Source organism: Streptomyces sp. NPDC045026, from assembly GCF_056432625.1.
Genome location: NZ_JBWKIS010000002.1, coordinates 332,520 through 559,586, shown reverse-complemented (window position 1 = coordinate 559,586; position 227,067 = coordinate 332,520). Strand labels below are relative to the sequence as shown.

The 227,067-nt window shown below is 71.1% G+C and carries 205 protein-coding genes, 1 pseudogene and 2 riboswitches (2 of these 208 running past the window's edge); of the genes and pseudogenes, 110 read left to right on the top strand and 96 right to left on the bottom strand.

The window, feature by feature from the left end; translation table 11 throughout:
• The 6 genes in view from mraY to rsmH are tightly spaced (at most 31 nt apart) and all read right to left on the bottom strand, a layout consistent with a single transcriptional unit that may run on beyond the window.
• Positions 1-126 carry the 5' portion of a phospho-N-acetylmuramoyl-pentapeptide-transferase gene (gene mraY, locus AC07EJ_RS06360; RefSeq protein ID WP_100592220.1) on the bottom strand. Its footprint begins 948 nt before the window's first position, so only the first 126 of its 1,074 coding nucleotides appear in the window; the start codon lies at positions 124-126; the stop codon falls past the left edge of the window.
• Positions 123-1,559, bottom strand: coding sequence for a UDP-N-acetylmuramoyl-tripeptide--D-alanyl-D-alanine ligase (locus AC07EJ_RS06355; RefSeq protein WP_389474992.1), 1,437 nt, complete (start codon positions 1,557-1,559; stop codon positions 123-125). The genes mraY and AC07EJ_RS06355 overlap by 4 nt, the downstream gene beginning before the upstream one ends.
• A 4-nt stretch (positions 1,560-1,563) precedes the next feature.
• Positions 1,564-3,228 carry a UDP-N-acetylmuramoyl-L-alanyl-D-glutamate--2,6-diaminopimelate ligase gene (locus AC07EJ_RS06350; protein ID WP_389474990.1) on the bottom strand — a complete coding sequence of 555 codons (1,665 nt, stop codon included), beginning with the start codon at positions 3,226-3,228 and terminating at the stop codon, positions 1,564-1,566.
• A 31-nt stretch (positions 3,229-3,259) separates the two neighbouring features.
• The gene (locus tag AC07EJ_RS06345; RefSeq protein WP_393582349.1) at positions 3,260-5,239 is read right to left on the bottom strand and encodes a peptidoglycan D,D-transpeptidase FtsI family protein; all 1,980 of its coding nucleotides are present in this window, start codon (positions 5,237-5,239) and stop codon (positions 3,260-3,262) included.
• A gap of 4 nt (positions 5,240-5,243) precedes the next feature.
• Positions 5,244-5,801, bottom strand: coding sequence for a cell division protein FtsL (gene ftsL / locus AC07EJ_RS06340; protein ID WP_393582350.1), 558 nt, complete (start codon positions 5,799-5,801; stop codon positions 5,244-5,246).
• Positions 5,802-5,826: 25 nt separating this feature from the next.
• Entirely contained in the window at positions 5,827-6,786 is a 960-nt protein-coding gene (gene rsmH / locus AC07EJ_RS06335) for a 16S rRNA (cytosine(1402)-N(4))-methyltransferase RsmH (RefSeq protein WP_389474984.1), read from the bottom strand.
• Between the two features lie 316 nt (positions 6,787-7,102).
• On the opposite strand from rsmH, the gene AC07EJ_RS06330 reads away from it, so the two are divergent.
• The 4 genes from AC07EJ_RS06330 (at position 7,103) to AC07EJ_RS06315 (ending at position 12,668) form a co-directional block, all read left to right on the top strand.
• Entirely contained in the window at positions 7,103-7,651 is a 549-nt protein-coding gene (locus AC07EJ_RS06330; protein WP_383885687.1) for a beta-class carbonic anhydrase, read from the top strand.
• Between the two features lie 196 nt (positions 7,652-7,847).
• Entirely contained in the window at positions 7,848-8,867 is a 1,020-nt protein-coding gene (locus AC07EJ_RS06325) for an AAA family ATPase (RefSeq protein ID WP_389474982.1), read from the top strand.
• Entirely contained in the window at positions 8,867-10,216 is a 1,350-nt protein-coding gene (locus AC07EJ_RS06320) for a DUF58 domain-containing protein (RefSeq protein ID WP_478883869.1), read from the top strand. The genes AC07EJ_RS06325 and AC07EJ_RS06320 overlap by 1 nt, the downstream gene beginning before the upstream one ends.
• A 34-nt stretch (positions 10,217-10,250) precedes the next feature.
• Complete coding sequence (locus AC07EJ_RS06315; RefSeq protein ID WP_389474978.1) at positions 10,251-12,668, top strand: transglutaminase TgpA family protein; 2,418 nt, start codon at positions 10,251-10,253, stop codon at positions 12,666-12,668.
• A 149-nt stretch (positions 12,669-12,817) separates the two neighbouring features.
• Here the strand turns inward: AC07EJ_RS06315 and AC07EJ_RS06310 are convergent, their stop codons facing one another.
• The 3 genes from AC07EJ_RS06310 to AC07EJ_RS06300 form a co-directional block, all read right to left on the bottom strand.
• Positions 12,818-13,228, bottom strand: a complete 411-nt coding sequence (locus AC07EJ_RS06310; RefSeq protein ID WP_100592210.1) for a DUF3040 domain-containing protein — start codon at positions 13,226-13,228, stop codon at positions 12,818-12,820.
• A gap of 274 nt (positions 13,229-13,502) precedes the next feature.
• On the bottom strand, positions 13,503-14,282 hold the full coding sequence (locus tag AC07EJ_RS06305) for a methyltransferase (protein WP_383885675.1): 780 nt from the start codon (positions 14,280-14,282) through the stop codon (positions 13,503-13,505).
• A 131-nt stretch (positions 14,283-14,413) separates the two neighbouring features.
• Positions 14,414-14,968 carry an SAV_6107 family HEPN domain-containing protein gene (locus AC07EJ_RS06300; RefSeq protein WP_389474975.1) on the bottom strand — a complete coding sequence of 185 codons (555 nt, stop codon included), beginning with the start codon at positions 14,966-14,968 and terminating at the stop codon, positions 14,414-14,416.
• Between the two features lie 160 nt (positions 14,969-15,128).
• Here AC07EJ_RS06300 and AC07EJ_RS06295 point away from each other — a divergent pair, with 160 nt between their 5' ends.
• The 5 genes from AC07EJ_RS06295 (at position 15,129) to AC07EJ_RS06275 (ending at position 21,287) form a co-directional block, all read left to right on the top strand.
• Complete coding sequence (locus AC07EJ_RS06295) at positions 15,129-15,950, top strand: ATP-binding cassette domain-containing protein (RefSeq protein ID WP_478883868.1); 822 nt, start codon at positions 15,129-15,131, stop codon at positions 15,948-15,950.
• Positions 15,922-18,006 carry a YhgE/Pip family protein gene (locus AC07EJ_RS06290; RefSeq protein WP_389474971.1) on the top strand — a complete coding sequence of 695 codons (2,085 nt, stop codon included), beginning with the start codon at positions 15,922-15,924 and terminating at the stop codon, positions 18,004-18,006. Before AC07EJ_RS06295 ends, AC07EJ_RS06290 begins: the two co-directional genes overlap by 29 nt.
• 35 nt (positions 18,007-18,041) lie before the next feature.
• On the top strand, positions 18,042-18,650 hold the full coding sequence (locus AC07EJ_RS06285) for a TetR/AcrR family transcriptional regulator (protein WP_478883867.1): 609 nt from the start codon (positions 18,042-18,044) through the stop codon (positions 18,648-18,650).
• A gap of 379 nt (positions 18,651-19,029) precedes the next feature.
• Entirely contained in the window at positions 19,030-19,686 is a 657-nt protein-coding gene (locus AC07EJ_RS06280; protein ID WP_478883866.1) for a DUF4126 domain-containing protein, read from the top strand.
• 101 nt (positions 19,687-19,787) lie between these two features.
• Positions 19,788-21,287 carry a phytoene desaturase family protein gene (locus tag AC07EJ_RS06275; RefSeq protein WP_389474965.1) on the top strand — a complete coding sequence of 500 codons (1,500 nt, stop codon included), beginning with the start codon at positions 19,788-19,790 and terminating at the stop codon, positions 21,285-21,287.
• 19 nt (positions 21,288-21,306) lie between these two features.
• Here AC07EJ_RS06275 and AC07EJ_RS06270 read toward each other — a convergent pair whose 3' ends face one another.
• The 6 genes from AC07EJ_RS06270 to AC07EJ_RS06245 form a co-directional block, all read right to left on the bottom strand.
• Entirely contained in the window at positions 21,307-22,170 is an 864-nt protein-coding gene (locus AC07EJ_RS06270) for an SCO2102 family sporulation regulator (RefSeq protein ID WP_389474963.1), read from the bottom strand.
• Between the two features lie 47 nt (positions 22,171-22,217).
• The gene (gene metF / locus AC07EJ_RS06265; protein WP_362900032.1) at positions 22,218-23,138 is read right to left on the bottom strand and encodes a methylenetetrahydrofolate reductase [NAD(P)H]; all 921 of its coding nucleotides are present in this window, start codon (positions 23,136-23,138) and stop codon (positions 22,218-22,220) included.
• A gap of 100 nt (positions 23,139-23,238) precedes the next feature.
• Positions 23,239-23,886, bottom strand: coding sequence for a thiamine phosphate synthase (gene thiE / locus AC07EJ_RS06260; RefSeq protein WP_389475636.1), 648 nt, complete (start codon positions 23,884-23,886; stop codon positions 23,239-23,241).
• A 78-nt stretch (positions 23,887-23,964) separates the two neighbouring features.
• Complete coding sequence (locus AC07EJ_RS06255) at positions 23,965-24,330, bottom strand: Rv2175c family DNA-binding protein (RefSeq protein ID WP_100592200.1); 366 nt, start codon at positions 24,328-24,330, stop codon at positions 23,965-23,967.
• A gap of 75 nt (positions 24,331-24,405) precedes the next feature.
• Positions 24,406-25,641: an NAD(P)/FAD-dependent oxidoreductase gene (locus tag AC07EJ_RS06250; RefSeq protein WP_389474961.1), complete on the bottom strand. Its 1,236-nt coding sequence runs from the start codon at positions 25,639-25,641 to the stop codon at positions 24,406-24,408.
• A gap of 123 nt (positions 25,642-25,764) precedes the next feature.
• Positions 25,765-26,109: an avidin-fold protein gene (locus AC07EJ_RS06245; protein WP_389474959.1), complete on the bottom strand. Its 345-nt coding sequence runs from the start codon at positions 26,107-26,109 to the stop codon at positions 25,765-25,767.
• A gap of 52 nt (positions 26,110-26,161) precedes the next feature.
• Positions 26,162-26,275, top strand: a riboswitch (TPP riboswitch).
• Between AC07EJ_RS06245 and thiO the strand changes: the two genes are divergently transcribed.
• From thiO to AC07EJ_RS06215, 6 genes are all read left to right on the top strand, one after another.
• Positions 26,273-27,457 (top strand): glycine oxidase ThiO, encoded by a 1,185-nt coding sequence (gene thiO, locus AC07EJ_RS06240; RefSeq protein ID WP_393582359.1) that lies wholly within the window; start codon positions 26,273-26,275, stop codon positions 27,455-27,457. Its footprint overlaps the riboswitch before it by 3 nt.
• Positions 27,454-27,669 (top strand): sulfur carrier protein ThiS, encoded by a 216-nt coding sequence (gene thiS, locus AC07EJ_RS06235; RefSeq protein WP_393582360.1) that lies wholly within the window; start codon positions 27,454-27,456, stop codon positions 27,667-27,669. Before thiO ends, thiS begins: the two co-directional genes overlap by 4 nt.
• Before the next feature lie 4 nt (positions 27,670-27,673).
• Positions 27,674-28,468 (top strand): thiazole synthase, encoded by a 795-nt coding sequence (locus AC07EJ_RS06230; RefSeq protein WP_389474954.1) that lies wholly within the window; start codon positions 27,674-27,676, stop codon positions 28,466-28,468.
• A 94-nt stretch (positions 28,469-28,562) separates the two neighbouring features.
• Complete coding sequence (gene pknB / locus AC07EJ_RS06225) at positions 28,563-30,500, top strand: Stk1 family PASTA domain-containing Ser/Thr kinase (RefSeq protein WP_478883865.1); 1,938 nt, start codon at positions 28,563-28,565, stop codon at positions 30,498-30,500.
• A gap of 35 nt (positions 30,501-30,535) precedes the next feature.
• Positions 30,536-31,411, top strand: a complete 876-nt coding sequence (locus AC07EJ_RS06220) for a deoxyribonuclease IV (protein WP_389474950.1) — start codon at positions 30,536-30,538, stop codon at positions 31,409-31,411.
• A 104-nt stretch (positions 31,412-31,515) separates the two neighbouring features.
• Positions 31,516-32,058, top strand: a complete 543-nt coding sequence (locus AC07EJ_RS06215; protein WP_389474948.1) for a DUF4396 domain-containing protein — start codon at positions 31,516-31,518, stop codon at positions 32,056-32,058.
• A 54-nt stretch (positions 32,059-32,112) separates the two neighbouring features.
• Here the strand turns inward: AC07EJ_RS06215 and AC07EJ_RS06210 are convergent, their stop codons facing one another.
• Positions 32,113-32,745, bottom strand: coding sequence for a sulfite oxidase-like oxidoreductase (locus AC07EJ_RS06210; protein WP_389474946.1), 633 nt, complete (start codon positions 32,743-32,745; stop codon positions 32,113-32,115).
• A 164-nt stretch (positions 32,746-32,909) separates the two neighbouring features.
• On the opposite strand from AC07EJ_RS06210, the gene bfr reads away from it, so the two are divergent.
• A complete protein-coding gene (gene bfr / locus AC07EJ_RS06205; protein WP_116502549.1) occupies positions 32,910-33,389 on the top strand; it encodes a bacterioferritin in 480 nt (159 codons plus the stop codon).
• 57 nt (positions 33,390-33,446) lie between these two features.
• Here the strand turns inward: bfr and AC07EJ_RS06200 are convergent, their stop codons facing one another.
• Both AC07EJ_RS06200 and AC07EJ_RS06195 read right to left on the bottom strand, forming a co-directional pair.
• Complete coding sequence (locus tag AC07EJ_RS06200) at positions 33,447-33,701, bottom strand: (2Fe-2S)-binding protein (protein ID WP_389474943.1); 255 nt, start codon at positions 33,699-33,701, stop codon at positions 33,447-33,449.
• 142 nt (positions 33,702-33,843) lie between these two features.
• A complete protein-coding gene (locus tag AC07EJ_RS06195; protein ID WP_389474941.1) occupies positions 33,844-35,196 on the bottom strand; it encodes a class II 3-deoxy-7-phosphoheptulonate synthase in 1,353 nt (450 codons plus the stop codon).
• Positions 35,197-35,266: 70 nt separating this feature from the next.
• Here AC07EJ_RS06195 and AC07EJ_RS06190 point away from each other — a divergent pair, with 70 nt between their 5' ends.
• Entirely contained in the window at positions 35,267-35,353 is an 87-nt protein-coding gene (locus tag AC07EJ_RS06190) for a trp operon leader peptide (RefSeq protein WP_389475634.1), read from the top strand.
• Between the two features lie 104 nt (positions 35,354-35,457).
• Entirely contained in the window at positions 35,458-37,398 is a 1,941-nt protein-coding gene (locus tag AC07EJ_RS06185) for an anthranilate synthase family protein (protein ID WP_389474939.1), read from the top strand.
• On the opposite strand, the gene AC07EJ_RS06180 is transcribed toward AC07EJ_RS06185, so the two are convergent.
• The 5 genes from AC07EJ_RS06180 to AC07EJ_RS06160 all read right to left on the bottom strand — a co-directional run bounded on the left by AC07EJ_RS06180 (position 37,344) and on the right by AC07EJ_RS06160 (position 42,419).
• A complete protein-coding gene (locus AC07EJ_RS06180) occupies positions 37,344-38,348 on the bottom strand; it encodes a 2-hydroxyacid dehydrogenase (RefSeq protein ID WP_389474937.1) in 1,005 nt (334 codons plus the stop codon). The two genes, AC07EJ_RS06185 and AC07EJ_RS06180, sit on opposite strands and share 55 nt — an antisense overlap.
• A 145-nt stretch (positions 38,349-38,493) precedes the next feature.
• The gene (locus AC07EJ_RS06175; RefSeq protein ID WP_389474935.1) at positions 38,494-39,522 is read right to left on the bottom strand and encodes a 6-phosphofructokinase; all 1,029 of its coding nucleotides are present in this window, start codon (positions 39,520-39,522) and stop codon (positions 38,494-38,496) included.
• 162 nt (positions 39,523-39,684) lie between these two features.
• Positions 39,685-40,380, bottom strand: coding sequence for a response regulator transcription factor (locus AC07EJ_RS06170; RefSeq protein WP_362900009.1), 696 nt, complete (start codon positions 40,378-40,380; stop codon positions 39,685-39,687).
• Positions 40,377-41,603, bottom strand: coding sequence for a MacS family sensor histidine kinase (gene macS / locus AC07EJ_RS06165; RefSeq protein WP_478883864.1), 1,227 nt, complete (start codon positions 41,601-41,603; stop codon positions 40,377-40,379). The genes AC07EJ_RS06170 and macS overlap by 4 nt, the downstream gene beginning before the upstream one ends.
• Positions 41,604-41,660: 57 nt before the next feature.
• Positions 41,661-42,419: a lysophospholipid acyltransferase family protein gene (locus AC07EJ_RS06160; protein WP_389475632.1), complete on the bottom strand. Its 759-nt coding sequence runs from the start codon at positions 42,417-42,419 to the stop codon at positions 41,661-41,663.
• 165 nt (positions 42,420-42,584) lie between these two features.
• Here AC07EJ_RS06160 and AC07EJ_RS06155 point away from each other — a divergent pair, with 165 nt between their 5' ends.
• Positions 42,585-43,364 (top strand): alpha/beta hydrolase, encoded by a 780-nt coding sequence (locus AC07EJ_RS06155; RefSeq protein ID WP_389475630.1) that lies wholly within the window; start codon positions 42,585-42,587, stop codon positions 43,362-43,364.
• Positions 43,357-44,052 carry a hypothetical protein gene (locus tag AC07EJ_RS06150; protein ID WP_389474930.1) on the top strand — a complete coding sequence of 232 codons (696 nt, stop codon included), beginning with the start codon at positions 43,357-43,359 and terminating at the stop codon, positions 44,050-44,052. Before AC07EJ_RS06155 ends, AC07EJ_RS06150 begins: the two co-directional genes overlap by 8 nt.
• Positions 44,053-44,058: 6 nt before the next feature.
• Here the strand turns inward: AC07EJ_RS06150 and AC07EJ_RS06145 are convergent, their stop codons facing one another.
• The 6 genes from AC07EJ_RS06145 to AC07EJ_RS06120 form a co-directional block, all read right to left on the bottom strand.
• On the bottom strand, positions 44,059-44,817 hold the full coding sequence (locus tag AC07EJ_RS06145) for an endonuclease/exonuclease/phosphatase family protein (protein ID WP_478883863.1): 759 nt from the start codon (positions 44,815-44,817) through the stop codon (positions 44,059-44,061).
• 75 nt (positions 44,818-44,892) lie between these two features.
• Positions 44,893-45,846 carry an ROK family glucokinase gene (locus AC07EJ_RS06140; protein ID WP_389474926.1) on the bottom strand — a complete coding sequence of 318 codons (954 nt, stop codon included), beginning with the start codon at positions 45,844-45,846 and terminating at the stop codon, positions 44,893-44,895.
• 53 nt (positions 45,847-45,899) lie between these two features.
• The gene (locus AC07EJ_RS06135; RefSeq protein ID WP_389474924.1) at positions 45,900-46,385 is read right to left on the bottom strand and encodes a DUF5304 domain-containing protein; all 486 of its coding nucleotides are present in this window, start codon (positions 46,383-46,385) and stop codon (positions 45,900-45,902) included.
• A gap of 86 nt (positions 46,386-46,471) precedes the next feature.
• Entirely contained in the window at positions 46,472-47,638 is a 1,167-nt protein-coding gene (locus AC07EJ_RS06130) for an ArsA family ATPase (protein WP_478883862.1), read from the bottom strand.
• A gap of 115 nt (positions 47,639-47,753) precedes the next feature.
• Positions 47,754-48,188 carry an SRPBCC family protein gene (locus AC07EJ_RS06125; RefSeq protein WP_389474920.1) on the bottom strand — a complete coding sequence of 145 codons (435 nt, stop codon included), beginning with the start codon at positions 48,186-48,188 and terminating at the stop codon, positions 47,754-47,756.
• An 80-nt stretch (positions 48,189-48,268) separates the two neighbouring features.
• Positions 48,269-49,030: a metallophosphoesterase family protein gene (locus AC07EJ_RS06120; RefSeq protein ID WP_389474918.1), complete on the bottom strand. Its 762-nt coding sequence runs from the start codon at positions 49,028-49,030 to the stop codon at positions 48,269-48,271.
• Between the two features lie 308 nt (positions 49,031-49,338).
• Here AC07EJ_RS06120 and AC07EJ_RS06115 point away from each other — a divergent pair, with 308 nt between their 5' ends.
• Positions 49,339-51,135, top strand: a complete 1,797-nt coding sequence (locus tag AC07EJ_RS06115; RefSeq protein ID WP_389474916.1) for an AMP-dependent synthetase/ligase — start codon at positions 49,339-49,341, stop codon at positions 51,133-51,135.
• A 107-nt stretch (positions 51,136-51,242) separates the two neighbouring features.
• On the opposite strand, the gene AC07EJ_RS06110 is transcribed toward AC07EJ_RS06115, so the two are convergent.
• Positions 51,243-52,394: a glycosyltransferase family 4 protein gene (locus tag AC07EJ_RS06110; RefSeq protein ID WP_389474914.1), complete on the bottom strand. Its 1,152-nt coding sequence runs from the start codon at positions 52,392-52,394 to the stop codon at positions 51,243-51,245.
• Positions 52,395-52,472: 78 nt separating this feature from the next.
• Here AC07EJ_RS06110 and AC07EJ_RS06105 point away from each other — a divergent pair, with 78 nt between their 5' ends.
• Positions 52,473-53,711 carry a glycosyltransferase 87 family protein gene (locus tag AC07EJ_RS06105; RefSeq protein WP_478883861.1) on the top strand — a complete coding sequence of 413 codons (1,239 nt, stop codon included), beginning with the start codon at positions 52,473-52,475 and terminating at the stop codon, positions 53,709-53,711.
• 37 nt (positions 53,712-53,748) lie between these two features.
• Here the strand turns inward: AC07EJ_RS06105 and AC07EJ_RS06100 are convergent, their stop codons facing one another.
• The 5 genes from AC07EJ_RS06100 to AC07EJ_RS06080 form a co-directional block, all read right to left on the bottom strand.
• On the bottom strand, positions 53,749-54,957 hold the full coding sequence (locus AC07EJ_RS06100) for a hypothetical protein (protein WP_478883860.1): 1,209 nt from the start codon (positions 54,955-54,957) through the stop codon (positions 53,749-53,751).
• A gap of 51 nt (positions 54,958-55,008) precedes the next feature.
• The gene (locus tag AC07EJ_RS06095) at positions 55,009-56,061 is read right to left on the bottom strand and encodes a C40 family peptidase (RefSeq protein ID WP_389474908.1); all 1,053 of its coding nucleotides are present in this window, start codon (positions 56,059-56,061) and stop codon (positions 55,009-55,011) included.
• A gap of 228 nt (positions 56,062-56,289) precedes the next feature.
• On the bottom strand, positions 56,290-57,321 hold the full coding sequence (locus AC07EJ_RS06090) for a C40 family peptidase (RefSeq protein ID WP_389474906.1): 1,032 nt from the start codon (positions 57,319-57,321) through the stop codon (positions 56,290-56,292).
• Positions 57,322-57,638: 317 nt separating this feature from the next.
• Entirely contained in the window at positions 57,639-58,988 is a 1,350-nt protein-coding gene (locus AC07EJ_RS06085; protein WP_389474904.1) for an NYN domain-containing protein, read from the bottom strand.
• A gap of 43 nt (positions 58,989-59,031) precedes the next feature.
• On the bottom strand, positions 59,032-59,271 hold the full coding sequence (locus AC07EJ_RS06080; protein WP_100592168.1) for a hypothetical protein: 240 nt from the start codon (positions 59,269-59,271) through the stop codon (positions 59,032-59,034).
• Positions 59,272-59,427: 156 nt separating this feature from the next.
• Here AC07EJ_RS06080 and AC07EJ_RS06075 point away from each other — a divergent pair, with 156 nt between their 5' ends.
• A complete protein-coding gene (locus AC07EJ_RS06075) occupies positions 59,428-60,177 on the top strand; it encodes a rhomboid family intramembrane serine protease (RefSeq protein ID WP_478883859.1) in 750 nt (249 codons plus the stop codon).
• Positions 60,178-60,221: 44 nt separating this feature from the next.
• The gene (locus tag AC07EJ_RS06070; RefSeq protein WP_100592167.1) at positions 60,222-60,503 is read left to right on the top strand and encodes an Lrp/AsnC family transcriptional regulator; all 282 of its coding nucleotides are present in this window, start codon (positions 60,222-60,224) and stop codon (positions 60,501-60,503) included.
• A gap of 83 nt (positions 60,504-60,586) precedes the next feature.
• Here AC07EJ_RS06070 and AC07EJ_RS06065 read toward each other — a convergent pair whose 3' ends face one another.
• The 6 genes from AC07EJ_RS06065 to ctaE form a co-directional block, all read right to left on the bottom strand.
• The gene (locus tag AC07EJ_RS06065) at positions 60,587-61,960 is read right to left on the bottom strand and encodes an aminotransferase class V-fold PLP-dependent enzyme (protein ID WP_389474900.1); all 1,374 of its coding nucleotides are present in this window, start codon (positions 61,958-61,960) and stop codon (positions 60,587-60,589) included.
• A gap of 165 nt (positions 61,961-62,125) precedes the next feature.
• A riboswitch (SAM riboswitch) is annotated at positions 62,126-62,242 on the bottom strand.
• A gap of 113 nt (positions 62,243-62,355) precedes the next feature.
• Positions 62,356-63,420 carry an anthranilate phosphoribosyltransferase gene (gene trpD, locus AC07EJ_RS06060; RefSeq protein ID WP_389474898.1) on the bottom strand — a complete coding sequence of 355 codons (1,065 nt, stop codon included), beginning with the start codon at positions 63,418-63,420 and terminating at the stop codon, positions 62,356-62,358.
• A gap of 164 nt (positions 63,421-63,584) precedes the next feature.
• Entirely contained in the window at positions 63,585-65,222 is a 1,638-nt protein-coding gene (gene qcrB / locus AC07EJ_RS06055) for a cytochrome bc1 complex cytochrome b subunit (protein ID WP_389474896.1), read from the bottom strand.
• Positions 65,219-66,277 (bottom strand): cytochrome bc1 complex Rieske iron-sulfur subunit, encoded by a 1,059-nt coding sequence (gene qcrA, locus AC07EJ_RS06050; protein WP_389474894.1) that lies wholly within the window; start codon positions 66,275-66,277, stop codon positions 65,219-65,221. The genes qcrB and qcrA overlap by 4 nt, the downstream gene beginning before the upstream one ends.
• Positions 66,274-67,083 carry a cytochrome bc1 complex diheme cytochrome c subunit gene (gene qcrC, locus AC07EJ_RS06045; RefSeq protein ID WP_389474892.1) on the bottom strand — a complete coding sequence of 270 codons (810 nt, stop codon included), beginning with the start codon at positions 67,081-67,083 and terminating at the stop codon, positions 66,274-66,276. Before qcrC ends, qcrA begins: the two co-directional genes overlap by 4 nt.
• A 73-nt stretch (positions 67,084-67,156) precedes the next feature.
• Positions 67,157-67,777, bottom strand: a complete 621-nt coding sequence (gene ctaE, locus AC07EJ_RS06040; protein ID WP_100592161.1) for an aa3-type cytochrome oxidase subunit III — start codon at positions 67,775-67,777, stop codon at positions 67,157-67,159.
• A gap of 187 nt (positions 67,778-67,964) precedes the next feature.
• Between ctaE and AC07EJ_RS06035 the strand changes: the two genes are divergently transcribed.
• Positions 67,965-68,366, top strand: a complete 402-nt coding sequence (locus AC07EJ_RS06035) for a DNA-binding transcriptional response regulator (RefSeq protein WP_389474890.1) — start codon at positions 67,965-67,967, stop codon at positions 68,364-68,366.
• 80 nt (positions 68,367-68,446) lie between these two features.
• Here AC07EJ_RS06035 and AC07EJ_RS06030 read toward each other — a convergent pair whose 3' ends face one another.
• From AC07EJ_RS06030 to ctaC, 4 genes are all read right to left on the bottom strand, one after another.
• Positions 68,447-69,706 carry a L,D-transpeptidase gene (locus AC07EJ_RS06030; protein WP_478883858.1) on the bottom strand — a complete coding sequence of 420 codons (1,260 nt, stop codon included), beginning with the start codon at positions 69,704-69,706 and terminating at the stop codon, positions 68,447-68,449.
• Between the two features lie 133 nt (positions 69,707-69,839).
• Positions 69,840-70,238 carry a cytochrome c oxidase subunit 4 gene (locus tag AC07EJ_RS06025; protein ID WP_389474886.1) on the bottom strand — a complete coding sequence of 133 codons (399 nt, stop codon included), beginning with the start codon at positions 70,236-70,238 and terminating at the stop codon, positions 69,840-69,842.
• Positions 70,235-71,971 carry an aa3-type cytochrome oxidase subunit I gene (gene ctaD, locus AC07EJ_RS06020; protein ID WP_383896691.1) on the bottom strand — a complete coding sequence of 579 codons (1,737 nt, stop codon included), beginning with the start codon at positions 71,969-71,971 and terminating at the stop codon, positions 70,235-70,237. The genes AC07EJ_RS06025 and ctaD overlap by 4 nt, the downstream gene beginning before the upstream one ends.
• Positions 71,968-72,927, bottom strand: a complete 960-nt coding sequence (gene ctaC, locus AC07EJ_RS06015) for an aa3-type cytochrome oxidase subunit II (RefSeq protein WP_389474884.1) — start codon at positions 72,925-72,927, stop codon at positions 71,968-71,970. Before ctaC ends, ctaD begins: the two co-directional genes overlap by 4 nt.
• 434 nt (positions 72,928-73,361) lie before the next feature.
• On the opposite strand from ctaC, the gene AC07EJ_RS06010 reads away from it, so the two are divergent.
• Positions 73,362-74,750, top strand: a complete 1,389-nt coding sequence (locus AC07EJ_RS06010; protein WP_478883857.1) for an aminotransferase class V-fold PLP-dependent enzyme — start codon at positions 73,362-73,364, stop codon at positions 74,748-74,750.
• A 5-nt stretch (positions 74,751-74,755) separates the two neighbouring features.
• Here AC07EJ_RS06010 and AC07EJ_RS06005 read toward each other — a convergent pair whose 3' ends face one another.
• On the bottom strand, positions 74,756-75,730 hold the full coding sequence (locus AC07EJ_RS06005; protein WP_389474880.1) for a carbohydrate kinase family protein: 975 nt from the start codon (positions 75,728-75,730) through the stop codon (positions 74,756-74,758).
• A gap of 133 nt (positions 75,731-75,863) precedes the next feature.
• On the opposite strand from AC07EJ_RS06005, the gene AC07EJ_RS06000 reads away from it, so the two are divergent.
• Positions 75,864-76,076 carry a hypothetical protein gene (locus tag AC07EJ_RS06000; protein WP_389474878.1) on the top strand — a complete coding sequence of 71 codons (213 nt, stop codon included), beginning with the start codon at positions 75,864-75,866 and terminating at the stop codon, positions 76,074-76,076.
• Between the two features lie 122 nt (positions 76,077-76,198).
• Positions 76,199-77,680: a hypothetical protein gene (locus AC07EJ_RS05995; RefSeq protein ID WP_478883856.1), complete on the top strand. Its 1,482-nt coding sequence runs from the start codon at positions 76,199-76,201 to the stop codon at positions 77,678-77,680.
• A 75-nt stretch (positions 77,681-77,755) separates the two neighbouring features.
• Here the strand turns inward: AC07EJ_RS05995 and AC07EJ_RS05990 are convergent, their stop codons facing one another.
• Positions 77,756-78,112: an iron-sulfur cluster assembly accessory protein gene (locus tag AC07EJ_RS05990; RefSeq protein ID WP_100592151.1), complete on the bottom strand. Its 357-nt coding sequence runs from the start codon at positions 78,110-78,112 to the stop codon at positions 77,756-77,758.
• A 279-nt stretch (positions 78,113-78,391) separates the two neighbouring features.
• On the opposite strand from AC07EJ_RS05990, the gene nadA reads away from it, so the two are divergent.
• Entirely contained in the window at positions 78,392-79,582 is a 1,191-nt protein-coding gene (nadA, locus tag AC07EJ_RS05985) for a quinolinate synthase NadA (protein ID WP_326776131.1), read from the top strand.
• Positions 79,583-79,660: 78 nt separating this feature from the next.
• Here the strand turns inward: nadA and AC07EJ_RS05980 are convergent, their stop codons facing one another.
• The 5 genes from AC07EJ_RS05980 to AC07EJ_RS05960 form a co-directional block, all read right to left on the bottom strand.
• The gene (locus AC07EJ_RS05980; RefSeq protein WP_478883855.1) at positions 79,661-82,804 is read right to left on the bottom strand and encodes an efflux RND transporter permease subunit; all 3,144 of its coding nucleotides are present in this window, start codon (positions 82,802-82,804) and stop codon (positions 79,661-79,663) included.
• A 186-nt stretch (positions 82,805-82,990) separates the two neighbouring features.
• Complete coding sequence (locus tag AC07EJ_RS05975) at positions 82,991-83,689, bottom strand: response regulator transcription factor (RefSeq protein WP_362899947.1); 699 nt, start codon at positions 83,687-83,689, stop codon at positions 82,991-82,993.
• The gene (locus AC07EJ_RS05970) at positions 83,686-84,918 is read right to left on the bottom strand and encodes a sensor histidine kinase (protein ID WP_478883854.1); all 1,233 of its coding nucleotides are present in this window, start codon (positions 84,916-84,918) and stop codon (positions 83,686-83,688) included. Before AC07EJ_RS05970 ends, AC07EJ_RS05975 begins: the two co-directional genes overlap by 4 nt.
• A gap of 88 nt (positions 84,919-85,006) precedes the next feature.
• Complete coding sequence (gene pspAA / locus AC07EJ_RS05965) at positions 85,007-85,285, bottom strand: PspA-associated protein PspAA (RefSeq protein ID WP_389475672.1); 279 nt, start codon at positions 85,283-85,285, stop codon at positions 85,007-85,009.
• Positions 85,286-85,306: 21 nt separating this feature from the next.
• Complete coding sequence (locus AC07EJ_RS05960; RefSeq protein WP_116502507.1) at positions 85,307-86,104, bottom strand: PspA/IM30 family protein; 798 nt, start codon at positions 86,102-86,104, stop codon at positions 85,307-85,309.
• Between the two features lie 225 nt (positions 86,105-86,329).
• On the opposite strand from AC07EJ_RS05960, the gene AC07EJ_RS05955 reads away from it, so the two are divergent.
• Both AC07EJ_RS05955 and AC07EJ_RS05950 read left to right on the top strand, forming a co-directional pair.
• Positions 86,330-87,001, top strand: a complete 672-nt coding sequence (locus AC07EJ_RS05955; RefSeq protein WP_389476320.1) for a DUF3043 domain-containing protein — start codon at positions 86,330-86,332, stop codon at positions 86,999-87,001.
• 83 nt (positions 87,002-87,084) lie between these two features.
• A complete protein-coding gene (locus AC07EJ_RS05950; protein ID WP_389476322.1) occupies positions 87,085-87,792 on the top strand; it encodes a class I SAM-dependent methyltransferase in 708 nt (235 codons plus the stop codon).
• Positions 87,793-88,217: 425 nt separating this feature from the next.
• Here AC07EJ_RS05950 and AC07EJ_RS05945 read toward each other — a convergent pair whose 3' ends face one another.
• A complete protein-coding gene (locus AC07EJ_RS05945) occupies positions 88,218-88,436 on the bottom strand; it encodes a hypothetical protein (protein WP_362899937.1) in 219 nt (72 codons plus the stop codon).
• A 101-nt stretch (positions 88,437-88,537) separates the two neighbouring features.
• On the opposite strand from AC07EJ_RS05945, the gene AC07EJ_RS05940 reads away from it, so the two are divergent.
• Positions 88,538-89,737 (top strand): bifunctional adenosylcobinamide kinase/adenosylcobinamide-phosphate guanylyltransferase, encoded by a 1,200-nt coding sequence (locus tag AC07EJ_RS05940; protein ID WP_478883853.1) that lies wholly within the window; start codon positions 88,538-88,540, stop codon positions 89,735-89,737.
• A 7-nt stretch (positions 89,738-89,744) separates the two neighbouring features.
• Here the strand turns inward: AC07EJ_RS05940 and AC07EJ_RS05935 are convergent, their stop codons facing one another.
• Positions 89,745-90,836: a class I SAM-dependent methyltransferase gene (locus tag AC07EJ_RS05935; RefSeq protein WP_389475677.1), complete on the bottom strand. Its 1,092-nt coding sequence runs from the start codon at positions 90,834-90,836 to the stop codon at positions 89,745-89,747.
• 183 nt (positions 90,837-91,019) lie between these two features.
• On the opposite strand from AC07EJ_RS05935, the gene cobT reads away from it, so the two are divergent.
• The 3 genes from cobT to AC07EJ_RS05920 all read left to right on the top strand — a co-directional run bounded on the left by cobT (position 91,020) and on the right by AC07EJ_RS05920 (position 94,731).
• Positions 91,020-92,135, top strand: a complete 1,116-nt coding sequence (gene cobT / locus AC07EJ_RS05930; protein WP_389475679.1) for a nicotinate-nucleotide--dimethylbenzimidazole phosphoribosyltransferase — start codon at positions 91,020-91,022, stop codon at positions 92,133-92,135.
• A 122-nt stretch (positions 92,136-92,257) separates the two neighbouring features.
• Positions 92,258-94,033, top strand: a complete 1,776-nt coding sequence (locus tag AC07EJ_RS05925; RefSeq protein ID WP_389475681.1) for a phosphatidylglycerol lysyltransferase domain-containing protein — start codon at positions 92,258-92,260, stop codon at positions 94,031-94,033.
• Entirely contained in the window at positions 94,030-94,731 is a 702-nt protein-coding gene (locus AC07EJ_RS05920) for a hypothetical protein (RefSeq protein WP_389475683.1), read from the top strand. The genes AC07EJ_RS05925 and AC07EJ_RS05920 overlap by 4 nt, the downstream gene beginning before the upstream one ends.
• Here the strand turns inward: AC07EJ_RS05920 and AC07EJ_RS05915 are convergent.
• Complete coding sequence (locus AC07EJ_RS05915) at positions 94,680-95,435, bottom strand: hypothetical protein (protein WP_478883852.1); 756 nt, start codon at positions 95,433-95,435, stop codon at positions 94,680-94,682. The genes AC07EJ_RS05920 and AC07EJ_RS05915 overlap by 52 nt on opposite strands.
• A gap of 67 nt (positions 95,436-95,502) precedes the next feature.
• Between AC07EJ_RS05915 and AC07EJ_RS05910 the strand changes: the two genes are divergently transcribed.
• From AC07EJ_RS05910 to AC07EJ_RS05870, 9 genes are all read left to right on the top strand, one after another.
• Positions 95,503-96,285, top strand: coding sequence for an adenosylcobinamide-GDP ribazoletransferase (locus tag AC07EJ_RS05910; protein WP_478883851.1), 783 nt, complete (start codon positions 95,503-95,505; stop codon positions 96,283-96,285).
• Between the two features lie 127 nt (positions 96,286-96,412).
• On the top strand, positions 96,413-97,948 hold the full coding sequence (locus AC07EJ_RS05905) for a leucyl aminopeptidase (protein ID WP_389475689.1): 1,536 nt from the start codon (positions 96,413-96,415) through the stop codon (positions 97,946-97,948).
• Between the two features lie 279 nt (positions 97,949-98,227).
• Positions 98,228-99,616, top strand: a complete 1,389-nt coding sequence (lpdA, locus tag AC07EJ_RS05900; RefSeq protein WP_376544113.1) for a dihydrolipoyl dehydrogenase — start codon at positions 98,228-98,230, stop codon at positions 99,614-99,616.
• 132 nt (positions 99,617-99,748) lie between these two features.
• Entirely contained in the window at positions 99,749-101,542 is a 1,794-nt protein-coding gene (gene sucB, locus AC07EJ_RS05895; RefSeq protein WP_478883850.1) for a 2-oxoglutarate dehydrogenase, E2 component, dihydrolipoamide succinyltransferase, read from the top strand.
• Positions 101,543-101,657: 115 nt separating this feature from the next.
• Positions 101,658-102,281 (top strand): GntR family transcriptional regulator, encoded by a 624-nt coding sequence (locus AC07EJ_RS05890; protein WP_389475693.1) that lies wholly within the window; start codon positions 101,658-101,660, stop codon positions 102,279-102,281.
• A 284-nt stretch (positions 102,282-102,565) separates the two neighbouring features.
• On the top strand, positions 102,566-105,265 hold the full coding sequence (gene aceE, locus AC07EJ_RS05885; protein WP_389475695.1) for a pyruvate dehydrogenase (acetyl-transferring), homodimeric type: 2,700 nt from the start codon (positions 102,566-102,568) through the stop codon (positions 105,263-105,265).
• Between the two features lie 111 nt (positions 105,266-105,376).
• A complete protein-coding gene (locus AC07EJ_RS05880; RefSeq protein WP_389475697.1) occupies positions 105,377-106,135 on the top strand; it encodes a VOC family protein in 759 nt (252 codons plus the stop codon).
• 20 nt (positions 106,136-106,155) lie between these two features.
• The gene (locus tag AC07EJ_RS05875; protein ID WP_389475699.1) at positions 106,156-107,133 is read left to right on the top strand and encodes a helix-turn-helix transcriptional regulator; all 978 of its coding nucleotides are present in this window, start codon (positions 106,156-106,158) and stop codon (positions 107,131-107,133) included.
• 102 nt (positions 107,134-107,235) lie between these two features.
• Positions 107,236-107,763: a DUF4240 domain-containing protein gene (locus AC07EJ_RS05870; RefSeq protein ID WP_389476323.1), complete on the top strand. Its 528-nt coding sequence runs from the start codon at positions 107,236-107,238 to the stop codon at positions 107,761-107,763.
• Between the two features lie 34 nt (positions 107,764-107,797).
• Here AC07EJ_RS05870 and AC07EJ_RS05865 read toward each other — a convergent pair whose 3' ends face one another.
• On the bottom strand, positions 107,798-108,721 hold the full coding sequence (locus AC07EJ_RS05865; protein ID WP_478883849.1) for a TIGR01777 family oxidoreductase: 924 nt from the start codon (positions 108,719-108,721) through the stop codon (positions 107,798-107,800).
• Between the two features lie 62 nt (positions 108,722-108,783).
• On the opposite strand from AC07EJ_RS05865, the gene AC07EJ_RS05860 reads away from it, so the two are divergent.
• Entirely contained in the window at positions 108,784-109,272 is a 489-nt protein-coding gene (locus tag AC07EJ_RS05860; RefSeq protein WP_389475703.1) for a GNAT family N-acetyltransferase, read from the top strand.
• Between the two features lie 90 nt (positions 109,273-109,362).
• Entirely contained in the window at positions 109,363-110,469 is a 1,107-nt protein-coding gene (locus tag AC07EJ_RS05855) for a PP2C family protein-serine/threonine phosphatase (RefSeq protein WP_389475705.1), read from the top strand.
• Positions 110,470-110,494: 25 nt separating this feature from the next.
• Here AC07EJ_RS05855 and AC07EJ_RS05850 read toward each other — a convergent pair whose 3' ends face one another.
• Complete coding sequence (locus AC07EJ_RS05850; protein ID WP_389475707.1) at positions 110,495-111,142, bottom strand: TetR/AcrR family transcriptional regulator; 648 nt, start codon at positions 111,140-111,142, stop codon at positions 110,495-110,497.
• A gap of 174 nt (positions 111,143-111,316) precedes the next feature.
• Between AC07EJ_RS05850 and AC07EJ_RS05845 the strand changes: the two genes are divergently transcribed.
• From AC07EJ_RS05845 to AC07EJ_RS05830, 4 genes are all read left to right on the top strand, one after another.
• Entirely contained in the window at positions 111,317-112,120 is an 804-nt protein-coding gene (locus AC07EJ_RS05845; protein WP_478883848.1) for an SDR family NAD(P)-dependent oxidoreductase, read from the top strand.
• An 82-nt stretch (positions 112,121-112,202) separates the two neighbouring features.
• A complete protein-coding gene (locus AC07EJ_RS05840; protein ID WP_389475711.1) occupies positions 112,203-113,048 on the top strand; it encodes a peptidoglycan recognition protein family protein in 846 nt (281 codons plus the stop codon).
• A 273-nt stretch (positions 113,049-113,321) separates the two neighbouring features.
• Entirely contained in the window at positions 113,322-114,668 is a 1,347-nt protein-coding gene (locus AC07EJ_RS05835) for an NAD(P)/FAD-dependent oxidoreductase (protein ID WP_393582505.1), read from the top strand.
• Positions 114,669-115,018: 350 nt separating this feature from the next.
• Positions 115,019-117,190, top strand: a complete 2,172-nt coding sequence (locus AC07EJ_RS05830; RefSeq protein ID WP_478883847.1) for a family 20 glycosylhydrolase — start codon at positions 115,019-115,021, stop codon at positions 117,188-117,190.
• Positions 117,191-117,217: 27 nt separating this feature from the next.
• On the opposite strand, the gene AC07EJ_RS05825 is transcribed toward AC07EJ_RS05830, so the two are convergent.
• Positions 117,218-118,708 carry an NsdA family TPR-like regulatory protein gene (locus AC07EJ_RS05825; protein WP_389475717.1) on the bottom strand — a complete coding sequence of 497 codons (1,491 nt, stop codon included), beginning with the start codon at positions 118,706-118,708 and terminating at the stop codon, positions 117,218-117,220.
• Between the two features lie 210 nt (positions 118,709-118,918).
• Here AC07EJ_RS05825 and lipB point away from each other — a divergent pair, with 210 nt between their 5' ends.
• From lipB to AC07EJ_RS05805, 4 genes are all read left to right on the top strand, one after another.
• Positions 118,919-119,749 carry a lipoyl(octanoyl) transferase LipB gene (lipB, locus tag AC07EJ_RS05820; RefSeq protein WP_478883846.1) on the top strand — a complete coding sequence of 277 codons (831 nt, stop codon included), beginning with the start codon at positions 118,919-118,921 and terminating at the stop codon, positions 119,747-119,749.
• Between the two features lie 106 nt (positions 119,750-119,855).
• Positions 119,856-120,821, top strand: coding sequence for a lipoyl synthase (locus AC07EJ_RS05815; RefSeq protein WP_116502481.1), 966 nt, complete (start codon positions 119,856-119,858; stop codon positions 120,819-120,821).
• Positions 120,822-121,081: 260 nt separating this feature from the next.
• A complete protein-coding gene (locus AC07EJ_RS05810) occupies positions 121,082-121,285 on the top strand; it encodes an SCO2195 family GlnR-regulated protein (RefSeq protein WP_362899887.1) in 204 nt (67 codons plus the stop codon).
• 30 nt (positions 121,286-121,315) lie between these two features.
• On the top strand, positions 121,316-122,017 hold the full coding sequence (locus tag AC07EJ_RS05805) for a DUF4191 domain-containing protein (RefSeq protein ID WP_362899885.1): 702 nt from the start codon (positions 121,316-121,318) through the stop codon (positions 122,015-122,017).
• A 107-nt stretch (positions 122,018-122,124) separates the two neighbouring features.
• Here the strand turns inward: AC07EJ_RS05805 and AC07EJ_RS05800 are convergent, their stop codons facing one another.
• Positions 122,125-122,595, bottom strand: a complete 471-nt coding sequence (locus tag AC07EJ_RS05800; protein ID WP_389475723.1) for an RDD family protein — start codon at positions 122,593-122,595, stop codon at positions 122,125-122,127.
• 189 nt (positions 122,596-122,784) lie between these two features.
• Here AC07EJ_RS05800 and glnA point away from each other — a divergent pair, with 189 nt between their 5' ends.
• From glnA to AC07EJ_RS05785, 3 genes are all read left to right on the top strand, one after another.
• Positions 122,785-124,194 carry a type I glutamate--ammonia ligase gene (gene glnA, locus AC07EJ_RS05795; RefSeq protein WP_389475725.1) on the top strand — a complete coding sequence of 470 codons (1,410 nt, stop codon included), beginning with the start codon at positions 122,785-122,787 and terminating at the stop codon, positions 124,192-124,194.
• A 1,020-nt stretch (positions 124,195-125,214) separates the two neighbouring features.
• Positions 125,215-125,520, top strand: a complete 306-nt coding sequence (locus tag AC07EJ_RS05790) for a CAP domain-containing protein (RefSeq protein ID WP_389476325.1) — start codon at positions 125,215-125,217, stop codon at positions 125,518-125,520.
• A 111-nt stretch (positions 125,521-125,631) separates the two neighbouring features.
• On the top strand, positions 125,632-126,180 hold the full coding sequence (locus AC07EJ_RS05785) for a DUF1269 domain-containing protein (RefSeq protein WP_389475727.1): 549 nt from the start codon (positions 125,632-125,634) through the stop codon (positions 126,178-126,180).
• Positions 126,181-126,241: 61 nt separating this feature from the next.
• On the opposite strand, the gene AC07EJ_RS05780 is transcribed toward AC07EJ_RS05785, so the two are convergent.
• Both AC07EJ_RS05780 and AC07EJ_RS05775 read right to left on the bottom strand, forming a co-directional pair.
• Complete coding sequence (locus AC07EJ_RS05780; RefSeq protein ID WP_389475729.1) at positions 126,242-127,582, bottom strand: DUF2252 domain-containing protein; 1,341 nt, start codon at positions 127,580-127,582, stop codon at positions 126,242-126,244.
• A gap of 37 nt (positions 127,583-127,619) precedes the next feature.
• On the bottom strand, positions 127,620-128,102 hold the full coding sequence (locus AC07EJ_RS05775) for a hypothetical protein (protein WP_389475731.1): 483 nt from the start codon (positions 128,100-128,102) through the stop codon (positions 127,620-127,622).
• Positions 128,103-128,249: 147 nt separating this feature from the next.
• Here AC07EJ_RS05775 and AC07EJ_RS05770 point away from each other — a divergent pair, with 147 nt between their 5' ends.
• Positions 128,250-129,458 (top strand): winged helix DNA-binding domain-containing protein, encoded by a 1,209-nt coding sequence (locus AC07EJ_RS05770; protein ID WP_478883845.1) that lies wholly within the window; start codon positions 128,250-128,252, stop codon positions 129,456-129,458.
• Positions 129,459-129,519: 61 nt separating this feature from the next.
• Here AC07EJ_RS05770 and AC07EJ_RS05765 read toward each other — a convergent pair whose 3' ends face one another.
• The gene (locus AC07EJ_RS05765; protein WP_389475735.1) at positions 129,520-129,807 is read right to left on the bottom strand and encodes a hypothetical protein; all 288 of its coding nucleotides are present in this window, start codon (positions 129,805-129,807) and stop codon (positions 129,520-129,522) included.
• A 133-nt stretch (positions 129,808-129,940) separates the two neighbouring features.
• Between AC07EJ_RS05765 and AC07EJ_RS05760 the strand changes: the two genes are divergently transcribed.
• From AC07EJ_RS05760 to AC07EJ_RS05725, 8 genes are all read left to right on the top strand, one after another.
• On the top strand, positions 129,941-130,303 hold the full coding sequence (locus AC07EJ_RS05760) for an arsenate reductase family protein (RefSeq protein ID WP_362899870.1): 363 nt from the start codon (positions 129,941-129,943) through the stop codon (positions 130,301-130,303).
• 166 nt (positions 130,304-130,469) lie between these two features.
• The gene (locus AC07EJ_RS05755) at positions 130,470-131,183 is read left to right on the top strand and encodes a hypothetical protein (protein ID WP_478883844.1); all 714 of its coding nucleotides are present in this window, start codon (positions 130,470-130,472) and stop codon (positions 131,181-131,183) included.
• Between the two features lie 245 nt (positions 131,184-131,428).
• Entirely contained in the window at positions 131,429-132,460 is a 1,032-nt protein-coding gene (gene glnII, locus AC07EJ_RS05750) for a glutamine synthetase (protein ID WP_389475741.1), read from the top strand.
• Between the two features lie 389 nt (positions 132,461-132,849).
• Positions 132,850-133,446, top strand: coding sequence for a winged helix-turn-helix domain-containing protein (locus AC07EJ_RS05745; RefSeq protein WP_389475743.1), 597 nt, complete (start codon positions 132,850-132,852; stop codon positions 133,444-133,446).
• 133 nt (positions 133,447-133,579) lie between these two features.
• Entirely contained in the window at positions 133,580-134,587 is a 1,008-nt protein-coding gene (locus AC07EJ_RS05740) for an NAD-dependent epimerase/dehydratase family protein (RefSeq protein WP_393582522.1), read from the top strand.
• Positions 134,588-134,785: 198 nt separating this feature from the next.
• The gene (locus AC07EJ_RS05735) at positions 134,786-136,075 is read left to right on the top strand and encodes a sensor histidine kinase (RefSeq protein ID WP_389475747.1); all 1,290 of its coding nucleotides are present in this window, start codon (positions 134,786-134,788) and stop codon (positions 136,073-136,075) included.
• Positions 136,060-136,710: a response regulator transcription factor gene (locus AC07EJ_RS05730; protein ID WP_389475749.1), complete on the top strand. Its 651-nt coding sequence runs from the start codon at positions 136,060-136,062 to the stop codon at positions 136,708-136,710. Before AC07EJ_RS05735 ends, AC07EJ_RS05730 begins: the two co-directional genes overlap by 16 nt.
• A gap of 66 nt (positions 136,711-136,776) precedes the next feature.
• Complete coding sequence (locus tag AC07EJ_RS05725) at positions 136,777-138,297, top strand: DUF1996 domain-containing protein (protein WP_389475751.1); 1,521 nt, start codon at positions 136,777-136,779, stop codon at positions 138,295-138,297.
• 49 nt (positions 138,298-138,346) lie between these two features.
• On the opposite strand, the gene AC07EJ_RS05720 is transcribed toward AC07EJ_RS05725, so the two are convergent.
• Complete coding sequence (locus tag AC07EJ_RS05720; RefSeq protein WP_389475753.1) at positions 138,347-138,772, bottom strand: hypothetical protein; 426 nt, start codon at positions 138,770-138,772, stop codon at positions 138,347-138,349.
• Positions 138,773-138,904: 132 nt separating this feature from the next.
• Here AC07EJ_RS05720 and AC07EJ_RS05715 point away from each other — a divergent pair, with 132 nt between their 5' ends.
• The 8 genes from AC07EJ_RS05715 to AC07EJ_RS05680 all read left to right on the top strand — a co-directional run bounded on the left by AC07EJ_RS05715 (position 138,905) and on the right by AC07EJ_RS05680 (position 148,907).
• The gene (locus AC07EJ_RS05715; RefSeq protein ID WP_478883843.1) at positions 138,905-142,006 is read left to right on the top strand and encodes an alpha-N-acetylglucosaminidase; all 3,102 of its coding nucleotides are present in this window, start codon (positions 138,905-138,907) and stop codon (positions 142,004-142,006) included.
• A gap of 76 nt (positions 142,007-142,082) precedes the next feature.
• Entirely contained in the window at positions 142,083-142,883 is an 801-nt protein-coding gene (locus AC07EJ_RS05710; protein ID WP_389475757.1) for a tyrosine-protein phosphatase, read from the top strand.
• A gap of 103 nt (positions 142,884-142,986) precedes the next feature.
• Positions 142,987-143,499 (top strand): tetratricopeptide repeat protein, encoded by a 513-nt coding sequence (locus AC07EJ_RS05705; RefSeq protein ID WP_478883842.1) that lies wholly within the window; start codon positions 142,987-142,989, stop codon positions 143,497-143,499.
• A 37-nt stretch (positions 143,500-143,536) separates the two neighbouring features.
• On the top strand, positions 143,537-145,468 hold the full coding sequence (locus tag AC07EJ_RS05700; protein ID WP_389475761.1) for a hypothetical protein: 1,932 nt from the start codon (positions 143,537-143,539) through the stop codon (positions 145,466-145,468).
• 125 nt (positions 145,469-145,593) lie between these two features.
• Positions 145,594-146,511: a metal-dependent hydrolase gene (locus AC07EJ_RS05695; protein ID WP_389475763.1), complete on the top strand. Its 918-nt coding sequence runs from the start codon at positions 145,594-145,596 to the stop codon at positions 146,509-146,511.
• Between the two features lie 2 nt (positions 146,512-146,513).
• Positions 146,514-147,590: a PDR/VanB family oxidoreductase gene (locus AC07EJ_RS05690; protein ID WP_393582532.1), complete on the top strand. Its 1,077-nt coding sequence runs from the start codon at positions 146,514-146,516 to the stop codon at positions 147,588-147,590.
• A gap of 56 nt (positions 147,591-147,646) precedes the next feature.
• Positions 147,647-148,384, top strand: a complete 738-nt coding sequence (locus tag AC07EJ_RS05685; RefSeq protein ID WP_389475767.1) for a TetR/AcrR family transcriptional regulator — start codon at positions 147,647-147,649, stop codon at positions 148,382-148,384.
• Between the two features lie 4 nt (positions 148,385-148,388).
• Positions 148,389-148,907: a GNAT family N-acetyltransferase gene (locus tag AC07EJ_RS05680; RefSeq protein WP_389475769.1), complete on the top strand. Its 519-nt coding sequence runs from the start codon at positions 148,389-148,391 to the stop codon at positions 148,905-148,907.
• A gap of 65 nt (positions 148,908-148,972) precedes the next feature.
• On the opposite strand, the gene pulA is transcribed toward AC07EJ_RS05680, so the two are convergent.
• From pulA to AC07EJ_RS05650, 6 genes are all read right to left on the bottom strand, one after another.
• Positions 148,973-151,690 (bottom strand): pullulanase-type alpha-1,6-glucosidase, encoded by a 2,718-nt coding sequence (gene pulA / locus AC07EJ_RS05675; RefSeq protein ID WP_478883929.1) that lies wholly within the window; start codon positions 151,688-151,690, stop codon positions 148,973-148,975.
• Positions 151,691-151,845: 155 nt separating this feature from the next.
• Positions 151,846-153,228, bottom strand: coding sequence for an alpha-amylase (locus tag AC07EJ_RS05670; RefSeq protein ID WP_389475771.1), 1,383 nt, complete (start codon positions 153,226-153,228; stop codon positions 151,846-151,848).
• Positions 153,229-153,339: 111 nt separating this feature from the next.
• Positions 153,340-155,043: a glycoside hydrolase family 13 protein gene (locus AC07EJ_RS05665; RefSeq protein ID WP_389475773.1), complete on the bottom strand. Its 1,704-nt coding sequence runs from the start codon at positions 155,041-155,043 to the stop codon at positions 153,340-153,342.
• A 49-nt stretch (positions 155,044-155,092) separates the two neighbouring features.
• Complete coding sequence (locus AC07EJ_RS05660; RefSeq protein WP_389475775.1) at positions 155,093-156,004, bottom strand: sugar ABC transporter permease; 912 nt, start codon at positions 156,002-156,004, stop codon at positions 155,093-155,095.
• Positions 156,005-156,023: 19 nt separating this feature from the next.
• Positions 156,024-157,022 carry a carbohydrate ABC transporter permease gene (locus tag AC07EJ_RS05655; RefSeq protein ID WP_389475777.1) on the bottom strand — a complete coding sequence of 333 codons (999 nt, stop codon included), beginning with the start codon at positions 157,020-157,022 and terminating at the stop codon, positions 156,024-156,026.
• A gap of 105 nt (positions 157,023-157,127) precedes the next feature.
• Positions 157,128-158,402, bottom strand: a complete 1,275-nt coding sequence (locus AC07EJ_RS05650) for an extracellular solute-binding protein (RefSeq protein WP_389475779.1) — start codon at positions 158,400-158,402, stop codon at positions 157,128-157,130.
• A gap of 434 nt (positions 158,403-158,836) precedes the next feature.
• On the opposite strand from AC07EJ_RS05650, the gene AC07EJ_RS05645 reads away from it, so the two are divergent.
• Together AC07EJ_RS05645 and AC07EJ_RS05640 are read left to right on the top strand one after the other, a co-directional pair.
• Positions 158,837-159,874 (top strand): LacI family DNA-binding transcriptional regulator, encoded by a 1,038-nt coding sequence (locus tag AC07EJ_RS05645; RefSeq protein ID WP_389475781.1) that lies wholly within the window; start codon positions 158,837-158,839, stop codon positions 159,872-159,874.
• 93 nt (positions 159,875-159,967) lie between these two features.
• A complete protein-coding gene (locus AC07EJ_RS05640; RefSeq protein WP_389475783.1) occupies positions 159,968-160,831 on the top strand; it encodes a phosphatase PAP2 family protein in 864 nt (287 codons plus the stop codon).
• Here the strand turns inward: AC07EJ_RS05640 and AC07EJ_RS05635 are convergent.
• Both AC07EJ_RS05635 and AC07EJ_RS05630 read right to left on the bottom strand, forming a co-directional pair.
• Positions 160,812-162,389, bottom strand: coding sequence for an amidohydrolase (locus tag AC07EJ_RS05635; RefSeq protein WP_389475785.1), 1,578 nt, complete (start codon positions 162,387-162,389; stop codon positions 160,812-160,814). The genes AC07EJ_RS05640 and AC07EJ_RS05635 overlap by 20 nt on opposite strands.
• A 51-nt stretch (positions 162,390-162,440) precedes the next feature.
• Positions 162,441-163,919, bottom strand: coding sequence for an APC family permease (locus AC07EJ_RS05630; protein ID WP_389475787.1), 1,479 nt, complete (start codon positions 163,917-163,919; stop codon positions 162,441-162,443).
• A 147-nt stretch (positions 163,920-164,066) separates the two neighbouring features.
• Between AC07EJ_RS05630 and AC07EJ_RS05625 the strand changes: the two genes are divergently transcribed.
• On the top strand, positions 164,067-164,675 hold the full coding sequence (locus AC07EJ_RS05625) for a TetR/AcrR family transcriptional regulator C-terminal domain-containing protein (RefSeq protein WP_389475789.1): 609 nt from the start codon (positions 164,067-164,069) through the stop codon (positions 164,673-164,675).
• A gap of 30 nt (positions 164,676-164,705) precedes the next feature.
• On the opposite strand, the gene AC07EJ_RS05620 is transcribed toward AC07EJ_RS05625, so the two are convergent.
• A complete protein-coding gene (locus AC07EJ_RS05620) occupies positions 164,706-167,699 on the bottom strand; it encodes a bifunctional [glutamine synthetase] adenylyltransferase/[glutamine synthetase]-adenylyl-L-tyrosine phosphorylase (protein ID WP_478883841.1) in 2,994 nt (997 codons plus the stop codon).
• 310 nt (positions 167,700-168,009) lie between these two features.
• Between AC07EJ_RS05620 and AC07EJ_RS05615 the strand changes: the two genes are divergently transcribed.
• The 5 genes and pseudogenes from AC07EJ_RS05615 (at position 168,010) to AC07EJ_RS05595 (ending at position 172,455) form a co-directional block, all read left to right on the top strand.
• On the top strand, positions 168,010-168,441 hold the full coding sequence (locus tag AC07EJ_RS05615; RefSeq protein WP_389475793.1) for a VOC family protein: 432 nt from the start codon (positions 168,010-168,012) through the stop codon (positions 168,439-168,441).
• A 101-nt stretch (positions 168,442-168,542) separates the two neighbouring features.
• Positions 168,543-169,430 carry an alkaline phosphatase family protein gene (locus AC07EJ_RS05610; RefSeq protein ID WP_389475795.1) on the top strand — a complete coding sequence of 296 codons (888 nt, stop codon included), beginning with the start codon at positions 168,543-168,545 and terminating at the stop codon, positions 169,428-169,430.
• Position 169,431: 1 nt separating this feature from the next.
• Positions 169,432-170,889 (top strand): MFS transporter, encoded by a 1,458-nt coding sequence (locus tag AC07EJ_RS05605; RefSeq protein ID WP_478883840.1) that lies wholly within the window; start codon positions 169,432-169,434, stop codon positions 170,887-170,889.
• Entirely contained in the window at positions 170,886-171,917 is a 1,032-nt protein-coding gene (locus AC07EJ_RS05600) for a TolB family protein (RefSeq protein WP_389475799.1), read from the top strand. Before AC07EJ_RS05605 ends, AC07EJ_RS05600 begins: the two co-directional genes overlap by 4 nt.
• Positions 171,918-171,982: 65 nt before the next feature.
• A pseudogene (locus AC07EJ_RS05595) lies at positions 171,983-172,455 on the top strand (VOC family protein).
• 6 nt (positions 172,456-172,461) lie between these two features.
• On the opposite strand, the gene AC07EJ_RS05590 reads toward AC07EJ_RS05595, so the two are convergent.
• From AC07EJ_RS05590 to AC07EJ_RS05570, 5 genes are all read right to left on the bottom strand, one after another.
• Complete coding sequence (locus AC07EJ_RS05590; protein WP_389476329.1) at positions 172,462-172,653, bottom strand: hypothetical protein; 192 nt, start codon at positions 172,651-172,653, stop codon at positions 172,462-172,464.
• Between the two features lie 65 nt (positions 172,654-172,718).
• Positions 172,719-172,967: a hypothetical protein gene (locus AC07EJ_RS05585; RefSeq protein WP_383091282.1), complete on the bottom strand. Its 249-nt coding sequence runs from the start codon at positions 172,965-172,967 to the stop codon at positions 172,719-172,721.
• A 135-nt stretch (positions 172,968-173,102) separates the two neighbouring features.
• The gene (locus AC07EJ_RS05580) at positions 173,103-174,143 is read right to left on the bottom strand and encodes a YncE family protein (RefSeq protein WP_478883839.1); all 1,041 of its coding nucleotides are present in this window, start codon (positions 174,141-174,143) and stop codon (positions 173,103-173,105) included.
• A 247-nt stretch (positions 174,144-174,390) separates the two neighbouring features.
• Entirely contained in the window at positions 174,391-174,537 is a 147-nt protein-coding gene (locus tag AC07EJ_RS05575; protein WP_389475803.1) for a hypothetical protein, read from the bottom strand.
• 229 nt (positions 174,538-174,766) lie between these two features.
• Positions 174,767-176,128, bottom strand: a complete 1,362-nt coding sequence (locus AC07EJ_RS05570; RefSeq protein WP_389475805.1) for a glutamine synthetase family protein — start codon at positions 176,126-176,128, stop codon at positions 174,767-174,769.
• A gap of 320 nt (positions 176,129-176,448) precedes the next feature.
• Between AC07EJ_RS05570 and AC07EJ_RS05565 the strand changes: the two genes are divergently transcribed.
• From AC07EJ_RS05565 to AC07EJ_RS05555, 3 genes are all read left to right on the top strand, one after another.
• Positions 176,449-177,111 carry a DUF3105 domain-containing protein gene (locus AC07EJ_RS05565; RefSeq protein WP_389475807.1) on the top strand — a complete coding sequence of 221 codons (663 nt, stop codon included), beginning with the start codon at positions 176,449-176,451 and terminating at the stop codon, positions 177,109-177,111.
• Positions 177,108-177,725, top strand: coding sequence for a DUF305 domain-containing protein (locus AC07EJ_RS05560; RefSeq protein WP_389475809.1), 618 nt, complete (start codon positions 177,108-177,110; stop codon positions 177,723-177,725). The genes AC07EJ_RS05565 and AC07EJ_RS05560 overlap by 4 nt, the downstream gene beginning before the upstream one ends.
• 250 nt (positions 177,726-177,975) lie before the next feature.
• Entirely contained in the window at positions 177,976-179,922 is a 1,947-nt protein-coding gene (locus tag AC07EJ_RS05555) for a S53 family peptidase (protein WP_389475811.1), read from the top strand.
• A 69-nt stretch (positions 179,923-179,991) separates the two neighbouring features.
• Here AC07EJ_RS05555 and AC07EJ_RS05550 read toward each other — a convergent pair whose 3' ends face one another.
• A complete protein-coding gene (locus tag AC07EJ_RS05550; RefSeq protein WP_478883838.1) occupies positions 179,992-181,989 on the bottom strand; it encodes a carbohydrate binding domain-containing protein in 1,998 nt (665 codons plus the stop codon).
• A gap of 107 nt (positions 181,990-182,096) precedes the next feature.
• Positions 182,097-183,071: a hydroxyacid dehydrogenase gene (locus tag AC07EJ_RS05545; protein WP_389476331.1), complete on the bottom strand. Its 975-nt coding sequence runs from the start codon at positions 183,069-183,071 to the stop codon at positions 182,097-182,099.
• Positions 183,072-183,416: 345 nt separating this feature from the next.
• Between AC07EJ_RS05545 and AC07EJ_RS05540 the strand changes: the two genes are divergently transcribed.
• From AC07EJ_RS05540 to AC07EJ_RS05520, 5 genes are all read left to right on the top strand, one after another.
• Positions 183,417-184,271, top strand: coding sequence for an ABC transporter permease (locus AC07EJ_RS05540; RefSeq protein WP_389475815.1), 855 nt, complete (start codon positions 183,417-183,419; stop codon positions 184,269-184,271).
• Positions 184,268-185,170 (top strand): carbohydrate ABC transporter permease, encoded by a 903-nt coding sequence (locus AC07EJ_RS05535; RefSeq protein ID WP_389475817.1) that lies wholly within the window; start codon positions 184,268-184,270, stop codon positions 185,168-185,170. Before AC07EJ_RS05540 ends, AC07EJ_RS05535 begins: the two co-directional genes overlap by 4 nt.
• Before the next feature lie 46 nt (positions 185,171-185,216).
• Complete coding sequence (locus AC07EJ_RS05530; protein ID WP_478883837.1) at positions 185,217-186,854, top strand: type 2 periplasmic-binding domain-containing protein; 1,638 nt, start codon at positions 185,217-185,219, stop codon at positions 186,852-186,854.
• A gap of 73 nt (positions 186,855-186,927) precedes the next feature.
• Positions 186,928-187,974, top strand: a complete 1,047-nt coding sequence (locus AC07EJ_RS05525; RefSeq protein ID WP_389475821.1) for a LacI family DNA-binding transcriptional regulator — start codon at positions 186,928-186,930, stop codon at positions 187,972-187,974.
• Between the two features lie 324 nt (positions 187,975-188,298).
• Positions 188,299-190,056 carry an NAD+ synthase gene (locus AC07EJ_RS05520; RefSeq protein WP_389475823.1) on the top strand — a complete coding sequence of 586 codons (1,758 nt, stop codon included), beginning with the start codon at positions 188,299-188,301 and terminating at the stop codon, positions 190,054-190,056.
• Between the two features lie 59 nt (positions 190,057-190,115).
• Here AC07EJ_RS05520 and AC07EJ_RS05515 read toward each other — a convergent pair whose 3' ends face one another.
• The 4 genes from AC07EJ_RS05515 to AC07EJ_RS05500 form a co-directional block, all read right to left on the bottom strand.
• Complete coding sequence (locus tag AC07EJ_RS05515; protein ID WP_389475825.1) at positions 190,116-191,378, bottom strand: MFS transporter; 1,263 nt, start codon at positions 191,376-191,378, stop codon at positions 190,116-190,118.
• A 179-nt stretch (positions 191,379-191,557) separates the two neighbouring features.
• A complete protein-coding gene (locus AC07EJ_RS05510) occupies positions 191,558-192,589 on the bottom strand; it encodes an endonuclease/exonuclease/phosphatase family protein (protein WP_389475827.1) in 1,032 nt (343 codons plus the stop codon).
• A gap of 176 nt (positions 192,590-192,765) precedes the next feature.
• Positions 192,766-193,368, bottom strand: a complete 603-nt coding sequence (locus AC07EJ_RS05505) for a TetR/AcrR family transcriptional regulator (protein WP_478883836.1) — start codon at positions 193,366-193,368, stop codon at positions 192,766-192,768.
• A 79-nt stretch (positions 193,369-193,447) separates the two neighbouring features.
• The gene (locus tag AC07EJ_RS05500; protein ID WP_478883835.1) at positions 193,448-195,040 is read right to left on the bottom strand and encodes an MFS transporter; all 1,593 of its coding nucleotides are present in this window, start codon (positions 195,038-195,040) and stop codon (positions 193,448-193,450) included.
• A 206-nt stretch (positions 195,041-195,246) separates the two neighbouring features.
• Between AC07EJ_RS05500 and panB the strand changes: the two genes are divergently transcribed.
• The 3 genes from panB (at position 195,247) to AC07EJ_RS05485 (ending at position 198,194) form a co-directional block, all read left to right on the top strand.
• Entirely contained in the window at positions 195,247-196,122 is an 876-nt protein-coding gene (panB, locus tag AC07EJ_RS05495) for a 3-methyl-2-oxobutanoate hydroxymethyltransferase (RefSeq protein ID WP_100592063.1), read from the top strand.
• Between the two features lie 210 nt (positions 196,123-196,332).
• Positions 196,333-197,373, top strand: coding sequence for an ATP-binding cassette domain-containing protein (locus AC07EJ_RS05490; RefSeq protein ID WP_389475834.1), 1,041 nt, complete (start codon positions 196,333-196,335; stop codon positions 197,371-197,373).
• Positions 197,370-198,194 (top strand): ABC transporter permease, encoded by an 825-nt coding sequence (locus AC07EJ_RS05485; RefSeq protein ID WP_389475836.1) that lies wholly within the window; start codon positions 197,370-197,372, stop codon positions 198,192-198,194. The genes AC07EJ_RS05490 and AC07EJ_RS05485 overlap by 4 nt, the downstream gene beginning before the upstream one ends.
• 20 nt (positions 198,195-198,214) lie before the next feature.
• Here AC07EJ_RS05485 and AC07EJ_RS05480 read toward each other — a convergent pair whose 3' ends face one another.
• Positions 198,215-201,670: an AfsR/SARP family transcriptional regulator gene (locus tag AC07EJ_RS05480; RefSeq protein WP_478883834.1), complete on the bottom strand. Its 3,456-nt coding sequence runs from the start codon at positions 201,668-201,670 to the stop codon at positions 198,215-198,217.
• Positions 201,671-201,920: 250 nt separating this feature from the next.
• Between AC07EJ_RS05480 and AC07EJ_RS05475 the strand changes: the two genes are divergently transcribed.
• The gene (locus AC07EJ_RS05475) at positions 201,921-202,730 is read left to right on the top strand and encodes a site-2 protease family protein (protein WP_389475840.1); all 810 of its coding nucleotides are present in this window, start codon (positions 201,921-201,923) and stop codon (positions 202,728-202,730) included.
• Here AC07EJ_RS05475 and AC07EJ_RS05470 read toward each other — a convergent pair.
• From AC07EJ_RS05470 to AC07EJ_RS05460, 3 genes are all read right to left on the bottom strand, one after another.
• On the bottom strand, positions 202,720-202,920 hold the full coding sequence (locus AC07EJ_RS05470) for a hypothetical protein (RefSeq protein ID WP_389475842.1): 201 nt from the start codon (positions 202,918-202,920) through the stop codon (positions 202,720-202,722). The genes AC07EJ_RS05475 and AC07EJ_RS05470 overlap by 11 nt on opposite strands.
• Before the next feature lie 122 nt (positions 202,921-203,042).
• Positions 203,043-203,759, bottom strand: a complete 717-nt coding sequence (gene npdG / locus AC07EJ_RS05465) for an NADPH-dependent F420 reductase (protein ID WP_393582568.1) — start codon at positions 203,757-203,759, stop codon at positions 203,043-203,045.
• Between the two features lie 9 nt (positions 203,760-203,768).
• Positions 203,769-204,851: a sialidase family protein gene (locus tag AC07EJ_RS05460; protein ID WP_389476333.1), complete on the bottom strand. Its 1,083-nt coding sequence runs from the start codon at positions 204,849-204,851 to the stop codon at positions 203,769-203,771.
• 82 nt (positions 204,852-204,933) lie between these two features.
• Here AC07EJ_RS05460 and AC07EJ_RS05455 point away from each other — a divergent pair, with 82 nt between their 5' ends.
• Complete coding sequence (locus tag AC07EJ_RS05455) at positions 204,934-205,536, top strand: hypothetical protein (protein ID WP_478883833.1); 603 nt, start codon at positions 204,934-204,936, stop codon at positions 205,534-205,536.
• A 355-nt stretch (positions 205,537-205,891) separates the two neighbouring features.
• On the opposite strand, the gene AC07EJ_RS05450 is transcribed toward AC07EJ_RS05455, so the two are convergent.
• Positions 205,892-206,119, bottom strand: coding sequence for a hypothetical protein (locus AC07EJ_RS05450; RefSeq protein ID WP_389475848.1), 228 nt, complete (start codon positions 206,117-206,119; stop codon positions 205,892-205,894).
• 58 nt (positions 206,120-206,177) lie between these two features.
• Here AC07EJ_RS05450 and map point away from each other — a divergent pair, with 58 nt between their 5' ends.
• Both map and AC07EJ_RS05440 read left to right on the top strand, forming a co-directional pair.
• Positions 206,178-207,035 carry a type I methionyl aminopeptidase gene (map, locus tag AC07EJ_RS05445; protein ID WP_389475850.1) on the top strand — a complete coding sequence of 286 codons (858 nt, stop codon included), beginning with the start codon at positions 206,178-206,180 and terminating at the stop codon, positions 207,033-207,035.
• A 143-nt stretch (positions 207,036-207,178) separates the two neighbouring features.
• Positions 207,179-207,829: a biliverdin-producing heme oxygenase gene (locus AC07EJ_RS05440; protein ID WP_389475852.1), complete on the top strand. Its 651-nt coding sequence runs from the start codon at positions 207,179-207,181 to the stop codon at positions 207,827-207,829.
• Here AC07EJ_RS05440 and AC07EJ_RS05435 read toward each other — a convergent pair whose 3' ends face one another.
• Complete coding sequence (locus AC07EJ_RS05435) at positions 207,830-208,471, bottom strand: PhzF family phenazine biosynthesis protein (RefSeq protein WP_389475854.1); 642 nt, start codon at positions 208,469-208,471, stop codon at positions 207,830-207,832.
• A gap of 205 nt (positions 208,472-208,676) precedes the next feature.
• Here AC07EJ_RS05435 and efeO point away from each other — a divergent pair, with 205 nt between their 5' ends.
• The 4 genes from efeO (at position 208,677) to AC07EJ_RS05415 (ending at position 213,069) form a co-directional block, all read left to right on the top strand.
• Entirely contained in the window at positions 208,677-209,834 is a 1,158-nt protein-coding gene (gene efeO / locus AC07EJ_RS05430; RefSeq protein WP_393582573.1) for an iron uptake system protein EfeO, read from the top strand.
• Between the two features lie 30 nt (positions 209,835-209,864).
• Positions 209,865-211,148 (top strand): iron uptake transporter deferrochelatase/peroxidase subunit, encoded by a 1,284-nt coding sequence (gene efeB, locus AC07EJ_RS05425; RefSeq protein WP_389475858.1) that lies wholly within the window; start codon positions 209,865-209,867, stop codon positions 211,146-211,148.
• Positions 211,149-211,155: 7 nt separating this feature from the next.
• Entirely contained in the window at positions 211,156-212,013 is an 858-nt protein-coding gene (gene efeU / locus AC07EJ_RS05420; protein ID WP_478883832.1) for an iron uptake transporter permease EfeU, read from the top strand.
• A gap of 69 nt (positions 212,014-212,082) precedes the next feature.
• Positions 212,083-213,069, top strand: a complete 987-nt coding sequence (locus AC07EJ_RS05415) for an SCO2278 family lipoprotein (RefSeq protein WP_478883831.1) — start codon at positions 212,083-212,085, stop codon at positions 213,067-213,069.
• A gap of 101 nt (positions 213,070-213,170) precedes the next feature.
• On the opposite strand, the gene AC07EJ_RS05410 is transcribed toward AC07EJ_RS05415, so the two are convergent.
• Positions 213,171-213,896 (bottom strand): bifunctional DNA primase/polymerase, encoded by a 726-nt coding sequence (locus tag AC07EJ_RS05410; RefSeq protein ID WP_389476335.1) that lies wholly within the window; start codon positions 213,894-213,896, stop codon positions 213,171-213,173.
• Positions 213,897-214,076: 180 nt separating this feature from the next.
• On the opposite strand from AC07EJ_RS05410, the gene AC07EJ_RS05405 reads away from it, so the two are divergent.
• Positions 214,077-214,931 carry a glycerophosphodiester phosphodiesterase gene (locus AC07EJ_RS05405; protein WP_389475864.1) on the top strand — a complete coding sequence of 285 codons (855 nt, stop codon included), beginning with the start codon at positions 214,077-214,079 and terminating at the stop codon, positions 214,929-214,931.
• Here the strand turns inward: AC07EJ_RS05405 and AC07EJ_RS05400 are convergent.
• Positions 214,910-215,536 (bottom strand): TetR/AcrR family transcriptional regulator, encoded by a 627-nt coding sequence (locus tag AC07EJ_RS05400; protein ID WP_389475866.1) that lies wholly within the window; start codon positions 215,534-215,536, stop codon positions 214,910-214,912. The two genes, AC07EJ_RS05405 and AC07EJ_RS05400, sit on opposite strands and share 22 nt — an antisense overlap.
• Positions 215,537-215,694: 158 nt before the next feature.
• Between AC07EJ_RS05400 and AC07EJ_RS05395 the strand changes: the two genes are divergently transcribed.
• Both AC07EJ_RS05395 and ddaH read left to right on the top strand, forming a co-directional pair.
• Positions 215,695-215,877: a DUF6243 family protein gene (locus AC07EJ_RS05395; protein ID WP_389475868.1), complete on the top strand. Its 183-nt coding sequence runs from the start codon at positions 215,695-215,697 to the stop codon at positions 215,875-215,877.
• Positions 215,878-216,041: 164 nt separating this feature from the next.
• A complete protein-coding gene (ddaH, locus tag AC07EJ_RS05390) occupies positions 216,042-216,875 on the top strand; it encodes a dimethylargininase (RefSeq protein WP_478883830.1) in 834 nt (277 codons plus the stop codon).
• A 49-nt stretch (positions 216,876-216,924) separates the two neighbouring features.
• Here the strand turns inward: ddaH and AC07EJ_RS05385 are convergent, their stop codons facing one another.
• The 3 genes from AC07EJ_RS05385 to AC07EJ_RS05375 are packed head-to-tail and all read right to left on the bottom strand — an operon-like array spanning position 216,925 to position 220,409.
• Positions 216,925-217,941 (bottom strand): small ribosomal subunit Rsm22 family protein, encoded by a 1,017-nt coding sequence (locus tag AC07EJ_RS05385; protein ID WP_478883829.1) that lies wholly within the window; start codon positions 217,939-217,941, stop codon positions 216,925-216,927.
• A 30-nt stretch (positions 217,942-217,971) separates the two neighbouring features.
• The gene (locus tag AC07EJ_RS05380) at positions 217,972-219,162 is read right to left on the bottom strand and encodes a serine hydrolase domain-containing protein (RefSeq protein WP_389475874.1); all 1,191 of its coding nucleotides are present in this window, start codon (positions 219,160-219,162) and stop codon (positions 217,972-217,974) included.
• On the bottom strand, positions 219,096-220,409 hold the full coding sequence (locus AC07EJ_RS05375; RefSeq protein ID WP_389476337.1) for a multidrug effflux MFS transporter: 1,314 nt from the start codon (positions 220,407-220,409) through the stop codon (positions 219,096-219,098). The genes AC07EJ_RS05380 and AC07EJ_RS05375 overlap by 67 nt, the downstream gene beginning before the upstream one ends.
• A 125-nt stretch (positions 220,410-220,534) precedes the next feature.
• On the opposite strand from AC07EJ_RS05375, the gene AC07EJ_RS05370 reads away from it, so the two are divergent.
• Complete coding sequence (locus tag AC07EJ_RS05370; RefSeq protein ID WP_478883828.1) at positions 220,535-221,533, top strand: Gfo/Idh/MocA family protein; 999 nt, start codon at positions 220,535-220,537, stop codon at positions 221,531-221,533.
• Positions 221,534-221,694: 161 nt separating this feature from the next.
• Here AC07EJ_RS05370 and AC07EJ_RS05365 read toward each other — a convergent pair whose 3' ends face one another.
• Entirely contained in the window at positions 221,695-223,344 is a 1,650-nt protein-coding gene (locus AC07EJ_RS05365) for an alkaline phosphatase D family protein (protein ID WP_393582580.1), read from the bottom strand.
• A gap of 134 nt (positions 223,345-223,478) precedes the next feature.
• Here AC07EJ_RS05365 and AC07EJ_RS05360 point away from each other — a divergent pair, with 134 nt between their 5' ends.
• The 3 genes from AC07EJ_RS05360 to AC07EJ_RS05350 all read left to right on the top strand — a co-directional run bounded on the left by AC07EJ_RS05360 (position 223,479) and on the right by AC07EJ_RS05350 (position 225,839).
• Positions 223,479-224,258: an SDR family oxidoreductase gene (locus tag AC07EJ_RS05360; protein WP_389475880.1), complete on the top strand. Its 780-nt coding sequence runs from the start codon at positions 223,479-223,481 to the stop codon at positions 224,256-224,258.
• A gap of 115 nt (positions 224,259-224,373) precedes the next feature.
• Entirely contained in the window at positions 224,374-224,835 is a 462-nt protein-coding gene (locus AC07EJ_RS05355) for a lamin tail domain-containing protein (RefSeq protein ID WP_389475882.1), read from the top strand.
• Positions 224,836-224,954: 119 nt separating this feature from the next.
• On the top strand, positions 224,955-225,839 hold the full coding sequence (locus AC07EJ_RS05350) for a PhzF family phenazine biosynthesis protein (protein ID WP_389475884.1): 885 nt from the start codon (positions 224,955-224,957) through the stop codon (positions 225,837-225,839).
• Between the two features lie 42 nt (positions 225,840-225,881).
• Here the strand turns inward: AC07EJ_RS05350 and AC07EJ_RS05345 are convergent, their stop codons facing one another.
• The gene (locus AC07EJ_RS05345; protein WP_389475886.1) at positions 225,882-226,205 is read right to left on the bottom strand and encodes a nuclear transport factor 2 family protein; all 324 of its coding nucleotides are present in this window, start codon (positions 226,203-226,205) and stop codon (positions 225,882-225,884) included.
• A 214-nt stretch (positions 226,206-226,419) separates the two neighbouring features.
• On the opposite strand from AC07EJ_RS05345, the gene AC07EJ_RS05340 reads away from it, so the two are divergent.
• Both AC07EJ_RS05340 and AC07EJ_RS05335 read left to right on the top strand, forming a co-directional pair.
• Complete coding sequence (locus tag AC07EJ_RS05340) at positions 226,420-226,980, top strand: DoxX family protein (protein ID WP_393582584.1); 561 nt, start codon at positions 226,420-226,422, stop codon at positions 226,978-226,980.
• A 24-nt stretch (positions 226,981-227,004) separates the two neighbouring features.
• Positions 227,005-227,067: the 5' portion of a MazG-like family protein gene (locus tag AC07EJ_RS05335; protein ID WP_389475890.1), read on the top strand. Its footprint extends 303 nt past the window's final position; 63 of the gene's 366 nt are visible here — the first part of the coding sequence; the start codon lies at positions 227,005-227,007; its stop codon lies off the right edge, out of view.

The following is a 227,067-nucleotide window of genomic DNA, read 5'->3' as shown; positions in this document are numbered from 1 at the left end:
GCGCGGGCCGTCGTCACGGATGTACTGGCCATAGCCCTTGCGCGCAAGGAGCTTGATCAGCAGGGGCGTCCCGATCAGGGTCAGGAAGAGCCCGATCACACCCGCGAAGAGGATCTGCTTCATCATCGGGCAGCAACCTCGCCCACGTTGTCGCCGTCGACGGCGAGCAGCGCCTGCGCGACACTCTCCAGGCCCACCGACCTGGAGGCCTTCACGAGCACGACGTCACCCGGGCGCAGCTCGCTGCGCAACAGGTCGACAGCCGCCTGTGCGTCGGACACGTGCACCGACTCCTCACCCCACGAACCCTCGTTATAGGCGCCCAGTTGCAGCCAGGACGCTTCCCTGCCCCCGACTGCCACGAGCTTGCTGACGTTGAGTCGGACGGCAAGCCGTCCGACCGCGTCGTGCTCGGCCAGCGCCTCGTCCCCGAGCTCGGCCATAGGACCGAGCACCGCCCATGTACGACCCCCCATTGCCCGCCGGGGCTTGCCCATCGCTACGAGCGCTCGCAGAGCGGCTCGCATGGACTCGGGGTTCGCGTTGTAGGCGTCGTTGACGACCGTCACGCCGTCCGGGCGCTCGGTGACCTCCATACGCCAGCGGGACAGTGTGCCCGCCTCGGAGAGCGCGAGGGCGATCTCGTCCACGGACATTCCAAGGTCATGGGCGACGGCGGCCGCGGCGAGCGCGTTCGACACGTGGTGCTCACCGTACAGGCGCATGGTCACGTCACTGCACCCGGAGGGTGTGCGAAGGCTGAAGGAAGGCTGTCCGTTCTCCGTGAGACGGACATTTTCGGCGCGTACGTCGGCGTCGGCGGTCTCTCCGAAGAACAGCACCTTCGCCTTCGTGCGGGAGGCCATCGCGCGGACCAGGGGGTCGTCCGCGTTGAGGATCGCGGTGCCGCCCTCGCTCTGCGGGGGCAGACTCTCGACCAGTTCGCCCTTGGCCTCGGCGATCTGCTCGCGGCCGCCGAACTCGCCGATGTGGGCGGTGCCCACGTTGAGGACGACGCCGATCCGCGGCGGGGTCAGGCCGGTGAGGTACCGGATGTGGCCCTTGCCGCGCGCGCCCATCTCCAGGACGAGGTAGCGGGTTTCGTCGGTGGCGCTCAGCGCGGTCAGCGGCAGGCCGATCTCGTTGTTGAACGAGCCCGGCGTGAAGACCGTGGGCGCCTTGCGGCGCAGGACCTGGGCGATCAGGTCCTTGGTGCTGGTCTTGCCGGCGGAGCCGGTGAGCGCGACGAGGGTGGCGCCGAGCCGTTCGACGACGGCGCGCGCCAAGGCGCCGAGGGCGGCCTGCACGTCCTCGACAACGATGGCGGGCACGCCGACCGGGCGCGAGGCGAGCACGGCGACCGCGCCGGCGTCCACCACGGCGGCCGCGTAGTCGTGGCCGTCGACGCGCTCGCCGGCGAAGGCAGCGAACAGGCTGCCGTCCGTGACCTTCCGGGAGTCGATGACGACCGGTCCGGTCACCTGGACCGACGGATCCGGTATGTCGTAGGTCTGCCCGCCGACGACTGTGGCGATCTCGGCGAGGGAGAGGGCGATCACAACTTCATCCCTGGGTTTGCTGGATAGCTTCGCGAAGCACCAGGCGGTCGTCGAAGGGACGCACCACCCCGGCGATGTCCTGGCCCTGCTCGTGGCCCTTGCCCGCGACCAGGACGGTGTCGCCCGGCTGTGCGCGGGCGACCACGGCGGCGATGGCCGCCGCCCTGTCCTCGAAGACCTGGACCTCGCCGCGCTCGTGGGCCGGCACCTCGGCGGCGCCGGCGAGCATGGTGGCGAGGATCGCGAGGGGGTCCTCGGAGCGGGGGTTGTCCGATGTCAGTACGGCGGTGTCAGCGAGCCGGGCGGCGGCGGCACCCATCGGCATCCGCTTGGTGGTGTCACGGTCGCCGCCGCAGCCGAGCACGATGTGCAGCTTGTTCTCGGTGACCTTGCGCAGCGCGCGCAGCACGGACTCGACGGCGTCGGTCTTGTGCGCGTAGTCGACGACGGCGAGGTAGGGCTGGCCGGCGTCGACGCGCTCCAGGCGGCCGGGGACGCCCGGCACGTCGGCGACGCCGTCCGCGGCCTGCTGCGGGTCGATGCCCGCGACGGCGAGAGCGACGATCGCGGCGAGCGCGTTGGCCACGTTGAACGGCCCGGCGAGCGGGGACTTGGCGGTGATCCGCTCGCCCTTGGGGCCGACGGCCACGAAGGCGGAGTCGAACGGGCCGACCTCGACGTCCTCGGCGCGCCAGTCGGCGTCCGGGTGGCCCTCGGCGGAGAAGGTCACGACGGGCACTTCGGACTCGCCGACCAGGCGGCGGCCGTACTCGTCGTCGTAGTTCACGACGCCCTGTTTGCTGCGTGCACGCGTGAACAGCTGCGCCTTGGCCCGGAAGTAGTCCTCCATGTCGGAGTGGAACTCCATGTGTTCCGGGCTGAGGTTGTTGAAGACCGCGACGTCGAAGACACAGCCGTCGACCCGGCCGAGCACGAGGGCGTGGCTGGAGACCTCCATGGCGACCGCGTCCACACCGCGCTCGCGCATGACCGCGAACAGCGCCTGGAGGTCGGTGGCTTCGGGGGTGGTGCGCTCCGACTTGATGCGCTCGTCGCCGATGCGCATCTCGACCGTGCCGATGAGGCCGGTGCTGCGCATCGTGCGCAGGCCGCCCTCGATGAGGTAGGCCGTCGTGGTCTTGCCGGAGGTGCCGGTGATGCCGATCTGGAGCAGATCGCGGCCGGGGTGGCCGTAGATCGTCGCCGCCAGCTCCCCCATCCGGCCGCGCGGGTTCTCCACGACGAGGGCCGGCAGGCCGGCCGCCGCGACGCGTTCGGCGCCCGACGGGTCGGTGAGGGCGGCGACGGCGCCGAGGCTCGCGGCCTGGGCGGCGAAGTCGGCACCGTGGAAGCGGGCGCCGGGCAGGGCCGCGTAGATGTCGCCGGGGCGTACGGCGCGCGAGTCGTGCGTGATGCCGGTGCTCCCCGTCGACGCCGTGGGCTCTTCGGGCGCGGGTACACCCAGCTGATCCGCGAGGTCGGCAAGTCGCGTCGCGGTGACCTGCACCGGTCGCGGCGGTCCCGGAAATGTCACGGGAGCGCCCTTCTGGGAGGTTTGGGACTGATCAGGGTGTGGCACGGCGGTGAGCGTACCGGGCTCACCCCCCATGGAGCGAAGCGAGGGGCGTGGCGCGGGCTGGTTCCCGGGGTCCGGGGTGATCGTTGTCACGGGCTGTACCTGGTCACTCTCGGGGCTCGGATCAGGGGTTGAAGCTGACGGGCAGTCGGGCGGGCTCGGCCCCGGTGGGCGGGACCTGGAGCGTCTTGAGGGCGAACTCCATGACCTGCTTGTAGATGGGGCCGCAGATCTGACCGCCGAAGTAGCTTCCCTTGGTGGCGTTCTGGATGGCGCAGTAGACGGTGACGCGCGGCTTGTCGGCGGGGGCGAAACCGGCGAACGACGACGTGTACCCCTTGTACCTGCCGGTGGCCGGATCGACTCGGTTGGCGGTGCCGGTCTTGCCGGCGACTCGGTAGCCGGGGATGCGCGCCTTGGCGCCGGTGCCCTCCTCGTCGTCCACGACGGACTCGAGCATCTGCGCGAGCGTCTTGGCCGTCTTCGCGCTGACGACCCGGTTCTCCTTGGGCCTGGGGGCCGGGGTGAACCTGCCGTCGGGTCCCTTGGTGCCGCGTACGAGGGTGGGCTCCACGCGTACGCCGCCGTTGGCGATGGTCGAGTAGACGGAGGCCGCCTGCATCGCGTTGATGGAGAAGCCCTGGCCGAAAGGGATCGTGTACTGCTGCGAGGTCGACCACTTGTCGGCGGGGGCCAGGATGCCCGAGGTCTCGCCCGGGAAGTCGAGCCCGGTGGGGCGGCCGATGCCGAACTCGCGCAGGTACGACGAGAGCACCCGGTTGGCCTGGGGCTGGGTCTTGCCGAGCTGGCCCGACGCCAGGATGGTGCCGATGTTGCTGGACTTGGCGAGCACGCCGTTCAGCGTGAGGTGCCAGGTGGCGTGGTCGATGTCGTCCTGGAAGAGCCGGTCGCCGCGGTGCAGCCGGTTGGGCACCGTGACGTGCGTGTCCGGGGTGGCCGCGTTCTCCTCGAGCACGGCGGCCATCGTCATGACCTTCGCGGTGGAGCCGGGCTCGTACGCGTCCTGGAGCGCGGCGTTGCCCATGGAGGTGGAGTTGGCCTGCGAGAGGTCGTTGGGATCGAAGCCGGGCGCGTTGGCCATCGCCAGGACCTCGCCGGTCCTGGTGTCCTGCACCATCACGTAACCGCGGTCGGCCCCGGACTTCTTCACCTGGTCGGTGATGGCCTTCTGCGCGGCCCACTGGATGTCGCGGTCGATGGTGAGCTCGACCTGGGAACCGGGCACGGCGGGCTCCTCGTTGCTGCCGGCCGTGGGCACCTGGCGGCCGCCGGACTGGGCGTACTTGATCTTGCCGGGCTTGCCCGCCAGATCCTTGTTCAGCTGCTGCTCGATACCGCCGCCGCCCTTGCCGTCGGCGTTGACCCAGCCCAGTATCCCGGCGGCCAGATCGCCGTTCGGGTACACGCGCTTGCTGCTGGGGTCGGCGAAGACTCCGGCGATGACGCTCGCCGACTTCTCCCGGTCCGCCTTCTCGGCGAGCGTGCTCTTGAGGTCCTTGATCTGCTTCCAGACCTGGGGGGTCTGGCGGCGGGCCAGCAGGACGTAGCGCGTCCTGGGGGTCCGCAGCTTCTTCGCGACCACGTCGGCGTCCATGCCGAGGATCGGTGCGAGGAGCGCCGCGGCCTGCTCGGGCGCGTCCTGCGGCACCACCGGGGCCGGGGAGTTCTTGGTGGCCGCGGTGTCCGCCGGCCGGAACATCGTCGGGTCGGCCGTGATGTCGTACGCGTCCACGCTGGTGGCGAGCGCGACGCCGCTGCGGTCCGTGATCCCGCCGCGCTCGGCCGCGAGGACGTGCTCGACGTAGCGGTGCTGTTCGGCCTTGGCCGCGTATGCGCTGGCGTCGACGGCCTGCACCTGAAGGAGGCGTACGACGAAGGCGATGAGGATGAGGGTGAGGCCGAGGCTGACCATGCGCAGCCGGGGGCGCGGGCTGCCGAGGCGCAGGACGGCGGGCGCCTTGACGGGGGCGGGGCGCGGGCGCCGCGCGCCGGGGCCGGGGCGCCGGGGGGCGCCGGGGCGGCCGTTCCTCGCGGGCCTCGCGGGCGCTGGGACCCGGCGTCGAGGGGGCTCCCTGTCGGTCATTCCGTCACCTGCCGGAGGTCGAGGGCGCGGGTTTCACCTGCGAGGACGTGGGGTTCGGGGTGGCCTTGAGCGGCGCCGGCGGGGTGGCCTTGAGCGGCGCTGACGGCGTCGCTGACGGGGTCGGCGTAGGGCTCGGAGTCGTGTCCGCGACCTCGGGCGGGCGCGGCGCGGGCCGCCACAGCGCGGAGGGGGCCGCCGCGCCGGGGACGCCGCGGACGGTGCCGTCGGGGTTGAGGAAGGCCGGGTCGCCGCCGGGGACCATGCCCAGCTCACGAGCACGGCGTTGCAGGGAGTCGGGGGCCGCGTAGGCGTCGACGTCGCGCTGGAGCGCCTGCTCGTCCTCGGTGAGGTCGGTCGTCTGCTTCTTGAGGTCGTTCAGCCTGAACGACCCTTCGTTGAGCGCCGAGTTCAGCATCAGGAGCGTGATCAGCCCGCCGCCGAGCAGGAGCACGACGAGGAGCACGAACGGTGTGCGGGCGGCCTGACCGCCGCCCGCGGGCCCGGAGGGCAGCAGCCGCGCGAGTCGCGCGGCTCTCCCCCGCAGTTCGCCCCTGGGACTCATCGACCCCTCCTCGTGCGCCCGGAACTCACCCGGCGACCTCCTCGCGGATGCGCTGCGCACCCCGCAGCCGCGCCGGGGCCGCCCGGCGGTTCTCGGCGACCTCTTCCTCCGTGGGGAGCTCCGCGCCGCGCGTGAGCAGCTTGAGCCGCGGCTGGTAGCGCTCGGGGACGACCGGGAGCCCGGCCGGCGCGGTGTTCGCGGCGCCGGCGGCGAACACCTGCTTCACGAGCCGGTCCTCGAGCGAGTGGTACGACAGGACGGCGATGCGTCCGCCGACGGCGAGCGTCTGCACGGCGGCCGGAATCGCCCGCTCCAGGACGCTGAGCTCGCCGTTGACCTCGATGCGCAGGGCCTGGAAGGTGCGCTTGGCGGGGTTGCCGCCGGTGCGCTTGGCGGCCTGCGGCAGCGCGTCGCGGATCAGCTCCACGAGCCGGGCACTGTTGCTGAACGGCTCCTTGTCGCGCTCGCGCACGACCGCCGAGACGATCCGCTTGGCCTGCTTCTCCTCGCCGTACGCCCGCAGGATCCGGACCAGCTCGCCCGGGGGGTACGTGTTGAGGACCTCGGCGGCGCTCATCCCCGTCGTCTGGTCCATGCGCATGTCGAGCGGCGCGTCCTGCGCGTAGGCGAAGCCGCGGTCGGCCTCGTCGAGCTGCATGGAGGAGACGCCCAGGTCGAAGAGGACGCCCTGCACGCGCGGGATGCCGAGCCGGTCGAGGACCTCGGGCAGCTCGTCGTAGACGGCGTGCACGAGGGTGGCGCGGTCACCGAACGGGGCGAGGCGCTCGCCGGAGAGGCGCAGGGCCTCCTTGTCTCGGTCGAGACCGACGAGGCGGCACGAGGGGAAGGTGGAGAGGAGGGCCTCGCTGTGTCCGCCGAGGCCGAGCGTGCAGTCGACGACGACCGCGCCCGGCTCGGCGAGGGCCGGGGCCAACAGGTCCAGGCAGCGCTGGAGCATCACCGGGACATGTCGGGTCTGGCTCAAGGGGCCCTCTCAGTTCCGGCGCGGCGCCACGCACCGCCGGGGTGCCCGTCGCGCACGTGGGAAGAGTCCGGTGAAGTGCCGGGATCTTCGGTGTTTCCTGGGGTTTCCGCGTCACTTTAGTCCACGGTGTCGCCCGGTCAATCAACCGGCCTGCGCGCCGCGCGCCGCCTCCTCGCGATGTCGCGGAGGAGGAGAAATCACCCGTACGGGCGAGTCCGCGCCGCCCCTGTGGGTTACCTCACAACAAGCCGCGATGACGTTCTTTGTCCCCTCTCACAGCGGGCTTGTCCCAACAGTGGCCATTACCGTCATAGCTATGACGACTTCCGCATCGCTCCCCGCCGAGTCCGAAAGCGCCATACCTGTCGACGGCACCGTGACCGACCGCCTCGTCGAGGCGAACCAGCGCTACGCAGCGGCGTTCACCGACCCCGGCATGGATGCCCGGCCCGTCCTGAAGGTGGCCGTCGTGGCCTGCATGGACGCCCGGCTCGACCTGCACGCCGCCCTGGGCCTCGAACTGGGCGACTGCCACACCATCCGCAACGCGGGCGGCGTCGTCACCGACGACGTCATACGCTCGCTCACCATCAGCCAGCGGGCGCTCGGCACCCGCAGCGTGGTCCTGATCCACCACACGGGCTGCGGCCTGGAGAGCCTCACCGAGGAGTTCCGCCACGAGCTGGAGATGGAGGTCGGCCAGCGCCCGGCCTGGGCCGTCGAGGCGTTCCGCGACGTCGACCAGGACGTGCGCCAGTCGATGCAGCGCGTGCGGACCTCCCCGTTCCTGGTGGACACCGAGAACGTGCGCGGATTCGTCTTCGATGTGACGACCGGCCTCCTTCGGGAGATCGATCCCGCATAACAAAAGGCTGTAAGACCCGACATATCGCTGGCAGTTGTCCACAGGCGGATGACACGAACCGGTAACGGCAACAAGAATGCGGAATGGCACCGCGTGCGAGGAGATGGAACTCGTCGCGCGTGGTGTCCGTGTTTCGGGGTGGGCCGGTCCGCAGCCAAGAGCGTCGGCCCGGAAAGTACGGGCCGAGGAGGGCCGGGTGACGACCTATGACGATCGAGCGAGCCTCACTGATCTGACCACCACTGTGGAGCGAGTCCGCAGGTCGGTGGAGGGTGTGATCGAGGGCAAGCCGGAGGTCGTACGGCTTTCGCTGACGGTGCTCCTGGCCGAGGGGCACCTGCTCATCGAGGATGTACCGGGCGTCGGCAAGACGATGCTGGCGAAGGCGCTCGCCAAGTCCATCGACTGCTCGGTGCGTCGCATCCAGTTCACGCCCGACCTGCTGCCGTCGGACATCACCGGTGTGTCCATCTGGGACCAGCAGCGCCGTGACTTCGAGTTCAAGCCCGGCGCGATCTTCGCGCAGATCGTGATCGGTGACGAGATCAACCGCGCGTCCCCGAAGACGCAGTCCGCGCTCCTGGAGTCCATGGAGGAGCGCCAGGTCACCATCGACGGGCAGACGTACGAGCTGCCCAGTCCCTTCATGGTGGTGGCCACGCAGAACCCGGTCGAGATGGAGGGCACGTACCCGCTGCCCGAGGCGCAGCGCGACCGCTTCATGGCCCGGGTGTCGATCGGCTACCCGAGCCCGGAGGCCGAGCTGCAGATGCTCGACATCCACGGCGGCGCCTCCCCGCTGGACGATCTCCAGCCGGTGGCGCACGCGCACGACATCGTGAAGCTCGTCGATGCCGTCCGCTCGGTCCACGTGGCCGACTCGGTGCGGCGGTACGCGGTCGACCTGGTCGCCGCCACGCGCAGCCACCCCGACCTCAGACTCGGCGCCTCGCCGCGCGCCACGCTGCACCTGCTGCGGGCGGCGAAGGCATCCGCGGCGCTGAGCGGGCGTGAGTACGCGCTGCCCGACGACGTGCAGGCGCTCGCCGTGCAGGTCCTCGCGCACCGTCTGCTGCCCACGGCGCAGGCCCAGCTGAACCGGCGCACGTCCGAGCAGGTCGTCCTGGAGATCCTCCAGCACACGGCGGTCCCGGCCGCCTCGGGCCACGGGTCCCCGATTTACGGCCAGCAGCCGCCCGGCGCCCGGAGGCTTTGATGTCCGACGGGGGAGGCTTCGGGGGCGAGGACGACAAGGGTGGCCTTCGGGTCGCGCTCTCGGGGCTGACCACCAGGGGACGTTCGTTCCTGGCCGCCGGGATCGCGGCGGCGGTCTGCGCGTACGTCCTGGGGCAGAGCGATCTGCTCCGGGTCGGGCTGCTGCTCGCCGTGCTGCCGCTGGTCTGCGCATTCGTCCTCTATCGCACGCGCTACCGGGTGGCGAGCAGCCGCCGGCTGTCCCCCGCGCGCGTGCCCGCGGGCAGCGAGGCCCGCGTCCATCTGCGCATGGACAACGTCTCGCGGCTGCCCACGGGCCTGTTGATGCTCCAGGACCGGGTGCCGTACGTGCTCGGGCCGCGCCCCCGCTTCGTCCTGGACCGGGTCGAGGCGGGCGGCCGCCGCGAGGTGTCGTACCGCGTGCGCTCGGACCTGCGGGGCCGCTATCCGCTCGGCCCGCTCCAGCTGCGCCTGACGGACCCGTTCGGCCTGTGCGAGCTGTCCCGCTCCTTCTCCACGTACGACACCCTCACGGTCATCCCGCGCGTGGAGCCGCTGCCCGCGGTGCGGCTGTCCGGCGAGGCCAAGGGGTACGGCGACGGGCGCAACCGCTCGCTGGCCCTGGCCGGCGAGGACGACGTGATCCCGCGCGGGTACCGCTACGGGGACGACCTGCGCCGCGTCCACTGGCGCTCGACCGCGCGCTACGGCGAGTTGATGGTGCGCCGCGAGGAGCAGCCTCAGCGGGCCCGCTGCACGGTGCTCCTCGACACCCGGCGCCTCGCCTTCCAGGGCGCGGGCCCCGACTCGGCCTTCGAGTGGGCCGTGTCCGGTACGGCGTCGACGCTGTTCCACATGCTCGAACGGGGCTTCTCCGTACGGCTGTTGACCGACACGGGCAATTCGGTGCCGGGCGAGGGGTCGGACGGGTTCGCGGGCGCGAGCCAGGAGTCGGCGGACGCGGCCGGGCTGATGATGGACACGCTCGCCGTCGTCGACCACTCGGACGGCTCGGGCCTCACGCGCGCGTACGACGTGCTGCGCGGGGGGAACGAGGGGCTGCTGGTGGCCTTCTTCGGCGATCTCGACGAGGAGCAGACGGCGGTCGCCGCCAAGATGCGGCAGCGCAGTGGCGGCGCCGTGGCCTTCGTCCTGGACAGCGGGGCATGGACGCGCGAGGGCCCTTCGGAGCGCTGCGAGGAGCGGCTGCGGATGCTGCGCGAGGCGGGCTGGTCCGCCCTCGCGGTCCCGCCCGGCACGTCCCTGACCGAGCTGTGGCGCGACGCCGACCGGCACCGGTCGGCCACCGTCGCGGAGAGCGGGCCTGCTGTGGCGGGGTGGGGTTCTTGATCATGCGGGATGTCACAGGGGGAAAGGCGCGGTCATGAGTGGAGGCGCTCGGCTGACGCTGTGTGCGACGGCGGCCACGTTCATGGCGGCGTGCGCCCTGCTGCCGCTGGTCGATCTGGCGACCTGGATCTTCCAGGCCGCGTTCCTGCTGGTCGTCCAGGCCGGGGTGGGGGCGCTGACCCGGCGGGTGCCTCTCGCGCGGCCGCTCACGGTGGCCGTGCAGGCGCTCGTGACGCTGCTGCTGCTGACCGTGCTGTTCGCGAACGCGCAGGCGATCGGCGGGGTGCTGCCGGGGCCGGAGGCGTTCCGTCACTTCGGGGAGCTGCTCCAGGCCGGGGGCGACGACGTGGGCCGGTTCGCGATCCCCGCGCCACTGTCCGACGGGATCCGGCTGATGCTGGTGGGCGGCGTCCTGGTGATCGGCCTCGCGGTGGACGCGCTCGCGGTGACGTTCCGCAGCGCGGCGCCCGCCGGGCTGCCGCTGCTCGCGCTGTACTCGGTCGCCGCGGGCCTCTCCCAGGGCTCCACCGACTGGCTGTGGTTCCTGCTCGCCGCCGGCGGCTATCTTCTGCTGCTCCTCGCCGAGGGCCGGGACCGGCTCTCTCAGTGGGGGCGCGTCTTCGGCGGTACGGCCCGCTCAACGGACCGCGCGGGCGGCTCGGCACAGAGCACGGCCGACGCCGTGGCCCCGGTCCGCACGGGCCGCCGCATCGGCGCGCTCGCGCTCGGCATCGCCCTGGTGGTGCCGCTCGTGCTGCCCGCGCTCGACGGCGGCCTGCTCGGCCCGTCGGGCACGGGCACGGGCGTGGGTTCCGGAGGCGGCGGCACCATCTCCGCCGTGAACCCCCTGGTCTCCCTCCAGAACAGCCTGAACCAGCCCGAGGACCGGGAGGTGCTGTCGTACCGCACCACCTCGAAGGACACCCAGAACCTCTATCTGCGGATCGTCTCCCTCGACGAGTTCGACGGGACGACCTGGCGGCCCGCCAAGCGCAGCATCATCGACGTGCCCTCACCGTTCCCGAGCCCGCGCGGTCTGGGCGCGGACGTCCGCAGGACGGAGATTCGCACGAACATCGCGGCGGCCGGCTGGTACGCCCAGGACTGGCTGCCGCTCCCCTACCCGGCGACGAACGTCGACATCTCGGGACGCTGGCGGTACGAGCCGGTGGGCCGGACCCTCGTCGGCGACCACGACCAGACCACGCGCGGCAAGAAGTACGGCGTCGAGAGCCTGATCGTGCAGCCGACCGCCGAGCAGCTGGCGAACGCTCCCGAGCCACCGAGCGAGCTGCGGCGCGAGTTCACCAAGGTGCCGTCCTCGCTGCCGGCGATCGTCGGGAAGACGGCGCTGCGCGTCACGCGGGGCTCGGCGAGCCACTACGAGCAGGCCGTGAAGCTCCAGGACTACTTCGCCGTCAGCGGCGGCTTCACGTACAACACGGAGGTCCAGGCGGGCAGCGGCTCCTCGGCCATAGCCCGGTTCCTGAAGGAGAAGGAGGGGTTCTGCGTCCACTTCTCCTTCTCGATGGCCGCGATGGCCAGAACGCTGGGGATTCCGGCGCGGGTGGCAGTGGGCTTCACGCCGGGCTCCCCGCAGGCGGACGGCCGGATGTCGGTCGGCCTGCGGGACGCGCACGCGTGGCCGGAGCTGTACTTCGAGGGCGTGGGCTGGACCCGCTTCGAGCCGACGCCGAACCGCGGCACGGCGCCCGACTACACGCGTGCCGACACCCCGGCGGGCAACCCGAGCAACCCGGCGGCGCCCAGCGAGGCCGCTTCGTCCGAGCCCTCGGCGGGACAGCCCTCCGCGTCGGACAACTGCCCGGTGGCCGAGCGGAAGCTGGGCGGCTGCTCGAACACGGCGCCCGCGGTGATCGGCGCGTCCGGCGACGACGGCCCGCCCTTCGGCACGATCGCGCTCGTCACGCTCGGCGTACTGCTGGTGGTGCTCGTGCCGCTGCTCCCGTTCCTGTGGCGGCGGCGGGTCCGGGCCGTGCGGCTCGGCTCGTCCGGCCGCACAGACGGGGACGCGACGGCGCGCACCCTCGCGGCGTGGCTGGAAGTGACCGATACGGCGTGGGACCACGGCATCGCTCCGGACGAGTCGCAGACGCCGCGGAAGGCGGCGGCGCGGATCGTCCGCGTCGGGCAGCTCGACCAGGTGGCGGCGGACTCCGTGCATCGGGTGGCGGCCGCGGTGGAGCAGGTCCTCTACGCGCCGAGGCCGCAGCCGACGGCGGGCCTCGGGGACGACGTGCGCCGCCTTGAGCAGGGCCTGCGCGTCAAGTCGAGCCGCTCGGCCCGGCTGCGGGCGACGCTCGCACCGCGCTCGACCGTTCGAGTGGCGTGGAGTCTTTCGCAGCACTGGGCGGCGCTGGGCTCCCACTGGACGGCCCGTAAGTCGACGCTCCTGCGGCGTCCGCGGCGGCCTTCCGGTCAGGAGAGCTGAGAGGGGCGGCCGCTCGTGCGCAAGTGGCCACGCTGAGGCGCCGGCGCGCGGACACGCCTGAGGGGTGACCACCCGTGAGTGGTCACCCCTCAGCTACGTCTGTTCCTGTGAGGACTGTTGATCCCGTGAGGACTTCGTCCGGCGGGGGCTCAGTGGCCGCCCTGTTCGTCTCGGCGCCGCTGCCAGCGCTGCTCGATCCGGTTCATCATCGAGCGGCGCTGCTTGCCCTGACGCCGCGCGGCCGGCGGCGCTCCTGGCGCTGCTCCGGCGGCCGGTTGTTCACCGGGCTTGGGCGCTTTGCGCCATCCGGTCACGGCGAGGACCGCGCAGCCCAGCATGACGAGGAACCCCACCACGCTGATCCAGATCTGCTGTGCGACCATTCCGGCCATGAGGAGCGCGATACCCACCAGGAAGCCGGCGACTGCCTGGTAGACCCGACGTCGGGTGTACGTACGCAGCCCGCTTCCCTCAAGCGCTGTCGCGAACTTGGGATCTTCGGCGTACAGCGCTCGCTCCATCTGCTCGAGCATTCGCTGCTCGTGCTCCGAGAGCGGCACGGAGTCCTCCTCATCGTGCAGTCGCCGGGGCGACCGGGGGTCCCCTTCAGGATAGGCAGGGAATCGCCCCCGTGAAACCCGCCCCTCTACGCCAACTTCGCCAACCAGGACCACCACTCCGCTCCGGCTCGCTGAGGCGTTAATGCCCCGGCAGCCGTCCCGTCATGCCGGACCAGTTCCCTCGATCATACGGCGCCCGGCGCCGAAGCGGGGGGCCTGTGGCGTACTCCATCCGCCGCTGCGCCGCTGATCAGCGGCGCGTCACCGGGGGCACTCAGGCCGCTGGGCCCGCGGAGGGCTCCTGCTTCTCGCCGAGGACGTGCAGCTGCGTGGCGACGGAGTGGAAGGCGGGCAGCTCGGCGGCGGCGGCCTCCAGCTTGAGGAGTTCCTGCAGGGCGCCGGGTTCGGTGTCCACGAGGACGCCCGGCACGAGGTCGGCGAAGACCCGCACACCGTGCACCGCGCCCACCTCGACGCCCGCGGATCCGACGAGCTGGGTGAGCTGCTCGGCGCTGAAGCGGCGCGGCACGGGGTCGCCGTCGCCCCAGCGTCCCGCCGGGTCGGCGAGGGCCTGCCTGGCCTCCTTGAAGTGCCCGGCGAGTGCCCGTGCGAGCACGGCGCCGCCGAGTCCCGCGGCGAGCAGGCTGAGGACACCGGAGGAGCGCAGGGCGCCCACCGCGTTACGGACGCCCTCGGCCGGGTCGTCGACGTACTCCAGGACGCCATGGCACAGGACCACGTCGTAGCCGTCGCGCTCGACGACGTCGAAGAGGCCCGAGACGTCGCCCTGCACTCCGCGCACGCGGTCGGCCACACCGGCCTCGGCCGCGCGGCGCTCCAGTGCGAACAGCGCGTTGGGGCTGGGGTCGACGACGGTGACGCGGTGGCCGAGGCCGGCCACGGGCACCGCGAAGTTACCGCTGCCGCCTCCGGTGTCGAGCACGTCGAGCGACTCGCGTCCCGTGGCCTTGACGCGACGGTCGAGGGCGTCCTTGAGAACGTCCCAGACCACGGCGGTACGGAGAGAAGCGCGGGGGCGCATCGGGTCCGACACGACAGGTGACTCCTCGGCGCGGCTCCGGCTCATGGGCTGCGGAGCGATGGGGATCCCTTCCCATCGCTCCGCGGCGATGGGTGGAGGGGTTCGGGCGCCTCCACCCTATTGCCTCGTGAGAGCTCTCCGGATCACCCCACGTCGGGTGCCTCCCTGCCTGCCGCCGGGCCCTCGTCCCGCGCCCTCGGCTGGGGCAGCAGGGGCTGGAGCACCAGCATCCGCTCGACGAGCCGCAGGAACATCGCGACGTCTCGAAGCAGGTCGTCCGCGTCGCGGATGCTCGCCGCTCCCTGGATGCCCGCCTCGGCGCGCGCCCTGCGGGTGGCGCCGGAGGCGAACAGGGCGCTCCACTCGGTCAGTTCGGGTGCGATCTCGGGGAGCACTTCCCAGGCGCTCCGTATCCGGGCGCGGCGTCGGGGCGTGGGTTCGGGGCGGCCGCGGGCGGCGAGTACGGCGGCCGCGGTGCGCAGCGCGGCGAGATGGGCCGTGGCGTACCGCTCGTTGGGCGTTTCGAGGAGGGCCGCCTCGTCGAGGCCCGTGCGCGCCTGGGCGAGCAGGTCAAGAGCGGCGGGAGGCGCAGTTGTCCGGCGGAGTACGGGGTGGACGTCGGCGGCGGGTCCGGTCAGCGAGGGTGCAGGGCCTGTGGCGCGGGGCCGACGTGCGGCTGCTGCTGAATGTCCAGCCATGACGAACCTCCTGTCGTCTGCGTGACGGCTCAGTGGCCGTATGTGCCCATCGTGGAGTACGCCACTGACAATCGGCCCTGACCTGCACTTTTGCTTCGAGCGACAGTTCGGGCTAGTTTTTGCACTGACCAGTCAGTTCAAAAGAGTGGGGGGCCTGGCCATGGACGGTTCGAACGCGGTCGCCGTCAGCGCCGAGGGGTTCGGGCTCAAGGGCCCACGCGGCTGGGCGTTCCGCGGGGTGGACATCGACGCGGAGCCCGGGGCGCTCGTCGCCGTCGAAGGACCGTCCGGGTCGGGCCGCACCTGCCTGCTCCTCGCCCTCACCGGACGCATGCGGTCCGCCGAGGGCTCCGCGTCCGTCGGCCCCTTCCGGCTGCCGAAGCAGTTGTCCGCCGTCCGCCGGATCAGCGCCCTCGCCCATGTGCCCGGGGTCACCGACCTCGATCCCGCGCTGACGGTCGAGGAGCATCTGCGTGAACGGGCACTGCTGCAGCGGCGGTTCGACGGTTCCCTGCGGACGCTGCTGCGGCCGCGGGGCATGGGGGTGCCCCCTGCTCGAGCGGAGTCGAGAGCTTGGGGGAGGGCGGCCGCCTCGCGGCTGCGGATCGACACCGCGCTGGCCGCCGCGGGCCTCGATCGGGAGGCGCTGCCCAAGGGCACCCGCACCGCCGTGCGCGACCTGGAGCGGATCGAGGCGCTCCGGCTGTCCGTCGCCCTCGCGCTGATCGGGCGGCCGCGGCTGCTCGGCGTCGACGACACCGACCTGAAGCTCTCGGATGCCGAACGGGCGCAGGTCTGGGACCTGTTGAGGTCCGTCGCCGAGTCCGGCACGACGGTCGTGGCGGTGTGCAGCGAGGCGCCGAAGGACGCGGTCGTCGTATCGACGGCGCCCCGCGGCGAAGCGGACGAGCAGAGCCCCGAGAATCCCGAGACCGACAAGAAGGAGACGGCGGATGCGCTCGCCGAAGCTGGCCGCGCTTGAGCTCAGGCGCTTCGGCAGGGGGAAGCTGCCGCGCGCCGCGCTCGCCGCGCTCCTGCTGCTGCCCCTGCTGTACGGCGCCCTGTACCTGTGGTCGTTCTGGGACCCGTACGGGCGTCTCGACAAGATTCCCGTCGCGCTCGTCAACGACGACAAGGGGGCGCGGGCCGCCGGCCAGAAGATCGTGGCCGGCGACGACATCACCGAGGGGCTGCACGACAGCAAGACCTTCGAGTGGCACGAGGTCAGCGCGGCGCAGGCACGTGCCGGTGTCGAGGACGGGACGTACTACCTGTCGCTGACGATGCCCTCGGACTTCAGTGCACGCATCGCGTCCAGTTCCGGTGACTCCCCGGAGACCGGCGCGCTTCAGGTGCGGACGAACGACGCCAACAACTACATCGTCGGGCAGATCTCGCGGACGGTGTTCTCCGAGGTGCGTTCGGCTGCGTCCACCAACGCGTCGCGCTCCTTCCTCGACCGGATCTTCATCTCGTTCTCCGACATCCACGACGCGACGAAGAAGGCCGCGAAGGGGGCCGACCGGCTCAAGGGCGGTATCGGCAAGGCGAAGAAGGGGTCCAAGGACCTGGCGGACGGCCTGAAGGACGCCAAGAAGGGCAGCGGTGAGCTGGCCGGCGGGATCAAGAAGCTGAACAAGGGCGCGGGGGATCTGGAGTCCGGCTCGAAGCAGGTCTCCGACGGCACCCAGCTGCTCGCCGACAAGGTCAACGGCGTCGCCGGACAGGTGCGGCCGTTCCTGAAGGACAACAAGAAGGCGATCGGCGACACCGCCCGGCTCGTCGCCGACTCCGCGAAGGGCATCCGCCACAACCTCGACGTCCTGGTGAAGACGGCGCCGACGGCCGCCAAGGGCGCGCACGCGGGATCCGACGTCCTGGACGGGGTCTACAAAGCGCGCTGCGAGACGCTGCCCCTGCCCGACCCGGCCTGCCCCGACCTGAAGAAGGCAAAGGTGGCGGCGGCCGACGTGGCGAAGGTCGCCGACGATCTGAACGTCCTGATCGAGGACGACCACGGCGACCTGAACACCCTCGACGGCCATCTCGCCACGCTCCAGCGGCAGTCCGAGGCCCTGGCCAAGCACGCCCCGACGCTCGACCAGGACGTCGCCACCGCCGTCTCGAAGATCAACGCGCTCAACAAGGGCGCGGGTCAGGTCGCCAAGGGCGCCAAGCAGCTGCACGCCGGGCTGGGCACGGCGAAGACGGGCTCGGCGGACCTCGACACGGGCGTCGGCAAGCTGAAGACGGGTGCGAACGATCTCAACGGCGGCATGTTCAAGCTGGCCGACGGCTCCGGAGAGCTGGCCGGCGGGCTCCACGACGGGGTGAAGCAGATCCCCGACTACGACAAGAAGGACCGCGACCAGCGCACCGGCGTCATGTCCGACCCGGTCCGGCTCGCCTCGCAGTCCCTGCACAACGCGCCCAACTACGGCACCGGGTTCGCCCCGTACTTCATCCCGCTGTCCCTGTGGGTCGGCGCGATGGTGGCCTACATGCTGATCCAGCCGCTCAACCGGCGCGCACTCGCCGCGGGCGCCTCCGCCTGGCGGATCGCGCTGGCCGGCTGGCTTCCCGTGGCCGTGCTCGGGGTGCTCCAGGTGGCCGCCCTGATGTCGGTGCTGCACTGGGCGCTGGGCCTCCAGATGGTCAGGGCGGCGGGAACGGTCGGCTTCCTGTTCCTCGTCACGGCGTGCTTCGCCGCGATCGTGCAGTGGCTGAACGCCCGCTTCGGAGCGGCGGGCCGGATCCTCGTACTGGCCGTCCTGATGCTCCAGTTGACGTCGGCGGGCGGCACGTATCCCGTACAGACGAGCCCCGGCTTCTTCAACGCGATCCACCCCTTCCTGCCGATGACCTACGTCGTCGAGGCGCTGCGGAGACTGATCTCGGGCGGCGGCCTCGGCCCCGTGTGGCAGGCGTGTGCCGTGCTCGCCGCGTTCACGGCCGGCGCGCTGGCCCTGACCGCGCTGAGCGCACGCAGCAAGCAGGTGTGGACACTCGACCGGCTGCACCCCGAGCTCAGCCTGTGAGCGGACCCACATCGCCGCCTGTGAGAATCAGGGGCATGGAAAGCAGTGCACGGCGCCAGGCCACCCGGCAGAAGCTGTACGAGGCCGCGGTCACGCTCATCGCGGAGCAGGGGTTCTCGGCCACCACGGTCGACGAGATCGCCGAGCGCGCCGGGGTCGCGAAGGGCACGGTCTACTACAACTTCGCCAGCAAGTCGGTCCTCTTCGAAGAGCTGCTCCGGCACGGCGTCGGGCTCCTCACCGCCTCGTTGCGGGAGGCGTCGGAGAAGACGGCCGCGAGCGGCGGCAGCAAGATCGACGCCCTGGACGCGATGATCCGGGCCGGTCTCGTCTTCATCGACCGCTATCCGGCCTTCACCCAGCTGTACGTGGCCGAGCTGTGGCGCACCAACCGCGCCTGGCAGTCCACGCTCGCGGTGGTCAGGCAGGAGGCCGTCGCCGTGGTGGAGGACGTGCTGCGGGGCGCGGTCGAGGGCCGTGAGCTGAGCGAGGAGATCGACATCCCGCTGACGGCGGCCGCGCTGGTCGGCATGGTCCTCGTGGCCGCGCTCGACTGGCAGGCCTTCCAGCCGGAGCGCTCCCTGGACGACGTCCACGCGGCGCTGTCGCGGCTGCTCCAAGGACGCGTGACGGGCGGCCGCTGACCGCTCCCGAACGCGAAGGGAAGACAGCGGAGCGGTGACAACACAGCAGTGACAAGAGCGGTGACAACAGAGCGCCGGTCCGGCGTGGCCCGAATTCTCAGGCCTCACCGGACCGGCGCGTCCCCCGTGTTCCCCCGTTGTCCCCAGTGTTCCCCGTGTTTCCCCCGTGGGCCCGTCGGTCGGGCGGGCCCCCGTCCCTCGCCCCGCCGGGGCGGGAGGAGCGGCCAAGGGGGCGAAGCGCTGTTCCGCCGCCCCGTGTCGGCGGTACCGGCGCCGCGCCCCCTTCCGTGCCTCCACTCTCCCGTCCCCGCAGGTCCGGCCCCATCCGCGCAGCTACTCATCTCACGCACTAGGTACGGATACTCAGGCCTGGGTGCTCATGCCCAGGACTCGGAGTCCGCGACTGGTTACGATCACGTCCGTGTCCGTACTCCCCCTGGTCTTCACCAGTGGCTGGGCGAGCGGGATCAACGCGTACGCGGTGGTCCTGCTGCTCGGCATCTTCGGCGCGACCGGGCTGACCGACGAAGTCCCCGAGTCGCTCCAGCGCACCGACGTGCTCATCGCCGCCGGGGTGCTGTTCCTGTGCGAGGCCGTCGCCGACAAGATCCCTTACGTGGACTCGCTCTGGGACACCGTGCACACGGTGATCCGGCCGGTGTCCGGGGCCGTCGTCGGCGCTCTGCTCGCGGGCCAGAGCGGCTCCCTCTCCGACCTCGCGGCGGGCGCGGTCGGCGGGTCGACGGCGCTGGCCAGCCATGCCGTGAAGGCCGGGACGCGGATGGCGATCAACACCTCGCCCGAGCCGTTCAGCAACATCGCGGTGAGCTCCGCCGAGGACCTCGGGGTCGCCGGGATCATCACGTTCGCCATATTCCATCCCGAGGCGGCCGCGATCATCGCCGCCGTCCTGCTCTTCCTCGGGCTGTTCATGCTGTACTTCCTGATTTCGCGGATCCGGCGCTTCCTGCGGCGCCGGGCGCAGCGGCACGAGGAGCGGCGGATCGCGGACCGTACCGGGGCGCCGCCGGGCTGATCCGGCCCCCGGCCGGGCTGATCCGGCCCCCGGCCGGGCTGATCCGGCCCCCGGCCGGGCTGTCGGCGAGGGTGTCGGTGGCGGCCGATAAAGTCGCTCGCATGGCACGGATTGCGGTGATCGGCGCCGGAATGGGCGCGATGGCGGCCGCTGCCCGGCTGGCCGTGGCAGGCCACCGGGTGGCGGTGTACGAGCGCTCGTCGACGTACGGCGGGGCGCTCGGCGGCTTCGCACGGGACGGCTTCTCGTTCGACACGGGCCCGGGGCTGCTCCAACTGCCTGCGGTCTACCGGGACTTGTTCATCAAGACGGGCAAGGAATCCCTGGAGGACGCGGTCGGGCTGACCCAGGTGGAGCCCGCCGTGCGGCATGTCTTCGCGGACGGCACGGCGGTGGACCTGCCGAACGCGCGGCGCGGGGGCACCGCCGACGCCCTGGACGCGGCGCTCGGCGAGGGCTCGGGTGCGCACTGGTCGGCGTTCATGAACCGGGCGCGCGAGGCCTGGGACCGCACCCGGCGCCCGCTCCTCGAAGAGCCCCTGTGGCCGAACTGGCGGATCCTCGCGGACCGCGAGCCGTACCCCGCGGTGGTCCGCCGCAGGATGCTGCGCAAGGACGTGTCGGCGACGACGCTGTCCGAGGTCGCCGCTCTTGAGCTGGGCGCGGATCCTCGGCTCGTGGCGCTCCTCGAGCAGTATGCGCTCGCGTCCGGCCTCGATCCACGTACGGCGCCGGCGAGCGCGGCCGTGCTGCCGTACATGGAGCAGACCTTCGGCGCCTGGGCGGTGCGCGGCGGGATGCGGGAGCTGGCGCGGGCCGTGTACGAGCGGTGTCTTCAGCGGAAGGTCGCGTTCGAGTTCGACGCGCCGGTGACGCGGATCGTGGAGAAGGACGGCCGGGTGGCGGGCGTGGAGCTGGCCGAAGGCGGGGTCGTGGAGGCCGACTTCGTCGTCGCCGGTGTGGCGCCCGGTGTCCTCGACGATCTGCTGCCGGGGCGGGCGCTCCGGGGTGCGGACGAGGCGGCGCCGCAGTCGGCGCTGCCGAGCCGGCTGACGGTGTTCCTGGCACTGCGCGGCGCGCGTCCCGGCGACGCCCCGCACCGGACGGTCGTGCACACGGCGGACCGGGACGCCGAGCTGGCCTCGCTGTTCGGCGGAGGCACGGCGGTGGCCGAGCGGCCGACGGTCACGGTCCTTCGTCCCGACGACTCCTCCGTCGTGCCGGACCCGGACCATGAGGCGGTCACTGTGGTGGTCACGGTGGCGCGCGGCGCGAGCGTGACGGACGCGGACGTGGAGCGGGTCGTCGACGCCGCCGGGCAGGCGGTCCCCGGGCTGCGCGACCGCCTGCTGTGGCACGAGGTCCGCACGCCGTCCGATGTCGCCGAAGCGACGGGAGCGGACGGCGGTTCGGTGCCCGCGCCGACCCTGGCCGCGGCCGGTGGCCGGCTCCTGCACCCGTCGAACAGCACGCTCGTCCCGGGCCTGTTCGCCGTCGGGGGCTGGTCGCACCCGGGCGGCGGTCTGCCGCACGCGGGTATGTCGGGCGCGCTGGTGGCCGGGCTGATCGTGGAGGGCGCGGACTTCCGCGGCTCGCAGTGACGGCCCGCGCCCGCCGGGCTCAGTAGCGGTACTGCTGCTGCTCGTTGTAGCCGGAGCCGGCGTCGTACCCGCCCTGGCCGTTCTGCTCGTACGGGTAGGGCTGCTCCGGGGGCAGTTCACCGCCGTAACTCTGGTGCTGCTCGTCGCCGTTGCGCTGCTGGGGCACCCAGACCCCGCCGGGCGGCGTCTCCATGCCGTAGCCGCCGGCCGCGTACGGGTCGCCGTACTGCTGTCCCGTGCCGTACGCGTCGCCGTACTGCGCCTGCGCCGGGTAGGTCTGCGTCCCGATGTACGGGTCGGAGTAGGCGGCGTACTGCTGCTGGCCGTTGTCGTAGCCGTACTGCTGCTGGTCGTAGCCCGCGTACGCGTCGTAGGCGTAGCCCTGCGCGGCGGAGTCCGTCTGGGCGGCGGCCGGGGTGTAGACGCCGTACTGGCCGGTGTCGTCGGGCATCGGCTGCGGGGCGTAGACCGACGTCGCCTCGGCCGCGGACTCGGGTTCCGGGGCGCGGGGGGCGTCCGGGGCGGCGGACTCGTGCTCACCGCGTCCCTCGTACTCCAGGTCGGAGACCTCGAGGGTCGGGTCCTGGTGGACCGGCTCCTTGATCTTGCGCCGCTTGCTCGCGCCGGGATTCCCGCCGAGCGCCCAGCCCGTGGAGAAGCCCCTGCGGAACGACAGCGTCACGTACGTCTGGCCGACGGCGAACGTGATGGCGCCGATCCCGATGACGATCACCGACGGGATCAGCACACCGAAGACGACGCCGACAAAGCCGACGAAGGCGAGCAGCCGGAAGCGCAGCCTCGCCTTGTACTGGAGCAGTACCTCACCGAGCAGCCACAACGCGACGATTCCGAACGCGATGTAGAGGACCGTCCAGCCCATGTACGCCCCTCTCGTACGGCCGCCGCCCCTGGTGGAATACGGCCGGGTCAGGCCCGCTGGTCGTGCAGGCCCAGATTCTCGTAGATCTCCAGTGTCGCCGTGGAGTTGTTGAGCGTGATGAAGTGCAGACCCGGAACGCCCTCGTCCAGCAGCTTCGCGCAGAACTCCGTCGCGAACTCGATGCCAATGGAGCGTACAGCCGCCGGATCGTCTTTGGCTGTGAGGATGCGCTCTTTCAGGGCGGGCGGGAACGAGGCGTTGCTGAGCTGCGGCAGCCGTTCCAGCATGCGCACGCTCGTCACCGGCATGATCTCGGGGATGACGGGGGTGTCGCAACCCGCTGCCGCGACCCGGTCGCGCAGCCGCAGATACTCCTCCGGGTAGAAGAACATCTGAGTGATCGCGTAGTCGGCGCCCGCGCGGCACTTGTCCACGAAGTGCCGCACGTCGGAGTCCCAGTCCTCGGAGCGCGGGTGCATCGCGGGGAAGGCCGCGACGCCGACACAGAAATCGCCCGACTCCTTGATGAGCTGGACCAGCTCGGCCGCGTAGGTCAGGCCCTCGGGGTGCGCGACCCAGTCGGCCATGGGGTCGCCGGGCGGGTCTCCGCGCACAGCGAGGATGTTCCTGATTCCCGCGTCCGCGTACTGGCCGATGATGTTGCGCAGCTCGGCCACGGAGTGGTCGACGGCCGTGAGGTGGGCGACCGGGGTCAGGGTCGTGTCGGCGACGATCTGCTCCGTCTCGCGGACGGTGCCGGCGCGGGTGGAGCCGCCGGCCCCGTACGTCACGGAGACGAAGTCGGGCGCGACGGCCTCGACCCGGCGCAGCGCGTTCCAGAGGTTCCGCTCACCCTTCGGGGTCTTCGGCGCCGAGAACTCGAACGAGAAGGTCGTCTTGCCGGTCGCGAGCATGTCGCGCACGGTGCGTGCGCGATCAGTCCTGGTGGAAGCGGTGCCAAGGGCCATATGGGCAGGTTAGCCACGGGAGCGCCCTGTCCCTAATCTCCGTCCACCCTGCGGACACCCGTCTTGGCGGGGCCCGACCGAACGGGTCAGGCCGTGCGGATCAGGCCGTGCGCAGCCGCTTCGCGAAGTCGGCCGCCGCTGCGCCCGGGTCGTCCGCCTCGGTGATGGCGCGGACGACGACGACACGGCGGGCGCCCGCTTCAAGCACCTCGTCCAGATTGCCCGCGTCGATGCCGCCGATCGCGAACCAGGGGCGGTCCGTGCCGAGCGAGGCGGTGTAACGCACCAGGTCGAGGCCGGGTGCGTACCGGCCGGGCTTGGTGGGGGTCGGCCAGCAGGGGCCGGTGCAGAAGTAGTCCACGCCGTCCTGGACGGCGGCCGCGGCGGCCTCCGTGTCGGCGTGCGTGGAGCGGCCGATCAGGACGTCCTCGCCGAGGATGGCGCGGGCGGCCGCGACCGGCAGGTCGCCCTGGCCCAGATGCAGGACGTCGGCGCCGGCGGCGTGGGCGACGTCCGCCCGGTCGTTGACCGCGAACAGCTTGCCGTGGCGGGCGGCGGCGTCGGCCATGACGGCGAGGTGCTCCAGCTCCTCGCCCGCCTCCATGCCCTTGTCGCGCAACTGCACGATGTCCACGCCGTTCGCCAGGACGGTGTCGAGGAACTCGGGGAGGTCGCCCTGGCGCTTACGGGCGTCCGTGCACAGGTACAGCCGGGCGTCGGCGAACTGGGCGCGCTGCGTGGCGGCCATGGCCATGGGTGAGTCCCCCCTTGGTCGGTGGCGTGCGGGCCGCCGTGAGGGCGGCCCGCACGCCGGACGGTTGTCAGGTCAGACGGCGAGCGCCTGGGCGCGGCGCTTCACCTCCGTGCCGCGATTCTCGCTCAGCGCCTGCGCGGGGGTGCCCGGCAGGGTCGGGTCGGGGGTGAAGAGCCACTCGAGCATCTCTTCGTCGTTGTAGCCGTCGTCCCTCAGCAGGGTCAGGGTCCCGGTGAGGCCCTTGACGACCTTGTCGCCGTCGATGAAGGCGGCGGGCACGTGCAGCGCCCTGTTCTCACCGCGGCGTACGGCGATCACCTGGCCTTCCTTCACCAGCTGCCGCACGCGCGTCACCTCCACACCGAACTGCTCGGCGATGTCGGGGAGGGTGAGCCACTCGGGGACGAGAGCATCGATCTTTGCGTCAATCTCGGTCACAGGACAAGCGTGCCATCCCGGACTGACAGTGGGAAACGCGGCCGCACAAAAGGCCCGGTCGCCCCGGCGGGGCGGTCAGACGACAGCGGCCTTCAGCGGGCGGGCCGGGTCGCTGATGACCTCCGCGTCCAGCGGGGCACCCGACTCGATGAGCTTGCGCCCCTGCGCCAGGTCGCGCGGGCGGCCCACGGCGAGGACGCCGACGAGCCGGCTCTCGCGCAGCCAGCACACGCTCCAGGACGCGCCCTGCGGGTCGCCGCGCCACACGGTGGTGTCGGCGGCCGCGTGATGCCCGGCGTACTGCACGAAGCGGCCGAACTGCTCCGACCAGAAGTACGGCACCGGGTCGTACGTCGCCGGGTTCTCGCCGATGATGTTGGCGGCGACCGTGCGGGGGCCCTGGAGCGCGTTGTCCCAGTGGTGGACCATCAGGCGCTCGCCGTACCGGCCCGAAGGGAAGGACGAGCAGTCGCCGACGGCGTACACATCGGGCTCGGAGGTGTGCAGGCGGTTGTCCGCCACGACCTCGCGGTGGGCGCCGAGCGTAATGCCGGAGCCGATGAGCCAGCCGGTGGCGGGGCGGGCCCCGATGCCGACGACGACGGCGCCGGCGGGCACCCGGGTGCCGTCGTCGAGGACCACGGATCCCGGCTCGACGTGCGCCACGCGCGCGTGGGTGCGCAGTTCCGCCCCGGCATCCGCGTACCAGGCGGCCATGGGGGCGGCGACCTCCTCGGGCAGCGCCCCGGCGAGCGGCCGCTCGGCCGCCTCGACGACGGTGACCGCGCAACCGGCCTCGCGGGCCGCGGTGGCGAACTCGGCGCCGATCCAGCCCGCGCCCACGACGACGATGTCGCGCTGCGCGGCGAGGACGGGGCGCAGGCGTTCGGCGTCGTCGAGCGTGCGCAGCAGATGGACACCGGGGATGTCCTCCGTGCCGGGCAGCCTGATGGGCTCGGCGCCGGTCGCGAGGACGAGGACGTCGTAGGGGGCGGGGCCCGTGGCGGTGTCGAGGGTGTGTTCGGCGGGGGTTACGCCGGTGACCTCGCGGCCCAGTTCGAGCGTGATGTCGAGGGCTTCGAAGTCCACGTCGAAGGCGGACCCCTCGGCCTTGCCGAGCAGGACGGCCTTGGACAGCGGAGGCCGGTCGTACGGCTGGTGGGGTTCCGCGCCGATCAGCGTGACGGCGCCGGTGAAGCCCTGTTCGCGCAGGGCCACGGCGGTCTGGACCCCCGCCATCCCGGCGCCGACGATGACGACGTGCCGCCCTGCCTGGGGCACCGGGGCCTGGTTCTGGGTCTGCTCGCTCACCGGATCACCATATGCACCTGACGTTCAGTCAGTCATCGGGCCCGGTCACACCGTGTCCGTGACGTCTTCCACACCGGGCGCCGGTTTGACCGCTCCGACCCTCCCCCGCTCCCGCTCCCGCCGTCAAGCGCCCGGGACCTCTTCGACGACGCTCGTCCCGCTGCCCGTCTGCGACTCCCACTCCCACGTCTCGTCCAGCCGCACGCGCCCGTCGGGAAGGTCGACGACGAGCGAGACGCAGTGCCCGGAGGAGGTCGTCGCGTCCGTCTTCAGCTGCACGTACCTGAAGTCGATCCGGTCCCCCTCGCGAGTGCCCACGAGGTGGCCGCGCACGACGTCCCCGCCCGCGTACTCGGCCCAGATCCGGCCGTCCTCCTCGTGGTACGTGAACCGCGTCCGCGTGCCCACCTGACCTGGAGACTGGTCGGCGACCGGGGCGAGGACGAGTCCGTCGAGCGAGCGGGCCATGCGGGCGGGCTCCCTTACTGGAGGTCTGGGCAGGGGTTTAGGGTGGCCACCGTAAAGCACTCGCGGGAGCCCGGACGTACCGGGCTGAGAGGGAGGCTGGGACGGCCTCCGACCGTACGAACCTGATCCGGGTCATGCCGGCGAAGGGAGGGGCTGGACGCCCATGTCTCGTACTTCAGAAGGCTCCGACGTCCTGGTCGTGGGCGGCGGGATCATCGGTCTCGTCACCGCGTGGCGGGCCGCGCAGCGCGGGCTGCGCACCGCGGTCGTGGACCCCGAACCGGGCGGCGGGGCCGCGCAGGTGGCGGCCGGGATGCTCGCCGCCGTCACCGAACTGCACTACGGAGAGGCCGAACAGACCCTCCTCGGGCTCAACGTGGAGTCCGCGCGCCGCTATCCGGCGTTCGCGGCCGAGCTCTCCGAGGCCACCGGGCTCGACCTCGGCTACCGCGCGTGCGGCACCCTCGCCGTCGCGCTCGACGCGGACGACCGCGCGCATCTTCGGGAACTGCACGCCCTCCAGCGCAAGTCGGGTCTGGAGTCGGAGTGGCTGTCGGGCCGTGAGTGCCGGCGCCTCGAACCGATGCTGGCCCCGTCCGTGCGGGGCGGCCTGCGCGTCGACGGTGACCACCAGATCGACCCGAGGCGCCTCGCGAAGGCCCTTGTCGTGGCCTGCGAGCGGGCCGGGGTGCAGTTCCACCGGCAGTGGGCCGAGCGGCTGACAGTCGTCCGAGAGGGTGCTCGCGGTGTGGTCCTCGCCGACGGCACCGGGCTCGACGCGGACCAGGTCGTCCTCGCCGGCGGCAGCCTCAGCGGCAGGCTCGCCGGGGTACCGGACGACGTGCTGCCGCCGGTGCGCCCGGTGAAGGGGCAGGTGCTGCGCCTGACCGTGCCGAAGGTGTACGCGCCGTTCCTGAGCCGCACCGTGCGCGCCGTCGTGCGTGGCGGCAACCTCTATCTGGTGCCCCGGGTCAACGGCGAGCTGGTCGTCGGGGCCACCAGCGAGGAACTCGGCTGGGACACGACGGTCACCGCGGGCGGCGTCTACGAGCTGCTGCGCGACGCCCACGAGCTGGTGCCCGGCATCACGGAACTGCCGCTCACGGAGACCATCGCCGGCCTGCGCCCGTGCTCCCCCGACAACGCCCCGATCCTCGGCCCGACCGCCCTGCCGGGCCTGCTGCTCGCCACCGGCCACTACCGCAACGGCGTGCTGCTCACGCCGGTCACCGGCGACTCCATGGCCCACGTGCTCGCCACCGGCGAACTCCCCGAAGTGGCCCGCCCCTTCACCCCGCGGCGCTTCGGCGCCCTCCCCGCACCCGTCTCTGTGGAGCAGTCCGTATGACCGTGTCCGTCACCCACGTATCCGTGAACGGCGAGGGCCGCGAGGTCGCCCCGGGCACCACGCTCGACGTCCTCGTCGCGGCGCTGACCACCGCGCCGTCCGGCGTCGCCGCCGCACTCAACGAAACCGTCGTCCCGCGCGCGCAGTGGGCCGGCACCGCACTCACGGACGGGGACCGCGTCGAGGTCCTCACCGCAGTCCAGGGAGGCTGAACCCATGGCTGACGACTCCTTGGTCATCGGCGGCACGTCCTTCTCGTCCCGCCTGATCATGGGCACGGGCGGGGCGCCCAGCCTCGACGTCCTGGAACGCTCCCTCGTCGCGTCCGGCACGGAGCTGACGACGGTCGCGATGCGGCGCGTGGACGCGAGCGTGCAGGGCTCCGTGCTCTCCGTCCTGGAGAAGCTGGGGATCCAGGTGCTGCCCAACACGGCGGGCTGTTTCACCGCCGGTGAGGCCGTCCTGACCGCCCGCCTCGCGCGCGAGGCGCTCGGCACCGACCTGGTCAAGCTGGAGGTCATCGCGGACGAGCGCACCCTCCTGCCCGACCCGATCGAGCTCCTGGACGCGGCGGAGATCCTCGTCGACGACGGCTTCACTGTGCTGCCGTACACGAACGACGACCCGGTGCTCGCGCGGAAGCTGGAGGACGTGGGCTGCGCCGCGGTCATGCCGCTCGGCTCCCCCATCGGCTCCGGGCTCGGCATCCGCAACCCGCACAACTTCCAGCTGATCACCGAGCACGCGCGCGTGCCGGTGATCCTGGACGCGGGCGCCGGGACCGCGTCCGACGCGGCGCTCGCGATGGAGCTGGGGTGCGCCGGTGTGATGCTCGCCTCAGCGGTGACCCGCGCGCAGGAGCCCACCCTGATGGCGGAGGGCATGCGGCACGCGGTCGAGGCCGGGCGGCTGGCGTTCCGGGCGGGCCGGATCCCCCGCAGGCACTTCGCGGACGCCTCGTCGCCCGTGTCCGGCATGGCCAGGCTCGACCCGGAGCGGCCCGCGTTCTGAGGTCCGTACAGCCCGGTTACAGCTCTGCTTCAGTACGGCCGCTCGAGGACTGCAGCCGACCCGGGTGTCGGCGGCGGCTCGTACACTCACCTGCGTGGACACGACCCTTCAGGACCCTCTCGTCGGGCAGGTGCTCGACGGCCGGTACCGCGTCGACGCACGCATCGCGGTCGGCGGGATGGCCACGGTCTACAGGGCCGTGGACACCCGCCTCGACCGCGTGCTCGCGCTCAAGGTGATGCACCCGGCCCTCGCCGCCGACGTCTCGTTCGTCGAGCGCTTCATCCGCGAGGCCAAGTCCGTCGCCCGGCTCTCCCACCCGAATGTGGTCGGGGTCTTCGACCAGGGCGCGGACGGCCAGTACGTCTATCTGGCGATGGAGTACGTCGCGGGCTGCACCCTGCGGGACGTCCTGCGGGACCGCGGGGCACTGCGGCCGCGCGCCGCGCTCGACATCCTGGAGCCGGTCCTCGCCGCACTCGGCGCCGCGCACCGCGCGGGGTTCGTGCACCGCGACATGAAGCCGGAGAACGTCCTGATAGGCGACGACGGCCGCGTGAAGGTGGCGGACTTCGGCCTCGTGCGGGCCGTGGACACCGTCACGAACACGACGGGCGCCATCCTCGGCACCGTCTCCTATCTCGCCCCCGAGCAGATCGAGTCGGGCACCGCGGACCCTCGCGTCGACGTGTACGCGTGCGGGGTGGTGCTCTACGAGATGCTCACGGGCTCCAAGCCGCACTCGGGCGACTCCCCCGCCCAGGTCCTCTACCAACACCTGAACGAGGACGTGCCGCCTCCGTCCGCGTCCGTGCCGGGCCTGCCCACGGAGCTGGACGCACTCGTCGCGTCGGCAACGGCGCGCACGCCCGACCTCAGGCCGTACGACGCGGTGGCGCTGCTCGCCCAGGCCAGGGGGGCCCGGGCCCCCCTCACCGACGCGCAGCTCGACGCCCTGCCGCCGGCCGCGCGCCCCGAGGACCGTGACATCTCCGACGACCGTACGAGCGTGATCCCGCGGGCGCTGCGGACCCGGGGCGTACAGCTCCCGCTGCCCGCCGACGACCAGGACCCGCAGGCCGAGCTCAACCGCACGAGCCGCTTCGAGGCGCCGCCCCCGCCGCCCGCACCTTCCCGCCGGCGTCGTCCGCGCCGCGGCGTGCTCGCGGCCGTCGCGGCCCTGCTGCTCGCTCTCGGCCTCGGCGCGGGCGTCTGGTACATCAACTCGGGCCAGTTCACGAAGGTCCCTCCGCTGCTCGCCAAGACGCAGACGCAGGCGAAGGAGCGGCTCGGCGACGCGGGGCTCGACCTCGGGCACGTCAAGCGCGCGTACAGCGACACCGTGAAGCGCGGCACCGTCATCTCCAGCGATCCCCGGGCGGGCGCCCGCATCCGGGACAACGGGGCGGTGGATCTTACGGTGTCCCTGGGCCCGGAGACCGTGAAGGTCCCCGATCTCGAGGGCACGCCCCTCGCCAAGGCCGAGCGTCGGCTGAAGGACGCGGGCCTGGAGCCCGGCATGGTCACCAAGGACTTCGACGAGGACGTCCCCAAGGGGTCCGTGATCGCCACGAACCCGGAGTCCGGCACCACCCGCAAGGCCGGCTCGGCCGTCGCGCTCACGGTCAGCAGGGGCGCCCCGGTGGACGTCCCGGACGTGACGGGCGAGTCCGAGGAGGACGCCATCGCCGACCTTCAGGACGCGGGCCTGAAAGCCGAGATCTCCACGGAACAGGTCCACTCCGATTCGGACAAGGGCAGCGTCGCCAAGCAGTCTCCCCGCGAGGGCACCCGGCTCGGCGAGGGTGACACGGTCATGCTGACGATCTCCAAGGGCCCGGTCATGGTCAGGGTTCCCGACGTCGTGGGGATGAGCGTCGACGACGCCACGCAGAAGCTCAAGGACAGGGGCTTCGAGGTCGACGAGGACCGCGGTCTGCTCGGCTGGCTCGGCGACACGGTGAAGAAGCAGTCCGTGGAGGGCGGTGACGAGGCCCCCAAGGGGTCGACGATCACCATCGAGATCCGCTGACGGGACGCTCACGCGCGCATGCCACCCTTGACCGCGTGAGCAGCACCGACACCGCATCCCGTAACCCGGTCGGCGGCCATGTCCCCGTCGCCGGCGGCCTGGCCTCCGTAGGGCTTTCGTACGCGCGCGAGCTGGGCGCCGAGACCGTCCAGGTCTTCGTCGCCAACCCGCGCGGCTGGGCGACGCCTCCCGGCAATCCGAAGCAGGACGAGGAGTTCCGCGCGGCGTGCGCCGCCGAGCGGATTCCGGCGTACGTCCACGCGCCCTATCTGATCAATTTCGGCTCGCACACCGAGGCGACCGTGGAGAAGTCGGTGGAGTCGCTGCGGCATTCGCTGCGCCGCGGCCGGGAGATCGGTGCGCTCGGCGTCGTCGTGCACACGGGTTCGGCGACCGGCGGCCGTGCGCGGGACGTGGCGCTCGCGCAGGTGCGGGAGCACATGCTGCCGCTCCTCGACGAGCTGACCCATGACGACGACCCGTACCTCCTGCTCGAGTCGACCGCGGGCCAGGGCTCTTCGCTGTGCTCGCGGACCTGGGACTTCGGGCCGTACTTCGACGTGCTCGACGCCCACCCGAAGCTGGGTATCTGCCTGGACACGTGCCACATCTATGCGGCGGGCCACGACCTGACCGGCCCCGACGGCATGCGGCAGACGCTGGACCTGCTCGTGGACACCGTGGGCGAGGGCCGCCTCAAGCTGATCCACGCCAACGACTCCAAGGACGTCGTGGGGGCGCACAAGGACCGCCACGAGAACATCGGTTCCGGCCACATCGGCGCGGAGCCGTTCCGCGCGCTGATGGCCCACCCGGCGACCGAGAACGTGCCGCTGATCATCGAGACGCCCGGCGGCAAGGAGGGACACGCGACGGACGTGGCCCGTCTGAAGGAGCTGCGGAAGGGCTAGCGGCGCGCTTCGGAGACCGCTTCGGAGATCTCTTGAGGAATACCCCCGGGGGGTATACGGTTCTTGTCGGCGACAGGAACCGCTCTCTGACGTTGGGGGAACTCATGAAGCACGAGACGCACGCCGGACACGCGCACCACGGTCAGCACGCAGATCACGAGCAGTCTGAGCACACCCACGCCGGTCACGGCAGTCACGCCGGCCCCGGCAAGGTCAGCTGGTCCATGGCCGCACAGGCGACCCTGCACTGCCTCACGGGATGCGCCATCGGCGAGGTCCTCGGCATGGCGATCGGCACGGCGCTCGGCTGGGGGAACCTGCCGACGATGATCCTGGCGATCGTCCTGGCGTTCTTCTTCGGCTACTCGCTCACGCTGCGCGGCGTCCTGAAGGCGGGCGTCGACTTCAGGACCGCGTTCCGGGTCGCGCTCGCCGCGGACACCCTGTCCATCGCCGTCATGGAGCTGATCGACAACGGCGTGATCGCGCTGTGGCCGAGCGCGATGGACGCGCATCTGTCGGATGCCCTGTTCTGGGGTGCGCTCGCGGCCTCACTGGCGATCGCCTTCGTGGTCACCACGCCGGTCAACAAGTGGATGATCGGCCGCGGCAAGGGCCACGCGGTGGTGCACCAGTACCACCACTGACGAGCCGTACGAGAAGCACGACCCGCCGGAGGACCGTGCGAGAAGTGCCAGGGATCAGAGCTCGGGGCCGTCCTCGGGCTCTTCCTGGTACGAGTAGCGCTGTTCCCGCCAGGGGTCGCCGACGTTGTGATAGCCGCGCTCCTCCCAGAAACCGCGGCGGTCGGCCGTCATGTACTCGATGCCGCGGACCCACTTCGGGCCCTTCCAGGCGTACAGGTGGGGCACGACGAGGCGGAGCGGGAAGCCGTGTTCGGCGGTGAGCAGTTCACCGTCCTTGTGGGTGGCGAAGATCGTGCGGTCGCCGGCGAAGTCCTCGAGCCGGAGATTCGCGCTGAAGCCGTACTCGGCCCAGACCATCACGTGGGTGACGGCGCGCGCGGGCGGCGCCAGTTCGAGGATCGTCGCGGCGGGCACCCCGCCCCACTCCGCGCCGAGCATGCTGAACTTCGTGACGCAGTGCAGATCGGCCACGACCGTGCCGTACGGCAGGGCGGAGAACTCCTCGTGGGTCCAGCAGTGCTTGTCCCCGTCGGCGGTGGCACCGAAGACCCTGAACTCCCAGCGCTCGGGGCGGAACTTGGGCACCGGGCCGTAGTGCGTGACCGGCCAGCCCCGCTGGAGACGCTGTCCCGGTGGAAGCTCCGACTGCACTGCTCCCCCAGACTCGCGACCCACCGGCTGACCCATGCCTCCATCCTGACAGACCCCGGGCAGTGGACGTGACCAGCGAGAGTCCGGCCGCCGCCGAAACGGGCAACTCGCACTAAGCGTGCACTTACTGGACGGTTTTCGGCGCCGGTGCGAGGATGCGCGAAACCTGCCGAGTCCACCACGTGGAAGGAGCCTCTGCGATGCAGGGCGACCCCGAGGTCATCGAATTCCTCAACGAGCAGCTCACGGGCGAGCTGACGGCCATCAACCAGTACTGGCTCCACTACCGGATCCAGGACAACAACGGCTGGACCAAGCTCGCGAAGTACACCCGCGCAGAGTCCATCGACGAGATGAAGCACGCGGACCGGCTGACGGAACGAATTCTCTTCCTCGACGCCCTGCCGAATTACCAGCGGCTCTTCCACGTGCGGGTCGGGCAGACCGTCACGGAGATGTTCCAGGCCGACCGGCAGGTCGAGGTCGAGGCGATCGACCGCCTCAAGCGCGGCATCGACGTCATGCGGGCCAAGGGCGATGTGACGTCGGCGCGGATCTTCGAGGACATCCTGGAGGACGAGGAGCACCACATCGACTACCTCGACACCCAGCTGGAGCTGATCGAGAGTCTCGGCGAGGCGCTGTACCTGGCCCAGCAGATCGAGCAGCCTGACAGCTGATCGAGCAGGCGGACAGCTAGCGGCCGCAAACGTTCGGGCGGAACCCCGGTGGGAACCTCAGGCGGCTTCCGGGAGCTCCACGCGGGCGTTCGGGTCACCCGTCAGGGCGGGCCTCCCCTTCTCGACCAGCTCGCGGCGCGGGCACGCTTCACGGCCGAGCAGCGCCTGGATGCGGCGTACGCAGGAGCCGCAGTCCGTGCCGGCCTTGCAGGCCGACGCTATCTGGCGGGGGGTGCACGCACCGTCGCCCGCGTGCTTCTTGACCTGGTCCTCGGTCACACCGAAGCAGTTGCAGACGTACACGCGGTTCACCTCCCAGCGATCAGGACCGGCTCGTTGCTCCCGCCCTAATGAACGGTGAGGCTAACCTAACCTTACCCGCCGGGTCCGGAGCACAAAAGTGCCGTGGGGCGCGGATCACTGTGATCCGCGCCCCACGGCATTTACTGCAAGATCACTGGTCGCGGTACATCTCCGCCACCAGGAACGCCAGGTCGAGGGACTGGCTGCGGTTCAGACGCGGGTCGCAGGCCGTCTCGTAGCGCTGGTGCAGATCGTCGACGAAGATCTCGTCGCCGCCGCCCACGCACTCGGTGACGTCGTCACCGGTGAGCTCGACGTGGATGCCGCCCGGGTGCGTGCCGAGCTCCTTGTGGACCTCGAAGAAGCCCTTGACCTCGTCGAGCACGTCGTCGAAGCGGCGGGTCTTGTGGCCCGAGGCCGCCTCGTAGGTGTTGCCGTGCATCGGGTCGGTGATCCAGGCGACGGTCGCGCCGGAAGCGGTGACCTTCTCGACCAGCTCCGGGAGCTTGTCGCGGACCTTGTCGGCGCCCATGCGGACGATGAAGGTCAGGCGGCCGGGCTCGCGGTCCGGGTCGAGGCGCTCGATGTACTGGAGCGCGTCCTCGGCCGTCGTCGTCGGGCCGAGCTTGATGCCGATCGGGTTGCGGATCTTCGAGGCGAACTCGATGTGCGCGCCGTCCAGCTGGCGGGTGCGCTCACCGATCCACACCATGTGGCCCGACACGTCGTACAGGTTGCCCGTACGCGAGTCCACGCGGGTCAGCGCCGACTCGTAGTCGAGGAGCAGCGCCTCGTGGGAGGAGAAGAACTCGACCGTCTGGAACTCGGCCGGGTCCGTGCCGCATGCGCGCATGAAGTTCAGCGCGTTGTCGATCTCGCGGGCGAGCTGCTCGTAGCGCTGGCCGGACGGGGACGACTTCACGAAGTCCTGGTTCCAGGCATGCACCTGGCGCAGGTCCGCGTAACCGCCGGTGGTGAAGGCGCGCACCAGGTTGAGCGTGGACGCGGACGCGTTGTACATCCGCTTCAGGCGCTCGGGGTCCGGGATGCGGGCCTCTTCGGTGAAGTCGAAGCCGTTGACGGAGTCGCCCCGGTAGGTCGGGAGCGTCACCCCGTCGCGGGTCTCGGTCGGCTTGGAGCGCGGCTTGGAGTACTGGCCGGCGATGCGGCCGACCTTCACGACCGGCACCGAAGCGGCGTAGGTGAGGACGGCGCCCATCTGGAGCAGCGTCTTGAGCTTGTTGCGGATGTGGTCGGCCGACACCCCGTCGAAGGCTTCGGCGCAGTCGCCGCCCTGGAGGAGGAACGCCTCTCCCTTGGCGACGGACGCCAGTCGGGCACGCAGCTGGTCACACTCGCCCGCGAAGACGAGCGGCGGATACGACTCGAGGTCCGCGATCACATCGCGCAGAGCCTCGGCATCCGGGTACTCGGGCTGCTGCGCCGCGGGCAGGTCTCGCCAGGTGTTGCCAGCGCTTGCGCTGGTCTTAGCGTTCACGGTCACGACATCAACATTACGGGGTCACGTGAGCGGTCCATCCGACCGCTCACCCTTTGAGACACGTTGCCCACACATGAGCTGCCCATCGGGTAGGGTGCCGCTCATGTTCGCGCACACGATCCGTAACTGGTGGTGGACCGCTCACCCAGCGGCCCACTGACTGCGCGTACAGCGAAGCGAAGGCCGCCCGAGGGCGGCCTTCAGTGTTTTCCGGGACCTGGCCGTTCCTCTCCGCACCGGAGTCCGGAAGAGGAATCACCTGCCATGGACCTGTCCGAGCTGCTGCACGACGACCGCCCCTTTGCCCTGCTACGCCGCCGCGCGCCGGGCCGTGCCACCGACACCGTGGAACTCCTGATCGGCCCCGTGAGCACGTACGAGCGGCTCGCCGACATCCCGGAGGGCCTCGCCCTCGTGCCGTTCCGGCAGATCAGGGAGCGCGGCTTCGACGTCCGCGACGACGGCACCCCGCTCGCGGTGCTCACCCCCGAGGAGACGTACGAGCTGCCGCTGGCCGAGGTCCTGGCGCAGCTGCCGGCCCATGACGTCCGCGTGTCGGACGGGGGCTTCGACGTGGACGACGCCGCGTACGCGGACATCGTGGAGCGGGTCCTGCGCGAGGAGATCGGGCAGGGCGAGGGCGCCAACTTCGTGATCCGTCGGACGTACGAAGGTGAGATCCCGGGGTTCGGGCGGGCGGACGCGCTCGCGCTGTTCCGGCGGCTGCTCGCCGGGGAGCGGGGCGCGTACTGGACGTTCGTCGTGCATACAGGTGAGAGGACATTGGTCGGGGCGAGCCCCGAGGTGCATGTGCGGATGAGCGGCGGGACGGTCGTGATGAACCCGATCAGCGGTACCTATCGCTACCCGGCCGAGGGCCCGACGCCCGAGCACCTGCTGGACTTCCTCGCCGACGGCAAGGAGATCGAGGAGCTGTCGATGGTCGTCGACGAGGAGCTCAAGATGATGTGCACCGTCGGCGACATGGGCGGGGTCGTGATCGGCCCGCGCCTGAAGGAGATGGCCCATCTCGCGCACACGGAGTACGAGTTGAGGGGCCGGTCCTCGCTGGACGTGCGCGACGTCCTGAAGGAGACGATGTTCGCGGCGACCGTCACGGGGTCGCCGGTGCAGAACGCGTGCCGGGTGATCGAGCGGTACGAGCCCCTCGGGCGGGACGGTGTCGGGCGCGGTTACTACGCGGGAGCGCTCGCGCTGGTCGGGCGGGACGCGGGCGGGGCGCAGACCCTGGACTCGCCGATCCTGATCCGTACCGCCGACATCGACGCGGGCGGGAGGCTGCGGGTGCCGGTCGGGGCGACGCTGGTGCGCGGCTCGGACCCGGCGAGCGAGGTCCAGGAGACGCACGCGAAGGCGGCCGGGGTCCTTGCCGCGCTGGGGGTGCGGCCCGGACGGCCGCGCGGCGAGGCCGTGCGGCCCGCGCTCGCCGACGATCCGCGGGTGCAGGCGGCACTCGACGGGCGGCGGGCGGCGCTGGCGCCGTTCTGGCTGCGGATGCAGGAGCCGGCGGCGGTCCTGGAGGGGCACGCGCTCGTGGTGGACGCCGAGGACACGTTCACGGCGATGCTGGCGCATCTGCTGCGGTCGTCGGGGCTGACCGTGTCCGTGCGGCGTCATGACGAGCCGGGGCTGCGGGAGGCCGTGCTCGCCCACGAGGGACCCGTCGTCCTGGGCCCCGGACCGGGCAACCCCTGTGACGAGGCGGACCCGAAGATGCGTTTCCTGCGCGCGCTGACCGCCGAGGTGCTGCGTGATCACCGGCACGGCGTGCTCGGTGTGTGCCTCGGCCATGAGCTGATCGCGGCCGAGCTGGGCCTGGAGATCGTCCGCAAGGAGGTGCCGTACCAGGGCGCGCAGACGGACATCGACCTGTTCGGACAGGCCGAGACCGTCGGGTTCTACAACAGTTTCGTGGCGCGCTGCGACGACGACGCGGCGGCGGAGCTGGCCGCGCACGGCTTCGACGTGAGCCGGGACGCGGCGAGCGGCGAGGTGCACGCGCTGCGCGGGCCGCGTCGTGCCGCAGGCGGGCCGGGATGTGCGGTCGCCGGGGTGCAGTTCCACCCGGAGTCGGTGCTGTCGCTGCGCGGGGCCGACGTCGTGCGGGAGCTGCTCGGTCAGCTCCTGGGTCAGTTCTTGGGCGCGGACGGTACGAGGACGTTCTCGGAGCGCCGGCCCGCCTGATGGTCCAGGACGTTGGCCACCGTGGTCTCGATGATCTGGCTCACGGCGTCCACGGTGTAGTACGCCTGGTGGGACGTGACCAGGACGTTCGGGAAGGTGACGAGGCGGGCCAGGGTGTCGTCCTCGACGACGTCGAGCGACTTGTCGAGGAAGAAGAGCCCGGCCTCGGCCTCGTACACGTCGAGACCGACGCCCGTGAAGCGGCCCTCGCGCAGTTCGGAGACGAGCGCCTTGGTGTCGATGAGGCCGCCACGGCTGGAGTTCACCAGGATCGCGTCGTCCTTCATGGTGCGCAGGGCGGCGCTGTCGACGAGGTGCTCGGTGGCGGGCAGCAGGGGCACGTGCAGGCTGATCAGGTCGGCGTCGGTGAAGAGCTGCTCCTTGTCGACGTACTTCATGCCGAGCTCGACGCAGGCCGGGTTCTCGGCGATGTCCCAGCCGAGGAGCTTCATGCCGAAGCCGTGGGCGATCCGGGTGAACGCCTCGCCGATCTTGCCGGTGCCGAGGACGCCGACGGTGCGGCCGCGCAGGTCGCGGCCCATCAGGCCGTCGAGCCTGAAGTCGAAGTCGCGGGTGCGGTTCGAGGCGCGGACGATGCGGCGGTTGACGGCCATCGCGAGGGTCCAGGCGAACTCGGCGACGGAGTACGGCGAGTAGTACGAGACACGGGCGACGGTCAGGCCGAGGCGCTCGGCGACCTCGAGGTCGATGTTGTTGAAGCCGGTGGAGCGCTGGGCGATCATCTGCGTGCCGCCGGCGGCGAGGGTCTGCAGGACGCGGTGGTTCAGGGTGGCGTTGACGCTGGTGGAGATGATCTCGTAGCCGGCCGCGATGGGGGCCGTGTCCTCGTTGAGGAAGACGTCCAGGCAGCGGACCTCGTGATGGCCCTCGAACGCCTTCTCCATGAGGGGCTTCTCGTCGGACTGCACGCCGAATGCGAGGATCTCCACGACTGCTCCCGTTTTCTTCTGTATCGCGTCGTGTGCGCTGTTTACGGCGAATATACGGGCCTGGCAACCCCGTGACACCCGGGGCGGGAGGACCTGACGTCGCCCCACCCCCGGCATCACCCCGGCATCGCCCCGGTGTCGCGCTTCAGCCGAAGAAGACCCCGACCTCCTCGTACAGCGCCGGATCGACCGTCTTCAGTCGTGCGGTCGCCTCGGCGATCGGCACCCGCACGATGTCCGTGCCGCGCAGCGCGACCATCTTCCCGAAGTCACGGTCACGCACGGCCTCGATGGCGTGCAGCCCGAAGCGGGTGGCGAGCCAGCGGTCGAAGGCGCTGGGGGTGCCGCCGCGCTGGATGTGTCCGAGGACCGTGGTCCTCGCCTCCTTGCCGGTCCGCCGCTCGACCTCCTTGGCCAGCCATTCGCCGACGCCGGAGAGGCGGACGTGCCCGAAGGAGTCCTGCGATCCGTCCTTGAGGACCATCTGCCCGTCCTTGGGCATGGCGCCCTCGGCGATGACGACGATCGGGGCGTACGAGGCCTTGAAGCGGGAGGTCACCCAGGCGCAGACCTGATCGACGTCGAAGCGCTGCTCGGGGATGAGGATGACGTTGGCCCCGCCGGCGAGGCCCGAGTGGAGCGCGATCCAGCCCGCGTGGCGGCCCATGACCTCGCAGACCAGGACCCTCATGTGGGACTCGGCGGTGGTGTGCAGCCGGTCGATGGCCTCGGTGGCGATGCCGACGGCGGTGTCGAAACCGAAGGTGTAGTCGGTGGCGGACAGGTCGTTGTCGATGGTCTTCGGTACGCCGACGACGGGCACGCCGTACTCGTCGGTGAGGCGGGCGGCGACGCCGAGGGTGTCCTCGCCGCCGATCGCGATGAGCGCCTCGACCTCCTCCTTTGCGAGGGTCTCCTTGATGCGGCGGATGCCGTTCTCGACCTTGAGGGGGTTGGTGCGCGAGGAGCCGAGGATGGTGCCGCCGCGGGGCAGGATGCCCCGGACTGCCGGGATGTCGAGCCGTACGGTGTCGCCTTCGAGCGGCCCGCGCCAGCCGTCCCGGAAACCGACGAAGTCATAGCCGTACTCCTGCACGCCCTTGCGGACGATGCCCCGGATGACGGCATTGAGTCCGGGGCAGTCGCCGCCTCCGGTCAGTACTCCGACCCGCATGGAAATGTCCCTTCGCCACAGCACTGTGAGCTGACCTGGTCACGCTAATGGTGATCCACGTCACTTCGGCAGCACGTGAAGGGTGAATTCCGTTGAAGAGTGAGGGTGTTGACCTTTGTGTGGTGATCCTTCTAAGGGCTCGGGCCGGGGGCGCGGTGGCGGCTACGCGTCGTCGAGGCCGCGCTCGATGGCGTATCGGACCAGCTCCACGCGGTTGTGCAGCTGGAGTTTGCCCAGGGTGTTCTGCACATGGTTCTGCACGGTGCGGTGGGAGATGACGAGCCGTTCGGCGATCTGCTTGTAGCTCAGGCCCTTGGCGACCAGGCGCAGGACCTCGGTCTCGCGCTCGGTGAGCTGCGGGGCCTTGGGCTCGTCGGCGCCGGGGGCGGGCGCCGGCTCGGAGGCCAGGCGCCGGTACTCGCCGAGGACGAGACCCGCGAGCCCCGGGGTGAAGACGGGGTCACCGGCCGCCGTGCGGCGCACCGCGTCGGTCAGCTCCTCGGTGGACGCCGACTTCAGCAGATAACCGGTGGCGCCGGACTTCACCGCCTCCAGCACGTCGGCGTGTTCCCCGCTCGCCGACAGGACGAGGACGCGCAGGGCGGGGTCGGCGCCGACGAGTTCCTTGCAGACCTGGACGCCGGGCTTCTTCGGCAGGTTCAGGTCGAGTACGAGGACGTCGGGCGCGGCGGCGCCGGCCCGGCGCACCGCCTGCTCACCGTCGCCCGCGGTGGCCACCACGTCGAAACCCGCCTCGGCGAGGTCCCGCGCGACGGCGTCGCGCCACATCGGATGGTCGTCGACCACCATGACCCTGATCGCGCCTGCGGCGGCGCCTTCCCGCTGCTGCTCGGTCATCTTCCCGATCCCGCCTTCCCCCGTGAAACCTTCGGAACTGTCAGTTCGACCTCGGTGCCCTGTCCCGGCACCGAGATCAGCTCGGCCGTGCCGCCGATGTCCCGCAGCCGGCCGCGGATGGACTGGGCGACGCCGAGCCGCCCTTCCCCCTCGGCCTGCGCGAGACGCCCTTCCGGGATGCCGGGACCGTCGTCCCGGACCGTCACGATCACCGCATCGGGCTCGTCCTCGACCAGGATCCAGGCCCGGGCGTCCGTCCCGGCGTGCCTGCGCACATTGTCCAGGGCGGCACTGACAGCGGCCGCGAGTTCCTTCGCCGCGACCGGCGCCAGGAACACCGGGGCGCCCGGCTCGGCGAAGCTCACCCGCGACCCCGTGTGCGGAGCGAGCAGCGGCCTCAGATCGCGCGGCGAGGTGTCGGTCGGCTCGTCCGGCTCCTCCACGGCGCGCACGAGCGCGCCCTGCGAGGCGTCCTCGGAGGCACGTGAGGTGGGCACGAGGCCGCCGGCGACCAGGGTCCGCAGGGCGACCTCCTGCTCGCCGGCCATCCTGCCGAGCTCGGCGGCCTCGCCTCCCAGCGCGGTGCCGCGGCGCTGCACCATGGCGAGGACCTGGAGCACTCCGTCGTGGATGTCGCGGGCGAGCCGCTCCCGCTCGCGGGTGGTCGCCTCGATCTCCAGGGCCCTGGCGAGGGTGCGCTCGGAGGCGCGGGCCACCTCGACGACGTAGCCGATGGCGATCGACGCGATGCACACGAGCAGGACGTTGTGGAGGGTGTCGCGGCTGAAGGCGCCGCGCTGCGCCACGTTCGCGACGCCGACGAGCAGCGAGGCGAACGCCGCCCACCGCCAGCCGCCCTTGACCGCGTACGCCAGGACCGCGCCGGCCGTCCAGATCGACGGCAGGGTCGGGCCGCCGGACACGATCCGGCTGTGCTCGACGGCGACCGGCGTGAGCAGGATGCCGGTGAGCGCGACGACCAGGTCGGCGGTGAGGAAGCGCTTGGTGCAGCTCGCGGCGTTCGCCACGCGCGGCAGGGTGGCCAGGGTCCACACGACCAGGACCACGAAGTAGCCGATCGCCACCCAGGGGCGTACGAACCGGTCCTGCGCGGTGACGAAGAGGCCGATCGCGTACAGCATCGTCAGCAGCCGGTACGCCGTCAGGGCGCGCCACAGCGGCTGCTCGACGGACATCCTCATCACGCGTTCGCGCCTGGCCACGCACCCACCCCCCGAACCGCAGCTCCCGCAACGACCGTTCTCAGAACGACGACGCCGCTAGGAGGCAGGCCGTTCCGTGCCGCCCTTGTTCTCCACGGCTTCCCTCTCGGCCCTGGCTTCCTTCTCCGCCTTGGCCTCGACCTTCGCCGCGTCCGCCATCTGCCGCTTGGCGGCGGTCGCGTACATGTCGACGTACTCCTGGCCGGAGAGCTTCATGATTTCGTACATGACCTCGTCGGTCAGGGCCCGCAGCACGAACCGGTCGTGCTCCATGCCCTGGTAGCGGCCGAAGTCGAGGGGCTTGCCGATGCGGATGCCGGGGCGCATCAGCTTGGGCATGACCTTGCCGGGGGGCTGGATCTTCTCGGTGTCGATCATCGCGACCGGGAGGACGGGCGCACCGGTGGCGAGCGCCACGCGCGCGAGGCCGCCGGGCTTGCCCCGGTACAGGCGGCCGTCGGGCGAGCGGGTGCCCTCGGGGTAGATGCCGAAGAGCTCGCCCCGCTCCAGGACCTCGATGCCGCTCTTGATGGCGGCCTCGCCCGCGCCGCGCGAACCCGAGCGGTCCACGGGGAGCTGGCCGACGCCCTTGAAGAAGGCGGCCGTGAGCTTGCCCTTCACACCGGGCGTCGTGAAGTACTCGGCCTTCGCGATGAAGGTGACCTTGCGGTCGAGCACCGCCGGCAGGAAGAAGGAGTCCGAGAAGGACAGGTGGTTGCTGGCCAGGATGGCGGGACCCTCGGCGGGAATGTTCTCGAGGCCCTCCACCCAGGGCCTGAAGCCGAGCTTCAGCGGCCCTCCGATGGCCACCTTCATTGCGCCGTAGATCAACCCACTGCCTTCCTGTGTCTGTGGATCAGACCTTAACCCGCGCCGCAGCTCGGGGGCCCGACGGCCCTGGTCGGTGTCAGCGTGGTCGCGTACGGTGAAGTACGCCCCGCAATCCTGGGCGATCCCCCTCTCATGAACAGGAGACCGAAGGTGCCGGTCATTCCTGGAGCCGAGCCGTACCGCCACGAGGGCGGAGAGGTCGGCGTCCTCCTCTGTCACGGTTTCACCGGTTCCCCGCAGTCGCTGCGCCCCTGGGCGGAGTACCTCGCCGCGCGCGGCCTCACCGTCTCGCTCCCCCTGCTGCCCGGTCACGGCACGCGCTGGGAGGACATGCAGGTCACCGGCTGGCAGGACTGGTACGCGGAGGTGGACCGCGCCCTGCGCGAGCTGCTGGACCGGTGCTCCCAGGTCTTCGTCTTCGGTCTGTCGATGGGCGCCGCCCTCGCGCTGCGGCTCGCGGCGAAGCACGGGGACGAGGTGGCGGGCCTGGTCCTGGTGAACCCGGGGAACAAGGTGCACGGCCTCGCCGCGCGCGCCCTCCCGGTGGCCCGGCATCTCGTGCGCTCGACGAAGGGGATCGCGAGCGACATCGCGAAGGAGGGCTCGTCGGAGATCGGGTACGACCGGGTGCCGCTGCACGCCGCGCACTCCCTGCGGAACTTCTTCCGCATCGTCGACCGTGAACTGCCGCAGGTGACACAGCCGTTGGTGGTCCTGCACAGCACGCAGGACCACGTGGTGCCGCCCGTCGACTCGGCCCGCGTCCTCGGCCGGATCTCGTCCACGGACGTCAAGGAGATCCTGCTGGAACAGAGCTACCACGTCGCGACGTTGGACCATGACGCGGACCGGATCTTCGACGAGAGCTATGCGTTCATCGGCCGGTTCGCCCCCAGTGTCGGTAAGGAAGGGACGGCCACCGGTGGCTGAGCAGGACCGACGTGAACCCGCCGGCGAGGAGAGCCACGAGCCGGAGGACGCGTCCGCCGAGACGGCGGCGTCAGGAACGGCGCCGCCCGGTCCGGCGCAGCTCGGCAAGGAGCCGCAGCCGTCCGCAGAAGCGGCCGCCGGGGGCGACGCCGCGCCCGTGGACGAGGACGCCGCCTGGGCCGCCATCGTCGCCGGGTACGGCGAGGAGCCGCCGGACCCGCCGGGGGCCAAGCCGTTCAAGTCAATCGAGGACCTGGCCCTGCTCGACCCGGAGACGAACGGCTCGGAGCCGGGCGACCCGGAGACGAAGGGTTCGCAGCCGGACGCCGGGAAGACCGGCAAGCCGGTGACGCCCCTGGGCTCCTCCGTCTCCTTCGCGCCCGGCGTCGGCGGCGGCCCCCGCGACCACACGCCGGCCGAGCCGTCCGACGGTGACGACGACGAGGGCCACTTCGTGCCCCCGGAGCCCCCGCCGCTGCCCGAGGCCGACGTCACCGCCAAGTTCGCGTGGCTCGCCGTGCTCGGCGGCCCGGTCCTGATGCTGCTGGCCGTGCTCCTCGGCTGGCAGATGACGTGGTGGCTGACGACCGTCTGTGTCGGTGGCTTCCTCGGCGGCTTCGGCACACTCGTGATGCGTATGCAGGGCGACGATGACGACGACGATCCGGGGCGCGGCGCGGTCGTCTGACCCGCGTCAGCCCCGCGCGGCGGGAACCCTGAGGGCGGCCAGGACCGGCAGATGGTCCGTGGCCGCCCTCAGGTCGTCCTCGCTCACCCCCGGCATCCCCACCGGGACCCCGCAGCCGAGGACCTCGACACCCTCCGTCGCGAGGATCGCGTCGATGCGCTGATGCGGGTCGGCCGGTGTCGAGGTGTACTCGCCGAGCCACGGCTTCGTCGCCCAGGCGTCCTGGAGAGCCTCCGCGAGGCGCCGGAAGGTGCGGCCGCTGGGGCGCTCGTTGAGGTCACCGCCCGCGACGGCATGCTCGACGCCCAGCCCGGCGAGCCGGTCGAGGAGCATCCCGCCCTGCGCGTACCGCTCGTCCTTCTGCAGGCTCAGATGGCAGCTCAGTACGCCGATCCTGGCGCCGCCGAAGCGGACGACGGCGGTCGCGAAGCCGCGCCGGTGCAGTCCGGGGGTGAGCGGGAGGAGGACGTCCTCGGTGCGTTCGACGGTGGCGCGCAGGGAGCAGAGCAGCGCCGGTCCCGCCGCGCTCGCGCCGCCCGAGAGGATCACCAGGTCCGAGGCGGCCGCGAGCCGGGCGAGCTTGTTGCGCCAGCGGAAGAAGCGGGGCGCTTCCTGGATCAGGACCAGGTCGGGGGCGCAGGCCACGATGACGCGGGCGAGCGCGGCGGTGTCGTCGCGCATCGAGCGGATGTTGTAGCTGAGCACCCGGACGACGGCCGAACCGTCGGGCTCGGTGCGGGAGTTGGGGAGTGATCCGGTGACCATGACGATCAAGATACGACGAACGCCCGCCGTTTCTCCGGGGAAACGGCGGGCGTTCGGTGGCTGAGGCAGCCGGTGTCACATGATCGGGTCCGGCTCCCGTGCCAGGTCCGCCGCTCCGACCATGCCCGCCTTGTTGCCGAGCTGGGCCGCGATGACGTCCGCCACGGGGCGCCAGTTGCCGCCGACGAGCCAGCGCTTGTAGGACTTGCGGATCGGGTCGAGGACGAGCTCGCCCTCGTCCGAGAGTCCGCCGCCGACGATGAACGCGGACGGGTCGAAGAGCGAGGCCAGGTCGGCGAGGCCCGCGCCGGCCCAGCGGGCCAGCTCGCGGTACGAGTCCACCGCCACCGGGTCGCCCTGGCGCGCGGCGACCGAGATGTGCTTGCCTTCGATGCCGTCCGGAGTGCCGTCGCCCAGCGCGAGCAGGACCTCCGCGTTCTCCGGGGTCGCGTTGGCGCGCTGCTTGGCGTAACGGACGAGCGCGCGGCCGGAGGCGTACTGCTCCCAGCAGCCCTGGCTGCCGCAGCCGCACAGCAGGCCGTCCGGGACCATCCGGATGTGGCCGAACTCGGCGGCCACACCGAAGTGGCCGCGGCGCAGCTTGTTGCCGATGATGATGCCGCCGCCGAGGCCGGTGCCGAGCGTGATGCAGATGACGTTCCGGTGGCCCTTGCCCGCGCCGAACTTGTATTCGCCCCAGGCGGCGGCGTTCGCGTCGTTCTCGACGACGACCGGCAGGCCGACCCGCTTCTCGACCTCTTCCTTCAGCGGTTCCTGGCGCCAGTCGATGTTGGGCGCGAAGTAGACCGTCGAGCGCTGGCGGTTGACGTATCCGGCGGCGCCGATGCCCACGCCGACGATCTCGTGTCCTGCCCGTGCGCCCTCGACGGCCGAGGCGATCGCGTCAACGATGGCCTCGGACGTGCTGGGAGTCGGCACCTTGAAGGTCGAGAGGATGTTGCCTTCCTCGTCGACCACGCCGGCCGCGATCTTTGTGCCGCCGATGTCGACGCCGATGGTGAGTCCCATGAATCCCTCAGTTCGGTCGAGCCCCGCTACGGCCCACCGTACCCGAGCGGTTCTCAGTCGAGGTCGATGTGTTCGCCCGGCGGCGGGGCCTCGGGGCCCTCGTCACGGGGGTCGGTCTCGTCCCCGGCGGCCCGTCCGGGCTGGGCGCCCGACGAGCGCTGGGTCCAGCGCTGCTCCTGGCGCTCGACGGCGGAGCGGTAGGCGGCGAGCAGTTCGCTGCCCGCGGCCGCGAGGTGGTCGAAGACCTCGGGGTTGCGCTCGACGACGGGCTCGACGGCGGCCTTCGCCTGCTTGACGACCTGGCTGACGACCTGCTGCGCGGTGCCCTGGGCGACCGCGCCGAGAAGAGGGCTCTGGAGCCCCGAAAGCTTCTCGGCGACGGCGTCGACGAGCTTGCGCAGCTCCTCGGCGGCCGAGCCGGGCGGGGGCCCGTACTGGGCACGGCGGCGGGCCTTCTCCTCCGCGAGGTCCTCGGCGCATGCCTTCTCCCACGCGTCGGCGTCGGCCTCGGGGGTTGGCTGCTCGGTGGCGTCGCTCATGGCGGCTGACTCCTGCGAGAACGTATGGGTGGGTGCGTACCAGGTGGGTGCGTACCTTCGACGTTACCCGAACGGCGGTAGTCCGTTCATCGCCCTTGCGGCCACAGGCCGGGGTCGGGGGTGAACCTGATGCGCAGGACGCCGTCGCGCAGGCCGGCGCCGGCGACGGTGCAGCGGCGCAGCGCCGACGGCAGGGCGACGATGCGGCGGAGGGATCCGGCGGTGACGACGAGTTCGTCGCCGCGCCGCACCAGACCGAGGTCCTCGCGGACGGCGCCGGGCAGCGGCAGGTGCCACACGAGGACGCCCTCGTCCGCGATGCGGTCCTCCACGGGCCAGGCGATGGCCGGCGGAGCGGGCGGGACCGGCGGTGCACCGAGTGCGGCCAGGTCGTCGGCGCCGCGCGGGTCACGGCCCAGATGGGGCAGCTCATGCACGTCGTACGTGCCCTGCCAGGCGGCGAGGACCTTGCGCTGGCTGGCGGCGGCGTCGGTGAGCCACGGGTCGGTGGAGCCGTCGGGGAGCAGGCGGGAGGCGAGCAGCGCGTCGGCGCGCAGGCCGTGCAGGGCGAGACCGGTGGTCGTGGTGAGCAGGGCGTCGGCCGCGGCGGGCGTGGGCTCGGCGACGAGGCGCACGGTCGTGCGCGGGTCCTCGATCACAGCCTGGACGGCGGCGAGTTCGGTGTCCCAGCGGTCCGCTGTCTCGTACAGCCATTCCGCGGGCATGGGGACGCCGGCGAGGCGGCCGAGGAGGGGGCGCAGCGCGCGGGCGGCCTGCCGCTCCGGGGGGAGCAGGCGGCGCAGGTAGCGGCGCAGCTGTTCCGGCAGGGCGAGCAGGGCGAGGGCCTGCGGCGCCGGGGGGAGGTCGACGACGACCAGGTCGTAGGGACCGTGGGAACTGTCGCGCAGGGCGCGGAGCAGGGCGAGCTCGTGGCTGCCGGGCAGCGGGGTGAGCTCCTCGGCGTCGAGGCGGGTGGCGCCCAGGAGGTCGAGGGCGGACGCGGCCTTTTCCTGGAGGCCGGCGAGGTCCTCGCGGAAGCGGTCCGCCGGGGCGAGACGTATCGCGGTGAGACCGGGTTCGACGGACGTCGGCGCCGCGCTCGTAGGGGTGGCGAGGGCGGCGCCGAGGGTGTCCGTGGGGTCCGCCGAGAGCACGAGGGTGCGGGCTCCGCGGCGGGCAGCTGTGAGGGCCGTGGCCGCGGCGGCGGTGGTCCGGCCGGAGCCGCCGGGGCCGGTTACCAGAACGGTGCGCATGAGGTGTGAGGCTACCTGGGGCGCAGGGCGCCCCCGGCAGGCCGCCGGGGGCAGGTGCGGGCAGCAACGACGGCCGGCAGCTACGACGCAGGTACTCCGACGCAGGCGCCGGAAGCTACTTCGTCTCCACGCGCTTCTTCAGGCCGGCGAGGGCGCGGTCGATGATGACCTTCTCGGCCTTGCGCTTGATCATGCCAAGCATGGGGATCTTGACGTCGACCGTCAGGCGGTAGGTGACCTCGGTGCCCGTGCCGGACGGCTTCAGGAGGTACGTGCCGTCGAGTGAGCGCAGCATCTGGGACTTGACCAGGGTCCAGGAGACCTCGTTGTCCCCGGTCCAGGTGTAGGCCAGGGTCTGGTCGTCCTTGATCGCTCCGGCGTCCATGACGAGGCGCACCTGCTCGGCGCGGCCCGCGCCGTCCGTGGCGAGGACCTCGGCCTCCTTCACCTCTCCCGTCCAGTCGGGGTAGCGGGCGAAGTCGGCGATCACCCCCATGACATCGGCCGGTGCCGCCTCGATCGTGATGCTCGAGCTGGTGTGTTCCGCCATCGCGGTGGCTCCTCCAGATGCGGTCCGCTGAGGGGTGGTGTGTATCGCGTGAAGGCTACCGCGCACCGGAGGCGGCCCTGTCACCACTCCAGGGCCCAGGGCCTGCCCGAACCCGCGAAGTGGCCGACGTTGACGCACTCCGTCGTCCCGATCCGCATGCGGCGGGCCAGTGGCTGGTGGACGTGGCCGAACAGGGAGTAGCGGGGACGGGTGCGCCGGATCGCCTCCAGGAGGGCGCCGCTGCCGCGCTCGAAGCGGCGCGCGACGGTGTCGTAGACGAGTTCGGGGACGTCCGGCGGGATGTGGGTGCACAGCACGTCGACTTCTCCGACGGCCTCGATCTTGGCGGCGTACTCCTCGTCGCTGATCTCGTACGGCGTGCGCATGGCGCTGCGCAGTCCGCCGCCGACGAAGCCGAAGACGAGGCCGCCGATCTCGACGCGCTCGCCGTCGAGGACGGTGGTTCCGGGGCCGGCGTACTCGGACCACAGGTGCGGGATGTCGACGTTGCCGTAGGTGGCGTACGTCGGTGTGGGGAACGCCGCGAAGAGCTCGGCGTACTGCTTGCGCACCGCTGTCTCGATGGCGGTCCCCCGATCGATCCCGGCCCAGAGCCCGGCGCCGAACACGCGTGCCTCCTCGAAGCGGCGCTCGGTGCGCAGTTCGACGATGCGGTGCGCGTTCTCCACGCCGAAGAGATCGGGGAAGATGCCGCGCGAGTGATCTGCGTAGTCGAGGAAGAGCACCAGGTCACCGAGGCAGACAAGAGCGTCCGCCCCGTCTCCCGCCCGGGCGAGGTCTGTGGAGTTTCCGTGCACATCGCTGACCACATGTACGCGCATGCGATCACCCTAGAACTGTGTGGGAATCGTGGGTAGAGGGGGCCGGACCTGCGGTTACTTCCTATTCGCCGATTCGGTCGACTAGGGTCGGCGGAGCGATTGCACGGCGTGTGACGCAGCGAACATCTCGCCTGGACCCCCTACCGGAACAGCAGTACCGATGGGTAACGTCCGGGCAGTCCAGTAGTGCTCAGCGTTTCAACCACTGAACTACCACTGCTTCAGCAGCTGAGCACCTGCCCGATCTTGGACCGCATCGTCGACTCACACAATGCCGTGGCGCCGGTGCCCTATGAGGAGCAGCAGTCTTGCGCGAGTTCAGCCTTCCGGCCCTGTACGAGGTCCCTGCGGACGGCAATCTGACCGACATCGTCCGCAGAAACGCCGCGCAGCACCCTGACGTCGCCGTCATCGCCCGCAAGGTGAACGGCACCTGGCAGGACGTCACTGCCACCACCTTCCTCGCCGAGGTGCGAGCCGCGGCCAAGGGCCTGATCGCCTCCGGCGTGCAGCCGGGCGACCGGGTCGGCCTGATGTCCCGTACCCGTTACGAGTGGACGCTCCTCGACTTCGCGATCTGGAGCGCCGGCGCGATCACCGTCCCGGTGTACGAGACCAGCTCCGCCGAGCAGATCCAGTGGATCCTTGGCGACTCCGGCGCCGTGGCCTGCGTGGTCGAGAGCGCCGCGCACGAGGCCACCGTCGAGTCCGTGCGCGACCGCCTTCCCGGTCTCGCCCACGTCTGGCAGATCGACGCCGGCGGCGTCCAGGAGCTGGACCGCGCGGGCGCCGGCGTCCCCGACGTGACCGTCGACGAGCGCAGCGCCGTGGCGAAGGCCGACGACCCGGCGACGATCGTCTACACCTCGGGCACCACAGGCCGCCCCAAGGGCTGTGTCCTCACGCACCGCAGCTTCTTCGCCGAGTGCGGGAACGTGGTCGAGCGCCTCAAGCCCCTCTTCCGTACGGGCGATTGCTCGGTGCTCCTCTTCCTGCCCGTCGCGCACGTCTTCGGCCGCCTGGTCGAGGTCGCCTCGCTGATGGCCCCGATCAAGCTGGGCCACGCCCCCGACATCAAGCACCTCACCGATGAACTGGCCGCGTTCCGGCCGACGTTGATCCTGGGTGTGCCGCGCGTCTTCGAGAAGGTCTACAACTCGGCGCGCGCCAAGGCGCAGGCCGACGGCAAGGGCAAGATCTTCGACAAGGCGGCCGACACGGCCATCGAGTACAGCCGTGCCCTGGACACCCCCAAGGGCCCGTCCATCGGTCTGAAGCTGAAGTACAAGACGTTCGACAAGCTCGTCTACTCGAAGCTGCGCGCCGTCCTCGGCGGCCGCGGCGAGTACGCGATCTCCGGCGGCGCCCCGCTCGGCGAGCGCCTCGGCCACTTCTTCCGCGGCATCGGCTTCACGGTCCTGGAGGGCTACGGCCTGACCGAGTCCTGCGCCGCCACCGCCTTCAACCCGTGGGACCGGCAGAAGATCGGCACGGTCGGCCAGCCGCTGCCCGGCTCCGTGGTCCGGATCGCCGACGACGGCGAGGTGCTGCTGCACGGCGAGCACCTGTTCTCGGGGTACTGGAACAACGAGGCCGCGACCGAGGAAGCCCTCGCCGACGGCTGGTTCCACACGGGCGACATCGGCACGCTCGACGAGGACGGCTACCTCCGGATCACCGGCCGCAAGAAGGAGATCATCGTGACGGCGGGCGGCAAGAACGTCGCCCCGGCCGTCATCGAGGACCGCATCCGTGCGCACGCCCTGGTCGCCGAGTGCATGGTCGTCGGCGACGGGCGCCCCTTCGTCGGCGCACTCGTCACGATCGACGACGAGTTTCTGGGGCGCTGGGCCGCCGAACACGGCAAGCCGGCCGACTCGACGGCGGTGTCGCTGCGGGACGACGCGGATCTCCTCGCGGCGATCCAGGCCGCCGTGGACGACGGCAACGCGGCGGTCTCCAAGGCGGAGTCGGTCCGCAAGTTCCGTATCCTGCCGACCCAGTTCACGGAGGAGTCGGGCCACCTGACGCCGTCCCTGAAGCTGAAGCGGAACGTGGTGGCGAAGGACTACGCCGACGAGATCGAGGCGATCTACCGGGGCTGAGCTTTGCGGGGGCTCCGCCCCCGCGCCCCGCGTCCCTTGTCCTCGAACGCCGGACGGGCTGGATGATCCATCCGGCCCGTCCGGCGTTCGGCGTTCGGCGTTCGGCGTTACAGCAGTCCGCGCAGCTTCTCCGCCAGCAGATCCCACCGCCACCGCTCCTCGACCCACTCACGCCCCCGCTCCCCCATGCGCCGCCGCAACTCCGCGTCGCCGAGGAGCGTGACGATCCGGTCCGCGGAGTCCTCCGCGTCGCCGCCCTTCACGACCCAGCCCGTCTCCCCGTCGAGCACCGCGTCCGGCGCGCCGCCGGAGTCGCCCGCCACGACCGGCAGGCCCGTCGCCGACGCCTCCAGGTAGACGATGCCGAGGCCCTCGACGTCGAGGCCGCCGCGCCGGGTCCGGCACGGCATGGCGAACACGTCGCCCGCCCCGTAGTGCGCGGGCAGCTCCGACCACGGCACGGCCCCCGTGAAGCGCACCGAGTCGGTGACGCCCGTCTCCACGGCGAGCCTGCGCAGCTCCTTCTCGTACGGGCCGCCGCCCACCACGAGCAGTACCGCGTCCGGGACGGCCGCCAGGATCCGCGGCATCGCGAGGATCAGCGTGTCCTGCCCCTTGCGCGGCACGAGCCGCGAGACGCACACGACGACGGGCCGGTCGGTCAGTCCGAGGCGCTCGCGCACCAGGGCGCCGCCGGAGCCCGGGTGGAACGTCTTCTCGTCCACACCCGGCGGCAGCTGCACCATCCGGCCCGCGGCGGCGGGCGTCAGCGCGGCGGCGATCCGCGACCTCGTGTACTCGCCGAGATAGGTGATCGTGTCCGTCGACTCACCGATGCGGCGCAGGAGCCCGCGGGACGCGGGCAGCTGCGCCCAGCCGGCCTCGTGACCGTGAGTGGTGGCCACCAGGCGCTGGGCGCCGGCCTTGCGCAGCGCCGGTGCCATCAGGCCGAGCGGGGCGGCCGCGCCGAACCACACCGACGTACAGCCGTGCTCCCGGAGCAGGCCGGCCGCGCGCCGGGTGACGCGGGGCGTCGGCAGCAGCATCGTCGTACGGTCGCGCACGACGGTGAAGGGCTGCTCGGCGTCGAACGCCGCGGTCGCCTCGACGCCCTCGCGGGTGCGCTTCCAGGTGGAGGCGTAGACGACGAGCCGCTCGGGGTCCAGACGGAGCGCCATGTTGTGCAGGAACGCCTGGATGCCACCGGGCCGGGGCGGGAAGTCGTTGGTCACGAGCAGCGTCTTGTTTGTCTTGTGCATCGCCGCCGACAGTACCTAACGCGCCGGTGGGCCGTGCTTCATGGCCCCTGCACAGTTCTGCCGGGCATCATGGCCCGAATGATGCCGAGAACCCCGGTCCGCGCGGCGCTGGTGTGGGCCGCGACCAGGGCGCTGCTCCTCCTGTGCGTCCTGAAGGTGATCACGGTCCCGGGTCCCGACGTGACGACCGACGTCTCCGTCATCTACCGCAGCTGGTACGGGATCCTGCGCACGGGCACCTTCCCGCTGGACGACGTCACCTGGCAGTACCCGCCGGCCGCCGCGGGCGCGATCCTCTCCCCCGCCCTCCTGCCCTTCCTGTCCTACGCCACCGCGTTCTACGTGCTCGCCCTCCTCGCCGACGCCATCACCTTCGGGCTCCTCGTGTCCGCGGGCGGGCGGCCGGGCAGGTCGTGGCGCGGGGCGTGGGTGTGGGTGGCGGGCGTCCCGCTACTCGGTCCGACCGCGTACGCCCGCTACGACGTCATGGTCACCGCGGTCGCGGTCGCCGCGCTGCTGGCCGGTGCCCGGCATCCGCGCGTCATGGGGGCGCTCACGGGGCTCGCCACGCTGCTGAAGGTGTGGCCCGTGCTCCTGCTGCTCGGGACCCGTCGCGGCCGCGTCACACGGGTCTCCTGGGGCAGCGCGGCCCTCATGGCCGGCGCCCTCGTCCTCGCGTTCGCGGCGGCGATGCCGGGCGCGCTCGACTTCCTCACCTCCCAGCGCGACCGCGGCACGGAGGTCGAGTCGCTCGGCGGGCTCGTGTTCCATGTGGCGCGGCAGTTCGGCTGGCCGGGTTCCGTCGGGCTGCACTACGGCTCGATGGAGTTCCTCGGCCCTTACGTGGACGTCGTGAGCGTGGTCGCGCAGGTGCTGACGCTGGCCGCGTTCGGCTGGCTCCTGATGTGGCGGCTGCGGGCGCGGGCCTGGGCGCCGGGCACGCTCGCGGACGCGGCGTTCGTCGCGGTGCTGCTGTTCACGACGACGAGCCGGGTGATCAGCCCCCAGTACATGCTGTGGCTGACGGGTCTGGCCGCGGTGTCGACGGTGTTCTCCGCGAGCCGGATGACACCGCCCGCCTGCCTGGTCCTGGCGGCGTCGCTCGTGACGTTCCTGGAGTTCCCGCTGGGCTTCGCACACGTCGTGTACGGCGACGGACTCGGCCTCGCCCTGATCCTCGTACGCAACGGCCTGCTGGTCGCCGCCTCGCTGACCGCCGCCCGGCGCCTGTGGCGGCAGACGGTCACCCAGCCGCGGCTGCGCGAACAGGCGCCGCCTCCTCAGCCGGCCCGCGACGAAAGCCTGCTCTCGTCATGACCTCGCCGCTCGACCAGCTCATGACCTCGCCGGCCGGTCAGCCGAGCTGGGCCCGCAGATAGTCCCGCCAGTCCGACGTGAACTCCTCCTCGGTCGTCCCCAGCACGCTCTCCATCGCGTCCTCGACCGCCCCGGCCCGCCGCTTGTGCTCGCCGACGGCGCGGTAGAAGGCGTTCAGCTTCGCCTCGCCCCACCGGTCGGCGATCATCCGGCAGGCCAGCCAACCGCCCTCGTACGCCTGCGCGAGCCGTCCCGCGTCGCCGGAGAATCCGAAGTCGGGGTCGGCGGGGAGTGCGCCCGGCAGCCGGCCGAGCCGCACCGCGCGCTCCAGTTCCGGGGCTGCCTGCCCCGCGGAGCGTCCGGTGCCGCGGTAGCCGACCCAGTCCGCGTACCCCTCGGACAACCACAGCGGAGTCGCGCCCGACGTCGCCGCGCGGGTGGCGACGTGGGTCGTCTCGTGCGTGAGGACAACCTGCTTGCCGAAGGAGCCGAGCACGTCGTACGCGTCCGGGTTCACGATGATCCGGTCGGCCGGCGTCCGCCCCGGCGCGCCCGCCTCGCCGGTCGTGACGGCGGCGATGCCCCGGTACCCGGCGGCGGGGGCCCCGAGCAGCGCGCCCATGCCGTCAAGGGACTTCGGGACGAGGACCACGACCCGCTGGGCCCAGCCCGTCCCCCAGGCGTCGCTCACGGCGGGTACGGCCTCGTCGGCGAGGTCCGCGTAGTCGCGCAGCGCGCCGTGGGACCTGCCGACGCCGAGGACGAGACTGTGCGCGCCCCGCTCCACGACGACTCTGCCCTGCTCCCAGAGCTGCTCGCCGGTCTTCGGGGCGGGCCGGTCGGACGTGACGTACCAGCGGCCCTCGCGCAGTTCGAGCTTGAGGGAACGCCCGGAGACGACGGGCGCGCTGTCGTAGCCCTTGATCCGGTAGCGCAGTTCCGCGCCGGCCGTGGCGTGGCTGCCCGAGCGGTCCAGGCGGGTCAGCCGGTACGTCCAGGAGGTCAGCGGGACGTCGGTGAGGTTCTTCAGGGCCGCGGCGTCCGCGCTGCCGGTGGCCCGGTACGCGGCCGGATCCCGGGCGAGGACGGCGTCCGCCCGGCGGTCGAGGGTGCGCTGCACATCGCCCCGCGCGGTGTCCTGCGCCGCGCCCCCGCCGCAGCCGACGAGCCCGGCGAGCAGGGAGGCCACGGACAGCAGGGCGACGCACGCCCCCGCTCCACCCGCACCACGCCTACGACCAGCCATCCTCCCGATCGTACGGCGCCTCCCGCGCCGGGCACTTCCTGCCGCGACCGCTCAGACCCGCGTCACGGACGAAACCGGCATCATGCCCACCGGGTCGTAGCGCACGGGCGCGCCGGGATAGGGGGCGTGGATGACCTGGCCGTTGCCCACGTACATCCCGATGTGGCTGGCGTCCGAGCGGTAGGCGACGAGATCGCCGGGCCGCGCCTCGGAGAGGGGCACCTGCCGGCCCGCGAACCGCTGGGCCTGCGAGGTGCGCGGCAGGCCCACACCCGCCCGCGCGTACGACCACTGCATGAGGCCCGAACAGTCGAACCCGGAGGGCCCGTTGGCGCCCCAGACGTACGGCTTGCCGACCGCGGACATGGCGGCGGCGACCGCCGCGGCGGCCCGGCCGGACGACGGCACGCCCGCGCCCGACAGATCGGGGATTCCGTCGCGCCCGCCACCGCGCGAGGCACGCTCGTAGGCCTCACGCTGCGAGGCGGGCAGGGAGTTGAGCAGGCGGCGGGCCCTGGCGAGCTTGTCCTCGACGGTCCGTTTGTGCCGGGCGACGGCTTTGCGGGACTGCTCCAGGTCGAGGAGCTTGCGGGTGGCCTCGGCACGTTCCTGGGACAGGTCGCGCTGCGCCCGCTGCAGTTGGGTGAGTTCGCCGGCCTGGCGGGCGGTGACGCGGTCGAGGACGGACGCCTTGTCGAGATAGCCGTCGGGGTCCGAGGACAGGAGCAGGGCGAGGGCGGGGTCGAGGCCGCCCGAGCGGTACTGGGCGCCGGCGAGCGAACCGAGGGCGCCGCGCATGGTGTTGATGCGCCCCTGCCCGCGGGCGACGCTGTCCTGGAGGTCCGCCAGTTCGTCGCGGAGCTTGCCGGCGCGTTCGTCGGCCTTGTTGAACGCCTCGGTGGCCTGCTCGGCCTGCTCGAAGAGGCGGTCGACCTCGGCCCGGGTGCCGGACGGGCGGTCCTGCGGCGCGGCGCCCGCGGGGGCGGCGGTGAGCCCTGTGGCGGCGGTGGCCGCTACGGCTGACAGGGCCGACAAAACGTAGACAGTGGAGCCGCGCGCACTCTGGTCGAGGCCGGACTGTGCGGGACGGCGATGGGACCCCACGAGTAGCCGCTCCCCCTTCCGCTGACGAACGACCCCCGGCCGGAGAGCCCGGTCGGGGGAATGCGGGGCGACATTAGCCGCGAGGGGCGGGCGCGGCCAACGTCCGTCGTACGGACGGAAAACGCGACACCCCGCCTATGACGCAGGTCATGGGCGGGGCGTGGGGTCAGCGCGTGATGTCGGAATTCGCCCGAACGGGCGCGTTTTCGTGTGGCGCTCGTCCGGGGGTCAGGCGGGGATACGGACGCCGAACATGAACGATCCGACGGTGCTCATCGACTCGTAGCGGACGACGGCGCCGGGGTGCGGGGCGTGCAGCACCTGGCCGTTGCCGGCGTAGAGGCCCACGTGCGCGAGGTTGTTGAAGAAGACCAGGTCGCCGGGCTTGAGCTGGCTCATGCCGATCTTCGGGCCGTCGTTCTGCTGCGTGTACGTGGTCCTGGTTATGCTCACGCCGGCCTGCGCGTACGACCACTGGGTGAGCCCGGAGCAGTCGTAGGAGTTGGGGCCGGTGCCGCCGGAGACGTACGCCTTGCCGAGCTGGGTGGCGGCGGCGTTCAGGGCGGCGGCGCCGCGCTTGGAGGCCGGGACCTCGTTGCCCAGGTCGACGCGGGCGCCGGCCGAGCGGCTCGCGCGGGCGTCGTCGGCGGCCATCTTCTGGCGCTCGGCGGCGGTGAGGGTGTTGAGGAGCTTCTGCGCGGCGCTGAGCTTGCTCTGGACCTGCTGCTTCTTCTTGCCGAGTTCCGTGCGGGTGTCGGCGAGGTCCTTGAGCTTGTCGGAGGCCTCCTGGCGCTCCTGCGCCAGCGAGCGCTGCTTCTCCTGGATCTTCTTCAGGCCCTCGACCTGCTGACCGCTGAGCTGGTCGAGCGTGGAGGCCTTGTCCAGGAAGTCGTCCGGGTCGGCGGAGAGGAAGAGCTGGACGGAGGGGTCGATGCCGCCGGAGCGGTACTGGGCGCTGGCCATCGAACCGAGGCCGGAGCGCAGCGTGTTGAGCTCCTCCTGGCCGCGGGCGACCTTGTCCTGGAGGTCGCCGATCTCCTTCTCGAGCTTCTTCTGCTTCTCCTTGGCCCCGTTGTACTTGTCGGTGGCCTTCTCCGCCTCTTCGTAAAGCTTGTCGACCTTGGCCTTGACCTCGGTCTTGCTCGGCTTCGGAGCGGCCTGCGCCGCCTGCGAAGTGAGGGCCACGGCTGCGGCGGCGGTTGCGGTGAGCACGGTCACACGGGTGCGGCTCGGCTGCTTGGGTCGACGGTGGGACGCCACGAAGGCGAGCTCCTTCTTCCTCCAGCCGCCTACCGACACGCCGGTGGGCGGTGACCCTCTGCCGTCACTCCTGATGAGTGATCACCCGAGCGGAGGTTCGAGGCCAGACCTTAGTGACCTTCTTGTGATCAGTTCAAATCCTGACGAGAAAAAAGTCGGTCACCGAGCGCATTCTTTGCACTCAACTCACGTGCGGTAATGCTCGTTTGACACTACGTTGCGTAAACGATCCGCCAATTCGGGCATCAGGCCCAGAGGTTACGTATGAGACCTACGTTGCCTATGTGGCGAAGCGTCGGAACTTGCGGGGCGGATGGTCAGCCGCGCGAGAGACGCTTCAGGAGCATCACGGAGGCGACGGGACGGGCGCCCGACCTGGCGACCCCGTCGGCCACCTCGCGGTCCGTGGAGACGACCACGACGGGCCGTCCGGACGGCTCGGCGCGCACCAGCTGGCGGATCAGTTCGTCAGCCGTGACGCCCGCCTTCGAGAAGAGCACGCGCACTCCGCGCGGCGGCGCGAGCAGTACGGGCGCGGCGAGTTCGGCCCCGTCGAAGACACAGGTGACCTCGGCGCCGGTCTGCGCGGCGAGCTGGGAGAGCGACCCGAGCAGCCTGAGGCGCTGCTTCTCCAGCGGCATCGTCGGATAGCCGGTCTTCGTCACGTTGTAGCCGTCGACCACCAGATGGGCCTGCGGCAGGGCGAGCAGCTGGTCCAGGATGGCGGGGTCGTGCTCGGACAGAGCGCGGGCCGCGATGTCCTTGGGCGACATCCGCCCCGGCTCGACGGCGTCCACGGTCTCGGCGGGACGCACGGACACGGGCGGCAGCGCCAGCTCGCGGCGCAGGCCCTGGGCGGACTCCAGGACGGTGTCGAGCAGCAGCCGTACGCGCATGTCCTCGACGCTGCGGCCCTCGCGCGCCGCCTTGCGTGAGGCCTCGAGCGCCGCCTCCGTCTCGCCGAGCCGGGCCTTGAGCCGCCGCGTCTCGCTGTCGGCCGCGGACAGCTGCGCCTGCATCTCGGCCCGTACGGCTTCGGTCTCGCTGTGGACCTTGCGCAGCGCCGCCTCGCCGCGTTTCACGTCACTGAGCGCGCTGCGCAGCTTGCGGTGGAGGGACTCGGCCTCCTTCTTCGCCGACTCCAGCTCCGTGCGCAGCCGTTCGGTCTCGGACCTGGTCTGATCGCGGACGGCACCGACCTCGGCGCGCAGCCGCTCCAGCTCGGCCCGCGCCTCCTCGTCGGCGCGCTCGGCGTCGGCCCGCACGGCCTCCTCGCCGGCGGCCGCGACGAGCTTCACCCAGCCCGCGGGCCGCAGCACGTAGGCCGCGGCAGCCACGTCCAGGGGGTCGGCGGCCGGCGGCGGCGCCCCGGCGTCCAGTGCGCCGGCGAGCTCCGGCTGGGCCTCTCTGAGACGTTCAGCGATGCGCTGGCGGAAGAGAGTGTCGCCCTCCAGCGCGGTGGCCATCGCATTGCCGGCGAACTTGGCGCGCCGGGTCGGGGTGAAGCGCGCATACTGCCGCAACTGGGGCGGCAGTTCGGCGACCGTCAGCCCGCCGAAGCCGTCCGAGACGATCTGCACGACCCGGCGCCGCACACCTTCGGGCAACGGCCGGTCGAGCACCTCAGCGGCGCCGTCCCCGGCCTCCCCGCCTGCGCTCTCCACCATCCGTCACCCCAATGTCCGTATTTTCTGGGGGTTCAGCTCCCTCTCAGGAGCCGGCACCCGGCCTGTCCACGAGTTCGACCTGATCCACCGCGTTGCACCAGCGGCAGCGGACCGACTCGATGGTCTCACTGACCACCTCGCGCTCCTCGACCTTCGGGTCACCAGCGAGGTCGAGGTGCACATATTCGACGACCTTCGACGAGCGGGTCACGTCGAAACGCGTCAGGTTGCCGCAGAGAGTGCAGCGCCAACGGGTCTCGGCGGTCGGCAGGGGAACCGTCATCGGGGCTTTCGCCTTCTTTCGGGGTCGTACGTTTTCCGTGGTGCGTGGTGTCCGTAACCCTACGGCCTGGCGGGGACCCCCCGCGCGGGCGTCCACAGTGGGGAATCCCGGCAGGCCGCCTGGGCAGGTCTGCACCGTTACGTCATGATCTGTCGCATGATCGATAATCGGGGTGCGACGGCACGCAGGACGGTCAGGTCGGCCGTCAGGAACCATCCGGCACCGGTGACGTACGGGCTGATCGCGCTGTGCTGCGTGGTGTTCCTGCTTTCCCCGTCGTCCGGGTTCAACCCCGTCTACGGCACGGGCGACCGGCTGCTCGCGGCGCAGAGCGACTACTTCGAGCGCTGGGGCGTGATCCCCGCCCAGCTGCTCACCGGCTCTCCGCGCGCCGCGCTCACCACCGTCACGGCCCCCTTCATCCACGGCAGCTATCTGCACCTGCTGGGCAACATGCTCTTCCTGTACGTCTTCGGCGCGATGGTCGAGGAACGTATGGGCCACCTCCCGTTCGCGCTCTTCTACCTGCTCGCCGGCTGCGCGGCGCTGCTCGGCTACGCGATCGGGTACGCGGACTCCGAGCAGACCCTGGTGGGCGCCTCGGGGGCGATCTCCGCGGTGCTCGGGGCGCTGCTGTATCTCTTCCCCGCGGCGCGCGTGACGAGCCTGTTCCCGTTCCTGTTCTTCCTGCCACTGCGGTTTCCCGCGTGGGTGGTGCTGCCGTTCTGGGCGGCGCTCCAGTGGGCGGCGGCGAGGCAGGTCAGCCAGGGGCCCGGAGTGGCGTACCTGGCGCACCTGGTCGGGTTCTCCGTCGGCTTCCTCTACGCGTGGGTGCGTTACAGAGGCAAAAGAGGGGTGGGCGAAGCGCTTCCGCTCGAGGAAGGCGGCGAGACACGGGAGGGCTAAAGTGAAGGTGCCCCAGCCACGGCCACCGAGGGAGACAGCCAGCCGTGATCACCGCGATCGTGCTCATCAAGACCAGCGTGGACCGGATCCCCGAGATCGCCGAGTCGATCGCCGCCCTGGACAGCGTCAGCGAGGTCTTCTCCGTGACCGGTACGTACGACCTGATCGCCATGGTGCGCGTCGCGCGCCACGACGACCTGGCGGACGTCATCCCCGGGAAGATCAGCAAGATCCCGGGCGTGGAGGCGACGGACACGCACGTCGCGTTCCGCACGTACTCGCAGCACGACCTGGAGGCGGCGTTCGCGATCGGGCTCGACTCCTGATCCTGTCCGCATGACGACCGAAGGCCGCCCCGAGGGGCGGCCTTCGTCATGTCCGGCGAGGTGGGCGGATCACACGGAGCGGATCACACGGAGGGGACGCAACGCCCGTCCTCCGTGCGGTAGTTCCACTGCGCGCCGTCGCGGACCAGCTCGGTGACGGCGCGGACGAAGCGCTCGACGTGCTCGTCCGGGGTGCCGGCGCCGAAGCTGACACGGATCGCGTTGAGGGACTTCTCGCCGGGCGCGGCCTCGGGCGCCCCGCACTCGCCCTGTGACTGCGGGTCGCTGCCCAGCAGGGTGCGCACGAGGGGGTGGGCGCAGAAGAGGCCGTCGCGCACGCCGATGCCGTACTCGGCGGAGAGCGCGGCCGCGAAGTGCGAGCTGTTCCAGCCGTCGACGACGAACGAGATGACGCCGACGCGCGGAGCGTCGTCGCCGAACAGCGAGAGCACCTTCACCTCGGGCACGGCGTCGAGGCCGTCCCGGACCTTGCCGATCAGGTACTGCTCGCGGGCGACGAGCGAGTCGAAGCCCGCCTCGGTGAGTGCCTTGCAGGCGGAGGCGATGGAGTAGACGCCGATGACGTTCGGCGAACCGGCCTCGTGACGGGCCGCGCTGTCGTGCCACTCGACGTCCACACCGCCGTCGGCGCGCCGCGCGACCTTGCGCGAGGCGCCACCGCCGGCGAGGTAGGGCTCGGAGCCCTGGAGCCAGTCGGCGCGGCCGGCGAGGACGCCGGAACCGAAGGGCGCGTACAGCTTGTGCCCGGAGAAGGCGACCCAGTCGACGTCGAGGTCCTGGATGTCCACGGGGTGGTGCGGGGCGAGCTGCGCGGCGTCGAGGACGATGCGGGCGCCGTGGGCGTGGGCCGCGGCGGCGAGCTCACGGACGGGCCACAGCTCACCGGTGACGTTCGAGGCACCGGTGACGCACACCAGGGCGGGCCCGTGGGGGTCGCGGCCGGCGAGGGCCCGCTCCAGGGTCCGGACGGCCTCGGCGGGCGTGCGCGGCGCGTTCAGGTACGTCACGCGGGCGTCGCGCCACGGCAGCAGCGAGGCGTGGTGCTCGGTCTCGAAGACGAAGACCTCGCAGTCGGCGGGCAGCACGGCCGCGAGCAGGTTGAGCGAGTCGGTGGTCGACCGCGTGAAGATCACCTGGTCGTCCGCGCGGCAGCCGAGGAACTCGGCGACCGTCACGCGGGAGCTCTCGAAGAGGTCGGTCGACAGCTGCGAGAGGTATCCCGCGCCGCGGTGCACGCTGCCGTAGTACGGCGCGTAGGCCGCCACGTCGTCCCAGACCCGCTGGAGCGCCGGGGCGCTGGCCGCGTAGTCGAGGGCCGCGTAGGTGACCTCGCCCCCGGTGACGAGCGGAACGGTGACATCCCGGCCCAGAACCGGCAGGGACCCGGCGATTTCGCGACAAAGCGACTGGTCGGCGGCAGCGGTGGAGACAGACATGGCGAACTCCCGTGAGAGACAAGCGAATTGACCACGCCGGAGCCGATGGCTCGACAGCGCAGCCGCAAAGGGAAAAGGGGTGCGGAGGTGGGGCGGAGATGCCCTATCGCATTCGCTTGCTCACGAGACTGCTCCCTTGAGGACCAGGACCCCAGGGTGTGCAGGGGTCCGCGCTTGCAGCGCACCTTGCTGTGCACTGCCTGGTCTTCACCCGGGGCACCCCGCCACGGACGGAGGGTTGCCGGACAGCGAGCCGGGGCCTAATCGCTGTCACTCATGACCTGCCGTGAAGTATGCCAGCTGATCGCTTCATCGCAACAGCGTGTCCGCATCCCGGACGCAGCGTGGTGGGGAGGCACCTTTCGGCACCTCCCCACCCTGTCCGTGCTGCGCGCTTACGCGTTGCTGGCCGCCACCCAGCGCTCCAGCGTCCGCTTCGCCGAGCCCGAGTCGATCGACTCCGCGGCGCGGGCCATGCCGGCCCGGAGCTGATCGGCCAGCGGGCCCTCGCCGGGAGTGAGGGCGACGAGCGCCGCCGCCGAGTTGAGGAGGACCGCGTCCCGTACCGGACCCTTCTCACCGTCCAGGAGGCGGCGGGCGACCTCCGCGTTGTACGACGCGTCCGCGCCCCGCAGCGCGGACACCGGCACCAGGTCGATGCCGACGTCCCGCGGGTCGAAGGCCTCCTCGCGCACGGCGCCGTCCCGGACCACCCAGATCCGCGAGGTGGCCGTCGTCGTCAGCTCGTCCAGGCCGTCGTCGCCGCGGAACACGAGGGAGGAGTGACCGCGCTCCGCGAAGACGCCGGCCACGATGGCGGCCATCCGTGCGTCGGCGACACCGACGGCCTGGGCCCGCACCTTGGCCGGGTTGGTCAGCGGGCCCAGGAAGTTGAACGTCGTGCGGATGCCCAGCTGGCCGCGCGCGGCCGCCACGTACCGCAGCGCCGGGTGGAACTTCACGGCGAAGCAGAACGTGATCCCGGCCTCGTCCGCGACCTCGGCCACGCGCTTCGGCGTCAGCTCCAGATTCACGCCGAGCTTCTCCAGGACGTCCGAGGCGCCGGACGCCGACGAGGCGGCGCGGTTGCCGTGCTTGACGACCTTGGCGCCCGCGCCGGCGATGACGATCGCGGACATCGTGGAGATGTTGACCGTCTTGGCGCCGTCGCCGCCCGTGCCGACGATGTCGACCGTGTCGCCCGGGACCTCGATCACGTTCGCGTGGTCGTACATGGCCCGTACGAGGCCGGAGATCTCCTCCACGGTCTCGCCCTTGGCCCGCAGCGCCACCGCGAACCCGGCGATCTGCGCGTCGGTGGCCTCGCCCCGCATGATGCGGTCCATCGCCCAGGCGGTGTCGTCGGCGCTCTGGTCGCGCCCGTCGAGCAGGCCGTTCAGTACCGAGGGCCAGGAACGGCCCGCCGCGGTATTGCCTCCTGCGGGGGTCACAGCATTCATCTGCCGCTCCTGGTTTTCAGTGTGTAAGGGAACAAGGCCACCCTATCCACCCCCGAGAGCGGCAAAGAGCCCCGTCCAGTGCCTGGACGGGGCTCTTACCGTGGCGACCATGGGGGTCCCCCCGCTCGAACGAAGCCGAGACTGGGGGAGGTCAGTTCAGGTGATCAGTGGTGGCCGTGGCCGCTGGTGATCTCCTTGTACTCCTCGACAGTCGGCTTGGGGATCTGGCTCTCCTCGCCGTACATCCCGTCGGAGAGCTTGGCCCGCAGCTTCTCCGTACCGGACACCTTGCGCTCCACACCGTTCTCGTCGACCGTCGGGCCGATCTCGAGCGGCGCGTACTGCTCGTGCGCGGTGAGGGTGTGCAGGGCGTCGGGCCCGAGCGGCTCGTGGACCTCGATGAACTCACCGTGCGGCAGGCGCTTGATGAGACCGGACTCGCGTCCGTGCAGCACCTTGTCCTTGTCGCGGCGCTGGAGGCCGAGGCAGATCCGCTTGGTGACGATGAAGGCCAGCACGGGCACGATGAAGAACCCGATGCGCACGAACCAGGTGATCGCGTTGATCGACAGGTGGAAGTGCGTGGCCCAGAGGTCGTTACCGCCACCGAGGAGCAGGACGAAGTACCAGCTGATCCAGGCGGCACCGAACGCGGTCCGGGTCGGGACGTTGCGCGGGCGGTCCAGGATGTGGTGCTCGCGCTTGTCGCCGGTGATCCAGGACTCGATGAACGGGTAGACCGCGATCACCACCAGGACCAGCGGGAAGATCATCAGCGGGATGAACACACCCAGGACGAGCGTGTGACCCCAGAGGTTGATCTCCCAGCCCGGCATGAAGCGGATCAGGCCCTCGGAGAAGCCCATGTACCAGTCGGGCTGCGCGCCGGTGGAGACCTGGTCGACCCGGTACGGGCCCATGGCCCAGATCGGGTTGACCGACGCGATCGCGGCGATGACCGCGATGACACCGAAGACCAGGAAGAAGAAGCCACCCGCCTTGGCCATGTAGACCGGCAGCAGCGGCATGCCGACGACGTTCTTGTTCGTCTTTCCGGGGCCCGCGAACTGCGTGTGCTTGTGGTAGAAGACCAGGATCAGGTGAGCGACCACGAGGCCGAGCATGATGCCCGGCAGCAGCAGGATGTGGACCGAGTAGAACCGCGCGACGAAGTCGCCGCCCGGGAACTCGCCGCCGAAGAGGAAGAACGACAGGTACGTGCCGACGATCGGCACGGACAGGAGCGCGCCCTCCATGAAGCGGACACCGGTACCGGAGAGCAGGTCGTCCGGGAGCGAGTAACCGGTGAAGCCGGTGAACATGCCGAGGACGAACAGCAGGAAGCCGAACACCCAGTTGACCTCACGCGGCTTGCGGAACGCACCCGTGAAGAACACGCGCATCATGTGCACGAACATGCCGGCGAGGAAGATCAGCGCCGCCCAGTGGTGGATCTGCCGGATCAGCAGACCACCGCGCACCTCGAAGGAGATGTGCATGGTCGAGTTGAACGCCTCGGACATCAGCTGTCCCTGCAGCGGGACGTAGCTGCCGTGGTACTCCACCTCGTTCATCGACGGGTGGAAGAACAGCGTCAGGTACACACCCGTGAGGATGATGATGATGAAGCTGTAGAGGCAGATCTCACCGAGCATGAAGGACCAGTGGTCCGGGAAGATCTTGCGCATGTTGGCCTTGGCCAGGGAGTAGATCCCGAGCCGGCCGTCCGCCCAGTCGGCAACCCGCTCACCGGCGGGCGCCTTCTCGCGCGAGGACGCGTCGTTGGTCGTCGAAGTGCTCATCCGCGCTCCCAGAAAGCAGGACCGACGGGCTCTGCGAAGTCGCCGAGCGCCTGCAGGTAACCCTCGCCGTTCACGCCGATACGCAGCTGCGGGAGCGCGTGGCCGGCGGGACCGAAGATGACGCGGGCGCCGTCGGAGAGGTCGAAGGTGGACTGGTGACAGGGGCAGAGCACGTGGTGCGTCTGCTGCTCGTACAGGGAGATCGGGCAGCCCACGTGGGTGCAGACCTTCGAGTACGCGACGACACCCTCGTGGCCCCACGCGAGCTCTTGCTTGTCCTTGATCTCGTCCGGCTGGATCCGGACCAGCATCAGGGCGGCTTTGGCCATGACCTGCTGGAAGTCCTCGTCGTGCTGCTCCACGCCCTCGGGCTTGGCGAAGGTGAGCGAGCCGACCACGATGTCCGAAGGACGCAGCGGCTCGTTCGTGTTCATGTTGACGAGGAGCTTGCCCTTCTTCCACGCGGTGTGCCGGAGCTTGTCCTCCGGCAGCGGACCGAGGTCACGGAGAAGGACGATGCCGGAGAGCGGGACCATCGCGACCGCACCGAAGAGCGTGTTGCGGATCAGCTTGCGCCGGCCGAACTGCGACTCCTTGGCGCCCTGCTTGAAGTCCGCCAGGACCTTCGCCTTGACCTCGGGCTCGGCCGAGATCGCGTGACGGTCGTCGGCGACCTCCACATCGGACATCAGGGTGCGGGCCCAGTGGACCGCGCCCGCGCCGATGCAGAACAGCGCCAGGCCGAGCGTCATGCCGAGCGCGAAGTTCAGCCCGCTGATGTGCCCGATCGGGAAGATGAACACGCTCTTGTCGGCCGGGATCGTCACAAACGCGGCGATGAAGGCGACCGTGGAGAGCATCGAGAGCACGAACAGGAAGGCGACCACGCGCTCGGAGCGCTTGGCGGCCCGCTCGTCGATGTCCTGGATCCGGTGCTCGTGGGGCGGCAGCCCCGGATCGGCGAAGGGGTCTTCCTTCACCGCGACCGAGCCGTGCGGCTGGTCGGCGTCCTGCGCGCTGGGCAGGTTCTCTTCTGGAATCTCTTGACTACTCATGACTTCTTGGCCTTTGCGGTCCGAGCGGCGACCCAGACGGCGACGGCGACCAGGGCGCCGAGACCGAAGACCCAGGCGAACAGGCCTTCAGTGAACGGGCCGAGCCCGCCCAGCGTCAGCCCGCCGGGGCTCTCGGTCTCGTTGCCGTTGACCGCGTTGATGTACGCGATGATGTCCTTCTTGTCCTTCTCCGGCATCGTGGTGTCGGGGAAGGAAGGCATGTTCTGCGGGCCCGTCTGCATGGCCTCGTAGATGTGCTTCGGGCTCACGTCCTCCAGGTTCGGCGCGAACTTGCCGTGTGTCAGCGCGCCGCCCTCACCGGTGAAGTTGTGGCACTGCGCGCAGTTGGTACGGAACAGCTCGCCACCGTTGGCGATGTTCGCACCCTCAGGGCTGACCTGGTTCTTCGTCGGGACGGTCGGACCGGCGCCGAGCGAGGCGACGTACGCCGCGAGCTGGTCGATCTCGGCCTGCGAGTAGATGACCTTCTTCTTCGGGATCTGCGCGCCGGGCTGCTGCGCGGGCATGCGCCCGGTGCCGACCTGGAAGTCGACGGCCGCGGCGCCCACGCCAGTCAGCGGCGGACCGTCACTGGATCCCTGACCGCCGGTGCCGTGGCAGCTGGCGCAGCCAACGGCATAGAGCTTCTTGCCCTCGTCGATGGCGAGGGACTGGGCGGTTTCGTCGGCCTGCGCCTTGCTCGCGGGTGCGAACGCGGCGTACAGCCCCCCGGTGGCCGCCAGCGCGAGGAGTAGGACGACGACCGCCGCCAGCGGATGGCGTCGTCGTGCGGAGAGCTTTTTCACGGATTACCCCGGTGTCAGGATCTTCTGCGTCGGTGCTTACTGGACGAGTCGGTACGTCGGGACGACGTGCCGGCTACTTGATCAAGTAGATCGTGGCGAAAAGGCCGATCCAGACGACATCGACGAAGTGCCAGTAATAGGACACGACGATGGCTGCGGTCGCCTGCTCATGGGTGAACTTCCTGGCCGCGTATGTGCGGCCGAGGACGAACAGGAAGGCGATGAGGCCGCCTGTCACGTGCAGTCCATGGAAGCCAGTCGTCAGGTAGAACACCGAACCGTACGGGTCGGAGGACAGCGAGAGACCGTCCTTCTTGACCAGCTCGGTGTACTCGAAGATCTGACCGCCGATGAAGATCGCACCCATGATGAAGGTGACGATGAACCATGTCCTGAGCTTCTTCACATCCCCGCGCTCGGCGGCGAAGACGCCGAGCTGGCAGGTCAGTGAGGAGAGCACCAGGATCGTGGTGTTCGTCGCTGAGAACGGAACGTTCAGCGACTCGGCCATTTCCTTCCAGTGATCTGGCCCGGTCACCGATCGCAGGGTGAAGTACATCGCGAAGAGGGCCGCGAAGAACATCAGCTCGGAACTCAGCCAGATGATGGTTCCGACGCTGGTGAGGTTCGGCCGATTGACCGACGGGTGCGCGTGCCCGGTTTCTACTGTCGTTGCTGTCGCCACGACCGACATTATGTCGGTCGCTTATCTCGCGCTCACCCCGGGGGGTGCCGTTCGGAGTGTCTGTGGGGTGTGTCCAGCCCGTATGGCCCATCGGGGCGGCGTCCGAACCGGTGTTGACGGGGTGTCGGGAGGAGTAGGCTCCGCGCAACGCTTCCCCACCTTGATGAGTCAAAGACGCCGAAGTCTCGGAGGAACGATGCAGTCGACCGCGACGGTCCTGGTCTACAGCGACAACGCAAGTACCCGCGAACAGGTCCGCCTCGCGACCGGGCGCAGGCCCGCCGCCGATGCTCCCGAGATCGAGTTCGTCGAGTGCGCCACGCTCCCGGCGGTCCTCAAGGAGCTGGACCGCGGCGGCATCGACGTCTGTGTCCTGGACGGCGAGGCCGTTCCCGCGGGCGGCATGGGCGTCTGCCGGCAGATCAAGGACGAGATCTTCCACTGCCCGCCGGTGCTGCTCCTGATGGGCCGCCCGCAGGACGCCTGGCTGGCCACCTGGAGCCGCGCCGAGGCCGCGGTGACCCTGCCGGTCGACCCGGTCGAGTTCGCGGGCGCACTGGCCTCCCTGCTGCGCTCCCGGCACGCCGTGGAGGCGTAAGGCACTTCGGTACGCCGACGGGGCGGCCTGCAGCAGCGCTGCGGGCCGCCCCGTGTGCGTCCGGTCCGGAGTCAGAAGTCTCACACCTCCGGGCTGAGCCGGGCCGTCTGGACGGAGCTGTGGCCGTCGCCCGTGGCGACCGCCTGTATGGCGCTGCCCTTCTCCCACTTCTGCCAGCTGAGGTTCCAGTCGCCGAAGCCGTTGCCGAACGGGTCCATCTGCGCGCCGTTGCTGTTGATGACCTTCACGACGTCGCCGGTGCGGACGGTGTTGAAGAACCACTCGGCGTTGCTCATGCTCATGCCGGTGCAGCCGTGGCTGACGTTGGCGTACCCCTGCGAGCCCTGGGACCAGGGCGCGGCGTGCACGTATTCGCCGCTCCAGGTCACCCGGGTCGCGAAGTACACCGGCATGTCGTACGACTCCGACGAGCCCGCGGCGATGCCGATGCTGGTGCTGCGCATCCGTACGAAGCGTTCCTTGCCGAGTACGACCTTGACGCCGTTGCGGGTCTCGAAGCCGGGCTTGCCGGTCGTGACGGGGATGGTGTTGATCACTCGGCCGTTGCGGTACACGGTCATCTGGTGCGAGGCGGCGTCGGTTATGGCCTCTATTCGGTCGCCGATGGTGAGGCGGAGCGACTTGGAGGCGCCGCCCCAGAGGCGGTCACTGACCTTTATGCCGTCGAGGTTGCTGTGCGCCTCCACGGTGGCGCCCGCGGGCCAGTACTCCTCGGGGCGGTAGTGCAGCGTCTTGTCGTCCACCCAGGTCCAGGAACCCGCCACGGCGGGCTGCGACTCGACCTTGAGGGACCGCTCCACGACGGCCCGTGCGGCCTTGTCCTTGACGGCGGCGCTGAGCTCGGCGGTGATGGGCTGTCCGACGCCGTACTTGCCGGCCTCGGGACCGAAGGTGACCTTCAGGGCCTTCTTCTTCTTGTCCGGGTGGCCCGTGTCGAAGGTGAGCACCTTGCGGCCGGGCGCGCCGTCCTCGTCCTCGGTGCTCACCTGCACCGTGTAGTGGGCGTCGGCGGCGAGCGGGGCCGTGCTGTGCCACCTGCTTCCGTCGGCGGACAGTTCGCCCACGACATAGCGGCCTATCGCATCGGTGGCCGTGACGTCGGTGATGCGTGCGTCGTCCTCCGAGGTGACCTCTATGGGCTTGTCCGGGTCGGCCTTCTTGCCCCCGGACGGGGCGCTGAAGCTGACCTCGCCCGCCGCGTCGTACGGCTTGGTGGAGAGCGGGTGACTGGAGCTACCGCAGGCCGTGACGCTCGCACCGAGTGCGGCCACCAGCAGAGTGCAGCTCATTACCGTGCGAATTCTCGGTGAGTTGTTCATGAGACTCACGGTATGAACCATCACCGCTTCCGGCGCGCCGATTGGGCCGTACGTGGCGCGGCCCTTACGGGACATGCGAAAGGGCCCGGACACTCCGTCAGGAATGTCCGGGCCCTTCGGCGTCGGCCGGGCCCTACTGGGTCCGGTTCTCGCCGCGGTAGTACTCGAAGACCCAGCCCCACAGGCCGATCCCGATGATCGGGGCCGAGAAGTACATCAGCCACCAGCCGAAGACGACGCCCATGAAGCCGAGCGCACCACCGATGGCCAGCGCGAGCGGCTGCCAGCTGTGCGGGCTGAAGAAGCCCACCTCACCGGCGTCGTCCGCGACCTCGGCCTCCTTGTTGTCCTGCGCACCCGTGTCGAGCCGCCGGGCCGTGAAGGCCAGGTAGTAGCCGACCATGATGCACAGGCCGAAGGCCAGGAAGAGCGCCGTGGTTCCGGCAGGCTCCTTCGACCACACGCCGTAGACGATCGCCGTGGCGAGCACGAAGACGCTCAGCCAGATGAACATCTTGCCTTGGACCTTCACTTGCCGGCCTCCTTGCCACCTGCGAGAGCGTTGCCCCCGTGGCCGCCGTTCTGGAGCTGGTCCATCGCGGCGATCTCCGGGTGGTGCAGGTCGAACGCCGGCGATTCACTGCGAATGCGCGGCAGGGTGAGGAAGTTGTGCCGCGGCGGCGGGCAGGACGTAGCCCATTCGAGCGAACGGCCGTAGCCCCACGGGTCGTCGACCTCGACCTTCTTGCCGTACTTGGCGGTCTTCCACACGTTGTAGAAGAACGGCAGGATCGACAGACCGAGCAGGAACGAGGAGATCGTCGAGATCGTGTTCAGCGCGGTGAAGCCGTCGGCCGCGAGGTAGTCCGCGTAACGACGCGGCATGCCCTCGACGCCCAGCCAGTGCTGCACCAGGAACGTGCCGTGGAAGCCGATGAACAGCGTCCAGAACGTGATCTTGCCGAGCCGCTCGTCGAGCATCTTGCCCGTGAACTTCGGCCACCAGAAGTGGAATCCGGCGAACATCGCGAAGACCACGGTGCCGAAGACGACGTAGTGGAAGTGCGCGACGACGAAGTACGAGTCCGAGACGTGGAAGTCCAGCGGCGGGGCCGCCAGGATGACGCCGGTCAGACCACCGAAGACGAAGGTGATCAGGAAGCCGATCGTCCAGAGCATCGGTGTCTCGAAGGACAGCGAGCCCTTCCACATCGTGCCGATCCAGTTGAAGAACTTCACGCCGGTCGGTACAGCGATGAGGAACGTCATGAAGGAGAAGAACGGCAACAGCACGCCGCCGGTGACGTACATGTGGTGCGCCCACACGGTCACGGAGAGACCCGCGATCGCGATGGTCGCACCGATCAGGCCCGAGTAGCCGAACATCGGCTTCCTCGAGAACACCGGGATCACTTCGGAAATGATTCCGAAGAATGGCAACGCGATGATGTACACCTCTGGGTGTCCGAAGAACCAGAAGAGGTGTTGCCATAGCAAGGCGCCGCCATTACTGGCGTCGAACACATGGGCACCGAATTTACGGTCCGCCTCCAGGGCGAACAGCGCGGCGGCCAGGACCGGGAAGGCGAGCAGGACCAGGACGGCGGTCAGCAGCACGTTCCACACGAAGATCGGCATGCGGAACATCGTCATGCCGGGAGCGCGCATGCAGATGATCGTGGTGATGAAGTTGACCGCGCCGAGGATGGTGCCGAAGCCGGAGAAGGCCAGACCCATGATCCACATGTCGGCGCCGATGCCCGGCGAGCGGACGGCGTCCGAGAGCGGGCTGTAGGCGAACCAGCCGAAGTCGGCCGCACCCTGCGGGGTGAGGAAACCGCCGACGGCGATGGTCGAGCCGAACAGGTAGAGCCAGTAGGCGAACATGTTCAGCCGCGGGAACGCCACGTCGGGCGCGCCGATCTGCAGCGGCATGATCCAGTTCGTGAAACCGGCGAACAGCGGCGTCGCGAACATCAGCAGCATGATCGTGCCGTGCATCGTGAACGCCTGGTTGAACTGCTCGTTCGACATGATCTGGTTGCCGGGACGAGCGAGTTCGGCGCGCATGAAGAGCGCCATGATTCCGCCGATGCAGAAGAACGCGAACGACGTGACCAGGTAGAGCGTGCCGATCGTCTTGTGGTCAGTGGTGGTCAGCCACTTGACGACGACATTCCCCGGCTGCTTGCGCCTGACCGGCAGCTCGTTCTCGTACGAGTCGTCAGCTGCGGCGGCACCCTGAGGTTCGTTGAGGATGCTCACAGGTTGTTCGTCTCCCGGTTCTTCTCGTGGCTCGTCTGCGCGATGCCGGACGGGATGTAACCGGTCTGCCCCTTCTTCACGAGGTCCTTGAGGTGCTGCTGGTAGCGCTCAGGAGAGACGACCTTCACGTTGAACAGCATGCGCGAGTGGTCGACGCCGCAGAGCTCGGCGCACTTGCCCAGGAAGGTGCCTTCCCGGTTGGGAGTCACCTCGAAGGCGTTGGTGTGGCCGGGAATGACGTCCTGCTTCATCAGGAACGGCACCACCCAGAAGTCATGGATGACGTCGCGCGAGGTGAGGACGAACCGGACCTTCTCGCCCTTGGGGAGCCAGAGGGTGGGGCCGGGGTTCTTCGTCTGCGGGTTCACCGAGGCCGGCGTACCGGCCTCGTAGACGCCGCCGGCGTTCGCCGGGAAGTCCTTGATGAAGCGGTCCGGAATGCCGGCCAGCTCCTTGGAGGTCTTCGCGTCACCCGTGGAGCCGGGCACGTTCTCGATGTAGTTGAAGCCCCAGCTCCACTGATAGCCGACCACGTTGATGGTGTGGGCCGGCTTGTCGTCGAGGTTGAGGAGCTTCGTCTCGTCTCGCGCCGTGAAGTAGAAGAGGACCGAGACGATGATGAGCGGTACCACCGTGTACAGCGCCTCTAGCGGCATGTTGTACCGCGTCTGCGTAGGTACCTCGATCTTGGTGCGGCTGCGCCGGTGGAAGATGATGCTCCACAGGATCAGGCCCCAGACAAGGACACCCGTGGCGAGCGCTGCCGCCCACGAGCCCTGCCAGAGGGAGAGGATCCTGGGACCTTCTTCCGTAACCGGGGTCGGCATACCAAGACGAGGAAAGTCCTTGTATGTGCAACCAGTAGCGGTTACCAGGATCAGGCCCGCAGTCAGCACCTGCGGCAGCTTCCGCCGCATCGGGCGCCGCGACGAGCGGTCGGAGCCGTTGGGACTCACGTAGCGCCTTCCCGAGAGTCTCGCCCGCGCTGGTTGGCTACGGCCGTCTCGCTGGTCGCTCGCCGCCCTGGCACACGGGCAGGGGTTTGGATGTTTATGCGGACCAAACCCTACTGGACGCTATTTGGGGTCGCGCGGGGAGGGTGCCTAACGCGCCGCGGGTCACTCAGAAGGGGTGGAACTTGCTGTTCCGGGGGGATCTGACGGGGGGTCGGGGGGATGTCCGGTGGGTGGCGGACCCGGGTGGTCCGGCTGGTGCGGGCCCAGGTGGTCCAGGGTGTGCAGGCCCGGGTGGTCCGGCGGGCGCGGGCCAAGGTGGTCCGCCTGGTGCGGGCCAAGGTGGCCCGGCGGGCGCGGGCGTGGGGTGAACTGCCTCCCCGTTCCCCCCGCCCCTTGCGGGACACCGCGCTCACCCGGGGCTTTACCGTTGCGGTGTGTCCTACTTCGACGCTGCCTCCTCCGCTCCCCTACACCCCGTGGCCCGGCAGGCGCTGCTCGCCTCGCTCGACGAGGGGTGGGCCGACCCCGCCCGGCTCTACCGTGAGGGGAGGCGGGCCCGGCTGCTGCTCGACGCCGCCCGCGAGGCCGCCGCCGACGCCGTGGGCTGCCGCCCGGACGAGCTTGTTTTCACCCCTTCGGGGACGCGCGCCGTGCACTCCGGGATCTCCGGCGCACTCGCGGGACGTCGGCGTGTCGGTCGGCACCTGGTGGTTTCCGCGGTCGAGCACTCCTCGGTACTCCATTCGGCTGCCGCGCTGGAGGCGGACGGGGGTTCCGTGACCGAGGTGGGCGTGGACCGGGCCGGTGCGGTCTCGCCTGCCGCGTACGCCGACGCGCTCAGGGAAGACACGGCGCTCGCCTGTCTCCAGTCCGCCAACCACGAGGTGGGGACGGCGCAGCCGGTGGCCGAGGCCGCCGGGGCGTGCCGGGCCGCCGGGGTGCCGCTGCTCGTGGACGCGGCGCAGTCGCTCGCGTGGGGTCCGGTCGAGGGTGACTGGTCGCTGCTCGCGGGCAGCGCGCACAAGTGGGGCGGCCCGGCGGGGGTCGGGCTGCTCGTGGTGCGCAAGGGGGTGCGGTTCGCGGCCCAAGGCCCGGCGGACGAGCGGGAGTCGGGGCGGGCGGCCGGGTTCGAGAACATTCCGGCCGTCGTGGCGGCGGCGGCCTCGCTGCGGGCGGTGCGGGCCGAGGCGGCGGAGGAGGATGCGCGGCTGCGGGAGTTGACGGAGCGGATCCGGGCGCGGGTGCCGGGGCTCGTGCCCGACGTCGAGGTGGTGGGTGACCCGGTGCGGCGGCTGCCGCACGTGGTCACCTTCTCCTGTCTCTATGTCGACGGAGAGACCCTGCTGCACGAGCTGGACCGGGCCGGTTTTTCTGTTTCGTCCGGATCGTCGTGCACGAGCAGCACGCTGACGCCGAGCCATGTGCTCAAGGCGATGGGGGTGCTGAGCGAGGGGAACGTACGGGTGTCGCTGCCGCTCGGGACGGCGGCGGACGACGTGGAGAGGTTCCTCGAGGTGCTGCCGGGGACGGTCGCGGCGGTACGGGAGCGGCTCGGGGCGACGGCCGTGACCGCGCCCGCTCCCGCGCCGGCGAGTGCTCCCTCGCTCGTGGTCGACGCGCTCGGGAAGCGGTGCCCCATCCCCGTCATCGAGCTGGCGAAGGTGATCGGGGACGTGCCGGTGGGCGGGACCGTGACCGTGCTCGCCGACGACGAGGCGGCGCGGCTCGACATCCCGGCGTGGTGCGAGATGCGGAGCCAGGAGTACGTCGGGGAGGAGCCGGCGGAGCGCGGTGCCGCCTATGTGGTCCGCCGGCTCTCCTGACGGGGCTACTTCAGGTGCTGCTTGACCTCGGCCGCGGCCTCGTGGCCGTACGCCTTGGTGAAGCGGTCCATGAAGGAGCTGCGGCTCAGCTGGTACTCCTGCGTACCGAGGGTCTCGATGACCAGCGTGGCGAGCATGCAGCCGACCTGGGCGGCGCGCTCGTGGCCGACGCCCCAGGCCAGGCCGGACAGGAAGCCCGCGCGGAACGCGTCGCCGACGCCGGTCGGGTCGACCTTGGCCTTCTCCTCGGCGCAGCCGACCTCGATCGGGTCCCCGCCGGTGCTCTCGATCCGGACGCCGCGCGAGCCGAGGGTCGTGACGCGGTGGCCGACCTTGCCGAGGATCTCCTCGTCGGTCCAGCCGGTCTTGCTCTCGATGAGGCCCTTCTCGTACTCGTTGGAGAAGAGGTAGGTCGCGCCGTCCAGGAGCGTGCGGATCTCGTCGCCGTTCATCCGGGCGATCTGCTGCGAGAAGTCCGCGGCGAACGGGATGGAGCGCGAGCGGCACTCCTCCGTGTGGCGGAGCATGCCCTCCGGGTCGTCCGCGCCGATCAGGACCAGGTCGAGGCCGCCGACGCGCTCGGCGACGGACTGGAGCTCGATGAGGCGGGCCTCGCTCATGGCGCCCGTGTAGAAGGAGCCGATCTGGTTGTGGTCGGCGTCCGTGGTGCACACGAAGCGGGCGGTGTGCAGGACCTCGGAGATGCGCACGGAGGCGGTGTCCACGCCGTGCCGGTCGAGCCAGGCGCGGTACTCGTCGAAGTCGGAGCCCGCGGCGCCGACCAGGATCGGGTCCGTACCGAGCTGCCCCATGCCGAACGCGATGTTCGCGCCGACACCGCCCCGGCGGACGTCGAGGTTGTCGACGAGGAAGGAGAGGGAGACCGTGTGCAGCTGATCCGCGACCAGCTGGTCGGCGAAGCGGCCGGGGAAGGTCATGAGGTGGTCGGTGGCGATGGAACCGGTGACTGCGATACGCACGGCGTGGTCACGTCTTCCTGAGCGGAGGGGGTTGACGCTTTACGCTACCGGGTCACGCCCGTCCGGCCGAAGCGGCAAAACTACCCGATAGTAGGGCTTTCTTCGCGGGGCTGGACCTGCTTAGCGTTCTTCTATGACGAACCTCAAGGTCCGCACCGCGTCCGCACCGCTCGACCTCGAAGGCGGCCTCGCCTCCCTGCGCGGCGACTGCGCCCGTATGGCCCCGCGCTGGAGGGCCCCCGCCAAGAACAAGCAGGCCCCCGTCACCCCCTCCCGCATCCACGGCGTCGTCGTGCCCTCCAAGTCCGCGCGGCTCATCGACTCGATGTCCGAATACGGGGACTAGAGGCGGCCCGGCGCGGCCCCTGCGGAGCGAGGAGGGAACCGCACGCTCCCCCGCCGCGTCCCATCGCTGTTCCCCCGTAAAGGGGATACGGCGTACGACGCAGCAGGCAAAGGAGCGATGCGGTGAGCACCGAGCAGACGCAGGATCGACACCGGGGGCGGTCCCCGCTGGCCGTCGCCTCGGTCGCGGCAGCGGTACTCCTCGTCGGTGGCGGTGGCGCGTATCTCGCGGCGACCTCGGCCGACGGCAGTGGCCGCGGCGGCACCCCGGCCGCCGGCGAAGACTCCACTCCCCCGCCTCTCGCCCTGGACGGCTACCGGGCGGGCGGCACGGGCTCCACCTCGGGAATAGCACCGGGTGAGCCCGACCCGAACGGCACCCGCTACCGGGCCGACGGCAAGCTCCCCACGGGGCCCGGCGACGCCCCCGTCTACCGGACCGAGGGCAAGGTGACCGCGGCCGATGTCGCCGCACTCGCCAGGACCCTGGACGCGCAGGGCACCCCGCGCCTGGAGAACGGCGCATGGAAGGTGGGCCCGGCGAAGGACGGCTCGGGCCCCTCACTCCAGGTGACCGAGCGGGCACCCGGCGCCTGGACGTACGCGCGCTACGCACCGTCCGCGGGCCACAAGTGCGCGAGCCCGGCCAAGTGCACCGAGACGCCGGGGAACGGCAGCACCAAGGACGCCGTGAGCGAGGGCGCCGCGAAGAAGGCGGCCGCCCCCGTCCTCAAGGCGCTCGGGCAGGACGATGCCAAGCTCGACACGCGCCAACTGATGGGCGCGGTACGGGTGGTGAACGCGGAGCCCCGCGTCGGCGACCTGCCCACGTACGGCTGGACCACGGGCGTCCAGGTCGGTTCAGACGGTCAAGTGGTCGGCGGCAGCGGCCAGTTGAAGAAGCCGGTCAAGGGCGACACGTATCCCGTGATCAGCGCGCAGAAGACGCTCGATCTACTCAACTCCACGGCTGTCGGGGCCGGTCGCGTCGGTATCGGCGGCTGCGCGAGCCCGGTGCCGGTGAAGGAGCGGGACGAGGCGCCGTGCAAGGCGCCGACGAAGCTGCCCGCGGCGGAGCCCGTCCATGTCAAGGGCGCGACGTTCGGGCTCGCGGCGCAGTTCACGCAGGGGCGGCAGATCCTCGTACCGTCGTGGCTGTTCCAGGTGAAGCCGCAGGGCGGGCAGGCGGCCTTCACGGTGACGCATCCCGCGGTGGACCCGAAGTTCCTGACGTCGCCGCAGGCGCAGGGGCCGACGGACAAGCCGAGCCCGCGGCCGAGCGTGCGGCCCGGCGACCCGGGGACCGAAACCCGCGACGTGCGCCCCGACGGCTACACCGTGGACGGGCGGACGCTCACGGCGCACTTCACGGGCGGTGTGTGCAGCACCTACACGGCCTCGGCGACGGAGCAGGACGGCAAGGTCGCCCTGAAGGTCACGGAGACCCGGAAGAAGGGCACGGTCTGCATCGCGATGGCGAAGTTCTACACGCTGCCGGTGACGCTGGACGAGCCGCTCGACGGCCGTAAGGTCGTGGACTCGAAGGACAAGGCGGTGCCGCACGCGGACAGCGGGCGCGGGCACGAGCCGGCGCCGCAGAGCTGAGCGCGTGACGAGACACGAAGCGGCGGTTCCCCCTCGAGCAGGGAACCGCCGCTTCGTGTACGTACAGGCTCAGGCTCAGCTGAACGAGTCGCCGCAGGCGCAGGAGCCCGTGGCGTTCGGGTTGTCGATCGTGAAGCCCTGCTTCTCGATGGTGTCGACGAAGTCGACGGAGGCGCCGCCCAGGTACGGGGCGCTCATGCGGTCGGTGACGACCTTGACGCCACCGAAGTCCTTGACGACGTCCCCGTCGAGGGAGCGCTCGTCGAAGAAGAGCTGGTAGCGCAGGCCGGAGCAGCCTCCGGGCTGAACGGCGACGCGCAGCGCCAGGTCGTCGCGCCCTTCCTGGTCAAGGAGGGCCTTGACCTTGGCCGCGGCGGCGTCGGACAGGAGGATGCCGTCGCTCACGGTGGTGGTCTCGTCCGATACGGACATCTGCTTCTCTCCAGGGTTGTACGGAGACTGCTTGCCGACGTTCCAACCGGCGGGGCCGCGGTTTCATTCCGGCCCTGGCGCTCGTGTTTCGCCTCTCGGCGAGTTCGGCTTCCTTGCCCTTTCATGCTCGCACACCCGGCGCGCGGCGGGCACGGGCCGGTCCACGCGGATTGCGTCACATCGACACGATGGCCATCGTCATTCTGACGTGAAGCAGTTATCATAGATAGCGTCATTTCGACGAGAAGCCTCGCCGCACGAATGTCATAACAAGAAAGGGTGCGTGACGTGACCACGGCCCAGACCACCGTTGACCTGGACGTCCAGCCGACTCCGCTGGCTCTCCTGCTGCTCGGCCGCGAGGCCGACCCGCGGAGCGAGCGCGGCGTGGAGTGCCCTGGAGACCTGCCCTCCCCGTCCGACCCGGACCTGGTGGAGCGCGCCCGCGCGGCCAAGGAGAGGCTCGGGGACAAGGTCTTCGTGCTCGGCCACCACTACCAGCGCGACGAGGTCATCCAGTTCGCGGACGTCACCGGCGACTCCTTCAAGCTCGCCCGCGACGCTGCCGCCAGGCCGGAGGCCGAGTACATCGTCTTCTGCGGTGTGCACTTCATGGCCGAGTCCGCCGACATCCTCACCGGCGACGACCAGAAGGTGGTCCTGCCCGACCTGGCCGCCGGGTGCTCCATGGCCGACATGGCCACCGCCGAGCAGGTCGCCGAGTGCTGGGACGTGCTGACCGAGGCCGGCATCGCCGAGCAGGTCGTGCCCGTCTCGTACATGAACTCCTCGGCGGACATCAAGGCGTTCACCGGCAAGCACGGCGGCACCATCTGCACCTCGTCCAACGCGAAGAGGGCGCTGGACTGGGCCTTCGAGCAGGGCGAGAAGGTGCTGTTCCTGCCGGACCAGCACCTGGGCCGCAACACCGCCGTGCGGGACATGGGCATGTCCCTGGAGGACTGCGTCCTGTACAACCCGCACAAGCCGAACGGCGGCCTGACCGCCGAGGAGCTGCGGAACGCGAAGATGATCCTGTGGCGCGGGCACTGCTCGGTGCACGGGCGCTTCTCGATCGACTCGGTCAACGACGTCCGCGAGCGGATCCCCGGCGTACGGGTCCTGGTGCACCCCGAGTGCAAGCACGAGGTCGTCGCCGCGGCGGACGAGGTCGGCTCGACGGAGTACATCATCAAGGCGCTCGACGCGGCCCCGGCCGGGTCGAAGTGGGCGATCGGCACCGAGCTCAACCTGGTGCGGCGCCTCGCCAATGCCCACCCCGACAAGGAGATCGTCTTCCTCGACAAGACGGTCTGCTTCTGCTCGACGATGAACCGCATCGACCTGCCGCACCTGGTGTGGACCCTGGAGTCCCTGGCAGAGGGCAACCTGGTCAACCGGATCGAGGTCGACCGCGAGACCGAGCAGTTCGCCAAGCAGGCGCTGGAGCGGATGCTGGCGCTGCCGTAGGCGCAACCACTGAACAAGCCCGGAGCCCGGGTCCCACCTCGCGGTGGGACCCGGGCTCCGGGCTGTTCGACGTGTGCGTCAGACCTGCGCCGGCTCCGGCTCGTCCGACGCCGCATCCGGCGCCTGCTCCGGCAGAGCGCCCGCCTTCTTCGCCCGCTTCGCCTCGCGCTTCTTGCGGCGCCGCTCCTTGCGGAGCTCCAGCATCGCGTAGAGCGTCGGGACGAGGAGGAGCGTCAGGAGCGTCGACGTGATCAGACCGCCGATCACCACGACCGCGAGCGGCTGGGCGATGAAGCCGCCCTCGCCGGTGACGCCGAGCGCCATCGGGAGCAGGGCGAAGATCGTCGCCAGGGCCGTCATGAGGATCGGGCGCAGACGGTGGCGGCCGCCCTCGATGACCGCCTCGATCGTGCCGTAGCCCTCCTTGCGGTACTGGTTGATCAGGTCGATCAGGACGATCGCGTTGGTGACCACGATGCCGATGAGCATCAGCATGCCGATCATCGCCGGGACGCCCATCGGGGTGCCGGTGGCGACGAGCAGGCCGATCGCGCCGGTCGCCGCGAACGGGATCGAGACCAGCAGGATCAGCGGCTGGGCCAGCGAGCGGAACGTGGCGACCAGGAGCATGAACACGATCGCGATCGCGGCCAGCATCGCGAGGCCGAGGTTCTTGAACGCGTCGTCCTGGTCGGACGTGACGCCGCCGATCGTGGCCGTCGCGCCCGCGGGCAGCTTCAGCGCGTTGATCTTCGTCTGCAGGTCGGCGCTGACCGCGCCCGTGTTGTCACCGGTCGGCTTGGCTGTGATCGTCGCGGCGCGGGCGCCGTCGATCCGGGTCATGGAGACCGGCCCGTCGACCAGCTTCACGGTGGCGATGTCGCCGAGCTTCAGACCGCCGGGGCCCATCGGGAGCTTCTTGAGCTCGTCCATGGTGGTGGCGGGCTTCGCCGACTTCACGACGACATCGCGCTCGGTGTCGTCGAGGATCGCCTTGCCGCTGGTGGTGCCGCGCACGGCCTGGCCGACGGCCGCGCCGAGCGTGGTGTCGTTGAACCCGGCCGCCGCGGCCTTGGAGTTGGCCTTGACCGAGATCCGCGGGACCGACTGCGACAGGTCGCTGGTGACGTCCGTGACGTCGTCGAGCTTGGCGACCTCGTCGCGTACCTCGTCGGCCGCCTTGCGCAGGACCTGGCCGTCGGCCGCCTTCACCACGACGCTGAGGTCCTGGCTGCCGAAGCCGTCACCGGCCGCGATGGTGGTCCGGCCGACCCCGGAGAGCGCCTTGAGACCCTTCTCTATGCGGTCCTGGGTCTTCTCGTACGACGCCTTGTCCTTCAGCGTCACCTGGTACGACGCCTGGTTGGTGTCCGTACCGCCACCGAAGGCCGCCATGAAGCCGGACGAGCCGATGGTGACCTGGTAGTCCTTGACCGAGTCGATGCCGTCGAGCATCCCCTCGATCTTCTTCGCCGCGGCGTCGGTCGCCGCCAGGCTGGTGCCGGGCTTCAACTCCTGCTTGACGGACAGGACTTCCTGCTCGCCCTGGTCGAAGAAGTTCGTCTTCAGCATGGGGGCCATGCCGAACGTGCCGACCAGGACCACGACCGCGATGAGGACGCTGGTGAGGCGGCGACGGGTCGCGAAGCGCAGGACGGGGACGTAGATCCGCTGGAGCCAGGAACGCGCCTCCTTCTCCTCCGCCTTGCGGCGCGCCTCCTCCGGGTCGACGCCCTTGATCGCCTTCGGCGGGCGCAGGAACCAGTACGACAGGACCGGGACGACCGTGAGCGAGACGATCAGGGAGGCCAGCAGGGCCGCCGTGACCGTCAGCGAGAACGAGCCGAACAGCTCGCCGACCATGCCGCCCACCAGGCCGATGGGCAGGAAGACGGCGACGGTGGTCAGGGTGGACGACGTGACGGCGCCCGCGACCTCGCGGACCGCCTTGAGGATCGCCTCCTGGCGCTCCTCGCCGTAGCCGAGGTGCCGCTTGATGTTCTCCAGGACGACGATGGAGTCGTCCACGACACGGCCGATCGCGATGGTCAGCGCGCCGAGCGTGAGCATGTTGAGCGAGAGGTCGCGGGTCCACAGGACGATCAGGGCCAGGACGACCGAGAGCGGGATCGAGACCGCGGTGACCAGGGTCGAGCGGATCGACGCCAGGAAGACCAGGATGACGAGGACCGCGAAGAGCAGACCGAGCGCGCCCTCCGTGGTCAGGCCGTCGATGGACTTGGAGACGGCGGGGCCCTGGTCGCTGACGACCGTGAGCTTCGCGCCGGTACCGAGGTCCTTGCGCAGGTCGGGGAGCTTGTCCTTGACCGCGTCGGAGATGGCGACCGCACTGCCGTCGTGGTCCATGGTGACCATGACCGCGAGGCTGGGCTTGCCGTCGGTGCGGGTGATCGAGTCGGCCTTGGCGGGCTGCTGCGCCACCTTGGCGACGTCACCGAGGCGTACGGGCTTCCTGACGCCTTCGCCGGTGACCATCAGGTCCTGGATCTGCTTCAGGGAGGTGAAGCCGCCGCCGACCTGGACGGTGCGGTTGCTGCCGCCCTCGTCGAAGGAGCCGGCCGGCACGGTCGCGCCGCCCGCCTGGAGGGACTGGCCGAGCGCGGCCTGGCTGACGCCGGCCGCGGCGAGCTTCTTGTCGTCGGGGGTGACGGTGACCTGGAGGTCGCGCACACCGTCGACGGTGACCTGACCGACGCCGTCGATGTCCTTGAGGGTCGGGACGACGGTCTTGTCGAGCTGGTCGGCGAGCGCCTGCTGGTCCTTGTCGGACGTGACGGCGAGGACGACGGTCGGTATGTCGTCCGTGGAGCCCGCGATGACCTGCGGGTCGACGTCGTCGGGGAGCTGGGCGCGGGCCCGGTTCACGGCCTGCTGGACGTCGGCGACGAGCTGCTTGGAGCCGTTGCCGTAGTCGAACTGGGCCATGATCACGGCGTTGCCCTCGCTCGCCGTGGAGGTGATGCCGGTGATGCCGTCGACCGCGTCGATGGTCGATTCGAGCGGCTCGATGACCTGCTTCTCGACCACGTCGGGAGACGCGCCCTGGTACGGGGCCAGGACGGACACCATGGGCAGTTCGATGGAGGGCAGCAGCTGCTGCTTGAGCTGAGGGATCGCGATGGCGCCGAAGACGATCGCGATGATCGACATCAGCCCGATCAGGGCCCGTTGAGCGAGGCTGAATCTCGACAGCCAGGACATGGTGTGGGTCTCTCTCTGTGGCGAGCGCGGCAGGAGGAGGCCCCGGGCGTCCGGGGGACGCGGGTGCGTCCGAAGACACGTGCGGGGCCCCCTACACCCTCAGTCATGCCGGAGGCCGGTTCCGTCGCTCCCAGGTCCCGTTCTTATGCACCGCATACTGCGCCCGTAGTACGCGGAGCCCCCGGCTCACTCCACCCTTGGACGGACCAGGCCCGATTCGTACGCGATTACTACGAGTTGGGCACGGTCGCGGGCGCCGAGCTTGGCCATGGCGCGGTTCACATGGGTCTTGACCGTGAGGGGGCTGACCTGGAGGCGCTCCGCGATCTCGTCGTTCGAGTGGCCGCCGGCGACCTGGACGAGGACCTCGCGCTCGCGGGTGGTGAGCGCGGCGAGGCGTTCGCCGTGGGCGCCGCCGGGGCGCGCACCCTCCTCCCAGTCCCCGTAACCCTCGCCCTGCGCGAGGAACTTGGCGATCAGCCCCTTGGTCGCGACGGGTGACAGGAGCGCATCGCCCGCGGCGGCGATCCGCACGGCGCCGAGCAGCTCCTCGGGTTCGGCTCCCTTGCCGAGGAAGCCGGAGGCGCCCGCGCGCAGCGACTGGACGACGTACTCGTCGACCTCGAACGTCGTGAGCATCACGACGCGTACGTGCGCGAGTTCGGGGTCGGCGCTGATCAGACGGGTCGCGGCGAGTCCGTCGGTGCCGGGCATCCGGATGTCCATCAGGACCACATCGGCCTTCTCGGACTTGGCGAGGCGGACCGCCTCCGCGCCGTCCGAGGCCTCGCCGACGACGAGCATGTCGGGTTCGGAGTCCACGAGGACGCGGAAGGCGCTGCGCAGCAGGGCCTGGTCGTCGGCGAGCAGTACCCGAATGGTCATCCAGCGTCCCTCGTGTCCGTGGCGCGGCCCGCGGTGACGTGGGCCTGGACGGGCAGGATCGCATGGACGCGGAACCCTCCCCCGTACCGCGGTCCCGCCGAGCAGCTGCCGCCGATCGCGGCGGCGCGCTCGCGCATGCCGAGCAGACCGTGGCCGCCGCTGTCGGCCGAGGGCTGCGCGGTGCCCGGCCCGTTGTCGAGGATCGTGACCTCGATGTTCGGGCCTACGCGCACGACGCTGACCTCGGCCTTGGCCTCGGCGCCCGCGTGCTTGCGCACATTGGTGAGGGCCTCCTGGATGATGCGGTAGGCGGCCAGGTCGACGGCGGCCGGCAGATCACCGGCCCGGTCGGCGCAGGCGACCTCCACGGGCAGGCCCGCGTTGCGGAACGTGCCGACGAGGTCTTCGAGGCGGTCGAGTCCCGGTGCCGGTTCGGTGGGGGCCTCGGGGTCGCCGGACTGCCTCAACAGGCCCACGGTGGCGCGGAGTTCGTTGAGCGCGGAGCGGCTCGCCTCACGCACGTGCGCCAGCGCCTCCTTGGCCTGGTCGGGGCGCTTGTCCATGACGTGCGAGGCGACGCCCGCCTGGACGTTGACCAGGGCGATGTGGTGCGCGACGACGTCGTGCAGGTCGCGGGCGATGCGCAGGCGCTCCTCGGCGACGCGGCGCCGGGCCTCCTCCTCCCGCGTGCGCTCGGCCCGCTCGGCCCGCTCGCGTATCGCGTCGACGAACGCGCGCCGGCTGCGCACGGCGTCCCCGGCCGCGGCGGCCATGCCGGTCCAGGCGAAGATGCCGATGTTCTCCTGCGCGTACCAGGGCAGTGGGCCCGCCAGCATGGCGGCGGCGGTGAGGACGGTCATGGTGGCGAGGCCGACGCGCCAGGTGGTGGGGCGGTCGGTGGTGGCGGCGACGGTGTAGAGCGCGACGACAGCGCTCATCGCGACGGGTGCACGGGGGTCGCCGGTGATGAGCTCGGCCAGGGTGACGGCGGAGGTGGCCGCCAGGACCGCCATGGGGGCCCGGCGCCGCAGGACGAGGGCGGCCGCTCCGAGCACCATGAGGAGGACGCTGAGGACCTGGGGGCTGCGGGTGCCCCAGGTGGGGGTGCCGTCCGGGCCGCCGTTCGGATCGGCGAAGGAGGCGGCGATCATGCAGAGCAGCACCGCTGCCGCGAGGGCCGCGTCCATGGCCCGGGGATGGGCCCTGGCCCAGCGTACGAAGGGGGTCACCGGCGTCACGGTATCGCCCCCTCGTCCGTGCGCGGCATGCCCGCCCGTGTGCGGTCAGCGCGGCAGTCCGCGTACTGCCGCCGGCGGCTCACCCAGGGATCAGACCTTCGTCGCTCAGCATCTCCCGGACCTCTTCCAGGGTCGCGTCCGCGGACGGAAGAATGAGTTCCGACGGTTCGAGGGACGCGTCGGGCAGCGGGGTGCCGAGGGAGCGCACCCTTTCGAGCAGGGCGTTGAGCGTGCGGCGGAAAGCGGGACCGTCCCCGTTCTCCATCTCGGCCAGGAGCTCGTCGTCGAGCTTGTTGAGCTCGGCGAAGTGGCTGTCGGCCAGCTCCACCTGCCCCTCCCCCATGATCCGTACGATCATGACGCCCTCCTCGGCGTGGGACTACTGCTTGTCGAAGCGCGGGGTGTCCTGCGGCGTCTGCGTCGGGGACTGCTGGCCCTGCCCGCCCTCGATGGCCTGCTGCGAGGAGGAGGAACCGCCCGACAGCTCGGCCTTCATCCGCTGGAGTTCCAGCTCTACATCCGTACCACCGGAGAGGCGGTCCAGCTCGCTCTGGATGTCGTCCTTGGCGAGGCCGGACTGGTCGTCGAGGGCGCCGGAGGCAAGCAGTTCGTCGATCGCGCCGGCGCGGGCCTGGAGCTGCGCCGTCTTGTCCTCGGCACGCTGGATGGCCATGCCCACGTCGCCCATCTCCTCGGAGATGCCGGAGAAGGCCTCGCCGATCCGGGTCTGCGCCTGGGCCGCGGTGTAGGTCGCCTTGATCGTCTCCTTCTTCGTACGGAAGGCGTCGACCTTGGCCTGGAGGCGCTGCGCCGCGAGGGTGAGCTTCTCCTCCTCGCCCTGGAGGGTCTGGTGCTGCGTCTCCAGGTCGGTGACCTGCTGCTGGAGGGCGGCCCGGCGCGAGAGCGCCTCGCGGGCCAGGTCCTCGCGGCCGAGCGCGAGCGCCTTGCGGCCCTGGTCCTCCAGCTTGGACGACTGGGTCTGGAGCTGGTTGAGCTGCAGCTCCAGACGCTTGCGCGAGGTCGCCACGTCGGCGACGCCGCGGCGCACCTTCTGGAGCAGCTCCAGCTGCTTCTGGTACGAGTAATCGAGGGTCTCGCGCGGGTCCTCGGCCCGGTCAAGGGCCTTGTTCGCCTTCGCGCGGAAGATCATCCCCATACGCTTCATGACACCGCTCATGGGCTTCGCGCGCCCCCTTCTGAAAGATCCAGCAGACGTCCAGCACCAGCCACTGCGACAGAACCCACAGTACGGGTCCTGCCTCTATTACCGCACTGTTCAGGTACGGATGCGCTCATCCCCAAGGACGACTGCGTCCTGTGCCGCTCCGGCACAGGGAGTAGGTGTCCCCCTGGGGCCGGACCGACGAGCACGCGGTGCAGCCGCCGGGAACGCTCAGCAACACTGACGCAGGGTGTTGCCGGATCGTTCCCCACTCGCCTCTGGTCCATTCGGCCGCACCCCGTACCCTTGGGTTTTGTGTTCCGTAGCCGATCCAAGGACGAGAAGGCCCAGGCCGCCAAGGCGCCGGTGACCGACTCCACGCAGCCCCGTGACCCGCAGGCCCCCAAGGGCCGCCCCACGCCCAAGCGCAGCCAGGCACAGACCCAGCGCCGCAGCGTGGCCAATACGCCGACGAACCGCAAGGAGGCGGCTAAGCGGCAGCGCGACGAGCGCCGCACCGCGATGGAGAGGCAGCGCCAGGCCCTCGCCAACGGTGACGAGCGTTACCTTCCCGCCCGTGACAAGGGTCCGGTGCGCAGGTTCGCACGCGACTTCGTCGACTCCCGCTTCTGCATCGCCGAGTTCTTCCTGCCGCTGGCGGTGGTGATCCTCGTGATGACCATGGTCCGGATCTCCAGCCTGCAGAACATCGCGTTGCTGCTCTGGCTCATCGTGATCGTGCTGATCGTGCTCGACTCGGTCGTCACCGCGTTCCGCCTGAAGAAGCGCCTGGCCGAGAAGTTCCCGAACGAGCCGAAGAAGGGCGCCGTCGCGTACGCCCTGATGCGCACGCTCCAGATGCGCCGGCTCCGTCTGCCCAAGCCCCAGGTCAAGCGCGGGGAGCGGCCCTGAGCACGGAGGCTTTCTCCGGCGGCGCCGCGGCGTCCTGGCTCGGCAAGCTGGACGGTCTGCGCAACGCCGTGCGCCAGGAGCTCGTGGCCCGGCAGCTCGACGAGCAGCTGGCCGCGCGCTACCCCGTCGGGCAGCGGCTGCGGATCCTCGACGTCGGCATGGGCCAGGGCACGCAGGCCCTGCGCCTGGCGCGGGCCGGACATCAGGTGACCGGGGTCGAGCAGGATCCAGGGATGATCGCCGCGGCGCGGGCCGCGCTCGCCGAGGAGCCCGAGGGCATCCGCGGCCGGGTGCGCCTCGTGGAGGGCGACGGCCGGGACACCGGGGTGCACTTCCTGCCCGGCAGCTTCGACGTGGTGCTGTGCCACGGGGTCCTGATGTACGCCGAGGACCCCGACGCGCTGCTCGCGGGCCTGGCGCGGATGCTGGCCCCTGGCGGCCTGCTCTCGCTCCTCGTGCGCAACGGTGACGCGCTCGCCATGCGGCCCGGCCTCGCCGGGGACTGGCAGACGGCGCTCGGCTCCTTCGACTCGCTCGCGTACCGCAACCGGCTCGGACTCGACGTGCGGGCCGACCGCCTCGACGCCCTGACCGCGACGCTGGCCGGGATCGGGGCTCCGCTGCACGCCTGGTACGGGGTGCGGGTCTTCACGGACACGGCGGGGGACGACGCGCCCGTGCCGCCGCCCGGCGAGTTCCACACGCTGCTCGCAGCGGAGGAACGGGCGGGCCGCACGGAGCCGTACCGCCGGGTCGCGGCGCTGCTGCACCTGTGCGGCGTGCGGGGCTGAGGGGTCCCGGCGGCGCGCCCCTGTTCGGCGGGACCGGCATCACCACGATGACGTCGCTCGCGGAGGAACGCGCGCCCCACTAGCCGGACGACGAGTCTCGGCGACGTACACGAGGAGCGGGGCCGAGGAGACGGTCGAGGTCACGCTCGGCGAGATCCAGGACGGACGCATCGGGCACAAGAGGGGCGGGGGCCCCGGGGGGGGGGCGCCCCCCCCGGCGGCCAGAGGCGAGAGCAAACCCAACCGAGCACACCCCAGCAATCAGAGCTCCGCGGACCCGCGCGCCCCCCGCCGCCCGGCCGGGGGGGGGCCCCCCGTGTCGTGGTCGCTGTGCCGCACGTCGTGACGCTCCTCCGGGTCCACACGGGGGGCGGCGCGCCGTGCGGGCCCCCGCCCCTCTCGGCGTTCCGGAAGGTGCTGCGGACCTACGCCGGCGCGTCCTCCGCGTGCAGGCCCATCGGGCCGTAGATCACCGCGTCGTCCTCGAAGAGGGTGACCTGGTCGGCGCCGCCTTCCGCGAGGGCCTTCCAGAACTCGCCGATCCACGACTCCGCGTCGCCCTGGGTCGTGAACTCCTCCGGCTGCACCGCCGGCTGGACCTCCGTCCCGTCCGACTTCTCGAACCTCCACGTCCACGCCGCCATGTCAGCCTCCAGAGAGTCAACGGACCAGCTCACCGTCTCAACTACTGCCCGGAAGCCTAGCCGGGCGAGCGCCGCTCGCGGTGGCGCGGGAGGATCTTCCCGTGGAACTCACTCTGCTCGGCACCGGCGCACCCACCGGCCTGCCCCGTCCGGACTGCCCCTGCGCGGCCTGCGCCACCGCCCTCGGGCCGGGCGCGCGCGCCGCGACCGCGCTCCTGATCGACGGCGTGCTGCTGCTCGACCTCACGCCGGGGGCGGCGTTCGCCGCCGCCCGCTCGGGGCACGGTCTCGGCGGCGTACGGCAGGTCCTGCTCTCGCATCCGCACGACGGGCCGCCCGTCGAGGTGCCGGCAGGGCTGGTGTCGCCGGTCCGGGTGCCGGACGGGAGCGAGCTGGCGCTGCTGACCGGGCACCGGGTGCGGGCGCTGCCGACGGACTCGCCGGGGACGGCCTACGAGGTGACCGGCCCGGACGGCGAACGTCTGCTGTATCTGCCGCCGGGCGCGGCGCCCGCGGGCTTCGAGGAGGCCGAGCGGCCGTACGAGATGGTGCTCGCCGACATCGTGGACCGCCCGGACGCGGCGGCGAGGCTGCGGGCCGTGGGCGCGATCGGTGCGACGACCGATGTGCTCGCGGTCCACATCGACCACGACGTGCCGCCGGGGCCGGAGCTGACGCGCCGTCTGGCGGCGGCGGGCGCGCGGGCCGTGCCGGACGGGACGACGCTCGTGGTGGGGGAGTACGAGAACGTGCCGGACGTACCGCGCAGGACGCTGGTCCTCGGCGGTGCCAGGTCGGGGAAGTCGGTCGAGGCCGAGCGGCGGCTCGAGGCGTTCCCGGGCGTGCTGTACGTGGCGACGGGCGGCACGCGGGGCGGGGACACCGAGTGGTCGCAGCGGGTGGCGCTGCACCGCGAGCGGCGTCCGGGCTCCTGGAACACGACGGAGACCTGTGACCTCGTGCCGCTCCTCGCGCAGGACGGGCCCCCGCTGCTCATCGACTGCCTGTCGCTGTGGCTGACGTACGCCATGGACGAGGTGCAGGCCTGGGACGACGCGGAGTGGGCGGGCGGCGGGGAGCGGGCGCTGCGGGAGAAGGTCGCGGCGCTGACGGAGGCCGTGCGGGGCACCTCGCGCACGGTCGTCGCCGTGTCGAACGAGGTCGGGTCCGGGATCGTCCCGGCCACCGCGTCGGGCCGCCGCTACCGGGACGAACTGGGGCGCCTGAACGCGGCGTTCGCGGCCGAGTGCGAACAGGTACTGCTCGTGGTGGCCGGTCAGGCGCTGGTGCTGCGCGGCTGACGCGGGATCAGTCCGCGGTGCGCCCGCCAGGGTTTCTGCGGGCGACGACCCGGTAGGCGTTGGAGAAGCGGGTGCGGCCCGCCAGCGGGGCGAGCAGCTGGTCCGCCGCGTAGGCCGCGGCGACGAGGGGTCCGACGGCGTACGTCAGGGCCGTGCGCAGCCTGCGCTGGAGCCGGGTGGGGGCCTTGCTGCGCCAGGGAGCGTCGGCGCTCGGCAGCCAGTGGCCGAGGAACAGGGCGAGGCCGGCGGTGAGGTCGAGCGGCACGTGCGCCTCGCGGCGGTCGGTCGCGACGACGGTGTAACCGAGGCGCTCCAGCTCGCGGCGGAGGTTGTCCATCGGGATGAGGTGCAGGTGCTGGGGCTGGAAGTACGACACCCACCACTTGCCGAGCAGCTTCGCGTAGCGGCTCTCGGGGTCGGGGACCTCGATGAGGAGGTGGCCGCCGGGGCGCAGGACGGTGCGGGCGGCCTTGAGTTCCTCGCGCGGGTCGGTGGCGTGCTCCAGGTAGTGGAACATGCTCAGCGCGTCGTAGCGTCCTGCGAGCGCGGGGGCGAGTTCGGTGAGGGTGCCGCGGTGGGCCTCCTCGACGCGGCCGGCCCTGCGGCCCTCCTCGACGGCGGCTCCGGTGTCGAGCCCGTCGAAGGCGGTGTACGGGTGGACCTCCTTGGCGGCCGCCGGGAAGTGGCCCTGCCCGGTGGCGACGTCCAGCCAGCTCTCCGGCTCGATGAGGGCCAGCAGGGTGCGGGCGGCGGCACGGTGGCGCCGGGCCGAGCGCCGTGCGGAGTGCTGGGCCTTCAGGAGTCGGGCGGAGTGGCCGGCGTTGAGCCCGTCGTAGAAGTCCCGGTAGTAGAAGGCCAGGCCCTCGGGGGTCAGGCGCGGGTTCTGGAAGGAGTGCGAGCAGGCGCGGCACTGGTCGACGACGAAGCTGCCCGGCTTGTGCTGGAGGAGGTCGGTGGTCCGCAGCCGGGTGCGCAGCCGGCTGGAGCCGCACCAGGGGCAGTCGGTCCTGCGCGGCTCGTGGAACCGGTCGGTGCCCTGGGCGAGTTCGGTGAGATAGGCGGGCCGCCGCTCGGCGACGGCCTCGGTCGTGGGGGTCATCACGAACTCCTGTGGGACGGTCCGGGGGGCGCCACACCACCCTGGGGCGATACGACAATCCGGGGCATCCAGGAACGTAAAGGATCACGGAGAGACCCGCAATGACGCTGCGGATCCGATGCATCGCATGGCGTAACACCACGTCATGCGCCGTGTCGGGGAACGGCCGGTACTGTTCGGCGAATGAGCTCGCTGAATCTCGACGACTTCACCGATCTGATCGAGCGCCCCGACGGCGGGACGCGTCGCGACGCCGAGGAACGCCGTGCCCGCTTCGCGGTGCCGACCGGCGCCCTGGGCCGCCTCGACGAGCTGGGCGAGTGGCTGTCGGCCGCTCAGGCCGCGGTGCCGGTCAAGCCCCTTGAGCGGCCGCGCGTCGTGCTGTTCGCGGGTGACCACGGGGTCGCCGAACTCGGGGTGTCGGCGCGGCCCGCCGGCAGTGCCGCGGCGCTGGTGCGCCAGGCCGTCGAGGGTGCGAGCGCGTCGGCGATCCTCGCGCGGCGCCTGGGCGTTCCGGTGCGGGTGGTCGACATGTCGCTGGACTGCGAGCCCGGCGAGCTGCCCGCCGAGGTCGTACGGCACCGGGTGCGCAGGTCGTCCGGGCGCATCGACATCGAGGACGCGCTGACGCCCGAGGAGACGGAGGCCGCGTTCCGCGCGGGCATGGCCGTCGCCGACGAGGAGGCGGACTCGGGCACGGACCTGGTGGTGCTCGGCGATCTCAGCGTGGGCGGCACGACGGCGGCCGCGACGCTGATCGCGGCGCTGTGCGGGACGGACGCGTCCGTGGTGACCGGACGCGGCGGCGCGCCGATCGACGACCTCGCATGGATGCGCAAGTGCGCGGCCGTGCGGGACGCCCTGCGGCGGGCCAGGCCCGTGCTCGGCGACCAGCTGGCGCTGCTCGGCGCGGTGGGCGGCGCGGACCTCGCCGCCGCGACCGGGTTCCTGCTGCAGAGCGCGGTGCGGCGTACGCCGGTGATCCTGGACGGCGTCGTGTCGGCGGCCTGCGCGCTCGTCGGGCAGCGGATCGCGTTCCGGGCGCCGGACTGGTGGCTGGCGGGCCAGTCGAGCGGGGAGCCCGCGCAGGCGAAGGCGCTGGACCGGATGGCGATGGAGCCGCTGCTCGACCAGGGCGTCACCGTGGGCGAGGGGGCGGGGGCGCTGCTCGCGCTGCCGCTGGTGCAGGCCGCCGCGGCGCTGGCCGCGGAGCTGCCGGAGGTCCCGCAGGCCGCCGACGAGCCGCAGATCACCGAGGCGGCCGCCGACGAGCCGGCGACCGCCGACGCGGGCGAGTAGGGCACCGGACACGCCTCTTTGGCGGCGGGTCGCGGCGGGTTCGGTCCCGCCGCGACCCGCCGTTTCACGTCCCGGCGCTGCTCAGCCCGCATCGCCCCAAATGCCCCATATGCTCCCTGCTTATGGCAGATGAACAGACGAACGCTCCACCCGCGCGCCACGCCCACGCCTCCACCCCCACCACGAAACGGGCGGCCGCCTTCCTCGTCTGGTACCTGCGCGTCGTCACGTTCATCAACTTCCTGAGCGCGGTCTGGGTCTCCCTCGGCCAGGACCTGCAACGGCACAACACCGACAACTACTTCACCCCGTACCTGCTGACGGCCGGCTTCGCGTCCGGGGTCTTCACCTGGTTCCTGGCGATCACGATGCGCCGCCGCAAGCGTGCCGCGTGGATCCTCAACCTCGTGCTCAGCGGGCTCTTCCTGCTCCTGTTCATCGTCGTGATGTTCTTCCCCGAGGTGCGCCGCTACGCACAGAACTGGATCTCGCTCGTCCTGACCGCCGCGTTCGTCGTCGCGCTGCTGCTCGGGCGGCGGGAGTTCTACGCGAAGGGGGACCGCTCGAACGCGAAGCTCGCGGCCGCGGTCGGGATCGGCGGACTCCTCGTGACGTCCCTGTTCGCGACGTTCCTCGTGACCGTCACCAACCAGGCGCACAACGGGCACCACTCGACGTTCCTCGAGCGCTGGCGCTACGGCACCCTGCGCCTCATCTCGGTCGCCACCGACGAGTCCCGCTACCCCGGCATCACGTCGCCGAACTGGGTCAACGTCGCCATCAACATCCTGAGCACCCTCCTCCTGCTCGCCGTCGCGTACGCCGCGTTCCGCTCCCGCAAGGCCGTCGACCCCATCACCCCCGACGACGAGGCGAAGCTGCGCGCGCTGCTCGACAAGGACGGCGACCGGGACTCGCTCGGCTACTTCGCGCTGCGCCGCGAGAAGAGCGTCGTGTGGTCGCCGACGGGCAAGGCGGCCGTTGCGTACCGCGTCGTCGGCGGGGTCTCGCTCGCGTCGGGCGATCCGATCGGCGACCCCGAGGCGTGGCCCGGCGCCATCGCCCCCTGGCTCGTCCAGGCACGCGAACACGGCTGGATCCCGGCCGTGATGGGCGCAAGCGAGGAGGCGGGCACCATCTACGCGCGGCACGGCCTCGACGCCCTCGAACTCGGGGACGAAGCCATCGTCGAGATCAACGAGTTCACACTCGAGGGCCGAGCCATGCGCACCGTCCGGCAGGCCTACAACCGGGTCAAGCGCGCGGGTTACGAGGTGCGGATCCGGCGCCACGAGGACATCCCCGCGGACGAGATGACGTACCTGCTCCAGCGCGCCGACGACTGGCGCGACGGGGCGACCGAGCGCGGCTTCTCGATGGCGCTCGGGCGGCTCGGCGACCCGGGCGACGGGCGCTGCGTGATGCTCGAATGCACCGACGGTAAAGGCGAGTTGAAGGCGGTGCTCTCGTTCGTCCCGTGGGGGCCCGAGGGGCTCTCGCTCGATCTGATGCGGCGCGACAGGGACTCCGAGAACGGGCTGATGGAGTTCATGGTCATCGAACTGCTCCAGCGGGCCGAGGAGATCGGGATCACGCAGGTGTCGCTCAACTTCGCGATGTTCCGGTCCGTCTTCGAACGTGGCTCGCGGCTCGGCGCGGGCCCGGTGCTGCGCCTGTGGCGCTCGCTGCTCAGCTTCTTCTCACGGTGGTGGCAGATCGAATCCCTGTACCGCGCCAACGCGAAGTACCGGCCCATCTGGGAGCCCCGCTTCCTGCTCTTCGAGAAGAGCGCCGACCTGCCGCGGATCGGCCTCGCCTCCGCGCGCGCCGAGGGCTTCCTGGAGGCGCCGGGCCTGCCGAACTGGATGCACCGCAGACATCTGGAGCCGCGCCCGTGAGATCCCCGGCCGCCCTGGCGCGCGCCGAGTGGGGCCCGCTGTGGTCGACGGTGCACGGGGAGCTCGTCACCAAGAGGTGGCGGGCGGCGCCGATGACGCTCGGCGCGGTCTGCCTCACGGCCCTGTTCCACTACGCCCAGAACCAGTCCTGGGGCTATCGGTTCGTGCAGGACATCGGCTCCGTACGGGCCGAGGACCCGCTGTGGCTGTCCCTGCTGCGCACCCCGCTGTCCCTCTTCGTGCCGGCGCTCGACCTGCCCGCGTGGGGCGCGCTCGCGCAGATCCTGATCGTGTTCGGCATCGCGGAGATCTGCCTCGGCCGGTGGGTCACGCTCGCCGTCGGATCCGTCGCCACCCTCGCCGGCACCCTCTACGCCCGCCTCGGCATCACCCTCGGCCCCGACGGCCCGCTCGGCCTGCCCGCGTCGGACGCGCTGATCGTCGACAACGGCCCGTCGGCGGCGGTCGTGGGGCTCGCCGTGTACGTGTGCTGGCGCCATCGCGCCCGGTGCACGGCGGGGTTGGTGGTCGCCGTCATGGCGACCGAGGCGGCCGTGAAGCCGAACCTCGCGGGCAAGGAGCACCTGGCGGCGATCGCCGCGGTCGCCCTGCCCGTCGCGGCGCGGTGGGCGTGTGACGCCGTACGTCACCGGGGCGCCGAGCGCTCCGGGTCGGGTGTGCCGCCGATCAGGTCCTGAAAACCCCGGCTCAGCTTCGACCAGCGCCGGTCGTGCCGGTAGGCGCGCAGCCGCGATCTGGCCCTGGCCTTCGGGCGCCGCCGGTACCAGCGCTTCGCCCACACCGACCCGGGCCGCGCGAGCCTGATGGCCCCGAACAGCGCGACGAACGGGACGAGTACGCCGACGACCGCGAGCCGGGGCTTCCCCTTGAACATGGCCAGCACGACGAACAAGAGGTTCACCAGGGCCGTGAAGATCGCGGTGCCGCGCCCCTGTTCCTCCTGTCCCGTCACGTCGTTCACCCCGAGCGGCGAGAAGCCGCTGAGGACGAGCAGCCCGAGCGCCGCCGCGAGGACCACCACCTCGACGCTCTGCCGGCCCTGCTCGGTCCAGTACACGTCGGCGAGGTGCAGGATCAGGGCGAACTCGTCGAGGACCAGGCCCGCGCCGATCCCGAAGATCACCGCGCAGATCGAGGCGCCCAGCCCGTGCCGCCCGCTGCCGACCGCGCCGAACCCGCCGATGACGGTGAGGATCACGCCGGGCACCACGTGATGGATGTGCATGCCGCCCGGGGCGACGTTGCGGAACGGTCCGCGCCCGGCGCGGATGAGGCGCGTGATCGTACGGGTCGCCGCGAAGGTCAGCAGGAACGCGGCGAGGGCGAGCAGCAGCGGCAGCTTCCCCGGCTCGCCGATGTTCCGGTACCACCAGTGACCCATACGGTCATCCTGCCGCCGGGGCACAGGCGCCGCCCGCTGTGCTGGGCCCCCCGGGTAACCTGCCGGGATGCCCGCAACCCCGGCCGACGGCCTCCGCTTCGCCTTCGGCACCCTCACCGTGCTGCCGGTCAAGGTCACCCGCTGGGACCGTGAGGCGGCCCGCGCCGGAATGCTCTGCGCCCCCGTCGCCGGGCTCGTCGTGGGCCTGGCCGCCGCCGCGCTCGGCGGGCTCCTGACGGTGCTCGGCGCCGGCCCCCTGCTCGCGGCCGTGGCGAGCGTGAGCGTCCCGGCCGCGCTGACCCGCGGACTGCACCTGGACGGGCTCGCCGACACCGCCGACGGCCTCGGCAGCGGCAAGCCGGCCGAGGACGCGCTGCGCATCATGAAGCAGTCGGACATCGGCCCGTTCGGCGTCATCACGCTCGTGCTCGCGCTGCTCGCCCAGGTCGCCGCGCTCGCCGAGCTGTACGCGGATTCGTGGGCCCGCGGCGCGCTCGCCGCCGTCGTCTCGGCACTCACCGCCCGGCTCGCGCTCACGCTGGCCTCGCGCGCCGGTGTCCCGCCGGCCCGGCCCGAGGGCCTGGGCGCGGCCGTCGCCGGGACGGTGCCGGTGCGCGGGGCGCTGCTCGCCGCCGCCGTCACCGTGTGCGCCGCCGGGGCAGCGGGCGCCGTCACCGGCGCCGCGTACGGCGCCGTGCGCGGCGCCGCGGCCGCCGTCCTGGCCTGCTGCGCGGCCGAACTCCTGCTGCGCCACTGCGTCCGGCGCTTCGGCGGGGTGACCGGTGACGTCTTCGGCGGCGTCGCCGAGACAGCCGCCACCGCCGCCCTCGTCGTCCTCACCTTCGGCTGACACGGCCCGCGGTCACATACCGCGAAGCGCACCCGCGCGTACACGGGCGTAGGCTCCCCAAGGGGCCATACACCCCACGGCCCGTCAGAACTCGTTCAGAACCCATGAAAGTAGGGACCTCACCACCGTGACTGCTCTGACTCTCAGCACCGCCGCAGCGTCCGGCCTGCGTGCCGACGCGATCGTCGTCGGTGTGGCGAAGGGTGCTGCATCCAAGCCCGGAGGGCTCGTCGTCGCCCCCGGCGCAGAGGCCGTGGACAAGGCCTACGACGGCAAGCTCGCCGCCGTTCTGGAGACCCTCGGCGCCTCTGGCGGTGAGGGGGAGGTGACGAAGCTCCCCGCCCCCTCCGGCTTCAAGGCCCCGGTCGTCCTGGCTGTCGGTCTCGGTCCGGTGCCGGAGAAGGACGAGTCGTACGACCCGGAGGCCCTGCGCCGCGCCGCCGGTGCCGCCGCCCGCGCGCTGGCCGGTGCGAAGAAGGCCGCGTTCGCGCTGCCCGTCGACGACTCGGGTGACGCGGGCGCGATCGCGGAGGGCGCCCTGCTCGGCGCGTACTCCTTCGACGCCTACAAGGAGTCCGCCCAGGACGGCGGCAAGAACGGCAAGGCGCCGCTCGCCGAGATCGCCCTGCTCGGCGCCAAGCCGCGCGACAAGGTGTTCAAGGCCGCCGTGGAGCGCGCCCTCGCCGTGACCGAGGAGCTCAACCGCGCCCGCGACCTGGTCAACACCCCGCCGAACGACCTGACCCCGGAAGCCTTCGCCGCCGTCGCCTCGGCCGCGGCCAAGGAGCACGGCATCAAGGTGCAGGTCCTCGACGAGAAGGCGCTCGTCAAGGGCGGCTTCGGCGGCATCCTCGGCGTCGGCGCCGGCTCCGAGGCCCCGCCGCGCCTGGTGAAGCTCTCCTACACGTCGTCCAAGGCGGACAAGCACCTCGCCTTCGTCGGCAAGGGCATCACGTACGACTCGGGCGGCATCTCCCTCAAGCCGGCCGGTCACAACGAGACGATGAAGTGCGACATGGCCGGCGCCGCCGCCGTGTTCGCCGCCGTCGTCGCCGCGGCCCGTCTCAAGCTGGACGTGAACGTCACCGGCTGGCTCGCGCTCGCCGAGAACATGCCGTCGGGCTCGGCCACCCGCCCGGGTGACGTGCTGCGCATGTACTCCGGCAAGACCGTCGAGGTCCTGAACACCGACGCCGAGGGCCGTCTGGTCCTGGCCGACGCCATCGCCAAGGCCTCCGAGGAGACCCCGGACGCGATCGTCGACGTCGCCACGCTGACCGGCGCGATGATGCTGGCGCTCGGCAACCGCACGTTCGGCATCATGGCGAACGACGACGCTTTCCGTACGACGATCCACGAGGTCGCCGGGGAGGTCGGCGAGCCGTCCTGGCCCATGCCGCTCCCCGCCGACCTGAAGAAGGGCATGGACTCCCCCACCGCCGACATCGCCAACATGGGCGAGCGCATGGGCGGCGGCCTGGTGGCCGGCCTCTTCCTTCAGGAGTTCGTCGGCGAGGGCATCACCTGGGCCCACCTCGACATCGCGGGCCCGGCCTTCAACGAGGCCGGCGCGTTCGGCTACACGCCCAAGGGCGGCACCGGTTCCGCGGTCCGTACGCTGGTGCGCCTCGCGGAGCGCACGGCCGCCGGTGACCTCGGCTGACGCGTAGGCACGACTCGACGGCCCCCGGGTGCGACGGCACCCGGGGGCTGTTCGCTTTCAACGAAATCCGCAGCCTGCCGGACCTCCTCACCCGGGTTTCAGGTGTAACGGCCGTCTCACCCCCGGGCCCGGCGTCCCGTCCGCCGTCGACAAGTGCGAGGATGGCCTCGGCAGGATAGGGCCCCCACCACAGGGCCGAAGCATAAAAAGCGGCCGGACACCAGCCGCCGCCCGGTCACCGCAGACCGGCGTACGGCGCACATGCATGGAGGACGTGACGTGGCGAACGACGCCAGCACCGTTTTCGACCTAGTGATCCTCGGCGGTGGCAGTGGCGGTTACGCCGCGGCCCTGCGCGGAGCGCAGCTGGGCCTGGACGTCGCCCTGATCGAGAAGAACAAGCTCGGCGGCACCTGCCTGCACAACGGATGCATCCCGACGAAGGCCCTGCTGCACGCCGGCGAGATCGCCGACCAGGCGCGCGAGGCCGAGCAGTTCGGTGTCAAGGCCTCCTTCGAGGGCATCGACATCGCGGGCGTCCACAAGTACAAGGACGACGTGATCTCCGGCCTGTACAAGGGCCTGCAGGGTCTCGTCGCCTCCCGCAAGGTGACGTACATCGAGGGCGAGGGCCGCCTGTCGTCCCCGACCTCCGTGGATGTGAACGGCCAGCGCGTCCAGGGCCGCCACGTGCTCCTCGCGACCGGCTCCGTGCCGAAGTCGCTGCCGGGCCTGGAGATCGACGGCAACCGCATCATCTCCTCGGACCACGCGCTGAAGCTGGACCGCGTCCCGCAGTCCGCGATCATCCTGGGCGGCGGCGTCATCGGCGTCGAGTTCGCCTCCGCGTGGAAGTCCTTCGGCACCGACGTCACCGTCGTCGAGGGCCTCAAGCACCTCGTGCCCGTCGAGGACGAGAACAGCTCCAAGCTCCTGGAGCGCGCGTTCCGCAAGCGCGGCATCAAGTTCAACCTCGGCACCTTCTTCGAGAAGGCCGAGTACACGCAGGACGGCGTCCGCGTGACCCTCGCCGACGGCAAGACCTTCGAGGCCGAGGTCCTCCTGGTCGCCATCGGCCGCGGCCCGGTCTCGGCCGGTCTCGGTTACGAGGAGCAGGGCGTCGCGATGGACCGCGGTTACGTCCTGGTCGACGAGTACATGCAGACCAACGTGCCGACCGTCTCGGCCGTCGGTGACCTCGTCCCCACCCTCCAGCTCGCGCACGTCGGCTTCGCCGAGGGCATCCTGGTGGCGGAGCGTCTGGCCGGTCTCAAGACCGTCCCGATCGACTACGACGGCGTGCCGAAGGTGACGTACTGCCACCCCGAGGTCGCCTCCGTCGGTATCACCGAGGCCAAGGCCAAGGAGATCTACGGTGCGGACAAGGTCGTCGCTCTGAAGTACAACCTTGCGGGCAACGGCAAGTCCAAGATCCTCAAGACCGCGGGCGAGATCAAGCTCGTCCAGGTCAAGGACGGTGCCGTGGTCGGCGTCCACATGGTCGGCGACCGTATGGGCGAGCAGGTCGGTGAAGCCCAGCTGATCTACAACTGGGAAGCGCTGCCCGCCGAGGTCGCCCAGCTCATCCACGCCCACCCGACGCAGAACGAGGCACTCGGAGAGGCCCACCTGGCCCTCGCGGGCAAGCCGCTGCACTCGCACGACTAGGTCAGGCCGCAGGCTGGACCCAGTCGCCCCTGTCGTCCCCTGGGCGCGACGACCGACCACAGACTTCCGCACTCCCCCAAGCTCTCAACATCGCTCGAGCAGGGGAGACCCCACTAAGGAGCAACAGAAACCATGTCGGTTTCCGTATCCCTTCCGGCGCTCGGTGAGAGTGTCACCGAGGGCACCGTCACCCGCTGGCTGAAGGCCGAGGGCGAGCGCGTCGAGGTCGACGAGCCGCTGCTCGAGGTCTCGACCGACAAGGTCGACACCGAGATCCCCTCGCCCGCCGCCGGCATCCTGGCCTCCATCAAGGTCGCCGAGGACGAGACCGTCGAGGTCGGCGCCGAGCTGGCCGTCATCGACGACGGCACGGGCGCGCCCGCCGCCGCCCCGGCTCCCGCCGCTGCCGAGGCCCCGGCCCCGGCCGCCGCTCCGGCCCCCGTCGCCGAGGCCCCCGCGGCTCCGGCCGCCGCCCCGGCCGCTCCGGCCGCCCCCGCCGGTGCCGCTTCCGGCACCGACGTCGTGCTGCCCGCTCTCGGTGAGTCCGTCACCGAGGGCACCGTCACCCGCTGGCTGAAGGAGGTCGGCGAGGAGGTCGCGGAGGACGAGCCCCTGCTCGAGGTCTCCACGGACAAGGTCGACACCGAGATCCCCTCCCCCGTCGCCGGCGTTCTCCTGGAGATCTCCGTCGCCGAGGACGAGACCGCCGAGGTCGGCGCCAAGCTCGCCGTCATCGGTGCTCCCGGTGCCGCTCCGGCCGCCGCCGCGCCCGCCGCCCCGGCTGCTCCGGCCGCCGCTCCGGCCCCGGCTCCGGCTGCCCCCGCGGCTCCGGCTGCCCCTGCTCCGGCTCCGGCCGCCGCCCCGGCCCCGGTCGCCCCCGCGGCTCCGGCCGCTCCGGCCCCGGTCGCCCCCGCGGCTCCGGCCGCTCCGGCCCCGGTCGCCGCTCCCGCTCCGGTCGCCCCCGCTGCCCCGGCCCCCGCCGCGGTCTCCGGTGACGACGGCGCGTACGTGACCCCGCTGGTGCGCAAGCTCGCGTCGGAGAACGGCGTGGACCTGGGCACCCTCAAGGGCACCGGCGTCGGTGGCCGTATCCGCAAGCAGGACGTCATCGCGGCTGCCGAGGCCGCGAAGGCCGCCCCGGCCCCCGCCGCCGCTGCTGCCGCTCCGGCCGCCGCGAAGGCCCCGGCCCTGGAGGTCTCCCCCCTCCGCGGTCAGACGGTCAAGATGACCCGCATGCGCAAGGTCATCGGCGACAACATGATGAAGGCGCTGCACTCGCAGGCCCAGCTGACCTCGGTCGTCGAGGTCGACATCACCAAGCTGATGAAGCTGCGCGCCAAGGCGAAGGACGCGTTCGCGGCCCGTGAGGGCGTCAAGCTCTCCCCGATGCCGTTCTTCGTCAAGGCCGCCGCCCAGGCGCTGAAGGCCCACCCGGTCGTCAACGCCCGGATCAACGACGACGAAGGCACCATCACGTACTTCGACTCGGAGAACATCGGCATCGCCGTTGACGCCGAGAAGGGTCTGATGACGCCGGTCATCAAGGGCGCGGGCGACCTGAACATCGCCGGGATCTCGAAGAAGACCGCCGAGCTGGCCGGCAAGGCCCGCGGTGGCGGCCTCACGCCGGACGACATGTCCGGCGCGACCTTCACGATCTCCAACACGGGCTCGCGCGGTGCGCTGTTCGACACCGTCATCGTGCCGCCGAACCAGGCCGCGATCCTGGGCATCGGCGCCACGGTGAAGCGCCCGGTCGTCATCAACCACCCGGACCTCGGCGAGACCATCGCCGTCCGGGACATGACGTTCCTGTCGCTCTCCTACGACCACCGTCTGGTGGACGGCGCGGACGCCGCCCGCTACCTGACCACGGTCAAGGCGATCCTGGAGGCCGGCGAGTTCGAGGTCGAGCTCGGCCTGTAACTCTCGTCTCATCAGCGCGTACGCCCCTGTCCGGAGGTCTTCCGGACGGGGGCGCCGCCGTATTGTCTAGAGGTCACCGCACCTTGGGGTCCCCGCCCCCTCTGGAGGAGCCATCATGACCGCGCCCGTCGTCCACTCGCTGCGCGAACAGATCCGCGAGCACATCGTCGAGGGGATCGTCAGTGGGCGCTGGAAGCCGGGCGAGCGCATCGTGGAGCGCCGGATCGCGACGGAGCTCGAGGTCAGCCAGACGCCCGTGCGCGAGGCCCTGCGGGAGCTGGAGAGTCTGCGGCTGATCGAGTCCGCACCCAACAAGGGCGTCCGGGTACGGAATCTGACGGCCGCCGACCTGGAGGAGAGCTACCCGGTCAGGGCCGGCCTGGAGGCCATCGCGGCGGAGCTCGCGGCCGGGAAGCTGGCCGAGGACTGCTCGGCCCTCGAACTCCATGTGGCGGCCCTGTACCGCGCCGACCAGGAGGCCGACGGGACGGGCCAGGTGCGGCACACGGTCGGGTTCCACCGCGAGCTGGTGCGGGCCGCGGGGAACTCCGTACTGCTGCACACCTGGGAGGGCCTCGGCATCGAGGTGTTCACGGCCCTGTCCATCCGGTGGCTGGGCACCGTCCAGCAGTCGTACGCGGAGGAGCACGAGGCGCTCGTCGCCGCGTTCCGGCGCCGGGATCCGGCGATTCCGGAGCTGGTGAAGGCGCACGTGCTCGGCTGCGCCCCGCGCGCCTGAGCCACACCCCGCTCAGACGTCGCCGCGCCGCCCCTCCCACCTGCACGAATTCGCGGTTCCGCCTTCGAAAACAAGGCACCCGGTGCCCCGTTCAATGGCACCGGATGCCCACTTTCTCCGTCTGAGGAAGTTTTCCCCTTCAACCCTTTGATCGATCATCGATCAGGGAGTTAGAGTCGCCGACGGGTCTCCACCAGGGACCCACGCCCTGTCCTGCCAAAGACCTAGGGCACCCCCACCCTTTCCGCTAAGGGAACCCCCCTCCGACTCAGGAAGGCGGCGCAATGACCGACCCCTCCGCAATCCAGCCGAGCGAGCTCGACCAGCTCCCGGACCGCGACCCCGAGGAGACCGCCGAATGGCAGGCCTCTCTGGACGCCGTTACCAAGGCGGCCGGGCCGCACCGTGCCGCGTACCTGATGCGCCGCACGCTGGAGCGCGCCGAGGGCTCAGGCCTGGCGCTGCCGAAGCTCCTCGAGACCGACTACGTCAACACCATCCCGACCGCCGCCGAGCCGGCGATCGAGGGTGACGAGGCGCTTGAACTGAAGATCGCCGCGTGGAACCGCTGGAACGCGGCCGCGATGGTGACCCGTGGCTCCAAGTACGGCGTCGGCGGCCACATCGCGACGTTCGCCTCGGCGGCCTGGCTCTACGAGACCGGCTTCAACCACTTCTTCAAGGGGAAGGAGGGCGACGGCTCCGGTGACCAGCTGTACATCCAGGGCCACGCCTCCCCCGGCATCTACGCCCGCGCCTTCCTCGACGGCCGCCTGAGCGAGCAGCAGCTCGACCACTTCCGCCAGGAGTCCGGCGGCGACGGCCTGCCGTCGTATCCGCACCCGCGGCGCCTGCCCTGGCTGTGGGAGTTCCCGACCGTCTCCATGGGCCTCGGCCCGCTGTCGGCGATCTACCAGGCGCGGTTCAACCGCTACCTCACCAACCGCAAGATCAAGGACGTCTCCGCCTCGCACGTGTGGGCGTTCCTCGGTGACGGCGAGATGGACGAGCCCGAGGCCACCGCTGCCCTGGCGCTCGCCTCGCGTGAGGGTCTGGACAACCTGACCTTCGTCATCAACTGCAACCTGCAGCGCCTCGACGGCCCGGTCCGCGCCAACTTCCGCGTGGTCCAGGAGCTGGAGGCGCAGTTCCGCGGCGCCGGCTGGAACGTCATCAAGACGCTCTGGGGCTCCGCCTGGGACGAGCTGTTCCAGCTCGACACCACCGGCGCGCTCGTGCGCCGGCTGCGCGAGGTGCCGGACGCCCAGTTCCAGACGTACGCGACGCGCGACGCCGCGTACATCCGCGAGCACTTCTTCGGCTCCGAGCCCGCGCTCGTCGAGCTGGGCCGGCTGCTCACGGACGACAAGATCGCCGAGTGCTTCAAGGTCTCGCGCGGCGGCCACGAGCCCCGCAAGGTGTACGCGGCCTACCGTGCGGCCCTGTCGCACGAGGGCGCGCCGACCGTGATCCTGGTCCAGACGGTCAAGGGCTTCACGCTCGGCAAGGGCTTCGAGTCCAAGAACGCCAACCACCAGATGAAGAAGCTGACGGTGGACGAGTTCAAGGACATGCGTGACCTCCTTGAACTGCCCATCTCCGACAGCCAGTTCGTCGACGGCCAGGTCCCCTACGGCCACCCGGGCGCCGACTCCCCCGAGGTCCGCTACCTCCAGGAGCGCCGCGCTGCCCTCGGCGGCCCCGCCCCGGCCCGCCGCACGCACGCGATCGCCCCGCTGCCGGCCCCGGCCGACAAGGCGTTCGCGTCCTTCGACAAGGGCTCCGGCTCGCAGTCGGTCGCGACGACCATGGCCTTCGTACGCCTGGTCAAGGACCTCGTACGCGACAAGGAGACCGGCAAGCGCTGGGTTCCGATCGTCCCGGACGAGGCGCGCACCTTCGGCATGGAGTCGCTGTTCCCCTCGCTCGGCATCTACTCCCCCAAGGGGCAGACGTACGAGCCGGTCGACCGCGACCAGCTGATGTACTACAAGGAAGCCACGGACGGCCAGATCCTCAACGAGGGCATCACCGAGGCCGGCTCCATGGCGGACTTCATCGCCGCCGCCAGCGCGTACTCCACGCACGGCGAGGCGATGATCCCCTTCTACATCTTCTACTCGATGTTCGGCTGGCAGCGCACGGCCGACCAGATGTGGCAGCTCGGCGACCAGCTGGGCCGCGGCTTCCTGGTGGGTGCCACCGCGGGCCGTACGACGCTGACGGGTGAGGGTCTGCAGCACGCGGACGGTCACTCGCCGGTCATCGCGGCGACCAACCCGGCCGCGCTGTCCTACGACCCGGCGTTCGCGTACGAGATCGGCGCGATCGTCAAGGACGGTCTGCGCCGCATGTACGGCGAGGCCGCCCCGGGCGAGGACCAGAACGTCTTCTACTACCTGACGGTCTACAACGAGCCGATGCCGCAGCCGGCCAAGCCCGCGGGCGTGGACGAGGGCATCCTCAAGGGCCTGTACCGCTTCAACACCGCCGAGTCGGCCGGGGTGAACGTCGCGGCCGCCAACGCCCCGCGCATCCAGCTGCTCGGTTCGGGCACCGCGATCCACTGGACCCTCGAGGCGCAGAAGCTGCTCGCCGAGGAGTGGGGCGTGGCCGCCGACGTGTGGTCCGCGACCTCCTGGACCGAGCTGCGCCGCGACGCCCTGGAGGCGGACGAGGCGGTCCTGCGGGGCGAGGAGCGCACTCCCTACATCCGTACGGCGCTCGACGGCGCCCAGGGCCCGGTCCTCGCGGTCTCCGACTACATGCGCCAGGTCCCCGACCAGATCGCGCAGTGGGTCGAGCAGGACTACTCCTCGCTCGGTGCGGACGGCTTCGGCCTCTCCGACACCCGCGAGGCGGCCCGCCGCCACTTCGGCATCGACGCGCAGTCGATCGTCGTCGCGGCCCTGGCCCAGCTCGCCCGCCGCGGCGAGGTCAATGCCTCGGCCGTGAAGGAGGCGCGCGAGCGCTACGGCCTGTAGTTCCTTGTCATACGTGCCCCGTCCCGATTGCCGGGGCGGGGCACGCGTGCGTGAATGAGGAGGAGTCCGCAGGAGTTCCAGGGGGGCGCCGTTCAGGGGAGACGTACGTCCATGAAGATCTCCAAAACCCCGTCAGCCCCTTGCTGGGCGGACCTCTCCACGTCCGACACCGACGCGGCCCGGCTCTTCTACGAGGGTCTCCTCGGCTGGCGCAGCGAAGTGTCGGAGGGCTACGGCATTTTCAGGTCCGGCGACGAGCCGGTCGCCGGCGTCGGCCCGGCCACGGGCCCGAAGGAACCGTCGGCGTGGCTGCCGTACTACCAGACGGCCGGGGTCGACGCGGTCATCGCGCGCGTGAAGGGCAACGGCGGCACGGTGGTCACGGACCCGGTGACCATCGAGGAGGACGGCGTCTTCGCGGTCTGCCGGGACCCCGCGGGGGCCGCGTTCGGACTGTGGCAGCCGATCACGAACACGGGCTTCGGCGTCGTGAACGCGCCGGGGAGCTTCTGCTGGTTCGAGCTCCTGACCCGCGATCCGGACGGGTCCAAGGACTTCTACCAGTCCGTGCTCGGCTGGGGGGCGAAGCAGCACCCCTACGGGGGCGGCGGCACCTACACGGAGTGGAGCGTCGACGCGGAGCCCTTCGGCGGCATGCTCGACACGACGTCGGACTCGTTCCCCAAGGATCTGCCGGCGCACTGGATGGTGTACGTCGCCGTCGGGGACACCGACGCGACGACGGCCCGCTGCAAGCAACTCGGCGGGCAGATCCTGGTGCACCCGACGACGATCGAGCCGGGCCGGTTCGCGGTGCTCGCCGATCCGCAGGGCGCCTCGTTCGCGGTCATCACGTACACCCCGCGCTGAACCCCCCGCATCATGGGCGTATGCGCGCTGCCCGCCTGATCAAGATGGTGTTGTTGCTCCAGTCCCGGCCGTCGATGACGGCGGGTGAGCTGGCGCGCGAACTGGAGGTCTCCGAGCGGACCGTGACCCGGGACGCGCAGGCACTGTCCGAGGCGGGCGTGCCGGTGTACGCGGACCGGGGCAGGGCGGGCGGGTACCGGCTGATCGGCGGGTACCGGACGCGGCTGACCGGTCTGGCGCGCGGTGAGGCGGAGGCCCTGTTCCTGTCCGGGGTGCCGGGCGCGCTGCGCGAGATGGGCCTGGAGGACGCGGCGTCCGCGGCGCGGCTGAAGGTGTCGGCGGCGCTGCTGCCTTCGCTGCGGGACGCCTCGCGCACGGCGGCGCAGCGCTTCCATCTGGACGCGCCGGGCTGGTTCAGGGAGCCGCGGACACCGGAGCTGCTGCCCGCGGTGGCGGACGCGGTGTGGGACGACCGGGTGGTGCGCGCCCGCTACCGCCGTGACGAGGCCGGGGCCGAGGTCGAGCGGGAGCTGGAGCCGTACGGGCTCGTTCTGAAGGCGGGCGTCTGGTATCTGTGCGCCCGTGTCGCCGGCGGCGGGACCCACCGGGTGTACCGGATCGACCGGTTCACCGGCGTCGAGGCGGGCGAGGAGCGCTTCGTACGGGACGAGGAGTTCGATCTGCCGGGGTTCTGGGAGGAGCGGGCCGAGCAGTTCGCGCGGTCCATCCTGCGCGCGGAGGTCGTCCTGCGGCTGTCCCCCGCGGGGCTGCGGCGGCTTCCGTACGCGACCGATCCCGCGTCCGTGCGTGCGGCGCGGGAGTCGGCCGGCGAGCCGGACGAGGAGGGGTGGGTGACGGTGACTCTGCCGGTCGAGTCGGAGGACGTCGCGTACGGGCAGCTGTTCGGGCTCGGGCCCGAGGCGGAGGTCGTCGCACCGGATGCGCTGCGCGAGCGGTTCGCCGAGGCCGCGCGGCGGCTGGCGGACCGCTACCGGTGAGCCCCGGGCGCCGTGCCGTCGGCATGTGCGCGCATAACGAACTGACGCAGCTCCGGCACTCGGCGTGCGCCCCCGACCCCCAAGGCAGATGCTTGTCCCGTGATGGACGAGACGGAGTTCTGGGAGATCGTGGACACCACCCGCGAGGCCGCCGAAGGCGACCCCGAGGACCATGCCGAGCTGCTCGTCGACCGGCTGCTCCGGGCCGACCCCGACGCGGTGCTCGACTTCGCCCGTCACTTCGAGTCCCGCTATCACCGCGCCTACCGCTGGGATCTGTGGGGCGCCGCGTGGGTGCTGCTCGGCGGGGCGAGCGACGACGCGTTCGACTACTTCCGCTGCTGGCTGATCGGCCAGGGCCGGGAGGTCTTCGAGGGCGCGCTGCACGAGCCGGACGCGCTCGCCGATCTGCTGGGGGACTTCGACGAGGAGATCGACGGTGACGGCGAGGAGCTCGGCTACGCGGCGGACGAGGCGTACGAGGAGCTGACCGGGGCGGTGGCGCCGGACCTCGGCATCCCGGCCGCGCCCGCGGAACCGGAGGGCACGCCGGTCGACTTCGAGAACACGGCGGAGCTGGAGCGGCTGTATCCGAAGCTCTCGGAGCGCTTCGGGTTGCAGGGGGTGTAGGGGGCGCAGGGGGCGGCGTAGGCCTTCGGCCGGTTCACTTCCCGGCCGCCCGGATCGACCCCTCGATGCCGGGGAACGCGAAGGTGAAGCCGGACTCCAGGAGCCGGGCCGGCACGGCCCGCGTGCTGCCGAGGACGTCGCCCGCCATCTCGCCGAGGACCAGGCGCAGCGCGGGGGCGGGCGCGGTGAACAGGGTCGGGCGGTGGAGCACGCGCCCCATCGCGGCGGTCACCTCGCCGTTCGTGACGGGGTGCGGGGCGGTGAGGTTCACCGGGCCCGACAGTTCCTGCGTGTCGAGGATGTGGCGCACGGCCGCGATCTCGTCGTGCAGCGCGATGTACGACCAGAACTGGCGGCCGTCGCCCAGGCGTCCGCCGAGCCCGGCGCGGAACAGCGGGAAGAGCCGCGCCCAGGCCCCGCCGGCCCGGGACACGACGAGCCCGGACCGCGCGAACACCGTGCGGATACCGGCCTCCTGGGCGGGCGCCGCGGCCTCCTCCCACTCCACGCACAGCTGTGGCAGGAACCCGTCCCCGGGCGGCGCGCTCTCGTCGACGGCGCGTGTGCCGGTGTCGCCGTAGTAGCCGACGGCGCTGCCGTTGACGAAGACGCGGGGAGGCTCTTCGAGGGTGGCGACGGCCTCGGCGAGCGTCGCTGTGCCGAGGACCCGGCTGTCGCGGATCTTCTTCTTGTAGGCGTCGGTCCAGCGGTGGTCGCCGACGCCCGCGGCGGCGAAGTTGAGGACGGCGTCGCATCCGGAGAGCCCGGCCACGTCGACGGATCCGCGCTCCGGGTCCCAGCGGACCTCGTCCGCGGCCGCCGGCTGTCTGCGGACCAGGCGGACGACGTCGTGCCCGTCGGCGCGCAGGGACCGGGTCAGGGCGGAACCGATGAGGCCGGAGGCGCCGGCGACGGCGAACCGGGAGCGTCGTGCGGGTGCGGAATCGCTCTGGGTCATGGGTCCATCCTGCCGCGTGAAACGCACGGCGGCCGGTCGTGGGCCGGTCGTACAGTGGCCCCATGTCACAGCCGCACATACGGTTCGCCGGGGTCGACGACGAGGACGGGCTCGCCCGGCTCGACCGCGCCGCCTGGTCGACGCTGCACGCCGTCCAGCCGAAGCCGCAGCCGCCGTACGACCCGTTCTTCTCGGAGCGGTTCGGTCCGCGGGACCATCTGGTCGCGGAGCTCGACGGGCGGCTGGCGGGTTACGTACGCATCGCCTATCCCACCGCGCTCGCCGCCAACACCCATGTGCGGCAGATCCAGGGCCTCGCGGTCGATGCGCAGGCGCGGGGCGCCGGGGTCGGCCGGGCGCTGGTCCGCGCGGCGGTGGAGCACGCCCGCAAGGCCGGCGCGCGCCGTATGACGCTGCGGGTGCTCGGGCACAACGCCCCGGCGCGGGCGCTGTACGAGTCCGAGGGGTTCACGGTCGAGGGCGTCCTGCCGGAGGAGTTCCTGCTCGACGGGGCGTACGTCGACGACATCCTGATGGGCCAGGCCCTGTGAGCCGGGCACCGGGGTTCTGACGGACCACCCGGCGTGCGGTGACGGTCCTCCCGTAGGAGCGTGAAGGGGTCCAGGGGAAGGAGCCCGCCGATGACCGGGGCGTTGGCGCGTCGCCACGACGGCGAGGAGCGGGCCTGGCTTCGCGGGGCACCGCCACCGCGCTGGGTGCGATGGCTGCCGGTCGTGCTCCTCCTCGCGCTGTGCGCGGCCCAGCTGCTCACCGAGGAGAAGCTGGACCTCGGTTTCCTGCTGGGGGCGATCCCGCCGCTGGCCGCCCTCACCTACGGGCCCGCCGCCACGGCGCTGCTCGGCGGGATCGTGATCGTCCTGCTGAACGTGCCCTTCATGAACCTCGGGCACCCCGGCAACAGCGACGTGCTCACGGTTTCCTTCGTGGCGCTGCTCAGCGTGCTCATCGGCTGGGTCCGCAGCCGGCGCGACGCCCAGCTCGTCACCGTGCGCACGGTCGCCGAGGCGGCCCAGTTCGCCGTCCTTCCGCCGCTGCGCGACCGGGTCGGCACGGTGCGCTGCGCGGGCCTGTACCGGGCGGCCCAGCGCGGGACCCTGGTCGGTGGTGACCTGTTCGACGTGCGCAGGGGGCCGACGGGGGTGCGGGCGGTGATCGGCGATGTGCAGGGGCACGGTCTGTCCGCGGTGGCCACGGTCGCCGGGCTGCTCGGCGCGTTCCGTGAGGCCGTGCTCGACCAGTCGGACCTGGAGGGGGTCGCGGCGCGCCTCGACCGCAGGCTGGTGGTCGACTCGGCCGAGGTCGAGCACGCCGAGCTGTTCGCGACCGCGCTGTTCCTCGAGTTCCCCGACGACTCCCCGGTGGTTCGGGCCGTTTCGTACGGCCATCCGCGGCCGCTGCTGCTGCGCGGCAAGGAGGTCATCGAGCTGCCGGTGCCGTCCGGGGCGCCGCTCGGGCTCGGGATCTCGGGCCTCTCGCCGCCGGAGCGGCTCACGGTGCGGCTGCGGCCCGGAGACCGGCTGCTCGGGCTGACGGACGGACTGATCGAGGCACGGGACCCGTCCGGTGCCTTCTATCCGCTGCGGGAGCGCCTGGTCCGGTTCAGCGCGGACGACCCGGCGGAGCTGACGGACGCGCTGTGGCGGGACGTGGTGCGGTTCGCAGGGACGGTACGGGACGACCTGACGCTGCTCGTTTTCGCTCCGGAGATCGACCCGGCGGACGACTGAGCCCCTATCGGGCCCCGCCCCTGCCTCACCCCAACAGGCTGATCCCGCCCGTCAGTTCGCGCAGACAGCGGAGCGCGAGGACCGCCGGGGAGCCGGTCGCGCCCGTCGCGGGGGCGTCGGTGACGGCCCAGGCCTCCAGGGCGATCCGGATGGCGTCGGTGGCCGCGGCGGCGGCGAGCCGTACGTCGAGGGGGTCCGCCTGCTCGCCCGCGAGCCGGGTGAGGACGGGGACGAGGCGCTCCTCCGACTCCTGGTTGACCCGGTACCAGACGGCCCGCAGCGCCGCGTCGTCCTGGGCCGCGCGCAGCAGCCCCCTGGTCGTCTCCAGCTGTTCCGGCCCGTGGTCGCCGGGGGCGGAGAGCGTGGCGGTGACGGCCGTCTCCAGGGTGATCCGCAGGTCGGCGCCGGGTTCTGCGTCCGCGAGGAGGGCGCGCCAGGCGTCGCCGCCCGCGGCGAGGAGCGGGCCGACCGCGTCCTGCTTGCCCCGGAAATAGCGGTAGAAGGTGCGCAGCGCGACGCCTGCCCGCTGGGCGATGTCCTCGGCCGTCGTGCCGTCGGGGCCGTGCTCGGCGAAGAGCTCGGCGGCGGCGCGGGCGATGTCCAGCTGGGTGGCGGCCTTGCGCCGCTCGGTCAGGGAGGGCTGCGGACTGCGCTGATCGTTCGTGGGGCTCACCGGGGAAGCCTATGCGCCAGGGAACAAGTCTGCACGTTCTGACGTTATGGCAAAACGTGCCACTCAGGCGTACGGTGGACAGGAATCGCGGCGATCACAGCGGATCACGGCGGATTCCAGCAACCCGGCGATCCCAGTGACGCGGATCGCGAAGAGAACGAAGTGGAGTAGCACATGAGCCCGAACCTGAACCGCTACGAAGGCCGTCGCGTACTCGTCACCGGCGGTGGCTCCGGCATCGGCCAGGCCGCGGTGCTGCGCGTACTCGCCGAGGGCGCCCGCGCGGTCGCCGCCGACGTCAGCGAGGCGGGCCTGAAGGACACCGTCGAGAAGGCGACCGCGGCGGGCACCGCGGACCGGCTGACCACGGTCGTCGTGAACGTCGCGGACGAGACCTCCGTGCGCGCGGGCGTCGCCGCCGCCACCGAGGCGCTCGGCGGCCTGGACGTGCTGGTCAACGCGGCCGGCATCCTGCGCTCCTCGCACACCCACGAGACGTCGCTCGCCGACTTCAACCAGGTGCTGCAGATCAACCTGGCCGGTACGTTCCTGATGATCCGCGAGTCGGTCCCGGCGCTCCTCGCCGGCGACGGCGCCGCCGTCATCAACTTCAGCTCCACGTCGGCGACCTTCGCGCACCCCTACATGGCGGCGTACGCGGCGAGCAAGGGCGGCATCCAGTCCATGACGCACGCCCTGGCGAGCGAGTACAGCAAGCAGGGCATCCGGTTCACGGCCGTGCAGCCCGGATCCATCTCCTCCGGCATGACCGACGGCTCGGGCGCCAGCCGCCAGAGCAGCGGCCCCGGCCTGCCCGAGGACGCCGACATGAGCCTGTTCATGAAGCTGGCCCCGGCGATAGGCCAGGGCTTCGCAGGACCGGAGAGCGTGGCGTCCGTCGTCGCGATGCTCGGCTCGGACGACGGCAAGTTCATCACCGGTACGGAGGTCAGGGTCGACGGCGGCACGCACTTCTGATCTGCGACGGGGCCCGCACGGATCCACTCGTACGGCGCACCCTGTGAAGCGGGTCCCGGGCGCACGGCGGAGAGTGGCACGTATGCGCGTCTTCCGTATGACGTTGTGCTGCGCACCGGCGGCCACGGCCTTCGGCCTGCTGCTGCTGTGCGCCGTGACCGTCGGGCCCGGGGACGGCGGTTCAGCGGCGAAGTCGGCGCGGGCGGCGGGCTCCACCCCCGCCGACCGGGCCGCGCCGGTGCTGCCGCCGGCCGCCGTACCGGTGCGCCGGCCGCCGGTCATTTCCGCACCGGTGCTCCGGACTGTCGACCGTCCGCACACCGCCGCGCTGCCCCGGATCGTGCCGCGGGCCGACTGGCTGGCGGATGCCGCCTACCGCAAGCCGCCCGCCCGGTACGCCGACCGCGTCACGGCAGTCTTCATCCACCACACGGACTCGCCGAACGTCTACGACTGCGCCGACACGCCCCGCATCATCCGCTATCTGTACGCGGGCCAGGCGGGCGGCCGGAACTGGGACGACATCGGCTACAACTTCCTCGTCGACAGGTGCGGCACGATCTACGAGGGCCGGGCGGGCGGCGTCGACAAGGCGGTCGTGGGGGCGCACGCCCAGGGCTTCAACCAGGGCACGGCGGGCATCGCCGCCATCGGCACCTTCACCGCGGGCACCCCGGTGCCGCCTTCCATGACGAAGTCCATCGCGGCGCTCTCCGCCTGGAAGCTGGGCCTCGCGAACATCGACCCGCGCTCCCGCGTCCGCCTCACCTCGACGAACAGCCTCAGCCGCTTCCGCAAGGGCAGGACGGCCGAGTTCAACGCCATCGCCGCGCACCGGGACGAGTACGAGACGTACTGTCCGGGCCAGGCCCTGATGGCCGCGCTCCCGGAGATCAGGCAGCGGGCGGCGGCGCTCCAGGGGCGGTAGGGCTTGGCGGTAGGGCTTCGTTCGGATCAGGCCGGCCTCGCGTCCGGCGGCCCCGGGCGCCCCCCGTGCGACCGTGCCCGGGTCATGCGCGACCCCCTCGGCCGGGGCCCGGATCTACCCTCGACGGACTCGGGTACAGCCCGGGTGTGCGGAGCCGTACGCGGGTTCGCCGGGGGGTAGGACGCCTTCGGGGCCCGCCTTCGTGCGCCGGCCGGACGGCCCGGGGTACGAGCGACGGCTCTCACCAGCCGCACAACCGCCAGGGAGGCGCACGTGCCTGAGCCCGCACAGTACGCGGACGTCGTCATCGTGGGAGCCGGGGTCGCGGGACTCCTGGCCGCCCACCGCCTGACCAGGGCGGGCGTACCCACCCTGGTCCTGGAGGCCGCCCCCTGTGTGGGCGGCCGTATGTCCACCGAGAAGGTCGACGGGTTCCGGCTCGACCGGATCGGCCGGCTCCTGTGCACCTCGTACCCCGAACTGCGCCGCACCCCGGGCCTGGACACGCTCGTCCTGCGCTCCTTCTCGCCCGGGGTGCTGGTGCACAGCGACGGCCGCCGCCATCGCGCCGGAGGGCCCGCGACCGCACGGCGCGCAAAGGGCGCACTCACAACGGCGCGCGCCCTCGCGAGCGCCCCGCGGGTGCCCCGCCCCCGCACCGCCAGGAGTCCGCGCCCCGCCGCCCCACTCGGCAGCCCGCTCGACCAGGACCGGCTCGCCAGGGCCCTGGCCCGCCTTGCCGCGACACCGGTCCCCCGCCTGCTCGCGCGCCCCGAACTCCCCGCCGCCGACGCCCTGACCGGCCGCGGACTGCCGGCCCGCACTCTCGACGGCTTTGTGCGCCCCCTCCTGTCGGCGCTCCTGTGCGACCCGGACCTGACCTCGTCGAGCCGGTGCGCGGACCTCGCCCTGCTCGCCTACGCCCGTGGCCGTCTCTGCGTCCCCGAGGGCGGCGCCGACGCGCTGCCGGAGCTGCTCGCCGCCGGACTGCCGCCGGGCACGGTCCGCACCGGTGTCCGCGTCAGCGCCATCTCCGCGAACTCGGTGGCGACCGAGGAGCACGGTGAACTCCGGTGCCGCGCGACGCTGTTGGCGACCGGGGCGCGGGCCGCGGCGGAGCTGCTCCCGGGGCTACGGGTGCCGGACTTCCACCCCGTCACGGTCGTCCACCACGCGGTCCCCGAGCCGCCGCTCGCCGACCCGGCGCTGCTCCTCGACGCCGACCGGCTCGGCCCCGTCGCGTACACCGCGGTGATCAGCCAGGTCGACCCGACCCGCGCCCCGGCCGGCCGCGCGCTCGTCTCCTCGACGGTCCTCGGCCCGCCGCCGCCCGAGCGCGAGCTGCGGGCCCAACTGGCCGCCCTCTACGGCACATCGACCGCCGACTGGGAGACCCTCGCGGTCCACCACGACCCGGAAGCGGTGCCCGCGATGCCGGCCCCGCACGACCTGCACCGCCCGGTGCGGCTCCTCGACGGGCTCTATGTGTGCGGCGACCACCGCGCCACGAGCACGGTGCAGGGCGCCCTCCACTCGGGCCGCCGGGCCTCGCAGGCGATCCTCGCGGACCTGGGCGTCCAACTGGCCCCGGACGTGGGCGCGTTGGCGACCGCCGCCTGACCGACCCGCACGGCTGCCCCGTACAACCCGCGCGGCCCGAACCCACACGACCCGCACGACTCGAACCCGCATGACCCGAACCGTACGGGCCAAGCACAGTCCAGCAACAGGAAGTCCACAGCCACTCTCACCACACATCCGACCTCTACAGGTCCCCCTCACGCGCCCGTCTCCGTGGCACATTCCGGAGGCGGGCGCTCTCATTGCCCCCACCCGCACTCTTGCCTCCCCAGCAACTCCCCTCTACGGTCCCCAAGTCCGCACCCCCGTCCCTGGAGGCCGCAGTGCGAAGAACGGCGTCAGCCCTGCTGTTCGTCCTAGCCCTCGTCACCGGATTCATCGGATCTGTAGTGCCGTCATCCGCAACCCAGCCGGAGGAGCGGTCCCCCCAACCGCTCACCGGGCAGCCCTCCGTGGTCCCCCGCCCCACCGACTGGACGTCCCTCGGCGGCACGGTGGCGATCACCCCCCGCACCCGCGTCCTGGTCGACCCGCGCGCCCGCACCGAGACCGCCCTGCCGACCGGCCGCGCCGAGTTCCCCGGTCCGGCCCGCCAGAGCGTGCAGCAGCTCGCCGCCCAGCTGCGCACAGAGCTCGGGCAGGTCTCAGGCGTCTCGCCGCGCATCGCGGGCGACGTGGCCCACGCCGGACCCGGCGACATCGTCCTCGGCCTCGCCGACGACCGTGAACTCGGCGCGGAGGGCTACCGGTTCGACAGTTCGAACGGCGCCGTCCGCATCCGGGCCGCCTCCACGCACGGCCTCTTCTACGGCACCCGTACGCTCCTCCAGCTCCTGCGCTCCACCGACGACGAGCACCGCACACTCCCCCGGGCCCGCGCCACCGACGTCCCCACGCAGGCGATCCGCATGGTCCACCTCGACGCGGGCCGCAAGTACTGGAAGATCCCGTACCTGGAGAACCTGATCCGCAGGATGGGCGACCAGAAGCTGAACACGCTCATGCTGCACCTCTCCGAGTCGGAGGGCTTCCGCCTCTACAGCCCGAAGTTCCCGGGTCTCGCGGACCCCGCGCACAGCTACAGCCGCGCCGACATCGAGCACCTCAAGTCCTTCGCGGCGCGTCACCACGTACAGCTGATGCCGGGCCTGGAGATCCCCGGCCACGCGACGGTGATCAGCGACGCGTTCGGCATCGGCTTCGGGTCCGGTACGAACCCCTGCACGGCCGCGCACACGCACTCCCACCTCACACCCGACTGGATCATCGACATGACCAGCGAGAAGGCGGTGGCGAAGACGAAGCAGATCGTCGACGAGTTCGCCGGCTGGTTCGACGCGCCGCTGTTCTCGATCGGCGCGGAAGAGGTCCCCGGGCAGCTGGCCGACTGTCCTCGCGTCAAGGACTACCTGGCGTCCGCGCCCGACGTGTCGACGCTCGGCGACCTGCTCAACCGCTACATCAACACCCTTGACGACGTGGTGACCTCACACGGCAGGCGCACCGCCGTGTACAACGGCTCCGAGCACCTGGCCGCGCCCCAGCAGACCGTCCACGGCCCGGTCGTCTTCCTCACCTGGGAGGGCACCGGCGCGGAGCCGGAGATCCCGGGACACGACGAGATCGCCATCGGCCCGTTCTACGTGACGCCGAACAACTACCACCACCTGTACCCGGACGAGCCCTGGATGTACGACACCTGGACCCCCAGCACCTCCCCCGACATGCTCGGCTCCGGCCTCACCAACTGGGCCGACTACAACTTCTGGTCGGACGACGCGTACTTCGAGCAGCAGATGGCCGGGGCGCGGGCGATCCTCGCCGACCGGGCCTGGAACGGGTCCGCGACCCCGGACGCCCTCGCCGACTTCCGGGCCCGCGCGGCCCGCATCGGCGACCCGCCCGGCATCACGCCCACGCCCGTGAAGCCGCGGGTGGACGACGGCCGGCCGAGCCACCACTGGACCTTCGACCCGGCCGCGTACCCGAAGGGCTGGACGTACGCGGGCAGCCCCGGCAACACGATCTTCGCCGAGGACACGGCGGGTGACCTGCCGGGCACGTCGTACATCATCAACAACCCGGCGCCGGTGGCCGACGGCGTGCGCGGACAGGCGTGGCGCTTCGACTCGGACCGGGACGGTGTCGGCTTCGGCGGCATGGACGTCGCCGAGCCGTGGACGGTGTCGGTGCAGGTCCGCCCCACGGCCCGCACCGCTGACCAGGTCCTGCTCAGCTCGAAGGCGGGCGCGCTCAAGCTCATGCAGTACGGCACGGGCAAGGTCGGCTTCACCCGGTACGGCTCGGCCGACCTCAGCTTCGACTACACGCTGCCGCTCGACCGCTGGACCCGGCTGACCTGGGTGGCGACCTTGGGCCACACCACGCTCTACGCCGACGGGAAGCGGGTCGGCACGGTCGACGCGTCGATCCCCCTGCCGATGCGCTCGATCGGCACCGAGAAGGCGAGCCTGCGTGGCGACCTCGACGAACTCACCACCTGGGACGAGCCGTTGACGGCCACCCGGATCGCCGCCCTGTCCGGCAACGACACCCAGTAGTACGGGCCGGACCCCGCCCCCGTGCCGTCAGTGGCTGAGGGCGGCGATGCGGTCCCGGTATCCGCGTACCGGGGCCGCGTCGCGATAGGGCTCCAAGCGCCGCTCGAACTCCCGCACGTACTCGTGCGCCCGCACGGAGCGCATCTCGGAGGCGGCCTGCGCGGCTTCGGCGCCGAGGGTGCACGCCTGGTCCAGCTCGCCGAGCCCGAGCCGCGCGGAGGCGAGCACCACCCGGCAGAACAGCCGGCTGCGCGCGAACCCGGGCGCCCGCAGCTGGAGCGAACGCTCCGCGTGCTGGGCGGCCGCGCGGTACTGCTGGAGATCCCGGTGGCAGTGCCCGAACTCGTCGGCCAGCTGCGCCTCGTCGAAGAACCGCGCCCAGTGCGGCACGTCGTCCCCGGTCCGCACCCCCTCCAGGGTCCGCTCGGCCCGCACCAGCGACGCCGTGCACGCGCGCACCTCGCCGAGCACGCCCTGCCCGCGCGCCTCGGCCGCGTGCAGGAGCGCCTGCACGGCGGGCGGCGCCGAGGACCCCACGCCCTGCTGGGCGACCCGCGCCAGCTGGACGGCCTCGCGCCCGTGCCCGAGATAGACGGCCTGACGGCTCATCGTGACCAGGACGTACGCCCCGTACGTCCGGTCCCCGGCCGCCTGCGAGAGCCGCAGCGCCTGCACGAAGTACCGCTGCGCGAGCCCGTGCGCGGCGATGTCGTACGAGGTCCAGCCGGCGAGCCGGGTCAGATCGGAGACGGCCGCGAAGAGCCGCCGGCCGACCTGCTCCCCGTAGGTGCCCCGCAGCATCGGCTCGGCCTCGTGCTCCAGGTAGCGCACCAGTGCCTGGCGGGCGTGGCCGCCGCCGTAGGCCTGGTCGAGGGAGCGGAAGAGTTCGCCGACGGAGCGCAGGGCCGCGATGTCGCCCGCGGTGACCCGCTGGCCGGGCCCGCGCTCGGCCTGGCCGCGCTGCCGGGGCAACGGGGGCGCCCCCTGTTCGAGCCCGGCCTGGAGTTTGGCCGAGGGGCGCCCCTGGGCGGGGATCCGTACGCCGCCAGGACCGCCGTGGTCCCCGTGGGCGACCCGGTCGTCGGCCCGCCCGATCAGCCAGTCCCGGCTGGGCACGACGAGCCCCGCCGGGGTGAACGCGATCTTGCGGAGCTCGGCATGGCTCCCCGAGTCCTTGCGCCACAGGCCGCTGACGATGTCGACGGCCTCCTCGGGCGAGGCCGCGAACTCCAGGCCCGCATAGACCGGGGAGCAGGCGTCGAGCCCCAGGTCCTGGGCGGAGAGCCGGCGTCCCAGGCGCCGGGTGAACACCTCGGCGATCAGAGCGGGCGTGGTGCCGCGGGGCTGCTGGCCGCGCAGCCAGCGCGTCACGGATGTCTTGTCGTAGCGCAGGTCGAGACCGTGCTCCAGGCCGAGCTGATCGACTCGGCGGGCCAGTCCGGCGTTGGAGAACCCTGCCTCCGCGATGAGCGCGGCTAGCTGGCGGTTGGGCGTGCGCTGCGGAGGTCGTTCCGTCATCAGCTGTGCGGTCTCCTGCCTTCCGGGCCTTTGGTGCAGCCCACATGGAACGGCGCGAATGTAACGGCCATCACGGGCCCCATCCCGGCGTTCGACATCCCTTCATCCGATCGTGTGACGATTGCCCGGAGAACTGACGAGAAGAGTCGGCCCGTACAGTGGCTGGGGGCGCGATATGTGCACGCTGAAGGTTCTAGGGAGGCACTGACCGTGAATGAGTTGCGGTTCGTCCGCTTGGGTTTCGGAGCGGACTCGGTCGACTACCAGGAGGCCTGGGACGAGCAGCGCCGTGTGCACGCCGCCCGTTTCGCCGACGAGGTCCCCGACACCTGCCTGCTCCTCGAACACCCGCCGGTCTACACCGCGGGCCGCCGCACCGCGCCCGAGGAGCGCCCGCTGGACGGCACCCCCGTCGTGGACGTGGACCGGGGCGGCAAGATCACCTGGCACGGTCCCGGCCAGCTCGTCGGCTACCCGATCCAGAAGCTGCCGCGCCCCGTGGACGTCGTCGCACACCTGCGCCGTCTGGAAGACGCGATGATCGCGGTGTGCGCCGAGTTCGGCGTGGAGACCTCCCGCGTCGAGGGCCGGGCGGGCGTGTGGGTGCTCGGAGACGCCAAGGATGCGGCCGATGAGCGCTCGAAGCTCGGCGGCCTGGCGCTGGACTTCGACCCCCGGATGAACGACTCCGAGTTCGACCCCCGCCTCAACGGCCCCGAGTACGCGCCTTCGAACGCGGGCCAGCGCCGCGAGGACCGCAAGATCTGCGCCATGGGCATCCGCGTCGCCAAGGGCGTCACGATGCACGGCTTCGCGCTGAACGTGAACCCGGACACCTCGAACTTCGACAAGATCATCCCGTGCGGCATCCGTGACGCGGGCGTCACCTCGCTCTCGTACGAGCTGGGCCGCGAGGTCACGATCGACGAGGTGCTGCCGGTCGTGGAGCGCCACCTGCGCGACGTCCTGGAGAACGCGGCCCTCGCGCCGCGCGTCATCGAGCAGGCGCCCGAGAGGGAGCCCGACAAGGCCACGGCTTGAACGGGAATGCACCCCGAAGGCCAGAGGTTGGCCACACGTAAGGCCCATGAAGACCACGGGCGTACCCTGAGGTACGCCGAAGAATCAAAGCTGTAGGGAGCCGGTCGTGTCCGCAGTCGCACCCGACGGACGCAAGATGCTGCGCCTGGAGGTCCGCAACAGCCAGACCCCCATCGAGCGCAAGCCCGAGTGGATCAAGACCCGGGCGAAAATGGGTCCCGAGTACACGAAGATGCAGAGCCTCGTGAAGAGCGAGGGCCTGCACACGGTCTGCCAGGAGGCGGGCTGTCCGAACATCTACGAGTGCTGGGAAGACCGCGAGGCCACCTTCCTCATCGGCGGCGACCAGTGCACGCGGCGCTGTGACTTCTGCCAGATCGACACGGGCAAGCCCGAGGCGCTCGACCGTGACGAGCCGCGCCGCGTCGGTGAGTCCGTCGTCACGATGGACCTGAACTACGCCACGATCACCGGCGTCGCGCGCGACGACCTGGAGGACGGCGGCGCCTGGCTGTACGCGGAGACCGTGCGCCAGATCCACGCGATGACGGCTGAGCGCGCCGAGGGCTACACCAAGGTCGAACTGCTCATCCCCGACTTCAACGCGGACCCGGACCAGCTGGCCGAGGTCTTCTCGTCCCGCCCCGAGGTTCTCGGGCACAACGTCGAGACGGTGCCGCGCATCTTCAAGCGGATCCGTCCCGGCTTCCGGTACGAGCGCTCCCTCGAGGTCATCACGAAGGCCCGCGAGGCCGGCCTGGTCACCAAGTCCAACCTGATCCTGGGCATGGGCGAGGAGCGCGCCGAGGTCAGCGAGGCGCTGCGCCAGCTGCACGAGGCCGGCACCGAGCTCATCACCATCACCCAGTACCTGCGCCCGACGCCGCGGCACCACCCCGTCGAGCGCTGGGTGAAGCCGGCCGAGTTCGTGGAGCTGAAGGAGGAGGCCGAACAGATCGGCTTCTCCGGCGTCATGTCGGGCCCGCTGGTCCGCTCCTCGTACCGCGCCGGACGCCTCTACCAGATGGCCGTCGAGAAGCGCGGCTCGTACGTGGCCTCGCAGGCGGTCTGATCCGGTCCCACCCGCGCGGCCCGCCAGCCGTGTGAAATCACGCACAAGCAGCTACCGGCCGGTAATGGCCGAGACAACGCGGCCCTGACAGTCCCCGCAGATGGGGGGCACCGTCAGGGCCGCGTCATCGTTCGGCCCTGACGCATCAAGGCTTCATAGGCGTTTGACCCTTCGGTCACGCACTGGTAACACCAAACAGTGACGCTGTACTCACGCCACGTACACCCGTAGTCAGAGCCGCTCCCGAGGGGGACCTCCCAATGCAGGCCGCGCCCGTTCGCGCCACCGCCATCCCGACCTTCACCGACGCCCTGCGCGCGGTCGAGTCGCTGCTCATGAGCAGCGGACAGCGCACCGCACGCCGCAACGCCTGGACCTCCGTGCTCGACGACCGCCGCCGTGCCAAGGACCGGGTCGAGGCGCAGCGGGTGCTCGAGGAGGCTGTGGCGGCCCGCACGTCGTAGCCACTTGCCCGGACACGTAGACTTCAAGGCATGGCGAGGAAGGAAACCGCAGCGGACGCTGCGAACCCCGGGCGACTCAAGCAGATCGCTCTGACCTTTAAGATGACCCGCAAGGCCGATCCGATGATCGCTCTTGTACTCGCGGCTGTGGGAATCGTCACCTTTGGTGTGTTCCTCGCGATCGGTTTCTTGATCGGTCACCCGGTATATCTCGGAATTCTCGGCTTCCTGCTCGCCTTCCTCGCGATGGCGATCGTCTTCGGACGCCGTGCCGAGCGAGCAGCCTTCGGGCAGATGGAGGGTCAGCCCGGCGCGGCTGCCGCGGTACTCGACAACATCGGCCGTGGCTGGACCACGACCCCGGCCGTGGCGATGAACCGCAGCCAGGACGTCGTCCACCGGGCGGTCGGCAAGGCCGGCATCGTCCTGGTGGCCGAAGGCAACCCGAACCGGGTGAAGACGCTCCTCGCGGCGGAGAAGCGGAAGATGGCCCGCATCGTCTCCGACGTCCCGGTCCACGACATCCTCGTCGGCAACGGCGAGGGCCAGGTGCCGCTCAAGAAGCTCCGCACGACGATGCTCAAGCTCCCCCGCGTGCTGGCCGGCCCGCAGGTCACGACGACCAACGACCGCCTCAGGGCGATGGGTGACCTGATGAGCAACATGCCGCTCCCCAAGGGCCCGATGCCCAAGGGCATGCGGATGCCGCGCGGTGGCGGCAAGGGACGCTGACCCTGCCGGCTGATCCTTCTACTACGACGATGAGGCCCCGGAACCGATCGGTTCCGGGGCCTCATCGTCGTCAGGGCGTGCTCGGCGTCCCGGTGGGGGCCGGTGTGTCAGGTGCGGACCTGGACCGCGCGGGCCAGGCGGTCGTGCAGGCCGCGGCCGTCACGGTCCCAGATCAGGGCGGGGACGGCGACGCACAGGAGCACCGTGCGGACCAGGACGCGGCCGAGGCCGAGGCGGCCGGAGCCGTCCTGCGCGACGACGCGCAGCCCCATGATCCGCTTGCCCGGCGTGAACCCGACCGTGCCGACGGTGAGCAGGCCGAGGGCGAAGAAGATCCCGAGGGCCCAGTTCCCCGTCGCCTGGTTGTAGCCGTGCGTGAGGAGCCCGTATGCGATCAGCATGCACAGGGCCCAGTCGATGACGAGGGCGACCATGCGCCTGCCGGGGCGGGCGATGGAGCCCGGCCCCTGCTCGGGCAGCCCGAGCTGCTCACCGCGGTAACCGAACTCGACACCCGCGTCCTCCGCGGCCGCCCGCGGCCCGGAGAGCCACGATCCCATTACTTGCCTGTTGTCCACCCGTCCACGGTACTGCGCTCGGCCACACGGCCCGCCCCGGCCCCCGGCCCGGTTAACTTCGGCGAAACAAATGGGTCATGCTTGAGAAATCCCCCGTCCCTATGGTCAGGTCCCAGCGTGTGCCACCGCACTGGCCGCACCACCGAGCTGCAACCCCGCCCCTCCCCGGGTGGGAGTAGGAGGAGTTGGATGTTCCAGAACGCCGATGACGCCAAGAAGTTCATCGCGGACGAGGACGTCAAGTTCGTCGACGTCCGGTTCTGCGACCTGCCGGGTGTGATGCAGCACTTCACGGTGCCGGCCGCGGCGTTCGACCCCACCGAGGAGCTGGCCTTCGACGGATCCTCGATCCGGGGCTTCCAGGCCATCCACGAGTCCGACATGGCGCTCCGCGCCGACCTGTCCACCGCGCGCGTCGACCCCTTCCGCCGCGACAAGACGGTCAACATCAACTTCTTCATCCACGACCCGATCACGGGCGAGCAGTACTCCCGTGACCCGCGCAACGTCGCGAAGAAGGCCGAGGCGTACCTCGCCTCGACCGGCATCGCCGACACCGCGTACTTCGGCCCCGAGGCCGAGTTCTACGTCTTCGACTCGGTCCGCTTCGAGACGTCGGCGAACGAGAGCTTCTACCACATCGACTCCGAGGCCGGCGCCTGGAACACCGGTTCGGAAGAGAACAACCGCGGCTACAAGGTCCGCTACAAGGGCGGTTACTTCCCGACCCCGCCGGTCGACCACTTCGCCGACCTGCGCGCCGAGATCTCCCTCGAGCTGGACAAGAACGGCCTCCAGGTCGAGCGCCAGCACCACGAGGTCGGCACCGCCGGCCAGGCGGAGATCAACTACAAGTTCAACACGCTGCTCGCCGCGGCCGACGACCTGATGCTCTTCAAGTACATCGTGAAGAACGTCGCGTGGCGCAACAACAAGACCGCGACCTTCATGCCGAAGCCGATCTTCGGTGACAACGGCTCGGGCATGCACGTCCACCAGTCCCTGTGGGCGAACGGCGACCCGCTGTTCTACGACGAGCAGGGCTACGCGGGCCTCTCGGACATGGCGCGCTACTACATCGGCGGCATCCTGAAGCACGCCCCGTCGCTGCTCGCCTTCACCAACCCCACGGTGAACTCGTACCACCGCCTGGTCCCGGGCTTCGAGGCGCCGGTCAACATGGTCTACTCGCAGCGCAACCGCTCCGCCGCGATGCGCATCCCGATCACGGGCTCGAACCCGAAGGCCAAGCGCGTCGAGTTCCGCGCGCCGGACCCGTCCTCGAACCCGTACCTCGCCTTCTCGGCCCTCCTGATGGCCGGCCTCGACGGCGTGAAGAACAAGATCGAGCCGGCCGAGCCGATCGACAAGGACCTCTACGAGCTGGCTCCCGAGGAGCACGCGAACGTCCAGCAGGTCCCGACCTCCCTGCCGGCCGTCCTGGACGCCCTGGAAGCCGACCACGAGTACCTCCTGGCCGGCGGTGTCTTCACCCCCGACCTGATCGAGACGTGGATCGACTACAAGCGCACGAACGAGATCGCCCCGATCCAGCTCCGCCCGCACCCGCACGAGTTCGAGCTCTACTTCGACCTCTAAGAACGCCACGGGTCAGAGCGGATTCCGCTCGCCTGGGACATATGTGGGCCGTCGGCCGTGTTCTTCCACTCCTGGAAGGCACGGCCGACGGCCTTTTCCGTGGGTGCTGATCAGGCTCCGACGGGAGCCTCTCCGTCGTCGCCGTCGGCCTCATGCGTGACATCAGCCACACAGACTTCTGGCTCTCAGGTAGTCGAATAGTAGATCGAGGCTTGACGGCATAGTGCGCTTTATCCGACTTGGTGCAGACATTCTCCGAGCCGGATCCAGCACTGTTCGGCCCTCTCTGCGCTTTCGCCCGTTCGGCTGGCGAGCAACGGCTTCTGACGGGCCAACAGGTTTCTTCGCCGCCCCCGGCGACCGGACCAGCACGCGTGCGCGCTCGTTTCAAGCGCCGTCCATGACTACGAGCCGAGGTAGTACCGACGCTTGTTGCCGCGCCCCGACACCAGTTCCAAGAATGTCGGCCGCAAGGCGTCTCCGCGGCCCTGGTGCAGGAACTGGGCAGAGCCGGACCCCCTGGGGGCGCTCCGCGATCACCGAACGAGGTCACGCATGAGTAAGCACCGCAGGAAGTCGTACCGCCGGCCGATAGCCATCGCTGTCATCGCCGTAGGAGCCGTGGGTGTGCCCTCCGCCGCCATAGCCTGCATGGGGACTCAGGGTGATGCGGGCGGTCGCCCCTCCGGCCACCGGGAGAACGCGAGCTCCCACCAGCGGTGGACGGGATCGTCGTGGGGTCATAAGCCGACTGCGGGAGCGTCGAAGAGCCCCACTGAGACCCCCAGCGCACGGCGGACCACCGCGACTCCCAGCGCACGGCAGACCACCACGACTCCCAGCGCACCGCGGACCACCGCAACTCCCCGCGCACCGCGGACCACCGCGACCCCCAGCGCACCGCGGACCACCGCGACTCCCAGCGCACCTGCCACGACCGCACCGGCATCCGGGGACGCAGCTCGCGTACTGGCGCTCGTCAACAGCGAGCGCAGCAAGGCCGGATGCTCTCCGTTGACGATGAACGCGAAGCTGACCAAGGCCGCTCAGGACCACAGCAAGGACATGGCATCCCACGGGAACATGTCCCACACGGGCTCCGACGGGTCGGCGCCCGGCGACCGGATCACGCGTGCCGGTTACAGCTGGAGCTCCTACGGCGAGAACGTCGCCTACGGCTACTCCACACCCGAGAAGGTCATGGACGCCTGGATGTCCAGCCCGGGCCACAAGCGCAACATCCTCGACTGCTCGTTCAAGGAGATCGGCATCGGCCTCGCGCAGCCCAACAGCTACTGGACCCAGGACTTCGGCACGGCCCGATAGGACGCTGCAGGGACCGTCGCCTCCTTCGGGAGGGGCGGGGCTTCGTTCTGCGCACGGCCACAAACACTCATAAACTCGGGCGAAGTTGGACAGACTTCCGAGGAGTGCTGTATGAGCAATCTGTTCGTCGTCGCCTATGAAGACCTCGCCACGGCCAATCAGGTGCGCGAGAAAATGCTCGATCTGGCCAAGCAGCACCTCGTCGAGCTCGAGGACATCGTGGTCGTCGAGCGGCGCGAGGACGGGAAGATCAAGCTGCATCAGGCCGTGAACTACACGGCGACGGGTGCGGCCGGCGGGGCCTTGTGGGGCGGTGTCATCGGGCTGCTCTTCCTCGTGCCGCTGCTCGGCGCGGCCGTCGGTGCCGCGGCCGGGGCCGCCGGTGGTGCCGCGACCGACACCGGCATCAACGACGACTTCATGAAGGAGCTGAGCCAGAACCTTCGGCCCGGTGCCGCCGCGCTGTTCGTCCTGGTGAAGCAGGCCTCCCCGGACAAGGTCATCCCCCAGATCGCGTCGTTCGGCGGTCAGCTCGTCCAGACCTCGCTGAGCAACGAGGAGGAGGAGCAGTTGCGGGCGGCTCTGAAGGCGGCCAAGGGTGAGGCGGCGGCACAGGAGGCCTCGAACGGGGCCTCGAAGGGGGGCTCGAACGGGGCCTGACGTATCCGTACGGTCCTGTTGGTGCGGCCGCCCCCGTCCGGGGGCGGCCGCACCGGCGTTCTCAGACGCCCGAAGCGATCGTGATCAGGCCCTCCGCCGCCGCCCTGCGCAGGGCGGTGTGGTCGATGGCGTTCTGGTCGGCGTAGCGCAGCGCGAAGTCGGCGACAGCGCGGTCGAAGATGTCGGCGCGGCCGAGGTAGCCGGCGATGGCGATGCGGTCGCCCGAGCGGGCGTGGGCGCGGGCCAGGGCGGTGCCGCACAGTTCGGCGTAGGCGCGCAGTTCGTCCGGGCAGAGGCCCGCGACGTCGGCGGAGCCCTTCATGTCGCGCAGCTGCCGCCAGTAGAAGGCGCGGCCCTGGGGGCCGGTCATCCAGCCGAGGAAGATGTCACCGGAGGCCTGGAGCAGGCGCTGGCCCGCGACGACTCGGTGGCCCGGATGCACGTACGGGCCGTGCGGCTGGTACTCCTCGATGACGGACCGGGTGGCCTCCTTGATCTGGAGGAACAGCGGGTCGTCGGCGTCGCGACCTTCGAGCAGCACGACGAAGCAGCGGGTGCCGACGCTGCCGACGCCGACGACTTTGCGGGCGGCCTCGACGAAGCGGTAGCGGTCGAGGAGACGGCGGCGTTCCTCGGCGAGGGTGGAGCGGTAGTCGCCGAACAGCTTGCGCACCGTGGCCGTGTCGGGGGTGCTCGCCGGTTCGAGGAGCGGCGGGTCCTGGATGATGCGGCGGCGCCCGTCGACGACCTCGGTGAGTTTGCCGAGCGCGTGGAGGCTGGTGCGGCGGGTGGCGTGGGCGAGGGTCGCCTGGACTCGGCGTCGGCTGCGGCCGGAGCGGATGAGGGGCAGCAGCTGGTGCGCGTCGATGTGCTCGTACCAGACGGCGAGTTCACCCATCCCCGCGAGCCGGCGTATCGCCGTGCGGTACGCGGCTGCGGCGGCGCGGGCCGATCTGAGGGCCTGGGCGTCGGTGTGCCCGTTGTCGCGGGCGGCGACGGCCACGCTCGCGGCCAGCCGTTTCACGTCCCATTCGAAGGGGCCCGGACTGGTCTCGTCGAAGTCGTTGACGTCGAAGAGCAGGGACCGTTCCGCGGACGCGAACAGGCCGAAGTTCAACAGGTGGGCGTCTCCGCAGAGTTGGACCGTGAGGCCGGTGGCGCGCTGCGTGGCAAGGTCGCCGGTCATGACGGCGGCGGCGCCGCGCAGGAACGCGAACGGTGAGGCCGCCATCCGTCCGTACCGGATGGGCAGCAGTTCCGCGACGCGGTCGGCCGCCTGCCGTTCCAGTACGACGACGGGGTCGGTGCGGTCGGCGGCGGGGATCCACGCGCCGTGCGAGGAGCGTGACGCGCGCTTGCGGGCCGCCTTGCCCAGGGCGGCACGGGCGTGGGGGGTGGTCACGCGGCACCGTCCGCGTGGCGGGCGGGGGCGGTCACGGCTAGTGCCGCAGCGCTCTGCCGACGTCCGCTTTCACGTCGCCGGTGAGGGTGCGGTTGCTGCGGGCCGTCGCCTTCTTGGACTTGCCCTTGTCGACGTCGTCGATCGTCACGACGACCGCGTCGAGGAGGTTGCCGCCGCTGTCGCGGAAGTTGACCTGTACCGCGTACGAGGCTTGGGAGCCGGAGCTGTTGGTGGCGGTGACGGGGGCCGTGGTCCGGTCGCCGTCCTTCGCCACGTCGCCGAGGCCGATGTCGCCCTTGGCGTTCACGCCTCCCTTGACGCGGTCCAGTTCCTCCTGGGCCTTGGCCGTGGCCGAGGCGACGACGTCACCGGCCCGGGACCCGACGGACGACGCGGCGGACGCGGCTTTGGACACCGCGTCGGAGGGGCTGGTGTCGCTGCCCGAGCACCCGGCCGCCGCCAGCAGCACCGCCGCCACCAGCAGCCCGGCCCCCGCGCCCCGTATGCCACGTCCCGACATCACGCCTCCCGCTGCTCGTTCCGCTCCCCGTCAGCTCAGTCAAGGCGGCCGGGGACCGGGCGGCATGCCGGATACGGCAAACAGGTGAACGCCCCCGGGGCCGGGCAGGATGGGGGCACGGTCGGCGAACGGTTCCGGGAGGTCCTCTTGAGTGGTCGGCGGCGGCACATCGGCGGGGCGGAGCGGCGGGCCAGGCTCGCGGTCGGGCAGCGGCTCGCGCCCGCCGCGCGGGCCGGATCCGCCGAGGAGGTCGCCGGGTCCCTCGTGGCACTGCACGGCACGGACCCGGCCACGGTGTACCTGGCGGTGGGCGCGCGCCTCAGGGACGCCTCGAAGACGGTCGCCGACGTGGAGCGCGCCCTGTATGCGGACCGCTCCCTGGTGCGGATGCACGGCATGCGGCACACGGTGTTCGTGTTCCCCGCCGCGCTCGCCGCCGTGGTCCACGCGTCGACGGGGGTGGCGGTCGCCGCCCGGGAGCGCGCCTCCTTCGTCAAGCATCTGGAGGCGGGCAGTGAACACGACGCGGCGTGGCTGGCCGACGTCGAGGCGGGCACCCTGGCGGCGATCGGGGCGCGCGGCGAGGCGACCGCGGCGGAACTCGCCGAGGACGAGCCGCGGTTGCGTACGCAGCTGCTGTACGCGCCGGGCAAGAAGTACGAGGCGTGGCAGTCGATCTCGACGCGGCTGCTGCGTGTGCTCGGCATGGAGGGGCGCGTCGTGCGCGGGCGGCCCCGCGGGTCGTGGACGTCCAGCCAGTTCAGGTGGGCGCTCATGCCCGCGCACGCCGAACTCCCCGTGGCCGAGGCCCAGTCGGAGCTGCTGCGTCGCTGGCTCGGCTCGTGCGGTCCGGCCACGGAGGCCGACCTGAAGTGGTGGACGGGGTGGAAGGTCAGCGACGTGCGCAAGGCACTGACGGCGGTGGGGGCGGTCGAGGTGGAGCTGGACGAAGGGGCCGGGTTCGTGCTCCCGGACGCCGTCGAGCCGGTCACCGCGGACACCGGGCCGTGGGCGGCCCTGCTTCCCGGGCTCGACCCGAGCCCGATGGGATGGCAGCAGCGCGACTGGTATCTGCCGCCGGAGCTGCGCGCGCCGCTCTTCGACGGGGCGGGCAACATCGGTCCGACCGTGTGGTGGGACGGGCGGATCGCCGGCGGGTGGGCGCAGGGCAAGGACGGCAACGTCCGGTGGCGGCTGCTCGCGGACGTGGGCCGGGAGGCCGCGACCGCCGTGGAGGCGGAGGCCGCGCGGCTCCAGGAGTGGGTGGGCGAGGCGCGGGTCACGCCCCGCTTCCGTACGCCGCTGGAGAAGGAGCTGGCGGGACCGGCGGGACCGGCGGGACCGGCAAGGGAGTGACTGAACTGCCGTGCGCCGCCCGCCCGTTGAGCAGGACCCGGGCGGGCGGCGCACCTGGCCGTCAGCGGCTGTAGCGCATCAGCGCGCGCACCATGTGGCAGGTGATGTCCGACGGCGGATGGATACCGACGCGCTCCGCCGTGCTCCGTATCGTCCGGTTGTGGGCCTGGTTCGGGAGGTAGACGCCCGAGTCGAGCAGGGCGATCGCGAGGCGCATGGCCTTGAGGCGGCGGTTGTGCGTGATGTACCAGTCACGCGGCCGCCCCGCGGGCAGGGCCTTCTTCTCGAGCTTTTCGAGTGGCTTGCAGGGCAGGTCGATGAGCATCGGTGCGGCAGCGGGCACAGGCATCCTCCTGTCGCGGGAGGGAGACCTTCCGAGACCCTCCGCGGCCCCGGACGCTCCCTCGAACACTGCTTCAATTCTACTGCCGGGCACTGACAATAGCCGCTGGCCACAAGGCCTTTCCCGTACCTTTGGCCCCATGGAGATCTGGATCAACCCCGCCTGCTCGAAGTGCCGCAGCGCGCTCACCCTGCTCGACGCGGAAGGCGCCGACTACACGGTGCGGCGCTACCTGGAGGACGTGCCGTCCGAGGACGACATCCGCGCCGTCCTGGAGCGGCTCGGGCTCGAACCATGGGACATCACGCGCACACAGGAGGCCGACGCGAAGGAGCTCGGTCTGAAGGACTGGGCGCGGGACGCGGGTTCGCGGGACCGGTGGATCGCGGCACTCTCCGCGCACCCGAAGCTCATCCAGCGGCCCATCATCACAGCGGAGGACGGTACGGCCGTGGTGGCGCGCAGCGAGGACGCCGTCCGGGACGCGCTCGGTCGCAAGTGAGCCGCCGCTGAGACGCCGATGGGCCGCGGCGGAGTCACCCGGGAGCCCAACTCTCGTGTGACGTACGTTACTTGAGCTTCCCCTGGGGTCAGTTGAGTTCCGCCCTCCGGTTACCCGTACGTATCGGTGCGCGCACCGACGTTCGTAACGACGACAGGAGGCGGACATGTCCCGCAGGAGAAGGATGGGCCCCCGGAAGAAGGCCGCGCTCGCCGTGAGCGCGGCCCTCGTCGCCGGTGGGGCGGCTTTCGCGCTCGCGAGTACGGGCAATGCGGCGCCGGTCGCGCAGAACGCCCAGGTCTGCCAGGGCCTGGAGACCGCGATCGCCAACAACCAGGAGTTCATCGACGGGCAGCGGGCCGCCCCGGACGCGCAGTCCGAGGCTCGCATCGCCAACCGGGAAGCGGTCATCGCGGAGATCCGGCGCAAGGAGGCGGCGTCCGGCTGCGAGGGCGGAGCGGGGGCCGGAGCCGATGACGGAGCAGGGGCCGGAGCCGGTGCCGATGACGCGGCCGGCGGTATGGAGACGGTGACGGCCGCACCCCCGGCCACGGTCACCGCCGACCCCGACCCCACAGACCCCGACCCCACAGACCCCGATCCCACCGACGCCGCCGGAGGGGACGCCGCGGGTGAGCAGGTCTGTGCCGGTTCGACCGTGACGCTCTCCGGTGAGGGCGGCGCTCCCGCCGCGTCCAGCGGTCAGTTCCCGGCGGGGACGAAGCTCAAGGTCACCAACCTCGACAACGGCAAGTCCACGTCCGTCGAGGTGACGTCCGCCTCCGGAAGCTGCGCGCTGCTGAACAACGCGGCGTTCGAGCAGGTCCGCGAACCGGGCAAGTTCCTCATCCGCAACGCACGCATAGAGAAGGTGGGCTGACCTCACAGGCCCACCAGACCAACCAGGCCAACAGCCCCGGCCCGCGCGCGTGCCCCCATGACGTACGCAGGCCGGGGCCGTTGGGCGAAACGTGACTCCGGCCACAAAGGGTCCGGGTAACACGGGGTTCACATTCGGGCAACGGACGGGAAATCGCCTGTTGACATTCTGCGGAGCAGCACACAGAGGCGCCGCACCCGCACATGTCCGCGCCGTACAGACCCACCCGAAGGATGTGGCCCCCCGTGACGTTCAAGGCTGAGTACATCTGGATCGACGGCACCCAGCCGACGGCCAAGCTCCGTTCGAAGACGAAGATAATCGCGGGTTCCGCGCCGGCGCTCGAAGAGCTGCCGATCTGGGGCTTCGACGGTTCGAGCACCAGCCAGGCCAAGGGCCACGCCTCCGACCGCGTGCTGCGTCCCGTCGCCTCCTACCCGGACCCGATCCGCGGCGGCGACGACATCCTCGTCCTGTGCGAGGTCCTGAACATCGACATGACGCCGCACGAGTCCAACACGCGTGCCGCGCTCGCCGAGGTGGCGGAGCAGTTCGCCGCGCAGGAGTCGATCTTCGGCATCGAGCAGGAGTACACGTTCTTCGAGGGCGAGCGCCCGCTCGGCTTCCCCGTGGGCGGCTTCCCGGCCGCGCAGGGCGGCTACTACTGCGGCGTCGGCGCGGACGAGATCTTCGGCCGTGACGTCGTCGAGGCGCACCTGGACAACTGCCTCAAGGCGGGTCTCGGGATCTCCGGCATCAACGCCGAGGTCATGCCCGGCCAGTGGGAGTTCCAGGTCGGCCCGCTCGCCCCGCTCGAGGTCTCCGACCAGCTGTGGGTGGCCCGCTGGCTGCTCTACCGCACCGCCGAGGACTTCAACATCTCCGCGACCCTCGACCCGAAGCCGGTCAAGGGCGACTGGAACGGTGCGGGCGCGCACACCAACTTCTCCACCAAGGCGATGCGCGAGGGCTACGCCGCGATCATCACCGCGTGCGAGTCGCTCGGCGAGGGCTCGAAGCCGATGGACCACGTCAAGAACTACGGCGCGGGCATCGACGACCGCCTGACGGGTCTGCACGAGACCGCCCCGTGGAACGAGTACAGCTACGGCGTCTCCGACCGCGGCGCCTCGGTCCGCATCCCGTGGCAGGTCGAGAAGGACGGCAAGGGCTACATCGAGGACCGGCGTCCGAACGCGAACGTCGACCCGTACGTCGTGACGCGCCTGATCGTCGACACCTGCTGCACCGCCCTGGAGAAGGCCGGCCAGGTCTGATCCGCGGCTCCTGATCGCCGAAGGGCGCCCACCGGTCCGGTGGGCGCCCTTCGCGTTGCCGCGCGCCTCGGGGAACGTCGGAACGTCAAGTTCGCGCCAAGGTGCCGTCCGACCGGTGAGAGGGGGGTCCTGCCCCGCGAGCCCGTCTGCTTCAATGGGTCCATGGCCAGCTTCCAGAACACCGCGCCGGGTCGCCACGACCTCGAGCCGTTCTGGCCTTCCCGTCAGCACCACGACTTCGACCGGGTGTGTTGCCGCGCGGAGAACGCGCAGGCCCTCTAAAGCCGGCTCACCCCGGCGTTCGGTCCGCGCGCACGACGCAGGTCCTTCTGTGACCTCGCAGTTCTCGACGATCTCGATGACTCCTCGCGCGAAAGAGTTGACCACTCATGGCGAACACCCGTTCCTTCTCCACCGCTTCCTCCGTGACCGCCGCCCCCTCCCCCGTCGCCTCCGGCCGCCACCGGCTGCGCGCCGTCGACCGGGACGAGGTGGTGGATGTCGTGGACTTCCTGCCGCCGGGCGCGACCTGGCTGCCCGCTCCCCCGCACACCCTGCCCACGCTGCCGGGCCGGCCGCCGATGATCGGCTACCTGGTCCTCGTACCCGCGGACCAGCAGCCGCTGCTCCCGGTACCCGACGAGCCCGAGCGGCAGCCCGCGGCCGCTCCGCAGGACAGCGGCAGCGACAGCGACGCACTCGTCCGTATCGACGGCGTGCAGCGCACCGCGCGGGTCGACGGACGCCAACTCGACCTGACATACCTGGAGTTCGAGCTGCTCGCGCACCTCGTCGCGCATCCGCACCGGGTACACACCCGCGACCAGCTCGTGACCACCGTGTGGGGCTACGGGCACGTGGGCGACGGACGGACGGTCGACGTCCATGTCGCGCGGCTGCGCCGCAAGCTCGGGGCCGAGCACCGTCAGGCGATCCAGACGGTGCGGCGGGTCGGGTACAAGTACGCCCCGCCGGCCACGCGTTGACCGAAGGGTGGAGCGCGCCGCCCCTGGCCGCCCCTCGCCGCCGCTCGCCTCCTCTGGCCTCCCCCGGCCGAATCGTTCTCCCCCGGGCAGAAACGGATTCCCTGACGCGCCACGAGCGGGCAGAGTCACCGGCATGAGACTTCTGGTGCTCGGCGGTACGGAATTCGTGGGGCGCGCCGTGGTGGAGGCCGCGGTCGCGCGGTCCTGGGACGTGACGGTGTTCCATCGAGGGCGGCACGCGGCGCCCGAAGGAGTGCGGTCCCTGCACGGGGACCGGACCCTGTCGGACACCGACGGCGGACTCGCCGCACTCGCGGAGAGTGCGGGCGAGTGGGACGTCGTCGTCGACACCTGGGCGGCGGCGCCCCGCGTGGTCCGCGACTCCGCCCGGCTGCTCGCGGGGCGCGCGGGCCGCTACGTATACGTGTCGAGCTCGTCCGTGTACGCGTGGGCGCCCCCGCCCGGCTATACCGAGGACGCCCCGGTCGTCGCCGGTGCCTCGCCCGACGCGGAGCAGACGGACTACGCGCGGGACAAGCGGGGCGGTGAGCTCGCGGCGGTCGACGCGTTCGGCGCCGGGCGTTCACTGCTGGTGCGGTGCGGGCTGATCCTCGGCCCGTACGAGAACATCGGCCGGCTCCCGTGGTGGCTGGCACGGATCGCACGGGGCGGCCCCGTCCTTGCACCCGGCCCCCGCGACCTGCCCCTCCAGTACATCGACGTACGTGATCTCGCCACCTGGATCCTCGACGCGGCGCAGGCCGGCCTGAGCGGCCCGTACACCGTGATCAGCCCCTCCGGGCACACCACCATGGGCGGGCTGCTCGACGCCTGTGCCCAGGTCACCGGGGGCGACGCCGAACTGCGCTGGACCGCCCCCGAGGTGATCGCCGCGGCCGGGATCGAGCCGTGGATGCAGCTGCCGGTGTGGGTGCCGCCGGGCAGTGACATGCATGCCGCGCTGCACAGCGGCGTCGTGGCGAAGGCGGTCGCGGCCGGGCTGCGGTGCCGGCCCGTCGAGGAGACAGTCGCCGACACCTGGGCGTGGCTGGAATCCATCGGCGGGGCGGCCCCGCAGCGCCCGGACCGGCCGGTGCTCGGCCTCGACCCGGCGACGGAGGCCAAGGTCCTGGAGGCTTAAGGCCCTGGAGGTCCTGGAGGCTTGAGGCCCTGGAGGTCCTGACGGGCTGACGCCCGGGGGTCCCCAAGGGGGCCGACACCCAGGGGTCCTAGGGGTGGTGCCAGATACACCCCCAGCCGGGTGCCCGGCCCCATGCCCCGTACGGCCCCGGCCGGGGAGACTGGGGGCGTACGGGTCGGGCGGTGGACGGAGAGCGGGATGGACGCGTCGAGTGCGTTCGGCGGGCGGGCGCGGCGCGCCCTGGTGGCGGGGGCGCGTGGCCTCGCGCTCGCGGTGGCGGGGTTCGCCGGGTCGCTCACCCTGTTCGTGCTGTCCGTCCTGTCGATCGTGTTCATCGTCCTGGGTGTCGGCGTGCTCACCACTCCGGCGGTGCTGTCCCTGGTCAGGTCCTGGGCGAACTGGCGGCGCGTCGCCGCCGCCGAGTGGTACGGGATCCGCGTACCGGCGCTGTACCGGCCCTTCCCCGCCGATGTGCGGACCGGGCTCGTCGGGCAGGCGGAGCGGTGCCGGCTGATGCTCGGTGACCCGGCGACCTGGCGGGACCTGCGCTGGCTGCCCGTCGACATGACGGCCGGGTTCGTGACCGCGCTCCTGCCGGCCGCGGTCGTCTTCTATCCGCTGGAGGGGTACGCCCTCGCGGCCGGCCTGTGGCGGGTCTTCACGGACGGCACGTACGTCGGCTGGTGGTACGGGTTCGTGCCCATCAGCGGTCAGGGCTCCGCGTTCCTGGCCGCCTGCCTCGCCACCGCGCTGCTCGTGGCCGGTTACTTCACGGCCCCGCTCCTGCTGCGCGCCCACTTCCAGCTGACGCGCGCGGTCCTCACCCCGGACGACGGCGAACTGGCCGCCCGCGTCGAGGTGTTGACCCAGACGCGGCGCGACGCCGTCGACACCTCGGCTGCGGAGCTGCGCCGCATCGAGCGCGACCTGCACGACGGCGCGCAGGCCCGCCTCGTCGCCATGGGCATGGACCTCGGCACGATCGAGGCCCTGATCGAGAAGAACCCGCAGAAGGCCAAGGAGCTGCTCGCGCAGGCCCGCAGGTCCTCCGCCGACGCCCTCACCGAGCTGCGCGACCTGGTCCGCGGCATCCATCCGCCGGTCCTCGCCGAGCGCGGCCTCGGTGACGCGGTGAAGGCGCTCGCGCTGCGGCTGCCGGTCGCCACCGACGTCGACGTGGACCTGCCGGGCCGAGCCGAGGCGCCCGTCGAGTCGGCTGCGTACTTCGCGGTCAGTGAGGTCCTCACGAACGCCGTCAAGCACTCGGGGGCCGACCGCGTCTGGGTCGACGTGCACCACACCGGGGCGACGGGCATGCTGCGGATCGCCGTCACCGACAACGGGAAGGGCGGCGCGAGCGTCGGGGCCGGGTCGGGGCTGAGCGGGATCGAGCGCCGGCTCGGTACATTCGACGGCGTCCTCGCCGTCAGCTCCCCCGCGGGCGGTCCGACCATGGTGACGATGGAGCTTCCTTGCGCGTTGTCCTAGCCGAAGATCTCTTCCTGCTCCGCGACGGCCTGGTGCGGATGCTGGAGGCGTACGACTTCGAGGTCGCCGCGGCCGTCGAGAGCGGGCCCGAACTGACCAAGGCGCTCGCCGAGTTGGAGCCGGACGTCGCCGTCGTCGACGTACGGCTGCCGCCCTCGCACACGGACGAGGGGCTGCAGTGCGCGCTCGCCGCGCGGCGGGCACGGCCGGGACTGCCGGTCCTCGTCCTGTCGCAGCACGTGGAGCAGCTGTACGCGCGCGAGCTGCTCGCCGACGGGAACGGCGGGATCGGCTATCTGCTGAAGGACCGGGTGTTCGACGCGGACCAGTTCATCGACGCGGTGCGCCGGGTCGCCGCGGGCGGGACCGCGATGGACCCGCAGGTGATCCAGCAACTCCTGTCGCGGCGGGCCGCGGACGAGCCGCTCGGCGGTCTGACACCGCGCGAAATGGAGGTTCTGGAACTCATGGCGCAGGGCCGGTCGAATGCGGCCATCGCGGGCCAACTCGTCGTCACGGAACGGGCGATCGCGAAACACACCTCCAATATCTTTCTGAAGCTGGGACTTCCGGTGTCGGACGACGACAACCGGCGCGTTCTCGCCGTCATCGCCTATCTGGATCAGGGCCGTTGAGAATCCGTCGGGAAAACACCGGTGCTCTCTTTGAACAAGGGGCCCGCGTGTTGCGTACGTAGCTCCATGGGACGCACATCACGAAAACGGCGCTCGTCACTCGCGACGCGCATGACGGTCGCGTCGGCCGCACTGCTCCTGGGTGGAGGAGGGCTGGTCGCGGTGAACGTCTACGCGTCCGCCCACGAGGAGAACCCGGCGCAGCGCGGCGACGGCGCGCAGCAGCAACAGCAGCAGGTCGCCACGATCGACTGCCCCGACGTGGGCAACGGGCTCTCCGACGTGCCGGACGCCGCACGGTCGGAGGTCGACGGCGAACTGGCCACGATGGACAGCCAGATCACCGAGTCGTACCAGCGCCTCGCGGCTTCGCGGGACGCGGCGGCGCGGGATCCGCAGTTCGTACAGAACAGCATTCTGCAGCCGTTGAAGGAGCGGCGTTCGAACCTCATCGACCGGATCGGCCTGGAGATCAGCCGGGCCGGCGGAACGGCGCCCGAGGGCATGAAGGACCTCGCGGCCTGCACGGCCAGGTCGGCCGGCACCGACGGCAGCCCCCCGGCCGGCTCCGCCGCACCGTCCGCCCCCGCGGACGGCGGCCAGCAGAACGGCGGACAGCAAGGCGACGGCGGACAGGACGGCGGCCAGCAGGACGGCGGACAGCAAGGCGGCGGACAAGGCGATGGCCAGCAGAACGGCAACGGCCCCGACGCCTCCGACTTCGTCGACATCAACTCCGTCCAGCCCAACGTGAAGACTCCGCCCAACCAGCGAGCCGCCTCCCGCGGCACGTTCACCACGAAATGCGGGCGGAACGAGAACGGCAAGTTCAATCCCGACAACGTCATCGTGGCGCCGGGTGTGAGCAATGGCGCGCACCATATGCACGACTACGTGGGAAATCAGGCGAACGATGCTTTCGCCAGTGACGACGATCTTGCGAATGGCGACACGAGCTGCCGCAATCAGGGTGACAAGTCGACCTATTACTGGCCTGTTCTGCGCCTTCAGAACGGAAAGGACGAGAACGACGCGCAGGCCGACGGAGGCGGCAAGGACCAGAATGTCGGCGAGATCCAGACCCCTGCCTCGGTCACGCTGAAGTTCGTGGGAAATCCGGCCGGCAAGGTCGTCGCCATGCCGCGGTTCCTGCGCATCATCACCGGTGACGCCAAGGCGTTCACCAACGGCGACGCGAACGCGAACGCGTCCTGGAGCTGCACCGGTTTCGAGGACCGTCAGCTGAAGGACAAGTACCCGATCTGCCCCGAAGGCAGCAAGGTCGTGCGGTCGTTCAAGTTCCAGAGCTGCTGGGACGGACGCAACACCGACAGCGCCAACCACCGTACGCACGTCGCCTTCGCCGACCCGAACAGCGGCGCCTGCCCGCAGGGCTTCCAGGCGATCCCCCAGCTGCAGCAGCGCATCGTGTACGACGTGCCTCCGGGCCCCGGCTTCGCCGTCGACTCGTTCCCCGAGCAGCTGCACAAGCCCGTGACCGACCACGGCGACTTCATCAACGTCTTCGACGAGGGCCTGATGAAGCGCGTCGCGAGCTGCATCAACCGGGGTCAGCGCTGTACCTGACGGCCTGACCCCCCGTCGACTGCTGCGCGGTCAGCTCGCGCGGTGACCGTCAGTGCCCGGAGTGCCCGTCCTCCTCGTGACCCCCACCACCGCTACTCCCCGAGTGGTGCGAGGAGGACTTCTCCACGGTCCCGCCGAGCCGGCCGCGCAGCGCTGTGACCGCCTTGTCGTCGCCGACGGCGATCCAGCGGCGGCCGACCAGATACGTGCCGCCGTAGTCGTCGGCCTGGTCGAGCCACTCGGCCTGGCCGCGGTCGGTGGCGAAGGTCGCGAGGATGTAGCGGTCCCGGCCGTCGCCGCAGGTGGCCTGGCGCAGCTCGTCGGCGTCCGTCTGGATGTCGGGCCTGCATTTCGCCTTGTCCGCGAGCTGTTCCAGGCTGCCGGTCGCCGTCTTCGGCACCCCGTCGCCGCCTGAACCGCAGCCGGTCAGGACCGCCAGCGAGACCATCGCCGCGGTCACCCATATGGGTCGCATGCGTCGCGTCATTCCCATCGTTTCCTTACCTCCCGTGCGGCGACACGAATTCGCCAGCTCCGTACACAGCGTTGAGCAAGGGGGGTCACAGGGTTACCGTGCGCCGCATCATCCGACGCAGGGGGCACACCTATGACCGCACCGTCGCGACGTTCCGTCCTCGGCACCGCCGGCGCCATCGGCCTGGGAGCCGCCGCGGGGTTCCCTCTCACGGCTCACGCCGCCGAGGGCCCTGCCTTCGATACGGCTCCCGTACGTTCCGCACTCAACAGACTGCTCCCGGGACACGCGGACCAGTTCAGCCTCAGACTCCTCTCCCCGCAGGGCGGCGACCGGTTCCGGGTGACCGGCACCCGGGGAAAGATCGCGGTGTCCGGCACGACACCGGCCGTGCTGCTCACGGGAGTTCACTGGTATCTCAAGTACGTCTGCGGGGCGCACATCGCGTGGAACGGCAGCCAGCTGGACCTGCCGAAGACCCTGCCGGCGCCCCCGCGCCCGCTGGAGAGATCCACCGCGCTCCCCCACCGCTTCGCGCTCAACGACACGAACGACGGCTACACCGCGCCGTACGCCGACTGGCCGTACTGGGAACGGATGATCGACGTCCTCGCGCTGCACGGCTGCAACGAGGTCCTCGTCATCGCGGGCACGGAGGCCGTGTACGAGCGCGTCCTCAAGGACTTCGGGTACAGCGACGCGGAGTCGCGCGCCTGGCTGCCCGCGCCCACGCACCAGCCGTGGTGGCTCCTGCAGAACCTGTCGGGGTACGGCGGACCCCTCTCGCCCGAACTCATCGCGAAGCGCGTGGAGCTGGGCCGGAAGATCACCGGCAGGCTGCGCGAGCTCGGCATGTCGCCCGTGTTCCCCGGCTACTACGGGCACGTCCCCCACGGCTTCGTGGAGCGCAACGGCGGTGACGCGCACGTCGTGCCGCAGGGCACCTGGCACGGCTTCGACCGGCCCGACTGGCTCGACCCGCGCACCCGGTCCTTCGCGGACGTCGCCGCCTCCTTCTACGGGCATCAGCGCGACCTGTTCGGCGCGGCCGGGCACTTCAAGATGGACCTGCTGCACGAGGGCGGCACGGCCGGTGACGTGCCCGTGCCGGACGCGGCGCGCGGCGTCGAGAAGGCCCTCCAGAAGGCGCACCCGGGAGCCACGTGGGTGATTCTCGGCTGGGAGGCCAACCCGCTGCCCGCGCTCATCGACGCGATCGACAAGAAGCGCATGCTGATCGTCGACGGCGTGTCCGACCGCTTCGCGAACGTCACCGACCGCGAGAAGGACTGGGGCAGCACGCCCTACGCGTTCGGCACGATCCCGAACTTCGGCGGGCGGACCACCATCGGCGCCCGCGCGCACATCTGGAACGAGAAGTTCTTCGCGTGGCGCGACAAGGCGGGCAGCGCGCTCACCGGCACGGCCTTCATGCCGGAGGGCACCGACCGCGACCCGGCCGCCTTCGAGCTGTTCTCCGAACTCGCGTGGACCGAGAGCGAGGTCGACCGGGCGGCCTGGTTCTCCGGGTACGCCGACTTCCGCTACGGCGGCCGGGACACGGACGCGCGGGCCGCCTGGCGCGCCCTGCACGACACCGCGTACCAGCACACGGCGGTGGAGCGCAGCGACGCGCACGACTCGCTGTTCTGCGCCCGGCCCGACCTGGCCGCGAACCGGGCCGCCGAGTACGCGCCCCGCGCCCTGGCCTATGACCCGGGCCGCTTCGACGCGGCCCTGAGCGGGCTGCTCGGCGTGGCCGGCGGGCTGCGGAGTTCCGCCGCGTACAAGTACGACCTGGTGGACGTGGCGCGGCAGGCGCTCGCGCACCGCTCGCGTCAGCTCCTGCCGCAGCTGCGGGCCGCGTACGCGAGGAAGGACCGGGACGCCTTCCGGGCCCTGGCGACGCTGTGGCTGAAGCTGATGCGGCTGTCCGACGACGTGACGGGGACGCATCCGGCGTTCCTGCTCGGGCCGTGGATCGACGATGCGCGGCGGCTCGCGACGAGCGAGGGCGAGCGCGCCGAGTTCGAGCGCACGGCGAAGGTGCTCATCACGGTGTGGGGCGACCGCGCCACGTCCGACCCGGGGAACCTGCACGAGTACGCCAACCGCGAGTGGCACGGCCTGATGTCGGACTTCTACGTGCCGCGCTGGCAGAAGTGGCTGGACGCTCTGGAGGACGCGCTGGCCACGGGGTCGGCGCCCGCGGCCGTCGACTGGTACGCGTTCGAGGAGCCGTGGACCAGGGAGCGCAAGGACTATCCGCTGCGGCCGATCGGGGACGCGTACAAGACGGCCGCGCGCGTACGTGACGTGCTCGCGCGGGCGCCCTACCAGGGCTCGCTGACCGTCACCGCCCAGCCGACCGTGTTCCCTCCCGGCGGGCACGCGCGCGTGGAAGCCGCTTTCCGCAACGTCAACGGGCTGCGGGCGACCGGGCGCGTGGACTTCGCCCTGTCCGGCATCGACGCCGCGCCCGAGGGCCCCACGTCCCTCGCGAGCGTCGCGCCGGCGGGCACGGGCAAGGTCCGCTGGCAGGCGAGCGCTCCCGGCACGCCCCTGGACCGGCCGCTGCGCCCGCTGCCGTACGAGCTCACCGTGCGGTACGGGCCGCAGGGCGAGGACCGGGTGACGTCGGTCCACGCGGGGACGCTCTTCGAGGCCGGGCCGCTCGACGGCGCCTGGCGGACCGTCACCAGCAATGCCGCCGTCTTCGGGCAGTTGGGCGACCGGTACGCGATCGACGGAGCCGGCGCCGACCTGTGGAAGGGAACCACCGAGTTCGGCTCGGCGTACCGCGAGGGCGCCTTCGCGGACGGTTCGTCGGCACAGGTGAAGGTGGTCTCGCAGGCCGTCACCGGCGCGTGGGCGCGGGCGGGCCTCATCGTCCGCAACTCCCTGGCGGCGCCCGGTTCCCCCGGGTTCCTGAACCTGTCCGTGACGCCGTCCAACGGGGTCGTGCTGTCGTACGACACGAACGGGGACGGGACGCTCGACACGTACAAGCGCATCACCGGGATCAAGGCGCCGGTGACGCTGCGGCTGAGCCGGTCCGGCGGCTCGTACACGGGTGAGTGCTCCACGGACGACGGGGCGACCTGGCGGACCGTGGCGACCGTGGCGGTGCCGGGGTCGGCGGCGGCTCAGGACGTGGGGCTCTTCATGACGGCGACGAACGGGGGCGGCGGGGCGCGCGGCACCGTGGAGTTCGACGGCTGGCGGCTCGGGTAGGGCGTGGCGCTGGGCCAGAATGGGCGGGACAAATGCCGTGAATCAGGTCACGGCAGCGACCCCTGGAGTCCCGCCCATGCCCGCGATCCCCGCCACCACCGTCGCCAACCTCCGTGACCTCGGCGGGATCCCGCTGTCCGGCGGCCGCACCGTACGGCCGGGCCTCGCCCTGCGGTCCGGGCAGCTCGACCGGCTGGACCCCGACGCCGATCCGGAGTTCGCCGCACTCGGCATCCGCACGATCGTGGACTTCCGCACGAACGCCGAGCGCGCCTCCTACCCCGACCACGTCCCCGACGGCGTCCACGTCCTGGTCGCGGACGCGCTCGCCGACAAGATCGCCCAGACCGGGGCCGCGCCCGCCGCCGCGCAGCTCAAGCACGTCCTGTCCGACCCGGCGCTCGCCGACGAGAAGCTCGGCGGCGGGCGCGCCGAGGCGCTCTTCGCCGACACCTACCGCTCCCTCGTCTCGGCGAACTCGGCGCGTGCCGCCTACCGCGCGCTCCTGACCGAACTGGCCGACCCCGACGTGGGCCCGCTGCTCTTCCACTGCACCGCGGGCAAGGACCGCACCGGCTGGGGTGCGACGGTCGTCCTGACGCTCCTCGGCGCGGACGAGGCCGCCCTGGAGGCGGAGTACCTGTCGGTCAACTCGGCGGTACGGGAGGCCTTCGCGCCGCTCGTCGAGGGGTTCACCGCACAGGGCGGCGACCCGGAGATCGCGCTCGCGCTCATCGGCGTACGGGCGTCGTACCTGCACGCCGCGCAGGACGAGGTGGCGGTGCGGTTCGGGGACTTCGAGACGTACGTGCGCGAGGGGCTCGGGGTACCTGACGAGGCCGTGGAGCGGATCCGGCAGCGGCTGGTCGCCGGGTGACGCGGGGCCATAGGACTCATAGGGCCCATAGCGCCAATAGGGCTCGTGGGGATCGCGGGGAAACCCCTGTGCCGCGTGGGCGCATCCGTGCCAAGGTGACCCGATGAGCAGCGAAGAGTGGGAAGCGCGCCTGGCCGCGGCATGGGCGACGCTCGACGACTACGACGAGTCCGGTGCGGGCGACTTCCGCGCCGCCATCGACGCGCTCGTCGCGGAGCTGCCGGACGACAGCCCGGTCGGCCCCTTCGAACGCGGCAGCGCGTTCGACTCGACCGGCCACTCGGACCGGGCCGTGCCGCTGTACCAGGAGGCCCTCAAGCTCGGCCTGTCCGGCTACCGGGGCCGCCGCGCGAAGATCCAGCTCTCCAGCTCGCTGCGGAACACCGGCCACCCCGAGGAAGGTGTGGCGCTCCTCACTCCCGAACTCGACGCACCCTCTGACGAGTTGGACGACGCGGTGCGCGCCACGCTGGCGTTGTGCCTGTCCAACCTGGGCCGGGACCGAGAGGGCCTGTCGCTGGCGCTCGGCGCGCTGGCGCCCCATCTGCCCCGGTACCAGAGGTCGATGGCGAATTACGCCCGACTGCTGGCCGAACCGGAGCCGGAGCCGGAGTGACCGCGTGAAGTGACCATCCGACGATTCGCTCGTTCAGATGAACGTGCAGTCGAAGGTGCAGTCACAGGATGTCGTCCCCCGTCCCGGTCCGGTCGTCGACGTGGAGCAGGCCGAGGCCGCTCTCGTCGAGCACTACCCGCGGCTCGTCCGGCTCGCCTATCTGGTGCTCCCGCCCAGCCTCGGCCGTAACCGCCGGGTGCTCACGGCGCACTCCCTGACCCAGCGCGCCCTGCCGCGCGCCCGCACCTCGGCCGACGCGGCGGCCGTCCCGGCACCCCGCACCGCCGAGGGGCGGGGCGGCGATCCGGGCTACGGCTTCGTACGGCTCAGGGTCCTGCGCACCGCGCTCGACGCGGGCCGCCCGCTGCGGCGCAGGGCCTGGCCCCGGCGCTCGCAGCTGCCGCCGCTGCTCCCCCAGGTATGGGGCCTGCGGCTCTTCCCGCGCTCGGGCGGTGCCGACGAACTGGCCCTGGACCAGGGGCTGTCCGCACTCAGCGGCCCCGGCCGCGCCGCTTTCGTCCTGCGCGGCCTCGAACGGCTCGACGACAGTGCCGTACGGAGCATGCTGGCCGCGGCCGGCGCCGAGGACCCGGACGCGGCGCTCGCCGAGGCGGACGGCGTGACCCTGCCGGCGGGGAAGGACGCGCTCGCCCTCCTGCAGTCGACCGAGTTCGACCCCTGCTCGCTCCAGGCCAGGCCGCCCGATCTGATGCGGCGCAGGCAGCATGTGAAGGCCGTGATCGCGGCCGCCACCGCGACGCTGGCGTGCGGGGCGCTGCTCGGCCTGCCGGGCGGCGGCTGGGCACCGGAAGGGGCCGCGGCTCCCGCGTACGCGCAGAACCCGGCGGGCGTGGCCGCCCTGGATCCCGGGAAGTTGACGAGGGTCCCCGCCACGGCGTGGCAGACGTCGGCCCGCACGGACTTCTCGGTGTGGCCCGCGCGCGGCTCCCTGACCGGCGACCGGCCGCTGCTGCGGCGCGCCCTCGCGGTCTGGGCGCGGCCGGGCGGCTCCGTCCAGGTCTCCGCGACGACGGACACCCAGGCGGGCGCCCCGCCCGGACCCCCGCAACTGCTCTACGCGGGCGAGGTCGACCAGGCGCGGATCGTGCTGTTCTACGACGGTCTTCGCATCGTGCGGTACGCGGAGCCGAAGGAAGGGACGAGCGGCGCCGCGCTCGACTTCGCGCGGGCGGACGGCGCCACGGGTCCCGAGGCGGGCGCCCTGGTCGTGGACCGGGCCGACGGCAACGTCCGCTATCTGACGGCGCCCTGGGTGCGCGGCGCCGCCGTGCGGAACCTGCTGGATCCGTCGGCGGCGCCGATGCCGCTCGACCGCGCCCCCGACGGCGTGACGGCCCCCTTCGCCAGCCCCGCGCTCGCCCGCGACTGCACGTCGTGGAACGCGCTCGCCCTGCGGGACGACGCGGGCACCCGGCTCTCCACCGACCTCGGCGAGCTCGTGCCCGCGCATCTCACCGCGGGACGTCCCGGCGCGCCGCGCGAGGCAGTCGCGGCCGACTGGCAGCACTCGGCGTGCTCCCTCACCTCCGTACGCTCGCACGGCGTGCGCACGGTCAACTCCTGGGCGTACGCACGCCAGCAGCTCCCCGAGAGCAGCGGCGCCGCGGACTGGGCTTGTGCGCGGGCCGACACCTGGCGGGGCGGTGGGGCGCGGACCCTGGCGCTGTTCACGGCGCCCGGCGGGACGACGGCGGCGGTCGCCGCGAAGTCGGAGGGGACCCCGGCCTGCGGCAGCCGGGACCCGCTGGTCCTCGCGGGTGTGCTGTGGAAGTCGCGGGGCGGCACCTGGTACGTGGTGGCCGCCGCGAGCAAGCAGGTCACGTCGATCGCGTCGTCGGGCGGCGCACGGGCCGCGGACAACCTCCTGGCCGCGCCCACCCGGCAGGGAGCCAGGACCACGCTGACCGGCCGCACGGCGACGGGCCGCGAGGTGGGCGCCCTGCGCTGAACCCCCGGCGCCTCGGCGGACACCCCTTTCCCGCACCTCTCGCCGACACTCCTTGCTGACACCTCCGTAAAGAAATCGGCGCACGAGGGGTGTACCCGCCCCCTACCCGTCAGTACATTGACGCCATGTCTAATACGCAGAGCCGGGCACCGCGGCCCGTCGCTGACGAGCGCGTCGCGCTCAAGGCACGCAGGGTCTCCTTCTCCTGGGACAGGACTCCGCTGCACTGGATCCCGGACGACCCGTTCACCACGCACACCATCAACGTGCTGCATCTCCTGCTGCCCGCCGGAGAGCGCTGGTTCGTGCACGTCTACAAGCAGGTCCTGCCGTACATCCGCGACGACCGGCTCCGCGAGGACGTGATCGGGTTCATCGGGCAGGAGGCCATGCACTCGCAGGCCCACGACGAGGTGCTGCCGCACCTCAAGGAGCAGGGGCTCGACCCGACCCCGTACACCGCGCAGGTCGACTGGTTCTTCGAGAAGCTGCTCGGTGACCGGACGCTGCCGCCGGGGCGGGCGCGCGAGTGGTGGCTGATGGAGCGGGTCGCGCTCATCGCCGCGATCGAGCACTACACGGCGTTCCTCGGCGACTGGGTGCTGAACGCGGACGAGCTGGACCGCAGGGGCGCGGACCCCACGATGCTGGACCTGCTGCGCTGGCACGGCGCGGAGGAGGTCGAGCACCGCTCCGTCGCCTTCGAGGTGTTCGAGCACGTCGACGGCGGCTACCGGCGCCGGGTGCGGACCTGGGCGCTCGCGTTCTCGGCGCTGATGTTCCTGTGGCAGCGCGGCACGCGCTTCTTCATGGAGAACGACCCGACGGTGCTCGACGGCAAGGCGTCGTTCAAGGAGTTCTACCAGGGCGGGAAGCGGGGCGTCCTGCCCTCCACGGGAGCCATGGTGAAGTCCATCCCGCGCTATCTCAGCCGCTCGTACCACCCCTCCCAGGAGGGCAGCACCGCGCAGGCGGTCGCCTATCTGGCCGCCTCCCCCGCCGCGACGGCGGCGGAAGCCCGGACCTCGAACGGAGCCGTCTGACCATGCCCCGCCCGATCACCCCCCGGCTGCGTACCGTCCTGCTCGTCACCGGCACCGCCCTGCTCGCGCGCCGCGCCCTGCGCCGCCGCATCCAGGGTTCCCCGCTGTGGCCGATGCCCGCCCTTGAGGAGCCCGTCTCCGGCCGGCCGCGCGCGCGTGCCCTGCGGCTCCTCGTCACGCGGCACGAGTCCGTCGCGGACGGCGTCGTCCAACTGCGCCTGGCGGGGCAGGACCTGCCCGCCTGGGAGCCGGGCGCGCATCTCGACCTCGTCCTGCCGTCGGGGCTGATCCGGCAGTATTCGCTGTGCGGTGACCCCGAGGACACCTCGTCGTACACCGTGGCGACGCGGCTCGTCGCGGACGGCAGGGGCGGTTCGCGCGAGGTGCACGAGCAGCTCCAGGAGGGGTCGGAGGTCGAGGTACGCGGCCCGCGCAACCGCTTCCCCCTCACCGCCGGCGCCGCGTCGTACGTGTTCGTCGCGGGCGGCATCGGCATCACGCCGGTCCTGCCGATGCTGCGGGCCCTCGAAGCCCGGGGCGCCGACTGGCGGCTGCTGTACGCGGGCCGCACGCGCGCATCGATGCCGTTCCTGGAGGAGGCGGTCAAGCTCGGCGGCGAGCGGGGCAGGGTGCGGATCGTCGCCGAGGACGAGGACGGACGCCCCGATCCGGCCGCCCTGCTCGCGGACGCGGCGCCGGGGACCGCGGTCTACTGCTGCGGGCCCGAGGGGCTGATGGAGGCGGTGACCGCGGCTCTCCCCGGCCACTGCGAGCTGCATCTGGAGCGGTTCGCCCCGCACACGTCGGCCGACGGGAACGGCCCGTTCGAGGTCGAACTGCGCCGCAGCGGCCGTACCGTGCCCGTACCGGCGGGCACTTCGGTGCTCGCGGCGGTGCGCGCCGAGGTGCCGAATGTGTCGTACTCCTGCGAGCAGGGGTTCTGCGGCACGTGCCAACAGCGGGTCCTGGAGGGCGAGATCGACCACAGGGACGAGCTGCTCACGGACTCGGAGCGTGACGACTCGATGCTGATCTGTGTCTCCCGGGCGCGCGGTGAGCGCCTCGTGCTCGACCTGTGACCCGCTCGCGCGGACCGGCTCCGCACGGGGCCGGAATTGCTCGGTAGGGTGTTCGTATGACAACCGGGGTGCGCCGCAGGATGGGAGTCGAGGAGCGGCGGCAGCAGTTGATCGGGGTCGCACTCGAACTGTTCAGCCACCGCTCCCCCGACGACGTCTCCATCGACGAGATAGCAGCGGCCGCGGGCATTTCCCGGCCGCTGGTCTACCACTACTTCCCGGGCAAACTCAGCCTGTACGAGGCGGCGTTGAGGCGCGCGGCGGACGATCTCGCGCAGCGCTTCGTGGAACCGCAGGACGGTCCGCTCGGGGCCCGGCTCATCCGGGTCATGGGGCGGTTCTTCGACTTCGTGGACGAGCACGGGCCCGGCTTCTCGGCGCTGATGCGTGGCGGGCCCGCCGTCTCGGCAGGCGGAGCCTGCTCGATCAGCGCGGCGTCGACGACGAACGCGCTCATCGACTCGGTCCGGCAGGCCGCGTACGTACAGATCCTCGCGCACCTCGGCGTCACCGACCCGCCGCCCCGCCTCGAGCTGGTGGTGCGCTCGTGGATCTCGCTCGCCGAGTCGACGGCGCTGATCTGGCTGGACGGGCGGCGCATCCCGCGCGGCGAGCTGGAGGCGCAGCTCGTGCACGACTTCGCGGCGCTGGCCGCGGTGAGCGCCGCGTACGACGAGGAGATGGCGGGGCTGCTGCGCCACATCCTGGCCGACGAACCGGCCGACGGGACGTTCGGCGACCTCATCACCCGGCTTGTCGCACTCGCGCCCGCCCCCGCCTCCTCGGGATCCTGACCCCATGACGCCACGATGCACGTTCCGCAGGGCGGCCGACGGACCCGACGACCTCGCCGCGCTCGTCGCCCTGTACGACGGGGCGGCGCAGTGGATGGTGGAGCAGGGCATCGACCAGTGGCAGCCCGGCGAGAAGACCGAGGACCACTTCCGCCTCCGGATCAAGGAGGGCGAGGTGTGGTTCGCCGACGACGCGCTGCGTGAAGGGGTCGGCGCGTACGAGCTGTGGTGGGACGACGAGCCCGCGTGGGGTGCCCGGCCGCCCGAGGCCGGCTATGTGCACCGCCTCATGGTGCGGCGCGGCGCCCCGGCCGGTACGGGCCGCGCGCTGCTCGCGCACGCCGAGGAGCGGGTCGCCGCCGCGGGCCGCGCTCTGTGCCGCCTGGACTGTGTGTCGACGAACCCCCGCCTGCGGGCCTACTACGAGCGAGCGGGCTACGTGGTCGTGGGCGAGCAGCCGTTCAAGTCGGGCGCGGGCGGCAGCAAGTACGCGGTGACGCTCATGGAGAAGCGGCTCGGCTGACGCGAACGCCCGGCGCGGCAGGGCGTGTTGCCCCTGCCGTGCCGGGCGTCCGGCCTTCCTTCCGGTCAGCGGGTGAACACCGCCACCGTGCGCGCCGGGACCTGGAACGTTCCCGAACCGGCGTCGTAAGAGGCCGACTTCACCACGGGATCGGCGCCCGCCGCCTGCACCGGATGCAGCCGGTACGAGGTGCCCGCGACCGCGCCGACACGCTGCTCCTGTGTCTTGGGTGTGGCGTTGAAGACGACGACGAGGTCGCCGAGGCGCATGGTGATCACGCCGGGTGTCTCGTCCTTGCCCGAGAGCGGGAAGGACAGCTTCTCCTGCACCTGCCCCGCCGTGGCGAGCCCGAACGCCGCCTCCGTGGTACGGATCTTCAGCAGGTCCCGGTACGCGGCCGACGTCCCTTCGATGTCCGCGCACTTCGCGGCGGGCACCGAGGTCAGCAGGGGTGTGGCGTAGGGCCACTTGTCCTTGTTGTCGGCGGCCGGCGGCAGTCCGCGCCCGAAGCCGTTGCCGTCGCGGCAGTCCCAGTGGATGGCGTTGAACCAGTCGCCGCTGTCGAAGGAGTTTCGGTCGAGGGACTTGGACCGCAGCAGGTCGGTGCCGGCCTGGGAGAGGGCGGGTCCCTGCGAGAGCGCGGCCGTCGCGAGGGCGAGGACCTGCATGCGCGAGCGGTCCGCCGGGGCGGTGGAGGCGGGCAGTTTGTAGGTGAGCGCGTCGTAGAGGGACTCGTTGTCGTGGGCGTCGGCGTAGGCGAGGGCATCGCCCGGCGCGTCGGCGTATCCGGCGGGCGCGCCGTTGTAGTCGACGTCCGCGCCCTTGACCTTGCGGCCGTCGCTGCCGGTGAAGGTGTAGGCGGCGAGGTTCCCCGTCAGGCCGACCTTGATCAGGTCCTGGTAGTGCAGGAGGCGGGCCTTCTGCTCGGCCTCGGTGCCGTTCGCCTTCGAGGAGTTCGGGTCGGTGTAGAGGCCGGAGGCGAAGCCCTGGACGCCGGGGTCGGCGTCGAAGGGGCTGCCGCCGCGCACCGCGTCGCGGGCGCGGTCGGAGAAGGTGGCGATGCCGGTGCCCGCCATGTTCTTCTGCGTGGCCTGCACGAAGCGGGCGTCGTCGGCGACCTCTCCGAAGTTCCAGCCCTCCCCGTAGAGGATGATCTTCTTGCCGTCGACGCCGTCCTTCGCGACGGTGAGCGCGTCGAGGGCCTTCCTGACGGCGAGGATGTTGGCCTTGGGGTGGTGTCCCATCAGGTCGAAGCGGAAGCCGTCGACCTTGTACTCCTTGGCCCAGGTGACGATCGAGTCGACGACGAGCTTGCCCATCATCGCGTTCTCGGGAGCGGTGTTCGCGCAGCATGTGGAGGTGGCGACGGAGCCGTCGGCCATGAGGCGCTGGTAGTAGCCGGGCACGATGCGGTCGAGCACGGACGTCCTGGCCTGGCCGCTCGCGGCGGTGTGGTTGTAGACGACGTCCATGACGACGCGCAGCCCGTCCCCGTTCAGGGACTTGACCATCTCGCGGAACTCGACCGTGCGCGCGGTGCCGTCCGGGTCGGTGGCGTAGGAGCCTTCGGGGACGGTGTAGTGGTACGGGTCGTAGCCCCAGTTGTAGGCGTCCTTGGCGGCGCTCTTGCCGACGCACTCCTGCTGCCGGTCCGAGGCGGCACCGAAGGAGTTCAAGTCACAGTCCGGGGAGGTCTGTTCGGACTTCTTCTCGGGGATCGTGGCGATGTCGAACGCGGGCAGGAGGTGCACGTACGAGGTGCCGGCCTTCGCCAGTTCGCGCAGGTGCTCGCTGCCCTTGCTGTCCTTGTCGGTGAAGGCGAGGTAGGTGCCGGGGTGCTTCGCGGTGCGGTCCTCGATGGAGAAGTCGCGGATGTGGAGCTCCTGTATCTGCGCGTCGCGCAGCGGCACGGCCTTCGGCTTCTTCAGCGCCGACCAGCCGGACGGGGCGAGGGACTTCGCGTCGAGGTCGACGACGAGGCTGCGCTCCGAGTCGGCGGTGAGGGCGGTGGAGTACGGGTCGGTGACCTTGTTCGTGACGACCTTCTGGACGCTGGGCGCCCACACCTTCACGGCGTAGCGGTACTGCTTGCCCTGCCAGGAGCGCGGGCCCTTCACGGACCAGACGCCGGTCGCGGCGTCGCGACGCATGGCGACGGTGCGCCCGGCGAGGTCGACGGCCACGGACTGGGCAGTGGGCGCCCAGACGGACAGGGCGACGCCGCTCTTGGTGAAGGCGGGACCGAGTGACGCCTTGCCGGCCTTCTGCGCGTACAGGTCGTCGAGAACTCCCGCCGTCTGTACGCCCGTTGCGGTGACGAGGGCGCCGTCGGCGATGCGGCGGGTGAGGATCAGCTGACTCTTCAGGGCGTCGCCGACCCGGTCGCGGTCGCGGGGGTCGACCGTGTAGGCGTCGTACTCCTTCAGCTGCGGGAAGCGGGCGAGCTGGGCGTCGGTGAGCCCGCCGGCGGCCTTGCTCAGCCGCAGCCACCGCCCTTCGCTGCCGAGCGCGCCGTCCTTGACGGTGATGCCGCCGTCGCGGTCGTAGACGAGCCGAGCGGAGACGGCCGCCGCGCCGCCCGCGGGCAGGGCGACCGTGTCGCGGTCGATCCACTGCGCCTCGGACTTCGCCAGGTCGAGGTCGGGACTGCTCGCGGAAGCGGCGGCGTTCCGGGCGTCGGACAGGGGTGCGGGCCGGTTCTGCGCGGCAGCCGCCAGGGGCATGGCCGGGGCGAGGGCCGCGCACAGGGCGACGGCGAGGACGGCCGCTGTTCTTCGCGGCAGGGCGGGGCGTATCACGGGAAACTCCTCGACGGGAGGGCGGAGGGAGGGAGGGGGAGGAACGCGGGGGCGCGTGGACAGGGCCGCCCGGCGCGAGCGGGGAGGACGCGCCGGGCAGCCGGAACGGGGTTACCGGGGAAGGGCGGCCGGGGTCCGGGTCAGCAGCCGGACTTGCCGGAGTACAGGGCGAGGGCCGTGTTCGAGGCGAGCGTCGCCGTGAACTGGCCCGAACTGTTCACGCTCACCGTCTTGTTGCTCTGCACATCGCAGTACGTGCCCGCGGCGAGCGACGTCTGGTAGGTGCGGGTGAGCGCGGCGGACTCGTGGTTGATCGCGACGTAGCCCTTGCTGCCGCGACCGAAGGCGATGGCGTCGGCGCCGTTGTCCCACCAGTCGGTGACGGACTGGCCGCGGGTGGCGTTGCGGAAGGCGACCATGGACTGGATCTCGGGCCAGGCGTGCTGGCACTTCCAGCCGTCCTGCCAACAGGCGTTCACGGTGCCGCCGTTGGGCGGTCCGGCGTCCTTGTCGGTCCATTCGTAGCCGGAGTTGATGTCCGGCGATCCGTAGGGCCAGGCCAGCATGAAGACGTTGGCCAGGGTGTAGTCGGCGCCGTCCTTGTAGTTGAGGGTGTCGCCGCCGCGCTCGGTGTCGTGGTTGTCGACGAAGACGGCGGACTGGCCGGAGGCCATGTAGCCCCAGCCCTCGCCGTAGTTCTTCAGGTAGGCGAGGTTCTCGCTCTGGAAGACGCGCTTGAGGTCGCGGGCGTAGCGGAACTCCTGGACGTCGCCGGTGCCGAGGTACTCGCTGGGCGAGACGGCCTCACCGGCGCCGTAGATCGCCTCCTGTTTCCAGTAGGCGTTCGGGTTGCTGAGCCGCGACTTGATGTTGGCCAGGTCCGCGGCGGCGATGTGCTTGGCGGCGTCGATCCGGAACCCGTCGACGCCGAGCGAGAGGAGGTCGTTCATGTACGCGGCGATGCGGCCGCGCACGTACTCCTCGCCGGTGTCGAGGTCGGCGAGGCCGACGAGCTCGCACTCCTGGACGTTGAAGCGATCCTGGTAGTTGCTGATCTGTGCGGTGCAGTTGTCCATGTCGGCGGCCGAGTAGGTGCCGGGGTAGTCGTACTTGGAGTACGCGGAGCCGCCGGTGCCGGTGCCGGATCCGGCCGCCATGTGGTTGATCACGGTGTCCGTGACGACCTTGACGCCGGCCGCGTGACAGGTGTCGACCATGTTTTTGAAGGCCGTACGGTCCCCGAGCCGTCCCGCGATCTTGTAGCTGACGGGCTGGTACGAGGTCCACCACTGGGAGCCCTGGATGTGCTCCTGGGGCGGCGAGACCTGGACGTATCCGTAGCCCGCGGGGCCGAGCCGGGCGGTGCACTCCTTCGCCACCGAGTCGAACCGCCACTCGAAGAGGACGGCGGTGACGTCCTTGGTGCCGGGCGGGGCCGCCTGGGCCGGCCCGGCGGTTCCGGCGGCCCCTATGAGGGTGCCGGCCGCGAGGGCGAGCGCGGCCGCCCGCGATCTGATAGCCATGTTTCCTCCTGCACGTCGGTGTGCTGATGAGGTGTCCCTGCCAATTCGCAGGGGGCTGTGGGGGGATGCTCTCCCCGGCCGAGCGGGGGCCGGGGAGAGCGGTTCACAACGTCAGACGGTCCACCACACGGTCGTGTCGGCGGGAACGACCGTGTGGCCGTCGCCGTTCTCGATGTCGTCGGCGGCCGAGCTGGTCAGCAGGATCCGGCCCGGCACGGCCATGCGCACCGCGGCGCCTGTCGTGTTCGCGACGCACACGAACGCCTCGCCGTCGCCGCGCGGCTCCCGCCGGAACGCGAGCACGCCCTCGGGCGCCCGGAGCCACTCGACCGAGTCACCCGCGCCGAGAGCCGGGTGCTCGCGCCGCACGGCCAGCGCGGAGCGGTACATCTCCAGCGTCGAGCCGGGCACCCCGGTCTGCGCCTCCACGCTCAGCGCGCCCCAGCCCGCGGGCTGCGGCAGCCACGAGCCGCCCGCCCCGAAGCCGTACGAGGGGCCGTCGACGGTCCACGGGATCGGCACCCGGCACCCGTCGCGGAAGCCGTCCTGCCCGGCCGCGCGGAAGAACGAGGGGTCCTGGCGCACCTCGTCCGGCAGGTCGACGACGTCGGGCAGGCCGAGCTCCTCGCCCTGGTAGACGTACGCGGAACCGGGCAGCGCCAGCATGAGCAGGGTCGCGGCGCGGGCGCGGCGCAGGCCGAGGGCCGGGTCCGCGGCGACGCGCTGCTGGGTGCCGAGGCCGGGCGGGTTGGCGTAGCGCGTGGTGTGCCGGGTGACGTCGTGGTTGGACAGGACCCAGGTGGCGGGGGCGCCGACCGGGCGCATCGAGTCCAGCGAGCGGTCGATGATGTCGCGCAGCTCGACCGCGTCCCAATAGGACGACAGGTACTGGAAGTTGAAGGCCTGGTGCAGCTCGTCGGGGCGTACGTAGTTCGCGGTGCGCTCGACGGTCGGGGTCCACGCCTCCGCAACGAAAATGCGCTCGCCGGCGTACTCGTCGAGGATCAAACGCCAGGCGCGGTAGATGTCGTGCACGCCGTCCTGGTCGAAGAACGGCATGACGTCACTGCCGAGCAGCTTCAGCTGTTCGTGCGCGCCGAGGTCGGGCAGGCCCGCGGCCTTGACGAGGCCGTGCGCGACGTCGATGCGGAAGCCGTCGACGCCCATGTCGAGCCAGAACCGCAGGATGGAGCGGAACTCGTCGCCGACGGCGGGGTGTTCCCAGTTGAGGTCGGGCTGCTCGGGCGCGAAGAGGTGGAGGTACCACTCGCCGTCGGCGACGCGGGTCCAGGCGGGGCCGCCGAAGATGGACTCCCAGTCGTTGGGCGGCAGTTCACCGTCCGCGCCCTTGCCCGCCCGGAAGTGGTAGCGCTCGCGCAGCGGCGATCCGGGCCCCTCGGCGAGGGCCCGCCTGAACCACTCGTGCTGGTCGGACGAATGGTTGGGCACCAGGTCGACGATGACGCGCAGACCGAGTCCGTGGGCGTCGCGGATCACGGCGTCCGCGTCGAGGAGGGAGCCGAACATCCGGTCCACGGCACGGTAGTCGGCGACGTCGTAGCCGGCGTCCGCCTGCGGGGACGCGTAGAACGGGCTGAGCCACACCGCGTCCACCCCGAGGTCTCTGAGGTGCGGCAGCCGGGCGCGGATGCCTTCGAGGTCACCCATACCGTCGGCGTTGCTGTCGGCGAAGCTGCGCGGATAGACCTGGTAGATCACCGCGTCGCGCCACCAGCCGGTGGACGCCTGCGCGGGAACGGAGGTCGGGGCGGAGGCCGCGCCGGCCTGCGCCGTGTCGGCAGTGTGCTGACTCATGGTGTCCTTGCTGCGTCAGGGGTTTGCGTACGTACGGAGGGGGCGGGGCTCAGCCCTTGGTGCCGCCCGCCGTGAGGCCGGTGACCAGGTTCTTCTGGACAAGGTAGAAGAACGCGGACACCGGAATGGCGATCAACACCGCAGTCGCCGCCATGTAGTTCCACTGCGCGTCGTGCTCGCTGACGAAGCTGCGCAGGCCCACGGCGAACGTGTACTTCTCGTCGTCGAGCATGAACGTGGAGGCGAAGGCGACCTCGCCGAACGCGGTGATGAAGCTGTAGAACGCGGCCACCGCGAGGCCCGGCTTGGCCAGCGGGACGATGAGGCGCGCGAAGGTGCCGAACGGCGAGAGTCCGTCGATACGGCCGGCCTCGTCGATCTCGTACGGGATGGTGTCGAAGTAGCCCTTGAGGAGCCACGCGCAGTACGGGACGGCGGTCGAGCAGTACACGAGGATCAGGCCGCCGTAGGTGTCGATCAGGCCGAGGTCGCCGAGGATCTCGTACATCGGCACGATCAGGACGGCGATCGGGAAGGCCTGCGTGAGCAGCAGCACCCACATCAGCTTGCGGTGGCCGGGGAAGCGCATGCGCGAGACGGCGTAGCCGGTGGTGGCGGCGAACAGGACGCCGACGACCGTCGTGCCCAGGGACACGATCAGCGTGGACTGGAGCCACTTGAAGAAGTTGGTGTGCTCCAGGACGAACGAGTAGTTCGCGAAGGTCGCCTTGTCGAGGATGCGCCCGGGGTGGAGGTAGTCGTCCTTGTCCGGGCCGAGCGACAGGTAGACGAGCCAGGCGATCGGGAAGAGGGCTGTCAGGCTCGCGATGCTCAGCACGCCGTGCGACAGGAACGTCGCGAGGCGGCTGCGCTCGCCGCGCCGGCGCACGCGGCGCGGGCGGACGGCTTCGGTGACCGGCTGCGCGCCGGTCGCCGGGGTGTCGACGGTCGTGGTGCTCATGGGGGCGGCTCCTGCGGCGTCAGGCGAGCTGCTCATTGCGGTTCAGCCAGCGGTAGTAGAAGGAGGTGAAGACGGCGAGGAGCGACAGGAGCAGCACGCCGTACGCGGCGGACTGGGCGTAGTCGCGCGGCTGCTGGCCGAAGCCCAGGTAGTAGGCCCAGGTGACGAGGATCTGGGCGTCGGGCGCGGTGTTGCCGAACAGCAGGAAGATGACGTTGAACTGGTTGAACGTCCAGATGACGCCGAGCAGTACGACGGTGGAGCTGACCGACCTGAGGCCGGGCAGTGTGACGTTCCAGAAGCGCTGCCAGGGGCTCGCGCCGTCCATCTCCGCGGCCTCGTAGAGCACCGGGTCGATCGACTGGAGGCCGCCGAGCAGCGACACCATCATGAACGGCACGCCGCACCAGGTGTTGACCAGGATGGCGGCCGAGCGCTGGAAGAAGGTGTCCTCGAGCCACTGCGGCTGCGGCAGATGCAGCGAGCCGAGCACGGAGTTGATGATCCCGGAGTCGGACAGCATGATCCGCCACGAGAACACGGTGACGAACGTGGGTACGGCCCACGGCAGGATGAGCAGCAGCCGGTAGAAGGTGCGCCCGCGCATCTTCTGGTTGAGGAGCATCGCGAGGCCGAGCCCGATGACGTAGTGCAGGGCGACGCAGAGCGCCGTCCACACGATCGTCCAGATGAAGTGCGACCAGAAGCGGTCGTAGGAGGTCGGGCCCCACAGGATGTCGGCGTAGTTGTCGAGCCCGATGAACCGGTACGTGGCGTCGATGTGGTTGACGCCGATCGTGCGGGCCGAGTTGAGGCTGTCGGCGTCGGTGAGCGTCAGGTAGAAGCCGCGTATCAGGGGATAGATCACGAGGACCCCGAGCACGACGACGACCGGCGCGATCATCGCGTACGCGTACCAGTGCTTCTGGTACGAGCGCCGCAGGCGCTTGAGCGGGCCGGGGCGCGGCGCGCGACCGCCGCGCGTCTTGGCGGCCGTGCTGTCGACGGCGACTGTCATGGTTCGGCACCTTCTGGGGATCGGCTGCTCAGTGCGTGCGGCGCGGCGCCGCCGGTTCCGCCCGCCCCCTCGCGGGCGGAACCGGCGGCAGCCGTCAAAGAGGGGTCACTTGCTGAAGTCGGGGACCAGCTTCGCGAACGAGGTCCGCGCGTTGCCGATGCCCTTGTCCAGGGAGTCCTTGCCGGTGGCGACCCTGGGCCACTCGGTGTCGAGCGGGGCCCACAGCGAGCTGTACTCGGGCAGTTCGGGGCGCGGCTGGGCGCTGGTGAGGACCTTCTGGAAGCCGGCGATGCCCGGGTCGGTGACGACCTTCGTGGTGTACGCGTCCTGGCGCGTGGGCAGCGTCGAGTTCTTGAGGGCGATCTGCTCCTGCGCCTTCGCGGAGGTCATCCACTTCACGAACGTGAGCGAGGCGTCCTGGTGGGCCTTGTCCGAGCCGGCGTAGACCGAGAGGTTGTGGCCGCCGGTGGGGGCGCCCGCCTTGCCGGTGGAGCCGGCCGGGACGGTCGCGATGCCCAGGTTCTCCTTGTCCTTGAACGCGGAGCCCTTGTAGAAGTTGGTGATCTCCCACGGGCCCTGGATGATCGCGGCGACCTTGCCGTTCACGAACGCGTCCTGGATGTGGGCGTACGCGTCGGCGGTGGCGTCGGCCTTGTGCAGGCCCTTGCCGTCGAAGAGGCCCTGCCAGGCGGTGAGGCCCTTCTTGGCCTGGGGCGAACCGATGGTGATCTTCTTCGCGGTGGCGTCGACGGTGTCGCTGCCCTCGCCGTACAGGAACGGCATGGAGTAGTAGCCCTGTGTGGAGCCCCAGTAGCCGTCGACGCCCGTCTTCGACTTGATCTTGGCCGCGTCGGCCTTCAGGTCGGCCCAGTTGGCCGGCGGCAGGTCGATGCCGGCCTTCTTGAACAGGTCCTTGTTGTAGACGAGCGCCAGGGTGTCGGTGACCAGCGGCGTGCCGTACGTCTTGCCGTCGAACTGGGCCTGCTTGATCAGGCTCGGCTGGAACTTGTCCTTGTCGGCGAGGGCCTCGGTGCCGTCGAGCGGCAGGAGGTAGCTCTTCTTCGCGAAAGCCGGCGTCCAGCCCACCTCGGCGCGCAGCACGTCGGGGGCGCCCTTGGAGCCCGCGGCGGTGTCGAACTTGTTCTGCGCCTGGTCGAAGGGAACGTTGACGTACTTGACCTTGATGCCGGAGTTCGCCTTCTCGAACTCCTTGACCAGGGCCTTGTACGTCGGTGCCTCGTTGGTGGCGTTCGACGTGTCCCACCACGTGATGGTGACGGGCCCGGAGGCCTTGTCACTGCCGCTGTCGCTTGTGCCGCAGGCCGTCGCCGCGAGGGCGAGGGACGCCACCAGCGCGGTGGCCGCTATGCCACGCCGCATGAGATCTCCTTGAGGGTGAAAGCCCGAAGTGGTGGGAGACGGTCCCGTCCGTACCCCTTGCCGACTCGCCGACCGCACCGTTGCCGCCGCCGGGCGACGTGAACGTAACAGCGTTGCAAGCGCGGCGAAAGACCTTGCAGAAAAATATTGCAAGGAGATCCAGTCGGTTATCGGTCCGTGACCTGCACCCCGGCGCGTGCGGGCGGACTGACCGGCCGGACAGGGCATGGATGCCTTGTGCAAGAATCTGCAAGCTCTTGCTAGACCGGGTCGGCGCGGGGATCATCGAAACCCCATGGGCCCCACGCGAGCCACATGCCAGTACACGAGGGAGCGCCATGACGCAGCAGTCCGCAGCGGGCCGTTCAACTGCCCGCACGCGGCGACCGGTTGACGGTGGGCAGTCCGGCGCGCGGCCGGTACAGTCCCATCCCGTGACCGCGCGACTGGCCGATATCGCAGCGCAGGCGGGGGTCAGCGAGGCGACGGTCAGCCGAGTGCTCAACGGCAAGCCGGGGGTGGCCGCTGCCACCCGCCAGTCCGTGCTGGCCGCGCTCGACGTCCTCGGCTACGAGCGGCCCGTGCGGCTGCGCCGGCGCAGCGCCGGACTGGTCGGTCTGATCACGCCGGAGCTGGAGAACCCCATATTCCCGGCGCTCGCCCAGGTCATCGGCCAGGCCCTGACCCGCCAGGGCTACACCCCGGTCCTCGCCACCCAGACCCCCGGCGGCTCCACCGAGGACGAGCTCACGGAGATGCTCGTCGACCGGGGCGTCTCCGGCATCATCTTCGTCTCGGGCCTGCACGCCGACACCTCGGCGGACATGCAGCGCTACGAACAGCTGCGCGCGCAGGACGTGCCGTTCGTGCTGGTCGACGGTTTCTCGCCGAAGGTGCAGGCACCTTTCATCTCGCCGGACGACAGGGCCGCGATGCAGCTCGCCGTCACCCACCTCGTCTCGCTGGGGCACACCCGGATCGGACTCGCCCTCGGCCCGAAGCGGTTCGTGCCGGTCCAGCGGAAGATCGAGGGCTTCGTACGCACGATGCAGGACCTCCTGCCCCTGTCCGCCGAGGAGATCGAGCGCGATCTGGTGCAGCACTCGCTGTACACGCTGGAGGGCGGCCAGGCGGCGGCCACGGCGCTCATCGACCGCGGCTGTACGGCGGTCGTGTGCGCCAGCGACATGATGGCCCTCGGCGCCATAAGGGCGGCGCGGCAGCGGGGCCTCGACGTCCCCTCCGACGTCTCGGTCGTCGGCTTCGACGACTCCCCGCTGATCGCCTTCACGGACCCGCCCCTGACCACCGTGCGCAAGCCGGTCCCGGCGATGGGCCAGGCCGCCGTCCGCACGCTCCTGGAGGAGATCGGCGGAACGCCCGCACCGCACAGCGAATTCGTCTTCATGCCCGAACTGGTGGTCCGCGGTTCAACCGCTTCGGCGCCTGGGGAACGTGTGGCGCGCCCCTAGGTAACCGGTCGTCCGCAGGGTGTAGAGCATGCGGCGATGACCCACCCGAGGGATGATCGGACGCGGGGGCGGTATCTGGCAGACTCTGTCTCTATGGGTGAATCGACCGTGAGGACACTGGACGGCCAACAGGGGCCCACCGCATCACCCATGGCGGATGACCGCCGCGATGGGCGGGGACTCCTCGGCCGCATGCGCGCACCGCGTCGTCCCAGACTCTGGTTCGAGATACTGCTGATCGCGGTGAGTTACTGGACGTACTCCCTGATCCGCAACGCCGTTCCGGAGCAGCGCGCGAAGGCTCTGAGCAACGCCGACTGGATCTGGCGGACGGAGCACCACCTGTCCATCGCCGTCGAGCAGAGCGTCAACCACGCCGTGAATTCGGTGACATGGCTCATCGTCGGCATGAACTACTACTACGCGACACTGCACTTCATCGTCACGCTCAGTGTGCTCGTGTGGCTGTTCCGCCGCCATCCGGGCCGCTACGCGGCGGCCCGGCTCACGCTCTTCGCGACGACGGCGGTCGCCCTGGTCGGCTACTACCTGTTCCCGCTCGCCCCGCCCCGCCTGATGAACGGCTCGGACTTCGTCGACACCGTCATGGTCCACCACACCTGGGGCTCGATGGCGTCCGGCGACCTGAAACACATGTCGAACCAGTACGCGGCAATGCCGTCCATGCACATCGGCTGGTCACTGTGGTGCGGTCTGACGATCTTCGCCCTCGCCTCGGCGCCGTGGGTGCGGGTCCTCGGACTCCTGTACCCGGCACTGACCCTGGTCGTCATCGTCTCGACCGCGAACCACTTCTGGCTGGACGCGGTGGGCGGCATGACCTGCCTCGCGTTCGGCTTCGCGCTGGCGCGGGTCTGGTACGGGGCGCTGCCCCACACCATGCCGCGCCTCGTGCCCGCGCCCGCCACGTCCGGCGTCAGGCCCCCCGGTACGTGACGTGACCGCCGACCGCCGTCAGACGGACCGGCGCCTCGGCCACCTCGTCGGCCGGCGCGTCGACCGGGTCGAGGCCGAACGCCGTGAGGTCGGCCCGCAGACCGGGGGCGATGCGCCCGGCGTCCTCACCGGCGGCGCGCGCCGCGTGTGACGTGCAGCCCTCAAGGGCCATGAGCCCCGTCAGCCCCTGCCCGGGACCCACCGCGCCTTGAGGCACCCGGGCCATGGACAGGACCCGGCGCACGTCGTAGTGCGCGATCGGCCAGTCCGAGCCCAGGGCGAGTACGGCGCCCGCGTCCCGCAGGTCCCGGATGCGCCAGGCGCGCGAGGCCCGTTCCGTGCCGAGCCGCTTCGACCACTCGTCGCCCTGGTCGCTGCGGGTGTACGCGGTGTGCGGCGGCTGCATCGACGCGGCGACGCCCAGGGCGGCGAACCGCGGGATCGTGTCGTCGGGCACCGTCTCGATGTGCTCGATGCGGTGCGCGCCCCGGCCGCTCTCGCCCAGGGACTCGACGGTGTCCAGGACGTGCCGGACGGCCGCGTCCCCGATCGCGTGGGTCGCGGTGCCGACGCCCGCCGCGTGCAGGTACCGCACCGCGTCCGCGTACGCCTTCGGGTCCGGCCAGAACGCGTCGGTGCCCTGGCCGTGGCAGTCAGCGTGCTCCAGCCACGCGGTGCCGCCCTCGACGGTGCCGTCCATGAAGAACTTGACGCCGCCGACCCGCCAGTGCCGCCCGGCCTCGCGCTGGACGGCGATCAGCTCGTCCAGGCCGGCCTTGTCCACGCCCGGCATGCACCAGGGCGCGAGCCGCAGCCGCAGCGGCAGCACGGCCTCTTCCTCGACCGAGGCCAGCAGCTGCGGTACGTCGCCGTGGCCGAGGTCCATGACGTGGGCACCGGTCAGGCCCGTGGCGGCCATGTCGGAGAGCAGCGCGAGGAGTCCGGCGCGGCGCTCGGCGAACGAGGGCCTCGGCATGACGGCGAGCATCAGGTCCATCGCGGCGTGCTCGACGAGGTGCCCGGTCGGGCGCCCGTCCGCGTCGCACACGATCTCCGCGCGCTGGACGAACTCGCGCGGCCCGGTGATCCCGGCCGCCGCCAGTGCGGCCCCGCTGGCCAGCGCGGAGTGCCCGTCGTAGAGGCGGACGAAGGCGGGCGCTCCGTCGAGTACGTCCTCGATCAGGGCGCGGTCGACAGGGCGGCCGCCGAAGGCGTTGTGGTCGAGGCCCCAGGCGACGATCCAGCCGTCGACGCGGGGCGCCGCGCGCAGGGCCGCCCGCAGCTCGTCCGTGTTCCGTACGCCGGACAGGTCCGCGCCGGTCGCCATCTCCAGGCCCCACACGGGGTGGCTGTGCGCGTCGACGAGGCCGGGCACGAGGGTCGCTCCCGTGAGGTCGACGCGCTCGGTGCCCGGTCCGCTCCAGTCGCGTACGACGTCCTCGGTGGCGCCCACGGCGGCGATCAGGCCGTCGCGGACGGCCACGGCGGTCGCCTCGGGGTTCGAGGGGTCGAGGGTGCGGACGCGGGCGCCGGTGAGGAGGAGATCGGCTGCGGGCATGAGGGTGAACTCCGTTCGGGGTGGGGCTGTGTTCCGTGGAGGGCGGGGGTCCTAGGCGGTTTCCACGCCGTCGGACGGTTCCGCCGCGAAGCGCTCGTACACGTCGGGCCTGGTGCGGCGCAGGCGGCGGGCGAGGGCGATACCGAGGACGAAGACGGCGGGGGCCACGGCCATCAGGACCATGTTGACCAGGGAGGACGCGCCCGTGAACAGGTCGAGGTGGGTGCAGACCAGCACGATCGCGACGCTGAGCAGCACCGTCGCCGCGATCGGCGCGACGACCGTGCGCAGCACGCCCTCCTCATGGGTGATGCGGCGGAAGTAGAACGGCACGGCGATCGCCGCGAGGAGCTGGAGCGCCATCAGGCCGATCATGCCGGGGGTGTTCACCCACAGGAGCAGCTGCGCGTACGGGTCGGCGCCCGCGGCCCAGAAGGCGAGGACGACGGCCGCGCCGAGCACGGTCTGCGCGACACCGGCGACGTACGGGGAACGGTGCTTGGCGTGGACCGTGCCGAAGGCCTTCGGCAGGACGCCCTCCTCGGCGAGCGCGAGCCCGTAGCGGTTGATCGCGTTGTGGAAGGCGAGGAGCGAGGCGAGGACGCTGGTCACGATGAGGATGTGCATCAGGTCGGCCGCCCAGCCGCCCACGAAGGTGGTGATGGCGGAGAAGAACAGGCCGACCGGGTCGCTGCCGGCCGCCGCGACGACGTGGGCGTCGCCGAAGGCCTGGATGACGGTCCAGACGATGAACGCGTAGAACAGGCCGAGGAAGGCGACCGCGATGTACGTCGCGCGGCGCACCGTGCGGCCGGGGTCGCGGGCTTCGCGGCGGTAGATGACGGTCGACTCGAAGCCGGTGAACGCCGCGAAGGCGAAGGCCAGTACGGCGGCGGTGCCGGGGACGAGCACGTTGCCCGGCGCGAACGACGCGGCGGACAGGCCGTGCGCGCCGCCCTTGAGGAGGACGCCGCCCGCGAGCAGGACGAGGATGCCGGTCTCGGCGCAGAGCAGGACGCCGAGGAGTTTGGCCCCGAAGTCGATGGACCGGAAGCCGCCGTACCAGATGAGCACGAGCCCCGCGAGGGAGACGGGCAGCCAGGGGATGTCGATGCCGAAGAGGGCGTGCAGGGTGTCCTGCGTGGCGGTGCCGAGCAGGCCGTAGACGCCGATCTCCATGCCGTTGTAGCCGACCATGGCGAGCAGGGCGGCGCCGATGCCGACGGAGCGGCCGAGGCCGCGGGTGATGTAGGCGTAGAAGGCGCCGGCGCTGCGGACGTGGCGGCTCATCGTGGTGAAGCCGACGGCGAAGACGGCGAGCGTCAGGCCGGCGAGGAGATAGCCGACGGGGGCGCCGATGCCGCCGAGCGCGATGGCGATCGGGGCGACGCCCGCCATGACGGTGAGCGGGGCGGCGGCGGAGACGACGAAGAAGGCGATGTCGGCGGTGCCGAGGGTGCCGGCGCGCAGGGTGGGTTCTGCTGCGGGGGCGGTCGCGCTGTTCTGCGTCTGCGGTGAGGTCACGGGCATGGGGAGGGAAGCCCTTCTGGCGGCGGGGGACGGGGGTCCCGGAGGCATCGTCCCGGTGGCCGGGAAGCGAAACCTAAAGGCTTTCGGTTTCGGCAATGTAGCCTCCCTTTGGGCATTCGGGAAGACCTCAGATTCGGGGAGCGCGCGATGGGACGGCCGAGCAAGCCGCTGCTGGACAGGGAGCGGATCACCACGACCGCGCTCGAACTCGTCGACGAGAAGGGCGACTTCAGCGTTCCGCGGATCGCGAAACGGCTCGGCGTCCAGACGGGATCCGTGTATCACCACGTGGACGGCCGGGACGGGATCGTGGAGCTGCTGCGCGAGCGGGTCGCCGTCGCGATCGATCCCGCGACGCTCACCGGCGGCGAGCGGCCGTGGACCGAGGCGCTCGCGGGCTGGGCCCGCTCCTACCGGGCGGCCTTCGCCGCCCATCCCAAGGCGATCCCGCTGCTCACCACGTCACCCGTGCGGGCCCAGCGGGTCCTGGACCAGTACGAGCTCGCGGCCGGGCTCCTGCTCGACGCCGGATTCGCCCTGCCGGACGTGATGCCGGTGATCATCGGCCTGGAGAACGTCGTCCTCGGCTCCGCCCTGGACATGGCGGCGCCGGAGGCGATGTGGGAGCTGGCCGACGAGACGGCGACGCCGCGCCTGGCGGCGGCCCTGGCCGCGATGGGCACGGGCCGCGCCGACGCGGCGTTCGAACTGGCCCTGACCGGCTTCCTCGCGCACGTGTCCGCGATGGCCGGGTGACTCTCCGGGCCTACGGCCCGCAGAAGCGGCCTACGCCCCGTAGAAGCGCTCCTCCATCACCGCGCGCGCCCGGCGCGTCATCCGGCGGTAGTCCTCCAGCATGTCGCCGACGTGTCCGGGGTCGTAGCCCAAGTACCGGCCCACCGCCGCGAGTTCACGCCCGTCGGACGGGAACGTGTCGCCCGGACGGCCGCGCACCAGCATGACCGCGCCGCGCACACGGGACGCCAGGATCCACGCCTCGTCGAGGATCGCCGCCTCCTCGCCCGGGATCAGCTCCGCCGCGCACGCCGCGGCGAGCGCCTCCCGCGTGCGGGTCGTGCGCAGCCCCGGCTCCGCCCACCCGTTCTGGAGCTGGAGCAGCTGGACCGTCCACTCGACGTCGGAGAGCCCGCCGCGGCCCAGTTTCGTGTGCAGCGTCGGGTCCGCGCCGCGCGGCAGCCGCTCGGACTCCATGCGCGCCTTGAGCCGCCGGATCTCGCGCACCGCGTCCTCCCCGAGCCCTTCGGCGGGAAACCGCAGCGGGTCGATGAGATCGATGAAGCGCTGCCCCAGGTCCAGGTCGCCCGCGACCGGTTCGGCCCGCAGGAGCGCCTGCGACTCCCACACCAGGGACCACCGGCGGTAGTACGCCTCGTAGGACTTGAGGCTGCGCACCAGCGGCCCGGACTTGCCCTCGGGACGCAGATCGGCGTCGATGAGCAGCGGCGGATCCGCGCTCGGCAGGGCGAGCAGCCGGCGCATCTCGGACACGACGCGGTTCGCGGCCTTCGCCGCCTCCTGGTCGTCGACGCCCTCGCGGGGCTCGTGCACGAACAGCACGTCGGCGTCCGACCCGTAGCCGAGCTCGTGCCCGCCGAACCGCCCCATGGCGATGATCGCGAACCGGGTGGGGAGCTCGTCGCCCCACCCCTCGCGCACGACGGCGCGCAGCGTCCCGGCGAGGGTCGCGGCCGTGATGTCGGAGACCGCGCCGCCCACGCGGTCCACCAGCGCGCCCTGGTCGGCCTCGGCGGGCGAGTCCTCGGTGCCGTACGAGGCGATGATGTCGGCGGCCGACGTACGGAACAGCTCACGCCGCCGTACGCCACGGGCCGCGGCGACGGCCTGCTCGGCGCCGTTCGCGCGCCCGACCGCGGCGAGCACCTCCTGCTCCAACTGGGCGTGCCCGCGCGGTTCGAGGCCCCGCTGGTCGCCGAGCAGGGCGACGGCCTCAGGCGCGCGCATCAGCAGATCGGGGGCGAGCCGCCCCGCCGACAGGACCCGGGCGAGGTTCTCCGCCGCCGCGCCCTCGTCCCGCAGCAGCCGCAGGTACCAGGGGGTCTTGCCCAGGGCGTCGGACACCTTGCGGAAGTTGAGCAGGCCGGCGTCCGGGTCGGCGGAGTCGGCGAACCAGCCCAGGAGCACCGGGAGCAGCGTCCGCTGGATCGCCGCCTTGCGGGTCACACCGGAGGCCAGCGCCTCCAGATGACGCAGTGCGGCGCTCGGGTCGTGGTAGCCGAGGGCCACGAGCCGCTCGCGCGCGGCCTCGGTGCTCAACCTGGTCTCGCCGGAGGCGAGTTGGGCCACGGCGTCGAGCAGCGGCCGGTAGAAGAGCTTCTCGTGCAGACGGCGTACGACGGAGGTGTGGCGGCGCCAGGCGCGGTGGAGTTCGGTGATCGGCTCGGTCCGCATACCCATGGACCGCCCGGTGCGCCGCAGGTCCGCGTCCCCCTCGGGGACGAGGTGCGTGCGCCTCAACTTGTAGAGCTGGATGCGGTGTTCGAGGGTGCGCAGGAAACGGTAGGCGTCGTCGAGCTGGACGGCGTCGACCCGTCCCACGTACCCGCCGTCGGCGAGGGCGGCCAGCGCGTCCAGGGTGGTGCCGCTGCGCAGCGAGAGGTCCGCCCTGCCGTGCACCAACTGCAGGAGCTGTACGGCGAATTCGACGTCCCTGAGCCCGCCGGGCCCCAGCTTCAGCTCCCGGTCGACCTCGCCGGCGGGGATGTTCTCCACGACGCGCTTGCGCATCTTCTGCACGTCGGGCACGAAGTTCTCGCGCTCGGCGGCCTGCCAGACGAGGGGCGAGAGCGTCCTGACGTACGCGTCGCCGAGTTCGAGGTCGCCGGCGACGGGCCGCGCCTTGAGCAGCGCCTGGAACTCCCAGGTCTTGGCCCAGCGCTGGTAGTAGGCGAGGTGCGAGGAGAGCGTCCGCACGAGGGGGCCGTTGCGCCCCTCGGGGCGCAGGTTGGCGTCGACCGGCCAGATGGCGCCTTCGACGGTCGTCTCGGAGCAGATCCGCATCATGTGCGAGGCGAGCCGGGTCGCCGCCTGGACGGCCTTGCCTTCGTCGGCGCCTTCGACGGCCTCGCCGACGAAGATGACGTCCACGTCGGAGATGTAGTTGAGTTCGTGGCCGCCGCACTTGCCCATCGCGATGACCGCGAGCCGGCACAGCGCGGCGTCCCCGGGCGCGTCCGCCTGCGCCAGGGCGAGGGCCGCGCGCAGGGTGGCCGTGGCCAGGTCGGCGAGTTCGGCGGCGGTCTGGGCGACGTCGGTCGTCCCGCACACGTCACGGGCGGCGATCGACAGGAGGCAGCGCCGGTAGGCGACCCGCAGGGAGTTCGGGTCGACGGCGTCCGCGAGGCCCCGCTCGAACTCCTCCACCCCGGGGTGCAGGTCGGACGGCTCATAGGTGACGAGCGCCTGCCAGTCCAGCGGGTGCCGGGCCAGATGGTCGGCGAGCGCCTCGGACGCGCCGAGGACACCGAGGAGCCGGTCGCGCAGCGGCTTGGCCGTGATGAGCGTGTCGAGGAGCTCCCGGCGCTCGGGGTCACCGGCCTGCGCCTCGACGAGCCGGACGAGCCCGAGGAGGGCCAGATCCGGGTCGGCGGTGGCGCCGAGGGCGTCGAGAAGCAGCGGGTCGGAGCGCACGGCGGACAGGCCCGGCACGTCCAGGAGCCGCTCGGCGGCGGAGGGATCCGTGAATCCGTGCCGCAGCAGCCGCGTGAACGTACTGCTCCTGCGCCCTTGCGGCACCGACATCGCACGGCCTCCTGTTCGATCACGCACTGGTCCAGAGCCTAGGGCCTGTCCGGCGGATCGGGCCGGTTCCAGGTTGCCGGAATCAGTCTGCGCCCCCGGCCCGATCCGCCGAACAGGCCCCAAGGATTCACCGGTGAGTCCCGCCCGCGTGCGGGGTCTGCCCTTTGACGGGAGCATCGGGATGGCCGAGGCGGGGAGAAGGCCGCCGCGGCCGAGCTGTTCCGGATCCCGACGGTACGGCCGGACGGGCGTCCCCTGTCACGCCGCCGCTCGCCGTGTGGCGGGAAACCTCAATCGAAGGGGAACACCCATGGACTGGACCCTCGAAGTGATCGTCGTGCCCGTCTCGGACGTCGACCGGGCGAAGGACTTCTACGAGAACCGGCTCGGTTTCAAGGTCGACGTCGACCAGGTCGTCACGGAGGGCGTCCGCATCGTCCAGCTGACCCCGCCCGGGTCGCGCTGTTCGATCACCCTGGAAGAGGGGGTGCCGGGGGCGCCGGGGCAGCGGCCGATGCAGCCGGGCTCGCTGACCGGCGTCCAGATGTGCGTGACGGACATCGACGCCGCGCGGACCGAGCTGCTGGAGCGGGGCGTGGACGTGAGCCCGGTGCAGCACGTGGGGGCCACGGGCTGGGAGGACGGGCCCGGCAACGTGTGGAACTCGTTCATGTTCTTCACCGACCCGGACGGCAACGGATGGACGGTGCAGCAGGCACCGGCCCCGCTCTCGGAGCGCTGAGGGTTCATCGGCCCTTCACATGTGCGTGGGACAGGGGCATCTTGGCGTGTGCATGCTCTAGCCGCACCGCCGCCGTCTCTCCCCCCCACCGGAGGTCTCACGTGCTTGGCAGATCACTGTTCCGACGCAGTCGCGCCGCGGCGCTCGCGTCGGCCTTCGCCCTGACCGCCACCGCGGTCGCGCTCTGGTCCGGCGTGGGCGGCTCGTCCGCGCAGGCCGCGGCGGGCGTCCCCACCCCGGACCACACCGTGGTCGTGGTCTTCGAGAACCACGCCTACAACCAGGTGATCGGCTCCTCCAGCGCCCCGTACATCAACAGCCTGAAGACGAACGGCGCGAGCCTCTCGGCGTCGTACGCCATGACGCACCCGAGCCAGCCGAACTACTTCGCGCTGTTCTCGGGCGCCACGCAGGGCATCACGGACGACAGCTGCTACACGCCGGGCTTCTCCTCGCAGCCCAACCTGGCCTCCGAGCTGATCGCCGCCGGCAAGACCTGGGGCAGCTACAACGAGGGCCTGCCGAGCCAGGGTTCGACCACCTGCTCGTCCGGCGACTACGCCCGCAAGCACAACCCGTGGTTCGGGTTCAGCAACGTGCCCACGTCCACGGCGAAGACCTTCGCGCAGTTCCCCTCGGACTACTCGACGCTCCCCCAGGTCTCCTTCGTGGTCCCCGACCTGTGCAGCGACATGCACGACTGCTCGGTGTCGACCGGTGACACCTGGCTGAAGAACAACCTGTCCGCCTACGCGACCTGGGCGAAGGCGCACAACAGCCTCCTCGTCGTCACCTTCGACGAGGACAACCGCCTGGCCGGCAACAAGATCCCGACGGTCCTCTACGGCCAGCAGGTCACCCCGGGCGCCACCTCGGCGACCACCTACAACCACTACGACGTCCTGCGCACGATCGAGGACATGCACGGCCTCCCGCACGCGGGCAACGCGGCGTCCGGCAAGGACATCACGGGCATCTGGACGTCCTGACATGTACGTAGCGGACAGCCGCCCCCGAGCAAGGGGGAACTCCAGCACGGCGTCCGCGGAACCCGCCGCCCGGCCACCGGCCGGGCGGCGCGGCACCGCGATCGCCCCCACGGTCCTGGCCCTCGGCTCGGTCAGCCTGATCACCGACGTCTCGTCCGAGATGGTCACGGCGGTGCTGCCGCTCTACCTGGTCGCGGGACTCGGCCTCTCCCCCCTCGGCTTCGGTCTCCTCGACGGCGTCTACAACGGCTTCTCGGCGCTGGTCCGCCTCGTCGGCGGCCACTTCGCGGACCGCGGAGGCGGCCGTCACAAGACCGTCGCCCTGTTCGGCTACGGGCTCTCGGCGCTCTGCAAGCCCCTGCTCCTGCTGGTCGCCACGCTCCCCACGATCGGCATGGTCCTGGCGGCCGACCGCACCGGGAAGGGCCTGCGCACGGCGCCGCGGGACGCCCTGATCTCCCTGAGCAGCACCCCGGCCACCCGCGGCAGGGCCTTCGGCGTACACCGGGCGATGGACACGACCGGCGCCCTCCTCGGCCCCCTCGCGGCCTTCCTGATCCTGCGCGCGACGACGGACGGCTACGACGCGGTCTTCACCGTCAGCTTCTGCGTCGCGGCAACGGGCGTACTGATCCTGGTCCTCTTCGTCCCCCGCCGCCACGAAGCCCAACAGGTGACGACCGAGGACAGCCGCCCCGCACCCGCGCAGGCGACCACCAAGGACGGCCGCCACGAAGTCCAGCAGGAGACCACCAAGGACGGCCGCCACGAAGTCCAGCAGGAGACCACCAAGGACGACCGCCACGAAGTCCAGCACGAGACCACCAAGGACGACCGCCCCGCACCCCCTCGCCCCACCTTCCGGTCCGCGTTCGCGCTCCTGCGCCGCCGCGAGGTCCGCCGCACCACGGTCTGCGCCCTGCTCCTCGGCCTGGCCACGGTCAGCGACTCCTTCATCTACCTGCTCCTCCAGCGCCGCCTGGGCGTCCCCGACCAGTGGTTCGCGCTGCTCCCCCTGGGCACGGCGGCCGCGTTCCTGCTCCTGGCCGCGCCCCTGGGCCGGCTCGCGGACCGCGTGGGCAGCTGGCGCGTGTTCCTCGCCGGCCACGCCGCGCTCCTCACCGCGTACGGCCTGCTGCTCTCGCCGTGGCACGGCAGCGCCCTGCCGTACGCGGTGCTGGCACTGCACGGCTGCTTCTACGCGGCGACGGACGGCGTCCTGATGGCCGCGGCCTCCACCGCCATCCCCCAGGAGCTGCGCTCGTCGGGACTCGCCGTCGTCCAGACCGGCCAGGCGCTCGCGCGCTTCGTCTGCTCCATCGGCTTCGGCGCCGCCTGGACGGCGTGGGGCGACCGCACGGCTCTGGGCGCGGCCACGGTGGCGCTGGCCGCGGGCGCGGCGGTGGCGTACGCGTTCCGGCCCACCGCCCCCACCCCCGCGGAGGTAGTACCCGCATGACGACACGTAACAGGCTGCTCGTACTGGTCGCCGCGGTCATCGCCCTGGCGGCCGTCGCGACGGCCTCCGTCTGGCACGCGGCGGCGCGCGCCGACCGCAGGAACCAGGCGCACGCGGGCGGCCCGACGGTCACGGCTGGCCGGGTCACCCTGCCGGCCGAGCCCACCGCGGCCCCCCGCCACCTCGTCTTCCGCAACATGGCGTGGGGCCCCCACCGGGACGAGCTCACCACGGTCCCGGCGGGCCGCCCGGACGCGCCCCGCACCGCGTCGGGCGTCAAGTGCCTGCGTTTCTACGCCGCTTCGGGCACGGCCGTCTGCCTGCGGGCCGAGCGGGGCGCGATGCAGGACACGTACACGGCGCGCGTCCTGGACTCGCGGCTGAAGGAGAAGGCCCACTACGCGCTGCCGGGCATCCCGTCCCGCGCCCGCGTCTCGCCGAGCGGGCGGTACGCGGCGTGGACGGTGTTCGTGGGCGGCGACAGTTACGCGGGCACGAACTTCTCGACGCGGGCGGCGATCGTGGACACCCGCACGGGTCACCTCACGCCGACGCTCGAGGACTTCCGGGTCGTCAAGGACGGCCGGACCTACCGCGCGGCGGACATCAACTTCTGGGGCATCACGTTCGCCGCGGACGACCGCCACTTCTACGCGACGCTCGCGACGCACGGAAAGACGTACCTCGTACGGGGCGACCTGCGGACCCGCACGCTCACCACCGTCCACCAGAACGTCGAATGCCCGTCCCTCTCCCCCGACGGCACCCGCATCGCGTACAAGAAACGCGTGAAGGGCCTTTCGGCGGACGCCCCTTGGCGGCTGTACGTACTCGACCTGCGCACGCTGCGCGAGACGCCCCTGGCGGAGACCCGCAGCGTGGACGACCAGGCGGTCTGGAGCGACGCGCACACCCTGACCTACGCGCTGCCGGGCGACTACGGCGCGGACCTCTACACGGTCCCGGCGGACGGCACGGGGGCCCCGCACCGCCTCACCAAGGCGGCGGTGTCCCCGGCGTACCTGTGACCGCGGGCGACCCGGAACCGCTGATACCGGTGGCAGACGGGTCCGCCACCGGCAAGGCTGGGACGATGGGCATGACTCTCGAAGTGATTCAACTGCCCGTCACGGACCTGGACCGGGCGAAGGACTTCTACACGAGCAAGGTCGGTTTCAGCTGCGACGTGGACCGCGAGGTGATGCCGGGTGTCCGGATCATCCAGCTCACGCCGCCCGGCTCCGGCTGTTCGGTGAATCTCGCCGAGGGCGTCCCGAATCCCACCGGCACCCCGCAGCCGGGCACGTACCACGGCCTGCAGCTCATCGTCGCGGACATCAAGGCGGCCCACGCGGAGCTGACGGCGCGCGGCCTCGACGTCTCGGAGCCCCAGCAGTACGCCCCGGACGACGGCGGCACGTTCATGTACTTCACCGACCCGGACGATGGGGGTCCCCCCTGTTCGAGCGAAGCCGAGAACTTGGGGGAGGCTGGGCGATCCAGGAGTACCGCAAGCGCGCCACGCAACCCCTGCACGAGCTGCTGAGCGAACAGCGCCGGGGCTGACCCGCCTCACGGCTCCGGGATCAGCCGCACCACCGTCAAGACCAGGATCGACCCGGAGACGTAGTACCGCACGATGACGCCGTGCACGGTCGCCTCCCTGCGGTCGGCCCACCGGCCGATGGGAAGGGACCCATGCCCGTACGGGTCGACGCCGAGGGTGCGTTCCAGCTCCGCCCTGAACGGCACGGGTCCCGCCATCTTCGCGAGGGTGTCGTCGGCGGGCGGGGCGTACGCGATGCGGTGGCGGCGGCGATGACGATGGCTCACGCGGCTCCGGCCCTCTCCGCTTCCTCACGGGCGAGCCGGTCCATGATGGCGTCGGCGGCCGGATCGGGCACGGCCTCCAGCATCCAGTGCCGCATCACGGCGTGGATCTCGTGCACCCCGGCCGCGTTGATCTCCCGGTCGAACTCCTCGCGCCGCTCCTGCGGCAGGGCGTCACGGATGGCGGGGATGCTGTTGGGTACCTCGACCTCGACCCCGTCGACGAGGGTCTTGAGCGGCTCGGCCATGATGCGCTCCCTTCTCGCTCACCGACCACGGTAGCGACCGGGAAACGCCGAAGGGGCGGGACCGCATCAAGTACCCCGCCCCTCCGACCCAACAGCCTTACAGCACCGGCAAGTTCTTCCGCAGCTCGAACGCGGTCACCTCGGAGCGGTACTCGCCTTGAAGGGTGAGTGATTCGCGGGCCGGAGCGACTTCCCCAATGCCACCCCGGCGGGGGCGTTGCCAACGGGGATCGGGGAGCCCACGACGGTGTTGGTCTTGGTGTCGATCACCGACACGCTGTCCGAGAGGGAGTTGGCAACGTAGGCGCGACCGCGGAGGGCGTCGGTGGCCACCCAGGCGGGGCCGTAGCGGACGAGGATCGGGGAGCCGACGACCGCGTTGGTCCTGGTGTTGATCAGCGACACGGCGTACGAGCCGGAGTTGGTCACGTACGCGCGGCCGCGGACGCCGTCGACGGCCACCCCGGCGGGGCCTTTGCCGACATGGATCCGGGAGCCCACGACCTTGTTGGTCCTGGTGTTGATCACCGACACGGCGTGCGAGTGGGCGTTGGTCACGTAGGCGCGACCGCGGACGCCGTCGACGGCCACCCCGGCGGGACCTTTACCGACATGGATCCGGGAGCCCACGACCTTGTTGGTCCTGGTATTGATCACCGAAACGCTGTCCGAGCCGGAATTGGTCACGTACGCGCGACCACGCACGCCGTCGACGGCCACCCCGGCGGGACCTTTACCGACATGGATCCGGGAGCCCACGACCTTGTTGGTCCTGGTATTGATCACCGAAACGCTGTCCGAGCCGGAATTGGTCACGTACGCGCGACCACGCACGCCGTCGACGGCCACCCCGGCGGGACCTTTACCGACATGGATCCGGGAGCCCACGACCTTGTTGGTCCTGGTATTGATCACCGAAACGGTGCCCGAGCCGGAATTGGTCACGTACGCGCGACCACGCACGCCGTCGACGGCCACCCCGGCGGGACCTTTGCCGACGTGGATCGGGGGGCCCACGAACGCGTTGGTCCTGGTGTCGATCACCGACACGGTGCCCGAGCCGCCGTTGACGACATACAGGCGATCACTGCGCTGGTCCTTGTGCGGCGCAGCAAAGGCGTGAGGAGCCGTGGCGGACAGGAGGGCGCTGGAGAACGCCGCCAGGATGACGCTCAATCGGCCGAGCCACTGGCGCCGTGCGCCACGGCGTGGGGATGCGGGAACGTCGCCTGGCAGAAGCTCAGGGAGAGTTCTGGACATTCTTCCTCCAGGCCGGTCGACTCTTGGGGCCGTCATGATGAGTGCGACGGCTGAGCAGCAAAGAACGTCCACGACCGTCACAGCACATCCTTTGGTCCGCCGCGCTGCTCTGCCAGCCGGACTGCGCTGAACGTGACCGCTTGCCGGGACTTCTCCCATGAGCTCAGGAACCGAGGCTGCGCCCGAAGGCAGCGGGCCGATCCCGGCCGAGCCCCTCGAAGCGTGGCAGCGAACAGTGCCGCAGGCCCGCGCGCTGCTCGGCGATGTGGACGTCACGCAGTACGAGCAGGAGTCGTGCGACCTCAGCCACTCCGACACCTCCCGATGGGCGTCCCTGGCCAAGCCTCGGAGCACGCAGCTGAGGACCTGGTCCGGTTACCCCTGTGCCGCTCAAGTGATCCAGGAGGCCTGTCCGGAGGCCCGATCCGACGGCCCACGGCCCACAGACGGCCCAGCCTCCGGCGCACGAGGCGGGGCCGCCGGTCGTAGACCGACGGCCCCAGAGACTCGACGCGGCGAGAAACCGCCCTGACCAGTCCTTACAGCACCGGCAGATTCTTCCGCAGCTCGAACGCGGTCACCTCGGAGCGGTACTCCTCCCACTCCTGCTTCTTGTTGCGGAGGAAGAAGTCGTACACGTGCTCGCCCAGGGTCTCGGCGACGAGTTCGCTGCGCTCCATGAGGGCGATGGCCTCGCCGAGGTTCTGCGGGAGCGGCTCGATGCCCATGGCGCGGCGCTCGGCGTCGGACAGGGCCCACACGTCGTCGTCGGCGCCCGGCGGGAGCTCGTAGCCCTCCTCGATGCCCTTGAGTCCGGCGGCGAGCAGCACGGCGTACGTCAGGTACGGGTTCGCGCCCGAGTCGATGGAGCGGACCTCGACGCGTGCGGAGCCGGTCTTGCCGGGCTTGTACATCGGTACGCGGATCAGCGCCGAGCGGTTGTTGTGGCCCCAGCAGATGTACGAGGGGGCCTCGCCGCCGGCGCCCGCGGTGCGGCCGCCGCCGCCCCAGATGCGCTTGTAGGAGTTGACCCACTGGTTGGTGACGGCGGAGATCTCGGCGGCGTGCTTGAGCAGGCCCGCGATGAAGGAGCGGCCGACCTTGGACAGCTGGTACTCGGAACCGGACTCGTAGAACGCGTTGCGGTCGCCCTCGAAGAGGGAGAGGTGCGTGTGCATGCCGGAGCCGGGGTAGTCCGAGAACGGCTTCGGCATGAAGGTCGCCTGCACGCCCTGCTCCAGCGCCACCTGCTTCATGACGAGGCGGAACGTCATGATGTTGTCGGCCGTGGACAGCGCGTCGGCGTACCGCAGGTCGATCTCCTGCTGGCCGGGGGCGCCCTCGTGGTGGCTGAACTCGACGGAGATGCCCATGGATTCGAGCATGGTGATCGCCTGGCGGCGGAAGTCCATGCCGACGTTCTGCGGGGTGTGGTCGAAGTAGCCGGAGTTGTCGGCCGGGGTGGGGCGGGAGCCGTCGAGCGGCTTGTCCTTCAGGAGGAAGAACTCGATCTCGGGGTGCGTGTAGAAGGTGAAGCCCAGATCCGAGGTCTTCGCGAGGGCCCTCTTCAGCACGTAGCGCGGGTCCGCGAACGACGGGGAGCCGTCGGGCATCAGGATGTCGCAGAACATCCGTGCGGTGCCGGGGGCCTCGGCGCGCCAGGGCAGCACCTGGAAGGTCGACGGATCCGGCTTGGCGATCATGTCCGACTCGTACACGCGGGCGAAGCCCTCGATCGCGGAGCCGTCGAAGCCGATGCCCTCGTCGAAGGCCTGCTCCAGCTCCGCCGGGGCCACGGCCACCGACTTCAGGAAGCCGAGGACATCCGTGAACCACAGGCGGACGAACCGGATATCCCGCTCCTCGAGCGTCCGGAGCACGAATTCCTGCTGCTTGTCCATCTTCCGATTCCACCCATCCTTGCTGGTCAGGCCGCCTGCGTCCGCGCCCTGCGGGACACCGTCGGCAGGCTCCTGAGCATCCCACCACATCACCGTTTCGTGCGCGTTGCCGACCTTGATCGACCGGTCGACCCGGGCCCGAACATCGTGCGAACGGCAGATGTATACGACTCCGTGCCCATAGTGCCTGCCGAGGCCCCTCGTCCCATAGTCCCTGCCGCCCGGAGCACCTGCTACACGGCATGGCAACGGCCCCGTTCTCCCCACTACGATCAGCGGACCCGTATCGCCGTCCCGTCCCTTTCCCAGAAGGACTCACCATGGGTTCCGCCAAGAACACCGGCTCCGCGACGCGCAAGGCCCGGATAGAGGAGATGCGCCGCGCCGACCGCTCCCGCGAGCGGCTGCGCCGCGTCCTCGTCGTCGTAGTCAGCGCCGTCGTCGTCGTGGGCCTCGCCGGATTCGGGGCGTGGGCCCTCATGAAGGGTGACGACTCGAAGGACACGGCGGACGCGAAGTCGTCGGCCGGGTCGTTCAAGACCGGCTCGGACGGCGTGAAGACCTGGACCGGGAAGCTGGACCGCAACCACGTCGCGAAGAAGGTGACGTACCCGATGACGCCACCGGTGGGCGGGGACCACAACCAGGTCTGGATGAACTGCAACGGCGACGTCTACAAGAAGCCGATCCCGAACGAGAACGCGGTGCACGCCCTGGAGCACGGCGCGGTCTGGGTGACGTACACGGACAAGGCCGACCCGGGCGACGTGCAGAAGCTCGCGGCGAAGGTCCGCCAGACGCCGTACTCGCTGATGAGCCCGGACCAGGACCAGAAGGACCCGATCATGCTGAGCGCCTGGGGTCACCAGCGGACCGTGAAGAGCGCCACCGACCCGGACGTGGCCTCGTTCTTCTCGACGTTCGTCCAGGGCAAGCAGACCCCCGAGCCGGGTGCCGCCTGCACCAACGGTCTGTCCCAGTGAGGCGCGCGGTGTGGATCGCGCCGGCCGTGGCGGCGGTGCTCGTCGCGGCCGGGGCGGTCACGTACGCGGTCGCCGACGGGGACGGCGTCGGTTCGGCGGCCGTTCGGGTGCCGGGCGCCGAGTCCGCCGACGCGGGGTTCGCGCGGGACATGGCGGTCCACCATCAGCAGGCCGTCGAGATGTCGTACATCGTGCGCGACCGCACGAAGGACGAGGAGGTGCGCCGCCTCGCCTACGACATCGCGCAGACACAGGCCAACCAGCGCGGCATGCTGCTCGGCTGGCTCGACCTGTGGGGGCTGCCCAAGGTGTCCGCGAAGCCGCCGATGTCCTGGATGGGCATGGGTGACATGCCACCGGGACAGGACGGCGCGCTGATGCCGGGCATGGCCACGAACACGCAGCTCGACGAGCTCCGCAAGGCGAACGGCAAGCGGGCCGAGGTGCTGTACCTCCAGCTGATGACCGCGCACCACAAGGGCGGCGTCCACATGGCCGAGGGGTGCGTGGAGCGGTGCGGGGTCGGGGTGGAGAAGCGGCTCGCGGCGGGCATGGTCGCCTCGCAGAAGTCGGAACTCGACCTCATGGCGGGGATGTTGAAGGAGCGGTCGTAGGGGAACCCCAACGGGAAACCTGAAGGGAAACCTGAAGGGAAATCCGGACGGAAACCCGAAGGAGAGCCCCCACCCCGATCACGTACTGCCCCAAATCGCCCTCGAATGGCGTTCCTTGGGCTCTTCTTGGCGCTTCCATTCCCCTTGCATGAACGGTTCGGCGCAACAGTGATCAGTTGCGTGCGCAGGTCGATCCAGTGCACGCGCATCACAGTCGCCACACGCGACGAACCACATCGCAGGGGGTTGTATGAGATCCACCCGTGCCGCGGCCCGCGCCGGGCTCAGCCTGGCAGCGACACTGCCACTGCTCGCCGGCGCGCTCGCCATCGCAGCACCCGTCGCCCAGGCCGACCCGAACCCGGGCGCCCGCGACGCACTGACCGGTACCAAGCCGCTGTGGGCCACGGCCAAGGCCGACCAGGGTGCCGCGTCGAACAGCTCCACCGTGCACGCCCGCGTCTACCTCGCGGGGCGCGACGCGGCGGGCCTCGCGGCGTACGCGAAAGCCGTGTCCGACCCGCAGTCGGCGTCGTACGGCAAGCACCTCAGCGCCAAGCAGGCCCAGGCCCGCTTCGGCGCGACCAAGGCGCAGATAGCCGAGGTCACGAAGTGGCTCGAGTCCTCGGGCCTCACCGTGACCGACGTCAGCAAGCACTACATCTCCGTCTCGGGCGAGGTCGCCGCCGCCGAGAAGGCGTTCGGCGCCCAGCTGCACAACTACGCCAAGGGCAAGCACACCTACCGCGCGCCCACGGCCGCCGCCACGGTGCCCACGTCCCTGAACGGCGCGGTCCTCACCGTGACCGGCCTGGACAACGCGCCGCACAAGGCGGACCACGACGAGACGCTGCCGCCGCCGGACGCCGTGTTCCACAACGCCGGCCCCTTCTCGTCGTACTTCGGCTCGAAGACGGCGAGCACCCTGCCGTCCGCGTACGGCCAGAAGGCCCCGTACGCCGTGAAGGGCTACACCGGCAAGCAGCTGCGTGCCGCCTACGGCGCCGGCAAGAAGACCGGCAAGGGGGTCCGCGTCGCCATCACCGACGCGTACGCCTCGCCGACCATCGCGAAGGACGCGGCCACCTACGCCAAGCGCAACGGTGACGCGGCCTACCGCAGCGGCCAGTTGAAGCAGGTCCTGCCCGCGGACTACACCAAGACCGAGGAGTGCGGGGCTTCCGGCTGGTACGGCGAGGAGACCCTCGACGTCGAAGCCGTGCACGCCGTGGCTCCCGCGGCCGACATCACCTACGTCGGCGCCGCGTCCTGCTACGACGACGCGCTGCTCGACTCGCTCGGCAAGATCGTCGACGGTCACCTCGCCGACATCGTGTCGAACTCGTGGGGCGACATCGAGGCCAACCAGACCCCCGACCTCGCCGCCGCGTACGACCAGATCTTCCAGTTCGGCGCGATCGAGGGCATCGGCTTCTACTTCTCGTCCGGCGACAACGGCGACGAGGTGGCGCACACCGGCACGAAGCAGGTCGACGTGCCCGCCAACTCGGCGTGGGTGACGTCCGTCGGCGGTACGTCGCTGGCCGTGGGCAAGGGCGACAAGTACCAGTTCGAGACCGGCTGGGGCACGCTCAAGGCGGACCTCGCGGCGGACGGCAAGAGCTGGAAGGCCTTCCCCGGGGCGTACACCTCGGGCGCGGGCGGCGGCACCAGCAAGACGGTGAAGCAGCCGTTCTACCAGAGCGGTGTCGTGCCGAACTCGCTGGCGCGCGCCAACGGCGGCTCGCAGAAGATGCGTACGGTGCCGGACATCTCCGCGGTGGCCGACCCGAACACCGGCTTCCTCGTCGGCCAGTCGCAGACGTTCCCCGACGGCTCGCTCAAGTACGACGAGTACCGCATCGGCGGCACGTCGCTCGCGGCGCCCGTCATCGCGGGTGTGCAGGCACTGGTCCAGGAGGCCCGCGGCGGGCACGCGCTCGGCTTCGCCAACCCGGCGATCTACGACCGCTCCGGCTCGAAGATCTACCACGACGTGACGGACAAGCCGACCGGCCGTGACCTCGCGGTGGTCCGCGTCGACTACGCGAACGGGTTCGACGCGGCCGACGGCCTGCTGACCTCCCTGCGCAGCCTCGGCAAGGACAGCTCGCTCAAGGCGGTCCGCGGCTACGACGACGTGACGGGTGTCGGCTCGCCGGCGCCGGGCTACGTGACGTCCTTCGGCCGTCGCTGACCCACGAAAGAGCGGCGCCCGCCCCGGACATCACCGGGACGGGCGCCGCCCTCAATTCCCGTACAGGCATTACTGCTTGACGACTCTCAGGTCGTCGCACCAGCCGCTGCCCTTGCCGGTGCGGGTGTAGCAGTAGAGCGTCGCCGAGGTGTTGGTGGCGCCCGTGGTGAAGGTGATGCTGCCCGTACGCCACCCGAAGGCAGTGAACGCAGGGATCCGGGTCTCGGCACCCCCGAAGTTCTTCACCCCCACGGCGAGCTGGGTGTCGTCCGCGTCGACGCGCCCCCAGCCGGAGAGCGTGTACGTCGTGTTCGGCGCGACGGTGATCTTCTGCTCGGCCGTGCTCGGGGTCCCCGAGACGCGCAGGCCGGCGTCGCCCCCGTGCGGATTCGCGGTGTCGGCCGCAACGGTCCCCGAGGGCACCCAGGGTGAGACGCCCGTCTCGAAGCCGGGATTGGCAACCAGGTCGGTCCCGCCCGAACAGGCGGTGTCATCAAAGGCCGAGCCCTGGTGGGCGCCGATGTCGGGACGACAGGCGACGGGCGCGGGCGAGCCGAAGTAGTCCTTGCCGCCGGAGCCGGTGGTGACCTGCCCGGCGCCGCGCGCGGGAGAACCGGCCTTCAGCTTGTACCCCGCGGGATCGGCGGAGCCCGGGTCGGCGAGCAGCGGGTCGGCGGTCACCTTGCCGGGGTCGGCGGGCTCGGATGCCGGATGGTTGCCGTACATGACGTTGTTGCGCCAGGTGTGCTCGGCGGGCTTGCCGCCGTAGCCGCCGGTGCCGAGGTTGTAGAAGATGTTGTTGCTCCACAGGGTGGTGGACGCGCCACCGCTGCTCTCCACGACGGACGTGGTGGAACCGGCCCCCATGTAGAAGGTGTTGTCGAGGATCTGGGCGGCCGCGTCGCCGACGGCGTACAGGATGCGCGAGCCGTCGTCGACGGAGAGGTTGTAGCGCGCGACCGTCCCGGCCGTGTCGGCGCCGCTGCCGCAGGCCCCGCACAGCAGCAGGAAGCCGCCCTCGTTGTCGTGGCTGTAGTTGTACTGGAAGACGGCGCCGCGGGTGCCGAAGTCGGCGTCGAAGGCCATGCCGTCGTTCATGCCCGCCTTACGGCGCACATGGTGGACCTCGTTGTACTGGAAGACGGTCCCGTCGCTGTTGATGGTCCACAGGCCCGCGTTGTTGCCCGCCGAACGCATCCAGATGTCGTACGCCTCGTTGTGCTCGGCCAGCGCGTCACGGGTCACGCGGACGACCATGCCGTCGCCGCCGATGTCGTGGATCTTGTTGCCACGGAAGACGACGCGCGTACTCGCCGTCCGCGCGGGACCACTGGTGCAGCCGTAGACGGCGCGGCAGGCCCAGCTGGACTGGGTGGTCAGGCCCTCGCGGTCGACCTTGTAGATCTCGCTGTTCTGGACGAGTACGTCATCGAAGCGGGTCGGCGTCACCGTGCCCGAGACGCGGAACTGGATGCCGTTGCTGCTCTTGGTGTCGCCGCCGTTGACGTCGTGGACGTAGACGTCGTCGAGGACGTAGTGGGTGCCGGTGCCGTGGTCGGCGAGTTCGACGAGGATGCCGTTGCGCTCGGCGTCCGTGGCGCCCTTGTTGGTGACCTCAAGTCCCTTGATCTCCCACTGCTCGACATTGAGCAGATGGACTGCGGCGTAGACGGTGCCACCGCCCTCGATCACGGGGCGCGCGCCGCCGGAGCCGTAGGGGGCGACCCTGACGGGGGCGGCGGCGGAGCCCGATCCGGTGGGCTTGAGCTGACCGGGGCAGGTGGCTCCGCGCTTGAAGTAGAGCCGGTCGCCGGGCCCGTAGGTGACGGCGTTGGCAGCGGCGAGGCTGTTGTAGGGCGCGGCGAGGCTGCCGTCACCGTTCGCGGCGGCGGAACAGTCCACGTAGTAGGGGGTGCTCGCGGACTGCGAGGGGTGGGACGGATGGCCGGGGTGCGCGGGGCCGGCGGCCTGGGCGCCGGGCGGGGACACAAGGGCGGAGGCGGCCAGCGCGAGACCGGCCGCGAGCGTGGTGCAGGCTCTTCGGAGCCTGGATGTAACCGGTGCCATTCTTGCTCCTGGGGATAGGAGAGGCGTTCGGCAAGTACCGTGTCCAGGACGGCAGTTGACGTCAAGAGTTCGACAGGAAACGGTTACATCAACAACCTTCCGCCCCCTCAGGCGAGCCGCCCGAGCTCCCCCCTGACAAGCCGCCCGAGAAGCTCCTCGCCTCGCGAGTACCGCTCGGCCTCCTCCACCGCGTACAACCCCAGGCGACGCACCTCGCTGCCTTGCGCGCCCGCCACGTGCGGGGTGACGAGGACGTTGGGCAGGGCGAGCAACGGGTGCTCCGGGGGCAGCGGTTCGGGGTCGGTGACATCGAGGAACGCGTCAAGTCGCCCGGCGGCACACTCCCGAGTCAGCGCCTCGGTGTCGACGAGCGAACCCCGAGCGGTGTTCACGACGACACCCCCGTCCGGCACGAGCTTCAGCATCTCCTCCCCCAACAACCCGCGAGTCTCGGGCAGTTGGGGCGCGTGCACGCTGACGACGGAACTGCGCCGGCACAGCTCGGGCAGCTCGACGAGTTCGGCGCCGAGCGCGGCGGCATCGGCCTCGGTGACGTACGGATCGGTGAGCAGGATCCGGTACCCCGCGTCCGAGGCGCGCAGCCCGGCGATGACGCGCCGGCCGATGCGGGAGGCGCCGATGATCCCGACGACTCGGCCGTCGGCGCCCGCGCGCTCGGTGAAGCCGGGCCAGCCGCCGGAGTAGCGGGCGGCGACGGGCAGCACCTTCTTCGCGGCGAAGGTGATCGCGGCGAGCGTGAAGGCGACGACGGGGCCCGCGTTGGCGTCGGCGGCGGAGGAAACGGTGACGCCGGGCCGGTCCCACAGGGCGTCCGAGACGACGGGTTTGACCGACCCGGCGGCGTGCACGACGGCGCGGAGCCGGGGCGCGTGGGCCAGGACGTCCTCGGTGAGCCGCGGGCAGCCCCAGCCGGTGATCAGCACCTCGACGCCGGAGAGGACCGCGCGGGACTCGGGGGTGCCGAGCGGTCCGGTCAGCGGAACAGGTGCGAGGTCGGCGCACCGCCCGAGCCGTTGCCGCAGGTCGGTCGGGATGACCCGGTCGAGCACCTCGGCGTCCATGGCCAGTGCCGCGATCGGTCGGTGTGCTGCCACGCGCTACCACCCTCCAGCTGCAGATCTATAGAAACCGGTTACCTCAAGACGTCAGGAGGCTAGGTCCAACTCTGAAGGATGGTCAATAGATCGCTGGAACAAGGGGGTTGACCCGGCGTAGTAACCGTTTTAGATTCCCGCTCACCTTGTTCCAACAACGGAGGGGTTTCCGTGCCCACGGTGGCGAAGGACAGGCCCGAGACCGAGGCGGTGAAGCCCCCCGGCACTGAGGGCATCGGGTCAAACACACACAAATCCAGGCAGGACAGCTTCCGGAAACGGTTTCGGAGCAGCCGCACGTTCCTGCTGCTCATGGTCCCGGGCCTGGCCTACTTCCTGGTGTTCCACTACGGCGCCTTCGTCGGCAACGTCGTGGCGTTCAAGGAGTACGTCCCGTTCGACGGCCTCTGGGCGAGCCCCTGGGTGGGCTTCGAGAACTTCACCAGGATGTTCGGCGACGCGGACTTCTGGCACGCGACGTGGAACACCTTCTACATAGCAATCCTGCAGTTGACCTTCTTCTTTCCCGTCCCCCTGTCGATCGCCCTGCTCCTCCACAGCCTGACGTCGGACTTCCTGCGCCGCTTCGTGCAGTCGGTGGTCTATCTGCCGCACTTCCTGTCCTGGGTGATCGTGGTCGCGCTGTTCCAGCAAGTCCTGTCCGACACAGGCCTGTTGAACTCGTTCCTGGGCGACTCTGGGATCCATACGGTCGACATCATCGGCAACCCGGACGCGTACCGCCCCCTCGTCGTCGCCGAGGTGGTCTGGAAGGACGCCGGCTGGGGCACGATCATCTTCCTCGCGGCGCTGATGCAGGTCGACGAGCAGCAGTACGAAGCGGCGGCGATCGACGGCGCGGGCCCCTGGCGCCGCTTCTGGCACATCACGCTGCCGTCCATCCGCCCGATCATCGTGCTGCTCCTGATCATGCGGCTCGGCGACATCCTGTCCGTCGGCTTCGAACAGATGCTGCTCCAGCGCCAGTCGGTGGGCCCGGAGGTGGGCGAGGTCCTGGACACGTTCGTGTTCTGGCAGGGAATCGTCGGCGGGGACACCGGATACGCCGCAGCGGCGGGACTGTTCAAGGGCCTGGTGGGCGCGGTCCTCGTCTTCACGGCCAACCGGGTGGCGCACAAGCTGGGCGAACAGGGGATCTACAAGTGACCACGACGACAAGAAACCCCACGCGCCCGGCCTGGAAGGAGAAGCCCAGGCCGGCCACCCAGACGGCCAAAGCGGTCGCGATAGCCGTCGTCCTGGCCCTGGTCCTGATCCCGTTCCTGGTGATCATCTCCACGTCACTCGCCTCGAACAAAGAGGTGGTGGACAACGGCGGCTGGGTCCTGTGGCCCACGGACCCGACCCTGAGGGCGTACCGGAACATCCTCAGCGGCGGCATAGTCACCAAGGCCCTGGGCGTAAGCATCGGCGTCACACTCACCGGCACCCTGGTGTCCCTGGCCTGCACATCGTTCCTGGCCTACGCCCTGAGCCGCCCAGGGGTACTCGGCGGCAAACCGGTCCTCCTCGTCATCCTCTTCACCTTCCTCTTCCCCCCGGGCATGATCCCGGCGTTCCTCCTGGTCAAGGGCCTCGGCCTGCAGGACATGTACGCGGCCCTGATAGCCCCCGTCCTGATCAACGTCTTCAATCTGGTGGTCCTGCGAGGCTTCTTCCAGGGGATACCGGAGGAGCTGTACGAGGCGGCCCGCCTGGACGGCGCGGGCGACTGGACGGTGTTCTGGCGGATCGTGCTCCCGCTGTCCAAGGCGGCCCTCGCCGTGGTGGGCCTGTTCTACGCGGTGAGCTACTGGAACGCCTGGTTCAACGCCTCGATCTACCTGGAATCCGACCACTGGCCGCTCTCGCAGGTCCTGCGCACCTACGTGATCGGCGGCGCGCAGATCTCCGACACGGGCCTCAGTGAGGCCGGCATGGTCTCGGCCCCGCAGACGACGCAGATGGCGGTCCTGGTGATCGCCACCGTCCCGATCCTCCTCGTCTACCCGTTCCTCCAGAAGTACTTCACCAAGGGCGTGCTCACCGGCGCCGTCAAGAGCTAGCCAGCCCACCTTCCCCGAAGGGTCCACTCACGTGTCCGGTTCCTCGATGTCGCGCCGCACCCTGCTGCGTTCCATAGCCGTCGGCGGCGCCGCCCTGGCCGCCCCGTCCTTCCTCACCGCCTGTTCCACCGACTCGGGTGGCGGCGGTTCGGTCTCCAACGCGGGCAAGAAGGCGGCCGCGTGGCCGACGTTCACCCCCGCCACCGGCGCGAAGCCGGACCTGGCGGCCACCGCGGAGGGCGTCCAGGCGGGCTACATCACGTACCCCGGCAAACTGGTCAAGGCCGTCGCTGAGAAGCCCGGCACGGGCAAGGAGAAGATCAAGGTCCTCTCCATCACCTACGGCACACCCCCGAAGCCGGCGGCGCAGAACAAGCTGTGGGCGGCGATGAACAAGGCCCTCGGCGTCGAGGTCGAGTTCACGGTCGTCCCGGACGCGGACTTCCGCACGAAGATGGCGACGCTGTTCGCGGGCGACGACCTGCCGGACATCATCAACATCGGCGGTGGCTACGTCCTGCCGCGCGAGGCGCAGTTCGTGAAGTCCCGCTGCGCGGACCTCACCGAGTACCTGTCGGGCGACGCAGTGAAGGACTACCCGAACCTGGCGGGCATCCCGACGTACGCCTGGCAGGGCATGGGCCGGATCTCGGGCCGGATCTTCGGCGTCCCCGTGGAGCGCCCGAAGCCGCAGGACACGATGTACTTCAACGGCCAGGCGTTCACGAAGGCGGGCTACGAGCCGGGCATGTCGGCAGAGGACTTCGCGACCATGGCCAAGGAAGCGACAACCACCAGAACATGGGCTCTGGGAGCGTCCTCAACCGCGTACTTCGGCTACAAGACGCACGCCACCTGGCACGGGGCACCGAACCAGTGGCGCATCAAGGACAACAAGGCGACGTTCTTCGCGAGCACGGACGAGTTCAAGACCACGCTCGAATTCATGTCGAACCTGCGCAAGGCCGGCGCGTACTACCCGGAAGCGACATCCGTCTCGCAGGTGGACCTGAAGACGCAGTTCTGGAACGGCACGGCCCTCTCCATGACGGACGGCTTCCTCTCCTACCCCGGCTCGGCACAAGGCATCAAGAACGCCTTCGACCTGGACGCGCTGGTCCCCTACACCCCCAAAGACACGACACCCGGCTACCAACAATCTCAAGGCATCTTCGGCTACACGGTGATCAAGAAGGCATCGAAGGACCGGGTGAAGCTGATGCTGCGGATCCTCGACTACCTGGCCTCGCCGTTCGGGACCGAGGAGTACGAGCTGGTGCACTTCGGCCTAGAGGGAACGCACTTCAAGCGGGACAAGGACAACAACCCGATAGCGACACCGCTCGGCCTCGTCGAGTCGAAGGTGAACCTGCCGTTCGTCTACCTGAGCGACGCCCCGCAGGTCCTGTACGCGCCGGGCTACGCAGACATCGTCGAACGCCTCCACGCCTGGCAGCAGAAGGTGATCCCGATGATGGTGCCGAACGACCGCTGGGGCCTGCAGTCGGACACGTACAACAAGCAGGGCGCGACCCTCGACCAGATCATCAGCGACGGCGTGGCGGCCACGGTCACCGGCCGCCAGAGCGTCTCCGACTGGGACAAGGTCTACAAGAAGTGGCTGAACCAGGGCGGGCAGCAGGCGCTGGAGGAATTCGCCAAGGAGTACGAGGCGGCGCACTGAACGCACGGCATCGTCCATGATGGTCCGGGGCGGCATCGCCCGCCCCGGACGGGCAAGTTGAGGAGAGACAACAGTGGGTGAGCGGGTCACCATCCGTGATGTGGCCGCGCGCGCGGGCGTCTCGGTCGCGACTGTTTCGCGGGTCCTGGCGGGCAACTACCCGACATCGGCGGCCTCGCGCGCCAAGGTCCAAAGAGCGGTGAAGGACCTGGACTACGTGGTCAACGCGCACGCCCGGGCCCTCGCCGGCGCCGGCCGCAAGACGATCGCGGTCCTGATGTTCGACGTGGTCAGCTCGTTCTACGCGGCCGTGGCGCAGGGCGTGGAGATGGAAGCGGCCCAGCACAACAGACTCACCCTGGTCTGCTCGACGGGCGGCGACCCGGCCCGCGAACTGGCACTGGTCCAGATGATGCGCGAACAGGCGGCAGAGGCCGTGGTCCTGGTCGGCGGGGTCATCGAGGACGACGAGTACCGCGAGCGGATGGCGCACTACGCCCAGGCGCTCGCGGCGGCCGGCTCGCGCCTGGTCCTGTGCGGCAGACCGGCACCGGCACCCGACGTCCCCGCACTCGTGGTCGAGTACGACAATGGAGCCGGCGCACACGCGATAACAAGCCACCTCCTGGGCGCCGGTCACCGAAAGATCGCGATGATCGGCTACCAGCCGGGCAACACGACGGGCGAGGCCCGAGTGACGGGCTACCTCAGAGCGCTCAACGACCACGGGGTCCCCCGTTCGGATGCGATCCTGCACGGCATCGGCTTCGGCCAGCACCACGGTTACGAGGCGATGCGGGACCTGCTCGACAAGTGCAACGGCAAGCCGGACTTCACGGCGGTCTTCGCGGGCGACGACCGCGTGGCGGCAGCGGCGATCCGCGCACTGGCGGAGGCGAACCTACGGGTCCCCGAGGACATCTCTGTGGTCGGCTACAACGACGACCCAGTGGCGGCAGACATCACACCCGGCCTCACCACGGTCCACATCCCGGCCGCGGAACTGGGCCGCACGGCCGTAAGACTGGCCCTGACAGGCACGACCCGCCCAGGCCAACAACGCCACCTCCTGGGCACGCACATAGTGATCAGAGACAGCGTCCGCCCGCACCGCACCTGACCCGAGAAGCGAAGAACCCACCGGGCGGACAGCCGCGCACGAGGCAAGAACCGCCGGCAGGCAGCCCCACCGGGCGGTCGGCCGCGTACGAAACGGGAGGGGCCGTGGGGGCATGTGCGCGCGGAGCCACCAGCACCACGTACAGGCAATTCGGCTAAGCAGCGATGCCCCATAGAACAGCGAGCACGTACATGCCCCCACGGCCCCGCACCCAAAAACGCACCTGAGCAACCCACACCGAGCCCGCACCCGACAACACACCCGAGCCCACCAAACCCCACAGACCAGGACGACATCGCGTCAGACAGACGATAAACTGGCCCCGTGCCTCAACTACGTCTCGCCCTGAATCAGATCGACTCGACCGTCGGAGATCTCGCCGGGAACGCCGAGGCGATCATCCGCTGGACCAAGCACGCCGCCGAACAGGGAGCGCACCTGGTCGCGTTCCCCGAGATGGTCCTGACCGGCTACCCGGTGGAGGACCTCGCCCTGCGCGAGTCCTTCGTCGAGGCATCCCGCCGGGAACTGACCACCCTGGCCGAGCGCCTCGCCGCCGAGGGCCACGGCGACCTCCCCGTGCTCGTCGGCTATCTGGACCGCTCGGAGAAGGCGCAGCCGAAGTACGGCCAGCCCGCCGGCGCCCCGCGGAACGCCGCCGCCGTCCTCCACAACGGCCGCGTAGCCCTGACGTTCGCCAAGCACCACCTCCCGAACTACGGCGTCTTCGACGAGTTCCGCTACTTCGTGCCGGGCGACACGATGCCCGTGATCCGCGTACGCGGAATCGACGTGGCGCTCGCCATCTGCGAGGACCTCTGGCAGGACGGCGGCCGCGTCCCGGCCACGCGCTGCGCCGGCGCCGGCCTCCTGATCTCGATCAACGCGTCGCCGTACGAGCAGAACAAGGACGACACGCGCCTGGACCTGGTGCGCAAGCGCGCCCAGGAGGCGGGCTGCACGCTGGCGTACGTCGCCACGATCGGCGGCCAGGACGAGCTCGTCTTCGACGGCGACTCGATCGTGGTGGACGCGGCGGGCGAAGTGGTGGCCAGGGCGCCCCAGTTCGCCGAGGGCTGCGTGGTCCTGGACCTGGACCTCCCCGCAGCCCGGCCGGAGGCTCCGTCGGGCACGGTCGACGACGGCCTGCGCATCGACCACGTGACGCTCTCCGAGGAGCACGTCCCGGCGTACGAGCCGGAGCTGACCGGCGGCTACGCGGACCGCCTGGACGACGACGAGGAGGTCTACTCGGCGCTCGTCGTGGGCCTGCGCGCATACGCCGCGAAGAACGGTTTCCGCTCGGTGCTGATCGGCCTGTCGGGCGGCATCGACTCGGCGCTGACGGCGGCGATCGCATGCGACGCGCTCGGCGCGCAGAACGTGTACGGCATCGCGATGCCGTCGAAATACTCCTCGGACCACTCCAAGGGCGACGCAGCGGAGCTGGCCCGCCGGACGGGCCTCAACTTCCGTACGGTCCCGATCGAGCCGATGTTCGACGCGTACATGGGATCTCTGGGCCTGACGGGCCTCGCGGAGGAGAACCTCCAGTCGAGGCTGCGCGGCACGATGCTGATGGCGGTCTCCAACCAGGAGGGCCACATCGTGCTCGCGCCGGGCAACAAGTCCGAGCTGGCGGTGGGGTATTCGACGCTTTACGGCGACTCGGTCGGCGCGTACGGCCCGATCAAGGACGTGTACAAGACGACGGTCTTCCGGCTGGCCGAGTGGCGCAACCGGGCGGCGGCGGAGCGCGGCCACACTCCCCCGATCCCGGAGAACTCGATCACGAAGCCGCCGAGCGCGGAGCTGCGCCCGGACCAGGTGGACACGGACTCGCTGCCGGACTACCCGGTGCTGGACGCGATCCTGGCGATGTACGTGGACCGGGACAGGGGCGCGGACGCGATCGTGGCGGCCGGGTTCGACGCGGACCTGGTGACGAAGACGCTGCGGATGGTGGACACGGCGGAGTACAAGCGCCGCCAGTACCCGCCGGGCACGAAGATCTCGGCGAAGGGCTTCGGCAAGGACCGCCGCCTGCCGATCACGAACAGGTGGCGGGAGTCGGCGCAGTAGTCACCGCGCCTATCCCCAGCCTCAAAGCCCGGCCCCAGGAGCCCACCCGTCACGGCAAGTCACCGACGACGAGTGGGCTCCCCCGCGTCCGGAGCCGGAACGGCATCGGGCAGATGCGAGGCGACGAGGAGCCCATGCCCCGTCGTGGTGGAAGCGGCAACGGCAAGGCCCCGGGACCGACGCACGTCGACCCCGTAGGCAACCCCGGCCACCCCGATCCCGAGAACGGCGAGCCCGGCCCCGGCGACCGCAGGGGACGTGAGCCCGAACCCGGCGGCGAGGGCGAGCCCGCCGATCCAGGCGCCACCGGCGTTGGCGAGGTTGAAGGCGGCCTGGTTGGCGGAGGAGGCGAGGGAGGGCGCGGCGGAGGCCTTCTCCATGACCATGAGCTGGAGCGGGGACCCGGTGGTGAAGGCGGCCATACCGAGCAGCACGACGGCGACCCCGGCACTCCACTCGGCCCGCATCAGCACAGGGAACAGCGCCAGCACCACAACAAGCGAGACGAGCCCGCCGAACAGGGTCCCGCGCAGCGACCGATCGGCAAGCCGCCCGCCGAGCAGATTCCCGGCGGTGGCGCCGACGCCGAACAGGGCGAGGAGCAGCGTGACGCTCGCCTCGGCGAATCCGGCGGTGCCGGTGAGCATCGGCGTGACATAGCTGTACGCGGCGAAGAGGGCGCCGAACCCGGCGACGGTGGTGCCGAGGGAGAGCCACACGGGCAGGGAGCCGAGCGCCTTGAGCTCGCCGCGCAGCCCGCCGGTCTCGCCATGGCCGTGGTCGGCGGGGACGAGGAGCAGGAGTGCGGTTATGGCGGCGAGCCCGATGGCGCTGACGGCGAGGAACGTGGCGCGCCAGCCGAGCTGCTGGCCCATGAGCGTGGCGATGGGGACGCCGATGACGTTGGCGACGGTCAGCCCGAGGAACATCAGGGAGACCGAGCGGGCCTTGCGCTCGGGCGCGACGAGCGAGGTGGCGACGACGGCGCCGACGCCGAAGAAGGCGCCGTGCGGGAGCCCGCTGACGAAGCGCGCGGCCATCAGGAGGTGGTAGTCGGGCGCGGCGGCGGAGATGGCGTTGCCGGCGACGAAGAGCACCATGAGCCCGACGAGGACGCGGCGGCGCGGCATGCGCGCGGTGAGGGCGGCGAGGAGCGGGGCGCCGATGACCACGCCGAGGGCGTACGCGGAGACGAGGTGGCCGGCGGAGGGGATGGAGATGTGCAGATCGTCCGCGACGTTGGGCAGGAGGCCCATCATCACGAACTCAGTGGTGCCGATGCCGAAGGCGCCCACGGCGAGGGCGAGCAGGGCCAGGGGCATGAAAAAGGGGACCTTCCACGGGAGGACGGGCGGGAGACGCGGGAATCCGAATCCGTAGGTTCGGGGATCCGAATCCGTAAGTTTACGTGCGGAACAAACTCTCCCGTGCCAAGTATTCCGTGAGGTGAGGCCCCGGTTTCCACCGAGTCAACAAGGGGTGTGGGGAGCGAACGCGGACGTCAGGACCGGGTGAGATCGACCTTCGCCGCGATCGGCAGATGGTCGCTGCCGGTCTCGGGCAGGGTCCACGACGTGACCGGCTCCACACCCTTGACCATGATCTGGTCGATGCGGGCCATGGGGAACGAGGCGGGCCAGCTGAACCCGAAGCCACTGCCGGCGGCACCCTGCGTGGAGCGCATCTGGGACGTGACGCCGTTCAGCGCGCGGTCGTTCATCGTGCCGTTGAGGTCGCCGAGCAGGATGACCTTGCCGAGCGTCTCGTCGGCGATGGCCTCCCCCAGCGCGTCGGCGGAGGTGTCGCGCTGGCTGGCGGTGAACCCGGCGTGGATCTTGACCCGGACCGACGGCAGGTGCGCGACGAAGACGGCGACATCGCCCTGGGGCGTGGCGACCGTGGTGCGCATGGCGCGCGTCCAGCCGAGCTTGATGTCGACGGGCCGCGTCCCGCTCAGCGGGTACTTGCTCCACAGTCCGACCGTGCCGGCGACGGAGTGGTACGGATACGTCTTCGCGAGGGCCCGCGCGTAGACGGGCACGGCGTCGGCCGTCAGCTCCTCCAGGGCGACGACCTGCGCCCCGGAGGCGGCGATGGCGTCGGCGGTGCCGGTCGGGTCGGGGTTCTCCGCGTTGACGTTGTGCGTGGCGACGGTGAGGTCGCCGCCGCTCGCGGTCTTGTCGGTGAGGAGCCCGCCGAAGAGGTTGAGCCAGACGACGGCCGGGACCAGGACCGCGATCAGGGCTGTCGCGGACTTCCGTACGACGGCCAGGACCAGCAGGACGGGCACGAACACCCCGAGCCAGGGAAGGAACGTCTCGGTGAGGGAGCCCAGGTTTCCGAGGGTGTTGGGGATCTGCGCGTGGAAGAGCATCACGAGCGCGACCAGAACGGCCAGCGTCGCGAGGATCACTCCCCGGCGCCAGATCCCCCGGTCACCGCGCCATCCGCCGGTCAGGCGGCGCAGCGGGTCTCTGGAAGGCTGGTGCCCCGCGCCGCCGCCGCCCGTTTCCGTCCTGAACCCCTGCGCCATACCGTCGTCGCCTCACTGCCCTGCCGTGCACACCGACCTCGCCCTGAAACCCTAGGGGATGATCGGCGCCCTCCTCGCCGTCCACGACGGCCGTACGGGCACGAGGACGAGCACATCGGCGCACTGGGTTCCGGATCGGCGGTGTGCACGGGGCCTCTGTGACGAAACGCGCATATTCAGTCCGGTGGCCGCAGTCCGTCGAGCGCGCAGTCGACGATCGTCGCGGAGAGGTCGTCGGCGAGCGGCGCGTCGGGCCGGATCATCGTGCGCAGCAGCATCGGCCCGACGATGAGGTCGTTGATGAGCTCTATGTCGACGCCGGCGCGCAGTTCACCGTTCTCGACGCCGCGCCGCAGCACGTCGAACATGACGCGGCGGCGCGGCTCGATCACGGTGTCGTGGTACGCGTCCCAGAGCTTCGGCAGGCTCTTCATCTGCGCGAAGACGTTGTGCAGCAGGGCCGAGGAGCGCAGGGAGACGCCGCGCCTGCGCTGGTGCTCCAGGAGGCTGATCAGGTCGTCACGCATGGAGGTGCCCGGCAGCTCGGGCTCGGGCTCCTCCATGATGCGCAGGACCTCGACGAAGAGTTCCTCCTTGCCGGACCAGCGCCGGTAGATGGTCGCCTTGCCGACGCCGGCGGTGCGGGCGATCCGCTCGATGGACAGGTCCGTGAGCGGGACGCCGTCCTCGATCAGCTTGAGGACGCCCTCGACGATGGCCCGCTCGACGGCCTCGCTGCGCGGGCGTCCGCGCACCGAGCGTCCCGCATCCACGTCCACGACCACTCCGCCTTCCCGCCGTCCTGTGCAGCGGCGATTGTCTCAGCAGGCCACTGTGGCCTGCCCGGACGGGCACGGGTCAGCGACCCGCCCCGACTGCCTCCTCCCTGCTCTCCTCGGCCGTTGTCCGCGGCGGGCGGCCCGGCAGGAAGACGACCGTGACGACGGCGCTGAGCAGCGCGATACCGGCCCCGCACAGGGCGGTCACGTGCATGGCGTGCAGGAAGGAGTCGTTGGCCGCGCCGACCAGCGCGTCGCCGCGCGGGCCGAGCTTCGCCGCGATGCCGAGGGTGGCCTCGATGGACTCGCCCGCCGTGTGCCGCAGTCCGGCGGGCAGCAGGGCGAGCTTGTCCTCGATGTCGTTGCGGTACGCGGTGGACAGCACGGAACCGAGTACGGCGATGCCCAGGGCGCCGCCGACCTGGCGGAAGGTGTTGCTGAGGGCGGACGCGGAGCCCGCCTTCTCGCGCGGCAGGGCCTGCATGATGACGACGCTGGTGGGGGTCATGACGTGCGCCATGCCCATGCCCATGAGGAAGAAGATGACTTCCAGGATCCAGATGGGCGTGTCCGCGTCGAGGACCACGAACGCGGCGAGCATCGCGCCGAGGATCACCAGGCCGCCGGTCGTCGTGGCGCGCACTCCGAAGCGGTCGACGACGAGCCGGGCGCGCGGCGCGAAGATCAGCTGGGCGGCGGCGAGCGGCAGCATCAGGAGACCGGTCTGCAGCGGCGAGTAGCCGCGCACGCTCTGGGTGTAGAAGACCGAGAAGAAGGTGACGCCCATCAGCGCGAAGAAGACGAGCGCGATGGCGGCTATGGCCGCGGAGAACACCTTGTTCTTGAAGTACGTGATGTCGATGGACGGGTGGTCGCTGCGCTTCTCGTACAGGACGAAGCCGACGAGGACGACGAGTCCGGCCGCGATAGTCAGCAGGACCGCCGGGTCCGTGAAGTCGGCGAGCTGGCCGCCCTTGATGATGCCGTAGACGAGCAGGACGAGGCCGACGACGGAGAGGGCGACGCCCACGAGGTCGATGCGGCCGGGCTTGGGGTCGCGGGAGTCCGGCACGAGGGCCAGCATCAGGACGACCGCGATGATCACGATCGGCACGTTGACCAGGAAGACCGAGCCCCACCAGAAGTGGTCGAGGAGCACGCCTCCGGTGATGGGGCCGATGGCGATGGCGATGCCGACGCCGCCCGCCCAGATGCCGATGGCCTTGGGCTGCTCGTCCCGCTCGAAGACGTTCATGAGGATGGCCAGCGTCGCCGGCATCACGAAGGCGGCGCCGATGCCCATGATCGCCCGGAAGATGATGAGCTGGACCGGCGAGCCGGACTCGGCGGCGAGGGCGGAGCCGAGGCCGAAGACGACGAGCCCGAAGACCAGCACCTTCTTGCGCCCGAGCCGGTCACCGAGCAGACCCGCGGTGAAGAGCAGTCCGGCGAAGACCAGTGTGTAGGCGTTGATCGCCCACTCCAGCTCGCCCTGCGTGGCGCCGAGGCCCGCGGGGGCCGGGGTCGAGATCGTCTTGATCGCGACGTTCAGGATGGAGTTGTCGAGCACAACGATCAGCAGGCTGAGCATCAGGACGCCGAGGATCGCCCATCGGCGGCGGTGCACAGCCTCGGGTATGCGCGGCGGCGCGGGAGCGGCAGGAGTGGTCATGGCGCTCAGACTAGGGCAGTTTCGATACGAGACCGTCTCGTATTGGAATCCCTTAGGAAGACTTTACGAACCCGACGGGTGACCCGCTCGCGGGGTGACCCACCCGGCGCACACCCCCCTAGCCATTCCTCGGCACGCGGTGCCACCATGGAGGGGATCCGGGGACGCCGTAAGGGTGCCTCGAGACAACAGAAGGAGCCGTTGCGATGACGCAGCTTTCGGCTGCCCAGAACAACCCCGACAGCAGCAACAGCGGCAGCAAGGCGCTGTACGGGGGCAAGAGCAACCGGCGCATCACGGTGCGCGACATCACGCTCGCCAAGGAACGCGGCGAGAAGTGGCCCATGCTCACGGCGTACGACGCGATGACCGCGTCCGTCTTCGACGAGGCCGGCATCCCGGTCATGCTCGTCGGCGACTCCGCGGGCAACTGTCACCTCGGGTACGAGACCACCGTGCCCGTCACCCTCGACGAGATGACGATGCTCTCGGCCGCCGTCGTACGGGGCACCAAGCGCGCCCTCATCGTCGGTGACCTCCCCTTCGGCTCGTACCAGGAGGGCCCCGTACAGGCCCTGCGGTCCGCGACGCGCCTGGTCAAGGAGGCCGGGGTCGGCGCCGTGAAGCTGGAGGGCGGCGAGCGCTCACTGGCCCAGACCGAGCTGCTCGTGCAGTCCGGCATCCCGGTCATGTCCCACCTGGGCCTCACCCCGCAGTCCGTGAACACGATGGGGTACCGCGTCCAGGGCCGCGGCGACGAGGACGCGCACCGGCTGCTGCGCGACGCCAAGGCCGCCCAGGACGCCGGCGCGTTCGCCGTCGTCCTCGAACTGGTCCCCGCCGAGCTGGCCGCCGAGGTCACCCGGTCCCTGAACATCCCGACCGTCGGCATCGGCGCGGGTGCCGAGTGCGACGCCCAGGTCCTCGTCTGGACCGACATGCTCGGCCTCACCGGCGGCAAGATGCCGCGCTTCGTGAAGCAGTACGCGGATCTGCGCGGCGTCATGGGCGAGGCGGCGAAGGCCTTCGCGCAGGACGTGGTCGGCGGCACGTTCCCCCAGGAGGAGCACTCGGTCCACTGACCCGGACCACCACCTGAACCACAGTGGCACCACAGCGGCTCGCCGATCTTCCCCCGTCGGCGGGCTGCTGCCGTTCCGCCGCCCTTTCGCACTGCTGTACTGCCTTTACTGCCTTTTACTGCCTGTCTGCCGCCGTTCTGTAGGTGCCATACACGGGGCTGTCGGCCGCCTGTCGGTGGATTGTCGGTGGCACCTGGCACCTTGTGCGTCATGACGCGAATCGACAAGAAGACCTCACACAGTGACGTCGGCGGCCGGACGGCCTCCGTCACCGTGCGGGGCCTGGTCAAGCACTACGGCGAGACCAAGGCGCTGGACGGCGTGGACCTGGACGTGCACGAAGGCACGGTCATGGGCGTGCTCGGTCCGAACGGCGCGGGCAAGACCACGCTCGTCCGCTGCCTGTCCACCCTCATCACCCCCGACTCCGGCTCGGCGTTCGTCGCCGGGTACGACGTGGCGAAGCAGCCCCGGCAGCTGCGCCGCGTGATAGGCCTCACCGGCCAGTACGCCTCGGTCGACGAGAAGCTCTCCGGCCGCGAGAACCTGTACATGATCGGCCGCCTCCTCGACCTGTCCCGCAAGGAGTCCCGCTCCCGCGCCGACGCGCTCCTGGAGCGGTTCTCCCTCACGGACGCCGCCACGCGCCCGGCGAAGACGTACTCCGGCGGCATGCGCCGCAGGCTCGACCTCGCCGCGTCGATGATCGGCAGCCCGGCCGTCCTCTACCTGGACGAGCCGACGACCGGCCTCGACCCCCGCACGCGCAACGAGGTGTGGGCAGAGGTCAGGCGCATGGTCGACGACGGTGTCACGGTGCTCCTCACCACCCAGTACATGGAGGAGGCCGAGCAGCTCGCCAACGAGCTGACGGTCATCGACCGCGGCAAGGTCATCGCGGGCGGCGCCATCGACGACCTCAAGGCGAAGGTCGGCGGCCGCACCCTGCGCATCCGCCCGGCCGACCCGCTGGAGCTGCGCCCGCTGGCCGCCGCCCTCGACGACATGGGCCTCACCGGCCTCGCCACGTCGACGGTGGACGCCGAGGCCGGCGCCGTCCTGGTCCCGATCCTCAGCGACGAGCAGCTCACCGCCGTGGTCGGCGCGGTCACCGCGCGCGGCATCACGATCGGCTCGATCGCCACCGAACTGCCCAGTCTGGACGAGGTGTTCCTGTCCATCACCGGCCAGAAGGCCAGTGCCCCGCAGGACGACACCCGTACCTCCGAGCTCGAGGGGGCCGCCGTATGAGCGCCACCACGCTGACGCCTCCCCTCGATCTCGAGGCCGACTCGCGCATCTCCGTGCGCTCCCACATCCGTCACACCGGCGCGCTCGTCCGCCGCAATCTGCTGTGGATCCGCCAGGACCCGGAGTCGATGTTCGACGCGGTCCTGATGCCGATCGTCTTCACGCTCCTGTTCGTCTACGTCTTCGGCGGCTCCATCGGCCAGGCGCTCGGCGGCGGTCAGGACCAGTACGTGCAGTACGTGGTCCCGGGCATGATGGCGATGATGAGCATGAACATCGCCATGGCCGTGGGCACGGGGTTCAACCAGGACTTCCAGAACGGCATCATGGACCGCTTCCGGACCCTGCCGATCGGCCAGGGCTCGGTCCTCTTCGCCAAGATCGTGGTGGAGCTGATGCGGCTGCTCATCGCGACGACGATCATGATGATCGTCGGCCTCCTGGTGGGCTTCGACATCACGAACTGGCCCGGCCTGTTCGCCGCCGTGGGCCTCACCGCCCTCTTCGGCACGTCCATCATGTGGATCTTCCTGGTCCTCGGCGTCGTGATGAAGAGCGCCCAGGCCGTACAGGGAATGGGCTTCCTGGTCCTCATGCCTCTGCAGTTCGGTTCGTCGATCTTCGCGCCGACGCAGTCGATGCCGGGCTGGCTCCAGGCCTTCACCGACTACAACCCGCTCTCCTCGCTCGCGGACTCCGCGCGCGGCCTGATGGTGGGCGGCCCGGTCGCGCACGACGTGTGGGTGACGGTGATCTGGTCCGCGGTCCTCACGCTCGCGATGGCTCCGATCGCGATCCACAAGTTCCGTACCAAGAACTGACGTTCAGCAGGACAGGCAGTTCAACCGCGATCGCGTCCCAGCAGGGCGGTGGCCTCGTCGAGAGACAGGTCGCCGCCCTCGGCGTATGCGGCGTCGTACGCCCGGTCGCCGATGGTCTCCCGGATCGCGGACTCGGCGGACGCGTAGGCGTCGCGCTCCAGGTAGGACCGCACGTGCCGGGAAGGAAGCTGTCCGTCGGAGGCGCCCATCAGCCGGGCGGCGTCGAGGGCTTCGGCCGCATCGCCGCACAGGCTCAGCGCGCGGGCGCCGGTGACCAGGTGCATGGCGGGCATGTGCGGGGCGATCACCAGGGCCAGCGGGTCGGTCGCCATCTCCAGGGCCTCGGCGACGCCGGCGAGGGCCTCCTGCGCGCGGCCGTCCTCCGAGTCGAGCCAGGCCTCCATCCCGACGATGAAGCCCCGGAAGACGACGAAGTCCATCGCCTTGAACTCCTCCTGGAGGAGCCGCAGTTGCTCGCGCGCCTCGGCGACACGGCCGGTGGCACCGTAGCGCCCGGCCAGGAACATGCGGGCGGCGGGCCAGGCCTCGTTCGTATGGCGCTTGCCGGGATCGAGGATGCCGAGAAGCAGCTGCTCGCCACGCTCGCCGTCATCACCCTCGATGAGGGCCTGCCCGAGCCGCGCGTTCAGGATCGCCACCTGCGCCTGCGCGCCGAGGCGTTCGGCGCCCTCGATGGCCGCCGCGTAGTCCTCGGCCGCGGCGGCGTACGCGCCGCTGCGCTCATGGGCCTCGCCGCGCGCGGACAGCGCCTCGGCGACGCCCCACCGGTCACCGAGCCGGGTGAACAGTTCGAGGGACTCGTCCGCGTCCCGGACGGCGTCGCCCGCCCAGTCACTGCGGTTGGCGAGGATGTTGGCCCGCAGCTGGAGGGTGAGGGCGAGTTCCCAGGTGTAGCCGAGTTCGCGGCAGGTCCGCACGGTGACGTCGGCGAGGTTCCACAGCGCCTCCATGTCGCCGCTCATCATCACCGCGTAGAACCAGAGGTTGCCCGGCGGGCGACAGGTCTGCGGAAGGCCCGGACGGTACGCCTGCGCGATCGCGCGCAGCTTCGCGCCACCCTCCTCGGTCTGCCAGGTCTCCATCTCCATGTCCATGTAGGCGAGGCGCAGCAGATGCACCCCGCGCCGTGCCTCCACGAGCAGTTCGGGGCCGAACGGCGGCGGGGCGTCGGTGCAGCGCTCGTAGAGCGGGGGCGCGGGGTCCGCGGGCGGGGTGAACGGGTCGGGGCCGAGCTCGGTGGCCTCGCGCGACCAGTTGCGGGCGTCGAGGCGCAGGTCGCGCATCTGCCAGAACCAGGCCAGCGAGAGCACCAGGGAGAGGGTCTCCTGCTCGTCCCGGGCGGCGACGGCGTGCCGCAGGGCGGTGCGCAGGTTCTCGTATTCGCGTTCCAGGCGGGCGACGGCGGCACGCTGGCCGTGGCCGCGCAGCTGCGGGTCGGTGGTGCGGGCCAGTTCGCGGTAGTACGTGAGGTGGGCGTGCTCGGCGTCCGTCCGGTCACCGGCCTCGTCGAGCCGGTCACCGGCGTACTCGGCGACGGTCTCCAGGAGGCGGTAGCGCATGGCGCCGGCCCGGTCGCGGCCCCCGCCACCGGCGCCGTCCCCGTAGTCCCCGTAGTCCCCGTAGTCCCCGTAGTCCCCGGTGTTTCCGGTATCTCCGTAGTCCTCGCGTTCAGACTCATCTCCGTAGTCCTCGCGTTCAGACTCGTCACCGCCCCAAGGGGCCGCCACCACGAGGGACTTGTCCACGAGCGAGCCGATCGCGTCGAGGGCGCCGGGACCGCACACCGACTCCGCGGCGGCCAGATCACAGCCGCCGCTGAAGACCGACAGCCGGCGCAGGACCGTCCGCTCCTCCTCGTCGAGCAGGTCCCAGGACCAGTCGACGACGGCGCGCAGCGTCTGCTGGCGGGGCAGGACGGTGCGGGCGCCCGAAGTGAGCAGGCGGAAGCGGTCGTCCAGGCGGTCGGCGATCTGGCGCGGCGTGAGCATCCGCAGCCGGGCGGCGGCGAGTTCGATGGCGAGCGGCAGTCCGTCGAGGCGCCGGCAGATCTCGGCCGCGGCCCGCTCGTCGTCCTCGACCCGGAACCCGGACCGCACGGCGGCGCCCCGCTCACCGAACAGGCGCAGGGCGAACGGCTCCGGCAGCGGCTCCACCGGGTGCAGCAACTCGCCCGGTACGCCCAGGGGTTCGCGGCTCGTCGCGAGGACCGTCACGCCGGGGCACCGGCTGAGCAGCTGCTCGGCGAGGCGCGCCGCGGCCTCGATCACGTGCTCGCAGTTGTCGAGGATCAGCAGCATGCGGCGGTGCGCGCAGTGCTCGGCGAGGCGTACGAGCGGGTCCTCACCGTGCCGGTCGGACGCGGCCCGCAGCTCCTCGGCGCCGGCACCGCGCAGCACCGTCTCGCGCGCCCCGAGCGCCGTGACGACGGCCTCCGGGACGGCGTCCGGGTCCTCGATGGGCGCGAGCTCGGCCAGCCACACGCCGTCCGGTACGTCCATGCCCTCGGCGGCCTCCTGGGACAGCCGGGTCTTTCCGGCGCCGCCCGGACCGAGCAACGTCACGAGCCGCACGCGTCCGAGGTCCTCACGAATCGCCCCGATGTCGTCGGCGCGGCCCACGAAGGAGGTGAGCCGGGCGCGGAGGTTGCCGGTGGGGGCGAGTGCTCTGACGGGGGTGGTGGTGCTGGGGCTTTCGGTGGCGGCGGGAGTGGAGGTGGAGGTGACGGAGGTGGTGGGGCGCGGCACCAGGAGGTCGGCGTGCAGTGCGCGCAGTTCCGGGCCCGGGTCGGCTCCCAGCCGCTCCGCGAGCTCGACGCGTACCCGCTCGTAGGCCACCAGCGCCTCGGCGGTGCGGCCGGCGTCGCGCAGCGCTCGCAACCGCAGGGCCTGAAGCGGCTCGTCGAGCGGATGCGTGTCGCACAGCGCGGTCAGTTCGGGCAGGGCGGTCTCTGCCCTCCCCAGGGCGAGCGACGCGGCGAGCCGCGTGCGCCGGGCTTCGAGGTGGAGCGCCTCCCAGCGGGCGGCGTCCGCCGAGCGGTCCGGCAGATCGGCCAGCGCGGGGCCGCGCCACAGGGCGAGCGCGTCGTCGAGGACGACCGCCGCCTTGCCCGCGTCGCCGTCGGCCAGCGCTCGCACCCCGTCCCCCACGAGCCGCTCGAAGCGGAACAGATCGATGTCCTCGGCGGCGGCCGCCAGCCGGTAGCCGCCGTCGAGGGAATGCACCGCGTCGGCGCCGATCGCCCTGCGCAGCCGCCCTACGAGCGCCTGGAGCGCGCCGGTCGCGTCCGCGGGCGGGTCGGCGCCCCACACCTCGTCGGCGAGCACCTGCGGCGGGACGGTACGGCCGGGCCGCAGCGCGAGCACGGTCAGCAGGGCACGCAACCGCGCCCCGCCGACGGGGACGGCCGTGCCGTCGTCGCGGAGTGCCTGCGTGGTGCCGAGGATGCGGTAGCGCACTGGCCCATTGTCTCCAAATCGGCGGCCTTGCCGCGCCCGGGTTTCCGCGGGACGGCGGTCCCGGGCGTCGGACATGTGTTCCGGCGGCGCTCCGACACCTGTCAGGACGGCGGGCCGTGGTTGCGTTTTCGTCGGTTATGCGGAACCCGCGGCCTGCCCCGGCACGTTCCCCCCACACCGCACCACCGATACGGTCAGCCCGTCGACCCCGCACCGCAACAGGCCGCACGCACCCCGGGAGCCCTCCTCCATGACCACCGCCGCCACCCGCCGCACCGATCGCAGCGATCGCAGGATCAGCCCTGTCTTCCTCGGTATCGCCGCCGTCACCGGCGTCTCCGGCTGGGCCGTGTGGACGGACTTCGCCGCGCAGCCCGGCCTCGCCGTCTTCCTGTTCGTCACGGGCGCCTGGATCGTCTCGCTCTGTCTGCACGAGTACGCACACGCTCGCACGGCGCTGCACAGCGGCGACATCTCCATCGGCGCGAAGGGTTATCTGACCCTGAACCCGCTGAAGTACACGCACGCCCTGCTCAGCATCGTGCTGCCCGTCATCTTCGTGATCATGGGTGGGATCGGTCTGCCCGGCGGCGCCGTGTTCATCGAGCGGGGCCGGATCCGGGGCCGCTGGCGGCACAGCCTCATCTCCGCGGTGGGTCCGCTGACCAACGTCCTGTTCGCCGTCGTGTGTACGGCGCCGTTCTGGCTGGACGCGCTCGACGGGGTGCCGGACACGTTCCGCTACGCGCTCGGCTTCCTGGCCCTGCTCCAGGTGACCGCGGCGATCCTGAATTTCCTGCCGGTCCCGGGCCTGGACGGCTACGGCGTCATCGAGCCCTGGCTGTCCCAGGGGGTTCGGCGGCAGGTGGAGCCATTCGCTCCGTTCGGGCTGCTCGCCGTCTTCGGCATCCTGTGGATCCCGGAGGTGAACGAGGTGTTCTTCGACGCGATCTACTCGATCCTGCGTTCCCTCGGCGTCAACCCCTGGGACGTGGACTGGGGCCAGGAGTTCTACCGCTTCTGGCAGGGCACCCCTGAGATCCCCGTCGTCACGCAGTAGGCGCGGCGGCTGCCGCCTTCGCCTGCTTCTCCGCCTTGGCCCGGCGCACGTAGTACCAGGTCATGTTCGAGGTGAGGCCCGCGAGCAGGACCCAGACGATGCCGAGCAGGCTGCCCTGCGCGAAGGCGACCACGGCCGCGGCAGCCGAGAGGACGCAGACGACTAGGGCGTACAGAGCGAGGCGGGGCATGGGGGTCGGCTCCTGTCGGACGGAGAGGTCGTACGCCGACCAGTGTCCCCTATGCCCCTCCCTCGGCTGCACGTCGGCTCCACGTCGGCCGTCCGTCTGCGGCTTCGGCGGTGACGTGTGGGTTATACGTCGGTGACCCGCAGGCCCGCGTGCGCCTTGTAGCGGCGGTTCACCGAGATCAGGTTCGCGACGAGCGACTCCACCTGGTGCGCGTTGCGCAGCCGGCCCGCGAAGACTCCCCGCATGCCCGGGATGCGGCCCGCCAGCGCCTGGACGATCTCCGTGTCCGCCCGCTCCTCGCCCAGCACCATCACGTCCGTGTCGATCTCGTCGACCGCCTCGTCCTGGAGGAGAACCGCCGACAGGTGGTGGAACGCCGCCGTCACCCGCGAGTCCGGCAGCAGCGCCGCGGCCTGTTCCGCCGCGCTGCCCTCCTCCGGCTTCAGGGCGTAGGCGCCCTTCTTGTCGAAGCCCAGCGGGTTGACGCAGTCGACCACGAGCTTGCCCGCGAGGTCCTCGCGCAGCGATTCGAGGGTCTTGCCGTGGCCCTCCCACGGCACCGCCACGATCACGATGTCACTGCGGCGCGCACACTCCGCGTTGTCCGCGCCCTCCACGCCCAGGCCCAGCTCATCCGCTGCCGCCTGCGCGCGCTCCGCTGCGCGGGATCCGATGATCACCTTCTGGCCTGCCCTGGCCAGCCGGTACGCGAGCCCGCGGCCCTGGTCGCCCGTGCCGCCCAGCACGCCGACCACCAGGCCCGATACGTCGGGGAGGTCCCAGGGGTCCTTCGCCGGAGCCTTCGCCGGATCCTTCTGCACACTGTCGGTAGAGGTCATACGGTGACCTTACTCAGGCCTGTCGCCCAGGAGCGCGGCGGCCGGGATCCGTCTGAACGTGATCGTCTCGTAGGCGCTGAAGTCTCCTGTCTCGTAGAGGAGTCCGACCGTCGAGGCGTCAATCCGTACGAGGTCGGAGTAGGCCGCGGGCAGGCCGTCGACCGTGTGGGCGACCCGCCATGTCACGCCCTCGTCCTCACTCGCACGCACCGTCATCAGCGCCCTGAACCCGGGGTCCGCCGGGCCCGCGAACAGCAGCACCTCCCCCAGCCTCAGCAGGCTCCCCTCCACCACCGGGCCCACCAGGCCCGCCTGCGGCCGGAACGCCTTCACCAGGCTCTCGCCGCCGTCCCGCGACGTCGCGTCCGCCCTCGTGCCCGGCGCTGGTGAGTCATTGCGGGCGTTGAAGTACAGCCGCCCGTCGGCCAGTTCGACCGTGGCCGTCTCGTTCACGTTCACATAGCCGTCCGGGTGGTCGTCCACGTAGCCGAGTCGCCAGGTCCTGCCCCTGTCGTCGCTGAGCAGGCAGTGACCGCCGTCGTACTTTCCCTCCGTGCCGGTGTCGCTTCCGGCGGGCGGGAGTGAGTGGTTGGCCGGTACCACCACTCGTCCGCTCTGTGTTTGGATCGCGTGGCCCGGGCCTGTGGCGTACCAGCGCCAGTCCTTGTTCTTCGCCTGTGCCGTGATCTCCCTGGGTGCCGACCAGGTCAGTCCCTCGTCGTCGCTGTGCTGCACCCAGACGCGGCGCCCGTCCTCGGGCTCGACCTCGCCCCGTCTGATCGCTGTTTCCGTGGCGCTTGCCGCGTTCCGTACGTGGACGATCAGGACCCTTCCCGTGTCCAGCACCACTGGCGCCGGGTTTCCCGCCAGGTCGTCGCCGTTCGCCGCCACCACCTGGAGCGGGTCCCAGGTGCGGCCGCCGTCCGTAGATCTCTTCAGGACCACGTCGATGTTCCCGTAGTCCTCCCTCGATCCCACTCGCCCCTCGCAGAACGCGAGCAGCACGCCGGAGCGTGTCGTGACAGCTGCGGGGATCCGGAAGCTCGCGTATCCCTCGCGCCCCGCGCGGAAGGGAACAGACGTCTCAGTCAGCACCCCCCATCCCTCCCCACCCAGAGGGAATTCCCGGTGAACTCGGCCTGACGAGTTCACTGTTGAGGCAGTATGCGCAGGCATGGACGCCGTACGGGTCGCACTGCTGCGGGAAGTGCTCGCCGGGACCGAGTGGCTGGGCGCCGCGCGCCGCTTCGCCGGTGCGCTGCGGACCTCCGTGGTGCCGCATGGGGGTGGTCTGCTTCTTGTGGGTACGCCGGAGTACGAGCCGTGGCATCTCGCGGCGCATCTCGTGGACGAGGCCGCCTGGTCCGGCATGCCCGAGCTGTCGCCCACGCTCGTGCGCCATCGGGCGGGGGCCGGGGATCCGGCCCATCTTGCCGTGGGGCTCGGCCGGATCGAGGCGGCTCGGCGGGGCGAGACGCTGCTCGTTGTGGCGCCCGGGGCGCCGGGTGAGGAGTTGCTGGAGCGGGTGCATGACGCTCGGCGGGCGGGGGCCACGGTTCTGGCCATCGACTCGGGTGACCGTGATCTGCATGCCATGGCTCACGAGGCGCTCACACCCGGGCCCGATCTCGACCTCGATACGGCGCAGCACCTGGTCAGCGCTGCCGCGGGCGAGAATCCCGTCGGCGGTGGGGTCCGGGGGCCCCGGCGGCGCTTCCGTGATCGGCTGTCCCGTCTCACGGATCATCTGACTTCGCCGCCGCCTGCGGGGTGGTAGCGGTCGTCACTTGAAGCGGGGGTGAGCTCGGGCGCGTTTTTGGGTGCGGGCTCGATGCGGGCTGCTCAGGTGCGGGCTCGGTGTGGGCTGCTCAGGTGCGGGCTCGGTGTGGGTTGCTCAGGTGCGTTTTTGGGTGCGAGGCCGTGGGGGCATGTACGTGCTCGCTGTTCTATGGGGCATCGCTGCCCAGCCAAATTGCCTGTACGTGGTGCTGGTGGCTCCGCGCGCACATGCCCCCACGGCCCCTCCCGTTTCGTACGCGGCCGACGGCCCGGTGGGGCTCCACTCCCTGTCGGCGGTCCGGTGGGGGCGGCCGGCCTGTACGCGGGTCAGTGCCGGGCGCCCCTCGGCGGTGTCAGGTTTTGTCGTCCTCGCCCTTGGCGTCGTGCCACTTGGGGTCGGTCTCCCACTCGAGGTTTCGTTCACGCGCCGTCTCCATCGCGTGTTCTGCCTCGGCGCGCGACGCGTACGGGCCGAAACGGTCCTTGTTGGGGCAGTCCGGCCCCTCTTCGACCTTCTGGTGCTCCAGGCAGTAGTACCACTCGCCGGGCTTCCCGACGGTCCGCCTCTTGAACAGGGCCATCTGCGGCTCCTCTCGCCATGACCATGGTCCCCCACAGCCGCTCGATACACTCGCTGGCATGTCTGGTCAGTCGCTGCTCGCACCAGGGGAGCTCTCTCCCATTCGTTCCGTACCCGGAAACATCCGGCGTCCCGAGTACGTGGGCAAGCCCGCGCCGACGCCGTACAAGGGTCCGGAGGTCCAGACCCCCGAGACGGTCGAGGCCATGCGTCTCGCCGGCCGGATCGCGGCGCGGGCGATGGCGGAGGCCGCCAAGGCCATCGCGCCCGGCGTGACCACGGACGAGCTCGACCGCATCGCGCACGAGTACATGTGCGACCACGGCGCGTACCCCTCGACCCTCGGCTACCGCAACTTCCCGAAGTCGCTGTGCACCTCCGTCAACGAGGTCATCTGCCACGGGATCCCCGATTCCACCGTTCTGAACGACGGCGACATCATCAACCTTGATGTCACTGCGTACATCGGCGGTGTTCACGGCGACAACAACGCGACCTATCTGGTCGGTGATGTCGGCGAGGAGTCCCGGCTTCTCGTCGAGCGGACCCGGGAGTCTCTCGACCGGGCCATCAAGGCCGTGCGCCCCGGGCGTCAGATCAACATCATCGGCCGTGTCATCGAGTCGTACGCGAAGCGCTTCGGGTACGGCGTCGTGCGGGACTTCACCGGGCACGGGATCAACTCGTCGTTCCACTCCGGCCTGATCATTCCGCACTACGACAGCCCGCACGCCACCACCGTCATCCAGCCCGGGATGACCTTCACCATCGAGCCGATGCTCACGCTCGGCACCCACGAGTACGACATGTGGGACGACGGGTGGACCGTGGTGACCAAGGACCGCAAGCGGACCGCTCAGTTCGAGCACACCCTTGTCGTGACTGATTCCGGTACGGAGATTCTCACTCTGCCCTGATCCGGTTCCGCCTCCTGGCCCGTCCCTGTGTGGGGCGGGCCTTTTGTGTTGCCCCGGCAGGTGATCGGGGTAGCGTTTTTACCGACACGGTGTCGGGAAGGTGCTAGGTTAGGCAAGCCTAAGTTTACTGGTCTGGAGGCTTCATGGATACGCCGTTCTCCACCCTGATCCGCACCGCCTCTCACGAGCAGCACACAGAGGCCGAGAGCACCACGTTCATGAGCGACCTTCTCGGCGGAGCCCTCGGCGTCGAGGCCTACGCCCGTTACACCGAGCAACTCTGGTTCGTCTACCGGGCATTGGAGGGCGTCGTGGGGCAGCTGGAAGGGTCTGCTGTGGCCGGTCCGTTCATACAGCCCGAGTTGCTTCGGATCCCTGCCATCGAGCGGGATCTGGCGCATCTGCGGGGGGCCGGCTGGCGCGACGGCGTTTCCGCTCTGCCGGCCACGCAGGCCTACGCCTCGCGCGTCGCCGAGTGCGCCCGCGACTGGCCCGGGGGCTATGTCGCCCATCACTACACCCGGTACCTGGGAGATCTGTCCGGTGGGCAGATCATTCGCGACAAGGCCGAGAAGAACTGGGGCTTCGCCCGCAAGGGCGACGGTGTGCGGTTCTATGTTTTTGAGGGGATCGCGAATCCCGCCAGTTTCAAGCGCAGTTATCGCGCCCTGCTCGATGACGTTCTCGCCGATGATCTGGAGAAGCAGCGCATCGTGGCCGAGTGCAAGCGGGCGTTCGCTCTCAACACCGCCGTCTTCAAGGCTCTTGGCGAGGAGTTCAGCAGCGCCGCTTGATCAGGTGAGGCGGACCCTGCCGCCCACTTCGATCAATCCGTCGGGCTGGGGTGCCGTGAGGATTTGGGAGCCTTTGCCCTGGGTGATGTTCAGAGCCCTGTTCAGTTGCGCCGTGAGCAGTAGTGCCGCCGCCCCCGTCGCCTCGTCCTCGTCGATTCCGTCGTTCCTGCCCGGGAACGCTCGGGCCCGCACCCTTCCCGCCGCCGCGTCCTCCCACGCCCAGGCGTAGATCCACTCTCCCGGCGGGGGGACCTGGAGTTCCTCCACTTCCGCCGCCGAGTCGTACTGGCGCAGCGTTCGGGGCGGTGCCCACTCCGGTCGCGCCTCGATCCAGGTGAACTCGCCGTCCAGCCGCGCGCCCACCACGCCTGCGGGCGTGACCAGTTCGGGTACGTCAAGGAGCCAGGCCGTGCCCACGCAGGGGTGTCCGGCGAAGGGCAGGCGCGTGGTCGGTGTGTAGATGTCGATGACGCCGCGCTCGGGGTCGTCCACGAACACCGTCTCGCTGAAGCCCAGCTTCGCGGCCAGGGCCTGCCGCTCGTCCCTGTCGGGGACGTCGCTTCCTTCGCGTACGACTGCGAGCTCATTGCCGTGGTCGCCGTGGGGGCCGCAGAAGACTCGGAGCACGTCGTAGTCCGTCACCGGGACAGTCAATCATCCGGTGGGGGGTGGCGGGTTTTTGCCTTTCGTTTGCCGTTCTACGGGTCGCCCATGGGTCGCTTGTATCCGAGGCGCGATCGGCGTCATTTCGTGAGAGCTGAATCACTGGACCCATGGGTAGCACTCAGGTAAGCCTCGGTTAAGTTAGGTCCGCCTCACTCACTGTGCCTCACGTCTTGGAGCCCGCATGCGAGCCGTCCGACTCACTGTTGTCACCGCCGCCGCCACCGCGGCGACCCTGGCCGCCGTCACGGGCTGCACCCAGAAGAGCGACGCCAAGTCCGGTGGCGACCACGTCGTCGAGGTCACGGCCACGGACGACAAGTGCGACGTCTCCAGGACCGAGCTCCCGGCCGGCCATGTCGAGCTGTCGATCGAGAACAAGGGCTCCAAGGTCACCGAGGTCTACGTCCTGTTCCCGGACGACCGGATCGTCAGTGAGCGCGAGAACATCGGCCCCGGCACCAAGCAGAAGCTCACCGCCGAGGTGAAGGCCGGCTCGTACGAGATCGCCTGCAAGCCCGGCATGAAGGGCGACGGCATCCGGCAGAAGGTGACCGTCACCGGCGGCAAGGCCGTCAAGCGTGACCCCCGCCTGGACAAGGCCGTCGCCGCCTACCGGACGTACGCGCAGGAGCAGGCCGACGAGACGCTGCCCAAGGTCACGACGTTCACGGACGCCGTGCGCAAGGGTGACCTGAAGGCCGCGCAGGCCGCGTACGCGCCGTCCCGTATCGGCTGGGAGCGCACCGAGCCCGTCGCCGAGTCCTTCGGTGACATCGACCCGAAGGTCGACGTCCGCGCGGACGGCCTGGAGGAGGGGCAGGACCCGAAGACCGACTGGACCGGCTGGCACCGCCTGGAGAAGGCGCTGTGGCAGGACAAGAAGATCGGCTCGCGGGAGAAGGAGCTGGCGACGCAGCTCGACAAGGACCTGAAGGACTGGCAGACCCGCGTCGGCAAGGCGGACATCACGCCGACCTCCATGGCCAACGGCGCCAAGGAGCTCCTCGACGAGGTCGCCACCGGCAAGGTCACCGGCGAGGAAGAGCGCTACTCGCACACCGACCTCGTCGACTTCAAGGCCAACGTCGAGGGTGCCGAGAAGGCGTACGACCTGCTCAAGCCCGTCGCCGCGGAGAACGACGCCGCGCTGACGAAGGAGCTCGACAAGCAGTTCGCCGCTCTGGACACGCTGCTCGACAAGTACCGCAAGGACAAGACCTCCTACGAGTTCACCTCCTACGACAAGGTCGGCAAGGCGGACCGCAAGGAGCTCTCGGACGCGGTGAACGCGCTCGCGGAGCCGCTGTCCAAGCTCGCCGCCGCCGTCGTCGTCAAGTAGCGCTCCGGGTTCGCAGGTAAGGGGTCAGGGATGACGGACACCACGGCCGACGCCTCCGTCGGCTCGGACAACTCCCGTACGCCGTCGCGGCGTTCGGTGCTCGCGGTCGGCGGGGCCGGGCTCGCGCTCGGGGCCGCCGCCGCGGGAGGCGCCGTCGCCGTCACGCGGACCGGCGACGATCCGCAGCCGGTCGCCGACTCGGGCGGCGCGGTTTCCTTCCACGGCGCGCACCAGGCCGGTATCGCCACCGCCGTCCAGGACCGTCTGCACTTCGCGTCGTTCGACGTGAAGACCGACGACCGCGACGAGTTCGTGCAGCTCCTGAAGGACTGGACGAAGGCCGCGTCCCGCATGACGGAGGGGCACGCGGTCGGCGAGGGCGCTTATGGCGGGCTGCCCGAGGCGCCGCCGGACGACACGGGCGAGGCGCTCGGCCTCAAGCCGTCCCGGCTCACCCTCACCATCGGTTTCGGCCCGTCCCTGTTCGAGAAGTTCGGGCTCGGGGACCGGCGGCCGGAGGCTCTCGTCGACCTGCCGAGGTTCCCCGGCGACAATCTCGACAAGGCGCGCAGCGACGGTGATCTGTGCATTCAGGCCTGCGCCGACGATCCGCAGATCGCCGTGCACGCCATCCGCAACCTCGCCAGGATCGGCTTCGGCAAGGTCGCCATCCGCTGGTCCCAGCTCGGCTTCGGCAAGACCTCGTCGACGACCCCGGACGCGCAGACCCCGCGCAACCTGATGGGCTTCAAGGACGGCACCCGCAACATCGCCGGCACCGAGACCGCCCGCCTCGACGAGCACGTGTGGGTCGGCACCAAGGACACGGACGCCGACTCGGCCTGGATGACCGGGGGTTCGTACCTCGTCGCCCGGCGCATCCGCATGAACATCGAGACCTGGGACCGTACGTCGCTCCAGGAGCAGGAGGACGTCTTCGGCCGCGACAAGGGCGAGGGCGCCCCGGTCGGCAAGGCCAAGGAGCGCGACGAGCCGTTCCTGAAGGCGATGAAGCCGGACGCGCACGTGCGGCTCGCGCACCCCGACTCCAACGCGGGGGCGACCATCCTGCGCCGCGGCTACTCCTTCACCGACGGCACGGACGGTCTCGGCCGTCTGGAGGCCGGTCTGTTCTTCCTGGCCTACCAGAAGGACGTGCGCAAGGGGTTCATCCGCGTGCAGCGGAACCTGTCGCGCAGTGACGCGCTCAACGAGTACATCCAGCACGTGGGTTCGGCCGTCTTCGCCGTCCCGCCGGGCGTCCGGGACTCGGGCGACTGGTGGGGCCGGGCGCTGTTCTCCAAGGAGGCATGAGGACACGATGTTCGGCAACTATCTGATCGGTCTGCGCGAGGGACTTGAAGCCTCTCTCGTCGTCTGCATTCTCATCGCGTATCTGGTGAAGACGGACCGGCGGGATGCCCTGCGTCCCATCTGGATCGGCATCGGCATCGCCGTCGCCGTGGCGCTCGGCTTCGGGTTCGCGCTGACCTTCGGCTCGCAGGAGCTGACGTTCGAGGCGCAGGAGGCGCTCGGCGGTTCGCTGTCGATCGTCGCCGTGGGCCTGGTGACGTGGATGGTCTTCTGGATGCGGCGCACGGCGCGGCATCTGAAGGCCGAGCTGCACGGCAAGCTGGACGCCGCGCTGCAGATGGGTACCGCCGCGCTGGTGGCGACGGCGTTCCTCGCGGTCGGCCGTGAGGGGCTTGAGACCGCCCTGTTCGTGTGGGCTTCGGTGCGCGCGTCCAACGACGGCACGCACGGGCCGCTCATCGGCGTCCTGCTGGGTCTGCTGACGGCGGTCGTCCTCGGCTGGCTGTTCTACCGGGGCGCCCTGCGGATCAACCTGGCGAAGTTCTTCACGTGGACCGGCGGCATGCTGGTCGTCGTGGCGGCGGGCGTCCTCGCGTACGGCGTGCACGACCTTCAGGAGGCGCAGTTCCTGGGCGGTCTGTCCAGCACGGCGTTCGACATCAGCGACACGATTCCGCCGGACAGCTGGTACGGCACGCTCCTGAAGGGCGTGTTCAACTTCCAGCCTGATCCGACGGTCCTCCAAGTCGTCGTCTGGCTGCTGTACTTGGTCGTGACGCTCACGGTGTTCTTCGCGCCGTCCGGTTTCCTGTCCAGGAAGCCGAAGCCCGAGGCGCCTGCGTCCCGTGAGTCCGTCAAAGCCTGATCCGGACGCATCCGCCGCTCCCCTCCCCGATAGGGTTCGGACCCGGGAAGGGGAAGGTGAAGACAACCGATGAGCAAGCTCCTCCGCAGGCCTCGTGGTCTCAGGAAGCCGGTGACGGCGGTGTCCCTCGCGACCGCCGTGGCGCTGACGGCGAGCGGGTGCGTGACGGTGCACGGGGAGCGGGAGGTCCTCCCGGCGGCCACCAAGGCCGAGGCCGCCCGCGCCCTGAAGGATTTCACCGCCGCGTACAACAAGGCCGACAAGGCGTACGACGCGTCACTCGACGAGGACCATGTGACGGGCGCGCTCGGCGCGATCGACGCGGCCAAGCTGAAGGCCGGGCACGTCAATCACCCCGACGGCAACCGGAACCACTCGGATCTGGAGCTGTCGGACGCCGAGTTCACCATCCCCAAGAAGGCGGGCTGGCCGCGCTGGTTCGTCGCGGACACCAAGGCCAACCGGGCCGGTGACTTCCGGTGGATGCTGGTCTTCACCCGCGACGATGTGAACCGGCCGTGGCAGGTGTCGTATCTGACGCTCATGACGCCCAGCGATGTCCCCGAGTTCAAGAAGGACAAGGACGGCTGGGCGCAGCCGGTGGCGGCGGACGCCGCGGGGCTCGCGGTGGCGCCCGGGGACATGAGCCGGAAGTACGCGACGTATCTGAAGGACGGCGGGGACGGTTTCGCGCCGGGCCGGCACACGTCGCAGTGGCGGACCACTCGGGAGAAGAACGCGAGCCGTCCGGGTCTCGCCCGGCAGTACGTCGACGAGCCGATGGCGTCGGGCGACTACGCGCCGTTGGGTCTGCGGACCGCGGACGGCGGGGCGCTGGTGTTCTTCGCGACGCACCACTACGAGAAGCAGACGGCGTCCAAGGGCCTGAGCATCACGGTCGACAACGAGAACGTGAAGGCCCTGATGACCGGCGACGTGAAGCAGTCGCTGACGCTGGAGCGGATCTCGAACCAGATCGGCCTCGAGCCGGCCGGCGGAGGCGACGTCGAGATTCTGACCCGGCTCGAGGGCCTCACGGGCGCTAAGGGCAGCTAGACGCGCCGAAGGGCAGCCAGGCCTTGTCGGCGTGTGGGCGGCTTTTCAGGCCGGGTCGGCGCAGGGGCGGCTGTGCGCTGACGGCCCTGCGCGCGGGTGGGTCAGCCGCGCGAGGGCCAGGCTTCCGTGAAGTCCTTCTCCTCGCCCACGTAGCGCGCGCAGGCGTCGGTGAGGGCTTCGAGCAGGGTGAGCGGGTCGGGCAGCGGGTGTTCGAGGCCGCGCAGCCAGTCGACGGTCAGGTCACCGGGGAGCCGGGCGGGCGGCACGGGGACGTAACTGCCGCGGCAGTGCCAGCGCAGGCCGGGGTGCTCCTCCAGGGTCTCCGGGTGGCAGTCCAGCTCACAGGGCCACCACTCGTCCTCGTCCTCGGGGGTGCCGCGGGTGGCGGTGAAGAAGAGCATGCGGTCGCCGCCGGACTCCGCGACGGGGCCGACGTCGATGCCTTCCGCCAGCAGGCGCTCCAAGGCCTCGCGGCCGGCCTCCAGGGGGACGTCGAGGACGTCGTGGACCATGCCGGTCGCGGTGACGAAGTTGGCCTGCGGCTGATGCCTGGCCCAGCGCTCGATCTGGCTGCGGTCCGTCGTGGACTGCGTCTGCCAGGCGAACGAGACGGGGTGCCTGCCGGGCGTGGGACAGCCGATGCGGCTGCACGAACACCGGTAGTCGGTGGGGTACGCGGCGGGTGCGAGCGGCAGTCCCGCGTCGGCCGCGGCCAGGAGCAGCGCCTCGCGGCCGCCGTCGCCCTCGGCCTCCTTGGGACGCCTGGCACGCAGCCACTGGGAGATCCTGCCCTGTCCGCCGGACCGGCGGCCGTACTCCGCGCCCATCAATCCCCTCACCTCGCCGTAGTACCGAGAAGCATGTCCCATGGTCGCACCATCCTGCGCCGCGGGTGGCCACAGTCCACATCCGGGGTACCCGGGGCGATGCCGAGCGATACGAGGCGCGGAAGATAATCGGGTGTCATTAGCGACTTTACGGTGATTTGCCCGCCTACCGTGGTCGGCATGGTCACACGGACTGCGCTGACGAGCCTCGGCGGGCTCCTGGCCCTCACCCCGCTGGTCCTCTCCCCCCTCGAGTGGGGCACCGCCCCCCTGACCGTCGGCAGCCTCCGCGGCATCGTCTACACGGCACACCGCGGCGGCGCCCTGGAGGTCCCGGAGAACAGCATGTCGGGCCTGACGGCCGCCTACCGGCGCGGCACCGCGCAGGTCCTCGACTTCGACACCCGGATGCTGCGCGACGGCACGATCGTGGTCCTGCACGACCCGACGCTGGACCGCACGACGAACACGACGGGCCCGGCGAACAGGATCGACGCGCGGCAGTGGGCCCGCGTGCGGATGCGCCCGAAGGCCTCGCTGCCGGGCCGCTGGCGCGCCGAGCCGCTGCCGACGGCCGCCGAGGTGCTCGACCGTCTCGGCGGGCGCACCGTGCTGATGCTGGAGGCGAAGGACCCGGCGAGCCTGGGCGGGCTCTCCGCGATGATCCACCGCCGGGGCCTGACCCGGTCGGTCTTCGTGAACTCCAACGACCCGGATGTCGCCCTGCGCGCCCACCGCATGGGCCTCACCGCGCAGCTGTGGCGCACGAAGGTGCAGATGCGCACGGACCGCCCGGCGCGCTGGGCCCGTTTCGTCGACCTGCTCGACGTGGACTACAAGGCGCGCGACGCCGATCTCGTACGGGCCGTGCGGTCCGGGATCCCGCGGGTGTGGGCGCACACGGTGGACTCGCCACGGCAGCGGGACCGGGTGCTGCGGCTCGGCTGCAACGGCGTGATCTCGGACGCGCCGGGCCTGCTGGCCCGCACCCCTGCCGAACGTGCGGGCGCGGGTCAGCGCGGGCCGATCCCGTAGAGGGCGTACTCGACGAGGGTGTCGGCGTAGGCGTGGTTCAGGGGGCCGGTGCCCTGGAGCCAGCGCTGGGCCAGCGGCGCGCTGAACAGGTCGCGGGCGATGTACGGGTCGACGTCGGCGCGGATCTGGCCGGCCTCCTGGGCGGCGCGCAGCCGGCGTACGTAGAGCTCGAGCGAGGGCAGCAGAAGGCGGCCGACGAACTCCTCGCTGAAGGCCGGGTTGGCGACGCCCTCGGCGGCGAGGGCGCGGGCCGGGGCGTCGTAGCGGGGGTCGAGCAGCTCGTCGACCGTGGCGCGCAGGACGGCCTTGAGGTCGGCTTCCACGTCGCCGGTGTCCGGGATGCCGTCCGCCTCCGTCCAGTCGCCCGCTCCGGCCGCCTCCGCGGCCTGGGCGCCGAGGTCGATGAAGGCCTCCATGAGTACCTCCGCCTTGGAGGACCACCAGCGGTAGATCGTCTGCTTGCCCACACCCGCGCGGGCGGCGATGCCCTCGATGGTGGTCTTGGGGTAGCCGATCTCACCGACGAGGGCGAGGGCGGCGTCGTAGATCGCGCGGCGCGAGCGCTCGCTGCGGCGATTGGAGTCAGGGGCGGTCTTCTGGGCCATGGCTCGAATGTAGCAGCGAACGAGGCGAGACGTACCGTCTCAATCCTATTGACAAGACGGTCCGTCTCGCCGAGAGTAGACCTCGTTGGCGAGACGAACCGTCTCGCTCCGGGTGGTCCAACTCCCGCCCGGGACAGCACATTCGAAGGGAGACCACGATGAGCCGAGGTGGATCCGGGAACATGCTGGGCGTCGGCGGCACGCGGAGCAATCTCTCCCGCAAGACCCTGCGCGGCGGCGGCCGCGGCGGCCGGGTCGGCGGCGGGCTCGACCCGCAGGCGCAGAAGCGGGAGCTGCTGCGCAGGCTCCGGGAGGAGCGCGCGGCGGGCGAGGCTTCGTGACGCGGTGAGAACGGGGCCGGGGGTGGTGGTGAATGCGGCGGATCACGGGCCGGTGGCACGCCGGCCGGTGACTCAGAGGCAACCACCCGTTCGGTGCACAGCGGTACGGGCTCCTCACACCGCACCATGGGCGCATCTGCCACTGCGGTCGTGAGGAGCCCTCATTGCCTGGTCGAAGCGCCACACCCCGGCGTTACCTGATGTGCCCACCGGCACACTTCGAAGTCACCTACTCCATCAACCCCTGGATGGATCCCGCCAAGCCGGTCGACGTCCCGCTCGCGCTGGCGCAGTGGGAGGACCTGCGGGACCGCTACCGCTCGCTCGGTCACCGCGTCGACGAGCTCGAACCCCTCCCCGGCCTGCCCGACATGGTCTTCGCGGCGAACGGCGCGACCGTCGTCGACGGACGGGTTCTCGGGGCCCGCTTCGCTCACCCCCAGCGCACCGCCGAGGCCGCGGCACACCTGTGCTGGTTCAGGGAGCGCGGCTACGCGGCGGTCCACGAGCCCGTCCACATCAACGAGGGCGAGGGCGACTTCGCGGTCACCGCCTCGTACGTCCTGGCCGGGCGGGGCTTCCGCTCCAGTCCGCTCGCGCACGCCGAGGCACAGGAGTTCTTCGGCCGCCCGGTCGTCGGCCTCGATCTGATCGACCCGCGCTACTACCACCTGGACACCGCGCTCGCGGTCCTCGACGACGCGGCGGACGAGGTCATGTACTACCCGGACGCGTTCTCGCTGGGGAGCCGGGCCGTCCTCGAACGGCTCTTCCCCGATGCGCTGACCGCCACGGCGCGGGACGCCGCGGCGTTCGGTCTGAACGCCGTGTCGGACGGCCTGCACGTGCTGCTTCCGCAGGCGGCCGTCGGCCTGTTCGAGCCGCTGCGGGCGCGCGGGTTCGAGCCCCTCGGGATGGACCTCTCGGAGCTGCTGAAGGGCGGCGGCAGCGTGAAGTGCTGCACGTCTGAGCTTCGCGGCCAGGAGCTCCGGTTCTGAGCTGGTTCGCCGGGTACGGGGGATCCGTGGCTGCTCGCGCCCACGCCCCCTATGAGGCCGGAGGCCAGGCGTCTCCCCAGTCCGCGTCACGGGCCGCCCGGTACAGCGGCCCGTGCCGCTTCGTCACCGTCTCGCGGCCCAGCGCGCCCTCCGCCTCGCACAGATCCAGAAGCACCTGGCCCTTGCGGATCTGGGGGCGGCGCGTGATCCGGGCGGCCGGGCGCTCGGGGGCGAACCGGGTCGCGGCCACGTAGCTGAACTTCTCGTCCTCGTACGCGAGTGATCCGCCCTTGACCTGGCGGTGCAGCGACGACCTGCTGACACGGGCCGAGAAGTGGCACCAGTCGGTGCCGGGCTCGATGGGGCAGGCCTCGCTGTGCGGGCAGGGCGCGGCGACGTGGAATCCCGCGTCGATCAGGCGCCGGCGCGCCTCGATGATCCGCTCGTAGCCGTCGGGGGTGCCGGGCTCGACGACGACCACCGCCCCGTCGGGGCTCGCGGCGGCGGCCGCGGCGTCGACGACGGCGCGGCGGTCGTCGACGGTCAGCTCCTTGAGGACGTACGACACCGTCACGAGGTCGGTGCTCTCGATGGTGAGCGCCGATCCGATACGCGAGCGCTGCCACCGCGCGGAGGCCAACCGGTCACAGGAACCGGCCAGTTCACGCCCGAGGGCGAGGGCGGGCTCGGCCCAGTCGAGGACGGTGACCGGGCGCTCACCCGCCCAGGTGTCGGCGACGGCCCAGACCGCGGCGCCCGTCCCGCCGCCCACGTCGACCTGGCTCCCGGGCGTCCAGCCCTCGGGCGCCGCGTCGGCCAGCGCGCCGAGCGCCGAGCGGACCGCCTCGAAGGTGGCGGGCATCCGGTACGCGGCGTAGGCGGCGACGTCGGCACGGTCCCGCAGGATCGGCGCGTCCGTCGGGGTGCTCCCCCGGTAACTCGCGATCAGCCGCTCGACGGCGCGCGCCGCCTGCGTGGGCGGCAGCCCGTCGAGCAGCCCCGCGAGCGCCGTGCGCAGGGTGTCGGCCGGGGAGGTCTGCGAGTAAGGGGTCAGGGGGGCGTTCACCCCCTGATTCTACGGTCGCGGCGGGGCCGCCTACGCGCCCACGGCGCGGGCCAGACGCGTCGCCGCCGCAGCGCGCGGCCCGTTCTGCGGGGGCCTGCGGCGCGGGTGGACCGTGTTCGCGAGGAGGATCAGGAACGTGTCCGTGGCGCGGTCGAGGACGAGCGACGTGCCGGTGAAGCCGCAGTGACCCGCCGCGCCGCGGCCCGAGAGCTCGCCCATGAACCGGGGCTGGTCGAGCTGGAAGCCGAGGCCGGGCGCCGTCAGCATCAGCTCGACGTAGTCGGGGCCGAGGATACGGGCCGTGCCGTAGGAGCCGCTGTTGAGCAGGGTGCGGCACAGGACCGCGAGGTCGTACGCCGTCGAGAAGAGACCCGCGTGACCCGCGACGCCGCCGAGCGCCCAGGCGTTCTCGTCGTGGACGGTGCCGCGCAGGAGGCCCCGGTCGGCCTTGGCCCAGGGGCGGCGCTGGTCCTCGGTGGCGGCGGCGCCGGGGTGCGGGCCGAAGCCCGTCGCGGTCATGCCGAGGGGCCGGGTGATGCCGTCGCGCACGAGGACGTCGAGGGGGCGGTTGGTGAGGCGCTCCAGGACGTGCTGGAGCAGCAGCATGTTGAGGTCGGAGTAGAGGTACGCGCCGGGTGGGGACGACGGGGCCTCGGTGCGCAGGGCCGTCAGGCGGGCCGCGTCGTCCGGGCAGTCGTACAGCGGGAGTTCGGGACGCAGGCCCGAGGTGTGGGTGAGGAGCTGGCGGATCGTGACGTCGTGCTCGGCGGCGGCGGTGAACTCGGGGACGTAGGCGCCCACCCGCGCGTCGATGCCGAGGGTGCCGCGCTCCAGCTGCTGCACGGCGGCGACGGTGGTGAAGAGCTTGGTGAGCGAGGCGAGGTCGAAGGACGTGTCGGGGCGCATGGGGACGCGGGACGCGGGCGGGAACTCGACGCCCCGGTCGGCCGTCTCGTCGTAGGCGAGGTAGCGCATCGCCCAGCCCGCCGCCTCGTGCGCGGCGACGACCGGGCCGCGGCCCGCGAGGACGACGGCGCCCGCGCACCAGGGGCGCGCCCCGCGGGGCAGTTCGCGCACGTCCTGGACGAGGCGGCGCAGCTCGTCGGCGTCGAGCCCGGCGCGTTCGGGGGTGCCGGGGCGCAGTCGTGGGGTACTCAGTGCTCCGCCTCCCGCGTCGGTTCGGTCCCGCGCTGCCAGGGGCGGCACAGTCCCAAGAAGCATGCGACGGCGGCCAGGGCGCAGGCCAGCTGGACGACGGCCATCGGGACGGCGGTGTCCTCGCCCGCGATGCCGACGAGCGGTGAGGCGATGGCGCCGACCAAGAAGGAGGAGGTGCCGAGGAGCGCGGAGGCGGAGCCCGCGGCGTGCGGGGTGCGCATCAGGGCGAGGGCGTTGGTGTTGGGCATGGCGAGGCCCATCGCGGACATGAGGACGAACAGTCCCGCCGCGATCGGTACGAGTCCCACGTCGCCGAAGACGCCGGTCGCCATGAGCAGCAGCGCGGCGGAGGCGAGCGCGATGACGCAGAGGCCGACGGCGAGCGCCTTGTCGAGGCTGACGCGGCCGACGAGGAGCTTGCCGTTGATCTGGCCCACGGCGATCAGGCCGACGGAGTTGATGCCGAACAGGAGGCTGAAGGTCTGGGGCGAGGCGCCGTAGATCTCCTGGACCACGTACGGCGATGCGCTGATGTAGGCGAAGAGCGCGGCGAAGGCGAAGCCGCCCGCGATCATGTAGCCGGTGAAGACGCGATCGGCGAGGAGGCCGCGCATGGTGCGCAGCGCCTCGGCCGTGCCGCCGCTGTGCCGCCGTTCGGGGGCGAGCGTCTCGGGCAGGCCCTTCCAGACGAGGGCGGTCAGCGCGATGCCGACGGCGGTGAGGACGACGAAGATGCCGTGCCAGTCCGTGATCCGCAGGACCTGGCCGCCGATGAGGGGCGCGACGATCGGGGCGACGCCGGAGATCAGCATGAGGGTGGAGAAGAAGCGGGCCATCTCGACGCCGTCGTACAGGTCGCGCACGACCGCTCGGGCGATCACGATGCCGGCGGCCCCGGCGAGGCCCTGCACCAGACGGAAGCCGATGAGGAGCGGGGCCGTGGGGGCGAGGGCGCAGACGGCGGTGGCGACGATGTAGACGAGCAGGCCGACGAGGAGGGGGCGCCTGCGGCCCCACTTGTCGCTCATCGGGCCGACGGCGAGCTGCCCGAGCGCCATGCCGGTGAGGCAGGCGGTGAGGGTGAGCTGTGCGGTGGCGGCCGAGGTGTGCAGGGCGCCGGTGACCTCCGGGAGTGCCGGGAGGTACATGTCCATGGACAGCGGCGGTACGGCGGTGAGTCCGCCGAGTACGAGGGTGACCAGGAAGCCGGTGCGGCGGCGGGCGGTGAGCGTGGGGCCCGCGACGGGTGGTGCCTCGGGTATGCGCTGCGCTTCGCGCGCGGGCGCGTGCTGGCGGCCGTGGTCCGGCATGCGGTTCCCCTCCCGGTCGTTCATTCGATTACCTATGCTCTCAGCTCAGGTGCATTGGTTGAGACCACATTTCGTGACGTGCCGGCGCCGGGCGGTGGCCGGAACCGGGCAGGGGGCCTTCAGTGGTGGAACGTGAGCGTGTGCGGTGGGGCGTCCTGGCGACCGGGGGCATCGCCGCGTCCTTCACGGCGAACCTTCTCGACATGCCGGACGCGGAGGTCGTCGCCGTGGCGTCCCGCTCCGACGCCTCGGCGAAGGCGTTCGCGGAGCGCTTCGGGATCCCGCGGGCATACGGGGAATGGTCCTCGCTCGCCGAGGACGAGGACGTGGATGTCGTGTACGTCGCGACCCCGCACGCCGCACACCGCGCAGCCGCCGGGCTGTGCCTGGAGGCGGGGCGGGCCGTCCTGTGCGAGAAGGCGTTCACGCTGAACTCGCGCGAGGCGGAGGAGCTGGTGACGCTCGCCCGCAGCCGCGGCCTCTTCCTGATGGAGGCCATGTGGATGTACTGCCATCCGCTGATCAGGAAGCTGAAGGCGCTGGTCGACGACGGCGCGGTCGGTGAAGTCCGCACGGTGCAGGCCGACTTCGGGCTCGCCGGCCCCTTCCCTCCGGCTCACCGGCTGCGGGACCCGAAGCAGGGCGGCGGCGCGCTGCTCGATCTGGGCGTCTACCCGGTGTCGTTCGCGCACCTGATCCTCGGCGAGCCGTCGGAGGTCACCGCGAGGGCGGCGCTCTCGGACGAGGGCGTCGATCTCCGTACGGCGATGCTGCTCTCGTGGGAGAGCGGTGCTCACGCCCTGCTCAACTGCTCGATCGACGCGGGTACTCCGGTCACCGCGTCGATCACTGGGTCCAAGGGCCGCATCGACATTCCGCACGGCTTCTTCTACCCGGACCGGTTCGTGCTGCACCGGGACGGGCGGGAGCCGCAGGAGTTCACGGCGGAGGCGGGGGACGGGCCTCGCGACAGCCTCCGGCATGAGGCGGGTGAGGTGATGCACCGGCTGCGGGCCGGCGACACGGAGTCGCCGCTTGTTCCTCTGGAAGGGTCGCTGGCGGTTATGCGGACCCTGGATGCGGTCCGGGCCGCTGTCGGGGTGCGGTATCCGTCGGAGCGGTAGCGGTTTCGTTGCCGGGTGCGGGCCGGTGGGGCTTGTCGCGCAGTTCCCCGCGCCCCTGGAAAGCGGCTGCCCGCGCCCCCGAGAAGGTGCTCCCCACGCGCCTGAAGGCAGCCGTCCCGCGCCCCCGGGAATGATTCGGGGGCGCGGGGTGGCCGTTCCCGTTACGCCGGGCGCAGGCCCTGGTCGCCCACCTTGGTCACGAACGACGCGGCCGTGCTGATCCCGGCCCCCGGGACGGTCACCGCCGGGACCGTCTTGAAGTCGGCGCGGGCCTCGTGCTCGCCGAGCGCGACCGTCACGTAGCCGCGCCGCCCGTTGTAGAACTTCAGGTGCGGGTTGGCCTGGGTGTAGGTGCCCCAGTTCGCCGGCTTGTCGGCGCCGTCCTTGCCGCTGCTGACGGACGTGGCGACGATCTCCGTGCCGAGGGTCTTCGACGACGGGTCGTCGAAGTTGTCCTTGATGTCGAAGGCGTAGCCGACGTGCACGTCACCGGTGAGCACCATCAGGTTCTCGACGCGGGCCGCCCTGGCCCCGGCGAGGACGCGCTGACGCGAGGCGCGGTAGCCGTCCCACGCGTCCATGGACACCTTCGCGGCCGCGTTCAGGTCGAGCTTGCGCTGCGAGAAGGTGACCTGCTGCGGGACGACGTTCCACAGGGCGTGCGAGCGGCGCCAGCCGTCGACGAGCCACCGCTCCTGCGTGGCGCCGGTGATGGTGCGCGCCGGGTCGTCCGACTCGGGCCCGGGGACGTGGGAGCCGTCGCCGTACGCCTGGTTGGAGCGGTACTGGCGGGTGTCGAGGATGTCGAACTGGGCCAGCTTGCCCCAGGTCAGGCGCCGGTACATCTGGGCGTCGGGGCCCTGCGGGAGCTGCGGGCGGCGCAGGGGCTGGTTCTCCCAGTAGGCGCGGTACGCGGAGGCGCGGCGGAGCAGGAACTCGGCGGGCGGGCCGTCCTGTTCGTCGATGTCGTCCGCGTAGTTGTTCTCGGTCTCGTGGTCGTCCCAGGTGACCACGAAGGGGTGCGCGGCGTGCGCGGCCTTCAGGTCGGGATCGGACTTGTAGAGGGCGTAGCGCAGGCGGTAGTCCTCCAGGGTCACGGTCTCGTGGTTGAACCGGTCGGGCAGCACGTTCGCGCCGGTGTACGCGCGGACGCCGCCCGCGGGGGTCACGGCGTACTCGTAGAGGTAGTCGCCGAGGTGGAAGACGACGTCCACGGAGGGGTCGGCGGCGAGGTGCTTGTAGGCCGTGAAGTAGCCGTCGTGGTAGGCCTGGCAGGAGACCGCGGCGAGGGTGAGGGCCGAGGTGCGGGCGTGGGCGGAGGGTGCCGTGCGCGTCCGGCCGGTGCCGCTGACCCACTTGCCGGTGCGGAAGCGGTAGTAGTAGACGCCGCCCGGGGCGAGGTGGTCGACCTCAACGTGGACGGAGTGGTTGAACTCGGGGTGGGCGGTTGCCGTGCCGCGCCGCACGATGCGCCGGAAGCGCTCGTCGTGCGCGAGCTCCCACTCGACGGCTATGCGCTGGGCGGGCAGGCCGCTGTCCGCCTCGTACGGGGACGGGGCCAGGCGCGTCCACAGGAGGACGGAGCCGGGCAGGGGGTCCCCGGAGGCGACACCGAGGGTGAACGGGTCGGCGGTGATCTTCCGCGCGTCGAACTCGGCGGCGCTCGCGGCACCCGCGGCCGGCAGGTTGGTGGCGAAGGCGAGCGCGGCGGCGGCACCGGTGACCGTGAGGAACCGGCGGCGGCCCAAGTGGCCCGCCGCGGTGCGGAGTTCGGGCGAGTGCTGGCTCGGATGGCGTCCTTCGGCTGTCATGTGGCCCTCCCCTGACGGTTGTTGTCAGGGGAAATTGGAGTGGTGCGGGACGACCGTCGACTGTCATGCACACGGCCTCCATATGGCGGATGGGTGATCTCCGCGTGACCCCTCCTCCCGTACGCTCCGGGGCCATGAACGATCAGCACAGCGCATCCGCCACCAGCACCCCGACCGCCGTCGTGACCGGCGCGGGCTCCGGCATCGGCCGGGCCGTCGCCGTCGAACTGCTCCGCGCGGGCTGGCAGGTGGCGCTCGCGGGCCGCCGCACCGAGACCCTCGACGCGACGGCGGCCCTCGCCCCCGAGGCCACGGCCAGGTCGCTGTCCGTACGGGCCGATGTCTCCAGCCCCGACGACGTGGCGGCGCTCTTCGCCGCCGTACGCGACCGGTTCGGCCGGCTCGACCTGCTCTTCAACAACGCGGGCACGTTCGGGCCCTCGGCCCCGGTCGAGGACCTGGAGTACGACGCCTGGCGCCACGTCGTCGACACGAACCTCAACGGCGCCTTCCTGTGCGCTCAGGCGGCGTTCCGGCAGATGAAGGAGCAGGACCCGCAGGGCGGCCGGATCATCAACAACGGCTCCATCTCGGCGCACACGCCCCGGCCGCGCTCGACCGCGTACACGACGACGAAGCACGCGCTGACCGGGCTGACGAAGTCGCTGTCCCTGGACGGGCGTCCGTACCGGATCGCGTGCGGCCAGATCGACATCGGCAACGCGGCGACCGACATGACGGAGCGCATGCAGACCGGGACCCTCCAGGCGAACGGAACGCTGGCGGCGGAGCCGGTGATGGATGTCGCGGACGTGGCGCGCACGGTGCGGCACATGGCCGAGCTGCCCCTGGAGGCGAACGTGCAGTTCGCGACGGTCCTGGCGACCAACATGCCGTACATCGGGCGTGGTTGAGCGATTGATCTCGACTAATCTCCACAAGCGGAATGGGACCTACCGCCCCAATTCAGGGCAGCGTGGCCCGTATGCTCAGCACCTCTCCATGGGAACTTCACATTTGGAGCACACTTTGCGCATACGTTCCGCGGCCCCGGCCGCCCTGGCGGCCGGCGTCCTGTCGGTCTCCCTGCTCGCCGCGTCCCCGGCCTCCGCGGCCGCCCACCAGGGGGGTCTGCACCTGGGCTACATCCAGTACGACAGCCCCGGCAGCGACAACCGGTCGAACTCGTCGCTGAACGCGGAGTGGGTGAACATCCACAACAACACCCGCTCCGCGATCCAGCTCAAGGGCTACAAGCTGAAGGACAACACCGGCTACACGTACACGTTCGGCAGCTACAACATCGGCGCCGGCAAGACCGTCAAGGTCCGCACCGGCCGGGGCACCGACGCCTCGGGCGTGCGCTACTGGGGCCGCGGCTCGTACGTCTGGAACAACACCGGCGACAAGGCCCGCCTCATCAAACCGAGCGGCACCCAGCTCGACTCCTGCTCATGGGGTGACGGGCCCGGCGGGATCAGCTGCCACTGAGCCATTTGCGAGGGGGAAGGCGGGCAGCCGTTCCGCGATCCGGGGCCAGGGGGACCTGCCGACGGGACCGCAGGAAAACCCGGGCCGCGCTGCGGCTGCCCGCGCTACGCTCCCCCGTCATGAACACCCACGCCGACGTGCTGCGATACACCGCCTTCACCACGGACCCCGCGGGCGGCAACCCCGCCGGTGTCGTGCTCGACGCGCGCGCCCTCGACGACGAGGAGATGCTCGCGATCGCGGCCCGGCTCGGATACAGCGAGACGGCGTTCCTGACACCGGCGCCCGCGTCCGACAGCGCCCCGGCACCCGACGGCACGCAACGCTCGTACACCGTGCGCTACTTCAGCCCGAAAGCCGAGGTCCCCTTCTGCGGGCACGCCACGGTGGCCACGGCCGTGGCGCTCGGCGAGATCGACGGGCCCGGCGACTACCTCTTCGTGACGCAGGCCGGCGAGGTGCCGGCGACGGTCACTCTGGGGGCCGACGGCACCCCGCGCACGACGCTCACCAGCGTCGAGCCGCACATCACCGACGTGGCGCCGGACGACCTGGCCGAGGCGCTCGCCGCGCTCGACTGGCCCGCCGCCGACCTCGACCCGGCGTTCCCGCCGCGCATCGCGTACGCGGGCGCCCGCCACCTCGTCCTCGCGGCCGCCACCCGCGCGCGGCTCGCCGACCTCTCCTACGACTTCGCGCGCCTCGAGGCCCTGATGCACCGCCTCGATCTCACCACGGTCCAACTGGTGTGGCGCGCCTCGGAGTTCGTCTTCCACGCCCGCGACCCGTTCCCGGTCGGCGGTGTCGTGGAGGACCCAGCGACGGGCGCCGCCGCGGCCGCGTTCGGCGCGTACGCGCGCACACTCGGACTCGTCCCCTCCAATGCGGTCCTCACCCTCCATCAGGGCGAGGACATGGGCCGCCCGGGCGAGCTGACAGTGACACTGCGCGAGGGCGACCCGCGAGTCCGGGTGAGCGGCGCGGCGGTACGGATTCCCGGCTGACGCGTGCGGGACCGGGCTGCCGGCCCCGGTACCGGCCGGGGGCTACGCCTCGCCGGTCTCGAAGCGGGTCACCTTGCCGCCCTCCACGACGAACTGCCACTTCGTCCGCATCTCGCCCCAGGCGTCGTTGCTGTAGCGGGCGGTGAGGGCGAGGCCGCCCGAGGACTCCTTCTCGATCTCCATGTGCCCGTGGGAGTCGAAGATCTCGCGGCCGGTCCACTCGTCGATGTCCCGGTCGGACCCGTCGTCGGACATCGTCGCGCCGGGCGCGAGGGCGGCGCGGAACGCCTCCCGGTCGTGGGCGTTCACCGCGGTGACGAAGGCCCGGACCGCGGGGTCGCTGAGCTTCGTTGTCTGGATGGGCATATCGCCGTCTCCCGCCTCTCCTTCCGGCGCTACGGTGCCGGACCTTCCGGTCGTACGTCGCCGGGTCGGGACCCCGGCCGCACGGGGCCCGGGCCCCCGGCCCAGACTCACACCGCCGCCCGGTGCCCGCCACCCGAACGGGCCCGCGCACCGGGTGCCGCGGCCCGGCCTGCCGGACCGTAGGACCATGACCTGTTTCAAGCACCGTAGGACCATGACCTGCCACAAGCCTTGTGTGGACCGGAAAGACCTGGGACTGCTCGCGCTGCGTGTGGGCACGGGCGGTGTGCTCGCCGCGCACGGAGCGCAGAAACTGCTCGGCTGGTTCGGCGGCCCGGGCCTGCGCGGCACGGCCGCCGGGATGGAGGCCATGGGCTTCGCCCCGCCGAAGGCGAGCGCCCTGGCCGCCGGTGTCGGCGAGGCGGCCGGCGGCGTCCTGCTCGCCCTCGGCCTCGCCACGCCCGTCGCCGGGGCCGCCGCCGCGGGCACGATGGCCGGCGCGGTCGCGGTGCACGCGCCCAACGGCTTCTTCGCCCAGGGCGGCGGCTACGAGTACCCGGCCTTCCTCGGCTTCGTCGCCGCGGGCCTCGCGGTGACCGGTGCGGGCCGCTACTCCCTCGACCACTCGCTCGGGCACGTCCTGGACCGGCACTGGATGGTCCCGGCCGCCCTCGTGGGCGGTGCCGCCGCCGCGCTCGCGGTGGTGGCGTCGCGCAACAAGCGGGTGGGCCGGCCGGGTCCGCGGGAGGATTCCGCGGACGGCACGGACGAGTAGCCCGTCCGTGGCAGGCTGCGGGGTATGCCCGACTCCACGCGGCCCAGCGCCCGGCACGACCTCGCCCCGCCCACGTACGACAGCGTG

Bases quoted from the DNA above. Each gene is read 5' to 3' on its own strand.
- AC07EJ_RS06345 (WP_393582349.1), bottom strand. From the start codon at position 5,239: ATGACCGACAGGGAGCCCCCTCGACGCCGGGTCCCAGCGCCCGCGAGG.
- ftsL (WP_393582350.1), bottom strand. From the start codon at position 5,801: ATGAGTCCCAGGGGCGAACTGCGGGGGAGAGCCGCGCGACTCGCGCGG.
- AC07EJ_RS06330 (WP_383885687.1), top strand. From the start codon at position 7,103: ATGACGACTTCCGCATCGCTCCCCGCCGAGTCCGAAAGCGCCATACCT.
- AC07EJ_RS06320 (WP_478883869.1), top strand. From the start codon at position 8,867: ATGTCCGACGGGGGAGGCTTCGGGGGCGAGGACGACAAGGGTGGCCTT.
- AC07EJ_RS06315 (WP_389474978.1), top strand. From the start codon at position 10,251: ATGAGTGGAGGCGCTCGGCTGACGCTGTGTGCGACGGCGGCCACGTTC.
- AC07EJ_RS06300 (WP_389474975.1), bottom strand. From the start codon at position 14,968: ATGGCTGGACATTCAGCAGCAGCCGCACGTCGGCCCCGCGCCACAGGC.
- AC07EJ_RS06295 (WP_478883868.1), top strand. From the start codon at position 15,129: ATGGACGGTTCGAACGCGGTCGCCGTCAGCGCCGAGGGGTTCGGGCTC.
- AC07EJ_RS06290 (WP_389474971.1), top strand. From the start codon at position 15,922: ATGCGCTCGCCGAAGCTGGCCGCGCTTGAGCTCAGGCGCTTCGGCAGG.
- AC07EJ_RS06285 (WP_478883867.1), top strand. From the start codon at position 18,042: ATGGAAAGCAGTGCACGGCGCCAGGCCACCCGGCAGAAGCTGTACGAG.
- AC07EJ_RS06280 (WP_478883866.1), top strand. From the start codon at position 19,030: ATGCCCAGGACTCGGAGTCCGCGACTGGTTACGATCACGTCCGTGTCC.
- AC07EJ_RS06275 (WP_389474965.1), top strand. From the start codon at position 19,788: ATGGCACGGATTGCGGTGATCGGCGCCGGAATGGGCGCGATGGCGGCC.
- AC07EJ_RS06270 (WP_389474963.1), bottom strand. From the start codon at position 22,170: ATGGGCTGGACGGTCCTCTACATCGCGTTCGGAATCGTCGCGTTGTGG.
- metF (WP_362900032.1), bottom strand. From the start codon at position 23,138: ATGGCCCTTGGCACCGCTTCCACCAGGACTGATCGCGCACGCACCGTG.
- thiE (WP_389475636.1), bottom strand. From the start codon at position 23,886: ATGGCCGCCACGCAGCGCGCCCAGTTCGCCGACGCCCGGCTGTACCTG.
- AC07EJ_RS06245 (WP_389474959.1), bottom strand. From the start codon at position 26,109: ATGGCCCGCTCGCTCGACGGACTCGTCCTCGCCCCGGTCGCCGACCAG.
- thiO (WP_393582359.1), top strand. From the start codon at position 26,273: ATGTCTCGTACTTCAGAAGGCTCCGACGTCCTGGTCGTGGGCGGCGGG.
- thiS (WP_393582360.1), top strand. From the start codon at position 27,454: ATGACCGTGTCCGTCACCCACGTATCCGTGAACGGCGAGGGCCGCGAG.
- AC07EJ_RS06230 (WP_389474954.1), top strand. From the start codon at position 27,674: ATGGCTGACGACTCCTTGGTCATCGGCGGCACGTCCTTCTCGTCCCGC.
- AC07EJ_RS06215 (WP_389474948.1), top strand. From the start codon at position 31,516: ATGAAGCACGAGACGCACGCCGGACACGCGCACCACGGTCAGCACGCA.
- AC07EJ_RS06210 (WP_389474946.1), bottom strand. From the start codon at position 32,745: ATGGGTCAGCCGGTGGGTCGCGAGTCTGGGGGAGCAGTGCAGTCGGAG.
- bfr (WP_116502549.1), top strand. From the start codon at position 32,910: ATGCAGGGCGACCCCGAGGTCATCGAATTCCTCAACGAGCAGCTCACG.
- AC07EJ_RS06190 (WP_389475634.1), top strand. From the start codon at position 35,267: ATGAGCTGCCCATCGGGTAGGGTGCCGCTCATGTTCGCGCACACGATC.
- AC07EJ_RS06185 (WP_389474939.1), top strand. From the start codon at position 35,458: ATGGACCTGTCCGAGCTGCTGCACGACGACCGCCCCTTTGCCCTGCTA.
- AC07EJ_RS06175 (WP_389474935.1), bottom strand. From the start codon at position 39,522: ATGCGGGTCGGAGTACTGACCGGAGGCGGCGACTGCCCCGGACTCAAT.
- AC07EJ_RS06170 (WP_362900009.1), bottom strand. From the start codon at position 40,380: ATGACCGAGCAGCAGCGGGAAGGCGCCGCCGCAGGCGCGATCAGGGTC.
- AC07EJ_RS06160 (WP_389475632.1), bottom strand. From the start codon at position 42,419: ATGAAGGTGGCCATCGGAGGGCCGCTGAAGCTCGGCTTCAGGCCCTGG.
- AC07EJ_RS06145 (WP_478883863.1), bottom strand. From the start codon at position 44,817: ATGGTCACCGGATCACTCCCCAACTCCCGCACCGAGCCCGACGGTTCG.
- AC07EJ_RS06140 (WP_389474926.1), bottom strand. From the start codon at position 45,846: ATGGGACTCACCATCGGCGTCGACATCGGCGGCACAAAGATCGCGGCC.
- AC07EJ_RS06135 (WP_389474924.1), bottom strand. From the start codon at position 46,385: ATGAGCGACGCCACCGAGCAGCCAACCCCCGAGGCCGACGCCGACGCG.
- AC07EJ_RS06130 (WP_478883862.1), bottom strand. From the start codon at position 47,638: ATGCGCACCGTTCTGGTAACCGGCCCCGGCGGCTCCGGCCGGACCACC.
- AC07EJ_RS06125 (WP_389474920.1), bottom strand. From the start codon at position 48,188: ATGGCGGAACACACCAGCTCGAGCATCACGATCGAGGCGGCACCGGCC.
- AC07EJ_RS06120 (WP_389474918.1), bottom strand. From the start codon at position 49,030: ATGCGCGTACATGTGGTCAGCGATGTGCACGGAAACTCCACAGACCTC.
- AC07EJ_RS06110 (WP_389474914.1), bottom strand. From the start codon at position 52,394: ATGCACAAGACAAACAAGACGCTGCTCGTGACCAACGACTTCCCGCCC.
- AC07EJ_RS06105 (WP_478883861.1), top strand. From the start codon at position 52,473: ATGATGCCGAGAACCCCGGTCCGCGCGGCGCTGGTGTGGGCCGCGACC.
- AC07EJ_RS06100 (WP_478883860.1), bottom strand. From the start codon at position 54,957: ATGGCTGGTCGTAGGCGTGGTGCGGGTGGAGCGGGGGCGTGCGTCGCC.
- AC07EJ_RS06085 (WP_389474904.1), bottom strand. From the start codon at position 58,988: ATGGTGGAGAGCGCAGGCGGGGAGGCCGGGGACGGCGCCGCTGAGGTG.
- AC07EJ_RS06080 (WP_100592168.1), bottom strand. From the start codon at position 59,271: ATGACGGTTCCCCTGCCGACCGCCGAGACCCGTTGGCGCTGCACTCTC.
- AC07EJ_RS06075 (WP_478883859.1), top strand. From the start codon at position 59,428: ATGATCGATAATCGGGGTGCGACGGCACGCAGGACGGTCAGGTCGGCC.
- AC07EJ_RS06065 (WP_389474900.1), bottom strand. From the start codon at position 61,960: ATGTCTGTCTCCACCGCTGCCGCCGACCAGTCGCTTTGTCGCGAAATC.
- trpD (WP_389474898.1), bottom strand. From the start codon at position 63,420: ATGAATGCTGTGACCCCCGCAGGAGGCAATACCGCGGCGGGCCGTTCC.
- qcrB (WP_389474896.1), bottom strand. From the start codon at position 65,222: ATGAGCACTTCGACGACCAACGACGCGTCCTCGCGCGAGAAGGCGCCC.
- qcrA (WP_389474894.1), bottom strand. From the start codon at position 66,277: ATGAGTAGTCAAGAGATTCCAGAAGAGAACCTGCCCAGCGCGCAGGAC.
- ctaE (WP_100592161.1), bottom strand. From the start codon at position 67,777: ATGTCGGTCGTGGCGACAGCAACGACAGTAGAAACCGGGCACGCGCAC.
- AC07EJ_RS06035 (WP_389474890.1), top strand. From the start codon at position 67,965: ATGCAGTCGACCGCGACGGTCCTGGTCTACAGCGACAACGCAAGTACC.
- AC07EJ_RS06030 (WP_478883858.1), bottom strand. From the start codon at position 69,706: ATGAACAACTCACCGAGAATTCGCACGGTAATGAGCTGCACTCTGCTG.
- AC07EJ_RS06000 (WP_389474878.1), top strand. From the start codon at position 75,864: ATGACGAACCTCAAGGTCCGCACCGCGTCCGCACCGCTCGACCTCGAA.
- AC07EJ_RS05990 (WP_100592151.1), bottom strand. From the start codon at position 78,112: ATGTCCGTATCGGACGAGACCACCACCGTGAGCGACGGCATCCTCCTG.
- AC07EJ_RS05980 (WP_478883855.1), bottom strand. From the start codon at position 82,804: ATGTCCTGGCTGTCGAGATTCAGCCTCGCTCAACGGGCCCTGATCGGG.
- AC07EJ_RS05975 (WP_362899947.1), bottom strand. From the start codon at position 83,689: ATGACCATTCGGGTACTGCTCGCCGACGACCAGGCCCTGCTGCGCAGC.
- pspAA (WP_389475672.1), bottom strand. From the start codon at position 85,285: ATGATCGTACGGATCATGGGGGAGGGGCAGGTGGAGCTGGCCGACAGC.
- AC07EJ_RS05960 (WP_116502507.1), bottom strand. From the start codon at position 86,104: ATGAGCGGTGTCATGAAGCGTATGGGGATGATCTTCCGCGCGAAGGCG.
- AC07EJ_RS05945 (WP_362899937.1), bottom strand. From the start codon at position 88,436: ATGGCGGCGTGGACGTGGAGGTTCGAGAAGTCGGACGGGACGGAGGTC.
- AC07EJ_RS05935 (WP_389475677.1), bottom strand. From the start codon at position 90,836: ATGACCCCCACGACCGAGGCCGTCGCCGAGCGGCGGCCCGCCTATCTC.
- cobT (WP_389475679.1), top strand. From the start codon at position 91,020: ATGAGCTCGCTGAATCTCGACGACTTCACCGATCTGATCGAGCGCCCC.
- AC07EJ_RS05925 (WP_389475681.1), top strand. From the start codon at position 92,258: ATGGCAGATGAACAGACGAACGCTCCACCCGCGCGCCACGCCCACGCC.
- AC07EJ_RS05915 (WP_478883852.1), bottom strand. From the start codon at position 95,435: ATGGGTCACTGGTGGTACCGGAACATCGGCGAGCCGGGGAAGCTGCCG.
- AC07EJ_RS05910 (WP_478883851.1), top strand. From the start codon at position 95,503: ATGCCCGCAACCCCGGCCGACGGCCTCCGCTTCGCCTTCGGCACCCTC.
- sucB (WP_478883850.1), top strand. From the start codon at position 99,749: ATGTCGGTTTCCGTATCCCTTCCGGCGCTCGGTGAGAGTGTCACCGAG.
- AC07EJ_RS05890 (WP_389475693.1), top strand. From the start codon at position 101,658: ATGACCGCGCCCGTCGTCCACTCGCTGCGCGAACAGATCCGCGAGCAC.
- aceE (WP_389475695.1), top strand. From the start codon at position 102,566: ATGACCGACCCCTCCGCAATCCAGCCGAGCGAGCTCGACCAGCTCCCG.
- AC07EJ_RS05880 (WP_389475697.1), top strand. From the start codon at position 105,377: ATGAAGATCTCCAAAACCCCGTCAGCCCCTTGCTGGGCGGACCTCTCC.
- AC07EJ_RS05875 (WP_389475699.1), top strand. From the start codon at position 106,156: ATGCGCGCTGCCCGCCTGATCAAGATGGTGTTGTTGCTCCAGTCCCGG.
- AC07EJ_RS05870 (WP_389476323.1), top strand. From the start codon at position 107,236: ATGGACGAGACGGAGTTCTGGGAGATCGTGGACACCACCCGCGAGGCC.
- AC07EJ_RS05865 (WP_478883849.1), bottom strand. From the start codon at position 108,721: ATGACCCAGAGCGATTCCGCACCCGCACGACGCTCCCGGTTCGCCGTC.
- AC07EJ_RS05860 (WP_389475703.1), top strand. From the start codon at position 108,784: ATGTCACAGCCGCACATACGGTTCGCCGGGGTCGACGACGAGGACGGG.
- AC07EJ_RS05855 (WP_389475705.1), top strand. From the start codon at position 109,363: ATGACCGGGGCGTTGGCGCGTCGCCACGACGGCGAGGAGCGGGCCTGG.
- AC07EJ_RS05845 (WP_478883848.1), top strand. From the start codon at position 111,317: ATGAGCCCGAACCTGAACCGCTACGAAGGCCGTCGCGTACTCGTCACC.
- AC07EJ_RS05840 (WP_389475711.1), top strand. From the start codon at position 112,203: ATGCGCGTCTTCCGTATGACGTTGTGCTGCGCACCGGCGGCCACGGCC.
- AC07EJ_RS05825 (WP_389475717.1), bottom strand. From the start codon at position 118,708: ATGACGGAACGACCTCCGCAGCGCACGCCCAACCGCCAGCTAGCCGCG.
- AC07EJ_RS05810 (WP_362899887.1), top strand. From the start codon at position 121,082: ATGCAGGCCGCGCCCGTTCGCGCCACCGCCATCCCGACCTTCACCGAC.
- AC07EJ_RS05805 (WP_362899885.1), top strand. From the start codon at position 121,316: ATGGCGAGGAAGGAAACCGCAGCGGACGCTGCGAACCCCGGGCGACTC.
- glnA (WP_389475725.1), top strand. From the start codon at position 122,785: ATGTTCCAGAACGCCGATGACGCCAAGAAGTTCATCGCGGACGAGGAC.
- AC07EJ_RS05790 (WP_389476325.1), top strand. From the start codon at position 125,215: ATGAACGCGAAGCTGACCAAGGCCGCTCAGGACCACAGCAAGGACATG.
- AC07EJ_RS05785 (WP_389475727.1), top strand. From the start codon at position 125,632: ATGAGCAATCTGTTCGTCGTCGCCTATGAAGACCTCGCCACGGCCAAT.
- AC07EJ_RS05775 (WP_389475731.1), bottom strand. From the start codon at position 128,102: ATGTCGGGACGTGGCATACGGGGCGCGGGGGCCGGGCTGCTGGTGGCG.
- AC07EJ_RS05765 (WP_389475735.1), bottom strand. From the start codon at position 129,807: ATGCCTGTGCCCGCTGCCGCACCGATGCTCATCGACCTGCCCTGCAAG.
- AC07EJ_RS05760 (WP_362899870.1), top strand. From the start codon at position 129,941: ATGGAGATCTGGATCAACCCCGCCTGCTCGAAGTGCCGCAGCGCGCTC.
- AC07EJ_RS05755 (WP_478883844.1), top strand. From the start codon at position 130,470: ATGTCCCGCAGGAGAAGGATGGGCCCCCGGAAGAAGGCCGCGCTCGCC.
- AC07EJ_RS05745 (WP_389475743.1), top strand. From the start codon at position 132,850: ATGGCGAACACCCGTTCCTTCTCCACCGCTTCCTCCGTGACCGCCGCC.
- AC07EJ_RS05740 (WP_393582522.1), top strand. From the start codon at position 133,580: ATGAGACTTCTGGTGCTCGGCGGTACGGAATTCGTGGGGCGCGCCGTG.
- AC07EJ_RS05735 (WP_389475747.1), top strand. From the start codon at position 134,786: ATGGACGCGTCGAGTGCGTTCGGCGGGCGGGCGCGGCGCGCCCTGGTG.
- AC07EJ_RS05725 (WP_389475751.1), top strand. From the start codon at position 136,777: ATGGGACGCACATCACGAAAACGGCGCTCGTCACTCGCGACGCGCATG.
- AC07EJ_RS05720 (WP_389475753.1), bottom strand. From the start codon at position 138,772: ATGCGACCCATATGGGTGACCGCGGCGATGGTCTCGCTGGCGGTCCTG.
- AC07EJ_RS05715 (WP_478883843.1), top strand. From the start codon at position 138,905: ATGACCGCACCGTCGCGACGTTCCGTCCTCGGCACCGCCGGCGCCATC.
- AC07EJ_RS05710 (WP_389475757.1), top strand. From the start codon at position 142,083: ATGCCCGCGATCCCCGCCACCACCGTCGCCAACCTCCGTGACCTCGGC.
- AC07EJ_RS05705 (WP_478883842.1), top strand. From the start codon at position 142,987: ATGAGCAGCGAAGAGTGGGAAGCGCGCCTGGCCGCGGCATGGGCGACG.
- AC07EJ_RS05700 (WP_389475761.1), top strand. From the start codon at position 143,537: ATGAACGTGCAGTCGAAGGTGCAGTCACAGGATGTCGTCCCCCGTCCC.
- AC07EJ_RS05695 (WP_389475763.1), top strand. From the start codon at position 145,594: ATGTCTAATACGCAGAGCCGGGCACCGCGGCCCGTCGCTGACGAGCGC.
- AC07EJ_RS05690 (WP_393582532.1), top strand. From the start codon at position 146,514: ATGCCCCGCCCGATCACCCCCCGGCTGCGTACCGTCCTGCTCGTCACC.
- AC07EJ_RS05685 (WP_389475767.1), top strand. From the start codon at position 147,647: ATGACAACCGGGGTGCGCCGCAGGATGGGAGTCGAGGAGCGGCGGCAG.
- AC07EJ_RS05680 (WP_389475769.1), top strand. From the start codon at position 148,389: ATGACGCCACGATGCACGTTCCGCAGGGCGGCCGACGGACCCGACGAC.
- AC07EJ_RS05670 (WP_389475771.1), bottom strand. From the start codon at position 153,228: ATGGCTATCAGATCGCGGGCGGCCGCGCTCGCCCTCGCGGCCGGCACC.
- AC07EJ_RS05665 (WP_389475773.1), bottom strand. From the start codon at position 155,043: ATGAGTCAGCACACTGCCGACACGGCGCAGGCCGGCGCGGCCTCCGCC.
- AC07EJ_RS05660 (WP_389475775.1), bottom strand. From the start codon at position 156,004: ATGAGCACCACGACCGTCGACACCCCGGCGACCGGCGCGCAGCCGGTC.
- AC07EJ_RS05655 (WP_389475777.1), bottom strand. From the start codon at position 157,022: ATGACAGTCGCCGTCGACAGCACGGCCGCCAAGACGCGCGGCGGTCGC.
- AC07EJ_RS05650 (WP_389475779.1), bottom strand. From the start codon at position 158,402: ATGCGGCGTGGCATAGCGGCCACCGCGCTGGTGGCGTCCCTCGCCCTC.
- AC07EJ_RS05640 (WP_389475783.1), top strand. From the start codon at position 159,968: ATGGGTGAATCGACCGTGAGGACACTGGACGGCCAACAGGGGCCCACC.
- AC07EJ_RS05635 (WP_389475785.1), bottom strand. From the start codon at position 162,389: ATGCCCGCAGCCGATCTCCTCCTCACCGGCGCCCGCGTCCGCACCCTC.
- AC07EJ_RS05630 (WP_389475787.1), bottom strand. From the start codon at position 163,919: ATGCCCGTGACCTCACCGCAGACGCAGAACAGCGCGACCGCCCCCGCA.
- AC07EJ_RS05625 (WP_389475789.1), top strand. From the start codon at position 164,067: ATGGGACGGCCGAGCAAGCCGCTGCTGGACAGGGAGCGGATCACCACG.
- AC07EJ_RS05620 (WP_478883841.1), bottom strand. From the start codon at position 167,699: ATGTCGGTGCCGCAAGGGCGCAGGAGCAGTACGTTCACGCGGCTGCTG.
- AC07EJ_RS05615 (WP_389475793.1), top strand. From the start codon at position 168,010: ATGGACTGGACCCTCGAAGTGATCGTCGTGCCCGTCTCGGACGTCGAC.
- AC07EJ_RS05605 (WP_478883840.1), top strand. From the start codon at position 169,432: ATGTACGTAGCGGACAGCCGCCCCCGAGCAAGGGGGAACTCCAGCACG.
- AC07EJ_RS05600 (WP_389475799.1), top strand. From the start codon at position 170,886: ATGACGACACGTAACAGGCTGCTCGTACTGGTCGCCGCGGTCATCGCC.
- AC07EJ_RS05590 (WP_389476329.1), bottom strand. From the start codon at position 172,653: ATGGCGGGACCCGTGCCGTTCAGGGCGGAGCTGGAACGCACCCTCGGC.
- AC07EJ_RS05585 (WP_383091282.1), bottom strand. From the start codon at position 172,967: ATGGCCGAGCCGCTCAAGACCCTCGTCGACGGGGTCGAGGTCGAGGTA.
- AC07EJ_RS05570 (WP_389475805.1), bottom strand. From the start codon at position 176,128: ATGGACAAGCAGCAGGAATTCGTGCTCCGGACGCTCGAGGAGCGGGAT.
- AC07EJ_RS05565 (WP_389475807.1), top strand. From the start codon at position 176,449: ATGGGTTCCGCCAAGAACACCGGCTCCGCGACGCGCAAGGCCCGGATA.
- AC07EJ_RS05555 (WP_389475811.1), top strand. From the start codon at position 177,976: ATGAGATCCACCCGTGCCGCGGCCCGCGCCGGGCTCAGCCTGGCAGCG.
- AC07EJ_RS05550 (WP_478883838.1), bottom strand. From the start codon at position 181,989: ATGGCACCGGTTACATCCAGGCTCCGAAGAGCCTGCACCACGCTCGCG.
- AC07EJ_RS05545 (WP_389476331.1), bottom strand. From the start codon at position 183,071: ATGGACGCCGAGGTGCTCGACCGGGTCATCCCGACCGACCTGCGGCAA.
- AC07EJ_RS05540 (WP_389475815.1), top strand. From the start codon at position 183,417: ATGGTCCCGGGCCTGGCCTACTTCCTGGTGTTCCACTACGGCGCCTTC.
- AC07EJ_RS05530 (WP_478883837.1), top strand. From the start codon at position 185,217: ATGTCGCGCCGCACCCTGCTGCGTTCCATAGCCGTCGGCGGCGCCGCC.
- AC07EJ_RS05515 (WP_389475825.1), bottom strand. From the start codon at position 191,378: ATGCCCCTGGCCCTGCTCGCCCTCGCCGTGGGCGCCTTCGGCATCGGC.
- AC07EJ_RS05510 (WP_389475827.1), bottom strand. From the start codon at position 192,589: ATGGCGCAGGGGTTCAGGACGGAAACGGGCGGCGGCGGCGCGGGGCAC.
- AC07EJ_RS05500 (WP_478883835.1), bottom strand. From the start codon at position 195,040: ATGACCACTCCTGCCGCTCCCGCGCCGCCGCGCATACCCGAGGCTGTG.
- panB (WP_100592063.1), top strand. From the start codon at position 195,247: ATGACGCAGCTTTCGGCTGCCCAGAACAACCCCGACAGCAGCAACAGC.
- AC07EJ_RS05490 (WP_389475834.1), top strand. From the start codon at position 196,333: ATGACGCGAATCGACAAGAAGACCTCACACAGTGACGTCGGCGGCCGG.
- AC07EJ_RS05485 (WP_389475836.1), top strand. From the start codon at position 197,370: ATGAGCGCCACCACGCTGACGCCTCCCCTCGATCTCGAGGCCGACTCG.
- AC07EJ_RS05475 (WP_389475840.1), top strand. From the start codon at position 201,921: ATGACCACCGCCGCCACCCGCCGCACCGATCGCAGCGATCGCAGGATC.
- AC07EJ_RS05470 (WP_389475842.1), bottom strand. From the start codon at position 202,920: ATGCCCCGCCTCGCTCTGTACGCCCTAGTCGTCTGCGTCCTCTCGGCT.
- npdG (WP_393582568.1), bottom strand. From the start codon at position 203,759: ATGACCTCTACCGACAGTGTGCAGAAGGATCCGGCGAAGGCTCCGGCG.
- AC07EJ_RS05455 (WP_478883833.1), top strand. From the start codon at position 204,934: ATGGACGCCGTACGGGTCGCACTGCTGCGGGAAGTGCTCGCCGGGACC.
- AC07EJ_RS05450 (WP_389475848.1), bottom strand. From the start codon at position 206,119: ATGGCCCTGTTCAAGAGGCGGACCGTCGGGAAGCCCGGCGAGTGGTAC.
- map (WP_389475850.1), top strand. From the start codon at position 206,178: ATGTCTGGTCAGTCGCTGCTCGCACCAGGGGAGCTCTCTCCCATTCGT.
- AC07EJ_RS05440 (WP_389475852.1), top strand. From the start codon at position 207,179: ATGGATACGCCGTTCTCCACCCTGATCCGCACCGCCTCTCACGAGCAG.
- efeO (WP_393582573.1), top strand. From the start codon at position 208,677: ATGCGAGCCGTCCGACTCACTGTTGTCACCGCCGCCGCCACCGCGGCG.
- efeB (WP_389475858.1), top strand. From the start codon at position 209,865: ATGACGGACACCACGGCCGACGCCTCCGTCGGCTCGGACAACTCCCGT.
- efeU (WP_478883832.1), top strand. From the start codon at position 211,156: ATGTTCGGCAACTATCTGATCGGTCTGCGCGAGGGACTTGAAGCCTCT.
- AC07EJ_RS05415 (WP_478883831.1), top strand. From the start codon at position 212,083: ATGAGCAAGCTCCTCCGCAGGCCTCGTGGTCTCAGGAAGCCGGTGACG.
- AC07EJ_RS05410 (WP_389476335.1), bottom strand. From the start codon at position 213,896: ATGGGCGCGGAGTACGGCCGCCGGTCCGGCGGACAGGGCAGGATCTCC.
- AC07EJ_RS05405 (WP_389475864.1), top strand. From the start codon at position 214,077: ATGGTCACACGGACTGCGCTGACGAGCCTCGGCGGGCTCCTGGCCCTC.
- AC07EJ_RS05400 (WP_389475866.1), bottom strand. From the start codon at position 215,536: ATGGCCCAGAAGACCGCCCCTGACTCCAATCGCCGCAGCGAGCGCTCG.
- AC07EJ_RS05395 (WP_389475868.1), top strand. From the start codon at position 215,695: ATGAGCCGAGGTGGATCCGGGAACATGCTGGGCGTCGGCGGCACGCGG.
- AC07EJ_RS05380 (WP_389475874.1), bottom strand. From the start codon at position 219,162: ATGCTTCTTGGGACTGTGCCGCCCCTGGCAGCGCGGGACCGAACCGAC.
- AC07EJ_RS05375 (WP_389476337.1), bottom strand. From the start codon at position 220,409: ATGCCGGACCACGGCCGCCAGCACGCGCCCGCGCGCGAAGCGCAGCGC.
- AC07EJ_RS05365 (WP_393582580.1), bottom strand. From the start codon at position 223,344: ATGACAGCCGAAGGACGCCATCCGAGCCAGCACTCGCCCGAACTCCGC.
- AC07EJ_RS05360 (WP_389475880.1), top strand. From the start codon at position 223,479: ATGAACGATCAGCACAGCGCATCCGCCACCAGCACCCCGACCGCCGTC.
- AC07EJ_RS05350 (WP_389475884.1), top strand. From the start codon at position 224,955: ATGAACACCCACGCCGACGTGCTGCGATACACCGCCTTCACCACGGAC.
- AC07EJ_RS05345 (WP_389475886.1), bottom strand. From the start codon at position 226,205: ATGCCCATCCAGACAACGAAGCTCAGCGACCCCGCGGTCCGGGCCTTC.
- AC07EJ_RS05340 (WP_393582584.1), top strand. From the start codon at position 226,420: ATGACCTGCCACAAGCCTTGTGTGGACCGGAAAGACCTGGGACTGCTC.